The organism is Aquiflexum gelatinilyticum (genome assembly GCF_024741135.1).
GTDB classification, from domain to species: Bacteria; Bacteroidota; Bacteroidia; order Cytophagales; family Cyclobacteriaceae; genus Cognataquiflexum; species Cognataquiflexum gelatinilyticum.
In genome coordinates this window covers 403,700-634,385 of record NZ_JANSUY010000001.1, presented here as the reverse complement: position 1 = coordinate 634,385, position 230,686 = coordinate 403,700, and the positions used below count along the sequence as shown (strand labels likewise).

Here is a 230,686-nt window from a genome sequence, read left to right as displayed (position 1 = left end):
TGCCTGGACATCCCAATACATCAAGGTAGCTTCCCTTACTATCCACCCGCAAACTTTTGATTCCAATGCACGGATGGAGTTTGGAGATAACCTGTCTTTCAATCCATGGCATTCATTGCCCGAGCACCGGCCTTTGGGAAGTTTCAACAGGGTAAGAAAAAGGGTGTATGAGGTCATGTCCAAATTCCGTCACGACAAAAACAAATTGCCTGTTCTTGAACCTAAACATGCTCATGATTTTTATTCAGACCTTAATAAGTTAAACGATAAAGTAACCATTGACCAGAAAGTTCCAAGCAAAAAAATACTTCAGACATCCGCAGAAGTGACCGTCAACTGCAATAAAGAAAAAGCCTATAAGTATGTATCAAGTGTCAAGGAACTTCCCAATTGGCTCTTGAAAACAGGACCTATCTATGGTGTCATCAATGTGACCACACTAAGAGGAAATTGGGAATACGTAGGAGACAACAGGAGAATCGAAAGAGGGGATTCTGCCAAGCTGGTGGAGGAATTAATCACTGTGTGCAAATATTCCCACTATGCGTACCAGACCACAGACTTCAGTGATATTTTCAAACGGTTGACCAATAAAACCTACGGGCAGATGTGGTTTGACACTGTAGATGACCAGACAAGACTGAGGTGGGTCTATACTTTCACTTACAAAAACATTTTTGCCAAATTATTCCTCATGTTATTCATTCCACTATTTCTGAAAAAGTACCTCCAAAACGGCTTGAACAACGCAAAAGCTTATTTGGAAGATTGATTTAATGAAAGATTCTAGTGAAAATCCAAGTCGTCACTCTGAGTGTAGCTAAGAGTCTCTTTTACTCTGAGACCTTTCATCCATTTACCTCGGATTCAAGATGACCCAACACCTACTGTCATTAGCCTAACTAAAACATTTTCATAATTATTAATTCCAATAGTCTCACATCTTCTGTCTCCTGCCTTTCTTTTAAATCGTAGCCAAATACCTAAGTGTGCTAATAGATGGAAAAAAGAAATATCCACCGCCTTTGACAGTAATGAATCTTGGCAGGTCGGAGATGGTCCGGTTGACAGGACAATCTTGGATTGTAAAGTTCTGTTTTTCTCCTGGTTCGGGATTTTCTTTAACTCCAATTATCGGATCAGGATCATTATAGAGTTCTTTGACTTTGGGGAGCTTGCCCCAAGTATATTGGAGAAACTCAAACTGCCGACTGATGTCTGCATTAAAGCAGGCAAACAGCAATCCCACTTCTCCTTTCGGGTTTTTATTGGTAGGAGAGCCTTCAAAAACCTGTCCATAAAGCCTTGCCCTTCTAATAATCCTATGCTGTTTGCTTAGCTTGAGCGATTCCTTTACACCATGGTCATCCACGCTGTCTCGGGGGTTGGAACGCCGAAGATGGGAACCGAAGGGACATTTCAATCCGTCAGGATCAAATTTGGAATAGCCAAAATCATTGATATCACTGATGACTCCGGGGTCTTTATCAGGAAAAAGCGTTATTGGCGCCCCACTTTGCCATCTTCCTACAATTTTTGCACCCAACTTTAGACTTTCTTCCACATTGATAGTGCCATCAGGATGCTTTGTCTTTTCATTCATAAAGGTCCAAAAACCATTCACATCCTGTTCAAGCTGTCGCATAACTAGAAAAGATCCGTTTCTTCCAATATCCTTCAATCCACTTCCTCCTGCATCGGATGCAAGGAAGTTGAGGTTTCCCTGATCTTTGACGACTAGCGGGGTGTCGGGATACACACCAAATTCATTTTGATAGCCAAAGAGAAACTCACCTGCCTTTACCACATCATCTTTGGAACCTACCCTTCCCGAACCTTCTATGATCGGTTGCGAAATCCCATCCCTAAACCCAAAATGCTCCTTGTTTTCCGGCTGTGTAACCCCATCTATAAAAAACAGTTCCTTCAAACCATTTTCTTCAAATTGTGATTCTAACTCCTTGTAATAATCAAGGCAGACAATTTTATCTTTTTCAATGTCATCAACACTTCCTTTGTCATTACCAAAAATCATCAAACAAAGGTGAATGGTTTTATCTTCTTGGTCGGTTATTTCTGGGTTTTGGGTTTTTATATTTTCATTTCCCCAATTCCACATGATAGGATCACTGTTACCTGAATCACCCAAAAGCCTTGTCCTGTGGGGGGTGATCATTCCCTGACGGAATTCCCTTGAAAAGGCATTAAGGTTTTCCTCATACATCCCAAGAGCTCCAAGACCATTGTGTGTAAAAGCTATGTTCAAATGGGTGCTTGAAATCTTGGATTTGTCATGGACATGGACTGCAGTAGTCATGGATGCCCAAGATTTGGCAAGCCATTTTTTGGCAGCCTTGCGGTTTGTAATTTTGATGTACACAAATCGCGAATACATCATATGTGCATAACCGCGGATGATATAGCCTTGAATATCTTCTAGTTCTAATTTTGTCATAAGGATATCAAATGAGTTTGAGGAATTTGGCAGCCTTTCGTTCTGAAAGGGATTTCATGAGCTGTACCCTGATTTTAGTATTGTTATTGACATTTTTGATCGAAAGATCCGGATAGGCAGAATACCAGACATTGGTAATCAGTTCTGAATTCCTGCTCCAAGCCAGGAAATGTTCCTCATCATAAGCCCCTCCAGTCAATAAAAAATTGGTTTTCGGAAATACCTTGGTGTTGGAAAAAATCCCGGTCAGACCCCACCCGCTATTGTCGATAAAGTCCCCAAGATATTGCTGCCAGCTTCCGTCAAAATTGCTGAAAAACAAAACCCTTGAGTTGTCTTCAAACATCACCCATTTGGCAAAATGGATGGTAGGGATCCCCATCAGTTTTCCTTGGACAAAGACAAATTTGATCAACTCTTTTGACAGGGCAAACATAGCCTTGATGGTAATCAGCCTTACTTTTCCTTCCTTCATGTCCACGAGTTGGGTAAACTGATTTTGGTTTTTCCAGTCCTCATATTTTTCAAGTTCGTCCAAATAGGCACTGTCCAGTCCACTCCTCTTTTTGGTGAAGTTCACATCTTTCCTTTCATAGAAAAAATGGACAATAAGCAGCCAAACGATAATCAAAGGAAGTAATACAATCAGAACCAAACCGAGAAAAACAAGTCCAAGCCAATTGATCCCGGGCATTTTGGTTTTTTTTCGGAGAAATAAAAACTCCTCTTTTTTGAGCACTTCCTCTTTGATTTTTTTGTGGATGGTATGCGCTGAAACATCCTTCCAATCCCTGGAATCAAGGTAATTCCTGATAAAATTCCTTAGGTTATTTTCGTCCTTAATCTGTTGCACTGTCCTTCCGGGGGCTCCGATATAAACGGCTGCGTCTTTTACCACATTATTTTTAAGGAATGAAAACCTACTTTCCGGAGTCCTTTTTTCTCCCTCAGGAAATCCTTCACAAAATCCATAAACCTTGTCCAAGATATCCGAGGTATCTGAGCAAAAGCTCTTTAAAAAAACATCCACATCTCCATCAAAATCCACCACAAAAACTAGTTTGGGAATCCGTGGAGTGAGATCATCGATCCATGATTTGCCATAGTCGATGACTACCCATCGTGCATAATGGATAACATTCAGTTTTTCAAATTCGGGTGGATTTCCAAGATCAAGATCGGTTTTTATCCCGTCAAGCAATTTCAATAAGAGTTCTATCTTATCTTTTTTAACAGGGACAATGGTGGTGATGGAGTTTTGCCTCATAAAGTATGTTTTAATTTATGATTGTATTTTTTCTCAAAAAATCCCTCGTATGGTCTGCACCTGAGCGGATCAGCCTATCCATATCATGAAGGGAAAGATTGAAATCTGTGGAAGGAATCCCCAATCCGTCAATCCTGACAGACCGGTTTCCTTCGGCCGTTTCAAACCCGATATCGATGTTTTGGACATTCAGTAGTGTTTCAAACAACTGCTTTAGAAAATTCAAGGGGTGGGAAAAACGTAGGTCAACTTCTTTGTCGCTTGATTTGTCATGCAGGTACAGCCCGATAGCTTCCTCACATATGAAATCCGGGGAAGGAGCAAATCGTTCATTGTCAAAAAATCCCAAAGGATAATTGAAAGCAATGCCGCCGTCAACGAAAATATGGTCATTAGGATTGGAATCCCTAAACTTCCATGCCCTGAAAAACATAGGAATGGACATCGAAGCACGGATTGCTTCTGCGACAACCACCTCAGGGGTTTTAAGGAAAGAAAATTCCTGAATCGTATGGAGGTTGAGGTCGCAGGCAAAAACATAAAGTTCTTTGCAGCCTGCCTCCTTCATCTGACGGAAGGTAACATTGGGAGGAAGGTTTTTTGGAGATCCAACAAGATAAGAATGGATAAAATCCAAAATATATTTTCCTGAGTAAAGCCCATAAAATTTGAAAATCCGAAGCGGGTTCCAACCTATTTTAAATTTCTTAAGGTCAAAATGGTGCTTGAGCAAATTTTCAACCTGATCAACTGAATAGCCTGCACAAATCATCCCTGCCAACAAAGACCCAACCGATGTCCCTGCTACCCTCTCGATTCCCGAAAGCAGGCCGGCACGATCCATTTCCCTTAGGGCTCCTACATAAGCGATTCCTTTGACTCCACCACCTTTGAGGGCAAGATTTTTGATTTTCATAGGCTAAAACATCTTAAAATCTTTATCTTTTACTTATAAAAATGTACTTTGAATATAGAATAAAAATTTGAATAATCAGGTTTTCGGGTGAGATCTGATAAATTGTTTGGGGATTTTTCAAAAAATTCTTTTTAAAATTCCAAAAAGAAAAAATAATTCAAGTTGCTGAAAATGAAAAACAATAGAATTATCCCTCTGTTTAAGCGGTGAAGATTTCAATATTGTAAGCCTCCGATTGGAACTCCAAAAACCTGTCCTCTTGACACCCTCGGTCTCCGATCAAGAAAATTGCCATATATCCTGTTCTCCTGCAACTTATCTAAGATAATAAATTCAAGAGATTTTGAAGATAATATGCTGTTCATTTATTACCTTAAACTTATGGATAAAATCAGGTTATGGTTGATAGCTAGGTACAGGCTCATTGTTTCAAGCATCGCTTTTATACCGGGAATCATCAGTATATTATTTTTGGTTTTTGCAATCTTACTCTTAATAGTTGAATTTTCGGAAGCAGGTCGTCAGCTAAAAACCGATCTTCCTTGGTTGACATTAAAAGATCCTTCTACGGCGAGAAGCATATTGGGTACCATAGCCGGAGGGGTGATTTCGCTTACGGTTTTCAGTTTTTCTATGGTGATGATCGTACTCAATCAAGCGGCCTCACAAATGAGCAACCGGGTATTGGACAAGCTCATCGGCAACCGATTTCAGCAAACTGTTCTCGGGGTCTATATAGGTACGATAGTCTATTCCTTCTTCCTTTTCAGTACTATCAGGGACACAGGAGGGTCATTCCAGATTCCATCAATAAGCATTATTACTCTTACTGCAATCACCGTTTTTGACATTTTCCTGTTCATTTATTTCTTACATTTTATTACCCAATCGGTCAAATATGATGTAGTGATTTCGCGCATTGAATCTGCAACTTTTGACGGGCTAAAGGAATTCTGCATAGAAATGGTTGAGGAAGATAAAAAAATTGGATTTTCAGCTTTATCGGTAATCAAAACTTCCAAATCAGGAATATTTGAAGGTTTTGACACCAAAGAAATCATGGATTTTTGTAAAGAAAATGCGTGCAGTCTATCGGCTATCTATCCTATGGGTACTTTTGTCCTCCGGGGGCAGCCAATCCTCCTCTGTAGCCGCGTTTTGGCAGAATCCAAAACGGAAGATGCACAGGAAGGGGTCATTCTGAGCCAACAGGAATCCGTAAGCCGCAATTACGAATATGGATTGAGACAGCTTTCAGAAATCGCAATCAAAGCCCTCAGTCCAGGAATCAATGACCCGGGAACTGCCATCATCAGTCTTAGGGCTTTGTTTAATTTGCTGGGTTACCGTGCCAAACATTTCCCTCCTTCTGCCTTGAGTCGGAATGATATTCCCCATATGGTTTATCGCAAGGAACTGAGCTTTGATGAGCTCTTTGCAAGGGTGATCTTCCCGATTTGGGATTATGGCAAAGAAGACCGGATGCTCCAACAGGAATTCCAACTCCTTCTTGGGCAATTGTCAACCATTCTTTCAAGTGCTCCATTGTATAAACTTTTGAAATCGGTAGAGGAGGAAATAGATCAGGGAGATTTATCCTAATGCAGGGGATAAATTTACCAACTTAAAATCAACATCTTTTCACCAAAAAAACAATTCTAATCAGGTATACTTAATACTCAGGTATTGATGGTGCTTCTTTATTTTTTGATAAAAAACCCTTCCAAAACCACTGTTTAACCAAGGTTTTGAAAGGGGATCTATGTAAGCACGAATGATTAGGAAGGGCTCTAAAACCCTAAAAGAGGAATTGATAGATAATGTTTGTTTACTTAATTTTTCATGTCTTTCCACTCGGTTTTAGTCAGAGATTCTTAGGTCGTGCCTCCCTCAGAATAACGGATCAGTCTCTCTTCTCGTCTCTCGCTTCTCAAAGTTTACTTCACATCCTTCATCAATTCCTCCACGGCTTTTTCCAACTGTTGGTCTTTGCCTTTGTCGATTTGTCCCGGCATGTTTTTGACTTGGAACTGCGGCTTGGTTTCGTTGTTTTCCATCCAATTGCCTGATTTGTCTTTGGCAGAAATCGGAACCATTCCCCATCTGCCGCCATCCGGCAACATTTCCCAACCTGCAAATGAGCAGGTTCCCGGAGTAGGCATGCCGACGGTTTTGCCGATTTTCAGGTCAGTATAGCCACAGGCAAAACAATGTCCATCGGAATAGTTGCTTTCGTTGAACATCGCCAAAGTCGGCTTGGTCCAACGAAATGTCGGTTCATAACCTACTTCCCTGTCTTCAGTGGCATAGGTGATGAATTTTTCTCCGGTAAAGAACATGGCCAAATCCGCCACCAAATCTCCTCCACCATTGAATCTTGTATCCACGATGACTCCTTTTCGGTCATGGTATTTGCCCATCATTTCTTCGTAGGTGGTTCTGTATGGCCCATCTGACATTCCGGGAATATGGACATAGCCCAAAGTCCCGTTGCTCAACCTGTCCACTTCTTCCTGGTTTTTCTTTACCCATCGCTTGTATAGCAATTGGTTCTCCTCACCCAAACTGATCGGCTTCACAGTGACCTGTCGACGGGTATTTGTCTTTGGGTCCAATACTTCGATCAAAGTGAATTTGCCGGATTTTCTGTTGAGGTATTGGGCAATGTCTTTGTCCAAGGCAATACTTTCTCCGTCAATTTTCTCGATGACCATGCCGCTTTGGATGTTCATGCCAGATTTGTCCAAAGGTCCGCCCTTGAGCACTTCAACGATTTTGATTCCGGGATTTTTGAAAGAATAGTCCATAAAAATCCCCAAAGATGCTGTGGCATCAGCCTGTGGTATGCTTCGGCTAAACCGCGCTCCGGCATGCGAGACATTCAGTTCGCCGATCAACTCAGAAACCATCTCGGCAAACTCATAGCTGTTTCCGATATATGGAAGGTATTTTTCATATTGGGCGGTCAAGGCATCCCAATCCACTCCATGAAAATCAGGTGTGTAGAAAGCTCCTTTTGTGCGGATTTTAATATGCTCAAACATCTCTGCACGCTCCGCATCGGTATCCAAAGTCATTTCCCCGGCGATTTTGATCTGCTCTCTTTTGGTGCCTTTGTCGGTAATTTTGGAGATGCTACCATCCGCAAGGAGGTACAGGTTTTTCATCTCTTTGTCCCACTCTAACCTACCAAATCCCGCATCGAGTTTCAATTCCATCTTGGTATCCTTGGTGCGAAGATCGGTACTCCAAAGGTTCATCCCTTTTTCAAACCGGGCAAGGTAAAAAAGTTTCTCGCCATCTTTGTCAATGACTGCATCGCCCAAAGAAGACGAATGGATTGTCAATTTGGCTTTCCTTTCCCTCAGATCTTCCCAATCAATTTTGATGTCTTCCACTTTGGGAGTTTCCTTTTTTTCGTCCTTCTTTTCCTCTTTCCCTGCTTTCTCAATTTCTTTTAACAGGTCAAATTCTTCTTTGTTCAAACGGAATCTGTCGTAAGCTTCCTTAGTCAGGAAAAGGGTATAGACGTCGTTTTGAGCAGCACCACTCGTTGAAAAGCTCTTCAAACCGTCCCTGTTACTGAACCAGATCAACTGCTTTCCGCCATTGACCCACTTGGGTCTGCTGTCTCCATATCCACTTTGTGTAAGGTTTTCCATGGCTTTTTTGCCTGAAGCATCCAATAGCACCACTTCTCCATTGGCCATGGTAGGATTGAATTCTGCTAAAAGCCACTTGCTGTCAGGACTCCAGGTAAAATATTGGTCACCGTCTCCCATATGGTAAAGTTGCTCCGGAGTCATCAAGGTCACGGAGGTTTTCGTAGCCATGTCCATGACTTTCAACGTTCTTCTTCCTTCTACAAAAGCCAATTTTTTGCCGTCAGGTGAAAGGACAGGCTGGTAATTGTCAACTTCTGAACTCACCAAAACTTCCTCTTTCAATAAGGTACTTGCGAAAAAGAACATCTCCTCCATCTCTCTTATCTTTTTGGTTTGGTAAATCTGCCATCTTCCATCCCTTTCACTTGCATAGAGGATTGATTTGCCATCCGGTGCAAACTGTACAAAACGCTCCTGTTGTGGTGTATTAGTAATTCTTTTGGTCAGAGAACCATCTACAGAAGTCACAAAAACCTCTCCTCGAGCGATAAAGGCGATTTCTTTTCCGTCAGGTGAAATAGACATTTCCCTTACGCCGCCATTGATACTGATGTAGCTGTCAGCATTCGAAATACGTTGGGTGGTAATGGAAACAGCCACTTTTTTAGGTTGCTCTCCTTCTTTCAAAGTGTAGAGTTCTCCGTCATAAGAAAAACTCATCAGACCAGTTTTGGAAATACTCAGGAACCTGACAGGAAAATCCTTTAGGCTGGTCAAAACAGTTTTTTGGTTGGGATTGTCCAAACTCATTTTTTGGACATTGAAGCTTCCCTTCTCTTCTGTGAGGTAATAGACTGCTTTTTCTCCCGGTGCGAAAACAGGATTTCTGTCTTCACCCCCAAATTCCGAGATCATTTTATGGGTATTACTCGCAGCGTCATACACCCAAATATCCCTGGTGATGGCAGATTGGTGTCTTTTGCGCCATTCATTTTCACCGCCTTTTTTGTCATGGTAGATCATCTTTTTACCATCAGCACTTACCTGCACATATTCTGAAGGAATTGTCCAAACCTGGTCTACCCTGCCTCCTTTGACAGGAACCTCGTACAATTCCGGTTGCGATCCCGTGGGATATTGGCGGTGCTCGGCAAGATCCTGCCTTACGCCACCAAACATGACAGTCTGGTCATCCGCCGAAAATGAATAGGGCATCTCATCATTGGAATGGTAGGTCAGACGCTTCGCATCTCCTCCTGTAGAACTCATAACATAGACATCAAAATTACCATACCGATCCGACGCAAAAGCGATCTTGCTGCCGTCTTTGCTCCACACAGGCATAAAATCATGCGCTTCATGGAAAGTCAACTGGATTGCTTTACCTCCCGAGGAAGGAATGATGTATAAGTCGCCTTTGTAAGTAAAAACAATCTGTGAACCGTCCGGAGAAATGGAAGGATAACGCAGCCATTTTGGAGATTCTTGGGCTATTATTTGAAATGAAAGGGAGAGCAAGAAAATGCTCATCCAAGTGAATTTTCCTTGCATGATTTGGACAAATTATTAAACTAGCGCTAAAAATAGAAAAAAGGCTACTACCTAAAAGCAAAAATTACTTTGGATGCAGATTATTTGATTAAAGACCATTCCTGGTAATTTAAAAATGATAGGGTTGGATTTCAGTAATACTTGCCTATCCACATCATCTTGGAAGGATCTCTCATGTTGGTGATAGTTACTTTGGAAGGAAATGAAGCCCTGATGTTAGGGTCGGTTTCATGCACTTCAAGAATGGTATATTCAACCCAATTAAAGCCCTTTTTCAATTCGATATCAAAACTGTATTCAGTTTCAACTTCCTCATCATCGGCAGCATAAACACTGCTTTTACAAGTTACATTTAAACTTATATCCTCATCTACATACATCACTTCATAAAAAGACCCTTTAACAGCATTAATATATCCGGGGTCTTCAAGCCAGGATTTAATCCCTTCATCAGAAACTAAAAAAACTGTACCTGACCAATCTCCCTTTTCTGTCAACCTGACATAATCCTGTCTTGCTGCCAGTTTTTCAGCATTTCCACCAAAATCCTCAGGACTATTACAATTAAAATGAAAATTAAAATAGAGAGGCCCTATTGACATTGACCTGTTTTCTTCAGGAATTTGATCCAAGCTGATATTTTCAAGATTTGCTGTAAACTGACCTTTTTTATCAACAGACCCTATTGAAATCGGATAATCCATCCCAAAAAGCATCAAAACCATATCCATTTCGGATTTTTCATGATTTGCGATATTTCCTTTAATTTCCTGCCCATTGGCAAAGAAATATAGGAAAGTAAAGAATAAAGTGAGGGATGGTCTCATATCTGTAAAGGCTTTAGTTTACTCCAATAAAAATTTTTATAATCAAAAAGATAAATCGATTTCTTTAAATATATGAAAACTATGTGCCAAAATAAAATAATCTTACAGCATTCTGAATGTGAAATGAATTTCATGGTATCAGGTATGTGATATTTATACTACCATGAAAATTGAATAACCCAACAATTAGTTATTTTCATTAATCTAATAGACGAAATGATTTTTTTTGTAAAGACCATTGTAATACTCGGTTTTGTTAGAAAAAAATTCAAATCTAATCATACCAGAAAAGACTTACTTTTAAGGTGATAAATATTAACTGAACTAGAATAAATTCAATTCCTTTTAATTCAGATTTTAGTAATGAACCGGGAATCCAAAAGACTTGGATTGGGAAATTTGACTGAGTTCTGGGGAATGAGGGATGATAAACCCATAACTTACTTCCATTCACATCGAATGGACATTTTGGGCTTTGAAATAAAAGCCTAATGAAAAAAACAAAGCGATTAAGAGATTAAATTTCATGATTAAATATCCAAATTTGGGAAAAAACATCCCAGATTCTGAAATGAATAAAGAAGTAAACGCTATTGCCTATACACCTTCCCCGCCTTACTATGCAGTTATTTTCACCAGCCTCCGTACAGAAGTGGATGATGGTTATGGTGAAATGGCGGATCAAATGGTCGAACTTGCAAAAAAGCAATCAGGCTATCTCGGGCACGAATCCGCGAGAGTTGGACTTGGCATCACGGTCAGCTATTGGGAAAGCCTCGATGCCATCCGCAACTGGAAAATGGTCAGTGAACACCTCTTTGCACAGCGAATGGGTAGGGAAAAATGGTATTCCTCCTACAAAACAAGGATTTGTTTGGTCGAAAGGGATTATGGGTTTGAATTGGAAAATTGAAAAATTGGAAGATTCGAAGATTGGAAGGATTTAAGGATTTAAGGATTTAAGGACACAATTCTGATTTCAAAATAAATCAAGTTTTCTTATCCTCATTTCACCAATTCCCGCTCACCATTCAGTTCATAGGGTTGGATGAGGACTTCCAAAGGCAGTCCGAGTAATTCTTTGAGATTTCTGATCATATCTACAGTCATTGCCCTCTTGCGATTGAGTACAAGACTAACAGTAGTTTTACTGCCTATTGCAGGAATTAGGTCTTTTTCTTTTAAACCCTTCATTTCAATAGCTTCTCTGATTGCTATAATTGGGTCTGGTAAATTGATTGGGTAGTGTTCTTTTTCAAACTTTTCAATCAGTGTAACCAACAATTCCGCTTCCATTCCCTCAGGGCTATCTTGATGAGCTTCAAAAACCTTGGCCAACCTATTCAAGGCAGCCTCATATTCCTTTTCGGTAGTGATGATTTTATCCCATTTCATGAATTCAAAATAAATAATCAATACAATTATATCTACAGATGTTAAAAAAATTAGAAAAGGTTAATTTAAAAAACTCAAAAATTTTTACTTTTTTAATTTCACCCAATTTCTAAACTGATAAGAAGATATATGATCTGACTTCAATAGTTCTTGAGAAATTGCAATACCATTATCGTGTATCACTCCCTTTAGCGCTGTAAAAATTCTATCAAAACCACAAAAAAACACCTCCTCTGCAATTTTATGTTCTTTTGAATATTTGAGAAAAGGAACTAAAGTATTATGAACTTTCAACTTACTTTTTACTTCATTTTCGATCTCACCAATTTTTTCAGAATAAAACCAATAAAGTATCTTCCAATCATCTGTGTCAGCATATCCGCTTTTATTTAAACTGCTTTCACGACTAAAAATCTTATCAGTTACACCAATTTTCATCATCCGTTTCCTCACACTTCCTGCGATATAAACAAAACCTTCAGATGAATTCCTTAATTGAAAAGTAATCCTTGAAGTGTTGCAAATCAAACAATGATTTTTACGATCTCTATATGTATGACCCTGATAACATGGGATTGTATTGTAAGCAAATTGTTTACCCTGCTTTATCATTTGCCCATAAACAGAAGATATTTGGTTTTTGTTGGCATCAAAAAACAATGACTTATCTAATTTATGTCGCATGATAAATTCTCCAAGTGTAGGATTTTCTTTCGAGATTGACTCAGATATGGTTTTTACATTAGCATTCCTCTTTTTCGAATCCAAATGTTGTCTCAGTTGCTTTGGTGACAAATTTGAAAGAACTTTTTTTTTCATAAAATAAGAGAATTAGACTTCAATTCTGAGATGTGATTTAGAAGTTAATTTTTGTCAAAAGGCTCTATTTCCTCCAATTTGTTCAAATTTCCCCCTTGCTTGAACATATCTCCTTGAGAGATATTTACAATTTTTATGTCTTTAGGAAACCAACAATATCCCATAAAGTCAACATCAAATTGTACCATTTTTAATAATTCCTCCTTATTAAATTGAGAGCTTTCCAAATATTCCTTCAAAAGTTCTTTATCATCTTTAATTTCTGTGTGCTGATAGTAGATTTTTAGATCTTCATCAATTAATTCCATTTTTTTCCATCTTGAAATAAATTCTTGGGTTGGTCCATTAATCTCTTTCCAATCTTTATGTTTAATCATTGGTTTATTTTCTTTATTAAAAACATAAAGTTGACCAGTTCTTGATCGCCCACCGCTATAAGAAAAAATTGGAATATCTTTGTACCTATAATCTTCTAAACCTTCTTGGCATTCCGAAAGCTCTAACTTTAAAAATGAATTTAAATAATCCAAATTTAAGTTGACTGCAATTATTAAGTGGGATTCCTTATTGATTTGCAACAAATCAACCGCATTAAATAATTCTTTATATTCAACCATATAAGTTTTACTAGACAAAAGAGATATTTTTGACAAGAAGTGGTCATTATATTCATTTTTTATATATCTGCCTAGGGTCTTGTCATAATCGATATAATGAACAGTAGAATTTTCAAGAAAGGCTTCTCTATTAAGAGGAATTCTCGTACCTCTAATTACCTCCATAAAATCACTAATGCTATCCCTTTTTTCTTTTGTGACATCATTTCCTTTAATTCTGCTAAGGTTATCGTAAACCGATTTAATTTGGTTGACTGTGTATTCCTTTAATTCTTTGATTTTAGAATTATCTAATGGTCCTGTACCAAGTTGGATTTCAAATTGGTTTTCTAAATTCATTCTATATTCTTCCAAAAAATCGATCGGATATTTTATACCAGATAGAAAACAATTTCTTCTAGTTATCTTCTGTAAATTAGTTTTTGTTATTAAATTTTTGTTATCAAGAATTTTTTTTAACTGTCTGATCAGGAATGGTAACTTGTAAATCAGTGATTTTTTTAGATTCAGATTATCAGGTATTGATAACGTTGGATTATCGACTCTTAAATGAAGGCCATAATCATCAATCCATTTAAAAAGGAGAAGAATCAAACAAAATTCAGAAATATAATACTTCGAATCTTTTTGAAACCCTATTGAATCAAACTCAAGATCATCGAAATAATAAGAAACATTCCAGTTCCTTTCAAAACTATCTTTTCTAAAATCTAAATTCCATTTTAAAATTTGATCAAAACTAAATTTGCTTAAAAATAATTTTGGAGGCTGGCTATCTGTTTGGAACAAAAGTTTATCAATCAACTTATATTTTTTCTTATAATACAATAGAGCCAAAAAAGAAATGTTAAACTCGTTTAACCGATTCCGGAAATCAATAATTAAATTATTTTTCCTTTCACTTTCCTTGGTTATTTTGGAATTTTCATCATATTTCAAATATGATCTATTAAGATATAAGTTTAAATAACTAAAATTTATCTCCCACAATTTATTTAATACGTTAAATTTTTTTGTTTTAATCAATAGAATTATATATCTCCAGATTGCCCTCAATGTTTCGTTACTTAAGGGAGTTGGTCCAGTTTCATCAATACTATAATCAAAGTAATAAGTAGATGAAAAAAAATCAATTGGTTTGTACCTTGTTTCTAGTTTTATATCTATAACAAAGGTTTCTATTATCTTAAAATTATTATTGAAAATTATTGCTTCAAAATCAATTTGTTCATTGGTTTTTGACTTTATATATTTTCCTACAGATGATACTTTTAAAAAAAATTTATCCTTTATGTTTGACTGCAAAGTGAAATTTTCAATTCTTATACTGTAACAATACAATTCAGTAATTATCTCAAAATATTCTTCAATTATTTTATGATAATGTTTCTGCGATTCTATAAGATTACCTATAATAAAATTTCTATCTAATAAATCAATTTTTGATTCTTTATTAATATGGTCGAAAAGTTCTTTTGGATTATAAATAGTTAAAACTAAGTCAATTAACTTGATAAAATAAATAATTAAAATTACACAAGAAATAAAGGCTAAAACATCAATTATATAGTGGTTAAAAAAAGTTAATCCTGATAATATTAACGAGATGATAAGGACAATTCTAAAATTTTTATAAATATGATTTTTATTGAAATATTCAACGATTTGGCTTGAGTTATATGTTTCATTGACTTTAGAAATAGTTTGTGCAATTAGTGGATAAGAAATCGCAATAATTGTTGGCAAAAATCCAATTATTAAAGAGTATAAACCATCCTCACGTAATGCGAAAATTTGTTCTAGCATTATAATAACTTGTTCTTTTGAAATATGATGTCCCAGCATTTTACAAAATTTTAAATTTTGACTTCTTTCTTTTCCCGAAAAGCCATTTGGATAGGAAAAAAAATCGAACTTTTTTTTCATCAATTCGATCAATCCTATTTCAAAAAAAACTTTCCTCCTTTAAATTGACTTTACTTTCAAAAATGCTTTTTCAATTCCTCTTTTGACTTGTGGAGTTTTTTATTATCCTAAAATAGTTCAGTGAATAAAAACTTAATGACAATATCCTTCATTTAGCCAGAAAAAGCAACCTCTTTGGGTCAAGTACTCAATTTCTTAAGTCTTGGATTTTAGAGATTAGTCCATTTACCTCAAAACTCCCCAAATTCAATCCACAACTGCTTGCCTACATATAGACTTTCTTCCTCGACATTGAGATTGGAGATGCCGATGCCGAAGAGGCGGACTGGGGATTTGAGATCTTCTTGATTGAGGAGTTCCAAGGTGGTTTCCCAGATTTTTTCGGGTTCGGTAAATTGCTCAAAAGTCTTGCTTCTCGTCTGAACAGTAAAATCGTGGTATTTAATCTTGAGGGTGACAGTTCTTCCCTTGATCCCGCTTCGGCTGATGCGTCGTTTGAGTTCTTCGAAAATCTCCTCCAATTCAATCAGCCACTCTTCCATTTTAGCCAAATCAGTTTCAAAAGTATTTTCAGCACTCAGCGATTTCCGGATGCGGTTAGGTTGGACTTCGCTCAGGTGGATGCCACGGACAATGTTGTAAAAGTGAAGACCTGATTTCCCAAACCGTTTGGTTAAGTATTGCAGTGAAAATTGTTTGAGGTCAAAACCGTTGTGGATGCCGAGTTCTTTCATCTTGTCGGCAGTCACTTTTCCGATTCCAAAAAACCGCTCAATCGGCAACTTCTCCAAAAAAGCTTCTGCATCCTTGGGCAAGATGACAGCCTGGCCATTGGGTTTGTTGATATCAGAGGCAGTTTTTGCCAAAAACTTGTTGTAGGATATTCCCGCCGAGGCATTCAATCCAACTTCTTCTTTGATGCGTTTTCGGATTTCTAAGGCAATTCTTGTAGCAGAAGGATTGTTCACTTTGTTTTCTGTCACATCCAAAAAAGCCTCATCCAACGCAAGCGGTTCGACCAAATCAGTGTAAGCATAAAAAATCTCCCTGATCTGATTGGAAATCTCTTTATATCGATCAAATCTGGGTGGTACGAAAATCAAATGGGGACATTTCAAGGCGGCCATTTTGCCGGACATGGCCGAGCGGACACCGTATTTTCTGGCTTCATAGGAAGCTGCAGCTACCACTCCCCTTTCCCTGTTTCCGCCTACGGCAAGGGGCTTTCCCCTCAGGTCAGGATTGTCCATCTGCTCCACGGATGCATAGAAAGCGTCCATGTCGACATGTATGATTTTCCTGACGTTTTCCATAAGCTATTTTCCTTCCAAAACCTCCATAATGGCCGAAGCTTTAAGCAGACACTCTTCATATTCATATCCTGCATCCGCGTCATATGTAATCGCTGAGCCTACGGCAAAATATCCTTTGCCTGCATTTCGATCAAAAATAATACTTCGAATAACCACATTGAAATCAAAATCTCCATTTGGATGAATATGTCCCAAAGTTCCTGAAAACCATCCTCTCTGGAAATTTTCATACTGCTCGATCAATTCCATGCACTTGATTTTTGGTGCGCCTGTCATGCTCCCCATCGGAAATGTGGCATGGAAAATTTCCTTGAGACCCACCTCATTTTTAATAGTGGAACTCACCGTCGAGATCATCTGATGGACTTTGGCAAAGGGATAGACACCAAAAAGCTCCTCCACATCCACAGAACCTGTTTCGGAGATTTTGGAAAGGTCATTCCGCATTAGGTCGACAATCATGAGGTTTTCGGCCCGTTCCTTTTCGGAGTTTAGCAATTGGTTTTTAAGAATTTCATCTTCAGCAGCATCTTTGCCTCTTTTGATCGTGCCTTTGATCGGTTGGGCGATGAGTTTGTTTCCTGCTTTTTTGAGAAATCTCTCCGGAGAGGCTCCGATGAGGTATTTGTCCTTTGCTTTGAATAAGGAGGAAAAAGGCATCGGAGACTTTTCCATCAAATCCCTAAAACCGGTAATCGGATTCCAATTTTGACTTTCAAAGTTAAAAGCCATGCAAAAATTCAACTCATACATATCCCCTTCTTCGATATGGTTTTGAATGGCTTTGATGGCAGAGAAATAGTCCTGTTCGGTAGTCAAAGGGTTCACTTTTACTTTGGGATTGTTCAAAATCACTTGTATTGACTCCCTGATTTCTTCTCCTATTCTTTTTCCTTCAGGGTGAAAAACAGTGAAATTGTTCTTGCCGATTTCTATCTTGATTTCGGGAATAAAAAATAAGGATTCAGGACAATCGACCGGTACAGGATTATTGCTCCGGAGTTTTTCAACCTTGTTTTTGTAATCGTAACTGATGATACCCACCAGCTCTTTCTTGCCATAATATTGGTCAGTTTCTTCCAAAGTCATCGTCCGCTGTCCTGCCAAAATCTCATTTGAAAAACCACCATGTGGGTAGGATATCTGATTGTTTTGAAAAAATGAAAAGTAGCTATAATTCAGGTCAAACCACCTGAGCAAATGGTTTTTCCAATCAGGATGATCAGGAATTGGGAATTCAAATTTTTCTGACATGCAACAAAAGTAACGCATTGGCACAAAAAAAAGAGGAAACCTTTCGGCTTCCTCTTTTGGATATATATACTGAGTTGGTTTAGTTTGCTTTGATGTCAAAACCTACAGAAACTGTATTGTAGATAAATTGATCCTTGGCTTTGTCGACTGCAGTGGCTTCATCACCATAAGACAAACCCCAAGCAGTTCTGTCGATATTGAAACCTGCAGTTGCATTCACTGCACCGTCTACAATAGACACAGAAGCTGGAAATTTGATGTTTTTGGTAGTACCTCTGATCGTCAGGTTTCCAGAAATCAAGTGGGTTGGATTGGAAGGAGCTACTTCAGAATCTTTCTTCGGCGTGTTTTCAGAAGCAAATTCTTCTTTGTCAGCAATGGCACCTGCAGCAAAAGGCTCTACAGAAGTCAATTCAAATGTTGCCTGTGGATGGTTGGCAGCATCAAAGAAATCAGGAGACTGAAGGTGACCCCAAAGTTTTCCATAAAATTCATTTGATTCTTCCATATCCTGGATTTTCAATCCTGTGATGTCAAATACAAATTTGGCACCGGTAAGTTCTTCACCTTGAACAGTCACTTCACCTGAAGTCACAGGGATGAATCCATAATGCTGACCTGTTGGCTTGTAACCTCTCCAGTTGATAGTGCTTGTGGAAGGATCAATGGCAAGTGTTTTGCCTGTTGCCTCAGCTACTTCAGCAGCTTCAGTTGCATCAACTGTGTCACTTGGTTTGCCGCAAGACACGACAATCAGCGCAAGCGCAATAATTAAACCTGTTTGTTGTAATAATTTCATACTGTGGGAATGGTTTGATTTTTTAAATAGATTATGTGTATACACATTGATGTATATACACATAAAACTATTTTCAGATAAAAAAGTTCAGATAATCCAAAAAAAAATAAATTTGATCTTCAGGTATTTGTACACCATCAGATTTAAAAACAAAAAAAATGGCATTGATTAAAAGTGTAAGGGGATTTAGCCCAAGTTTTGGGGACAAATGCTGGCTGGCAGAAAATGCCACTGTCGTAGGAGATGTGATCATGGGTAAAAATTGCACCGTTTGGTTCAATGCCGTGGTCCGGGGTGATGTACATCACATCAGGATCGGGGATGACACCAATATCCAGGATGGCGCGGTAATCCACTGTACCTACCAAAAATCCGGGACAGTTATAGGAAACAAAGTTTCGATCGCCCATAATGCAGTGGTACATGGCTGTACCATACACGACAATGTGCTGATCGGTATGGGTGCAATCATTATGGACAATGCCGTGGTACATTCCGGTGCAGTGATCGCTGCGGGTGCGGTGGTTTTGGCGGGAACGATAGTGGAGCCTAATTCCATCTATGCAGGCATGCCAGCCAAAAAAGTAAAGGATACCGGTCCCGAAATGCTCGAAATTATTGAAAGAACAGCGCGAAATTACCCCATGTATGCTACATGGTTTCAAGAAAGCGATACAAAATGAGGAAGTTCTTGATCCGATTCGGCAGCTACAAAAACATCTTTTTTCTTTTTGTACTGTTCTTGGGATTTAATCTTTGGATCTTGCCCGGCATGATGACGGGAGAAAAACCCCTTGACCTGGAGATTAATTATACTGCAGAGGAAGCTTATTCACGACTGAGTCGGTTCTCGGAAGAAATCCGCGAAAGCTACAGGATGGGTCTGATGGTTTCGGACATGATATATCCGATAGTTTACAGTTTACTTTTCTCCTTTATCATTTTTAAACTTTGGCAAAATGAAATGATTGCACTTTTGCCTTTTACGATTCTTGTATTCGATTTTATCGAAAATTTTTCCATCATCACCATGCTGGGTTTGTTTCCCGAAAAATCCATTTTTTGGGGAACATTGGCAGGTATCTCTACAAGTTTAAAATGGTTCTTTACGGCCATTACTTTGATTTTTGTTGTAATTGGATTTGGAAAAAAGACTTTGGAAAAAAAATCCTGAAAGTAAATCCCTTCATTTCAAAATCAGTTCAGTGGAAGCATAAGATTTAAAATTTCCCGATTGATTATTTATTTGGTTGCTGTCAGAAAACTTTGACCATATTTTTTTGTGATTCACCAAAAGCGGACTATTTTTATTCAGATAAGAAAATTTTGTATATGAAAGAGGAATATTTTAAGTGGTACTCCCCACATCTGCACAGAGATGTGCAAATGCTTGCTTTTGGTCATGCGGGATATCCTGTTGTTTTGTACCCAACTTCCATGGGATCATTTCACGAAAACAGAGACATGGGATTGATAGGTGCTGCGAGTTGGTTTATAGAACAAGGCTTGGTTCAGATATTCTGTCCGGAAAGTAATGACAGGGACAGCTTTTATAATAAGCAAATCCACCCCCATCAGCGAATTCAAAATCACATTGCCTATGACCACATGATCCGTTATGAAATCGTGGAAAAAATCAGATTTAATACTTCAGTAGGAAAAGTGGTGATGGCAGGATGCAGTTTTGGAGGTTACCATGCTGCTAATTTCGGTTTCCGTTATCCTGGTTATGTCAGTCACATGTTTTCGATGTCCGGGGCATTTGAAATCAGAAATTTCATGAATGGATATAACCACGAGGATATCTTTTATAATTCTCCACTTGAATTTTTGCCGGGAAACCATGATGGTGATCTGTGGAAAATGGACATAGTCCTGGGCACTTCCAATTGGGATATTTGCTACGATGCCAATGTGAAGCTGAGCGATTCCTTAGAAGCAAAGGGAATCCGCCACTGGCTTGACGTCCGCAAAGACAAGCACCATGATTGGCCGATCTGGAAAGAAATGTTCCCCCATTATTTATCAAGAATCAAATTTAATTAACCAAATACCAACCGTATATGAAAAAGATAGGAATTCTGTTTGGCATGGAAGACACTTTTCCCCATGCATTTGTAGAAAGAGTCAATGAAAAAAATGAAAAAGGAATTGTTGCAGAACCTGTTTTGATCGATAAGGTAATCCAAAACCAGCTTTCTGAGTATGCTGTCATCATTGACAGAATTTCTCAGGATGTACCTTTTTACAGGGCTTATCTCAAAAATGCTGCCCTGACAGGCACCGCAGTCATCAACAACCCATTTTGGTGGAGTGCAGATGATAAGTTTTTTAACAACGCACTCGCAGACCAATTGGGTGTACCCTTACCAAATACCGTTATTTTGCCGTCTGCTGAGCATCCCACGGATACTACTGCCAAGTCTTTTAGAAATTTAAAAATGCCTTTGGACTGGCAGGGGATTTTTGATTATGTCGGATTTCCGGCTTACATGAAACCCTATGCAGGAGGTGGCTGGAAAAATGTCTACCGCTTGGAAAATAAAGAGGAATTTTTTCAAAAACATAGGGAAACAGGCCAATTGGTCATGCTGCTCCAAGAAGAAATCGTATTTCAGGAATATTTTAGGGTGTACTGCCTTGGTGGAAAAGCAGTGAGGATCATGCAATATGAACCCCGCAATCCCCACCATCTCCGCTATGTGATAGATGGGCCTCCCGCTTCCAAAAAGCTATTGGCAACAGTAAAGGATTATACCCTCAAACTTTGTCATGGTCTTGGGTATGATTTCAATACCGTAGAATTTGCCGTCAAAGACGGTGTTCCTTATGCAATTGATTTTGGAAACCCTGCACCGGACGCCGATATCAACTCAGTCGGTCAGGCCAACTTTGATTGGGTAGTAGAAGAAGCAGCCAAAATGGCGATCTCCTATGCCAAATCCCATAAACCCGGAAAGATCAACCTTACCTGGGGGACTTTTATGAAAGATGCAGTGAGTTCGGCAAAAAGATTCTGATCTATGAGAAAACTACCTGTTTTTACATTGGGCGTAGAGGAGGAATACCAAATCATTGACCCCAACACAAGGGACCTGAGGTCCCATATGTCAAAAATTGTAGATGGCGCCAAAATCATACTGAAAGAACAGGTCAAAGCAGAAATGCACCAGTCTGTAGTCGAAGTAGGAACAAATATCTGTCAAAACATCGCAGATGCACGAAATGAAGTTTCTTATTTGAGAAAGAAAATCGTAGACCTTGCCTCCGAACAAAACCTGATAGTCGGAGCTTCCGGAACCCATCCTTTTTCAAAATGGCAGGAACAGCCCATTACTGACGATCCGCGCTACCATATGATTGTCAAAGAACTTCAGGATACCGCAAGGTCTAACCTGATTTTCGGATTGCATGTACATGTGGGGATCGAAAACAGAGAGTTGGCCCTTCAAATCATGAATCAAGCCTGCTATTTTCTTCCGCATATTTACGCACTTTCGACCAACTCTCCTTTTTGGGAAGGTCGAAATACAGGTTTCAAGGCCTTTAGAGCGCACGTTTTTGCCAAATTCCCAAGAACCGGCTTGCCTGAGTATTTTGATTCGGTACAGTCTTATGATAATTTCCTGGAGACTTTGGTCAAGACAAACTGTATCGACAATCCAAAAAAAATATGGTGGGACCTGAGGATGCACCCCTTCTTCAGTACCATTGAATTCAGGATTTGTGATATGTGTCTCACTGTGGATGAAACGATCTGTATCACGGCATTGATCCAAGCTGTAGTCGCCAAACTCTACAAAATGAGTATGATGAACACGAGCTTCAATATCTACAGGATTGCTTTGATCCGTGAAAACAAATTCAGGGCGGCAAGATACGGTACCGACGGTCTGATGATTGATTTTGGTCAGAAAAAAGAAGTCGCTTACAAGGAACTCATGATAGAGCTCCTCGAATTCATCGACGATGTAGTCGATGAACTTGGCAGCAGGCAGGAAATCAATTATGTCTACGAGATCCTCAAAAACGGAACCGGAGCAGACAAACAATTGGCTGTATATGAAGAAAATGACCATGACTTGTCCAAAGTAGTGGACTTCATCGTGGGAGAATTCACCAAGGGAATCTGATGCAAGAGGAATATTGAATGTAAGTCAGGAAAAATATTTCTCCTGTCTGCATTCAATAATCCTTAACTTTCAGCCCCAAAAATCCAACAATCACCATGCAAGAAAAAATCAAAGTTGCCGTATTGGATATGTACAATGGAAAAGCCAATCAGGGCATGCGATGTATCCATGATATTGTAGGAAGATTTGCAGACGAACTCAGTATTGAAGTTTTTAATGTAAGGCAAAACGCTGAAGTTCCAAATATTGAAGACTTCAACGTTTATATTTCTTCTGGTGGACCGGGAAATCCTTTGGAAGGCGATGGGATTTGGGACACTAAATATTACCAACTGATTGATGATATTTGGGTTTGGAACCAAACCAATGAAAGGAAAAAGTATGTCCTTTTCATTTGTCATTCTTATCAGATGGCGGTACAGCATTTTGGCTTGGCAAACGTGACTCGAAGGAAATCCACTTCCTTTGGGGTGATGACGATACACAAAACCGATTCAGGTTTAACCGATCCACTTTTTGAGAGTTTGGACAATCCATTTTGGGCAATAGATTCCAGGGATTATCAGGTTGTCCAACCCCATCAAAAAAGATTCAAAGAATTGGGCGCTGAAATCATCGCTCTGGAAAAAATCCGAAACCATGTAGAATACGAAAGGGCCATCATGGCTATTAGATTTTCACCTGAAATGGTGGGAACGCAGTTTCATCCTGAAGCCGATCCTGTCGGTTTTTTAAGCCACCTCAAAAAACATGAGGTACGGGATGAAATCATTGACTTGAGGGGAAAAGCCAGATATCTCGCCATGTTGGAACATATTGTGGAGGAACACACCATCTACAAAACCAACGAAACCCTGATCCCGAATTTTCTGAGCCAATCCATTGGCTTTATAAAGGAACAACAAGCCATATTACATTAATCCCTAACTTATGATTCAGAAGCACCGGGAGTTTTTTAACCAAAACTTCAATGTGGAAAAATACCAGGCTTTTTTAAAAGACCTTGCCTCAGATTTTGACTATTTACCCACATTCAGAGTGGCTGAATCCCCTTTTTTCATCCCAAAGGAACTCAAGGATCAGCTATTGGAAGGGTGTCAGCATGTAATTGATTTTATAAAAAGGGAGGATTTCAATTCCCTTACTGAAAAATCACTGAGTGTCAATTTCAATGTCCCCAATCAGGATCACCATACCCAATTTCTCGCCATTGACTTTGGAATATGTGAGGAGGAAGGGAAAATTATCCCAAAACTGATCGAAGTACAGGGTTTCCCATCTGTATTTAATTTCCAATACAATCTCTTTGAAAAAATAAAAAAGGCCTATCCTTATCTCAGTAATTTTACCCCATATTTCAACAGCCTGAATCCTGATAGTTATCTGTCTATATTCAAGGAAACAGTCCTGAAAGGCCACCTTCCTGAAGAGGTCATCCTTTTAGAGATTGAACCCGAAAAACAAAATACAAAAATTGACTTCTATTACTGCCAAAGAGATCTTGGGGTGCCTTTTGTCTGTGTAACGGAAGTGACCAAAAAAGGAAAACAGCTTTTTTACACCAACAAAGAAGGCCGTGAAATCCGCATCAAAAGAATTTATAATCGGGTAATTTTTGATGAACTTGAGGCAAGAAAAGACCTTAAGATGGAATTTTCATTTTTGGAGGAATTGGATGTAGAATGGGCAGGCCATCCAAATTGGTTTTACCGAATCAGTAAATTTATCCTTCCTTACCTCAAAGGACCTTATTTTATAGAGACTACTTTACTGAGCGACCTGAAGGAAATTCCTGAAGATTTGGAAAATTATGTTTTGAAACCTTTGTTCTCCTTTTCGGGAAGCGGGGTGATTTTTAATGTAAAAAAATCAGACATTGAGGAAGTGGTGGACAAAGACCTTTATATACTTCAGAAAAAAGCCAAATATGTCCCTGTGCTTCAAGCTATTGAAGGAAAAGTGAAAGCTGAAGTGAGGATGTTGGCTGTTTGGCCTGAAAAGGATGAAAACCCAACCCTCATCGGTAACTTGGTAAGGCTAAGCCGAGGAGAAATGATCGGTGTCAAATTCAACAAGGACAAAGATTGGGTAGGCGGTACAATTGGCTTGTTTGAGAAATAATTCAGTTCATTTTATTTCAGCAATTGATCCAAATCCACGATTTCGTATCCTGACTTTTGCAATCCTTTGATCAAATCGGGAAGGAGTTCGTAGAATTTATCTGTGCGCTTTTCCCCCACCCCAATGTGAATTAAGATAATAAAACCATTCAATCCATTTGGATTTTTGTATTCGCATTGCCAGATAGTCTGCAAAATTTCTTCCGAGCCGATGTAATTTTCCATCTCCGGATCTGTGTAATCGGCATTTGTCCTTGGCCCCGGCGTAAAACTGATCAGGTCAAAGCCAAGTTTTCCGGCCCATTCGCTGATATTTTCATTATACCATTCATAAGGAGGTAAAAAATACTGGGCATCTTCCTGTTCGATCCCGAATCGCTTCATTTCAGAATAATTATCTAACAGGTCTTTTGAAAATGTATACCTGTCAATCAATGGCTGGGACCTGTCATCCCATGGACAGTAAAGAAGGTGCTTGTCAGAATGGGCTCCTAAATAATGACCTTGGGTTTTGAGTGACTTGATCAGGCTTTCAAAATCATGGTTCCTGTAAAAATCCCCTGTGAAAAAAAATGAGGCCTTTATTTTATTTTTCTCCAAAGTTTTAAGGATATACCATCCTCCCTCTGCATATTCATGGCCGGTAAAGACTAAGGAAATCTGTTTTTTGGATTGGTCGCCCCGGACGATACCATCGTGTATATATTGGTTTTGACCAAAGGATTTCTGAAAGAAAAAAAGAATGATTGCCATGAAAAGGCCTGAGATGACTGACTTTGTGCTCATGATTGCTAGGGCTTGGTGTGGTGCTATTTGGGATTATTCCAAAAGCCATACCCTGTCCAATTGGCATTGAACAGGAATTTAATTGTGGTTTAAATTGATGTGAAATAACCGTATCTTCCATAGAAGTCATACAGTCGGAACTAAAAACCAGTCATTGCTAAATGAATTGTTTGGGGTGATTTTAATTTACTTGCGAGATTTCGTACAATATTCCAATAAATTCGGTTAAATCAAAATAAACAACCACCGCCTGATCAAAATCACTTTATTTTTACAATCTTTTTGATAGTTTCAGGTCTTCAAATCTTTTGAGCATATATTTATCGCCATCACATTTCCATACAATGATAATAGGGATTTTAAAAGAACCCCAAGACGAGTCAAGGGTAGCACTTTTGCCGGAAGCGGTAAAAACACTCCTCAGCTGGAAAGTCTCGGTTTGGGTAGAAACAAATGCAGGCGCAAGAGCCTATGCATCGGATGAACTCTACAAAGAGGCCGGGGCAGAAATCCACAGCAGACAAGAAATCTTAATGCAATCAGATTTGTTGATCGGAATCCAGCCGATTACCCAATCGGAAATCAGTGGATTGAAATCAGGGGCTGTCCTGATGGGGCAAATGGGTGCCTTATTCAACCCTGAACTCACAGGATATCTAATCAAGGAGAAAAAGACTGCATTCAGTATGGAATTGGTACCTAGAACAACAAGGGCGCAATCCATGGACGTGCTTTCCTCCATGGCCACTGTTACCGGTTACAAGGCAGTCCTGATGGCGGCCAATCTCTTGCCGAGATTTTTCCCGATGTTTATGACTGCTGCGGGAAGCATCACCCCTGCAAGGGTATTGATCCTCGGAGCAGGGGTGGCGGGATTGCAAGCGATCGCCACTTCAAGAAGATTGGGAGCTTCGGTGTTTGCATTCGATGTCCGGCAGGCTGCCAAAGAGGAAGTGCTTTCATTAGGAGCAAAGTTTGTAGATGTGGAAGGTGCCAAAGAAGATAAAGGTGCAGGAGGATATGCTGTAGAACAATCTGCGGAATACCTTCAAAAACAAAAAGACACCATTCATGAACATGCTTTAAAGGCAGATATCATCATCACTACAGCCCAGATCCCGGGACGAAAAGCGCCTCAATTGGTAGAAGAAAGAACGGTAAGGGCCATGAAACCCGGTTCGGTCATCATCGACCTTGCTGCCTCTTCAGGAGGCAACTGTGCACTGTCCCAACCGGAACAAACTGTAGAGGTCAACGGTGTTCGTATCGTCGGGGTAGGAAACCTAGCTGCAAGCATGCCTCAGGACGCGAGTAAAATGTATGGCAAAAACTACCTCAATTTCCTCAAACTGATCATCAAAGACGGAAATCTCAACCTTAACTTTGAGGATGACATTGTCACCGGAACATGCGTGTGTCATGCCGGTAATCCGATAAGTCCAAGAATTATTCAAATGCAAAGCAACTGATCATGGAACAAGTGTTAAGTTATATAGGTGAAAACATGGAAATGGTATATTTTCTGTTATTAGCCATCCTTTTGGGAGTGGAAGTGATTTCCAACGTGCCCGCCATCCTACATACCCCGCTGATGTCCGGAGCCAACGCGATCCACGGCGTGGTGGTAGTTGGCGCGATCATCGTGATGCTACAAGCTTCCCCTGACAATTACCTTGCTTTGTCAGTAGGCTTTCTTGCTGTTTTGGTGGGGACATTGAATGTCATCGGAGGATTTGTGGTGACCGACAGAATGTTGGAGATGTTTAAGAAAAAACCTAAGAAATCATGAGCCTGAACATATTGGAAATCAGTTATCTCATCGCATCCCTGACATTTATTCTGGGATTGAAAATGCTCAGCAATCCTGATTCTGCCAGAAAGGGAAACCTGATAGCTGCAGCAGGCATGTTGATCGCCATCATTGCTACTATCACTTTGTATCAGGATTTTGATTCGGAAAAGCTGGTCAATTATGGTTTGATCTTTTTGGGATTGATCATCGGAACTGTCATTGGTACTATTATGGCCAAAAGGGTTCAGATGACTTCAATGCCTCAGATGGTGTCTTTCTTCAATGGAATGGGTGGTGCCTGTGCGGCTTTGATAGCCATCATAGAATTTCAACATCACCAACACAGTACTGTGACTGGTTTTGATGGTGAATTGTTGGTGATGCTTTTGGGCTTGTTGATCGGTTCTGTCTCTTTTTCAGGATCTATCATTGCCTATGGCAAGTTGGAAGGGAAAATCCAGGACAAAGTTTTGCCCATGAACCAAGTGATCAATATGGTCATGTTGGGAGCCATCGTGGTCCTGATTGTTTACCAGATGGTCAGCGGGTCAGATCCCCTCTTATTTTATGCCCTTTTAGCAATTGCTTTGGTATATGGGATATTGTTTGTAATGCCGATCGGTGGTGCTGACATGCCTGTGGTCATATCCTTGCTCAACTCCTTTACTGGTATGGCAGCGGCTTTTGGAGGTTTTCTTTATGGAAACAAAGCCATGTTGACAGGAGGTATTTTGGTAGGTTCAGCAGGCACAATCTTAACCATTCTCATGTGTAAAGCAATGAACAGGTCACTGACCAATGTGTTGCTTGGGGCATTTGGAGGAGCAGCAGCCGGTGGAGCAAAATCTGCAAGTGGAGACCAGACAGTAAGGGAAATCAATATTTCAGATACTGCTGTATTGCTTTCTTATTCCCAAAGTGTGGTAATCGTCCCTGGCTATGGCTTGGCGGTGGCGCAGGCGCAACATATCTGCCATGAGCTTGAAAAACTATTAGAGGAAAAAGGTGTGGAAGTCAATTATGCCATCCATCCTGTGGCAGGACGTATGCCGGGACATATGAACGTGCTCTTGGCAGAAGCTGATGTGCCTTATGAAAGGATGCAGGAAATGGAAGAGATCAATTCTAAGTTTGCCAATACCGATGTAGTAGTAGTTATTGGGGCCAATGACGTGGTCAATCCTGCTGCGAAAAATGACCCTTCCTCTCCTATTTATGGCATGCCGATTCTCGAAGTCGATCAGGCAAAAAACGTCATCATCCTCAAAAGAGGGATGGCGGCAGGTTATGCCGGTATAGAAAATGAACTCTTCTTCTATCCTAAAACCAGAATGCTTTTTGGTGATGCTAAAGCTACACTTCAGAAATTGACTGCTGAGGTTAAAGAAGTTTAGAAAACTTATCCAATTTGATTAGAAAAAAAGCCCATGCTTTCAAGCTTGGGCTTTTTGCTTTTCGAATAATCAGACAATAGCATCAATAGTGGTTGGAATTTCAAATGATACTCCTGATGGGCTATTGATTGCACAATACTCCAAAAAATAAAACTGCTTTCTCCCCGAAGATACATCAACGAAGAAAAAGCAGTTTTAATAAGGATTCAAAAGAGGAAGAAACGTTCAGGAATACTAAAAAAATTGAAAAACAGATTAATTTTTTAAGTCTTCTATCGATTCTAATTTATAAATCAATTTATCTATTTCCTCTTCGATAATTGTCCAAACTATTTCATAATCAATACCGAAATATTCATGCACAATTCTGTTTCTAAATCCCCTTAGTTTTTCCCATTCTATTTCAGGATGCAAATTTTTGAAATCCGGTTCCAACTTATTTGCAGCTTCTCCAATTATTTCAAAATTCCTAGTTACTGCATCTACCGTTTTGTCATCTTCTACAAAATCCTCGAACTTGTATCCATGGGTATATCTTTTGATTTTTAAAGCCGAATCAATCATATCCTGAAGCAGCAATAATGAATCTCTTTTAGACATATTTCAATTCATTTTTAATGATATTGAAATACTTATCCTTTATTCCTTTCCTCGAAACAAGGTCTACTTTTACTCCCAGGAAAGACTCTAATTCATCAGCCAAATCGATAAACTGACTACCAATTTTACTATTAAATTCCACCAAAAGATCAATGTCACTTAATTCAGTTTGCTCCTCTCTGGAAAAAGATCCAAAAACAGCAAGTGATTCAATTGGATACCTTTCAAACAAACTCTTTTTTTTGCCTTGTAAAGCATCCATGATTTCTTTGAAGGTTTTCATAAACTATAATTAGATATTATTTTTTCCGATTTCACAAATCTACCTTACCCCAAAAACATACTCAATCTTATGGCTGTAAGTTTCTCCCGGATTCAACCTTGCTGATGGAAAATCAGGTCGGTTTGGAGAATCGGGAAAAAATTGAGGCTCAACACAGAATCCGTAATTTTTTACATAAGTCACCCCGTTGGTAGTCTGCTTGCCATCAAGAAAATTACCTGTATAAAACTGTACTCCTGGCATATTGGAATACATGATAAATACCCTTCCTGTGCCCGCATGATAAGCCTCAGCCATTTTTGCCAACTGACCATCATGTTCTTTTTTCACCACAAAGTTATGGTCATAGCCGCTTCCTGTGTCTGCAATTCTTTCTCCGATTTTGTGAGAAGTAGTAAAATCAAATGGCGTTCCCGCAACAGGTGCAATCTCTCCCGTCGGTATCAAACCGGCATCCACAGGTGTATAGTAGTCCGCAAAAATCGTCATTTCATGACCTAGGATATCTTCTTTCATATCACTCAGATTAAAATATCCATGCTGCGTAATGTTGACAATGGTGGGCTTGTCTGTAGTTGCTTCAATATCAATAGTTAGCTTATTGTCTTTTGCAAGGACAAAAGTCATCGTGGTCGTCAATGTACCGGGATAACCTTCCTCCCCGTCGGGACTGACATAGGTCATTTTGACCCCTACGGCATTTTCCAATTCCATCATTTCTGCATCCCAGATTCTTTGATTGAAACCGACTTGTCCTCCATGCAGGTGGTTTTCGCCATTATTGGTGGCCAATGAATAGGCCTGCCCATCCAATTCAAATTTACCTTTTGCGATTCTATTGGCATATCTTCCTGCGGTAGCTCCAAAAAAGTAACTGTCAGTGAGGAAGTCCTCTACATTATTATAGGTAAGCATGATATTTCCTGAATTGCCATCCCGGTCAGGCACGAGAATCCTTGAAATTGTTGCACCATAATTGGTCAATTCCACTTCCATACCATTACCGTTTTTCAGGTTAAAAACCTTGGCATCTTTGCCGTCCATTTTGATATTTTTTACCATGACTTCAAATTTGATTTGTTCTTCTGTCTTTTGTTCCTTGGGTGCTTGGCAGGAAGCCATGCAAAAGAACAAGGTGAGTGTTAGGAAATAGGTTAGGTTTTTCATTTTTAGGGGTTTATTAGGTAATATAAAACTAAATACCAGAAAATGAGCCCTATTTTTAGTGAATATCAATATTGGCATTTTCAGTGGCTTCATTTTTGGAAGTAAGGTAGAAAAACTGTTCCAACTATGAAAAAAATCATCTTATTATCATTGGCTGTAGCCACTTTAAGTGTTTCATGTGTTTCTAAAAAGAAATACGTAGAACTTCAGAATGACAAATTCCAAACTGAAGCCGCTTTGGCAGAAACAAAGTTGCAAAAAGAAGCCTTGGAAGCTGAAAAGCAAGTTTTGGAAGACAAAATGGGAAGAATTGAAGCCCGTGTTGCTGAATACAACAATAGGATCAATTCTTTGAAGGACGAAAGCGATTCCAAATTCACTTTGGACGGAAAAACTCCAATGTCTACCAATACTAAAAGTAAGCTCAATGCGACTTTGGCAAATGTATCTGCAGAAGAACTTCAGGGTGCAAACAACCTTGAAGATTCCATCAATGTGGCGATTTCGCATAACCTGAAAAAATCCATCTCTGATGGCACATCCGAACAGGATGACGACATTCAGATTACAGTAGACAAAACGGTTGTGATGATCAATGTGTCAGACAGGCTATTGTTTAACACCGGAAGCTATCAAGTGTCAAAAAACGCAGATGGTCTGCTCAAGAAATTGGCTGAAGTCATCAATTCTGAACCTTCTCTTGAAGTAATGATTGAAGGTCATACTGATCCAAGAACCATTCAGACAGGCGTGCTTCAGGACAATTGGGATTTGAGTGTTAAAAGAGCAACTTCCATAGTCAGGATCCTTGAAACCAAATACAATGTTGCTCCTGAAAAATTGATCGCAGCAGGAAGAGCAAGCTATATTCCTTTGGTGGAAAATGACTCCAAAGAAAACATGGCCAAAAACAGAAGAACCAGAATCGTCCTTATTCCGGACATGGACAAGTTTTTTGCTATGATTGAGAATTAAGACGCTACATAAAACTAAACCATTTACCACAATTAAAATCAAAAAAGCCGGGGACATCCCCGGCTTTTTTTGCTTAAATGTTGTTGGTTTTGACTTCACATGGTTCCTTTCGGTTCTTTCGCCACATAGGGTTCATACAGGTAATTTCTTGGCAAAACCTCCACACCTGTTGTAACTTTGATCGGAGCCTCACCCGGATAGGTGATTTCCACAAAATATCCTTTGAATCCCTTTTCAGGTTCCTTGATTTCCACTTCATACCTACCACTTTCATTCACCAATATTTCAGTCGAGGTCCACTTTGGTCCCAAGGCATAAATCCTAAAATCCCTGGCTTCTTCATTGTGGGCAGACCAAAGTTTAATGGATACAGGTTTTTGGCTTGGGTCTGTGGTAATCAGTATTTTTTCTCCATCAATCTTCCACTCATATTTTGGACGTGTGGTTTTATTCAAAACCGATGCATAAAAAGAAATCATATTGGGCAAAGCATCTGACTCACTCAGGTCATGCCCAAAGTTGGGCACATATTGGATATGCTTTTCTCCCGGCAGGCTATCCCAATAAAACTTCCAGCTATCAGGCAAAAAGAATTCATCCCCGGCTGCATTGATCATCAATTTTGGGATATCATACCGCTCCCGATAGGAATAAGGTTCTGTGATTTCAAGAAGTCGATCATACTCTGCTGAGCCCTGCCACTCCATGATTCCCTCTCTTACATAATCTTCCACCGCAGGAGACCATTCTCCATAATTTCTCCAATGGTGCTGAAAGGACGGGACGACATTGAGCAGGTCAATCACTATCGGTACAATAGCCACTACCCTGTCATCAACTGCCGCTGTGGTCCAAGTGGTCCATCCTCTTTTAGAGGCGCCGGCCACCACAAATTTGTCAAGCTTTTTGTTGTGCTCTTTTTGAGAAACTTCTGTGACGACATCCATCGCCAACTTAACAGCTTTAGTCATCGGCAGGCGTGACAGCCAAAAAGCGTCCTCATCTTTTGCTCCACCTTCCATAAATTTTCTCCAGCCATAGGCAATGATGGCATCTTCATACCTTTCACCAAAGGTGTCATTGGCAAAAACCAAAGGCTGGAACGGAACATTGTGGATCTGGGCCACTATAGAGTTGGTTTGCATGGCCGCTGCCAAAATCAACTCATTTGGTTCTATAGGCATCTTGGAGTTTTTGCTTCCCCCACCGATATACATCATTCCGGTGTCAAACGGTGTATCTTTGGGAATCACCACTGACACGTAATGCCACCACTCTGTTTCGTCGACAATGTCTTTGGTCAGCCAATGCTGGGAAAACATCTTTATTACATGGTAATCATACCCTTCTCCCTCAGCAGTATGAATGATTTCGTAGCGGAAAACAGAATCGGGAGCATGGACATAATCTTGGAGAACAGTATCAGATTTTTCTGATTTAGCGACCACTTCCTCCTGCTTGGTCTGACAGCTGCTGACTGCCCCCAAAATCAAGAATACGGCAAAAGCCTTAAAAATCAATTTCGACAAATATTGGTTCATGGGTATTTTGGTTTGGATGTTACAACCAAAATATAAACAAAATTTTATTTACTCCCTACTTTGCCGATTGCCCAGTATCCCTGTGTATCCAATATTTTTAAATATCAGATTGTAAAAAAAATCAGAATGATTCAAATAATTCCCTTTCCTCCCAATCCTTCAATTATTAATTTCGGCTATTGCCGTTTCCAAGGTTTCATCTTTTCCTGCCAATACATCAGGGAGACTGTTTTTGACAAAAATATCGGGAGCGAGGCCAATACCCTCATAAGACTTGCCATCAAACAACTCCACTTTTTGGGGAACCAATGAATAAAACCATCCATTCGCCAGTTCCCTTCCGATCATAGTCCCATGGGCCCCATTGGTGGTGTCACCCATCGTCAAAGCATTGGGCAGTGTCATAAATGCCATCACCATCCTCTCCCCAGCGCTAATGGTAAACCGGTCTGTCAATACCACAATTGGGATATCGATAAAATTACCGGAAGGATGGATACTCCAATCAAACCATGGAGTAAAATCATTCTGCCCTTTCCCATTTTTGGTTTTACTCCTAAAAACCAACCTGGTCTGATCTACCAATCTTCCGATTTCTGAAAATGCATAGGTAAAGTCTCCCCCGTCATTGTGCCGCATGTCTATGATCAACCCATCAGCGTTTTCATTTTCAGCCAAAAATTCATCCATCACAAAAAGGTTGTCGGATACATAATCAAAAAATATATAACCGATATTTTGCCCTTTAATCTTGCCATAAATATAGCTTTCTTCATCCCCTACCCTAAAACCCGACTCCAGGTAATTTGCTCTGATCATTTCAGTATCAAATAAGCCATCGTCAATTTTTTCTCTTCTGATTTTATTGGACACAAAAAGGATTTTGTCAGGCGCTGTCAACGTCACATGCCCATCATCCAAGGTCTCTAGCATCCCGGAAATGACATTGAAAAGCTCATCCTCGGAAGTTGCCGAACTCACCATAGGCCGGAACCTCTGGTATTCTGCCTCCCAATCGACATTTCTTTCATCAAAGGGAGCATATTCTTCTTCGAAAGTCTGCCAGATATTTTCAAATATTGCTTCGGGTTCGGTGGCAGGTTGATCCACCATCATGGATTCGCAGGAAGTAAATGCTATCAACGCACAAATTTGTATCATCAGCTTTTTCATGGTTCAAAAAGAGTAAGTGGCCTGAAATTGTAAGGAATTTCTAAAAGATGTCAGAGGGCGGGGTTTGCTGAAATGGATAAATTCAAACCAGTACCTAACACCAAATTTCCATCTTGGGTTAAGCTCCAGATCATATGTCAGATCAAAATCAAAATACTGGATCCTATTCAAGGTGGCAAATTGCCCATCGCCGATAAAGGCCATAAATGTCTTCAGCCCCGAATGCGAACTGATGTTATCGATAAATTCATCATCATTGACAAGATAGGGTGACCGGGCTACCCAAGAGAAAACCGGCAGCTGAAGCCCTGCTGTCAAGGTACTTTTTTCCCCAAGCCGATACCTGTATTGCCCAAATCCTCCCAACCCAAAAGAAGCAAAATAACCGAAACTGCTGATCCTTCCATAGACATAATTCAGCACCTGAACTTTGGAACCAAACATGCCACCATAGGTAAAACTTGATTTTCCATCCAATTTTTTCTCCTTTCCCAACAGATAATCCAGATCTATAAAGGTAAAGTAATGGGGATAAGCGTTTTCTCCTTCCCCATCAAAAATAAAAGTAAATGGCTCCGCTACCATCGGATCAAATCCGGTATATTGAATTCCTATTTTTTGATAAAATTTACCCCACCTGGAATAATCAATTCCAAATGCCGGAAAGGTCATGTCCCGATGAACCATAGGGGAAAATATCAAGTCCTGCCTGATCAGATGGCTGGGCCCAAAATAAATGGTAATATCATTTTTCTTTTCATTTTCCTGACCGTAAGCAAAGAATGCCAAAAAACAGGAAAGCACGAAAGTCATACAAAAGCTTCTCATAATAATAGTTTGGTCAATGGTGAAAATGACAACTCACACCGCATTCAAGCAAGTATGAAAAAACTGCCCAATTCCTATTTGCTAAAGGATGCAAAATTCCGTCTTCAGGTTTCCATTTGCTTCCATATTTTTAAACAAAAATTGTCAATCATGGAAAATATGGGCTGAAGTCAGGTAAAAATCACTTCACTCCAAGAGCCAGTTTTTGAAATCCTTCGCTTTTTTCTGACTGATCTTCACTTGTTTTTGATGCGGGATTTTTAAAGTCAGGTTCACCTGTCCTGACCTTTCGGTATCATACCCCATACAATTGTCACGCTGCACGATGGTCTGTCTGTTTGACCTAAAAAAATTATTTGGGGCCAGTTTACTTTCAAGTTCCTCCAAGGTACCATAGTAGACATACCTATCCCCGCTTTCCAGGTAAAGAAAAGAAATGGATCCTTCTTTTTCTATATAAATAATCTTTGTTGGATCTATGGCCATCCTGGATTTTCCTGAAAAACCAATAATTTTTTGGGGCATAACTACGGCATTTTCCCGGCTTACAGCAGACTTTTCTTTGTCTACAAAATATTGGATCACAAAAATCAGGTTAATTACAAGTATAACCACGATACTGATCGGCAACTCATATTCAAAGTAAGAAGTCTCCACAATAGACAGACCCAATACAAACTCCATATACACAAAAACCAGAAAAAAAGACACTCCCGTGACCAAGAGTACGTTGAAGAGGAATTGCAAAAGCAATCTCTTTCTGAAGTCACTGTTCCACGGATATTTTCTTTCCAAGTAAGTATTGATCCCTGACATCAGGTACGTGACCAAGAATACTATTAGCACTACACAAAACCAATCAAAATAAAACTCCCACCTTCCAAACAGTACGAAAAGTGAAATATCCTGTCCGATAGTCACAAAAAAGAACCCAGTCAAAATACTGAATACAATCATTTTTAAAAGTGAATTCATAGGCTGTCCCTGTACCGGCTGTTCACCCAAAATTACAATTTTGATATAGAAACACTAAATAGAAAAAGCCGGATTTCACAAGAAACCCAGCTTTTCAATATCCAATCAACCTTTATCTATTTGTCTTCCGGTACCAGAACTTTATCAATTACGTGGATGATACCATTGGAGGCCGAAACAGTTCCGATAATTTTGCCCCCATTGATCAGGATGCTTCCATCTGCTGTCACTTCCACCATCAGTGACCTGCCATCCGCTGTTCCCAACTTTTTATCATTGAGAAAGGTTTCAGGTTTGTAAACGCCTAACAGCACATGGTATTCTAGGATATCCCGCAGAGTCCTTTGATTTTCGGGTTTGGTCAGGGTTTCCAATGTTCCTGCTGGCAATGCGGCAAAAGCGGCATTGGTAGGTGCGAAAACTGTAAAAGGACCAACGTTAGTCAAGGCATCCACATATTGGGCTGCTTTGAGAGCTGCTACCAAAGTGGAGTGGTCGGCTGATCCCACTGCCACCTGTACGATGTTGGGATTGGAGACATCATCTTTTACAGCTGATTGTCCTTCTGATAACGTGGCAGATGTATCAGGGGTACTTTGTTGCTGCTCACCGGAACCGCCGCAGCCCGCAATCATAAGCGTCAAGACCAATAACGGAAAATATTTAATTATCGATTTCATAATATTTTGGGTTTTGAATGTAGGACAAAAATAATAAAGGATAATTTTATCCTTTATGATAAAAGTCATGATTTTCTAAAAATGGTTTTAACCCAACAAACTTTTTAAATCCCCTTTAGTCAAAAATTTACAAAAATATCAGGCAAACCTCGCCAAAACAGTCGTGCCATCACCAACTTCCTCAGCTAGCTGTTTCAGACTTTTTACAGTCAGCATGTGGATAATCTTGGTACGGACATTTGAGATTTCAAAATGAAGGGGACATGGGTTTACTTCAGAACATTGTTTCAGCCCCAAACTGCAACCATGGAATAAACCGTCACCGTCAATGGCCATAACAACATCTTTCAAGGTTTTGGATTCATGGCTCTTGTCAACAAAAAAACCTCCTGTAGGGCCTTTGAAGGAACCTACCACCTGCTGCCTGACCAAAATCTGAAGAATCTTGGCAGTGAATGCATCAGGCGCATCTATCTCCTGACCGATCTCTTTTGCTCCTACTTTTTTACCCACCAAAGATTGTTTGTGGATATAAATTACTGCTTTAATGGCGTATTGACAGGTTTTTGAAAACATATGCTGAATAAATCTAACGCAGGTGACAAGAATAGGAATAGAAACCCAAATAAAAGATATTTTAATCTTATTATCGGTAATATTTATTACAGAACTGATTGGTTTTTTTTTAGAATTTCGAAATATGAATCAAACCGGAAAAAACCTATATGACCAAAATCAAATCATCTCGAGTTTAGATAAATTGAAACATTGGGAGAAAATTTACCAAACAAAGGATTTTACCGAAGTGGGTTGGTACCAAAAAACACCAACAGTTTCTCTTTCCTTTTTTGAAGAATTCAAAATCCATAAAGAGGCCAAGATTTTGGACGTTGGTGGCGGAGATAGCTATTTAGTCGACCACCTTTTGGATTTGGGTTACTTGCACGTGTATGTCTTAGACTTATCTGCCAAAGCCATAGAAAAAGCCAAAGTAAGATTGGGAAAAGATGCCTCAAAGGTCACATGGATCAATACAGACATTTTAGACTTTGAGCCCAAAGAAAAATTTGAAGTATGGCATGACAGGGCAGCGTTCCACTTTTTGCTTGACCCAAAAGAAATAGAAAACTATGTACGAATAGCCAATGAGTCCATTTCCGAAGACGGATTGATGCTTATCGGGACTTTCTCTGACCAGGGCCCTACACATTGCAGCGGACTTCCGGTCACCCAATATTCTATCGAGAAATTGACGGAAGTTTTCAGTCCATATTTCCAAAAAACCAATTGCTTCCAAACCGACCATATCACCCCCGGAGGCTTAAGGCAACATTATACTTTTTGTTCTTTTAGAAAAATTTGAAATAAAAAAACCGATTCTTACAAGAACCGGCTTTCCAAACCAAACAACAATCAACACTGTGTATCAAGGAAATTTGAAACTTACCATCAGGAAGAAATTTCTTCCCGGAGCAAAAAGCGGCGTTCCGGTTGCCGCAATCGGTCTGTTCAAATGCTCATAGTAAGTTTCATTCAATAAGTTTTGTGCGCCACCCTTGATTGCAATAAGAGAGGAAACCGCATAACTGACATCAATGTCCAAAAGTGTAAACCTTGGACTTGCTGTTTCACTAAAGCTCCCAGAAACACGGTTTTGGTCTGCGACATATCGAAGCCTGATCGCAGAATGCAGCTTATTGTCTAAGTGGCTGCCTAATATAGAATACCTGACATCCATCGGGGCGATCTCCGGTAAAGCCTCAGAAATCACCAGATTTTGCCCATAGGTATATGCCACCATCAATTGATGACTAATTCCATAAAATAATGCCTGACTTAATGCCGCCTCAAACCCGGTTTTGACTGCACGGTCAATATTGACATATTGCCTGACTCCCGGACTTGTGGGGATTCTTGGTTTCAGTTCGGTTTTTTCGGCAGTGATATAATTATTGAGGTAAGCCGCAAACAAGTTTACCTCGGCTGTAATTTTTGATTTGCTGAATCCAAAAACCAAATCGACTTGGTTGTTGGTTTCCGATGCCAAATCAGGATTTCCAAGCATTTCATAAGGATCAACTCCCACAGGGAAATAATTGATAAACCGCTCGGTGATGCTGCCACTACGCTTGACACTTGCCAACCACAGTCCGGCATTGAAATTCTTTCCCAAATCACGCTTGATTCCTGCTGAGATCCCGGGATTTAGTTGGGTGATGGATTGGGTAGGATTGACTTGGACAAATTCCTCCGCATTGTCCGAGGCCTGGGCATTGTTTACATCCAACCTTCCTGCCAAACTGACCACATAATTGCCTATCGGCGCATGAATAGAGGCAAAAGCCCCTGACTTTGTTATCCGGGAATCCTGCCACACTTTATCGTAGATAGTTTTTCCCGCATTCGGCCCCATCAAAAACTCTCTTTCTCTTGTTCCTTGGGCAGCTTCTGACCTGAAATCCGCTCCTGCGTATAATTTTTCCTTTCCCAATTGCCAAAGTCCTTCTGTTCTTGCTCCAAGGTTTTGGGTGTTGGCTGGGGTTTTTGCATTCATCATGCGGGGATTGAGATCTCTCAACCCGTTGTCCATCAAATGATCGACAAAAGTAAAATATCCCGATGTATTCCATTTTTGCAGTTTTCTACCTTGAAAGCTTCGGGTATGCCTCAGACTCCCCATCCATGTATCGTCTGACCTTAGGTCCATCGCCAAAGTCGGGAAATCCACATCTCTGGCAAAATTTCTATTGACTGTCACCTGCAAAAGATCAGAATTTGAAATCTTAAAATCCCCAAACATCCCGACAGTTCCTCTTTGGAAGTTTGCCGGAACAAAATTCCCATCTCCGTCAACGTAATCTGTTCCTTTCGACCAGGAACCAAGCAACCCGATATCATAATTATGACCGTTGAATCCGACCCTTCCTTCGTTTCTTAATACATTTCCATTGGATTCATACATGGTCGAAAACCTTCCGTTTACACCGCCTTGGGAAGAGAAAAAAGGATCTTCCTGAATGAAGTTGATCGTACCTCCCAATCCGATACCGTATCGAAGCGCATGTGGCCCTTTAAGGATTTCAATCTGTTTGATTCTGTTAAGTGCAATTTGAGAAGTCGGAGGATCCATTCTGTTGGGACAGGCAGCATTAGCAGACTGCAATCCATCAATGACTATGTTGAGTTGATCGTATTTGAATCCACGCATGACAGGGTCAAAAGCAAAAGCGCCGCTTTTTCTGATGGAAGAAACTACCGGATTGAGATTGAGGATGGCCCCTGCATCATGGTGAAGCCTTTCCTGATCTGAAATCAGAATTTTTTGGTCCTTTTCATCCATCATTTTTAAAGAAATGACAGAAACTGGCTGGAGATTGAGGATATTTTCTTGACGAAGGAGAACTCCTTTTTCCAATACTTTCAGAAGCGAGCCTTCATCCAAGGTCCATTTTCCATAATTGATATGGCTGAAATGGATGGATGTCCCTGCTTCATACTCCAATTGGATAAATCCTTTCTCGTCAGAAAGTCCCTTTTGGGAGGCATAATAGTAAATGAGACCAATAATTGGTTCTTGGGTTTGCTGATCAAGAACCTGAAATTTTTTAAGGTTTTGGGGAAATGAACTGCTGATGGACAAGGCAAGAAAAATCATTGCCAACAAAATGGATTTTTGGAATGGTAGGTAAGATTTCATGATTGATAATTCTTTTTGGTAGAGGTTTTTGGACAGGAAAATCCAAGCTAAATCTGCTATGGGGCAGTTTTAGCTAATGACCGCACCGTAAAATGCTTTCCTGCTAAAGCGTTGCTTCTTGGGAAAAGAATTTTTTGAATTGCGGTTTAAGAAAAATCAGGAAATCAACTTTGCGGTGGATGAAAAAAATCATAAGCGTTCGGAAGCATATTTTTATTTTCATCCAAATCTCCAAAAACCGGATCAATAGAGGTCCAAAAAGGTATAATATTAAAAGCAGTGACAGGCATGCCATAAATCAGCAACAATCCTTCAAAGGCAAAGTCCTGTTGGTTATCTTCCTGATCTTGAGCCTGATCGAGTCTCCTGCCCAATTCACACTTGCCGTTACACTTGAGTTCAGGCCGGTCCTGATTGATGCAAAAAAGTGCAGTGATTTCTTTCCTGTTCATGAAAAATTCTGCCTGAATCACCGAATACATCATGCCGTTGAGCACGATGATCAGGGATAGAAAGATATGTAGGCTACTTTTCAACATGACAGGGCAATTTGTACTTATAATCTAAATCAGTGCGTGATTTTGGTCACAGGTTTTTAGGTTTACTTAAACTTCCTCTTGCGTAATTTTTAACTTCTTGCTGTACCCAATGCTCTTTGGCTTAAAATCATTTTGATTAATGTGATCATCGCCATGAGAGCAAACATTCCCAAAATGGTCCATCCATTGATCATTCCAAAGAAAGTCCTCCACTCGGGTAAACCTATCAGACTGACTAGGATTCTTCCGAATAAACTCACTTGGAAAACTATCCATCCTACCCAAAGAATAGGATGATAGGGAGTATGCCTTATATTCAAGACCATCGGAAGTATGATTGGTGCATGAGCCCAGATCATCGAAAATGCAAATCCCAAAAAGAAAGTATGGATATACAAGTCGTAATACAGGACGTGTGGTTCAAAGAAACAAAGTATAATCCCGTGTAAGGTCAACCAAACATATCCTACCCGAAGACCAATGCCTATGTATTTGAATTGATCGGCTTTTTTGGCAGCGATCTTGGCCATGTCGAAATGAAGTAGCCAAAATGAAATCATAATGGAACAAGTACCCATAAGCCAATTGCCATACCGATGGAATGGAATCCATATCCCGATAAAAAACAAGGTCAACAACAGCAAAAGGCCACTTTTTGCAATCTTGGGTATGGGAAGGAATTTGCTCAACTCCAGCCTCTCTCCCACTATCGTAAACAAAATGAACCCAATCCACCAAGGAACAGCCGCAGGCACAAATCCTGAATAGAGTAGCATGAAATTTCCCGCCATCCAAAGTACAGCCCCCATCGTCATCACATACTGGTATATTACCGGGTGCCTGTGGGATTGAAGATACATGATTGCCATCAATCCGAGGCTAGCCAAAAATAGAAGCGCATTTGCAAAAGCGGGCCATCCCGGTACCAACAACAAAACCGGGATGGAAAGCCCACTAATGAGGGGAATAAGCAACCATATTCTACTTTTCATGACCATTGCCCGCTCCAAAGAAATCAGCGTACCCAAAAACCCTCCTACCATCAAAATCCCATGGCTTGCTGCAGTACCGGGGATGGGAAATCCTACATACCCCATTCTGATCCATCCACCTGCGACTCCCATCAACAGGGCTAGAACAACAAGAGGAAAAAGATAAATGGGTTTGGCCAGCTTCATTATTAAGTCGGATTTTTGGAGAAAATTAAGTCCGCTAGTGGTCAATGAATTTGACTTGGCATTTTGTAATCTACCCAAGTCAGGTCATTAAGAATGGCTTCCGCCATGTAGTCCAATACCAATTCGGGATTGATATGCTCTTTTCCACAGACCTCTAGCAATGTTTTTTCTTTACAATTATCATAATCAATTCCAAGCTTTTTGAAAACTCCAATCGCTCTCAAGTCTGTGTTGACTATCTCCCTCATTTTAAATTCTTTGAAATTTTTCATAATTAACCTGTTTATAAAAGGATATAACCATCCTTTATTATTAGAAAATGAAGGGAGCTTTTGCTCCCCATATTGCTATACAAATATAAAAGAAAAATATTATCGGACAAATATATCCTTTATTATTTTTTCTTATGCTTTAACCAATTCCATGGAGCTTATTTTTTCTTTCAATTCTGAAAGTTGATTCCTCATTTTCTCCACCACCTCTTCGGTATCGAGTGGAAAAGAAGCAATCAATTCCTGGTAATAGGCAATTCCCTGAGACAGATTTGATTTGAATTTTTCAACATAGACCTCAAATTTTTGTGTTCTTTCAGGTATCGATTTCCCGATTTCGTGCTGAAGGTGTTGCACATAGAGTTGAAGTTCCTTTACAAATACCTGCGGCCTTTCAGGATCAAGTATGATATTGGCTTTCCCATATATGTGATCTAACATCTCTTTAAGGCTAAAAACCCCTTTAAAATAAGCCAGATTGGGACCCGGACAAATGGTTACAGCCTTTAGGTTTCTTTTTGGTTCTTCTCCTTGATTCAGAATGACTGAAGCACTCAGCCCTTCACAAAGACAGTCTTTTTCCAATACCTCCTCCACCTCAGGCAGGCGGGCATTTCCTTCGGCATATTGTTTCAACTTGAGGTTTTGGTATTCGCGCGATGCAGTGCAGATAGGTTTGGAAGAAAACTCTGTACTAAATGACAGGAACTTTTTGTAGCAGGGACTTCCCGGTCTGTTTTTTTCAATCCTCGAAAGCCGCTGTTCTTCTCCGCTGCTTGTTCGGAGGTTATTGAAAGGCACACCCAACGGTGATGCATGGCTGAGGTAATAATCTGATTTTCGGGATTGGATCAACCTGTCCAAAGTATCCTTGTCCACACTCGTCGCCTCTGGCACGAGCAAAAAAGGGCTTCCCCAACCGGTACCGTCTAGTTGGTAATAATTCATCAGGAATTTGTCTTCTGCTGCAGAACCAATACCGCCTTGATAGGTGATCTTCGGCATGATATCATCTGAAAGAAGTTGACTACCCTTGTCAGTCAAAGCCTTTTGGCAAGTATCAAACAATACCTGTCTCAATTCCGCTCTGTTGTTTTTGAATTCCTCCAATATCGGGCCGATCAACAGACCGTCCGTGGCGAAGGCATGACCCCCACAGTTGAGTCCCGATTCTATCCTGAATTCCGATACCCACAATCCTTTCTTTGCCAAAAACCTTCCCTGAATCAAAGCGGAACGATAATCACTTACTTTGAGGATGATGCCTTTTTTGATTTTTCCATTTTGGTCAGGAAAAAAATCTGCGAACTGCTCTGCATATCCATAGAGCGAAGGATTCATCCCGGCAGAAAACACAACGGAAGATTCCAATTCACTTTCTGCAAATCCCCTAAGGGCAGAGAGGGCATCTGAATATTCCCTTGGCAGTTCATTTCCTTCTTTGTCAAAGTTGATTTTGTCCACTTTGGTCATGATGTTGACATCAATTTTGCCGGGGGAAATGGCGGCTTTCAACCTGCTTTGGATAGCTGCCTTGGCTTCCCCCACTTCCTGCTTCATTTTTTCATAAAGCACTTTTAGACCATGGTTTTCCGGCAACAAAGTGAAATATTCATTGATAGCAATGCCGTATTCAAAAGATTGGGATTTGAGTTCTTCTATTTGCTTACTCACAGCATCGTGTATCAAATTGAGGTAGGCTTTGATCCTGTTGGCACGGGAATCATCGGTTTTGTCGCTGATCGGCAGGTAAGGAATCTGTAATTTTCTGCTGTAAATGCGCCTCAGGTCTTCCAACATGTGGTCATCCATGATGGAGACCACAGAGGAAATCCCGTATTTGGCAACTTTGATTGGGGTGTCAGCGGTAAAACCCAATCCCATAACAGGGATATGGAAACTATGTGTGGCTGCTTGGGAACGGAACATAAGCAAAGACTTTATTTATAATTTATTCGTGAAAAGATCATTATCAAGCGGGCAAAGCTAAAGTCATTATGAAGCCGATTAAGGAACCTCAGTCATCTTGAGACATGATTTTGGTCAGGAAAATGATGACAGAGCTTTTATTTAGCTTTTTGAAGTTTGTTTGGATATGGGTCCCTATTTTAAGTGTGGAACACTTTCCCATGTGACAAAAGAAGTTTCGGTTTCAAATAGGACTATTTTTCTGAGGTAAATAGAAACTGGCAATGCTTTTTCCAATTCTGTTACCATCCAAAGAACCATCCTTTCTGCGGTGGGTTCGTAATCCATCCAAAAAACCCTTTGTTCAAGCAGTGAAAAATCGTTGATGTTTTTCGCATTTCTTTGGAGGATAAAACTGTGGTCAAATTGCCGTATAACGGATTCATTTACCAAATCCTTCAATACTTTAAAGTCAATAAGCATGTCATCTTCTCCAATCTCCTTGCCTGTGACAGTAATTTGTATTTTGTAACTGTGGCCATGAACCCTGCTGCAAGAGCCCTGATAATTTGAAATTCGATGGGCCGCTTCGAAACTGAAAATTTTTGTAATACTCAGCATTGTTTACATTTCAGATCCACCCTTCAATGTATTTTTCAGCACCTGTCCAATAATGGCTAAAAATGAAAATCGATTAAATCCAGGTGTACACTTCTGAATAAACCTTCCTTCAATGCTGATAAATCAGGGTATTTTGTCTTTTTTATTGGAGGACAAATTTATCCTTTATTTTCTTATTAACCAAAATAATTTAAGACAAAAAAGTATGATTTATCTCACAGCGTGCCATGACCAAACTCCTTAATGGATAAATACTGAATTTTTACATTGGAAAAGTTTTTGTAAAAACTTAAAAATAAAACCACCGATATGGAGCAATATGTTATCAAAAGAAATGGCGAATATGCGGCTTTTGAGCCGTACAAAATTGAAGATGCCCTCAAAAAGGGCTTTGAAAGTGTAAACGTCCTGTATAACCAGACCATCTTTGAAAATATTCTAAATAGTTTGGCAGAAAAAACGACTTGGTCAGTAGAAGAAATTCAGGATAAAATAGAAAAAGAACTTTTTTCAGCTGGATATTTTTCAGTCATGCGTTCCTTCATGCTTTACAGACACACCCGAAAACTCCAACGGGAACATGTAGCCGGATTGAATGAGGATACGACCTATGTGGACAGTACCCAGACTATAGAAGAATATGTCCACCAAACGGATTGGCGGATCAATGCAAACGCAAATACCTCCTACTCTAATGCCGGATTGGTCAACAATGTAGCCGGAAAAATCATTGCTAATTATTGGCTTGACAAAATTTACAGTAAAGAGGAAGGCTACTCTCACCGCAATGGTGATATCCACATCCATGATCTGGATTGCCTTACAGGATATTGCGCAGGATGGAGTTTGCGGGTGTTACTAAATGAAGGATTCAACGGTGTCAGAGGCCGGGTCGAGAGCAAAGCCCCGTCCCATTTCAGGGAAGCCCTTGGACAGATGGCCAATTTCCTAGGCATCCTTCAGAGTGAATGGGCCGGTGCCCAGGCTTTCAGTTCTTTTGACACGTATCTTGCCCCTTATATATTTAAAGACAACTTACCTTACAAAGAGGTAGAGAAAGCAATCAGGTCATTTGTCTATAACCTCAACGTTCCGGCCAGATGGGGACAATCTCCTTTTACAAACATCACCTTGGATTGGGTCGTGCCGGAAGATCTCAAAGACCAGATTCCTACTAAAAACGATCTGCACTTTTTCAGGGGTTTGCAAAATGAGGATTTGATCTCAAAAGCAAAAGAGAGAGGTGTCCATTCTTTGGAAGAATTGACTTACAAGCACTTTCAGGCTGAAATGAACCTGATCAACAAAGCATATTATACCATTATGACGGAAGGAGATGCCAATGGGCAACCATTTACCTTCCCTATCCCCACAGTCAACATCACTGAGGATTTTGATTGGTATGGACCAAACACCGACCTGCTTTTTGAAAATACAGCCAAAATCGGTTCCTCGTACTTTCAAAATTTCATTGGCAGTCAATACACCTTTGATGAGTCTGGAAAAAAAGTTGAAAATCCACTCGCCTATAAACCAAATGCTGTCAGAAGCATGTGTTGCAGACTTCAGTTGGACCTCAGAGAACTGCTAAAAAGAGGAAATGGACTCTTTGGAAGTGCCGAGATGACCGGTAGCATCGGTGTGGTCACCATCAACATGGCGAGACTGGGTTACATTTACAAAGGCAACAAGACCGGTTTATTCCAAAGACTTGACCACTTGATGGAAATAGCCAAATCCACTTTAGAAAAGAAACGGGTATTTATCCAAGACATGTTTGACAGGGGACTTTATCCCTACACAAAACGCTATCTGCCGCATTTTAGAAATCATTTTTCAACCATTGGAGTCAATGGTATGAATGAAATGATCCTAAACTACACTTTGGGAAGAGATGATATTACAAGTCATTTTGGTCAAAGCCTAACCAACGAAATACTCGACTATATCCGTAACAGAATGAAAATCTTTCAAGAAAGTACAGGTAACCTATACAACTTGGAGGCAACTCCGGCAGAAGGCACTACCTACCGATTTGCGAAAGAAGATAAAAAGAGGTTTCCGGATATCATTCAGGCAGGTTCAGGACCTAACATTTATTATACAAACAGCTCTCAGGTTCCTGTTGATTTCACAGATGACCCATTTGAAGCGCTGCTCCTCCAAGATGAGCTACAGTGCAAGTACACGGGAGGTACTGTTCTCCACCTGTATATGAGAGAGAAAATCAGTTCTCCTGAAGCCTGTAGAAACTTGGTAAAAAAGGTGCTTTCCAATTTTAAGCTCCCTTACATTACTGTTACACCTGTATTCAGCATTTGCCCGACACATGGGTATTTGTCAGGAGAACATGAGTACTGCCCAAAATGCGATGAAATATTATTAGAAACTATAAACCAAAATCCAAATGATTATGCAAACCATCCTTGAAACAAATTCTGTTCACAAAACAAAAACCCAACTGGAAATCCTTGAAGATAAGAGGACAAAATGCCTTGTTTATACAAGAGTAATGGGATATCACCGACCGGTTGAAAGTTTTAACATAGGCAAAAAAGGAGAACACAAACAACGCCAGCATTTTGAAGAAAAATAGCAAAAACACGGGTGTCATTTACGACCTCACTCCTTTTACATTATTGGATTTCCCTGATAAAACAGCCTGCATCCTTTGGTTTGCAGGCTGTAATATGAGATGCGGATATTGTTACAACCCGCTTATCGTAGAGGGAAAAGGAAAGATAACTTTTGACGACGTGCTCCACTTTTTAGAAAAAAGGAAGAATCTCCTGGACGGAGTAGTCTTCAGCGGGGGTGAATGTACCCTGCACGAGGGCAGTATTTGGCTAGCCAAAACAATCAAAGACTTAGGCATATCAGTCAAAATCGACACAAATGGAAGCAGACCTTTGACTTTAAAAAAATTTATAGACCAAGATCTAGTTGATTATTTAGCCCTTGATTTCAAATCAATGCCAAAAAACTTTTCTACGATCACAAGATCCCATTTATTCCATCTTTTTGAAGAAAGCCTCGACTTGCTGATAAATTCCGACATTCCGTTTGAGGTAAGGACTACCCTACATTCTGAGCTCATTTCTGAAGATGAACTGGAGGAAATGGTCAGGTTTTTAATATCAAAAGGCTTCACAGGAAATTATTTTTTACAGCATTTCATAGATGAAACCCCTACCCTTGAACTCCTACCCAAAAGCACTAAAAGGAAATATTCCAAAGAATACTCTTCCGCAGGTTTGACTGTAATATGGAGAAACTAAAAAAGGCGGATCCATAAGTTCCGCCCTTTCCCCTCGATTAAAACCACAACAATATTTAATTTTTTGACATTTCCTCAAATGAACTTCCCTTCAAAATTCGATTCCGTCTACAGTTGGGTACACAAATTATTTGCCCTTTGAAACTTGGTAATGACATCTTATGCCACTATTTCCTCTTTTTCTTCTTTCACTACAGACTCCTGAAAGGGACTGGATTTTTTCAAATCACGGGCACTTCGCAACACAAACCATGTGAGTGGAAACAATCCTCCCAAACAAAATACCGATCCGCCCACCAGCCTAAGCCAGGTAAATGATTGAAAAGGAACACTTTGAATAAATTCCTGTGACCTTGCATACCAATATCCGTTTTCCATTACTGCGACCAATTGGTGAATCCCCGCGGGAAACAGATCCAATGCCACCATCAAAAGCAATCCTATGTTGATTGACCAAAAAGCTGTTTTGATCAATGAATCGTTCCATTTTTCAGGTTTGATCAAAAACCTCAGGCAAAACAAAATTGCGGCAATAGATAGATTTCCATAAACTCCCATCAATGCGGCATGTCCGTGATTGACAGTAAGGTAAGTTCCGTGTTCGTAGTAGTTGGCAATCGGGAGATTGATGATCAGGCCAAAGACACCTGCTCCGAAAAAATTCCAAAAAGTCACACCAAGGATGAATAAGAATACGCCCGGCATGGCAAACAAGGAAGACTTTCCCCGGGACTTTTCCTTCTTCCCTAGGAGATAAGGCATTTTCTGCATCTTCCAGGCTTCAAGGGTCAGCAAAATCAAAGGAACTACCTGCAGGGTAGAGAACACACTTCCCAATGCAAGCGTAGCCACAGGTTTGGCATTCCAGTAGAAATTATGGGAAATCCCCATCAGCCCTGACCCCAAAAATAAAAGGGCGGACAAGTAGACCACCTTGACTACCGCCTGTCTATTGACCAATCCCATCATCACCATCATATATCCTACAATGATAGTCGTGAAAACCTCAAAGAATGCCTCTACCCACATATGGACAACCATCCACCTCCAAAAATCAGCGATGACAAAATTGGTTTCTGGACTTGCTACAAATCCTGATAGAAGCAATAATAAGATACAACATATCGAATAGACCAGCCAATTGGGCAATCCCCAAGGCATACCGGGTTTGAAAGTGCCTTTTACTCCTTGGTAAACAATGAGAGCCCAAAGAGTAAAAATGGATAAAAGCATGTATTGGTACAGTCTTCCAAGTTCTACAAACTCCCAACCCTGATGACCTAGCCATCTTGAATATTCGCCCATCATTCCTTTTGGTCCCATAAAAAGACCTATGACAGTACCGGCCACCATGACAAAGAATACCCAAAACAAAAGATTGATCAAGGTAAGTTGGCCTTTTGGCTCCTTATTGGCCAATAGCGGTAAAACAAAAAAGGAAATTCCTACCCAACAAGCCGAAATCCAAAAAAGGGATAATTGTACATGCCAGCTTCTCGAAATCGTAATAGGTAAGAGTTCTTGGGTTTCCCAACCAAAGTACTTGGTAAACCCTACAAAATCATGGACCGTCAATACACCTGCCAAAACCTGTACCAGAAACAATATCATCGCCACATAAAAAAATTTAAATGTTGCCCTTTGCGTTGGACTAGGCCTGAAGCTTTTCAGTTTGTCTTCAGTGACCATTTCAGATGCACCTTTGATTAAATAATCCTGATTCAGCTGCTCAAATTGTCCATAATAATACATCACCAAACCCAATCCCAAAACCAATCCCAACAAACCTACTATGCTCCAAATAAGCGTGGAAGGCGTAGGAAGATTACCCGCAAACTCATCATAAGGCCAATTATGCGTATAACTGTATTTATAACCCGGACGACTTACACTGCAAACCCATGAACCCCAATAAAAAAACATCCCCAAATCCCGAAGCTCCTGCTCATCTGTGATATATCCGGACGGCTGAAAACCTTCCTTAAATGTTGGGTCGGTAAACATTCTGATATAAAAATCCTGAACAGCCTGAATCCCATAAACCTGAGCATCTGTCACTTCTACAGAATTATCGGAGGGGTCGTATGTGTTGTTTTTGATTTCCTTTTGTACAATACTCAAAACACCTTCATCGCCGAATCCCCGATCATCAGAATTTTTGTCCATTGTCAGGGAATAGAATGATTTCATCGCCAAAGCATTTTCATGAAGTGCCTGCGCAGTGAAGTCAGGCCCCCTCAAAGCACCATCCCCAAACATACTCCCATATTCCATAAGGGCATATCTGTGAAATACTTCCTGCCCGCTCAAAATCTGTTCTTTGGAAACCACCCTATTACCATCCGAATCCACAAAATTAGGAATAGGCGGAGCCTCTGTATATGTCTGATATCCAATGAAAGTTAATCCTGCGATACTGATTACAAAAATCACCAAAAAAGGTACCCACCAATTTTTGGGATTCATGAGGTAATTGAGAAAGGTAGATTCTGGTTTCATAGTAGGATAAATTTGTATTATTTCTATTTCATATTTAAGACTATTTATTCTTATTTAATGTAAAAAAAAATCAATCATACAGTCTCACTTCATCTGCATTTATTTTTTCTGCCAACTGACTGAGACTTGTATTGGAAAAATGATCTTTTAAATCTGCTTTGGCTACTTTCCAGAATTCATGGACCGGACAGGGTTTGGCTATCCCACACCTCGGAAAACCGAGAAGGCAACTGTCGAAATAATCGTTTCCTTCCAAAGCCAATACCACATCCAAAAGCATGATCGATTCGGCAGATTTTGCTAAGGCAACTCCACCTGCCGGTCCGCGATAAGAATTAAGAATCCCATTTGAAGTCAATTCCCTGAAAATTTTTGTAAGAAAATGAAAAGAAAGATCCATCTCTTTAGCAATTTCTCCAATGCTCATATATTCTCCTTGAGAAGGGTTTGCTACCATGTAGAGCAACGCCCTAATGCCATATTTGCTGGTTTGGGAAAGTGCTTTCATTTCTTATTAAGACATTTTAGTCCTAATTAAAGAGAATATTCCTTGATTTCAAAATAAGAAAAATAATACTGGGAAAAATAATTTCAAATGCATTTTAAAATACCTCGGTTCACATTCTAAAGTGTAATATCCAGACTTCCATACAGAAAATATACAGAGTAAATCTTTATAAAAAAAAAGTAAAAGAATTGGAAATATCCTGAACACCGGACAACTTAAAAAAACCCAACAAGTAAGAACTTCGTAAAGTTTTTCTGTAATTATTAAATTTCAGTTGTTTCTTCCCTCGAATAGTTCTTTTCTTTGAATATCAATCCAACATCCATTTTACTCTATGAAACCCAACTACTATTTCTCACTCTCATTATTTCTGCTTTTCATAGCCTTTGGCACCCATTTTCAAACAAACGCACAGGGAATCTACACCGCCCGGGGATATTGGGAAGAATCCAACAAGGAAACTTACAGGATCATCAAACAAAAAAGCAATACAGGCATCGTCCTATCAGCTGATGAATCCTCTTACCTGAATGATTATGAAACCTACCTTTCCAATTATTTCTCTAGGCTTTCGGATGATGAAAAGTCGGTTTATGAAAAAATGAAACCCCAATGGGACAGGGAGATTTTTGGACCCCAACAAACGGCCATAGTCGAAGAGGAATTTGAATGGAGAGGAAGAGATTATGCTACAAATATCTTATATGGTGCTTATTATGGCGCCAGTTTGGTAGCCGTGACGGAAATCAGCAGTGCCGCTGCAGTCGGTATTCCCTTATTGACAGGAGGACTATGGGCTTTGGGACCGGTAATAGTCCCGAAAAAATATGAAAATATCAACCGCTCTGTCATCCGCGCAAGCAATACTGGAAAGTTTCTGGGACTTGTTTACGGTGGATCATTGGCATTGTTGGTTGCAGGCGAATCTGATAACATTGGCCAAACGGCCTTAATTCTTTCTTCTTTGGGAAGTATTGCCTTGGGAGAAGTGGGTTTTAAATTACAGAAGAAAAGAAACTTCTCTGAAGGACATATAGAATTGGTCAGTCATTATGGAACCATAGGTCCATGGATTGCCGGGGCTACTTTAGGAGCAACACAATCCGATAATCCCAATCTTTATGGTGCCGCCTTCTTGGCAGGTGGTGTAGGTGGTATCCTTGTAGCAAATAATGTTTCAAAGAAATATGATTATACCAAAGGAGATGTAAATAACATTTCTGCATTGTCCCTTGCGACAACGGGAGTCGGTTTTGCAATTTTTGCTGAAACTCTTCAAAATGACGTTTCAAGTGCAGTCCTTCTCATTCCCGCTGCAGGTACTGTCATCGGTACCATGCTTGGTCAAAAAGCCGTAAAAGGAGTATACCTCAACAAAAAGCAGGGAAGTACTATTGGACTTTCCACAGGTGGCGCAGCTTTGGTAGGCCTTGGACTTGCAGCGATCTTCGAAACTGACTCCCCTACTCTGTGGGTTGGTATCCCATCCGTATTGGCTTTGGCGACACAACAGATTCTATTCAACAAGTATAAGAAAGACAACCTAGCCGGCAACTTACTTGGCAAAATCAACAAAGACAAACCTTACAGATTTTCCATGAAAGTGACGCCTGAAAACTATTTTGTCAACCAACAAATGGTTGTTCCTTCCGGTATTCTAAATCCCAATGGCAATATCTCGAATCCTTTGGTCAACCTGAAACTGGCTTTTTAAAAAATTCTTATTCCCAACCTGAAATCCTTAAAAGAAATCTCTAAAACTCAAGAAAGCCGCAATCTTTAGAAATCTCCAACCAATCAACTGAGAATTTCTAATGGTTGCGGCTTAATTTTTTTTATTAAAAATCCACTAAACCCAAATTCCAAAAAATTTGTTTCGTGCCATTAGTCACACCAAATAGGTTAAATTGTCCGTAAACTTGTACTTTATTAAAAGATGGAGCTGTATCAAAAACCAGTTCCCTCTTCTTTTATTCAAAAAATTAAAAAAAATAAAAAGAAATATGTTCTTCGAATTAGTTTATGACAAAAGTCTGGCGCAAGCGAGTTACGTGATCGGATGTCAGGCGAGCGGGATCGCTGCCGTAATTGACCCAAAAAGAGACGTAGACACTTACCTCAACATTGCCAAAGCCAATAACTTCAAAATCACCCACATCCTCGAAACCCACATCCATGCAGATTTCCTAAGCGGTTCAAGAGAACTTGCCGCATTGACAGGGGCTGAAATGTACCTTTCTGATGAAGGGGATGAAAACTGGAAATATGAATTTCCACACAAAAAAATCAAGCACGGAGACATCATCAAATTGGGGAATATCACCTTTGAGGTACTCCATACTCCGGGTCATACACCTGAGAGTGTCAGCTTTTTGTTGACTGACAGACCGGCTACCACCGAACCTGCGATGCTCTTTACCGGGGATTTCGTGTTTGTGGGAGACGTAGGAAGACCAGACCTCCTAGAGCAGGCAGCAGGTATCAAAGGCACCCAGGATATCGGAGCCGCACAGATGTATGATTCCTTACAGTCTTTCTCCAAACTCCAGGAATATATTCAGGTTTGGCCAGGTCACGGCGCCGGTTCGGCCTGTGGCAAAGCATTGGGTGCAGTACCGATGACGACTGTCGGCTATGAGAAAATCAGAAACTGGGCCTTGAACCTTTTGGACGACAAAGCAGCATTTTCAAAGGAACTCCTCGCTGACCAGCCCGAACCACCAAAGTACTTCGCTATGATGAAGAAACTCAACAAGGTGGACAGAAAGCTATTGACTGAAGTACCAAAGATCAAAAACCTGACAAAGGATGAATTTGCGAAAGCCAAGAAAGAAGGCCTAAAAATAATCGATGCCAGACCTTGGGAGGATTACGCAAGAGGATTCCTAAAAGGTACCTTGAACATCAGCAACAACAACTCTTTCTCCACTTGGATGGGTTGGTACCTTAACTATGAAGAGCATTTTGTTCTTATCGCCAACGAATCCGAAATCGAAGACCTGACCCGAAAATTGATGCGGATCGGTTTGGACAATATCCACGGATTTATCACTCCTGATCAATTGGCTTCCTTCGAAGCAGGAAATCTGGAAAGCTACAATCCTATCGACAAAGAAACTGTCAAAGCCAAACTTGAAAAAGGAAACGTGCAGGTAGTCGATGTCAGAGGGGTAGCGGAATACAAAAAAGGAAAAATCGATTCTTCAGATAACCTGTTTGTAGGTAAACTCAACCTGAACCTGGACAAAGTATCCAAAGACAAACCGGTCATTATCCACTGCCAAGGCGGTGCTAGGGCAGCTATTGCCTACTCCATCCTGAGAGCCAACGGATTTGACAATATCCTGAATTACTCCGGCGGCTACAACGACTGGACGGCTTAATATAATTTAATTCCCAAAACCAAAACGGAGGACTGAAAAGTCCTCTTTTTTTTTTGTGTTTTTCCCGCAAAGTCAGAAGCCGCAAAGGAAAACGCTTAACCTTTCAATAAAGCACACATTGCGCCCCTTTGCGAAACCTTTGCATCCATTGCGGTAAAAGAAAAACACCTCACGCAGAGAAATAGAAAAGGTTGAAGAAAAAAAGAAATATTCAAACTCTGGGCCCTCAGTGGGCTCCGTGGTAAAATTATTAGATCCGGCTTCTGGAGAAGCAGGATAACAGGAAGCAGGTAGCCGAATGAACAACAAGAAGCAATCTTATTTTTTGAGAATAATCAGGACAATATTTTTATTTCTACAATTTATCTTTACCTTTGTTAGTGAATACTAACTTACATTATGAAAGAGATTTCAGAAAGACAAAAAGAGATTATTGAAGCTGCTGGAAAACTCCTTTCCAACTCAGGTATGAGCGGCTTGACTACCAAAAAGCTGGCCCAAGAAATGGGCTTCTCTGAGGCTGCCATATATAGACACTTTGAAAATAAAGAAGCGATTATCATTGGATTATTGCAATTTTTGAGGGCCGATATGGATCAAAGACTTGTTGCAGCCATTAAGGAAAATAATACTCCTGAAGCAAAATTCAAGGCTATTTTCAAAAGTCAGTTCGATTTCTTCAGCGAAAATCCACACTTTGTTGTTGCCGTATTTTCCGATGGACTTTTAGAAGCAAGTGAAAAAATCAACCAGGCCATCCTCCATCTCATGCAAACCAAAATCAGTTACCTCATGCCGGTCATCCTGGACGGTCAGCAAAAAGGAATATTTACCCAATCCATCACTTCTGAGGAATTGGTGCACATCATTATCGGGTCATTTCGATTACAGATGTTCAAATGGAAAATCGCCAATTTCCAATTTGATCTCAGAAGAAATGGTCAAAATATCATTGAGAGCCTTTTGACAATCATTAAACCTTAAAAAAATTTGACATATCATGTTAGTAAATACTCACACACTAAAACTAGGGTTAGTATTACCGCTCATGGTCTTGACCTTTTCGGTAAAAGCCCAAAACAGAGAATGGGAACTTGAGGCTTGCATCGACACGGCATTTGTCCACAACAAGAACATCCTGATGGCCAAAAACCAGACGGACATAGCAGGTCTCAAAAATCAGGAAGCAAAAGCGCAGTTGATTCCCAAGATGTTCCTTCAGGGAGACTACCGGTACTACACAGACCTTCCTTATCAACTCCTCCCACAGGCTGCCTTTGGTGGCCAAGAGGGCGTATTCAGACCTATTCAATTTGGCGTTCCCAATAATATTTCGGCAAACCTGTCTTTCAAAATGCCCATTTATGATCCCCAGATCATGGGTGGAATCAAAGTTTCTGAAAGTTACGAAGCCCTTTCATCCTTGCAGGAAAGCAAATCACGTGAACAGATTTACCTCGAAATATCAAACCTCTACTACAATGCCCAAATCCTGAAAAACAAATTGGCATTCATTGAACAAAACATCGAGAACAGTCAAAAACTGCAAAAAAACATCCGGTTACTCTATGAACAGACCATGATTCAAAAAACGGAATTGGACAAGGTGGTCCTTCAAAACCAACAACTTCAGACGCAGCGGTCGCAAATCATGAGGCAATATGAGTCTGTTTTGAACCTGCTGAAATTTTCCATGGGAATAGAAGCAGACAGAGATTTTGATGTCCCTTCCGCCATCCACAGCCCTGAGGAGGAATCTTTGGAGAGTAAAAATACCATCGACATCCTCATTCAGGAAAGCAGGTACAAGATCGTCCAACAGGAACTCAAAATATTGCACAACAGCCGCATTCCGCAATTGTCGCTTTATGGCAATTATGGGACTACGGGTTTTGGCTACAATGGCGAACCTGAAGCTTTCCTTGATTTCTACAGAGTGAGTTTTGTAGGGATTCAACTGAACTACCCCCTTTTCAGTGGCACGGTCACGCAGAAAAAAATCCGGGCCAAGAAATATGAATTGGCAAACAGCCAACTTCAAAAAGACTTTGTCAATGAACAGACCCTTGTCCTCAGCCAAAATGCCCAACTAAAACAGGAACAGGCAGAACAGCAACTCCAAACCAACCTTTCGCAGATCGCATTAGCGGAGTCGGTCTATCAGCGGACCCTACTCCAGCAGCGTGAGGGAATCGCAAGCCTGACAGAAGTACTATTGGCTGACAATGCCCTCAGAGACAGTCAGCAGCAATACCTCTCGGCCATGATCGAATACCTCACTGCCACTCTTGAAATCAAAAAACTTAACGGAACACTCCTCAACTGAAAGAGAAACCATGAAAAAGCTACTCTATATTCTCATCCCTTTGGTTATCGTTGCGGCGATAGCATTCAAGCTTTTTTCCAACAAGCAAACAGCTACGGAAAGGGTCTTTCACTACAATAAGGATCAAAACATCAATGTGATGGCCCAAAAGCTGACCAAAGAATCTGTGCAGCAGGAGTCTGCTTTCACGGGTGCATTTGTGGCTCAAAAAGAATCTAACCTCAGTGGGGAATTGCAGGGAAAAGTCAATGCCGTCATGGTGGAAAACGGCGACCCTGTCCGGAAAGGCCAAGTATTGGTACAGCTGGACAATACCATGCTGGTATGGCAACAAAAAGCAATTGAAGTCCAGATAGAAGGGCTTGAATCGGATTTGAAACGCTACAAAATATTGGTAGAAAATGATGCGATCCAGGGAATCCAACTTGAAAAAACCGAAATGGCCCTCAAATCCGCCTCAGTCCAACACCAATCCCTTCAGGAGCAAATCAAAAAAACAAGCATCAGAGCACCTTTCGATGGGATTGTCACCGCAAAAATGACCGAAGTGGGAGACTTTGCGGCACCCGGCAAGCCTTTGGTTCAGGTATCCAATCTAAAAGACCTGAATCTCTTGATACAGGTTTCGGAACAAGACCTAAGCCTATTCCAAAATGGTCAGACCGTCGACATTTTGGTGCCTGTAATCAATATGGAGACCACCGGAAAAGTATCCATGGTGGGCGTTAAGAGCAATCCGGGAAATAGTTTCCCTGTCGAACTCAAAGTCAGCAACAGCAACGACCTCAAGATCAAAGCAGGATTTTTGGGGGAAGTTTCTATATCAGATCCGAGCATGCAAAACAGAATCCTGATACCCTCATCGGCCATCGTAGGGTCAGACCTCGAACCAAAAGTATATCTGATCAAAAATGGAAAAGCACAGCTCACTACGATCTCCATCAGCAAAAGAATCCAGAACAAAGTCCTGGTAGATTCCGGACTTCAGGAAGGTGATACCCTCGTCATCGGTGGTGTGATCAATGTCTTTGAAGGTGCCAACCTCACTCCAATCTTTTAACCACTCCGCCATGAATATCACATCCATATCCATCAACAGGCCTTCTTTGATCATTGTCCTGTTCAGTGTTTTCATCCTTTTGGGATATATAGGCTTCACCAATCTTTCTTACGAATTGATGCCGGACTTCAACCAGCCCGTGGTCGTCATCAAGACGGTCTATCCCGGTGCTGAACCTGAGGAGGTCGAAAATTCGGTTTCGAAAAAAATCGAAGATGCCCTTTCAAATCTGGAAGGAGTAGACTATTTGGTTACCAAATCTCTCCCCAATGCCTCTGTCGTCATCGCCAACATGAAATACGGCGTCAACTTGGACCAAACCATGATGGACGCACAGCGGTACATTGATAATATTTCGCAGGACCTTCCTAAGGAAGTGCTTTCCCCCGAAATGAGTAAGGTCTCCCCAAATGACCTTCCCATCATGTCCATCACCGCGACAAGCCAAATCAACGGTCCTGAGTTTTACCAAAAGATGATCGATGATTTTATCCCGCAGATACAGCAACTCAAAGGGGTCGCCGAAATCACCATTCTCGGCGGTGAACAGCGAGAAGTCCAAGTCAACGTGGACCAAAATAAACTCAGACAGTACAAAATCTCACTGCTTCAAGTAGTAGAAGCCATCAACAGATCCGGACTAGATGTCCCTGCGGGAAAAGTTCAGACTGTCACCGAACAAAGTGCTGTCAGACTTTTGGGCAAATTCAATTCGCTGGAGGATATTGGATCGGTACAAGTCGCCATGCCTGTCAAGGGCAGTCCGGTCTATGTCAGGGATGTCGCTGTAGTGAAAAACGGAATTAGAGAAATCAGCTCCATCAGTCGCTACAATGGCAAGGAAGGTGTTGGTCTGATGCTCAAAAAGCAGGGTGATGCCAATGCCGTCGAAGTCTCCCGTGCAGTAAGAGGCCGTTTGGCCTTGATAGAGGAAACAAATTCCAGTTCCGGGATAAAATTCACCATCGCTGACGACAGTACTGACAACACGATCGCTGCTGTGAATTCAGTGGTTTTTGACCTTATCCTCGCCGTTATTCTCGTGTCTCTGGTCATGCTGATGTTCCTTAGAAGCTTTAGAAACTCGCTGATAGTTTTGGTTGCCATTCCTACTTCTCTTGTCACAGCATTTGCTGTCATGTGGATATTGGGATATACCCTGAATCTGATGACGTTGCTGGCCATGTCCCTCATCATTGGTATCCTCGTGGATGATGCGACTGTGGTTTTGGAAAACATACAGCGCCATTTGGATCAGGGAAAAGACAAAAGGACTGCAGCCATGGACGGACGTCTTGAAATCGGCTTTTCAGCGCTTTCCATCACCTTGGTGGACGTGGTGGTGTTTTTGCCGATCCTATTCCTGCAGGTTTTTGTGGCGGATATGTTAAAGCAGTTTTCTGTGGTCGTGATTACCTCCACGATGACGAGTTTGCTGGTTGGATTTACGCTTACGCCTTGGATGGCTTCACGGATTGGCAAGTCAGAAGACCTTCAACCCACCAATTTCTTCAACAAATTCCTGATCTGGTTTGAGCATCAGTTGGATACTTTCATCTCTTGGTATGGCAGACAGTTGGATTGGGTATTGGACCATAAGCTTGTATTTATGGGCATCATTTTGGCGCTTTTTGCCATGACCGGACTTATCCTGAAGCAGGGGATCATCGGCAAGGAACTGATTGCCACCGGAGATCAGGGAAAGTTCAGTCTTTACCTGGAATTTGACAAATCCACCGGAATCAAGCAGAACAACCTCAAAAGCCAAGAAATAGAGAATTTCCTATTGGAGCAACCTGAAGTGGCCACCATCTTCAGCAACATCGGCGGCCCAACTACCGGAATCGGAAGCCTTGGCGTGGGTTCACCCAATAAATCCGAACTCACCATCCAGCTAAAACCCGCAAAGGAAAGAGGCAATATCCCAACAGAAACTTATATGAAAGAAGTCAGGGAGGAGTTGCAAAAAGAATTTCCCGGAGTAAGTTATTCCATGACCGCATTGGGACTGATCCCAAGATCCGCACCGATAGAAATAACCCTCAGCGGCCCGACTACCGAAAGTGTCATGGCTGCGGCAAATGACCTGAAGACCATTGTCGAAAACATTCCCGGATCGGACTTTGTGAAATTGTCAGTAGAAGAAGGAAGCCCTGAGTTCCAGGTCATCCCCGACCAATACCGACTGCAGCTATTTGGTCTGAACAATGCCTTTGTGGGTCAAAATCTCCGATATGCCCTGACCGGAAATGACGATGCCTCCCTGACCGAAGGGGGTACCGAATATCCTGTCCGTATCCAATTGGATAATTTTAACCGCCAAAATTACGAAGACATCAGACGGATTTTGATCACCAATCCTATGGGGTTCCCGATCGAACTCGCTCAGGTAGCCAACATATCCCAGAACAAATCACCTTCCTTACTTGAAAGAAAAGACCGTCAACCTGCAGTCACTTTGACAGCCAATGCCCTAGGAAGACCTTCCGGCACTGTGGCCGACGAAGTTGTCGCCAAACTCAAAACAAACCCGCTTCCTGCTGAGATCAGCATGGTATGGGGTAGTGATATCAAAAGGCAAAATGACAGTTTTGGAGCTTTGGGATCGGTTTTGCTGATTTCCTTTTTGCTGATCTACCTCATCATGGTAGCCTTATATGATAGTTTTATCTATCCCTTCGTCGTCCTTTTCTCTATTCCTGTAGCAGTCATCGGGGCGTTTTTAGCCCTCAACCTTTCCATGAATAACCTCAGTCTCTTTGCATTGCTTGGTCTGATCATGTTGATGGGGTTGGTAACCAAAAATGCCATCCTGATTGTGGATTTTACCAACCAACTCCGGGCAGAAGGAATGGAAGTAAGAAAAGCGCTGATCACTGCCGGTAAAGGAAGAATGCGTCCGATCCTGATGACTACCATATCGATGGTCGTCGGGATGCTGCCCATAGCCCTGGCGAGTGGAACGGCGAGTGAGTGGAAAAACGGATTGGCTTGGGTGATTATCGGTGGCTTGATGTCATCCCTGATATTGACGGTCTACCTCGTCCCTGTGGTTTATTATTTCTTTGAATCCATCAAAGTCCGAATCCAAAGAAAAAAAGAAAAAGTCCCGGCATTGTCTTGAAACATGAAATTTACGGCTTTCCTAAAGTTTGGCACAAACAAGGAAAGCCGTTTTTCCAGTCTTCCCCTATTTCATCGGTACGCATCTGACAATTGAAAAAAAATGTGAAAATGGGAGATGGCATATAGCCCTTTTCATAGGTGTAGTTTTAGGAGACATTGTTTGGCTTTACCTGTATGTTCCCCTATCCCTCAGGTATAGTCCCGCCCACCTTGTCCTATACTCCCCCTACCCATACTCCGCATCTCAGTTAGGGATACTCCGTGTCCTCGCTATAGATACTCCGCCTCTGGGTTACCCTTGAGCTACTTCCCATCTACCCCATTCCTTAGATTCCCATACCCACACTCCTTATTATTCCTACACTAATCCTACCTCAAACCTACTCCCTATTACACGCTCCTCTACCTTTCCCCTACCCATTGACCAATGCTTGACCAATCCATGTCCAATGCAAGTCCAATGATTATTCAATCGCCGAGCAGGTACTGAAGCATACGAGCAGGATCAAATCATCATTTTCCCTGCGACCTTCGGGAGCTTAATGGTAAAACCATTTGATCTCCCTAGAGACCCTTTGCATTCCCTTCGTTTCAATTGCGGTAAAAAGTAAAATATGACCCCACTTAAAGGCACCATTTCACCATAATAAAACCCTCCGGATTCCCGAACCTTAAACCAAATAAGTCTTCCAAACTCACAGGGTATTTCTATGATGTTAAAAATAAAAATATTTTTTTTATTTATAATTTCTTTGTTATTTTTGACTCACAATAGACGGAGAATAGCACCAAAATTCTTCTTGGTTCTCCCCCTCTGTTTCCTGTTGCCACAAATACAAACTGACATCTTAAAAATGCTCTTGAACAAACCTCTCATTCTTTTCAAGTATGAATCGACAAGGAATTGACCCTATATCTCCTGATGCATATTTCCCAAATAGGATAAAAGAAAAAGTTCTATTTATCACCGGTGCTGCCAAAGGAAGTATCGGGGGAGCCACTGCCATACGGGCCGCCAGAGAAGGTGCCAAGGTTTTTAGTGTGGATCTCAAAGAAAAAGAACTGAAGGAAACCTGTGATCAAATAAAGGCAGAAGGAGGAGATGCATTTGCATATTCGGCAGACGTCCGAGAGCCAAATCAGGTGGATTTGGCAGTAAAAAAATGTATTGAACACTACGGCAAAATAAATCTAGTCTTAAATGCTGCAGGTGTAATGGATGGAAATGATCCGTCAAAACCTCAGGATTTTGAAAACAACCTAAATCTTATCCCCTCGCCTATTCACAAAGCCACGGATGAATACTGGAAAAATGTAATGGATGCAAATATCAACGGACTTTTTTATTGTTTGAGAGCGCAGTTAAATCAAATGGTAAATCAAGGCGAGGGAGGAAGTATTGTCAATATCAGCTCCATAGCAGGGATAATCGGATTACCTGGTAACTGTGCTTATTCAGCCAGCAAACATGCCGTCACAGGATTAACCAGAAATGCCGCCATCGATTATGCCCCATACGGAATCCGGGTCAACTCTGTTAATATGGCCCAAACTGACACTCCAATGGTTTTTCGTGCAATGGAATTTGTGAAATGGGCAGTAAGCCAAGGCAAGGGAAGCGGAATGGCCGGATTAAAGTCTGCAAGCCTTCTTTCAGCAAATGATCCACAGCACAGGGGATCGACTCCTTGGGAGCAAGCCGCCACCATTTTATTTCTTCTTTCAGACGACGCGAGCAATATCACAGGATCATGCATAGCGACAGATGGGGGATGGACAACTTATTGATTCAATCCCCGGGATTTATCAAAACGTCAAAAAAAACTGTAAAAAATGAAAATCATCTCACAATTGACCCTTTGGACAATTAGGATTTTGGTCTTTTTCCTAATCATAATTTTGATTGTGAGCTTATTGGAGTTAGGAGGCATCATAGTAAAAGCGATTCTGGCTAGTGACGAAATCCTTATTTTCCGCGATAGCCCCTTGGTTAAAGAAGGACTTTTTCTTGCAAAGGTTCAGGGATTGATTTCTGCAGTTCTGCTTATCACCATACTCATTGAACTCATAGGTTCCTTGGTAGAATACATCAAAGAAGGGAACGCCAACTACATAAAAATCATAGTAGAAATTGCGCTGATTGCACTGCTCCGACACCTTTTAGGACTTGATGTAGAACACGTAGCGACAGGCACATTGATAGGAATTTCTGCTCTCCTACTAGTTCTCGGAGGGTTTTACTACCTCTTGAAAAAAATACCTGCTGAGGCACCGGCAGGTGATCTTACAAAAGAATAACTAACTATTCACGAATATTCAGCTAACTCTACTCAAAACCAATTATTTATGGAAATCAATAAACTATTTAGCCTAAAAGGTAAAGTCGCAATTGTCACAGGTGGCGGCAATGGAATCGGCAAAGCCTGTGCGCTCATGCTCTCTCAGGCAGGAGCTTCAATAGCAGTCAGTGACCTCAAATTAGCCGATGCCCAATCCGCCGCAGACGAAATAGTAGCCATGGGCGGGAAGGCCATTGCCGTGGAATGCAACGTGACGGAGGATGCACACCTGGTCACTTTGGTAGAGAGAACCAAAAAGGAATTGGGCGGTGTCCATATTCTGGTCAACAACGCCGGCGGCGGTGGTGGAGGCAGGGAAAGCCCATACAAAATTTCTGTTGATGACTTTGCCTGGAGGTTCAAACTCAATGTGTATTCCGCATGGAGACTCTCCCAACTTTGTGCCCCGCTCATGAAAGAGGCCGGATATGGATCTATCATCAACATTACCTCGATGGCAAGTATCAACATCAGCCCCAACATGAGTGCATATGCTTCTTCCAAAGCGGCGATGAACCACATGACAGCCAACCTCGCCATGGATTATGGAGTCGATGGCATTAGGGTCAATGCAGTCGGTCCGGGCGCCACCAAAACAGCAGCATTGGCCTCCGTCCTGACACCGGAAATAGAAGCCAAAATGTTGGCACATACGCCTATCAAACGCCTTGGAGAAGTCGAAGATATTGCCGGAGCAGTACTTTACTTCGCGGCCCCTGTTTCTGAATGGATCAGCGGTCAGGTACTTTTTGCCAATGGAGGGGGAATTCAAACTTTGGATTAATACATAACCATTTAAAATAAACCAACATGAAAGCCATCGAAAAACTCTTTTCCTTCGAAGGAAAAGTAATCATCATCACAGGTGCTGCAGGAGCTATCGGAAGCGCCGCCGGCCACCTTTTTGCTTCCTTGGGCGCCAATGTCGTCATCTCAGATCTCAATGGAGAAGGCGCCATCAAAGTAGCTGCCGAAATCGAAAAAGAATCCGGTAAAAAGACCTTGGGAATCAAAACAGATGCTACTAACGAGGCAGACCTTGAAAATCTGGTCAAAACAACCATAGACAAATTCGGAAAGATTTCAGGATTGATCAACAACGTCGGTTGGGGAGCCAATACGCCTATTTGGGAATCGAATTCTGAAAAGATGGTGAAGTCCTATTTGCTCAATACCGTAGGCTCCTATAACCTCACCAAGATGTGCATGCCATACCTTGAAAAAGAACCCAACGCCTCTGTGGTATTTTCCGGTTCGATGGTAGGTGTTTCTCCTTCACCTGAATTCATTGAATACAGCACCGCAAAAGCAGGATTGATGAATATGGTCCGCAGTATGGCGGCAGTTTCAGGACCAAAAGTAAGGTTCAATACAGTTTTGATCGGTTCGGTGGACAATGGGGACAGTACTTTGGCAGCAGGCTATACACCCGAAATGCTCAAAGCGCTCGCGGATATGTTTGTAATGAAGCGCCGTGGTGCTCCTATGGAGATCGCTTATGGGATGATGTTTTTGATGAGTGACGCTGCACAATGGATTACTGGAATTGACCTTAGGATCGATGGTGGCGGATCTTATAAAAGTAAAATGCCTACAAAAAAAGATTAACCTATTTACAAATGGTACGGGCGATACCCATCATCCGTGCCATTTTTTCCATTTCCTCATGAAAAACCTTTACATCACCTTAATCTTCACTTGGCTTTTGGTTTTGGCATATACCCCCACATATGGCCAGATAGACCAAATATTTGGGGTGGAAGTTGTGCCTAACAATGTTGAGGGAATTCCCATCAGATCCGTGGTCATCCTGTTGGAAAAAGACGGGAAAGAATACCTCGCAGATTCTTTGGAGATGCAGGCATTTTACGATGCCTTTAACATCAAGCCCGGAAGCATCTTCCGGCAATTCTCAGTGGATTTGGCCATATCTGTTTTTTTGAAACAAGAAGAAATCAAATCGGCAAGCTACAAAGTATACACTCCCGAAATCTCCGGCCCTGTCGTATTGGTGATCAGATCATCTTTTTGGAGTGAGGGAGAGAAAAAGGAAAAAGAATCCAAAAAGGATCTTCCTTTTCCTACCCTTATTGAGACCGAAAGGAGTAAATTGACCTTGATTCTCAATGGAGCAGCAGGTATTTACCATGATCAAAATGCGTTTTTTTCGAAAGGTGCTGAATTTACTCAAGGCAATACCGTAGCAAACAATCCTGCAGGTCGGGGACCGAGGTTTTGGGGGGAGACATTTTTAGAGCCTGGAATAGCAGGTATGACCCAACTAGGCAAAAGCAAAATATATCCCTATGGGGCAGTGACATTCTTGGTTTCAGGAAGAAATTCCAGCGACATCTATTCAGAAGGAACCGCCGGGAAAGGAACAGTTGAAAGACTTTATGGCGGAGTCCTTTTGCCTCAATTGGGCAAAAACAAACAACTCCATATTGACTTATCCGCTGGGAGGCAATTCTTTCAACTCAATGACGGCTTCTTATTTTCGAGATTTTCGGGGTCGGCAAATGCCGGCGAAAGGGGAAGTGTTTATCTTAATTCAAGGACAGCTTTTCAAATGACCGCTTGGGCAAAAGTCCATTGGAAAAAATTCAATTTCTCGGCATACTATGTTGAGCCTCAAGAATTATTCAAAGATAGACAGAGCGATACCCGGTACCTTGGCGGGGGCGTATCCTACAATGACAACAAGCATCTGGACCTGGCACTCCATTACATCACCATCAATTCTTCAAAGGCCACCTACGCCACTCCGGAGGGGAGGATCCCTTTAGAGGGATTGCAAACCATCAATCCAAAAGTATGGGTCAATAACATTGCAGGAACGGGGATTTTTATCAAATCAGAATACGCCTTCCAAAGGAACCGCAATGCTGATATGGTGGCAAACGGCTGGTATTTGGGAGGAGGTATAGTGAAACAGGCCTGGAAAAAAAGCCCATCCCTGTACTATAGGTTTGCTTTTATGCAGGGTGACGATCCTGAGACAACAAGATTTGAACGCTTTGATATCCTCCAGGGAGGCGGTTTGGGCAACTGGATCCAAGGGATCAACTTTAAGAAAATACTGGGGGACGGGAATCTCTTGACCCATAGAATCGAAATGAAAGCTTTCTTGGCCAAAAACATGGACCTGAGCTTTGACTATTTTATCCTGATGGCCGATTCCAAAAGCAACTTGGGTTCCCTCGCCCCTATTGCTACTCTTCAGGATAAAAATTTCGGACAGGAATTTACCACTACTTACCGCTACTTCTTCAAAAGAAACTACCTGTTTCTTGGCTTATTTTCATGGGCAAAACCCGGAAAAGCAATTTCATCCAGCTTTGAATCCAATGTATATGATTGGTTTACATTCCAAGCTTCCACTTTCATGTTTTTCTAAAATCAAAAAAACAACCTTTATGACAACTACATCAACCTCACTAGCCGAATTGAAAAAGTCAGCAATCATAGCTGGAGGTTTCAACGCCGTGATCAATGGAATCATCAACTGGTTTTCAGTCAAAGACCTGGATAAAGTATTGGTAAGTGACAACCTCATCTCCTCCACTGAACATACCCTGCTCTCGGGTGCCGTTCCTTTGGCAGTTTCCTTAGCATTTATCCTTAGCGGAGTAGCCTATTTGACCACAAAAATCCCAAACAAACCCTCCTATTTTCCAAAAATATTCTGGCTATCCATGAAACATACTTTCATGGCTTTTGGGATAGCTGTCACCTTTGGGGTGATGTGGCAGAGATTAATGGGATCTATTGAAATTTCACCTGTAATGGCTACTGTCTGTACCGGATTGATTGCAGGTATTGTGGCTGCTATTGTGAATTATGAAACAACAAGATCACTGAATCTTAAAGACTAAGAGTAAACTCTCTTAACTGACTATGAAAAGTTCATCATTCTTTTCGATGCTTATAGTTGCTTTGGCTCTGCTGATGGGAGAAATCTCCATGGCCCAAGTGGTAAGCTTTCCCGATTCGGTCGGTCAGCGAAAAGGGAGCTTTTTCCCCTTGATGAGAGGGTTTAAGCAAAAGGCAGTGGAAGCCGGTGCAGAATTTCCCAAACCTTACGGCATAGCGGGTAGCATGTATTTCCAGCAACAGAATATGGAAATAACCAAAATCCGCTTAGGTGATCTAGAACTCAGCGAGGAGGGTGGCATCATTGATTTTGACGATTCCAAAATCAAAAATACGGTGACCTCCTCCCAGATTCGGGCTGATGTTTGGGTTTTGCCTTTTGTAAATATCTATGGCATGATGGGTAGGGTGACAACTTTCAATAACATCGACCTATCCATCAATCTCAGCAATAACAACATCCCCAACTTATCAGAATCGATCAATCTTCTTAAGGAAAGGACCATTGCCAACATCAACGGGACTGTTGGTGGTGCCGGGATGGTAGTGGCCGGCGGGTATGGGAAAGTTTTTGCCAATGTAAACATCACTTGGGCCCAAACATGGCTGAGTGAGGTCAATAGCGTTCAGAAATCCTTTGTGGCTTTCCCCATGCTAGGGATGACCACCTCCTTCGCCAATCTTTTTGTTGGTGGTATTTACCAAAACACAGGAACAGTAAATAAAGGATCCTTCCAAGGAAGCGATGGAAACTCCATCAATTATGAACTTGAATACTCAGCCAAAAGGTGGAATTACACTGTAGGTTTTAACAAATCCATTGGAAATTGGTCAATGGTGATTATTCAGGGATTCGGTGCGCGAACCAACAGTGTTGTTGAGGTTGGTTATCGATTTGGAAATTAATGTAGCATGGAAAAGAAGAATCTTGTTAAAGGGGTAATTTCTGAAAAAAAGGATTTCAATATCTAGGTAAAAAAAAATGAAAACTCAACTTATACTCATCACATCGATATTGGTTTTTTTTGGTTTTGTATCAAAAAGCCTATCCCAATCAACCACATCAAATAGTGGCGGTATACCCATCAAAAAAGGCATGTGGTTTAGCAGCTTAAGTTTGTCTGCTTCTAGTAAACAGGCGGAAAACGAACGGCAGCTTTTTGCCACTTACCTCAATGAGTCAAGAAGCTCGTTTTTAATCAGGCTTGACCCAGGGTATGTGATCAAAGACAACTTGGGAATAGGCCTTGGTTTGCTCTATGGAAGTACCGAAGATATCAGCACCCAACAGGCTAGCGATGGCGTCATTTCAGATGTTAAACTTGCCGAAAGAAGGATGGCATTCCGACCCTATATCAAAAACTTCATCCCATTAGGCACGAGCAACAGGTTTTATATCATAATCCCCACCGAACTCCAAATCGGTTATGGAAGCCAGTTGAAAGAAGTCACTACCAACCAAGTCCTTACCAGAACCCATTCCAACACCATTTATTATGGATTGGAAATGAGACCCGGTATGTTGGTATTTGTCCACAAGAACTTCGGTTTTGAAGTCAATGTAGGTGCATTCGGAATAAGTAATTCAGTCTCGCGGGGCACAGCTACCAACTTGCCTGACTCCAAGGTGGTAAACAATGACCTAAGTTTGAAAATAAATCTATTGGAACTAGCACTCGGATTTTCTATTTACTTATGAAACAGTTAGAATCTTTTTACGGACTATTCATCGCCATCTTCATAATATTGGTATGCCATGCCTGTTTAGATGAGCATCGCTTTGGCAAATCATCCCTCAACCAGATCTTACACTTCTCTGTAGCAGGCCAGGTAGGAAACACACAAATTGTTTCTGACAGCCTTTTGATCAGGGTGACTGTAGGTTCCCAAGTCAATACAGCCAATCTTTTTGCAGACTCTATCAGGGTAAGTTCTTATGCCAGGGTCAATCCAGGAAAAGGTGATTTGGTCGATTTTACCAAACCAACATTTTACGAAGTGACAGCTGAGAATGGCAGCGTGGCCAAGTATCGGGTGATCGTTACGAAAGAAACGGCTACCCCCCAACTTGAAAACTCCGGTTTTAAAGATTGGTATACTCCTGCGGGGAAAAATTATCAGGAACCAGGTAAAGATGAAAACACCATTTGGGCTTCAGGCAATGCAGGCGTAGTTACTTTGGGCCAGGCCAATGTGGAAAAAACAGAAATCGCACCGGGTGACTTTGGAGCCAAGCTGATCACAAGGGACCTGGGACCGCTTGCCCAATTGGTAAAACAGGGAATTGCGGCGGGGTCCATGTTTACAGGGAAATTCCAACTGAATATTTCCAATCCGCTCAGTTCAGCCAAGTTTGGAACACCGTTTTCGGCAAGGCCAAAAAGCTTCAGCATCACTTACACGTATGTTCCGGGTTTGGTTTATAAAAATGGCCAAGGTCAGGTTTTGGATAAAAAAGACCAGGCTGATATCTATCTTCTGTTGGAAAACAGAAGCGGTGAAACCATCAAAAGGATCGGAACGGCTTGGTTTAGATCAGGAGACAAGGTGGAGAGTCCCAAGGAGATTACAATTCCAATTATCTACGGCAACTTACCACAAGGTTCTCCCGAATTTTGGTTTCCTACCAACGGCACCATTGGCAATGCAACAGATGAAATCACACACATCAGTTTTGTATTGGCATCAAGTGCCGCGGGAGCCAACTTCGAAGGAGGCGTCAACAGTACACTGATTGTCAATAATCTCAAGTTGAACTATTAAATTCAATGATATAGCAGAAAAGGCCATGTTAAAAAACAAAACTCAAGAAATTATCAAAACCTTCTGGGTAGGTATATCCTTTATTCTGCCATTCTTTTTTGTTGGTTTTATAATATGGAAAATTGCTGAGCTGATATTCAGCCCTTTGCTTCCGGTAATTGATAAATTAGGAACTTGGCTTGGCGTAACAGATTTTGCAGAAGTATTCGGTGTGATCATTTTGATTGTTTTTATTTTCTTGGTTGGGTTGGCACTTCGTCTCCGAATCCTCAAAAAGTATTTGACCGAATTCGAAAATAAGCTGCTCTTCTACATTCCGGGGTATAAATTTTATCAGGCCCTCGTGACCACCCCATCGGATGCGGAAGAAAAAATTTTAAAACCTTGTTTGCTGAAGGAAGATGGTTTGCTGAAAGTATGCTTTTTGGTAGAAAAAAATGCGGAATGGGCTACCTTAATGGTACCTGAAGCCCCCACTTTCACTACCGGTGAACTCATGGTAGTTCCTCTTTCCAAGATAACCCCTCTGACTGTCTCTAACTTTAAAATGACAGGCATCATACGGAATTATGGGGAAGGAATTTTGGACGTACTCAAAAAAAATGAACTCAAACTCTGAAATTTTCTAGGTTAAGCTAACCGCCGACATTTGCGCCATGCCTTTTTCAGTCAAGTATTTTTCAAAAACACGGAAAATCCCTTCCAAATAAATAGGTTTCATGGATTCAAAACTTTTTCCTGAATCATACAAAGAATATGACACCATCCATGTGGTAAACAGATTGACGTACTGAAACCGAAAAACTGCAAACTCTTTGGGTTCAAGAATTTTTTTTTCCAACAAACCTATGCTTACTAATGTATTTGCCAAGTTCTCTAATCTGGTTTGACGGTGGAGCCATGTTTTCAGCAACTGACCCATCATGACTGATTGGGATTGGTGCATTACTGAAAAAAACAAAATTACTGAACGATGTTTGTATTGAATATCCATCACCTCAGAAAAAAAAGCGGTCAATTTACTGAAATCCAATTCAGGACCAAATTGAAATCTGGAAGTCATTTCATTCAGTTCATTCTCATACTGTTCGGAAAGGCCAACAAACAGGTGTTCTTTGGTAGGAAAGTGGTTGGTGATTCCGCCTGAGGTGATTCCTATTTTCTTTGATATCGCACTTAAGGTTAAAAAAATACCTTCTTCATTAAAGATTTTTCTTGCCTCATCCAGTATAGATTCTTTTGTTTTTTTTCCTTTGGTAACCTTTCGTCCCATCTTAAGATTTTTCAATGTGGAAGCAAAAATATAACAAATTGCCAACCTTATCCTCAAATCCTTTCATTACAACTTTTTAGTTTTTTTGAGCGGAGTAATTAAGCAAATTCAATTCAGATTCTCGGGGCGGATTGTTCTAATTTAGGAATTTTCGGCTTTTCAGGCAAGTAATTTTCAAACAAATAATATCTCTTGGCTTTCATTTAAAAACTCAAAAATGCGGATTTAAAAATTAGGGAAAATAGGCATTTTTTAAACCCTGATAGCCAAAACCACATCCGCCTCCTAAAGACTCATTTTCCTTCATAGAATATTCCTGTTGGGTGATAAAAGTCATAAAATGGCGGATATGGTTTTTGTAAATTTAATAGTTGGGTTAAAGCAAATTTATTGAAAATATACCATGGTAAAAATCAAGAAAAACATCGCCATCAGTGATTCGGGATTTGTTTTTGATCCTGGTTCGGGAGACTCCTATTCACTGAATCCCAGCGGTTTGGAAATTGTCCAAATGATCAAATTGGGAAAAGACTTTAGCGCAATTTTGGAGGCTGTCACCGAGAAGTATGAGGTGGACAGCGACAGTTTTGAAAGGTACTACTATGACTTTATAGCCACCTTGGCCCAGCTTCACCTCACCGAACCAGATGGAAAAGATTAAACTCACCATCGCCCTCTCCGGACTCAACAACATCGACAGCCCGGGTCCCGGGATTCCCGTGGTCAGGGGCTTGAGGGATTCGAAGGAAATTGATGCGAGAATCATCGGCTTGGTATACGACAACCTCGAGCCAGGTCCCTACATGCACGACTTGGTGGACAAATCCTACAAAGTCCCTTATCCTTCTGATGGAGTAGAGCCATTTTTGGAAAGGATTCGCTACATCCATCAAGTAGAAAAAATCGATGTCCTGATCCCCAATTTTGATTCGGAGCTATTCACTTTTATGAAATCTGAAAAAATCCTGAGGGAAATGGGCATACGCACTTTTCTCCCAACCCTGCAGCAATTCGAAGAAAGACACAAATCCAACCTTCCGGAATACGGCAAAAAGTATGGCGTCAATGTTCCCTTCAGCGCGCCGATCACGAGTGTTGAGGACTTCAGGAAAATGCAGGACAAGTTTGAGTTTCCGGTCGTAGTCAAAGGAAAGTTCTATGATGCCTACATCGCCTATGACATGGATCAGGTAGCGTTGTATTTCAATAAAATTGCTGCCAAATGGGGTCTTCCCATCGTCATCCAGGAATTTGTCCGGGGTACGGAAGTCAACGTGATTGCTTTGGGGGATGGCAAGGGCAATACGATAGGTGCAGTTCCCATGCGCAAAACTTATATCACGGACAAAGGAAAAGCTTGGGGTGGGATCACTTTGGAAGACCCGACCATGATGGACCTCACCTACAAAATCATCTCCCAGACCAAATGGCGTGGGGGCATGGAACTCGAGCTTATCCGGACCACCAAGAACGAACTCTACATGATAGAAATCAACCCGAGACTTCCAGCTTGGGTCTACCTCGCCGTGGCAGCGGGCCAAAATCTACCTGAGGCCTTGGTCAAATTGGCCATGGACATTCAGGTCGCACCTTTTACCAAATACGATATCGGCAAAATGTTTATCCGCTACTCATTTGACCTGATTGTTGAATTAAATGAATTTGAAAAGTTGTCCACCAAAGGGGAACTCTGAATCAATAAGACTTAAAAACCCATGACAAAGCTAGCTTTTGAAAGACCGATTATACAGCGGATCAATGCCGGTTTGCCAAGCAAATACGGCATGTCGCACCGCTTGGAACCGCTCAGCCACATCGATGGCACACCGATCAAGGACCTGATCGGGGAATTTGGTTCTCCGCTATTTGTCCTCTCTGAATCCACGATCCGCAAAACCTACAAGGAAGCCCACCGTGCCTTCAGCAGCCGATACCCCAATGTGCAGTTTGCCTGGTCATACAAAACCAATTACCTCAATGCCGTCTGCAATGTCTTCCATCAGGAGGGCGCATGGGCGGAGGTGGTCTCCGGATTTGAATATGACAAAGCGATCGCCAACGGGGTTCCGGGTGAACTTATCCTCTTCAATGGCCCTGACAAAAGCACTGAAGACCTGCAAAAAGCCATCAGGAACAATTCCCTGATCCATATCGATCACTTTGATGAGCTGTATGAAATCATCCACCTCAGCAAGGAAATGACCGAGCGGCCCAAAGTCGCCATCCGTGTCAACATGGATACTGGCATCTATCCCAAATGGGACCGGTTTGGATTCAATTATGAAAACGGGGAAGCATGGGATGCACTCAACAGGATCATGGCCAATAAAAACCTTGACCTGATGGGACTGCATACCCACATCGGTACCTACATGATGAGCGTCGACGCTTATAGGATTGCCGCAGGCAAATTGGCGGACCTCGCCATCAAACTGGAGCGGAAGCATGGCCATGTCCTCAAATACATCGACATGGGCGGGGGTTTTGCTTCCAAAAACACGCTCCGTGGCGCCTACTATCCGGGTACGGATACAGCACCTTCTTTTGATGATTTTGCAGAGGCCATTACCTCAGTACTCATGAGCTCCGACATCAAGCCCGACCATCTTCCAATGCTGATCCTCGAAACGGGCAGGGCCATGATCGATGATGCCGGCTACCTTGTCGGCACGGTCATCGCCAACAAGAGACTGGCCGACGGAAGAAGGGCCACCATCCTGGATGCAGGGGTAAACCTGCTCTTTACCGCTTTTTGGTATGAGCATGACGTCAGGCCTGTACAACCGGTATCCGACCAAACTGAAGACACGACCCTGTACGGTCCACTCTGCATGAACATCGATGTCATCCGTGGCAATGTGATGTTTCCCCTCCTCAAAAAAGGTGACCAATATGTGATCAAAAGAGTGGGCGCTTACAACAATACCCAATGGATGCAATTCATCACCCTCCGGCCAAATGTGGTCATGCTCGACAGCAAAGGCAATCCCCATCTGATCCGAAAAAGAGAGGTGCTCGAGACCATCAATTCTCAGGAAGTGATGCCCGAGCACCTGAAGCAATTCAAACTCTAAAAGTTTCCTTAAAAAGCCAAATCAGCTTCCATGAAAAAGTTTGAATGGTTAGGTCAGTCCCTGTTCAACAGTTATGCGCAGGTATTTTTCTCCAACAACAAATGGTTTGGGATCATCCTGCTATTCATCACTTTCGTGGATTTATATGTTGGGTTCTTTGGGCTGACAGCGGTCTTGGCGGCTTTGTTGACTGCCTTTTTTATCGGACTGTATGAGCCAAACATCCGTCAGGGATATTATGGATTCAATGCCCTCCTTGTCGGGGTGGGACTTGGAATTTACTTTGAGCCCGGAGTCTTACTCTTTGTTCTAATATTGATAGCAGGGATTTTGACTGTCTTTATTGCTGTGACGATGGAAGGGGTTTTGGGCAAATATGGCCTCCCCTACCTGAGTATCCCTTTTATCCTTGTTTTTTGGATGGTCAGGCTCGCCACGCGGGAGTTTGGGGAATTGGGACTGAGTGAAAGAGGGGTTTATGTCCTCAATGACCTCTACCTCTTAGGAGGCAGATCTCTCGTCAACATGTACGAATGGTGGAACCAACTCCCCATGCCGCTTTCCCTCAAAGCCTATTTCCTTTCCCTTGGAGCCATATTTTTCCAGAGCAATGTCTTTGCAGGAGTTCTCGCTGCCTTGGGAACATTGATTTATTCCCGTATCGCCTTTACACTCTCTCTGTGGGGATTTTACCTCGCCTATGTCTTTTACCTGCTATTAGGAATTCCATTTTCCGAAGTTTCCTTCAGCTATATCGGATTCAATTACATCCTGACAGCCATTGCTCTAGGCGGCTATTTCATCATCCCGAGCCGCAGTTCTTACCTTGGTCTCATCGCCATCATCCCCGTGGTCACGATTTTGGGCATTGCCCTGCAGCAGGTTTTCAACCTGATTTACCTACCCATCCATTCTTTTCCATTCAACCTCGCAACCCTAACTTTCCTCTATGCGCTGAAGTTCCGGGTGGACAACAGGATCGGTCTCAGCACGATCTTTTGGCAGCAAAACTCTCCCGAAAAAAATCTTTACAGTTTTAGTAATTTTCATAAAAGGTTTGGGGAAGACAGCCCAGTGCCCATTTACCTTCCTTTCTTTGGCGAATGGACTGTCACCCAAGGACACAACGGCGCCTATACCCACAAAGACGCCTGGCGATATGCATGGGATTTTGAAATCAAGGATGAACAAAACAAGACTTTCAAGGACGAAGGGGATTTCCCTACAGATTATTACTGCTTTGACAAAAACATCCTCGCTCCTGCCGACGGGACGGTGGAAGCCGTGGTCAACGACATTCCCGACAATTCCATTGGGGCAAACAACCTAGAGAAAAACTGGGGAAACACCATCATCATCAAGCATGCTGACTTCCTTTACAGCAAACTGAGCCACCTCAAACAGGGTTCCATCCTACCCAAACCCGGAGACAAGGTCAAAAAAGGAGAAGTAATCGGGAAGTGCGGCAACTCCGGAAATTCACCTTATCCCCACCTCCACTTTCAGATCCAGGCGACGCCGTATATCGGCTCCAAAACGATCGACTACCGGATTACCGATGTGTGGATGAGGGTCAAGGGCGAAGAAAAGCTGATGTCCACCACCAATCCCAAAATAGATGCTGTGGTCAGTTCGCTTATGCCTGAAAATGACCTGAAGAAAGCTTTCTCCTTTGTGGTCGGCAACAGACTCCACTTTGAAACCCAAGACGGAAATCGGCATGAATGGGAAGTCAAAAGGGACTATAGCCTCAACAAATACCTCGAATGCCAACAAACAGGTTCCAAAGCCTACTTCAAACTCGATGAGGCGATGCTTCACTTCACACACTTTGAGGGAGATAGGAAATCCCTTCTCTACGCCTTCTATCTCTCTGCCTTTAAGGTGAGCTTCGGCTTTACTGATGGACTCAAGCTTAAAGATAGATTTCCTGTTCACATGGTTTTCAATATCAACACCATCTTCCTTCAGGATTTTATCGCCCCTTTTTACCAATACCTCAAAGGGGAATTTACCCTGACCTATCCTGAAAAAAACAAAGGATTTTCCTCAAAACCCCTTTCTCTCAAAGGCCATATCCTCAAAAAATCATGGGGAAAAACCTTGGCTGTTTCGGAGTTTGAATTTGTATTGGACGGCGGCGGACTCAGGACATTCAGATTTAAAAACAACAAAAACCAAATTCTGGCAACATGTATTTACGACAGTTAATGCCCGGAATCATTTTGCTTTTGGTCTGTACTTCTTTGGCACATGCCCAACAGCAAAAAAGCCTCTCCCAAGTGGATGCTGAGACCTATTCCCTTTTCCAAAAAAAGGAATGGCAAGGCCTCATCAAGGAAGGCAATGAAGCGCTTCAGGACGGCATCGACTATTACTACCTGCGGGTCAGGATGGGGATTGCCTATTATGAAACCGGCAATTACCATTTGGCTTCGACACATTTCGAAAAGGCAATCAAAATGAACAGAAGTGAAGAGTACCTTCAGGAATACCTTTTCTATGCCTACCTCTTAGCGGGAAGGTCCGCGGAAGCAAAAATCGTTGCAGCAGATTTTTCTCCTGCTATGAAGCAAAAGATAAAAATCGGCACTGTCAAATTCATCGAAAAGCTCGATCTCGCCTACAACTATACAGGCCTTTCCGACCAAAATGTGACAGATGGATTTACCGCTTCCCTTAGCCCCGATTTGGAAGGAAGTCAGTTTATCCCAAACCAGCACCACTATTTCTACGCAGGTCTTCAGCATGGATTCAGTCCAAGGCTGACACTGTATCACGGTATTTCGGCCCTTCAGGTAAGCCACCTGCTTTACAGCCAATCCGAAGGAGAAATCCTGCTTAACAGGGATTATCAATCCAGTCTGTTTCAATATTACGCAGCTGCCAATGTGCTTTTGGCAAAAGGACTCAGCCTGATGGGCGGACTTCATTACATCAATATCAACTACTCCCTTCCGGTCCAAAGTCAGGTGGGTCAAGATCCCAATGTGATTACCCAAGAAATAAACCAAACCGACACCGACATGGTGTACTTTGGCTCGCTTTACAAGAGATGGTCCTTTGTTACCCTAGGAGCATCCTATAATTACGGCACCCTAGCCAATGCACGGCAGGACCAAAAGGACCTCAAACTCATCCTCTATCCCAAGGGAAACCTGAATCTCTACACAGTTTCGGTTTTGTCCCACCAAAGACAGCAAACCGCCACGCAGCCGACGACCAACCGCTTCGTCTTTGAACAGCAAATCGGAACCAAGTTCAACGACAACCTGTGGCTGGAAGCATATGGCAGTTTTGGTGAAATGGAAAACTTCCTGCTCAATGACGGCATAGTCGTTTTCAACAGGCTGGACAAAATCACCCAAAGAATCGGTGCTAGAGCCATTATCCTCCCCAATCCCCGATGGAGCATTACCCTGGATTATACCCTCTTCACCAACCAAAGTGAATTCAAAACAGGAGGGTCCGAATCTGAACCCCTCAACTTACAGGAATACAACATTCAATCCCTAACCGGCATCTTATCATGGAGATTTTAGCAAAACAACCAAGACCCAAAACCAATTGGATCCTAAAAACAGAAATTCTTGTTTTGGCATTTCTGATCGCACTCCTCACTGCATTCAATGCGCAGGCACAGGACAAGGTCACCGAGGCATTTCGAGAGAGCTACTCCCTCGAAAAATCCCAAAACTTCAATGCTGCCATTGACAAATTGATGGCAGTCTATCAGGCGGATTCCTACGAACTCAACCTCAGGTTGGGTTGGCTGCACTACCAGGCTTCCAAGCTTGATCAAGCCACAGGATATTACAATAAGGCGGTTGCCCTGAAACCTTACGCCATCGAACCCAAGCTTGGCCTGGTTCTCCCGCTCTCCGTACAGGGCAAATGGGACGAAATCCTCGATATCTACCGCCAAATCCTACAGACTGATCCACAAAACAGTCTTGTCAATTACCGCGTGGGATTAATCTACTACAACCGTGCGGATTTTGCCAAGGCTGATCCCTTCCTTGAGAAAGTCGTCAACCTCTATCCCTTCGACTATGACGGACTGCTGCTCCTAGCTTGGAACAAACTCAGCTTGCAGAAATCCAGGGAAGCCAAGGTCCTGTTCCAAAAAGTACTGCTGAACAATCCCGGTGACGAATCCGCCTTGGAAGGACTGAAGCTGATCAAATAATATTTCTTACTCCGACATCCATTTTCCATGTAAATGATTCTGTCTATGATTACCAAAAAACAAATCATACTTTCCCTACTGCCTGCTTTGCTGTGGGTCGTCATTCTCTTCTATTTCAATCAGGAAAAAAAGAAAGAAATCCATATTCCTCTTCAAAATACCAAACAGAACCTAGATGGCATGGTCTTGATGGACCGGTATTGCTTTACCTGTCATCATCCCGAAATGACAGGAGGACCTGCCTCAAGAACAGGACCGCCGATGTTCAAAGTACGGGAACATTATTTCAGGGAAGGGATTTCGAGGGAGGATTTTGTCGATCCTATTATTGCCTATGTACAGCATCCCGATCAGGACAAATCCAAAATGCCCGGAGCCATCCGGAACTTTAGGTTGATGCCTCCCCTGTCCATTGACCAAAAGGACTTGGCCATCATCGTCAATTACATCTATGACCACGACCTTTCCTCCCAAGAATGGATTTCGGAATGGAGAGAGTTTAAAAAAACAGACTGATCAATGTTAAAATAAATCCGGAGTATCGGAAAAAAAATAGCTTACAAAATCAACCTTAGACCAATTCTGATTGGTCTCAAAGGAGAGCTCGGATCTTTTTCAAACACATTTTTTTCGCCAAAAAAAACAGGAAATCCCTGCAATGGGACAGGAGAATTATAGGTATTGATCATTAAAAATGAGGAAATTGAAAATCCAATACCACCAAACATAATCAACCTTGGCATGAACTTTTAAAAATCAGACATCAATCCACAATGAATTTGATCATTTCAAAGCGCTCTCCCACTTGAACCTCAAGGATATTGATTCCTTTAGGCAAATTGCTCACAAGTCCTGAAAGCACCTCGTTCATTTCCCCTTCACTCGAGACAAAGTATTCTTCAGTACCTCCAAAAGTATTGATGATCCTAAACCGTATAGATATCTCCTTGCCGGGCAAGATTTCCCCTAATCTCACCATAAGCTTAATCCCATTGTTGGGATTGGGATAGAGGTACCAACTCGAGAAGCTTTTGTGAAGACTTAAAGGAGTGACAGTCATGAGTTTTCCATAAGAATGCCTTCCATTTGCATCCACCTGTCTAATCCTGTAATAGAGCTTGTCTCCTGTCATGGGATAATCCTTATCCTCAAAGCTATAATCGGCTTGTTCATTGGACCAACCTGCTCCTTTGACAATTCCGATCTGAACAAAATCTTCGATCCCCTTTACAGACCTTTCTATCTCAAAATGGCTGTTCTCCCACTCTGCTGTAGTAACCCAATTTAACCTGACAGTGTTGCTTTCTTCTAGATACAACAATTCTTCTTCCAACAGTTTGATCGGTAACTTCCGGAAACACCAATCCCCTGTAAATTCATCCCAATCCTCCTCGGCCGAAATCAAAGTATATCCCGCTGTACAGCCTCCGACGGCAGTAGTAGGCAGCGCTACTTCTGTTCCACATTTAAAAATCTTTGCAGATCCTGACGTCTTCGTAAAACTCTGATTGTCAAACTGAGATCCTGCAAACATCCGCATCCATGAATCGCCCAATACTGTCATTGATTTGATTTGGGTTGTCCCGTAAATGTCAAACAGAGCAGATCCAGCTAATTCCAAAGACACAAGGTTCAAAGCTCCTCCTGGCTCCACGAGGAGATAGGAATCTCCCTTGATATTGATTCCGGAGCATACATTGGAACTTCCGCTTCCTTTGACTACAAGGGCATTCTTTGAAGCGATTGCTGTCGGCGTAGTCCCAGAGTTTCCGGCATCGAGATTAAGCTGCATGACTTCAAAAGTTCCCTCGACGATCACCTTATTGCTGTTTCCGTTGGTAAACGAAAGTGTACCGCCTATCCTTAAGGTAGCTTGTGGATCTACCTGAAAAAGTATCCCTTCATATTGGTTAGTTGATGGATTGAGGACATTGGTTACTTCTAAGGTTGTCCCGTCTCCCAGATTCAGATTGGCCTGCTTTTCATAGTAAATATTTCCGTCAATGTTGATTTGGGCCGCACCTGTACCTGAAGCATGGAGAAAAGTCAATACACCACGCTCCAATAGGTAAACATGCCTTGGGATATTGAGGCTGACCCCCTCCGCAAGGGTAATGTTATAGGCCGGACCCAAAAAAGCAAAATCAAATCCGGGGTCAAGGGTAAGGTGCTCATTGATGATCACATTTACAGTACAATTGTTTTTGATGGAATTGTATCCGGGCAAAGAGGCAGAGGAAACCAAAGGAGGATAGGTGCTACCGGAATTGAACGAACAGCCAACGATGTTCACTTTGTCCCAACAATTGCCATCAGTCCAGGAATTGGAACATCCTGTCTTGGTAGGATTGTAGGTGTAAGTCTGTCCAAGCAAAGGACTAGAAACGAACAACAGTAATAGCGTAATATAGGAGATAGATAAGCCTTTCATTGGAATCGGGTGATTAACGCAATAAGAAGGTACTTACAAAATACTTTTTTCAGATTTACAAATACAAAATGATGTATCTATTGAACTTTACTTATATTTCATGATACAATATCAATAAAATATCAATAGACAGCAAGATATTTCTGATTTAAGAAATAATGGAAGTAGACAATTACTGAAGAAAAAACTCAATAAAAGGGGGCTTGAAATTAGAAGAAGGAATCCAAAAAGCTTAAAGAAATTGACCAATTCGGTTGACTAAAAGACCCTGTCCCACAAAGATTCAAACCTTAAACTCCCGCAAAGACACAAAGCCACAAAGAAAAACCTAAAACCCTGGAAGAAAAACCATCGCGTCCCTTGCGAAACCTTCGGGTCCATCGCGGTTAAAAAAAATTTACCTCACACCAAGCCGCAAAATAAAAATCTGAATCTTCCATATTTGTGTAACCCCCCTCGTAAATCGTAATTCGTAAATCAAAATTCAAACATCCCAACCAATAAACCATTAACCAAATAACCCCTAACCAATTAACCATTAACCAAATAATCAATCCGGCCTAAACTTCATCTGAATTACTCTCAAAAAATTCCTCAGAATCTGATCCTTGAGCAGGCGGTATTGGTCTTGCGTAGGTTTGCGGAAAAAAGCACTCAGTTCATGCTTACTGATATTGACATTTACCTTGGCTAATATCTCGAGGATCTCTTCATCTTTCATATTCAAGGCAATCTTGAGCTTTTGGAAGATCATGTTATTAGTCAGGGTCTTCTCTGCCACCGGCTCCACGCCTTCCCGCTTGCCACGGCGGTCGATGATCAGGCCATTTAGAAAATACGCCAAGTCCTTGTCAAATATGCCTTTGTAGTCGGGGTCTTCCTCTCGCTTCAGCCAATTACTCACCTCAGCCCTTGTGACGATCTTGCCGCCCAAGCCAAAAAGCGCAATCATCTTGTCATCTCCAAAATCAAAAGTATAACGCAGGCTACGGAGGATATCGTTGTTGGTCATTTTCTTTAATTATTAATTCAAAATTAAGAATTCAGAATTCATATACGGGTAAAGATGATGGATTGGAGGAAGTTTTCCAATCCATTTTAAAACATTAACCTGCCAAATTCACTTCTTACAATATGTGGCAACTTGTCTTTTTCTTGGTATTTTACTTTTATTCGAATCCCTTTATGAAAAAAGATACTTTATTATTTGATTTTGGGGTAGGAAAGGATTTCGGAAATTGGTCCATCGTCAACGATGGTGTCATGGGTGGACTTTCCCAATCCAAAGCGAGTCTGGAAACAGACGCACTACTTTTTACAGGAAATGTTTCCCTTGAAAACAATGGCGGATTCGTTTCCCTTCGCAGTCCATTGGGTAGCTACGACCTTTCGTCTTACGGGTATTGTGAAATCCGTTTCAAATCAGATACCCAAAGGAAGTTTGAGGTGTTGATTGAAAAAGACACTCCATTTTACCTTCCAAAATTCAGGGTAAAGTTTGGTGCCAAAGGTAAGGATTGGGAAACCGTCACCATCCCGCTTCGGGATTTTGAAATCAGCAGAATGGGTACCACCATCCAAAAGGGCATAGAACCCGAGGTCTTAAAAGAAATTCAGCGGATTGGGTTTATTTTGGCTGACAAGCAGGAAGGTACTTTCTATTTGTGGATCGATTACCTTAAGTTCTATTGATTTTCTGATCATTTCAGGAGGGGTTTACCCTTCTTCGCCTTAAGCTCCGGTGTGCGTAAATCTGCGATATCTGCGGGAGAAAATGAATCCTTTTTTCTCTGTGCCCTCTGTGTGGTCTGTGTTAAAATTAAAGACCCTTTGCGACCATTGCGAAACCTCCGCGTCCATTGCGGTAATTAAACATTCATTTGGAAAAACACCCCATTTGGGACATATTTACCCTTTCATACTACTTCCATTACTAACCATCACAACATTAAAATGACCAATTCCTATTTCAAAAAATACGCAGCCCTCCTAGGCTGTGTATTACTGACTGGATTTTTTGGCAATACTGCCCTTTTTGCCCAGCAGACCATCATGCTGAAAGACCTCTCCGCTTTCAAACCCAACAACGGTACATGGCAGATGGCAGGCGATGTCTCGGGCGACCCGAACCAAGATAACTTCCTTAAAGTCTCCAAAGGTGAGGCCATCATCGTCAACCTCCCCACCAAAAAGAACAACGGACAAGATCTCATCTCCATCGAGGAATTCGGAGACATCGACCTCGAGCTTGAGGTCATGGTGGCTACCCATTCCAACTCCGGCGTATACCTCATGGGCCAATACGAAATTCAGGTCCTTGACAGTTGGACCAAATTGACAGCCAAACCAGGAGACATGGGCGGCGTCTACGAGCGTTGGGATGACAGCAAGCCCGAGGGACAAAAAGGCTATGAAGGCTATGCCCCAAGGCAGAATGTAGCCCGAGCACCGGGAATCTGGCAGCAGCTTCGAGTTTCCTTCCAAGCCCCTAGATTCAATGCTCAGGGAGAGAAAACCCAAAATGCGAAGTTTCTCTACATCCAACTCAATGGCGTGACCATTCACGAAAACCTAGAACTCTTCGGTCCTACCCGCGGTTCACTGATGCCCAACGACATTGCCAAAGGTCCGCTGCGGATCCAAGGCGACCATGGTGCGGTGGCTTTCCGCAATATCGAAATCACGAGATTTGATACACCGGTGCCTACCCTTTCTGACCTGAAGTATGAGACTTACAAAGGATTCTTTAACCAAGAACCTGATTTTTCAAAAATTGATGTGGCATCAGTAGGTATCATCAAAGACATCAAAGACCCAATCCAAACCCCGACAGGGCAGAACCTGACCCGGTATATGGGAAATTTAAACGTTCCCGAAACAGGTGAATATACATTCCATTTTCTTGTTTCTTCAGGTACCGGTCAGCTTACCATCGACGGCAAAAAAGTCACAGGGATGGGCGAAGAATACCAAAGGGCAAATGTCTCCCTGACCAAAGGAACAGTTCCTGTTCAGATACTTGTCTCCAAGACCAAAGACTGGTCCGACACGGGACTTGACCTTTATGTATCAGGACCGGGTCTGCGCGAAATGCCTTTGTCCACAAGTGCCACAAGACAGCAATGGATGGTAGACCCGATCCTCGTCGACCAACAGGATGTGCCAATGCTGAGGAGCTTTATGGATCTGCCTGACGGCAAAAGAATCACGCATGCTTTGTCTGTTTCCAGTCCGCAGCAGGTACATTACTCTTATGACCTGAGCAAAGGCAATCTATTTCAGGTATGGAGAGGTGGTTTCCTAGATGCCACGCCTATGTGGAATGATCGTGGAAACGGCGCATCCGTTCCACTCGGAGTAGTCGTATTCATCGGCAATCCTGAAAAGAACCTTCAGGGAATAGAATTCCAGTCTAACAATCAAAACTTTGATACGCAAGGTTACCAAACTAAAAACGGGGGTGTGGAGTTTCTTTATGACATGCAGGGGATTGCCTTCAAGGACTTTATCATCAGCAGGGCTGACGGCAAGGGATTGGACAGGACACTTTCCGCCAGCGGAGGCACGGCCAACAAGCAATATGCGATCGCAGAAGGTGCAGACATCAAGCTGATCAAAGACGGATTGTATTGGGTAACGGACAAAGGCTTCTACATCCAGGTAGACCCCAAGTCAGCCAACAAACCAGTAATCCAAAGCAGCGGTGACAAGCAGCAGCTTTTGGTTTCTCTAAATTCCCAAATCCAATATGCCATCTTATTTTAACTTATTGACATTTAGAATATGAAGACCTTTCATTCAACATATATTACTGTCTTGGCACTCGGAATTTTGGGATTGTTTTCCCGTCCGGCCATGGCACAGGAGTCTCCATTAGAGGAGGATTATTACAAAATCATGAAGGTAAGTAGTCCGGAAGGAACGCTCCTTGAGGTAGGCGGATTGGCTTTGATGCCAAATGGTAACCTTGGCGTGGCGACTAGGCGGGGGGATATTTTCATCGTAGAAAATCCCACAAGCCCAAGACCTTTCTTCCGAAAATTTGCTTCAGGACTCCACGAAATCCTCGGATTGACCTATCAGGACGGTTCATGGATCTGTGCCCAAAGGGGTGAACTCACCAAAGTCACCGACACAGACAAGGACGGCTACGCAGACAAATACGAGACGATCTATGCTTGGGACATCTCCGGGCATTACCATGAATATAGTTTTGGACCCAAAGTCAGCACCGATGGAAATTACTTTGTTTCCGGCAATGTGGCCTTTGGCAATGAAGAATGGTGGAGAGGTGAAAGCCGCGTGCCGTACAGAGGTTGGGTGATGAAAATCTCCCCTGATGGCAAAATGGAGCCTTGGGCTACAGGCATGCGCTCTCCCGCAGGACTAGGCATCATAGACGGAGAATTATTTTACACTGACAACCAGGGTGATTACATGGCTTCAGGTGGTTTGTGGCATCTGGAAAAAGGAGATTTTACCGGACACCCTGCAGGCTTGGCCTGGACAGGATTGGCAGGACCTCCCTTTAAGCTGACTGCCGAGCAATTTGACGCAGTAGTAGATCCAAGGAAAATCAAAAACACTTACGGCCGCTATATCAAGCCCGAAAATGTGGTCGATGAGGAATTCATCACACTTTTTGAGGCCAAAGAAAAAATCCCATCCATCAAGCTTCCGGCAGTTTGGTTGCCACATGGCATCCACGGCATCTCCAACTCAGAGCCTCTGCAGATCCCAAAAGGACATTTGGGGCCATTCGAAGGTCAGGTCCTCGTAGGAGATCAGGGTCAGAGCAAGATCATGCGTGTCATGTTGGAGAAAGTCAACGGACAATACCAAGGTGCATCCATTGACTTCCGTGCAGGCTTCCAATCCGGTGTGATGCGGATTGCGTTCGGAGCGGACAAGTCGCTTTTTGTAGGCGAAACCAACAGAGGCTGGGGTTCCGCAGGCGAAGCCAATGAAGGCTTGCAGCGTATGGTATGGAACAATGAAATCCCTTTCGAAATGAGAACCGTCAAGGCCATGCCTGATGGTTTTGAGATAGAATTTACCAAGCCTGTCAATATCAATTCAGCAGAGGACTTGGCTTCCTATGCCGTTCAGAGCTTTACCTACAAATACCATCCGGTCTATGGAAGTCCTCCTGTCAATATTCAGGATAATGTCATCTCGGGAGTAAAGGTATCGGCTGATCGCATGAAAGTAAGGATTGTAGTCGATGGCTTAAGAAGGTATCACATCCACAAAATATCCTTGGATGGCGTCCGGGAGAGTATCGAATCCCATTCGCTGGTTCATGGTACGGCATATTACACACTGAACAATATTCCCGAAGGGGCAAAGTTGGCAGTGGATGAACTCAGTAAGTACAACTCCGTAGCCGAGAAAGCAAAACAGGAAGCTGAAGCAGCGAAGAAAGCCGCCGCTTCTCCAAAGAAAGCACCTGTTGCAATTGCCGCCAAACCGGTAGCAGCGGCCAATGAAGTTCCTTCACTTGAGGTTATCAATGCCTTGCTTGCTAAAAATACCTGTACCGCCTGCCACAATGCCACCAAGCGACAAGTTGGTCCAGCTTATGCAGAAATAGCCAAAAGGAAATATTCCAATGAGAAAATCGTGGAACTGATCTACAACCCAAAACCAGAGAATTGGCCGGATTATGCCACGCCGATGGCAGCGATGCCTCAGGTTCCAAGAGAGGAAGCTTTGAAGATTGCGGCTTGGATCAATTCGTTAGCAAAGTGATTTAATTGTTCTAGTGGTTGTATTTGTTGTCATGGTTCTCTGTTTCGCGTTGTCAGGTTGTCGGGTTTTCGAGTCCGTCACCCTGAAACACGAAGGGTGGTCCCTGAGCGAAGTCGAAGGGTCTCTAGGGGATTGGTTCTAATTGTTCTAGTGGTTGTAATAGTTGTATGCTTCGTCTTATCAGGTTTTCAGTTTTCTGATAATCTGCTTCGCATTGACGATTGAATCTCGACTGATCACTGCCTGCTGAGACTGGCGACTTCCTAGAAACTTGATACTTTTCATTCTCGCTTCTCGGTTCTCGCCTCTCGTCTCTCGTCTCTCACTTCTTGAAACTTGGTTCTTTATACTTGATATAATTCTCCTTTTTATTCTAATCAAATCTTGGCAAATTTGAATCTGACAGAAAAAGACTCCTCTTTTGGAAAAGCTAATTGACCAACATAACAGGATCCACAATTACCTCCGGATATCGCTGACCGATAGCTGTAACTTCCGTTGCGCCTATTGCATGCCCAATGAGGAAATCGAGTGCCTGCCCAATTCCAAACTCATGTCCACCTTAGAGATTGAACAGATCGCCAAGACTTTTGTGGACCTCGGAGTTAAGAAAATCAGGTTGACAGGTGGCGAACCTTTGGTCAGAAAAGAGTTTCCTGATATTGTACAGCGGCTTTCCAAGTTACCGGTAGAACTCACCATGACCACCAACGGTGTTTTGGTGCACAAGCATTTGCAGCTTTTTAAGGATGCCGGAATCCGTTCCCTCAATGTCAGTCTTGACACCCTGAATCCCGAAACATTCTTCAAACTAACCAAAAGAAACCAATTCCAACAGGTTTGGGATAACATCCTTCTGTTACTTGAGCATGGTTTCCGAGTCAAGGTCAACGCCGTAGCTCTCAATGGAATCATTGAAGATGAACTCTTGGACTTTGTAAGGATCACTGAAAAACTTCCACTTCACGTCCGTTTCATCGAGTTTATGCCTTTTTCGGGCAACCATTGGAAAAGTGAAAAAGTCATCACCGCCAAGCAGATGCTCGAGGTGGTGCAGGCCGAAATGGAGGTCGTCAAACTGCAGGATCAGGTCCATGATACAGCCAAAAAATATAAAGTGGTAGGTTATGAGGGGACTTTTGCCTTTATCACCACGATGAGTGAACACTTCTGCGGCGACTGTAACAGGATGCGGATTACGGCAGACGGCAAGATGAAGAATTGCCTTTTTGGCAAAGAGGAAATGGACCTATTGGGGACGCTTCGCAAAGGTGAGGACATCTTGCCCCTGATCAGGCTTTCCATTTTCCGCAAACATGCCATGCTCGGAGGACAGTTTTCACCTGATTACCTCAAAGCCGAAGCAGACAAAATCGAAAACCGCAGCATGATCAAAATCGGCGGTTAGCCTTTATCTATGATTTCAGTAAGCGAAGCAAAAAAAATCCTCAACGACCACCTGATTCTCGGCAAAAGAATTTTTGTTGACCTTGGCGCTGCCAACGGTTTGGTATTGGCGGAGGATATTTTCTCCCCTATAGATATTCCTTCTTTTGACAATTCAGCCATGGATGGCTATGCCATTTTTTGGCAGGAAGGCAATCCTTTAAGACAGCTCCGTCCGATCTCCAAAAGCAAAGCCGGAGATATGGAGGTGTTGACTTTGGATCAAAATGAGGCCATCCGCATTTTTACCGGCGCTCCTGTCCCTGCCGGCGCGGACACGGTTATTCCTCAAGAGTGGGTAAAGATAGAAAACGGACAATTGGTATTTGATCCTGAGAAATTCAGAAAAGGAGCCAACTTCCGGGCAAAAGGAGCCCAAAACAAATCCGGAGACCTCATTGCAAAAAAAGGCAGCCCAATTACACCTGGAATGGTAGGCTTATTGGCGTCGGTCGGAATGGAAAAAATCCACGTTTACAGCCCTCCTGCTGTTGGGATAATCCTTACAGGCGATGAATTGGAGGAAATCGGAAAACCTTTGGAGTTTGGGAAAATCTACAACGCCAATGGACCCATCCTCGAATCTTACCTCCATCAGCTTGGAATCCATGCTATCCAAATCGGCAAAGCCATCGATGACCCTGAAAAACTGCAGGAAAAAATCAATGACTATTTAGGAAAATATGACATCCTGATCCTTTCGGGAGGCATTTCTGTGGGTGAATATGATTATGTCAAAGAGGGATTGCGGAAGGCTGGAGTCAAAGAACTTTTCTATAAAGTGAGGCAAAAGCCTGGAAAACCGCTTTTTGTCGGGCAACGTGAAAACCAATGGGTTTTTGCCTTGCCGGGAAATCCAGCTTCTACCCTAACCTGTTTTCAGCAATATGTAAAACCTTGTCTCGAAGCGTGGATAGGAAAATCAGAGGTATGGAAACCAAGTGGCTATTTCCCTTTGGCAGAAGATTTTGATAAAAATGCCAACCTCACTTTTTTCCTCAAAGCAAAACTCGAGGATGGAAAAGTAATCGTCCTGCCCGGTCAGGAATCCTTTAACCTTATTTCTTATGGATCTGCTAACTGCATTGCCGAAGTCGGAGAAGAAGTGCAGTTTTTAGAGAAAGGTTCCAAAGTCAATATCTATGAATGGTAAAATATGGCAGATGGATTGAATGAATTTATACTCTACCTCATACTTCCCATCGTGGCTTTTTTGTATGCCTCCGTGGGTCATGGCGGTGCTAGCAGCTACTTGATGGTCTTGGCCTTGTTGAACTTTGCCCCTGAGCAAATCCGTCCCACAGCTTTGATCATGAATATGTTTGTCTCGCTGATGGCATTTCTTTCCTTTCGGAAGGCAAGCACTTTCCCGACTTCCCTGTTTATCTCATTGGTCATTTTCTCGATACCTGCTGCATATTTTGGTGGAAGTATATTGGTGGATACCGTTTTGTACAAAAGGATTTTGGGGGTATTGTTGTTTTTCCCCATCCTGAGATTTTTGAATGTATTCCCTATTTCAGACCGTCCTTCCATGGAAAGACAGTGGTGGATGGGACCAGTCTTGGGTTTGGTAATTGGCTTCTTTTCCGGTTTGATCGGCATAGGAGGCGGAATCATCCTTTCTCCGATTTTGCTGATGTTGGGTTGGACCAATATGAAAGAAACCGCCGCCGTTTCAGCGCTGTTTATCTTCTTCAATTCCGTTTCCGGGTTCCTTGGAGCAGATGGTTTTCAGGTGGAGATTGATCGGCAACTTTGGATTGTAATGCCGCTAACAATTGCCGGCGGTGCTTTGGGGGCTTATCTTGGCGCAAAGAAATTCCATCCCATCATGATCAAATACCTCCTTACCGTGGTTTTGTTTATTGCAGCAGTAAAGTTGATCTGGCCAGACTGAAAATCTAATTATTCCAAATCTAATATGTAAATTAGAACCTATGACAATTACAAAAATCCGTGTGGTTGCATTCGGAATGATTGCCGAAAAAATCAAAACCAACCTATTGGAATTGGAATACATGCAGGACACAGAGGTTTTATTAGGCTATCTCTACCAACAATACCCCGACCTTCAGCATACCAAGTTTAGCATTGCAATCAACAAAAAAATGGCAGTCGGAAAGACAGCCATTCCTGTAGGTGCTGAAGTGGCGTTGCTACCTCCTTTTTCAGGAGGTTAATAAAAAGATGATATGGACCGCTTTGAAAGACAATACATATTGCCCGGATTTGGAAAAGAAGCGCAGCACAAGCTGGAGCAGGCGAAGGTATTGGTCATCGGTGCAGGCGGTTTGGGTTGCCCGGTATTACTATACCTCGCTGCCGCAGGTGTCGGAACCATAGGCATTGTGGACGGAGATGTGGTATCATTATCCAACCTAAACAGACAAGTACTCTTTGGAGAGGGAGATTTGGGACTATACAAAGCTGAAACTGCCGCCCATTTTCTCAAAGCAAAATACCACGATATCAAGATCAACTGCATCCCGGAATTCATCACCACGCAAAACATCAAGGCGATATTTTCCAAATACGACCTGATCATTGACGGTTCGGACAATTTTCCCACAAGATACCTCGTCAATGATGCCTGCGTCCTTATGGGAAAACCCCTGGTGTTTGGGGCAGTTTACCAAAACGAGGGGCAGGTTGCAATCTTGAATGGAAACGGCCAAAACAGCATCAATTACCGTGATATTTTCCCCGATCCTCCTACTGCCTACGAAATTCCCAACTGCAATGAAACCGGAGTCTTGGGGGTTTTGCCTGGAATAATTGGGACCTTACAGGCAGCAGAAACTATAAAATATCTGACAGGATACGGGGAAACCTTGGTGGACAAGATGCTGTTTTACAATCTGCTCAGCCATCAAGCCTATACAATGGAACTGAGCAAAAATCAGGATTCAAAGAAAGGGATTCCTTCCTCGATGGAAGCTTTGGAGGCAACAGATTATGCCGTAGTTTGTGGAGATGGTGACTCTATTGATTGGGAAGAAGCTTTTGCCTTATTGAATAAATTCCCCGGAGGAACACTCGTTGATGTCAGGGAAGCGGATGAATTCCCAAAACTGAAAGGATTTAAATATCAATCTGTGCCCTTGGACCTGATAGATGAAAAGCACCAAGAATGGCTCAATTCGGAATTGATCTTGTTGTTTTGCCAAAGCGGAGTCCGAAGTTTGAAGGCAGTAAAAATGTTGGAAAAGCATTTTCCAGGAAAAAAGATACATTCAATATCAGGAGGCATTGAAGCCCCTGATTCACCGATTTATAAATAAGTACATGGAAACCAAAAGAAGCCCAAAAAACATCTTTGTTCAGGGACCTATTTCCCCAGAATCCATCGCCAAGTCCATCGCCAACCACAGTTCCAAAACAGATATCGGCGGACACAGCATCTTTCTCGGACAAGTAAGGGCAGATGAAAAAGAAGGCGGAAAAGTCACTGCGATTGAGTATACAGCATATGAAGAAATGGCGTTGGAAAAGGCCTTTGAGATCAGGGAAGCTATATTTGCCAAATACCCTTTGAGCTGCATGCATATCTACCACAGTCTCGGAGAGGTAAAAGCCGGTGAAATCTGCCTCTTTGTATTCACTTCATCCAAGCACCGCAAAGCTGCCATAGATGCCTGCGAAGAATTGGTGGAAAGGATCAAAAAAGAAGTTCCTGTCTGGGGAAAAGAACTGATAGACAACGACGGCTCGGTCTGGAAGGAGAATGTTTGAAGGGTTTTAGTTGTTGTAGTTGTTGTAGTTGTGATAATGGTTGTAATAGTTGTCGGGTTGTATGCTTCGCGTTGTCCGGTTGTCGAAATTGGTTATTTGGTTATTTTATTAACTGATTTCCAAACCATTACCTGAAACCAGTCGAATTGTAATTGTTGAAGGCTTGGGTCCTTCGCGTTGTAATTTTTGATGCTTAGGCTTCATACCTCACTCCAAAATCTCGGCTCTCGCTTCCCGCTTCTTAAAACCTAACCACTGCCAACTGCCACTGCCAACTATGACTCCAGAATCTCGCTTCTCGGCTCTCGTTTCTCGCTTCTGTTTACTTGATACTAAAATCTTGATACTCTAAAAAATGGTCGACATTACCCACAAATCTCCCTCTCTCCGCAAAGCCATTGCACAGGCAATTGTCTCAGTGAGTTCACAGGAAACCATCGATGCCATCGTTCAGCGGAAGGTACCAAAAGGTGATGTCTTTGAAATGGCGAAGACAGCGGGACTTTTTGCTGCCAAACGCACTTCGGATATGATCCCGGATTGTCATCCCCTGCCGATAGAATTCACTGCCATAAGCTATCAAATTGAAGGATTGGATGTCCACATCCATGCGGAGATCCATACCATCTACAAAACCGGGGTGGAAGTCGAAGCCATGCATGCTGCCTCTGTCGTGGCCCTGACGATGTACGACATGCTCAAACCTATTGACAAGGGCATCAGCATCAATCAAATCAAATTGCTGGAAAAGAAAGGCGGCAAGACGGATTTTGCCAAAAAAGAAAATCAAGGACTCAAAGCTGCCGTGGTGGTCTGTTCGGATACAATATCCAAGGGAACCAAAGAGGACATGGCAGGAAAGACCATTATCGAAAAGTTGGAAAAACAAGGTGTCATCATTGGAGACTATATGGTGATTCCTGACGAGACAGCTATCATTCAGGAAAAATTAAAGCAGTATTCTGCCGAGGGTATGAATTTGGTGATTTTTACCGGAGGCACAGGTTTGTCGCCAAGAGATGTGACACCTGAAGCCATCAAGCCGCTTTTGGAAAAAGAAGTACCGGGCATCGAGGAGGCAATCCGTGCCTATGGACAACAGCGGACTCCCTATTCCATGTTGTCTAGAAGTGTGGCGGGATTGATTGGAGACACTTTGGTGTTGGCATTACCCGGTTCGACAAAAGGAGCTGCCGAGTCCATGGATGCAATTTTCCCTGCTGTTCTTCATATTTTCAAGGTCATGGAAGGGGCAAGACATGACGGATAAAAAATCTAAATAAAAAAAGAGGGGAATTATTTTCCCCATTTTTTTATTCGAAAAGGTCTGATTGTATACTTTATTGGGTAATTACCACTTTTTCTAAAGGATTTGTTTTTTCTTGCTGAAATTCAATTTCAATTTTAGCGTCAATGTTTAAGCTATGTCCGTTTTCTTCTGCTTCCTCCATGATTTCAAGCATTTTTTGCATGCTTTCTTTAAGTTCAAGGATCCTAGCTTGGGAGCGAGCGTCTTTTTCACCGTATTTCAATTCAGAATTGAAGCTTTTGATCTGATGAAATCTGATCTTAAAATCGAGCAGGTTTCTCAAAATATCTTTTGCCTCTTCGGTTTCAAATTCCCCTTTGATCAAAGTAATGTTCTTATTCCTGCTCATTTTTGTAACGTTTAAGGTCTGATTCTTTTGACATTACAAAATTGCGAAGAACAATTCATTAGTAAATATTTATATTTATAATCTTATATATAAAATTTATTTATGAAAAAATCATTTAAACCCACAATTCAGTAAAGTATAAAAGGATAAATCACACCCCACATTTATCGCAACCTGGACCGGATTGGGATTTTTTTGGTTTTCGTATAAAAGTCCTGAAAACCCAAGTTCCCAAAACCAAGGCAAACAATCCGAAAACAACAAGTTCCTGCCACATAATTAAGAGAAAATCTGATAAGTGATAAATGCTGCCAAATACGCAATTCCGGTCATGACCACAGTCTGAAGGATAGGCCATTTCCAGCTTTTAGTTTCCCGGTAGACGACTGCCAAGGTACTCATGCATTGCATCGCAAAGGCATAGAAAACCATTAGTGAAAATCCAGTTGCCTTATCAAAAACCTTTTCTCCGGTATCTGAATGGACTTCTTTTACAAGTTTTTCACGAATGGTCAGCTCGTTTTCGACATCTCCTCCAATACTGTATATCGTTGCAATCGTTCCGACGAAAACTTCCCTTGCTGCAAAGGATGTCAACAAAGCAATCCCGATTTTCCAGTCATATCCCAAGGGTCTGATTGCAGGTTCTATGGCTTTGCCCATGATTCCGATAAAGGAAGTCTCGAGTTTTTTGGAGGCATAGATCTCCTCCACAGTGGGCCATCCCGCTTCGGGAGTATTTTCCAAGATTGCTGTTTTTTCATTTTCAAGCGCTTCCATTTTTCCAGAAGGGCCATAGCTCGCCAAAACCCAAAGCACAATAGATATGGATAAAATTACCTTACCTGCTTCCAACACAAAAATCTTGGATTTGTTGAACATGGTGAGCAGGACTGTCTTCCATCTCGGCAACCTGTAAATCGGCAATTCGGTAAGCAGATAGCTCTTTTCTTTTGTCTTTAAAATAAACTTCAAGGCCAAAGCTCCCAATAAAGTAAACAACACCCCCAACAGGTACATGGCCAATAATCCCACTGCCTGAAGGCTGACGCCCATCCAAAGGGTATCAGGAACAGTCAAGCCAATCAAAATAATGTAGACAGGAAGCCTTGCTGAACAACTCATCCAAGGAGTCACCAAAATGGTGATTAGTCTTTCTTTGGAATTGCTGATATTCCTTGCCGCCATGATACCGGGAATGGCACAGGCCATACCGGAGATCAATGGTACGACACTTTTGCCATGAAGGCCAAAAGGACGCATCAACCTGTCCATCAAAAAAACAACCCGAGACAGGTATCCCGTATCTTCCAAAATGGCCAAAAATCCAAAGAGCATGGCAATCTGCGGAATGAAAATCACAACACCACCTATGCCGGGGACAATCCCCTCTGCCAGCAAATCCGTCAAAACTCCCGCGGGAAGATTTTCATAAATCCATCCACTCAGTCCCGCAAATCCCACATCAATCAAATCCATCGGAAAAGACGCCCAAGCAAAAATCGCCTGAAATATCAAAAGCATGATTCCAAGAAAAATAACAAAGCCAAAAACAGGACTCAGGAAAACATTGTCTAAAGAAATCGTCACATTGCTGGATTTGACTTTGTCCCTTGAAACAGCCTTTTTTAATATTTCCGATATTTTCACATACCTCGCCTCTGTTTCCCGGACTTGCTGCTTTTTGCTATCAAAGTCAAAAACATTGGATTTTTCATTCAGCCAATCTTTGTCTGCGATGGAAAGGGTCTTGTCAAATTCGCCGAAAACCAACAATTGAAATGCCTGATAGGAATTTTCAAAACCAAACCTTTGCTTTACTTGATTGAGCAGTTCCGGATTGGCAAAATCCGCTGAAACCAATAGCGGTTTGGGTGATTCAAATTTTTCTTCAGACATCACCTGACGGATGGAATCCATCCCTTCATTGTTTCTTGCATCTGTCAAAACCAAGGGTACACCCAAGGATTTATATAATTCAAAAGTCTTGATGTGTATGCCTTTTTTGTGGGCCAGGTCTTTCATGTTCACCACAAAAGCCATCGGAATACCCAAATCCATCACCTGTGTACCAAGCAACAAGCTCCGCTCCAAATTACAGGCATCAAGGATAACCAATGCAAAATCAGGTTTTTCTTGACCCAAACCATTCAGAACCCTGTGCGCAATGACCTCATCTTCTGACTTTGGGTAAAGACTGTAAGTACCAGGTAGGTCAATCAGGTTAAACTCTTTCTCTCCAATGCGGATAAAACCAACCGTCTTGTCCACAGTTACTCCGGGATAGTTTCCTATTTTTTGGTTCAATCCTGTCAGCTGATTGAAAATACTGGATTTTCCCACATTGGGATTACCGATAATTGCGATGGTTTTTGTTTGGGTGGCAAGGGTAGTTTCCATTCAGCTTAGGATTTTAAATTGATCAAAATGGCTTCCTGCTGTCTAAGGGCAATGATGTTTTCTTCAATCAAAAATGCCATGGGTCCACCAAAAGGAGCTTTCTTCAACAATTTTATCTCTTTTCCGGGCAATATCCCCAACTCCAAGAAATTAATGGAAATATCAGTATCTCCGATACTATCTATGAAGGCTGATTGCTGTAAGGTGAGGTTTGCTGCGGTCATTTTATTACTCTTTTTTAAGAGGGCGAAAATTAATGGATTTTATCAAAGAAACCCATAATTTATTTATATTCAATCTAAATAATTGTGTATAAGTTCCAAAAATTTATCACCCCAAATAATAATTGATTCCAAATCCAGAATTTCGTGAAGAATCATAAGTAATGAAACCTCAAACAGGCCCTTTCCGAAATTAAATCCCTCAGCTCCCACCTGGACACTATTCCAATTTTTTAGAAAATTAATAAAGGATATTTTTGTCTTTAATATAAAAAAGATATATTTGTCCTGTATTAAAGAATGTATGTTTTCGAAAGCCTGTAAATACGCCATCAACGCCATGATCTATATGGCAACACTACCACAAGGACAAGAAAGGGCAGGATTGAAGGAAATATCCAAAGCAATCAACTCCCCGGAAGCATTTACAGGAAAAATTTTACAGGACTTAGTCAGGCATAACTTGCTCCATTCAGTCAAAGGACCAAATGGCGGATTCCATGTTCAAGGTGATCCAAGCAAGATCTTCCTTTCAGAAATTGTAGAAGCAATAGACGGGGAAATGTTGTTCACAGGCTGTGCATTGGGATTGGAAAAATGCTCAGAAGACCATCCTTGCCCTGTTCACCATAAGTTTAAGGCGATCCGCGAACACCTCACCGGCATGCTGATGACAACAAGCCTGAAAGCCGTAGCCGATAGGGTGAATATTGGGATCAGCTTTCTTAAATACTGAAAAAAAATTATTTACATAAAAGATTAAAGGGTCTTTAAATACGGTTAAAAATGGAAAATTTATCAAAAAGAAAAGTTGGAGGAATAGTAGCGGAAAACTTCCGTGCGGCAATAGTTTTCACAGAGTACGGCATTGATTTTTGCTGCAAAGGGGGAATAACACTTGAGAAAGCCTGTGAGGTCAACGATGTCTCAATGGAAAACATTCTAAAAGACCTCGAAAACGCAGTCTTTCAACCTGAAGAGATCCATTTTGCAGATCTGGGATTGACAGACCTCATCAACCACATCACCCTAACCCACCATAGCTATGTGGAAAACAGCATTCCTCCTTTAAAAGCATACCTCCAGAAACTTGTCCTTGTCCACGGAGGCAAACATCCAGAATTGGCAGAAATCAAAGATCACTTTTTCCTTGCGGCAGATGCGCTGACCATCCATATGAAAAAGGAAGAACTGATCCTATTTCCATATATCAAAGCGATGGAAGAGGCCATTTCAAGTCATTTCCACCTTTCAAAACCCCATTTTGGAGTGATTGAAAATCCCATCCACATGATGGAAGATGAGCATGAAACAGAAGGAGAAAGGTTCCGCCTGATATCCGAACTCACAGGTGGATATAGGACTCCTGCCGACGGCTGTCAGACTTACAAAGTCGCTTTTGCCATGCTACAGGAATTTGAAGAAGACCTCCATAAGCACATCCATCTTGAAAATAACATCCTCTTTCCGAAGGCTACTGAACTCTTTCACAAATTGAATCCCTGAAAAATGAAAACCGCACCGGAACTTATAAGCCAAAAACCTACTGCCTCTCCCATAGAGCGGCAATTGGCAAAGCCGTGGATGTTCTGGGCGGTTTTCTTCTTTTTGATGGCATCGCTTTTTGGGCTTTTGATGAGGTATTTCCATATCGGTGAAGTCAATTTCTTCGAGTACAAGCATGTCCTTCACACACATTCCCACTTGGCTTTGTTGGGTTGGGGATATTTATTGGTCACAGGAGCTTTGGTTTTCACTTTTGTAAAAGATGCCAAAAGGCTGCTGACTTATAAAGTCATTCTTGGTATTTCGGTCCTGAGCACGCTAGGCATGATGCTGAGTTTTCCTTTCCAAGGTTATGGCCTTTATAGTATCACATTTTCATCCCTGCACCTGATTACAAGCTATTTCTTTGCTTTCTTCTTCCTCCAGGACCTCTCCCGGCACAAAGAAACTACCGCTACCCGATTGGTAAGATTTTCCATCATTTGGATGCTTGTTTCAAGTCTTGGACTTTGGGCAATCGGTCCTGTGGGAGCTTTGTTGGGCAGGCTTCATCCCCTGTATTTCATGAGTGTGCAATGGTTTCTGCACTTCCAACTCAATGGCTGGTTTGTCTATGGATTCTTGGGATTGTTGGCTGCTTACCTGCTAAAAAACGGATGGAGAATTCCTGTTTCCAAAAAAAGCGAATGGATCCTTCATTTATCCCTATTCCTGACTTATGCTTTAGCAGTTTCTTGGAGCACCCCTATTAAAGCCCTGTTTTTCATCAATGCTGCAGGTGTAATCCTCCAAGTCATCGCCTATTCCCGGATACTGGATCCTGCCTTCATTCAACTCTTTCAGGGACTGAAATTTCCCAAAAACTGGATAGACAGGATGCTTTACATCGGAATGATGAGTTTGGTGGCTAAGGCTTTGATTCAGGCTGCGCTCATCATCCCTGATGTGGCTACTATCGCCTATACCATCCGCATGTATGTCATCGGATTTGTCCATTTGGTAATGCTTGGTTCTATCACTTTTGGCATTGGAGCATTTGCTTTGAAAAACAACTGGCTTGCCACAGACAGGTTTTCAGGTTTGGGTTGGCACTTTCTGGCTTTGGCATTCCTGGCTTCGGAGATTTTACTTCTTGGACAAGGCACCTTGCTTTGGGCGCAGCTTGGATTTATCCCCCACTTCCCCCTGATTCTATTCACAGCCTCTTCCTTATTTCCATTTGGTCTGTTGCTGATTTGGGTGGGATTGTGGCGCAAACCGGCTTTCAACGAGACCGAAATCACAATTGAGAATACTATCAAAACCCAATTACATAAAAACACAAAAACTATGAAAAGTACGATGATCATGACCATGGGAGCAGCTTTGCTCCTGATGGCAAGTTGCGGCGGTGGCGGTGAAAACCAGGGTACTTATACCCCACCCAGCGCAGAGGAAAAAGTGAAAGAAGCCGATCCAAAAGGTGTAGGCGAAATCAAAAGTGTAGAACTGGGTGCAACTGTGGATGAGGCTTTGGCCGAAAAAGGCAAAGCCATATTGGACCTCAAATGTACCGCCTGCCATCAGCTAAACGACAAGAGGCTTGTAGGACCGGGTTTCCAAGGTGTAACCAACAGAAGACGACCGGAATGGATCATGAACATGATCACCAATGTCGATGTGATGCTGGATGAAGATCCTACCGCACAGGCTTTGTTGGAGGAATGTCTCACCAGAATGCCAAACCAAAATATCTCTAAGGAGGAAGCCAGGCACATTTTGGAATTTATGAGAAAAAATGATTTAGAAAAAACCGGCAGCATGGATGCTGCTGCACAATAAACAATCCAAACCCCAAAGAAAATGAAAACAAGATTATGGTTGATGGCAGGAGTAGCTGTTGCAGTAGCTTTTGCCTATGGTTGCAAACCCAAAGGTGCCCAAACCGCCATTTCGGGAGACGCTGCCTCCAAAGTATACGTAGCACCGGGACAGCATGATGAATTTTACAACATCGTTTCGGGTGGTTTCAATGGACAGATGTCCGTAATGGGCCTTCCTTCGGGAAGGGTATTGAAGATCCTTCCTGTCTTTTCGGTTCATCCGGAAAATGGATGGGGCTTTTCGGAAGAAACAAAACCGATGCTGAACACTTCCCATGGGTTCGTTCCTTGGGATGATTTGCACCATATCGCCATCTCTACTACCAATGCAGAGCATGATGCCAGATGGGCTTTTGGCAATGCCAACAATACCCCAAGGATCGCAAGAGTAGACCTGACAAGTTTCAAAACCGTTGAGATCATCGAAATCCCCAATTCAGGCGGTAACCACTCTTCCCCTTTCATTACTGAAAACACCGAATATGTGGTAGCAGGTACCAGATTCTCTGTTCCGACAGGAAATGATAATGACAGGGATGTGGGGATAGACACTTATAAGGACAATTTCCGGGGTACGATTTCTTTCATCAGCGTTGACAAAGACCATGGGGACATGGACATTGCTTTCCAATTGGAAGCACCTCCATTCAACTTTGACCTGGCAAGGGCTGGAAAGAAAAAATCACATGGCTGGTTTTTCTTCTCCACCTACAATACCGAAATGGCCCACACGCTTTTGGAAGTGAATGCTTCGCAAAAAGACAAGGACTTCATCATGGCGGTCAACTGGAAAAAAGCCGAGGAATATATTGCAGCAGGCAAAGGGAAAAAAGTACCGGTGAAATATGCACACAATAAATGGGATGAAAGTACCCACACCGCTACTTCTACTATCAGGACCGAGGTGCTTTCCTTAGACCCAAGAGAATTGAAGGACATCGTTTACTTTATCCCATGTCCAAAATCTCCGCACGGCACTGACACTGACCCTACGGGTGAGTACATCATCGGAAGTGGAAAATTGGCTGCAATCATCCCCGTGTTCTCCTTTACCAAAATGCTGGCAGCGATAGAAAAGCAGGATTTTGAAGGAAATATCGATGGCATGCCGGTTTTAAAATATGAATCAGTATTGCACGGTGAAGTCGCAAAGCCAGGTCTTGGACCTTTGCATACCGAGTTTGACGGAAAAGGATTTGCTTACACTTCCATGTTTGTCTCTTCTGAAATCGTGAAGTGGAACATCGAAACATTGGAAGTGGTAGACAGGGTACCTACTTACTATTCGGTAGGACACTTGAGCATCCCCGGTGGACCGACAGGCAAGCCTCATGGCAAATACATGGTCGCTTACAACAAAATCACCAAAGACAGATACCTTCCTACAGGTCCTGAATTGGCCCACTCTGCACAGCTTTATGACATTTCAGGTGATAAAATGCAGTTGCTTCTTGACTTCCCTACCATCGGTGAACCCCATTACGCAGAAGCCTTCCCTGCTTCTCTGATCAAAGACAAGCAGGTGAAATTTTATAAATTGGAAGAAAACAACCACCCACACGTACTCAAAGGCATCAATGATGCAAGGGTCGAAAGAGATGGTAACAAAGTCCACATCTACCTGACAAGTATCCGATCCAATTTCAGACCTGACAATATCGAAGGAATCAAAGTTGGAGATGAGGTTTACTTCCACATGACCAACCTCGAACAGGATTGGGATGTACCGCACGGACTTGCCATCAAAGGTGCCAACACCGCTGAACTGCTCGTCATGCCCGGTGAAACAGCCACATTGAAATGGGTTCCAGACAGAACAGGCGTCTTCCCATTCTATTGCACTGACTTCTGCTCGGCATTGCACCAAGAAATGCAAGGCTACCTCAGGGTATCACCCGCAGGTAGCAATACGCCTCTCAAGTTTTCTACAGGAATTGCAGAATAATTGCTTCATTATCCTCACCGCCGGGATCAAAACCGGCGGTGATTAAAATCCAAAAAAATGAACAATATCAGCCCAACAAACCGGATTTTGGCACTCATCGCAGCTGCCCTGATGGTTTCCGCGTACTTTACTCCTTTGTGGCAGATCAGCCTTTGGGCTCCGCAATACCCCGAAGGATTGAATATGAAAATATGGATAGACCGCCTCAGCGGAGATGTCGAAATCATCAACGGTGTCAACCACTACATCGGCATGCAGCATATCGGAGAGGAGATGTTTCCTGAATTTACCTACCTGATCTATGTCTTTGGATTCATTATCGGATTTGGGATGCTGACGGCTGCCATAGCCAAAAGATGGGCTCTTTATTCCTTCTTTGGGATGATCATCCTGCTTGGAATCGGGGTCTTGATCGACATGTACCTTTGGGGATATGATTATGGCCACAACCTTGACCAAACTGCTGCGATCAAAGTTCCGGGAATGGCTTACCAACCTCCGCTGCTCGGATACAAAGAACTCCTCAACTTCCTAGCTTATTCAGGTCCTGATACGGGAGGATGGATTCTTGGAGTATCTGCCTTGCTTTTGACAATTGCAGTATTTACCGAATGGAGGAAGAAAAAGAAAACTCATACATTCTAAAAAAAATAAACCACACCGATCATGAAAAATGCACTCAAAATACTCTTGATCTCTATGTTGATCTGGTCTTGCAATGCAGAGCCGAGACCCATCAGTTATGGAAAGGACAATTGTCACCACTGCAAAATGAAGCTTATGGATCCTGTCCATGGGGCTGAAGTTGTGACTCAAAAAGGGAAAATCTTCATCTTCGACGATGTCAATTGCCTGATGTCATTTTTAGAATCCGATGAAGTCAATCAGGAAGACATCAAACATATCCTCGTCGCTGACTATACCAAACCCGAAAGCCTGACTGATGCTACAGTTGCTTTTTACCTGAAGTCTGACAAATTCAAAACCCCCATGGCAAGCAACATCATCGCCTTTTCCGATTATAAGACTTTAGAGTCATACAAATCCGAACATGGAGGAGTGTATTTGGCTTGGGGCGAATTGGTCACACAATTCAAGTGAAAAATTACTCGGACTTTAAATCCAAAAAAATGAAAACTGTAAAACTCCTTTTCCTGACCCTTTTTATCCTGATGACAGTTTCCTTGGAAGCTTCAACCATCAGGGTCAAAAACGGTCAATCCATTCAATCTGCTGTCACTCTCGCAGCTGAAGGTGATACCTTGATCATCGAAAAAGGAACTTTCGCTGAAAATGAAATTACCATCCGAAAGCCCCTGACACTGATTGGCGAGTCCTATCCAATTATTGATGGAAGAGCAAAAGGAAACGTTTTTTTGATAGCATCAGACAATGTGCATATCCGGGGTCTTAAAATCATCAATACCGGAATGTCAAATATGGACGATTCTGCAGGAATCAAGTTTTTTGATTCCAAAAACTGCACAGTAGAAGACAATATCCTGGAAGAAACATTCTTCGGCTTACACTTTTCCAATTCCTCCAACCTAACCATCAAAAACAACAGGCTTTCTTCCCATGCCGAGCGGGAATACCAAACCGGCAACGGCATCCATCTATGGAAATGCCGTGATTCATTCATTGAAGGAAACACTGTAAGTGGCCACAGGGATGGCATTTACCTTGAGTTTGTCACCAATACAGTCAGTACCGGCAACATGATCGAGGCAAACAACCGATATGGCTTACATTTTATGTTTTCCCATGACAACAGCTACATCCAAAATACCTTCCGAAAAAACGGCGCAGGCGTTGCGGTCATGTACACCCGAAATGTCCTGATGAAGGAAAATATCTTTGAAGAAAATAAAGGAGCAAGCTCCTACGGGATATTGCTCAAAGACATCACCGACAGCGAAGTGATCGGTAACATTTTCCGAAACAATACCATCGGGATCTACATGGAAGGCTGCAGCCGAAGCACTTTCCAAAAAAATTCCTTTACACAAAATGGATGGGCACTCAAGCTTATGGCGAGCTGTGACCAAAACACTTTCGAAGAGAACAATTTCATAGCCAACACATTTGACATCAGCACCAACGGCAGTGTAGTCTTGAATACTTTACAAAATAATTATTGGGACAAATATGAAGGCTACGACCTAGACAAAAACCGGACAGGTGACGTTCCCTATCGTCCCATCAGTTTATTCAGTGTCATTGTAGAAAAAATTCCTTCAGCCGTGATTCTTTGGAGAAGCTTTCTGGTGACGCTCCTCGACAGGATGGAAAAAGTGATCCCTTCTATCACGCCCGAAAATATGATCGACAACTCCCCAAAAATGAGACCTTATGATATCCGTACAGCAAATACATAAAAAATTTGGCAAGCTAGAAGTACTGAAGGATTTCAACCTCGAATTTGAATCGGGAAAAAGCTATGCCCTCATGGGTCCCAATGGCTCCGGAAAAACCACACTGATCAAAATCATCCTTGGCATGGTCATCCCAAATGCGGGAGACATCCTCGTCAAAGGCAATTCCATCAAAGGTAGCTTTGCCTACCGATCCGATATCGGGTATATGCCACAGATCGGAAGGTATCCCGACAATATCAAAATCGGCCAGCTGTTCTCGATGATGCAGGACATGCGGCCGGATATCAAAAAATATGATATGGAATTGGCCTCTGAGTTTGGCTTGATGGACATGTTGGACAAACCCATGCGAACCCTTAGCGGGGGAACACGCCAAAAAGTGAGTGCTTCCCTGGCTTTTATGTTTCGTCCGGATATTCTGATTCTCGATGAACCTACTGCCGGACTAGATCCTATCGCTGTAGAAATCCTGAAAAACAAAATCATCCAAGAACGGGAAAAGGGAAGACTCATCCTGATCACCTCCCATATCCTGAGTGAATTGGATGAACTGACCAACCATGCGATCTATATCCATGAAGGGAAGGTATTCTTCAATGACACTACTGAAAGCCTGAAGGATATCACAGGAGAATCCAAATTCACCACCGCGATAGCAAGATTGATGGAATGGAGTTTAAAAAAAAAGCAAATTAAAACTGAATTGAGCCATGTTTAAGTTATTGAAATATGCCCTATATGATATTGTAAAGTCTAGGTTTGCCTTACTTTATACACTGTTTATGGTATTGGTAGCGATCTCCATTTACCAGGTTTCGGAAGACATGAGCAAGGTTTCGCTCAGTCTGCTCAACATCATGCTAATGATAGTTCCTTTGATTTCAGCCATCTTTGCCACGACTCATTTTTTTAATAACCTGGAGTTTACCGAGCTTATGCTCGCCCAACCTGTCAAAAGAAGGGATGTTTTCCTAAGTCAGATCTTAGCGGTAATGTTTGTCTTGAGCCTGGCCATTGTAATAGGTTTTGGTGTGCCCATGATCCTGTGGGGCGCGGATTCTTCAGTCTTGATCTTATTGGGAATCGGCATCGGACTGAGTGTAGTTTTTGCCGGATTAGCATTTTTGGCTTCAGTTCTGACTAGGGATAAGGCCAAAGCAATCGGCATCAGCCTGTCATTTTGGATCTATTTCTCTTTGGTTTATGATGGATTTGTGTTGTACCTGATTTATAGTTTGGCGGATTATCCATTGGAAAAACCCACTTTGGCTTTGGTGTTTTTGAATCCAGTGGATTTGGGAAGAATCATCATGTTAATGCAATTGGACATCTCCGCTTTGATGGGATATACCGGAGCCTTCTTTCAGGATTTCTTCGGTTCGGCAAAGGGAATCCTCCTTTCCTCCGCAGTCATGTTTGTATGGATGATTTTGCCTGTTTCCGCTGCAATGAGGGTATTCAAGAGAAAGGATTTTTGAGTGGAATGAATGTCAGGGAAGTAATTTACACAGTACAATTGTTATCTCCCACGTAGGATTTAATTGGTAAGCATACAATTTTTCCAATCTCTTACTTTAGGATAATCCTCAACTAGATCAAGCGCGGGGAGGAGGATCCGCCGCGGCGGACCGGGCTAGCGTGGTCAAGGACCAGTGGTTACCCGTCATCTTGAATCCGAGGTACGAGGATTCAAGATCTCAAAAAAATAAGAGACCCTTCTCCAGATAACCATCAGAATCACTACCAATAACAGAATTGTTTCAATATAGGATGTTCAACCCCTTCAGGGTTGGCCTGAACTTAAATCGCCATAAATCCCCGGGTTGAAACCCGGGGCTATTAATGGTTCAACCCCTGTTGGGGGTTTTCCTATATGTCAGTTCCTCTCTGGACATTTCTCTTAATGTTGAAAAATTCAGGATGACAACTCGGACAATTACGCCATTTTGAGACTTAGAGATTCTCGGATTTAGCATACATAATTTGTTTGAGGTTATTGAACCAAACCTAAACCTGCACCAACTTCCACTTTCCTCTTTTAAACACCAAAGTGCTTACCACTGCATGCAGTGAATGGCTGACTGCAATGGCGATAAAAACCCCCGTTGCTCCCAATCCGAAGGTCTTAGCAAGCAGGTAAGCAAAAGGAATCTGAAAGCCCCAAAGTATGGCCAAATTGATGATCGTAGGCGTCTTGGTATCTCCGGCACCGTTGAGCGACTGACTCATCACCATCCCATAGCCAAAGAAAACATACCCCAAGCAAATGATGGTCAGACCCATTGTCCCAACGGCGATAACTCCTTCTTCCTGATTAAAAATCCCGATAAAAAACCCTGCTCCGGCGATGAAAATAATGGCACAAAACCCAAGAAATATGGCTGTAAGATGGGCCGCCAACCAAGCAGATTTTTCAGCCCGACCTGGTTGAAGGGCACCGAGGTTTTGTCCTACCAAGGTCGCAGCGGCATTTGAAAGTCCAAAGGCAGGCAAAAGTGCAAAGATAATCAATCTCACCGCAATCGTGTAGCCTGCCAAAGCAACAGAACCGGATTCAGAAATAATCCGCATCAGGAAAATCCAAGATGCTGATTCGATTAGAAATTGACCCATTCCACCGGAAGCTACTTTGATGATCGTTAGGACGGTTTTCCAATTCATCTTAAGGCTGTCCCAATAGAACTTGATGATGGATTTACCATTGAACAAGATATAAAACTGGTAAATCACACCAATTCCCCTGCCTGTCGTAGTCGCCCAAGCCGCCCCTTCTAATCCCATGGCCGGAATCGGCCCAAATCCAAAAATTAAGATCGGATCCAACACAATATTGAAGCCATTGGCAATCCACAAAGTCCGCATTGCTACCGCGGCATTACCGGCTCCTCTGAAGATTCCATTAATTAGAAAAAGCAACATCACACAAACATTTCCACCAAAGATAACTTGGGTGTAACGATAGCCCTGCTCGATCACGTCCGGTTCTCCCCCCATCAACGCCAACATAGGCTTGGCATAGATAACTCCCAATACCGCCACTGCTACCGCAAAAAGCGAACAAACCAAAATGGCCTGAAAAGCTGCTGCGGAGGCTTCCTTGGGTTTCTTCTCTCCTATCCTACGGGCTACGATCGCTGTTGCGGCCATACTGAGACCGATGGCAATGGAGTAAATTATCGTCAAAACCGATTCAGTCAGGCCAACAGTGGCGACTGCGTGCACGCCCAGTTTTCCTACAAAAAAGATATCCACTACTGCGAACAACGATTCCATGACCATCTCCAAAATCATCGGAATGGAAAGATAGAAAATCGCTTTTTTGATACTGATATTGGTAAAATCTTCCTCTAGGCCCTTTACAGCCTGACGGAAATGATGGATAAAGTTCTTGATGGTCATATATGAAATAGCTATCCCGTAGGGAGGTGAAAATTATAGGCTGCCGTCCCTAAAAGGGCTGCGCCAAAACAAACCGGAGAAAAATTAAGCCTTCATAATGACACAAAAATGATAAAAAAATCAAAGAACCCAAAAAGGAATTAAATAAGTAATAAAAAATTAACGGTCTGAATATCCAAATGAGAATCCTATAGAAAAATAAGCCCTAAGGTTTTTATCTGAATTGTTCTTTCCGATTCCCGCTACAATGGGTCCCAAAATGGATTTATATGTAATGTCTGCCCCATAACCGAAAATATTGTTTGATTGCATTTCAGAAATGATTGTACCTTCCCCTCCTTTTAAGGGAACATGCCCGCTATACCCGACAATATTGGCCCCTGTCCTGAGAAAGATATTAGTAACCGGGATGAATTGTAATTCAAGTCCCAACTTGGCAAAGTTGGGAGTTTCCAATTCCCGGTAGTTCAATCCCCAAATCCTGGTGTCATTGAACCTGATCCGCTGATGCCCTCCTGCAATAAAACCGTCAAATACCTTAAAAGCACCTTCATTGGAAAGCGTCAGACCTGTGGCCGCTGTCGGCATGAACTGAAAGTTTCTTGCCAAAGGGAAATATTTGAGGTACTTGAAATAAAATGCGAAATACCCTTTTGGAGTCAAGATATCAACAAAAAACGGAAGTTGATTGGCAGGAATCCCAAACTGACCTTCTCCCTCACCCAAAAACAAGGTGTCAACCCCGGCATTGAGGTTGATTTTGATATTGTTATTGAACATGAAAACAGGTTCCACAATCGCCTCTGCACCACGGGTAGCGTAGTTTCTGTCATTCAAGGAGTTTCTGTAGTACATAAACCTCAGTCCCAAAAAATTTCTAGTGGCGTTTTTGATATCTGATGGAGTCGCAACATTGAATCTGGATTTTGATTGGTTATTTTCCCAAAATCCTCCAAAAACAAAGGTTTCTTTCAGGGATTGGGTAGACATGATATGTGCACTTACCCTACTTTCCCTGTTGACATTGATATCGGTCACTTTACCTTCCTCATACACAGGAGCTTCTTGGTTGAGGTAATTCAATTTCATATTTAGGGCATACTGCTTCTGCTGACCGATATATTTATAATAGTCAAACCTGAACTTAGGATTTTGAGAAATATCTGCCAAAATGATAGAGCGGGATGATTTGCCCAAAACATCCCTCATGGTCAGGTTGAGGAGGATGCCTGCCGAAAATTGATTGTCATAATGGACAGAGGCAAACAGTAAACTTTTAGGTTTCTCATTTGCCCTGATTACAAGGCGGTATTCATCATCCTGAATTTTGATCAAAGAATAATCCACATTATAAAATCCGTTGATCCCAAAAACCCGCGACATACCTTCTCTCAATTCTCTTCGGGAGACGGTTTCACCTTCCTTGATATCCAGCTTGGATTTAATCAGGACATCAGAAAACAGGTAATTTCCACTCACGTCTATATCACTGATAGTGATGGGTTCTACTTCAAGTCCTATACCTGGAGTTTCTACAAAAACGCCCAAACTATCAGCAAGGTCTTTGAATCTTTGGGCATGCTTTTGTCCGGCCAAATCCCCCAATTCCAGGATTTCGCGAAACTTGCTAAAGCTACCTGTTGAATAGTTTTTCAGGTCCGGCTTGATGTAAATATCCGTATCCTGAATATTTTGCCTGAGTCTGCTGTATGATTTTGACATGGCGATCTGCATCAAGATCCCTGAAAATGAGCCGATATCTTTGGGATTAAGAAAGTCTTCATCTCCCACATTGACACCTATGACGATGTCAGCGCCCATTTCTTTGACCACATCCACAGGAAAATTATTGACCACGCCACCATCGACCACTAAAGTACTGTCCATGTCAAATGGGGTAAAAAAAGTCGGAATCGCAATACTCGAACGCAATGCATCATGGAGATAGCCATCCTTAAGTACAATACCTTCCCCTGTCTTCACATCGGTGGTAATACACCTGAACGGTATAGGGAAATCGTCAAAGCTTTTTATGTTATTCGCAGGCCAGGTATAATAATGCAAAGTTTCAGAAAGCATCTGACCATGAATCAGTCCGGAGGGGAGCGAAACTTTACCTTCGATCACCGGCAATTCGACCAAATATCTGTTGTAATATTCTTTTTCTTCAAAAGCAATATCGTTGAATCCAACCCGGTTGGTAATCAAAATATCCCAATCGATATTCAGGATAATCTGCTCCAATTCATCCGCACTGTACCCCAAAGCATACAAACCTCCGACAACCGATCCCATTGAAGTTCCGACTATAAAATCCGGTCGGATGCCGGCCTTTTCCATGTACCGCAAAATTCCCACATGGGCCATTCCTTTGGCACCTCCACCACTGAGAACAAGTCCGATTTTGGGTCTGTCGGTATTTGCTTTTTCTTGGGCCTGCAGTACAAAAACTACGGATATACCGATCAGGAACAGTAAAAATTTCTTCATAGAGGTGTTTGGGGGAATTTTTTCTATTTTAACAAAATTAAAATTTAATTCAAGATTTTAATAATCAGGAAGGTCCAATACCGAAAGATGAGTCAAGGGAAGAGGAGAAAAGTGGAATTTTCTAAAATTCATTTTTTCATCTCAGTCCTGAAAGGGCAAGATAACTCAGGAATGGGTGCAGCCCATCCCAAAAAAATCAATTGTGTCAGGTCAGCCCTGAAGGGGCGAAATAACTTCTAATTTTAAAAAACCCTCCACTTGATTTCATTTTGGATATACAATACCTTTAGGTTCTGCCAGATTGCAAATTTTTAGACTCAAACTACAGATAAAAATTATGAACACAGAAAAACAACTGTTGAAGTTCTCTGTTTACGGTGCACTACTTTCGGCACTATTGGCGGTCGTATGGGGAATTGTTGAAAACTCCAAAATCATCCTTTTTGATGGCATTTATTCTTTGATCAGTGTCGGACTTTCAATGATTTCATTGATCACAGCTTCCTTTATGGCACGGCAGGATTTTGACCGCTTCCCTTATGGCAAAGAGATGATCGAACCCATCATCATCCTTGGCAAGTTTCTTGTCATCACGATCCTCTGTCTTTTTGCGCTTTTCTCAGGGATATCTACACTGCTTTCTGGAGGACAAGAGGTCAATGCAGGTTCGGGTTTGATTTATGCTTTTATTGCAACATTGAGCTGCTATGCGGTCCACTTGGTTTTGAAAAAGAAACAAAAAACCATTCCTTCAGGTTTGATCGATGCTGAATCCCAACAATGGCTCATGGATACTTTCCTAAGTCTTGCGGTTTTGGTAGGTTTTTTATTGTCAATCGGATTGGGTTATACCAAGTACAGCCACCTGATGCCTTACATGGATCCGCTGATGGTCATTGTGGTATCTGGCTATTTTCTCAAAGTTCCGATTACCAACATGGGTTTGCAGATCAGAGAAGTACTCGATATGAAAGCGGATGATAAATACCTAGACCTTTGTCAGGAGATCGTCGCAGACATTGAAAAAGAATACCAATTCATAGAGTCTTTTTTGAGGGTATCTAAATCAGGACCCAAGCTTTTTATCGAAATTGATTTTGTGGTATCTCCGGAAGGTTGGCAACCTACTTTGGCCGAACAGGACAATATCCGGGAGGAAATTATGAGCAAAATGAAGCCCATCTCCCTCAAAAAATGGCTCAACGTCGCCTTTACCAATGACAGAAAGTGGGCGGTGTAGTCCGCTTGCGCCACCCTGAGGAACGAAGGGTCTATTGCAGCAAATTTTTATTTGTTGGAAATGTTGTAATGGTTGTAGTAGTTGTAGTTGTTGTCTGCTTCGCGTTGTCGGGTTGTCGGGTTGCTAGGTTATGAGGTATTGGTTAATTGGTGATTGGTTATTTGGTTAATTGGTTAACTGATACCTATTGGAAAGTTTTTCCTATCACCGAAACCCCAAGCCTTTGGTGAATCAATTCTTGTGTCTTATGTCTTGCGTCTTTTGTCTTCTGTCTTATGTCTCGTCTCTCGCCTCTTAATACTTGGTTCTTCGTACTTGATACTTGATACTTAAATTCCTTATTTTCACCCATGCTTAAAACCCAACATTACCACCTACTCGTCTTTTTTCTTTTTTTTTCCATAATCCCCTCACCTGCTCAGACCGATTCCAAATGGTACCCTGTCTCAAAAATTGTAGACGGTGACACATTTTGGATCATCAATGCCAATGGGCAGGAAGAAAAAATACGCTTGATCGGAGTAGATGCGCCAGAATCCCGAAAATCCGGCAAAAAAGAAATCGGTTACTATGGCAAGGAATCCAAAGCATACCTCACACAAATCCTAACAGGCAATAAAGTCCGCCTGGAATATGATGTCAGCAAATACGACAGGTACAAAAGAACTTTGGCTTATGTGTATCTTGAAAACGGGACTTTCCTCAATGCCTTCCTGATCAAAAACGGCTATGCGTCGGTAATGACAGTCCCACCCAACGTCAAGTATGCTGACCTGTTTGTCAAACTCCAAAAAGAAGCAAGGGAGAAAAAGAAGGGACTGTGGAAGTGATTTTACCTACCTGCCAAATTTATAATACTTTTCTAGGTTATGCTTTTTCCCTTTCAGCATAGACACTATGATCTCCATCGCCTGAATAGAAAACGTGATGCCATTTCCTCCAAATCCCAGTACAAACAATGCGTTTTTATATTCGGAAGAGGCTCCGATGTATGGCAATCCATCTTTGGTCGATCCGAAAGTTCCTCCCCAACTGAAATCCTCAATAAATCCATTTTCGGGGATGAGTTCATCAAGTTTGGACTGTAATTTTAAATGTTTCCTTTCCTTGATCTGCTGTTGAAAAAAAGGAAAATTGGTGGAAGAATCCTCTCCTCCTACCAACAACCTGCCGTCTTCTGTGGTCCTCATGTAGAGATATGGGTCTGCTGTGTCCCATACCAAGATATCTTTTAGCTGCTTGGCACAAGCAATTCCCTGTTCGCTTACCGAAGCATAAGTATAGAAGAGTTTAGCCACTTTTTCTTTCAATAGGTCTGTGGATTCAAACCCGGTACAATAGATGACTTTCTTGCATTGAACTGAAAAACCCTCCGCAGTCTGAAGTACTACCCCATCTTTGCAGTGCTCGGTTTTGGAAATTTCGGTTTGATCGTAAACTTCCATCCCCCTTTTGAAACTGTGGCGGATCAATCCATGCGCCAATTGGTAAGCATCCACACTTGCTGCTGTTTTAGAAAGTATCGCACCAAATGACCTGACCCCAAAGGTTTTCAAAACTTGTTCGTCTGAGAGCCAACTCACTCCCATCCGGTACTTATTGCGCATCTTAAATTCTTCTTTTAACCAATCAGCAGCTTTTACATCATGGGCTAAGTAAAGTGATTTTTTAAGTTCAAAACCACAATCCAAGTTCAGTTTACCCACCAAATCGCCGATCGTCCGGATTGCTTTGATTCCTGCTTTATAGCAGGTAACAGCTCCCTTTTCCCCAATCTTTTTTGAGAGTTCTATAAGCGGTTCATCGATTTCATATTGAAGCATACTGGTCGTCGCGGAGGTACTGCCTTGACCGATATCCCTTTTGTCTATCAATACTACCTTATGCCCGGCCTCCATCAAGGCATAGCTCACCAAAGCACCTGTTATACCCCCTCCCAACACCACTATTTCTGTTTCAATGTTTTTTTGCAGGGAGGGATAACTATTCAGAAGGCCGTTTTTAACTAACCAAAATGGTTCAAAAGTTCTGATTCTCATATTCTTCTTATTAACCGGCCTTTTCCAAAAAAATAAAATCCATACCTACCTGAGGTATAGATTTTAAATCAAGGATTTAAGCCAAGGTCTTGTTTAAATCTCTCATTTTCTTGACCTGATTGTGGTCTCCACTGAGGGATACCCTTTGGTCCATGAGCGCTTGTCTGACTCCCACGTTCATCTCTACATCTGAAGAAAGTGCCATATCATATGCTTTTAGCGCGGCATCTTCTCCTCCTTCACATGATTCTAGGATACTTGTCCTGTCGCTGCCCGAGAATAAAGATTTGATACTCATCCAAGAACGGAATATCTTACCGGAGGCTGTAGTCCCTTCTTCTATTTCTCCACCTGCTTTGAGGATTAAGTCTCCAAGAACACTGACATGGTCTCTGCTGTTTGAGATCATTTTCGCAAACAACATCTTTAAATCAGCATCTTGAACCTCCAATGAGTCGATGGCATTTTGATAACCTTCGATCCTGTCATTGTTGATCAAAACAAGGTCATTGAGGGTACTTGTCAATTCTTCTAAATGTGTCATGATAAGTTTTTTAATTATTTGAATAATTTACCAAATAACTTAGCCCAACATTCAGACCATATTTTGGATATTCTTTCAAATCAAAAACACTTACAACTATTCACTAAAACTGTATAAAAATTATGGAGTCGAATATCAATCTTTATAATTAACCAATTTAAAGCAGGCCCAAAAAACCGACCTTTCATAAAATCTTCTTCCTCATTTCTTTCATTCTTTTAAAATATGAAGGAGTCAGTCCTGTGACTTTCTTAAACTGATTGGAAAGATGGGCAACGCTGCTGTAGTCCAATTGATAGGAAATCTCTGTCAGGTTAAGTTCATTGTAGAGCAACAATTCTTTTACTTTTTCGATTTTGTTGAAGATGATGAATTGCTGAATGGTGATTCCCTGAACTTCCGAAAAAACATTAGACAGGTAGGTATAGTCATAGCCAAGCTGTTCGCTGATATGCTCAGAGTAATTGATTGTCGGAGGAGCCTCGGATTGGTGGATCATTTTGATCACTTCATTCTTAATTTTATCGATCAAAATGCTTTTTTTATCATCTAGAAGTTCGAGTCCGATTTTCTTCAGATTCAGCCTCAAAGCTTCCTTTTGGGAAGCAGTGATTTTTTGCGATACCTCAACTTCGCCCAAATTGACATTGGAATAGCGTATATCCAGATTCTTCAGTTCTTCCTTGACCACCATGATGCAGCGATAGCTGACCATATACTTAATATGAATCTTGTGTTTTTCCACTTTAATTGAGAGATAGGCAATTATTCGGCCACTAAAAGAAAGTTATCCTTATTGAAGGGCGGGTCTTGGTACACATTTGCGTAAATGATGGCTTTTTCCAATAATTTCTTTAATTTTTGAAAATCATTGGGCTTATGGATATAAACATTTGCCCCGTTGAGGAAAGTCTCTTGCATGTCATTTTCGGAAGAAGATGTTGAATATATCGCAACAGATACTTCTTTGAATTTTACATCTGCCCTGATTTCCTTAAGACATTCCAAGCCGTTTTTTCTGGGCATGTTGATGTCGAGAAAAAGGATCTGCGGAAGATTTTCGGCTTCGGTATTTTGCATAAGGTGCATGAGTTCGTCGCCGTCATTGACTGTTTCTACAGATGTGCCGACATTCAATTCATCAAACGCCTCCTTAAACAACAGTCTATCTGCTTCATCATCGTCTGCTAATAGGATTTTAATGGATTTCTCGTTCATTTTTTGGCTGGAAAATAGATGTCGATTGTTGTTCCTTTATTGAGTTCACTTGTTGCACTTATAAAACCATTGTGGTTTTCTACAATTTTTTTGACAATGGCCAACCCAATTCCTGTTCCAGGGTATTCATCTTTGCTGTGCAGTTTTTCAAACACCTCAAAGATCCTTTTACTGTACTCCTGATTAAATCCTATACCGTTATCTGAAAACTGAATATGACAATAAAGTTTTTGACTCAGATCTTCGATGGTTTTGATAGTATCCTTTTTTACGATTTCTGCTGAGATGGAGATTTTGACGGGGATTTCCGGTTTGGAAAACTTCAAAGAATTACTGATCAGGTTATTGATCAACTGCCTGAACTGAAAGGGAATGACACTGACATCACACATCTTATTGATGGTGATTTTGGCTTTTTTGGCCTCTATCGCTTCTTTCATTTCATTCTGTACGTCTTTGATAATGTCCGCAAGCGGCAATGCTTCAAATTTTCTTTCGGCAGAATTGAGACTGGTAAAAGTAAGCAGCTCCTCTATCAGCTTTTGCATCCTATTGGCAGACTTTTGCATGTGCTGGAAGTAGACCTTGCCTGAAGCTGATAAATTCACCATTTCTTTTTCTAGAATCCGGTCAGCAAAGGTCTGGATCTTTCGGAGCGGCTCCTGCAAATCATGGCTTGATATGTAGGCAAAGGCCTCAAGCTCTTTGTTCATTTTTCCTAGCTCGTTGTTCTTTTCAGACAGGGCTTTATTGGAAAGGTCAAGCTGTTTGGTTCTTTCCAACACCGCCTTTTCAAGCTCGATATTGTAGTTTTTGGTTTTTTCTATGTCTTTGGTGTATTCTTCCAATTCATTTTTTTGGGTCAGCATGGCATCGGTTATATCATTAAAAGAAAGTAAAATCAATTGCTCCCCGTGGCTTTTTTGGATAAGTCGGCTTGCATTAAGTAAAAAAACTTTTTCGCCAATCCTTGGAAAGTTATGTGTTATTTTAAAGTTGCTGAAGGAGGAATTTTTGGGAATAATATGTTCGAGCAGTTCCCTCAAACTCGGAATATTCCATCGCTTTTCTTCAAAATCAAACAACTTCTTCCCGTCTATTTGATCCTCTTTGAGTTGGAATATCCTGTAGAAAGATTTGTTAGCGGTTTTGATTCGAAGGTTTTTATCCAAAACAATCATGGGCTCATGAAGGGTAGAGATGATGGCATTGGAATAGTCATAGGATTCATTGAGCAGGTCATTTCGGGTTTGGAGTTCTTGGTTGGTGGTGACAAGCTCCTCATTCGATGATTCAAGTTCTTCTTTGGAAGTTTCAAGTTCTTCATTGACGGTCTGCAATTCTTCATTGCTCGAGACTACCTCCTCATTGGCACTTTGGAGTTCCTCTATGAATCCTTCCTGCTCTTGAGACAGTTCCATGGCATCTTTTTGGGACAATGCCAGTTCGTCCTCAAGCTGTTTTATTTTTTGTTCCTTAATACTGAGAATTGAATCTTGGATCTCATCCTTTCCTTTTACTTGCTGGGAACCAGTAACCTGATCGTGTTGTGAAAAAACAACAAGCATCAACTTTTCTTCAAATTCAACAAGCAGCGGCGACACCTCGATACTGATGACAAAGGCGGTATTGTCGACATTCATCTCAATTCCGGTTTTCCGTACACGCTGATCGGTTTTGATGCATTTGGAAATCAGGCTTCTCAGGTGAAAAGCGATTTCTTTGCGTACAAGCTTCAGGATATTCAAGGAAGCTTTCCCGGAAAAATGGCTCAGGTACAAATCTGTTTTGCCTCTAAACTGGAGGATTTCCATCTGCGGATTGATGACTGCACAGGGAGGTAAAAAATCAGAGACTATTACTGCATCAATAGCTTGATCCAGGTTTTTGCTGTTTTGAAGTGCGGTGGTTTTGGCTGCACTGATCTTGGTATCAGCATCCATTGCATGTTTTGTATGTTGTGTTTCTCCTTTATTCATTCTTGAAGTCGGTAATGATAATAGGCGTCCATCGACGCTACTTTTTCTTGAATAGATTCTGTACTTTTTGTTGACCTCTGAGAATAGATTTGCCGAAGAACTGATGGTCTCTGCTTTTCCCAGCATCAGATAGCCTGTTTCGTTCAAGGCATAATGGAAAGTTGACAATACTCTTTTTTGGGCTGCTGAATCTAGGTAAATGAACAAGTTCCTACAGCTGATAAAATCTATCCTTGAAAATGGAGGATCCTTCAGTACATTATGCGGTGCGTAGACACAGATGTCCCTGATCGATTTCGAAATCCTGTAGTTGTTTCCTGATTTTGTAAAAAACCGCTGCAGCCGTTTTGGTGAAACCGATTCCAGTTCATCTTTGGTGTAGACACCGGCACGCGCTTTTCTGATCGCCTTTTCACTCAAGTCTGTCGCAAACATCTGAATAGGAATATGGGTCCCTGAATTTTCTTGAATTTCAAGAATCATCATGGCAATGGACAATGCTTCCTCACCCGAAGAACAGGCAGGAACCCATATCCGAAAGGTCTCTTCAGCCTTTTTTGACTTCAGAAGTTTGGGAAGAAGAACCTCCTTCAGGTATTTGTAAGTATCCGAATCCCGAAAAAAACTGGTCACATTGATCAGCAAATCCTGGTAAAGAATATCCAATTCTTCTTTTTTTTCACCGATGAGGTTTACATATGCTTTGAGGTCTTTTACCTTATTGAGCAGCATCCGCCTAAGGATCCTTCTCTTGATTGTCTTCATTTTATAGACAGAAAAATCCACGCCTGTGAATTTCAAAAGGCTTTTGATGATGGCTACCAAGTCAGGGTTTGCATCGTCTATGAGGTCTTCTTCCCTGTGTTTTGTGCCTGGTATCCTAATCAAGGGATTTTGGCTGATCCTGTTCAGCTCCAAGGCGATATCCTTAGGCGACAATATAAAGTCAACCAAACCTGCTGTGATGGCGGATTTGGGCATGCTATCAAATTTTGCTGAGGAATCTTGGGCAAAAGTCAGTCCTCCCTCTTGCTTTATTGACCTCATGCCAATAGTACCATCGGTTGCACTTCCACTTAGGATGATTCCGATTACATTTTCCCTATGGGTCTTTGACAGGGAGGTAAATAGGATATCTATCGGAAAGTTGAATTTTGGACTTTCCGGTCTTGGTGATAAAATTAATTGGTCATTTTCTACAGAAATCTCCTTGTCCGGAGGGATGATGTAAAATGTATCGGGCTTGATCTGCACCTTGTTTTCAACCTCTCCTACATCCATGGAGGTTATTTTTGCCAAGAGAGGGGTAAGCATACTTTTGTGGTCAGGACTGAGATGCTGTACAAAAATGAATGCCATACCCGTGTCAGGAGCCAGGTATTTCAATAATTCGGACACCGCTTCCAATCCTCCCGCCGAAGCGCCTATGGCAACAATCGGGAAATCTACCTTTTGCTTAGGTTCGGGTAATGAATCCTTTTCTGTTTTGTCTTTTTTGGATTGTCCCATGCCGTTTTTTCGATTTAATTTCGGTAGCAATATTCAGCATCAGCAAGAACGTGTATGATGTAGGCAGACTCTACAGGATCAAGTTACCATTTGTTTGACCCGATTGATAACCATTTGCAATATATAATCTAAATACCTCTTAAATATTTCCAATAATCCGCTATTTTTTCCAAAAACATGAAGGAAACGGCTCATTACCTGATCAAAATGATCCCACCAAAAGCAGGTACATCCACCAAAACCGAATGGGCTTTGCCTTCAAAAGGTCCTTTTGCCGCAACGGAGGTAACCTCGGTTCCTGAGAAATCCTCGTCATAACCTTTCCAGCTACTGTTGAATTTCACCCTCCACTTGCCACCCATGGGCACACCGAATTTATAATTGTAGAACGTCTGATTCGAAAAATTAAGCACCATGATTACAGGCCGCTCACGGTGATCCGCATGGCTTCTGCTGTATGCCAAAACCAATGTGTCTTGGTTGAAGTGCAAGGTCTCGGTCAGGTGACCTGTCAGCCCCACCATCGCCTCATCCCTTCCGTTTCGCATGCCGATCAAGTCCCGGTACATGCCCGAAATCCCATTGAATATCGATTGTCTTTCCCAATCCAAGCCCACCGTATCCGAGAAATGCCCATAACTGATGAATTCCTGACCCTGAAACAACATCGGGATTCCCGGCGCTGTCAGGAGCGCAATGGCTCCCAAAGTGGATTTCTTTTTGGCATATTCACCGTTGGCATCTCCGGGCTGTATCTCTTCCGGCAAACGGGACGACCCGTTGGCCACCTCATCATGGGACTCTGTGAAAATCACCCTTTGGAACACATCATTGTTGAAGGCAAAAAAGAGTGACTCCACCACAAGCTGAAGGTTTCGGTGTTTGTCTTCTAACTCCAACAAAACCCTTTTAATCTGGTTTGCGAAGCCCAAACCCCATTGAGAATGGAAGCCGAGGCCGTTCAGCATGACCCCGGAAGTGACCACAGGATCTGCCTTAAGGTCTTCCGCAATCAGGATTTTGTGGGGAAAAATATCCCGGATCTCCCCGTTCAACTCCTGCAAGAATCGATATCCTTCCTCCAGTTCTGCCTTGTTGTTAGTATTTTCGCTATCTAGGTACCTGATGACCGCTGTGGCATCAAACCTCAAGCCATCACATTGGTAGTCGTCGAGCCACATCAGCGCATTGTCACGGAGGTAATTTCGGACTTCTTTCCTGCCATAATCGGGGCGGTTTTCACCCCAAGGTGTCTTGGCCCTGTAATCATTATAGAAATAAATGCCGCCGAGGTCGTTTTCCTGCCAACCGTCAAACTGCCAAATGTCAATATCTGAAGGACCAAAATGGTTGTAGACAACATCCATGATCACGGCGATTCCCCTAAGGTGGGCTTCCTGAATAAAATACTTCAGCCCTTCCGGACCGCCATATGCCGACTCCACAGCAAAAGGGTGAGCGGGATTATATCCCCAAGATTCATCTCCTGCAAACTCCATCACCGGCATGATTTCTATGGCATTGATACCGAGGTCTCTGATATAATCCAATCTCTGTACTGCGGAAAAAAAGTTTCCAACACCCCCATTTTCAACCCCGTCCCTGTTGAATGTACCGATGTGCATCTCATAGATGACCAGCTCGTTGAACGAAGATATTTGAAAATGATGCTCCTCCCTGTCTTTTCTCAGGTCTATGACAATGGAATTGCCCATGCTGTTGGTCAATTTCCGGGCATAGGGATCGTTTTTGGTGATTTTGTTATCTCCATTGTAAAGGACGAATTTATACTCATCACCATTGTTTGCCACATCTACATGTACCGCCCAATAGCCGTCATTTTCATGTTCCAATGGGTATTCATTATCTCTCCAGCCATTGAAGCTGCCCATGACAAAAATACTGTTGACATTGGGCGCCCAAACCCTGAAGGTCACGCCTACTAAGCCTACGATGGCCCCCATTCCTCTACTTCCTATCTCCTTCATTGCTATTGTATGGTAAAATATTTGGAAAAAAATGTTCCTTATAAAGAAGGAGTCGAAAAAACATCACTATTCTATCATAAGGTAATATATAGCCGTATAGTTCAAATTATCAACCTTCGGTCTTTATTTCCTCGTTTCCTTTCTCGAGGATGATTTCCTTTTCGACGACTTTCATCGCAAAATCAGAAGGATGAACCGCCGCCTCATACATCTCCGCATACACCCTGGTAAATGCCGCCCCAAAGAACAATATCAAACAAGAATAAGATACCCAAAGTAAAATCAGCACCACAGAACCTGCCGCACCATAGACTGAAGCCGGGTCTGCAGCCCCAAAATAGAGGCTGAGCAAAATCTTACCCAGATTGAACAACAGGGCCGTCATAAATCCTCCCAACCATACCGATCTCCACCTGATCTTCATGTCAGGCATAAACCTGAATATCAACACAAACAAAAGCCCGATGACAAAGGTGGACAGCGCAAAATCAAAGAACTGGGCTATAAACAGGTAAGCAGGCTCCCAAAGCCCGGCCAGAAAACTGCTCAACAGCGTCAATGCCGTAGAAACCACAAAACTTATGATCAACAAAAAAGCAATGACCATCACAAAGGCTAGGCTCAATGCCCTGTCTTTGATGACTTTCCACCAACCGGCTTCAGGGTCCACCTTGACACTCCAGATTTCATTCATCGAAATCTGAAGCTGGTAAAACACCCCGGTGGCGCCAAATACCAATACTGCGACACCCATGATGGTAGCAAAAACAGTCCTGTCATCTTTACTCGAATTTTCGATGATGGAGACAACAGACTCTGCAGCACTCGGACCAATGGCCTCCGAAATCTGCCCCGTGATCTCCCCCTGAACGATCTCCTGTCCCCAAAATGCCCCAACAGCACTGATGATCAACACAAGCAATCCCGGCATGGACAATACCGCATAGTAGGCCACAACAGCCCCCAATCTCCAAGGATTGTTCTTATTCCAAAGCTTCCCCGCCTCCCACAACAGCATCGGCAGGTGTCTGATCCTGAATTTATTATCTACTATCATTCCCTCTGTCTTTCTTGTTTTCTTAAGGCCAAAAAAATCCATTCCGGCCCTCAGTACGCAATGCCCGGATCAAACTAGTGCATTAACCGTGCCCCAATGGAAAAAGGAAGTGAATTTGTGGGAGATGGCAGGCTAAAAAGAAAAAGCGGCTACCCGAAACTATTCAGGATAACCGCTTTTTGAAAATGGATTTTACGTAAAAAAAGGAATGTTAACTTTCTAGGATCTTCTTTTTCTCAGCATCAAACTCCTCCTTGGTGATGACACCTTCGTCCAACAGTTTTTTCAGTTCTCTTAATTTATCTGCCTTGGCCTTATCCAAACCGCTCGGGATGGAATAGTAGTTGGTATCAAATCCTTCTGCAGCAGGCTGAAGCTCATAGGTCCTGAATGGCTTGTATTTCATGATCCAAAGGAATGGAACCAACAAAAAGACCCCACCGATCAAAGCGCCGACATCCAATTCCTCATCCCTTGAAAAAGAGGTATTAAAGGGGTTGTAACCTTCTTTTTCCAATTTGACCAAGGTGGAACTGCCTACTACTTTGGTATCGCGGTAAGTGTATGGCGTATTCCCCATATACTCGCCGTTCATATACAGCTTGGCATCTGATGGGATAGATTGGATCATGGTCGTACTGCCACAACTCGCAAAGAAAATAGCAACAGCCAAAAATAAGGCAATGGATTGGAGATAGATGGATTTCATTAAAATTTGAAATTTAGTTTTACAATATTAAGGCCTATTGTCAAAACTACAAGGAAGGGAGGGGGAAAAGTTTTGGATCTTTTTTGGTCGTAATTAATCCAAAAATAGAATTTTATTTCTTGAAATATTACTTTAGGGTGGATGCTTGTCTAAGCCGTATCCTATATTTTTAAGAAAAACGATACGGAGAAAAATGGTTCAATGAAGGTTTGAAGTGCGATTTTTAGAAAGGTTTTTGAGGTTAGTTATTTTTAATTTTTCTTGTCATACTTGATTTTAAAGCGCTATGGTTTAGTCCTGATTTTACAGACAATTCCAAAAAGTCATTCATTAAGTAATCCAATCTTTCCATTTTATTCTCGTCTTCAATCCAGACGTCAATAACAGAACCAGATCCACCCAGAAGATCAGCCGAAATTACTTTTTGTTTAAATCCTTCCTTGTCTTCATTTTGGATTGATGATAAAATCTGCATAATCCAATTTGCCTGTGCTGAATAGGCTGAATCACGAAGAATCTCGTGAATCTCAGTCAACAGTGCAGTAAATCGCTCTTTATTGTTCTCAGAGAAATCTATTTGATATGTTCTTTTTTTAAATAGTCCGAACATTGTTTTTTTGTTTATGTAACCTCCAACTATCCTCCTTAAGCTGGACTTTTCAAACATCTTTAAAAGTATCTAATCCCACTAGCCTTTGCAAATAGCTCGTTTAGCTTATGGATGATAGTGTTTGTTAGCCACTTTTATTTTTGCAATTCGATAAATTCTAAGTTCCAAAAATTCTTTATCAATCGCCATGAGCCACCAAATTCTCCTCTTACCAATGTTTGGTTATTCTCATCTTCATAGATCAATCTAAAAGTATGATCGAAAATGATAGTTTCTTCACCTACTTCTGCACTTATTCTGACAGATATTTCAGTAATAGCGGCAGCTTGATCATCGATTGCCAATATTTCGAATTTCTGAGGAGTTTTAGTGGCTAACAATCTTCTAATCTCACCAGCTCGTTTGCTAGGAGATTTTTCATCAAAAACAAAGGTACTAACTTGCTCAGCCATAGCTCCGTAGTTGCTAGATTTCCAATAGTTTATGAACTCAACGAGCGTTCTCTCAGGAGTTCCAAAGTTGTAATCTGTTATTTCGCCAGATCTTGGGGCATCTTTTCCAAGTTCCACAGCTCTAGGTTTCCAATCAATCAACCTTTTCTTAGATTCTTGAACTTTATTCCAAAGACTAAGAGTTTCTCTCCATGGTAGTTCAGGTTCTTTCTCTTTTCTTTTAGGTTCTGAGCGAATTGCTTGAATCCAATCTCTTACTGCGAATAAGGCTGACCAACATTTAGTTGCAACAACTTCATTTGCAAAACCAAGATCTCTTCCATGAAGGATGCCATTTCGGAAAGGGGTTTCAATCTGCTCACTTGTTGTTTTATTTCTTCCTTTGAAGAAGAGGTCTCGTAGAACCGACAAACCTGTACTATGAGCCGCAATTGAATCCCAGGATTTTAACTCTGATTGTTCCGAAAAGAAACCATATTTTTTATTCACATCCGAGACAGCACCATCAATAACCATTAATATTAATGGTATACACGACATGTAATCCCGTTCTATAAACTCATCATATGCGTGGTTAATTATTGAGACTCGGATCTTCATTTCAGGTGTACCAAATAGTGTTCCGATCTTCCATCTCAAATTCTCACTTTTGAAATATTCGATTAGGATTCTTTCGCCTGCTTCTATTGATTCATTTTCAGCTCTCTCAATTGCTTCTTTCAAGATATCGGCCTTCATGGATTCACAAGCAATCCAGCCTCTTTTCGCAAATAGCCTATTGAAAGTATCAGGAATTTTAGAGAGTTCTTCAAGTTCCTTTTTCATTCCTTCGAACTTGCCGAAGTCTTCTTTGAATTTGTTCTTGTCAATCAATCCAAGAAATGAAAAGAATTTCAGGAATCCTTTCAGGCTTTGAAAAGAATCAAATTTTTCTTTTAAGTCTTTGAATGATGGGTTTTCTTCAATTCTTTCTGTACTCATCCTTTTCTAATTTTGGCTAGAGGTTAGCCCCTATTTCTATCATTTTATATCTGTAGTAAGGGGGATAGATGGATTTCATTAAAATTTGAAATTTAGTTTTACAATATTAAGGTGGATTGACAATACTAAAAGGTAGTTAGGATGGCTTAACCAGATTTGGTTTATTTTCTAGCATTGTTCGTCAAATGTTTCGCCTCCTGTCCATTCGAGTCCTTGAGCAAGGGTAAATTGTTTCTCTGCACCATCTTTCTTGAAAAAACTTCCAAGGTAATTATGTACAAAATAATCATTCAAATAAGTTACTTCCGCTAAAGAGTAAGGTTTTATGGCGTTTTCGTCACTGCTCTTGCACATAATCCATAAAACGGTTTCGTCTTTTGAAATGGCAAAATTCTCAATAATTGATTTGGAATACTGATTTAGAGAAAACACTTTTTTTACTTTTAGTTTTTCACTGTATTCCAAAATTGGATTGGTACCAAATTGTTGAGGGCAACAAGGAAATTCGGTGGGTGTTTTCCAACTTTTCTGTTTTGCATTTAGAGTTAATGAATTTGTAAATTCGGGAACTTCCTCAATTCGAACATTTTGTGATCTTCGATTATGTATCCAATCTCCTAATTTTCCACCTCTTAATGGTTTGTTGCTTTCAGCCCAAGCCAAAAGTCTTGATTTACTTGCTTGTGCTTCTTGAACACTAACCGTACACATCCATGCATAATTTGGTTCTTGGAATTTGTCTCGGAATTTTGAAGGGTCGGCAAGAAATTCTTCAATGCTTCCGCAAACAAGTTCTATCCGTCTTGCTGTGATTGGGTTAAGCAGTATGTTTTCTAATCTTGTTACCCAACGTAGATTTTCTGGTCGGTTATTTTGTTTGTTTGTATCAATGTGGTCAACGACGTGTTCTTTTGTTGGTGGTTCTCCGTGAAATGCAGTTGCAATTATTCTGTGAATTGGAACCGTAGCAATTTCAAAATAGCCTGATTTGTTGTTTATTTTACCGGGAGTCCATTTATTATCTGTTGGTCTTGGTCGTGTTGGGTCAAGTGGTAAACGTAATACCGCTCCGTTGTCACGAACAGAATAATGTTCATTCTTGTAAAAGCATTCGCTCTGTTGTTTAAAGTCGTTCAAGTCAACCATTTTTTAACGTTTTGGGATCCCGGCGATTTCGAAGCACTTCACTGTCAAACAAACGCAGACTTTGATAGAAACTCAAAGCTTGATTTAACCAATGTACCGCCACTTTTGGGTTGGTGCTGTTAGCATAAGTTATAAACTAGTTTGATTATACCAATCTCTGATCAATGCGCCAACCCGTTCAATGTCTGTCATAGACAAATAGCCACTGTGCATAATGACATTTCTTGACCTTTCAACAGACTTAAATAGTTGGTTGGCCCATTCATATGAGTTTAAATGGGGTTGAAACAAGTCCCATTTTTTATTAATTATAGAAGATAAGTCTCCAAAATCAATAAATTGAATTAAAGACTCGCCTCTTTGCGTGTGCCATTTGATTTTATCCTCCTCATCCTTTCTAATCGCAGCTTTCTTCCTTATACTTTCAGGAACAGAGTCGTCCCACCAATTCTCCCCGATTTCTTCTAACAATTTCTTTTCTACGAAAGCACGAACAGTATTTTCAAAAGAATAAATTGCAATAAATACCAATGACATATTTTGAGCTTTAATCAATATGGAATCTTCAACCTGGTCAATGCAAAGTCGTTTTTCTAATTCCGCATTTTCTATCTTGCTTAAAAGAGCTGGATTTTTTCTACCAGCCTTATCCAAAGCCTCTTCAGTCAATAGTCCTTTAAATACAAATGAATAATATTTATCCATTAGAGTAAGTGTTGTTTTAGACTTTTAAAAATAGCGTCATAGACGGAAGAATCTCTGGTTTCGGGCAAGTGGATTTGAATATTGTAGTGAAGAGTGGGATTTATAACTGACTCATTTGAAGATGCAGGTAAATTAATTTGACTATGTTGATGGAAAACTTTGGTATCCTCGGTCTCTTCCAATTTTTTTGCAGGCTTTGAGTGGCTTACTGACCAATCAGCAATTTCTGTTAGTGCTTTAAAAGTCTTAGCCATTAACTTCAAAATACTTTCATCAATTGTGCCTTGGGTTAAAGTCTTTAGCTTATTTTTAACCTCCTCCTCCGTCATTTTATATGCTTGCTTATTAATCGCAAACAAATCAGAGTAACCTTCCTCTATACAAGTAGCTAAAATCTTTGCAGTTTGAGATTGGTCGATAAATTCATAATATTTACTAGTTGGGGTTCCATTGGCATCTATTAATCCTATTTCCTTAAATAGTTTTACATATAAGGTGTCATTACTGCTCGTGAACCCCAATGTCTTTAAGAACCCTCCAGTCAATTTGTCTGGTGCCTTAGCTGAAATCAAAGAATTAATTATTGGTTGTAAATTCTTTGTTGTAACAAGATACGCTGTTGGTAGAGCCATAAGTTTCTGTTTATATTTTTAATTTATGCTAACGATTTGCTTCATGCAATCATTGCGCTATGTATGCCAAATAGAATGCATAGCGCAACAGTTGCGGATATATTTCAATTATTTAAACTTAATTCTTTTTAGTTTTTTAAACAAACCGCTTACAGCTCATCAAAAAATAAATCAAAATATGGCAGTTCAAGGGTGACAGCATCCTAGCTTGTCTATTTAAGTTTTTGACAGCTACTCATTAAAGAACTAATCCAAAGCAACATAGCAATCAGACCTATCATAAAAGCTGAAAAGTTGTGATGATCAATCCCCATTTATCCTCTTCACCGTCAAGAGAAATCCACAAAAAAACTGCTTAGGAAAAGGCTTGGTCGTATTTCAACCGGTCAACTTCAATTCAGCCGACGTTCTTTCAGGGCTTCCTCCAAATCCTTATTCCCTTTTGGATTTTTAACCAATCTGTAAATGATCAACATGGGAATCAACATGGGTATAAAAAATCCTAAACGTTTTTCCTCTGATAAACCCCATCCTACCAATCCAAAAATGAGGATTCCGGCAAGAAAGCCAATCATGGTGGCGTGAAAAATTTTCGATTTTTTCAGTTTGTCTTTTTCGACCAATAATTCGTCATCAGTCATCTCTGTGAAGCTCTTTTTTTCCATATCAGTATGGTTTTGAAGTTAGGTTAGATATTACCGGTTTGCTTCCCAAAATCATGCCGCCACATACGCCTAGGACATACATGGCACGACAGTTCCGGATAAGTTTCAACTATTTAAACTTAATTCTTTTTGGTATTTCAAACAAGTCGCCAAAAGCCCATCAAAAAAAATCAGGGCAATAACCCTACCGGCAAGCTGAACCAGAAAATACCTTCCCAAGTATGGCTAAACATGTTCCCCAGTCTCCTGTTGGTGAGTTTTTCAAAATCGGGAACTAGGCTGCCTATTATCAAGACGGTCATGGAAGTCCATTTTTTGAAATCCCAATCGATATAAAAAACAAGGGCAGCGCGGAAAAAGGAATGAATGAAGGATTTAATGTAAAAATAGTCTTGCTTGATTTATTTACGAGCAAACGCATTTTGGCTGACTCAAAATCATTTTGCAATTCCTACCTGAATTCGATTTCTATTGCCGCTACAATCTATTTTTGAAATCCGGCTTTGAGTATTCATGTTGTTCTAAGGCACCCCAACATTTTATTCATACCATTCATATTGCGCTAATTAAACTATGATACCCAATCCATTGTGAAATGGGTAATTGTATGCATTCTTCCCCGTTATTTTGGCAATATCAAAAACAGCACGTCTCACCTCAGGAAAACTATCTGTATCATGAAAAATACAACATTTGCTGTGTTTTACTGCCCATAAGCCACATTCATATGTTTCTTTATAATTGTGGACAATATCGACATGGGCAAAATCATACTGATCATTTTCTTTCTTAATCCAATCTTTATAATCAGACCTAACCAATTTAATGTTTTCAAATTCAGATAAGGATTTCTTGGTATTATCGTAATGATCTCCCTTAAATACCGTATGCTCATCCCCAAGAAATATATCAACACCGGTTACATTTTTAAAATAATTGGAGAAGACCACGGCCGAAAATCCAAATTCTACACCAAATTCGATACAACTGTGCCTTTCAATATTAAATTGATCCAAGATATCTTCAATAATTAATTCCAAGCCTTTCCATGCAGATGCGACTTGGATGGTTTTATCCGGAATTGTTTTTTTAACCGGCTTGTATTCTTGAATAGGGAATTTATTCCTATAAATAACTTTTGTAAGTTTTGACTTAATTCCTCCCATGGTTTTCTTTTTATTGATTAATGAATTCAAAAAATAACCGCAACTGGTTTTATTTCTCTGTTTTTGGTGGAATAACCAAATTGCCTTGACTTTTCTTTTGCTGATAGGTTAATAATTCAACCATCTTTGTTCATTTTTTTATCAAAATATATTATAAAGGTCTAATTCTTAATCTAAAAATTATAATAAATTATTTATTTTCATAAACCTAATCAATAATTAACCCTTATAAAAAAATAAACAGGGTATTTTCAACAATTATAATTTAAAGAAATTGGTTGTTGCTTAAATAATTGTAAAGTAGTCCAATGGAATAAGCGCTGAGCAAGAATCAAGCTAACCACCTTCTGAAGGCATTGTGGTACCTTTTTGGGATTCAGCTATAGCTAAAAAAACAAAAGAACTACTACCAAAAAAACTTCAACAGATGAAAAAACTGCAGAAATGAAATCACCTCAAATGAATTTTATAACCCCTGTTTTACAAAATTCATCCAAAGGACCATTCCGGGTATTATTTGACCGAGTTTTTTAATTTTGTTTTTTCTAAAATACATCCTGTGGTAGAAATAATGCTTTGCCTTGACCTTTGTTTTAATGTCGGAAGAAATAGGGGGGATAGTTTGGTTTGAAATCGCTAAATCAGGCCATTCCATACAGGTTATTTTAAAGTTATTTCTTAAAAAAAATTGACTCATTTCTATTTCTCCATTGAGGACTATATCCAGTTTTTTGGTTTCGTTTGAAGCAGGAAAAGCCTTTCCAAGCATATCCATGAAATAAACTTTTGTTAAAAAAGAATAGGTCTGTACATGTGGTAAATCATTCCTTAAACTCCTTTTTGGGTGGTCAAGGAAATTTATGGTACTGCCGCAAAGGGATATTGAATCAAATTTCTCAAACTGTTTTACAAATTGCCTGTACCAGTTTTCATGAAATGGGCCATAGCCACTTCTATTTTGGAACAGGATATAATCCTCAGGATCGGCGCTGATTTTTACTTTTTCAAACAGTGATTGAAATGAACTGAAATCACGTCCGGTATTATCTTTAAAGTAGATTTCCCTCAGTTCTATGGAAGGATGTCCGAGAAAGATTTTCTTAACAGTTTTCACAAAAAACTCATCATAAGAACTGATTTCCTTCACCTTACTGATGGCAATAAACAAGACTATTTTATCCAATGCCGGATTACAGTTCTTGATGCGCATTAAGTTTTGAATGTCTTTTGAATAAAGACGGGACTCATTTGCTGTGGCATAGCAATGAAAATATTTTCGCACTATCTCTCCGCTCTTAATTTTCAACTTAATGTCTTTATTTGGTAATCCGGACGAAAATAAAGAAAAAACCTTAAAGTTTAGCTGAAAAGACTTTTGTCCTCTTACTGAATTCAAAAGAACCCAATCCTCGCCCGCCATTTGCTAAAAATTAAATCTTAAAAAAATATTTCAACCCCAAACGGACTTTATTGGATGACCTTTATTTCCCAAAGGATAACTTCCGCACATATAAACTTGGGGGATTAATCCCTCACGGGGTTTTTCGGCCTTGTATGCTTATCAGGGAATCTTTATTGATTTTTCCGCTCATTCCAATTCGAATTTTTTCATGATGGAAGGCGTCAAAGTGAAAATAACTATCAGCAACCCGGTGAAAATCATAACCGGCTGCAACCAAAAATACTGTGTCATAACCAGCTGAACAGTAATCCAGGTAATTACAATAATGCCCGAATACAGGGAATATGTCCATGCCCAATGCCTGTTTGGGTAGATATTGAGCGCATTTGCCCATCGCCATCTTGGCTGGAAAAGTAATCCAACTAGGGAAAACAAAGGAAGCAAGCCGCTACAAATAAAGAGGATAAAACCGGGAATGAGGTAAGAACTGAATGGCGATTGAGCAAGCCATCCGGGTTCCATACCAAGCAAGGAACCATCCGGTTGCAGGACCAACATTCCCCCTCCGGCTAATGCTCCCAAACCCAGAAAAAGGTGGAGCCCAAGAAGCATGTAAAGAAAAAGCCGAGTCATCATATTCTACCCATTAAAGTTTGTAAACGCCAACCCATTAAATTTAGGAATAATGTCAGAATATTGGGAAACAACCTTGTTTCTCACCTTAGGATCTCCTACCCTTTACCTAAGGTCCCGCTACAGCTCCACCCACCTTCCCCTAGGGATACTCCGTGTCCCTCCTACCCATACTCCGTGTCTCTCCTACCCATACTCCGTGTCTGCGTTACACCTTAGGTACCTTTGAGCCGTTCACTAAAGCAGCTTAAGGCAGGTGATAGCTATATTTCCAAAGAAATTCATTCATCATTATTTATTTAGAATTGAATCCTCATCTCGGCACTCTCTCTCGCATCTCGCATCTCGTTTCTCGTTTCTCGTACTTCCCCTACCATTCCTCCAATCCCAATAATCTCATCCCCAAATCTGTCAATTCAGCTACAGGATGTTGTTTTTCCCTTTGTAAAGGGTCACCGGGAAAGGCATATCCTTTCAGTGCTTCACGGCTTTTCCAACTGTGGATGCGCCACTGACGGAGAGCTTCATTTTCGGGTTCGGCGGGCATCATGGAGAGGTATTGGGCAATGCGGACTTTGTCTTTGCTTTTGTTGGCACGGATTCCATGCGGCAAAAGGGAATTGAAGATCAGCAAGTCCCCAGCCTCCAGTTTGACTTTGGTCAGTTCAAATCCGCTGATGTCGGGTTGGAAATAATTGCGGTCGGCAGCTTGGGTAAGTTTCCAGGTATCATAAGTCCGATAGAGCTCCGGAATACATTGGAAGCCGCCCATTTCTTCATCGGTTTGGTCTGCGAGGGCAAGGACACCCTGCACATTTTGGGGTTTGGTTTCGGGATCATAATCCCAATGGATAAAACCTTTGTATTCAAATCCGGACCGGATGGGGAAGTTGAGGTTGGCCCGGTCGATGGTCACCCATAGTTTTTCGGTGCCCCAGATATCCGAAAAAGCCTGATGGACTTTGGATGTCTGCCTGTTGTCCCAAAGGTATTGGTGATGGTAGATTTCGACCATTCCGGTATTGACCAATTCCTTCATCTCCATATCCGGATTGGTTTTTCGGTACCAGGTCTCGGGGTTTTGGGGATCTTTTCCCTCGTATTCCCATAAGAAATCCGCCAACTTTTTTGCCTGAGCTGTTGGTACAGCATTTTTGATGATCACATAGCCGTGGTGGATCCAAAAATCCCAGTCCGCCTCAGACATTACCTGTAATGGCATTCCATTGCTGCGGTCATTGAGCTTGGTTATGGCCGTCTTGGAAACCGAGTAATTGGATTTGGGATCATTTGTCATGCTGTTAATTTAACCGAAAAACTGCGATATTTAGAGAAAAATATTCTCTGAAATGATCTCATTTTTATCCACATTGGAAGATTTCCATACCAATCTTTGGAGATTTCACCTGCCCGTGCCGGATGACATTGCGGTGCAGTTTATTGAAGGAGACAACAGACGGGTGAGGGTTCACTTGGAAGGAATCCCTGTCTTCCCTGCTGCCCTGATGAAAACCAAGGAATATTGGTTTATTCTGCTCAATAAGCCCAACCGGGAAAAGCTCAAAATCGCCGAGGGAGACAAAATCACCATGACCTTAGAAAAGGACCTATCGGAATATGGACATGAAATGCCTGAGGAATTGCAGGTGCTCCTCGATCAAGATGAAGTGGGGAGCGGCTATTTCTATGCACTGACCAAAGGTAAACAGCGGGGACTGATCTACATTGTCACCAAAGTCAAAAACACCAATTCACGGCTCAACAAGTCCCTTGCCATCATCGAACACCTGAAAGATGTGAAAGGAAAACTCGACTACAAAATGCTGAATGAAAAAATCAAGTACTATAACAATCTGGATAAAGGCTGGTGATTGGATGGTTAATTGGTTATTGGTTATTTGTTGTTATGTCCCTGAGCTTGTCGAAGGATTGGTTAATTTGGTTAGGGGTTATTTAGTTGATTGGTTAATTGTTCTGCGCCCATCTGTAGGCAAATCTTACTTTTTTCATAAATCTTAACTTAATACTGAATCTTGTATTTTTGAGGTGGGTAGGACGACGGCGGACCGGGCCGGCTCCGGCCTTGTGGGTGGATAGGATTCCGCCGTCTTGACTTTTTTGGCTACTTTTTTGGTCAAGCAAAAAAGTAGCTTTAGAAACTTCAACTGTTTTTCTCACAGCCTTAAGAATCATTTTAATAAATTCGAAAATACATATTAGGTTTGCTCTTTAAGCAAAACTTCTTTTCCCAAAAACCCATCCACATGTTCTTTTACCTTTCCCAGTTTCTGAGTTTTCTGGCCATGCCAATGACCATTATCCTGATTTTATTGATATCAGGATTTTGGCTCCGCAAAAAGAAGTACGGCAAGAAATTAATGGGAAGTGGGATCATTCTGTTGCTTCTTTTCTCAAATCAGTTTTTGGCAAATGTAGCCATGAAAGCTTGGGAACCGGATTTCAAAGCCTTTGACAAACTACCTGAGTATGAAGTCGGCATTGTGCTGACAGGCGTAACGAACCTGAACAAAACCGCCTATGACCGCACTTTTTTCAACAAAGGTGCCGACCGTGCCACACATGCCGTACAACTATATAAATTGGGTAAAATCAAAAAAATCCTCATCACAGGAGGTAAGGGCCTTAATCCTGCTAATCCCAATACGGAAGCCGAATTGCTAAGGGATTTTATGGTAATGACAGGGATCCCTGAACAGGATATTCTGGTAGAACCTGCGGCAAAAAATACCCGGGAGAATGCGCTTTTCTCCAAAGAAATATTGATCCAAAAAGGATTCAACTTAGACCAAAACTTTTTATTGATAACCTCCGCTTTTCACATGCCACGTTCCAAAGGCTGCTTTGACAAAGCCGGAGTATTGACCGATACTTTCCCTGTGGATTATTATTCTGAAGACACCCGATTCAGTATCCCACAATTGCTCCAACCTGATCCTTATTCCATTTTCATGTGGCACAAACTCTTCAAAGAATGGATCGGAATTACGGTGTATTGGGTGGTGGGGTATATTTAGGGAGTCTTCAACCTGAGGGACAAAGGGTCTCTTATCCGTCATTCTGAGTGAAGCGAAGAATCTCTCTTTTGATTAGTTGTAATTGTTGTAGTGGTTGTAATTGTTGTCTGCTTCGCGTTGGCGGGTTATCAAGTTGTTGAATCCCAAAATTCTTCATTATTCCCACAGCATTCTAAATTTCCCAAAGTCTCACATCTCATGTCTCAAATCTTTTGTCTTTTTCTACAATTCCTCTGTCAAAATCGCCAATGCCGTCTTGATGCCTTCTTTGTAATTCCCCAAGCGGATATTTTCATTTGGACCATGTTGGTTGTTATCAGAATTGACAGTCACCACGGTCACAGCAGGAATCTGCAATGCATCCACAAATGGTGAAATAGGAAGCGAACCTCCACTAATCCGGATTTTGATAGGGTCTTTGCCAAATGCCCTGTTCATGGCTTTATTCAGCCAAATACCCGGTTCGGAATCAAAAGGTGTTCGGAAAGCCTGATATGAAATACTCCCTTTCCACATCAACAGTTTTGGGTATTTTGCCCTTTCCTCGTCTGTAGGAACCCTATCCAAAATATGGTAACCTTGGTTTTCGATGTGTTTTCTGACAAGTCCAAAGAGTCTCTCGGGATCACTTTCGGGAACCAATCTGATGTCGATTTCTGCTTTAGCGTCGGTAGGCACGATGGTTCTTGCTTCATTCCCGATCCATCCGGAGGACATTCCACGGATATTCAGGGATGGGTATTGCAAAGATTCCTGATAGGTCGTGCCAACTTTGTCTGTACTACCGATTCCAAGTTTTTTCTTGATATCGGATTCATTGTCTGGAACCTTAGTGAGGATCTCTCTCTCAGTTTCTGTCAACTTAATCCCATCATAAAATCCCGGGATGGTCACCCTTCCCTCGTCATCCTTCATGGAAGCAAGCAATTGGGCCAACCTAAATGCCGGATTTGGGGCATAATTTCCATAGTGCCCACTGTGCTGTGCTGCCCTTGGTCCAAAAACCGTAAGCGTAATTTCTGAGATTCCCCTTGCACCAAAACTCAAAGTAGGTTCATTGCTCAGGTGTCTCGGCCCGTCCATGATCAGCATCATATCTGCCGCTAACTTTTCTTTGTGTTTGACCACCGCAGCCGGAAGATTTGGCGAACCTATCTCCTCTTCGAAATCGAGAATAACTTTGATGTTGTAATTCGGAGATTTTCCTTCCGCTACCAGGGCATCCCAAGCCGTCAAAAACATCGCCAAAGGACCTTTGTCATCAGAAGCAGAACGTGCAAAAATTCTCCATTCAGGATCGTAAGAGGATTGAAGGGTTTCCATTGGAATGATTTCCCATTTGCTGTTTGCCATTTTTTTCAATACCGGCTTGAAAGGATCCTCCTGTTCCCAACGCTTTCTATCCACAGGCTGTCCATCCACATGAAAATAAAGCAAAACGGTCTTTTGGGCTTTTGGAACTGTTTTTACTGCCAATAACATCGGGAATCCTGTGGTCTCCAACCTCTCGATTTGCCATCCTCTCTTTTCAAAATTCCTTTCACACCAGGCAATATTTGGCACAAGCTCTGCCTGGATATTGGAGTTGTTGGGGATGGAAATCAGGTCATTAAGGATAGCAATTCCTGAAAGGAAATTTTTTTCGGTGACTGCATCCAAATCGATTGCTCTTTTTCCTTGGGCAAAAAGAAGGATTGGTAATACAAAAAGGAAACCGAAAAGAGAAAGTTGCTTTTTCATAGGAAGGTGGGTATTTGGGGATTGAAAGCAAAAGATAAGGCAAAGTCGGTATTTAAAAAAGTAGTATTATTTAATGACTTTCCCCTATCCTTGATAAGATTTCGTACAACAAGACATAAAAAAAAGGGTGACAGGTATGAAAATCAAACCGAAATCGACCCTTTTCGAAAGTCCGTCTTCCCAATAATGGCATTGATCAAAAAGGATTTTCCTAGTTGGTTGACTTCTAAAGCCTTTTTTACAGCAAACTTGAATACCTCGAAATTCTCAACTTTTTGACCTTCAACACCAAAGGCGTTCGGAATTTTTTCATAATCTGAATTTTCCAACATCACCGCGCAATCCGAACCCAAAAACTCGACCTGATCCCTCGCGATCTGATTCCAACAGCCATCGTTTCCGATCAAAGCGGTTATGGCCAATCCATGTCTTTGAAAAGTATCAAATTCCATTAGGCTGTATCCTGCACTCCCATCTCCATACAATATCCAAACAGGCCGATCCGGATAGACCAAAGCCGCCGCGATAGCAAATCCTGCCCCTACTCCTAAGGTTCCATATGCTCCGGGATCAAGCCAGGATAAGGGTTGTCTTACCCGCAAAGTATAGGAAGCAGTCGCCACAAAATCACCTCCATCTGCCACGAGAACCGCTTTTTCGGGCAATAAATGCTCCAGCTCACCAAGCAACTTCAAAGGATTTAAACCATTGATGTTTTCTTCAGACTGTTTGCCAATCTCCTCATCCCTCATCGAATCCCTCTTCCGCAAAGTATCTAGCCATTCCTGCAAGTTGATTTTCAAATGATCAGAAAGGGCTACCAAAAAACTACAGGGATCGGCTTGGATTGCAAGGGTTGGCTTTTTGTTGAGAAAAAGTTCTGTCTTACTCCTGTTGATGGAAATGAATTTTCGGCTGCCGATATGGCTACCATAATCCAATCGAAAGTCATTGGGCACTCCTGCTAAAATAATCAGGTCAGCTTCTTTGATGGCTTCCTTTCTTTTGTGCCGGATATGAAGTCTTCCTGATCTTCCAAGCAAACCTCTTCCCATACCACTGAGGAAAACAGGTATCCCTATTTGGTCTATCGCTATTGCCAATTGCCCGGCCAACTCGGGTTGGAGCATGGCACCGCTTCCCAAAATCATCAGCGGGCGTTTGGCTTTTTGGATCAGGGAAACAGCTTTCGCAAATTGTGAATCAGAATGCAGCGGAAATTTTGGCTTTGTGGGATGGGAATTGAAAATAGTCTTGTCCTTGTCCTTAAAAAGCTTTTTGGCATGTCTTTCTATGTACCATTGGATCGCCTTGTCTTTCAAAGTTTTTGAGCCTGATTTACTTTTGGCGCCATACCATTCTCGGACCATGGATTCAGGATACAATGTATCTATCGGACATTCTATAAACACCGGGCCGGGAACTCCCTCCTGTGCAATCCTAAAGGCTTTTTGCAATGTCGGTCCTATATCCTTTACTTTCTTGATGCTGACAGCCCACTTCACGATGGGCTTGATGATGGAGAGTTGGTCGATATCCTGAAGTGCTCCCCTACCTTTCAACATCGTAGCCGCAGCACCTCCAAGCAAGATTAGTGGAGATTGTGCCATTTGGGCGTTTTTGATGGCAGTAATGGTATTGGTCAGACCGGGCCCTGCAGTGACGGCGACGACTCCGGGAATCCCTGTCAACCTCCCTACCGCATCTGCCGCAAATACCGCGGTAGCTTCATGACGGGTATCTATGACCCTGATTCCTGATTTCTCAGCCCCAACAAAAATCGGTGAAATATGGCCTCCACAAAGGGTAAAAAGGAATTTGACTCCGTGGTTTAGGAGTACTTGGGCGATGATTTCTCCTCCGTTCATAGGAAGGAAGTTAATAAAAATCAGAGAAAAAGGGAAAGTGAATTTTCCTATTGTGAAGAAGAAATCGTCACAACACTTTCCTGAATTCCTGTCAAGGTAACCTGAACAAAAGTACTTTCACTTTCGAAAGGTAACTTGAGATTGGGAATGCTGAATTCCAAATTTATCCATCCGTCAAATTGATTTGCTTTGGCTCTTGATGCCTCCGATACGAAGAAAATCTGAGGCCCAACCTTCAAAGCAATGTTCCCCAAAAAATAACTTGTGCTTATGTTTTGGGCATTATAAATAAAGACTTTAAGCATCCCTTGCCCGGAATTATACAAAGCAAAGTATGGCATAGGAACAACCCTTGATGAATTTCCGAAGTCTCTGAAAGCAAATTGCCATCCATCTTCAGGCTTCATATCAGGATTGTTTATATTCATAGGATTTCCCTGTGTATACCAGGGAAAGGTGATTTTATTTGAACTGCCAATATTCTGAGGATAGCTAAAAACTTCTAGGTAAAATCCATCCATCCAAGTCCAAGTTGTATCCAGATTCGGATCAGTAGGTTCAGAAAAATCAGGCCAAACAAATGAATCCCGGTAAACTGTATCTTGAACCACCAAAGCATCTTCTTCCACTTTAGGAAACTGAAAATCGTCCTTTGGCAAACAGCCATGAAAACCAATAACTGAAAGAATTACAAGAAAAAATATTTTAGATGATTTCATAACGGATGGTTTTTAAAATTTCTTTTAAAAAGTTCTACGATCAAATATAAACTTTAGTTTTTATTTGACTATGAAATCAGTGATTAAATTTTTGTTATTTAAGGTAGTAAAGTACCTGATTATTTTGATCAAAAATCCCATGCTTTTAAAAAAAAACTTGTTTCTAATCAAAGAAAGACCTTCTTCTTGATACTTTCAAATCCTGAAGAATGGACGATTTGACGCGGATATCAAGGTTATAAGAGGTAAACCGGCCAAAAGGAATCCAACTGACATTCATCTGCCAACAGTGGAGATCCCTTGCCAAACCGATCATGGATTGAGTGAGTTGAGCCGTCATAAAATCATAACCGCCACTGTAGGTGATTTTCCACTTTTCGGAGATACTCAGGTCGCCGTTGATATTGATTGCAGAAGTGATGTTGGACTCGCGGCCAGGCTGTTGGTTATAGGCGATATTGAACCCAAATCCAAAAGACCATGGAATATTCCATTCGATGTATTGGGAGGGGTCATTGATGATTTGGTTGATTTCATTTTCCACAAACTCATTCAGCTGTCCGCCTTGCTGTAGAAAGTCATCGGTCATTTGGTCCCGCATTTCGCCTGCTTGGCCTCCCTGTTTGGCAGGATTGAGATTACCGTTGATATTCATGGTGACATTTCTGAATTTCCCGATCCCTTGTCCGCTTTTCCATGCAAATTGGTTGACCCGACGGCCGGTGACTACACCTGTTTCAGGGTTGGTTTTTACCAATTCCGCATAAGGATCCAAGGTGGCAGCAATGTTGAGTGACAGTTTATTGTCAAAAAATGAGGTTCGGGTATCCATCCTTATCGGGGCCAATTCGAAAGAATCTGCCGCAAAATTGTAATTCGTACTGATATTCAGGGTTTGCAGCAATGGTATTTTTTTAGTTTCCATCTCCCCTGACTCATCATATTTTTTCAACTTTGCTTCCAATGTATTCCTGATATTCATATTCAAGGATTTGGACTCTCCCAATGGCGCACCGCCAAAAACAAAACCCTGATGTCTTGAAAAGAACTGTGTCCTACCTGCAGAATCGATTTGGACATTTTGGTAGTAGCCAAAAGAAGGATCGGAAAAATCAGGACTGAAAGTAAATCCAAATGACGGCTGCATGTGGTGCCTGATAGTCTCTATTTTTTTATTCCTTTTGAAATTATAAAATCCATAAAGGTTGGTGTTCATCGCAAAGGAAGAATTATAGAAGGTCACTCTATTGAAGCCTGACTCCAGAATTTTATCCACCCTTTCCTCCACAGGATTGTAGAAAAAATTGGTTTTCTCCAAATACCAAAGTTCAGTCAGATTGGCTGAAGCAGTACCGGTGAAGTATTTGAACAATCGGAAATTGGAAGAAATCGGGATGGTATTTTTTGCTCCGTTGTTGGCATCTCTAAGGAGTTGAGGCAAATTGGCTAAGTTGAAAGGAATGTTATTCTGACTGTTACTGATTCCCTGACTCTGATCCACTACCTCGCTTGACACCCCAAAAGGAGGCGTTACCCGGTTGGTAATGGTATTCTGAAGGTTGAAATTCCAGGCTACGTTCAGCGTTTTGATCGGTTCAAACTTTGCATTTTGGAAAGGATTCTGCCTGTTCATGTTGACCGCGATGTCAGGCAAAATCAGATTCACTTCACCGGACTGAATGTTTTGGGAATGCCTGAGGTTGGCAGACATACTGAAAGGCGTACCTGAAAATGTTTTGCTGTAAGAAATATTCGAGGAAAATTCAGATTTGACATTTTGGACAAAACTGTTCGGGTTGACGACCACGTTATTGTAGTTGGAAGTACCGGCATTGACTGAAGCAGAAAATCGGGAATTGCCCCTTGACTCCGGCGAATGGCTCCAATTGACCCAAACTGTATTGTATTCCACCTTGTTCAATTCAGTTTCAGGACTTTTGAATTTTTGGTAGTCCACATTAAATCCACCACTGAAGCGGTATCTCTTTTTATACATGGTAGAGGCTTTTGCACCCCAACCACCATTGGAATAAATATCTCCGGTCACCCTCGTATGGATATAGTCATTGAAGGCAAAATAGTAACCAAAATTCTTTAGGAAAAACCCACGCACCTGTTCTTGCCCATAAGAGGGGAAGACAATTCCTGAGGCCTTTTCTTCAGGTGTGTCGGGGATAATCCCAAAAGGAAGTCCAAACGGGGTAGGAATATCATTGAAATAAAGGTTGAAAGGGCCGGTTACCACCTGCTTACCGCGTATGGATTTGATCCTGTTGGCATTGATATGCCAATGGGGTTCGGCGAGATTACAGGTCGTATAAAATCCATGGTCTAGGTAAATACTGCCATCCCGGTCTTTTTTGATAGTCTGACCGCGTAGTAATCCATCCTGCTGTTCGGTAACAACATCTTTGATGATCGCCTTTTGACTTTTGAAATTGTACCGCATTTCCTTGCGGATTTCATAGGACACAGCACCCTCTTTAAACAAGGGATTTCCTTCAATATTCCCAAGCGAATCTGTCACTCCTGAGGCAAAAATCTCGCTTTTCTCCCAGTCAATAATAATCAAATCGGCATCCAACCTGATCAGACCATATTCAAACCAGGCCCCTTTGTGCAGGTAGACTTTTTTGGTTTCAAAATCTGTAATGATACTATCTTCTGCGTAATACTTGATTTCCGTTTGGATATCCCCTTTGGGTGCTATCTTTGTACTGTCACTATCAGGAATGGTATCGGATTTTATTGCCGGCAAAGTATCCAAAACAGAAGGATTCACCGTTGGAGTATTGAGCACTGAATCCGGCGCGGTTATTCTGTTCTCTACATTTCTTTGGCTCTTTTTTTGTGAATAGCCTTCGTGAGGCATTGCCCACAAGAGTGAAAAGAGAAGCAAAAGAAAGCAGTTATTCCGCACTTAGTGATTTTAATTTATTTAAAAATTTGTAAAATTTGCCTGAGCAAAGTTAATAGTATTAACACGCATGAAACGCCCCAAAGTTAAAAATATTCTTATTATTTCGGTCCTGACGATTTCTTTCCTGCTTTCAGGATTTAGTTCCACAGGACCAAATGCTCCCGAATTCAAACTCAAAAGGATCGTCATCGATGCAGGCCATGGCGGAAAAGACCCCGGTACAGTTGGCGCCATTTCAAAAGAAAAGGACATTGCACTCAAAGTAGCCCTTCAGGTCGGGCAGTATATTCAGGAAAACCTACCAGGTGTAGAAGTCATCTATACCAGAAAAACCGACACCTTTATAGAGCTCAAAGAAAGGTCAAACATTGCCAACAGAAATAAAGCGGATCTCTTTATTTCCATCCATTGCAATGCTGCCCCAAGCAAAGCAGCTTATGGGACGGAGACATTTGTGATGGGAACCAAAAACTTTGAAGCAAACTTTGATATTGTCAAAAGGGAAAACTCCGTGATTCTCCTAGAGGAAAACTTTGAGGAACAGTACGAAGGTTTTGATCCTTCCTCTCCCGAATCCTACATGATGTTCAACCTCATGCAGAAAGCTTTTTTGTCAAACAGTCTTTCCCTTGCTTCGAAAGTGGAAGATGATTTCAGCAACCGTGTCAACAGGTACTCAAGAGGTGTAAAACAGGCACCGCTTTATGTACTTTGGACGACAAGTATGCCAAGTGTGCTGATCGAATTGGGCTTTCTCTCCAATACCAACGAGGAAAAGTACCTCAATACCAAAGACGGTCAGACTTACCTTTCTTCTGCGATATATCGTTCTGTGAAGGCGTATAAGGAAGAAATAGAGGCTTTGTAAATTGGTTATTGGGTTATTGGGTTATTGGGTTGTTGGTTATTGAAAAGTCCCTTAAGCAGTTTTTCTTCAAACTACTTGTATCTTGAGACTTTACCTCCTCAAGGTATTTCTTTTTACCGCAAATCTTTTCACTCCCTTTGATATCAAAAAACCTAGATTCATAATCGCAAAATGATTTTGTTTCTAAATCCATATTGATTTTTTATCCTGAACTTTTTCAGTGAACACTGCCACTGATCACTGTTACTGATGACTTTTCTAAAATTTTAGCTTTTATGAAATAAAAAATCCAACTTGATTCTTGTGGGTTAATTAAGTTATTTAGCATTCACAGAAAACTAAACCCAAGTGACTTTATGGACAGTGAATTCCAAAAAAACGAAGATCAGATCAAACAGCTGCTTTTTCATCTTCAAAGTAAAACAGACACAGTCAAACTCGGCGGTGGCAAATCCCGTATTGCCAAAGAACACGAAAAAGGCAAGCTTACCGCCAGAGAACGAATCGATTACCTGATTGACAAAGAATCCTATTTTCTAGAAATAGGGGCTTTGGCCGCCGATGGTATGTATGAGGAAGAAGGGGGTTGTCCGTCAGCGGGGGTTGTTACCGGGATTGGATATGTAAGCGGAAGGATGTGCGTGATCGTCGCCAATGACGCGACTGTAAAGGCAGGTGCTTGGTTTCCTATGACTGCCAAAAAGAACCTTAGGGCACAGGAAATCGCTATGGAAAACAGACTTCCTATCATCTACTTGGTAGACAGTGCGGGAGTTTTTCTTCCTATGCAAAATGAAATCTTTCCAGACAAAGAGCATTTTGGACGTCAGTTTCGCAACAATGCCCGCATGTCCTCCATGGGAATCATACAGGTGGCAGCCATCATGGGGAGTTGTGTGGCAGGAGGTGCCTACCTCCCGATCATGTCAGATGAGGCAATGATCGTAGACAAAACAGGCTCTATATTTTTGGCAGGATCCTATCTCGTCAAAGCCGCAATCGGAGAAACTGTTGACAATGAAACCTTGGGAGGGGCTAGTACACACTGTGAAATCTCAGGTGTAACAGACAACAAATACGCCAATGACCAAGAATGCCTTGACGCCATCAGGAAGATTTTCTCTAAAATAGGATCATTCGAAAAATCAGGTTTTGAACGTATAGAGCCACAAAAACCAGCAAAACCAGAAGCTGAAATCTATGGATTATTGCCTGCTGATAGGGTAAAACCTTATGACATGCTAGACCTCATTGTGAGGATGGTTGACAATTCTGAAATAGACGAATACAAAAAAGACTACGGTAAGACTTTGATCTGCGCCACTGCCCGGATCGATGGATGGGCTGTCGGCATCGTCGCAAACCAACGCAAAATCGTAAAAACCAAAAAAGGGGAAATGCAGATGGGGGGTGTAATCTATTCAGATTCGGCAGAAAAGGCTGCCCGCTTTATCATGAACTGTAACCAACGCAAAATCCCATTGGTATTCCTGCAGGATGTCAGTGGGTTTATGGTCGGAAGTAAAGCAGAACATGGAGGCATCATCAAGGACGGTGCAAAAATGGTCAATGCCATGGCCAACTCGGTTGTACCAAAATTCACCTTCATTATTGGGAATTCTTACGGAGCAGGCAACTATGCTATGTGTGGCAAAGCCTACGACCCGAGATTGATCTATTCTTGGCCAACAGCACAGATGGCCGTCATGAGTGGCGCCTCGGCTGCAAAAACCTTGCTTCAGATCAAAGTCAGTACCCTTCAAAAATCCGGAAAAGAAATCAAACCTGAGGACGAAGCAAAATTGCTACAGGAAATCACAAACAAATACAATGAGGAATTGAGTCCATACTATGCTGCTTCAAGACTTTGGGTGGATGGGGTCATTGATCCTTTGGAAACAAGAAAAGTCATCAGTATGGGAATCGAAGCTGCAAATCATGCGCCGATTACAGAGCGGTATAATGTAGGTGTGATACAGACGTAAGTCTTGAGACATGAGATTTGAGACTTGAGATTTGAGATTTGAAAGCATTTTAGGGTTTACATTCACGCTAAATCTTATTAAATTGGATATCAATTTTGCCCATGGAAAAACTCAGTGAAAAAGAACTTCATGCTTTGGTTTCCCTTTTGGATGATACCGACAGGGAAGTGAAAAGCCATGTGATTGACAGGCTGATATCCATAGGGCATCCTGTGATTCCGTTTTTGGAAAAAAAGTGGGAAGAAAGCTTCAACCCATCTATTCAGAAAGAAATTGAAGACCTTGTCCACAGGCTTCAATTCTTACAACTTAAGGAAAGACTTGTCGATTGGAAAAACTCTCCTGACCAAGACCTTTTGACAGGACTTTGGATCATCAATACCTATCAGTATCCCGATTTGGAATTTGAAAAACTGAATGCAGACATGCATCAGATTTATTTTGAGGTGTGGACAGCTTTCAAAAACGACCTTTTGCCTTATGAGCAGGTCAGGATCATCAATGGGGTTTTGTTCAACTCACTTAGGTTTTCCGCAAATACCAAAAATTTTCATTCACCGGGAAACAGCATGCTGAGCAATGTCCTCGAAACCAAAAAAGGAAATCCCATCAGCCTTTGTTCGATTTACCTCTTAGTAGCCAAAAAACTCGGCCTTCCTATTTACGGTGTCAATTTGCCAAATTTGTTTGTCCTGACTTACAAATCATCTGATGCTTCATTTTACATCAATGCTTTCAACAAAGGATTGATTTTTTCAAGAAAAGACATTGTAAACTATCTTGAACATCTCAACATCGAATCCCGAGAGGTGTTTTTTGAACCTTGTTCCAATATTGACATTGTTACCAGGGTACTTAGAAACCTGATAGTGGCCTTCGAAAAATTGGGGGAAATAGAGAAATCTGAAGAAATCAAGGAATTGCTTGAAATTATTGAAGGTTAATTCAGCTTCACATTACATCCCACTGCACGACTTGAAGCAGGGCTAGGATTACGCCTGTTTTGGATGGCAGTCAAAGCACTTTCCAGGTACCTGAGATTCGCATTTTGCGCCATTTGGGGATTGTTATCTATTGCTCCCCTATAAGCCACTGCAAAGCCTGTTGGACTAGGAGTAATTACCACAACTTCCGGTAATTTTGTGATTCCAAACTGCTGAGTTACCTTTTGATCACCATCCTCTAGAAATGGAAATGCTATCTTTTTTTCCAAAGCCCGCGCCTTCATTCCTGCGGAAGTTTCTTCTTCCTCTATGCCGATATGAGGATTGATCAAGGCAAAAACGAAACCTTCCGATCCAAATTGAGTGTTGAGGTTGACGATTCTTTCCTCATACAACTTGGAAAACGGGCAATTGAGACTTGTGAAAATCAAAACAACAGCTCTAGCCTCCTCATGGGATTCAAGAGAAAATTCGTTTCCTGATACTGCATCTTTTAGCTTAAAGTTCTCTACCCTTTGGGCAAAAGATGAGGAAACCAAAATAAAAGCGAGGAAAATCAGAAATGTATTTTTCATTTTCGGGTATGAATTGCGTGATTCAATAAATATACGGACAAACTAGCTACCAGACCGTATATGTGAGGACAATATCATTTTGCCATTCAATTTTCACCTTGTAGTGATGGTCCGAAAATTCTGTATTTTCAACCCTTCCTGAGATAACCTTATCCTCCAAAGTGAAAGGATTAAGCCTGATATTGTTTTTGAGACTGACACCTCTCCTGCCTTGGCATTTAAAGATGGATTCTTTAGCTGACCAAGCTATGGTATTGATAAGTGGATCATTGCCGAGGAAATCAATTTCATGTTGGTCAAGAAATTTGGGACCCAACCTGACAACCTTTTCTCTCACATAATCAAGGTCAATTCCGACAGGCATTTCTTTGTGAAAAATGGCTGCAGCCAAGCCCTTGGTATGTGTCATTGATACATGGCCGTAGCCATCCATGGGATGGGATTTGCCATTTTCATCTTTATAAAAACCCGGGTAAGGCAATAAAATACAATCAAGCGCATCTTTGATGGCAATTCTTGCCCCTTTCCATTCCATTTTTTTTTCAGGATGAGAAATATTTGCAAATGAAAGTTTTTCCCTAAAGCTTAAAAAATCAGTCCCATTTTGGGAAACTTCGTCAATATTCTTTATCGCCAAGGCAGATAAAGGACTTATTTTTTCTATTTTTGTTTGCATAGACCCATTATGGGAAGAAGCGCTAATCACAGCAAAATATGGTAAAAATCCAAGTAAATAAACTGCATACATTGACCGGCCACAACGATTGTATATATGCCTTGGCAGAAGCACCTGACCCAAGGTATTTTTTTACGGGTTCAGGAGATGGGATGGTTGTTTTATGGGATTTGGATGATCCAAAGGACGGAAAGCTTATTGCCAAGGTAAACCATTCTGTCTATGCTTTGGAGGTGGATTCACAAAGAAATCAATTGATTGTCGGTCATAATTTTGAGGGAATCCATGTGATTGACTTAGTTGACCAAAAGGAACTCTGGTCTTTGAATATTACAAATCAATCCATATTTGATATCAAGATTTCAGGCAACAATATTTTTGTAGGAACTGCTGATGGCATGATCATCGTCATTGATACCGAAACCAAAGCGGTCAAAAGACATCTGAAAATCTCCGAAAAAAGTGTCAGGGTACTTGCTCTAAGCCCAGATGGCTACCGCATCGCTGCTGGTCTAAGCGACCACAGCATCAAGGTTTTTGATCTGAATACACTCGAGCCTATCCATAACTTAATTTCCCACAGCAATTCAGTATTTGCCCTTGGATACCAACCTAACAACTCAGTCCTGATCAGTGGCGGAAGAGATGCAAGCCTCAAAATATGGGATGCTGTTGATTACAGCCTCAAACAAAGCATCGTCGCGCATTTGTATGCCATTAATTATTTGGCTTTCCGAGAAGATGGCAGATATTTTGTAACTTGTAGTATGGACAAATCCATCAAAGTTTGGGATGCCGAATCCTTTAAACTTCTCAAAGTCATTGACAAAGCGAGGTATGCCGGACATGGCACTTCCATCAACAAAGTGGTTTGGAGCCGGTACAACCAAAACATTATTTCCATCAGTGACGATAGAAAAATCTCCATCTGGAACCTAGAATTTTGAAAAACATGAACATAACCTCTAAAGAAATTAGCCAAAGGTCCTTCGAAAAAAACTTTCGGGGATACGACAAAGACGAAGTAACCGCTTTTTTGGGCGTATTGGCAGACCAATGGGATAAATTGCAGGGTGAGAAAAAAGACCTGGAAAGGGCCCTTGAAACCAGTCAACGGGAGGCAAAAAAACTCAAAGACGTGGAAGAGTCCCTTTTCAGAACCTTAAAAACAGCTGAAGATACCGGCGCCAGCATCATCGAAGAGGCTAGTGTCGCGGCTTCAGAAATCATGGCCGATGCGCACCACAATGCAGATTCAATGGTCAATGAGGCGAAAAGAAATTCCCAAAACCTGATCGAAACTGCCGAGGCCAAGGCAAAACAGATCATGGAAGAATTGAAGGAAAATGTAAAAAGCCTCGTAGAAAGCTATGAAAAACTCATCAAAGAAAGAGAGCTAATCATCAAAAACATGAAGCGGCTTTCCGAGGATCTGGATGACAAGATCACCACATCCAATGAGTCTTTCAAGAAAGTAAACGTGCAGGTTCATGCCAAGATAGTTGATGAACTCAGCAGGGCAAAAGCATTTACGATAGCAAATATCTCTACTGTACAGGTGGACGAAGCACCGATGACCAAGCAGGTCCTACCCGAAGAACCAAAAGAAATACCCCATATTCCATCCGAGGAAAATGTCGCCGAGACCATGGAGGTAGAAACCATAGAAACCATCCAATCAGCAACAGAACAAATTGAAACAAATGGTGTAGGACCAAAACAGGAATCCATAACAGACGTGGAAGAATCCAAAGCTGAAGAGTTGGAGGAAATGAAGGAGGATGAAAAATCCACTGAGCCCAAAGCAAAACCTGACAAAGGAAGCTCATTTTTTGACCAGTTTGATTGATGGGAAAAGTATCGCTTGAAGGTATCGAATTTCATGCTTACCATGGTGTCTTTTCAGAAGAGACCAAATTGGGCAACAGGTTTACGGTGGACATCCACGTAGAGACTGATTTCCGCAAAGCAATGTTGGATGATGACTTGAGGTCAACAGTGGATTATGCCAAATTGTACAAAATCGCCAAGGCACACATGCTCGAGCCGGTTAAATTATTGGAACACCTTGCCCATCTGATGATCGAGGACATCAATAAAGAATACCCTGACCTCAAATCAGTAATCGTCACCATCAAAAAACACAATCCTGCCCTCGGAGGCGTAGTCAATTTCTCCGTAGTGACAGTGACCTATCCAGAAGATTATGTTTAAAACACGAATCCTAGCCCTCCTATTCCTATTTGCATCCCAAGTGTCTTTTGCCCAAACAGAGCCTTATAAAATCTTTGATGGCAAGGGAAAGGAAGTCTCTTTTGAAAATATTGTCAAAGACTCCAAGAAGTCTGAGGTCATCTTCTTCGGTGAACTCCATAACAACAGCATCGCACATTGGCTACAATTGCAGCTTTTGAAAAGCCTTCATGAAAATGCTGGGAATGTGGTTCTATCCGGAGAATTCTTTGAAAGGGATGACCAATTGAACATCGAGGAATGGTTCGCTGGCAATATGACGGATAAAAATTTCGAGGCAGAAGCCAAGCTTTGGAACAACTATCAGGTAGATTACAAGCCGATGATGCTCTTTGCCAAGAAAAACAACATTCCTTTTGTGGGTACCAATGTTCCCCGAAAGTATGCTTCCATGGTAAGCAGAAAAGGGCTTTCGGTTTTGGACAGCCTTTCCGAGGAAGCCAAAAAATCCATTGCATCTTTGCCGATAGAAGTGGACAAAACCCTTCCTGGGTACGTGGGCATGAAAGACATGATGCACGGGTCCGGCATGAATGCAGACTATATGGTAGAGGCACAGGCCCTGAAAGATGCTACAATGGCCTACTCATTATTTGACTATCTCGAAAAAGGCAATTCCATTCTCCACATCAATGGCTCCTACCATTCCAACAATTATGAAGGAATCATTTGGTATCTTAAGAAAGCATACCCAAAAACCAAGATCCTGACCATCTCCACTGTAGAACAGGAAAGCATCAAAGAATTGGAAGAAAAATCAAAAGGCATCGCAGATTTCATCATGGTATTGCCAATGGATAGTCCCAAAAGCTACTGACCACCGATGTACTCTGCTGCCGAATCCTCAAAAATCAGACAGGATTTTTGGACTACTTTTGGCCAATACATGAAGCCCGTACCTTCCGCCCAAGGATATCGGATCAATTGGCAGAATTATAAAACCGGGGTGAAAGATGTCTATTTCCGCATGAAAACCGAGCGGGATTTCATTTCCATCGGTATAGAAATCTGCCACAGGGACGATGAACTGCAGCAGCTTTACTTTGAGCAATTTGTGGAATTCCGCAAACTGCTGGAAGCTGAACTTGAAGAACCTTGGGATTGGCAACTGCACCAATTTGATGATTTGGGAAAAGTGGTTTCCCGCATCCAAAAAGTCAAAATTGGGTTGAATGTATTTGACCAAAATGATTGGCCGGCGATCATCAGTTTTTTGAAGCCAAGAATCATCGCTTTGAATGCTTTTTGGGCGAACATCAAACCTGCTTTTGAGGATTTATGAAACAACCTTTGAGGTCTACTCTTTGGAAGAATTAGGACCTCGAAGGTTTTAAACCAAGAAATTACAATTACACTTTTTCAAGGAAAACCATTTATTCCAAAAGAAGGTCCATTGGTAGGTATTCTTCAACATTTATCTTGTGCACTTTTTTGAATTCTTCTAAATCCCCGAACCACCCTAAAACCTCCTCTCTTCTAATTTTTGAAGGTTTTGAGGACAAATAAGAATTGTAGGATGAATATTTCCAATCTGAAGGTTCTAATCTCAAGCCATGTTTAACAGGATTGTGATGGATATATATAATCAGTCTAGTAAAATATGTGTCCGATTCTACTTTTTTCCTCTTAAATTTTCTTTGGAATAAGCCCCCGTTCCTACTATATATTTTATTAAAACTTTTGGTGTAGGCGTTCAAAAAATCTCCAATTGATTTTACAATTTCTTCATCATTACAATTGTCTTTAACCCTAACCATAAAATGAAAATGATTAGGAATTAAGCAATATGCCATTGTCTCGAAATAAGGATTTAGGTATTTTTCATATTTGGTTAGAAAAAAAAAATAATTTTCTCCTTCTAAAAAAAGTTTTTCGCTTCCAATAGCTCTGCTATAAAAATGATATATATAGCCTGATTCAAAAGTGTCAGCATTCATTTCAAAATTTACAAAAAACTGTTGTATAATTTATTTCATACTAAAAAATATTGTATAAAGACCTTCGAGGTTCAAAAAAACCTCAAAGATCTGGTCCGAAAACCTTTGAGGTCTCGAATGCCGCGATTTAAGGACCTCGAAGGTTTAAGCTTTAAAATGGATCAAATAGAATTCTCGTAATTGAGAGACCTTCGAGGTTCAAAAAAAACCTCAAAGGTCTAATCAGAGAACCTCAAAGATCTTTAAGAAAATCACACAATTACCTTGGTTGTTCCGCCGCCTTTGAGGGTGATATCAACAGGTTTATTGGATTTCCAGCTTCCTCCGGTAAAATCCGGAACATCAACGGAATTGGAACGGTGGGCTACCGACCATTCACTCAAGGGCGAAACAGCTGACCAAAGCGCTGCATCGTACACATCCTGATCCAATGGAAGCCCATTTCTCAGGCAGTCAATCAATCTCCAATCCATCATAAAGTCCATGCCTCCATGGCCTCCGATTTGCTTGGCTAGTTCCCCTACTTTCCGGACGATTTCCGGAGTATATTTTTCCTCCAAAGCTTTCATTTCTTCTGTCTTCATCCAGCTGTGCCCCTGTGCGACTTTTGGCTCAGGATATTTTTGTGCGTAAGCTTTGGTTCCGCTGACTGTATGTAAACGGGAATAAGGTCTCGGTGAAGTCACGTCATGTTGGATCATGATGGAGCGTCCTTTTTGGGTTTTGATGATGGTGGTATTCATATTTCCCCCAAATTTCTTTTCTGCAAAAGGCGCAAAGAAATCATCTGTTTCTGCCAGTTCTTTGGCTTTGGCTCCCATATGAAAATCCGCACTTGACAATGAAGTCAGGTAATTCATTTGGTCTCCTCTATTGATGTCCATAATCTGACAGATCGGTCCCAATCCATGGGTGGCATAAAGGTTTCCATTTCTATAGTTTTCCTTTAGTCTCCACATGTCCTGATAGCCACCATCGCTTGTTTTCATAAAATTCAGCCAAAGCAAATCATGGATATACGCTCCTTCGGTATGGATAATTTCACCAAAGAATCCATCTCTTTTCATGTTGAGTGTCATCAATTCAAAAAAGTCATAGCAGCAGTTTTCTAACTGCATGCAATGTTTTTTTGTACGCTCGGAAGTTTCTACCAACTGCCAGCATTCCTCCAAAGTCCTTGCTGCAGGAACTTCCACGGCGGCATGCTTGCCTGCTTCCATGGCATAAACTGCCATCGGGGTATGCCATTCCCATGGCGTAGCAATATAAATCAGGTCCAAATCCTGTCTGTCCACCATTTTTTTCCAGGCATAGGCAGAACCTGAATATCCTTCAGGCTTGTGTTTTGTCCCTTCAAGTTCCTTTTTCATCTTTTCTACCCTTTCAGGAATAAGATCACAAAGTGCCTTGATTTCCACACCTTCGATTTTGCTCAGACGGTCTACAGCACCGGGTCCTCTTTGACCTAAACCAACAATCCCTATCCGGACTGTTGGAAGTTTTGGGGCTGCATATCCTGACATATTGAAATGCTGGGAATGGGTCCTTAGGCTTTGAAAAAGGACTTGCTCGGGGGTTTCAGCTTTAGCAAAATCAGGCAAAGCAGACCCTACCAAACCGAGACCTGCAATCTTGAGAAAATCTCTACGGTTATTGCTCATTGATAATTTTTAATTAGCGGTTACAAGTTTAGAATTTGAATTTAGGGTTTATTCCTTTTTGAAAAAGAACCAAAGCTAAAAATTGGTAAAAAATAAAAAAGCAACCCAAAAAAGGATTGCTTTCAATAAATACGTAGTACAAAATTTTATTTCTTAACGGAGCACGTATTGAGTCCCACAATAGAATACAGCGGGCAAAAACTTACAAGGCTGGTCAATAAGAAAACAGCCGCAACAACGACAAGTACAATGCCCAATGTGCCGGTTACAATTCCGCCAAAATAGAGGTATGCCGCAATAAGGGCAATGATGGTACGGATGATTCTGTCCGCAGATCCCATGTTCTTTTTCATGATTTTTGTGTGTTTAGGAGTGAAATAAAAAAACCAATCCAAAAATTATTGACAGGCAAATGGCGCAGACAGCAATCAATTTTAAAGCGGTTTTCATTGGATTAAATTTAAATCAAACCACACCTACATTCTTATGACTTTTGTCACACAAAAAACTAACCTTCCTTATTCTTTTCGAAAATTACTGAAATCAGAAAATAAAAAACCATACCGACAAAAAGAAAACTGAACGGCAGCGCAAAAATGATAAGCAACTGACTGACAGATTGAAGTAGGCTGTCTTTGCCCAACAAAATCACCACAACCGTGAACAAGGCAATGCTAATACCCCAAAATATCCTGTACCTTCTCATTGGCTCGGCCTTACCTTCGTCGGTAAACATGCTCAACACATATATGGCCGAGTCCACAGAGGTAATCAGGAATGTGAAAACCAGAATCGTAGAAACGGTATTACTGAATAATGGATAGGGAAAAAGAGAAAAGAAATTGAACAGGGCACTGTAAATGGAACCGAAGCTTTCAGCTGTGGTTTTGCCGCTTTCGATCAATCCAAAAGCATTTGATCCAAACACTGTAAACCAAATAAAAGTACCCAAAGCCGGCACAATCAATGTTCCGGTAATGAATTGACGGATAGTCCTACCCTTAGAAATCCGCGCTATAAAAACCCCGGTAAACGGCGCCCACGCCAACCAAAATGCCCAATAGAAAAATGTCCAATCTGTCAAAAAGGAATGGGCTACTTTTTGATCTCCGATATTGAGACTCACGGGTACGAATTCCAACAAATAGATTCCGAGTGACTTGAAAAACATCCCGACCACCATCAACTCGCTTCCGACTATCCATGTGAAAAGCAATAGAAGGGAAGCGAGACCAATATTGACATTGGATATAATTTTGATTCCACGGCTTAGGCCCAAGAAAGCAGAGTACATAGCAACAGCACAAACCAAAAGGACCAGCCAAATGGTAAGGTTGGAAGGTATTTCTTCTAAGGCCATCCAATACGCTACCGCATCCAGCAATTGCCTGCTGCCCAATCCTACCGCAGCCACTACGCCCAAAAGCGTACAGATGATGGTCAGGATATCCATCATTGTGGCCCAAATGGTTTTTTGAAAGCGCTTTTCTAAAACTGAGGAACTGAGGATGGTCCCATTTTTTTCATACAGGTTGTAGGCAATCACCAATCCGAACAATCCATAAAATGCCCAAGGGGTAAGCCCCCAATGGAAAAAAGTGTATTGCAGTGCAAACTCCCCCTGTGAAAGCACTGATTCTCGAGGAGGATGGGTATAATAGAAAACAGGTTCCTGAACTGCCCTCAAGAGCAAACCTGCCCCCATTCCCGTGCTATAGAGCATAGCAATCCAGGAAAACCAAGAGTATTCAGGCTTTTCCTTTCCCAATTTTCTCTTTCCAAAAGGAGAAAAAGCAATGGCCAACAATATCAAAACCGAACCCAAACCCAACAGCAGATTGAAGGTTCCAAAAATCTCAAGAATATGAAAAGTCCATAAACCAAGTTTTTCTCTAAAAGCTTCAGGAAACCAAAAAGCAAAAACCAAAAACAGGACCACAAACAACCCCGACCCATAAAGGGTATGTTTTTGGGTATTTGTAGGCTTGGTGAAAATCTTCAAAACTGTTTCATTTTATTTCGGAACTTATTTTATTTTCAGATCCTTTCCGACTTGATTTTATTGCCCTAAAAACCTGAAATAAAAAAATGTAGAGGAAAACTGCCACCGGAACAGCAATTATAAGCCAACTTCCAACCGCCAAGATCAACCTCCCGGAATATTTGGAAATGACTGCAAAAAAACCCTCAGCATAGGCATTTTGCAAGCTTTCGATGTCCATTCCCAAAGTCTCAAACCCAAACAAAAATTCTCCAACCCTAGCAAAAGGGATAATAAGTAAGATTTGGACCGGTGTCAAGATATAACTGATGGCAAGCATGATGGGCATATTCAGCCTCATCTTTAAAGCCAAAAAAGCCAAGATAAATGTCGTTGTCCCATAAATAGGAAAAACCCCGATCAATACCGCCACAGAGATACTCAATGCAAGTTCTTTTGGAGAAAGTCCCTGTTTTAGGAGATTGGTAAATTTTTGACCAAGATTTCTTAACCGCATTGCTTATAGATTTTGATTGCTCAAGTCAAAAAACCGGTTTCTAATCTGAAAAATAACTTCTCATCACCAATTGGGCTTTCTTGTTCTGTGGTGTAAAATCAGGGTCTCTTTCTCTTACCTGTGGATACCATTTCCAAAAATAAACACCAGCCAACCAATCTTTTTTCCAGGCAGTCTGAAAAAAGGCTTCATAACACAGTGCCTGAACTTCCTCAGAAAGTGGGATTTCTTTTCTTTCATTTGGCCAAACCCAAGGTTGGATGGCCGCATCCTCTGTATTGCAATAGCCGATTTCAGTAAAAATCACCGGTTTCTGAAATTTCCGGACAGTCTTTTCAATTTCCCTGCTTTTCTTTTCCCATGAAGAAACCAGTTCGTTGAGTTCAGGATTGTGATTTTCACTTAAAGGAAAATAAGCCTGAATGCCAATGTAATCCAAGGCATCCCAAAATTCAATCTGTTGATATTCTGTAAAATTCGCGGCATATACCAATTCACCTTTGTAGACAGATTTGATTTCAGCTATTACCTTTCTCCAATCCCCTTCACGGCTACTCGTCATCTCCAATTCTGTGCCGATGCACAAAATGGGAATCTGGTTTTCCTCAGCGAAACGGGCAAAATAAAGAATGAAGGCGGTGTATTGCTCAAACCATTTTTCCCAGTCTGCTTCTGTTTTCATGCTGATGGTTCCCGGCCAACTCCCTCTCACCCAAAGATGTGGCTTCAGGATACTTTCAATGCCCTTTTCCCTGCCAATGGAGGTGGTTGTATTCATCCCCTTGAGAGATTCTCCCCACCACATTTTATCAGAATGCTCCTCCCATTTGATTTCAGGAAGGTTTGGATCCCCTTGCCATCCAAATGGTGTCTGGGAAATATGGCTCACACCAAAACTCACCAATGTATCCAATTCCCATCCTTCCAACGGATTTCTGCTTCCGACCCAACATACTCCCTTGTGTTTATCGGCGATAACAATGCCGATATTTTCTTCGGCAGCCTGATTTTGATAAGTCCAGATCGCAAGACTCAGCAAAATCAACACAAGCAAGATCAGAGGTCTTTTCATTTTGCTATTGTTTGGTAACGGGTAGTTCCACCACCACATTCTCTAAAATGATTTCAGAAAGTAATTCCAATTTACCTTCTTTAAACAGGTTTTCCATTTCTTCCACCGGGGTATTTTTGTCTTCGGGCTTATAATTTTCATAATCCTGAAGTATCAACCCGGCGATCTCATGTTTTCGGATAGCTTTACGAAACCTCACTCCGCCACCGTCTGTATGGTAAGAATAGGCCATATAGTCTACAAGATAGGTATCGGCATTGATCCAATAGATGAATATGTCGTCAAAATCCTCTCCTCCACCCTCTTCCGAAAAAGTCACTTTGACCTTGTGGTACTTTTTTCCTTCCAGCTCAGCCTCACCCAAATAAGATTTAAAAACCGCCGCATCATTCAGTCCATAAGGCAAAAAAGTAAAATAAGCTACAGAATTGACTGAGTTGGAAAATGCCTTAACCCTATCTTCTGGTAGGCTTACTTCCTCCCCGTTGATTGTTCTGACAAATCCGTCATTATTCAATACGTCTTTGACCTGACCTGTGGAGTCTGTGAATTCTCGGGTATATTGAAATTTGGAAGAGTTTTTGGATATCTCATAGTGCCTGTCCCTAAAATCAAAACTGATATTACTTGTTTCAAATAATTTCCCCCCATGTGCTTCAATGGATCGGTCCACTATTTTTTGGGACTCTGAAACAGGCTTACAGGATTGAAAAATAGACCAGGAAAAGACAAGAATAAGGGTGATTAACAAATTAAATTTCATGATTCTATGGAGTTTAAGGAGTCGAATTACGCTGTTTGGACTTGTCATTTGTGTCAATCTCCCGACAGTTGGAATTTAATTCTTTTTAGAATTTAAGAGTAAATCAGTTGAAATTATTTACTGCTAAGCTTTTGTTCTTCAAAGACAATCAATTAAACACATTTTACTATTTTCAATTGATCGTATCATTCCAGTCTCAATTTAAGGATATTGTTGGTATACCTATTGATCTTATCTGTTTAACTTCAAAAGCAGGCAGTTTTGGTCAATTTTCTTGATTTAAGGAATTTTTATTTTGAATTATATGAATCAATAAAAAGCAATCTAAATAGAGAAGGGAAACAAGCCTGAAACCTGTTCCCCTTCCCTCTTTTTTCATTTTTTTTTTAGAAATACTATTTAACGTAAAGCTGGTTAAACAACAACTTGAAAGTATTGTGTGCCTGTGCCCTGAAAGTAATCTCAGGTCCGAAAGCCACCAATTTACCTTTACCGATCGGAGCTTCAAAAGCTACCACACCGTTTCTTAAGTAAGATTGTCCCCAAGCCCATCCAGACACCAATGGTGATTCTGTTCCGAACCAAGCCAAAGGTTTGATGCCTTTTATCAGTGCATCAGGGGCTAGATTGAATACCGGACTGTTGTTGAATACCATGTTGGCAGATTCTCCCATTCCCCAGTTTGCTGGAGAAGATGGATCAAGGTTTGCTTTCAGGATACTCCCTGGAATGTAATATTTTTCACCTGTCAATTGTCTTTCTCTGCCATCTGGAAGTTTTTCCAATAATGCATTCGTCACCGGAAGGCCAAGGTCGTAAGCAAGTGAAGTACTTGCTCCAACTGCCACCACATTTCCACCGGCTTCCATGAATTTTTTCAATTCAGGTACTGACTTGTCTTTGGTCAGGTTGCCAAGGAGTTTGTGATATTGTGCATCGATGTCTTCTGCTTTTGGCATGCCACCCCAGCTTCTGATGGTACCCGGTGCTCCTGCACCTATAAATAAGATAACGTCATATTTGGCTTTAAGATCACCTTTGTCAATATCCTGAGGATAGATAACTTGGAAAGGAAAATGGTATTGCTCCATCATCCATCTCACCCAACCTGATGGCATAGAACCTCCATAATGGTCAAACAAGGCAATTCTTGCAGGCTTGATTTTGACTGCACCGGAAGGCTTAGAACTTGCTACCAATTTGACTCCAAATTCTTTTGCCGCTTTTTCCAAAACTGCTTTGCTACCGGTAACATAGAAGCTTCCTGCAGGCAAACCTGAAGCAACAGCAGTTGTCCTTGAAACATCTACCCCAGATTTCAATAAATCATTGACGGCAATAAATGAATTGTTAGCTCTCGAATCTATCAAGAACCCTGAACCGGCAGGAACTTTCATCGCAGGAAAACTTTGGATCTCACCGTAAGCTATTCTTTCAAATGGTCCATCAAAACCATCTAAAATTCTATCAAACTCCACACCCATCTGAAATGCCAATGTCCAACCTGCCGCATCATAAGGACGCTTTGGAGGACCTCCGGGATATTCGAAATCGTTAGGGTGATCCTGGGCCTCAAACATATCCAAAACGTGCGGGCGGAAAGCCTGCGCAGCCTTTACGACATAGGAACCGGAAGGATATTTTTTGCCATTTACAGTAAAATCTGCCGTTGCTTTGTGTACCAAAATTCCAGATTTAATCAGGGCATTGACAAACCTAACAGCAGTAGGAAAGTCGGCCTGGTCAGAGGGGAGAATAAATCCCCGAGGATCGCGAAGGTCCATATCCTGAAAAACCGAATCGAAATATTGCTTTGGCAATCCGCTTCTCATACCATAAAATGCCATTTCAGGATCTTCGGCTGACTTCTTTTCTTTGGCTTTGTCATAGGCGGCCTGCACAGCTGCAGATCGTTTTGGATACTTTGTCCAATAATCCATATTGCCTCGGTCGATGCTGTTTTTCCCCATCTTATAGATGTTGTAAAGGATGGCATCGTCATTTCTGCTTGCAAAATCCAAAATCGCAAAGTTGAGCGAAACAGAATAGTCAATGGATCTTTTGAAATTCCAAGGCTGAGGCTCGATGGGAAATGGAGTCGCATGGGTCGGAATCAACCTCTCTGGTACCAAAGGAATGTCTGAAGGTGTTGGGCCACCGGTGATTTCGGTTAGGATTCCGATCATGTTGTGGAAATACGGGGTGGTACGCAAGCCACCGTTCCACCAAGATGAAAACACCGAACCGCCAAGACGTGTATAACCGGGTCTTCCTTCCAAATTGAGTCTGTTGATCATCGCGGCACCGACTCCATCCAAACTCGTCATGATCAATGGATCAAAGACGTGGTTGAAAGGATCTCTATATGGCGGTCCGGCTACGACAGTACCTGCAGGTGAAGTCTGATGATGGTTGTAGATGATTTGGGGAAGCCACTCCACATATTGCTGAAGCGAAGTGTTGGTGGTTTCCTTCATGTTCATCATGAAAAAATCCCTGTTGTTGTCATGACCCACGTACTTTTGGTACATGTAGGGTGAAGACATATTTCTCTTTTTGACATCAGAAGGACCCATGTACCAATTGGTAACAATCTCTTGTCCGTCAGGATTGACCTGTACCATCAGGATGATCAGGTCGTCAAGGAAGCGGAGGATTTCAGGATCATTGCTGCTGACCAATTCGTAGTAAGTCGGAATCAACTGGTGCGAGCCTACAGTCTCTGTAGAGTGCAATCCACCATCGATCCAAACCACAGGTTTCCCCTCAACAGATAGCTTTTTGGCTTCTTCTTCTGTGATTTCGGCCCTTGCGAGCAATTGGGAAATCTCTTTATACCGGTCTAATTTCTTATGGTTTTCGGGGGAGGTGATAATCATCATCGGCATTTGTCTTCCTTCTTCCGTTGGTCCGATTTCGACGAACTTTACTCGGTCTGAAAGGGCAGCCAGTTTTCTGAAATAAGCATCCGTAGCCGTATAAGTGGCCAATTTGTAATCTTCCCCTATCTCAAAACCAAAATGTTCCTTTGGGGTTGGGATGCTTTGGGAAAAGGCAGTAGTAAAGGTCAACAAACCTACTATTGCCCACAAGAAGTAAAATTTTCTCATAAGTATCTGCTATTAGGTATTTTTTTCAATTTAGCACAGACCTTTTTCCAAACCAAAAGCGGGATTGTAATCGGAAAGAAAAAGGTTTGATTGGTCATATTCCAAATTCAAATTGGTTAAATTTGATCTTACTATTTCCTTTCATTGCAGTAGGCATCTTTTCTCCTTACCGTCACGCCAACAATATCTATTTTAAACAGTTCTAACCAAAAACTTACTCTATGTACAAAATCATCATCTACCTCAATCTGATCCTTATCGGCCTCATTGGCTGGAAAGTATCCGAAAAAGAAACCGTAATCGTTTCTGACGAAATCACCATGTGCCACACAGGTCCTTCCGAAATGATCGCGTTCCTTGACGATCCCAAGTTCGTGGCATTCCATCCGTCACCTGTTCCTTTTGACTTTGATCCATTGGGTGAAATGACAACTTTCCCAACATCCGATGGTAAAAAAGCAAATGGATATCTGATCAAAGCAAAGAAACCATCAAACAACTGGCTTTTTGTCTACCAGGAATGGTGGGGTCTCAATGACAATATCAAAGCCGAATCAGACAAATTTTACACTGACCTTGGAGGAAATGTCAACGTGATTGCAATCGATATGTATGACGGCAAGGTAACTTCCAATCCACAGGAAGCCGGCGGATTTATGCGAGGCACTGACGAAAAAAGACTGGAAACCATCGTCCTTGGTGCGAGGGATTTTGCAGGTAAGGATGCCAAAATCGCCAATGTTGGCTGGTGCTTCGGAGGTGGATGGTCATTGAAATCCGCACTTTTATTAGGCAAACAAAACGTGGGTTCCATCATCTATTATGGCATGCCGGTCCGTGATGTGGAGCAATTGAAAACACTGAATTCTGATGTTTTGGGTCTATTTGCCACTGAAGAATACATCTCCAAAGCAGTCATTGAAGAATTTGCCGGTGCGATGGACAAAGCCGGAAAAGAACTGGAATACAAGATCTTCCCCGGCGTACATGGATTTTCAAATCCTTCCAACCCAAAACATGATCCTGAATTGACCAAAGAGGCATATGGCATGGCTTTGGGGTATTTGAAAGGAAAGTTTGAGTGAGGTAATTAGAAGATTGAAAAATTAAGTTTAAGAAATAAAAGAGTTTAAAGGTTGGTAGAAAGAAATGGGCTTTTGCTTTATTTCTTCTATCAACCTTTTCCATTTTTAGTGGTTTTTAGTCCTAGATTTTTTAGGATCAAACTGACAATTACTCATATTCTTTCTGTCGATTTTTTGTAATCAGATAAAAAAACCTGAAGAGAAATTGAATCAAAAAAATTCTAAAATACATTTTAAATACATAAAAAAGCATTTAAATACATTTATTTTGTTTTATAAATAATAAAAATCAAGTTTTGACCCATATTTTACTCGCAGGTAAATTTTTAAACATCAAATGGGTTCAGATATTTCAAAATACAGCGTCCGACTGGCAAGACAATTTTTCTTGGTAGCCGGTAAGTCCAAAACCTTAATTGGAATAATCGTTAGTCTGCTTATTCTATGCAATGAAAATGTATTTGGTCAAGCGGTATGGCAAAATTCAACTACAAATACAGGATTTTCAACAAGTGCATCTGCAAATAGACCTGATAACACCAATTCCGGTGATTTACTTGTCGCTTCCCTTACTTTTCGATTGGATGTCAGCGGATTGTCTATTACCAATCCCGAGGGATGGGAGCTTATATCAAGGACCGATCAGGGCTCAAACTTAGGACTGGCAACATATTACAAAATAGCAAATAGTACGGAGCCATCTTCCTATAGCTGGGGCGTATACACAAGCAACAATAGGTGGAGTCTTGGGATATCAAGGATTACGGGGGCATCGGCAGGTACACCAATTACAATCTTTAATGAGAGTTCTTCAGGCTCTTCATCTACTTCTGTAGAAGCACCTTCAATTAACACCATAGAAAACAATCAGTTAGTATTATCATTTTTTGCAAATGGAAACGCAGGGTCTTTTACTAGCCCCTCAGGAAGTACTGAACGGTATGATAACCCCTATACTGGCGGTAGCAGTGGAATCAGACCTTCAAATATGCTGGCCACTTATATTCAAATCAACAAGGGGGCAACAGGAAATAAAATTGCTACTTCCTCCTCATCGGCAGTTTGGGTAGCACAACAGATTGCAATTAATTCAACATTACAAAATACCCCGTATCCGGTAATTGAAAGGACACAAACTCACGTAAACAACTCCGAAACTTCCTCTCATTCTATTTCATTGCCAACTGGTATCCAAACGGGCGAATTGATTTTGGTAGCATTCAGGATCCGAGATGGAAGAACCGTCACATCAGAACCCTCAGGTTGGAATAAATTGGTAGATGCAAATAACAGTGGACGAACTTATGTCTACTACAAAACAGCCCAAGGATCATCTGAAAATTTTTCGATTGGACTATCAGGATCATCAAGAATCGCTGCGGTTTCCTACCGAATTTCAAATTGGGAGGACACACCACAAGTAGCTGTCACAAGCAGTGGAACAAATCCACCAAATCTAAATCCCGGATGGGCAGCATCACCTGCTCTCTATTTAGCGGGCTTAACTTTCCGGGAATCCGATCAATCCATTTCTGGTACACCAACGGGATTTTCAAATCTGATAGTTGCCGCAAATACTTCTAATGGAAGCAATAGATACTTTGAGGTGGGCATAGTGCAAAAGTTTTCTTCAGCAGGTTCAGAGGATCCTTCCTCTTTTTCTTCAGGGGGTGCCAACCCTACTTCGTTTACTATTGGAATCAAAGGCAAAAAGAAAAAGCTGACAGTTTCGGCAAACTCAGTATCTAAGGTATATGGAGAGCCAGACCCAATGTTAGCCTATTCGGTAACCGGTTTTGAAAATGGTGACGATGCAAGTATTTTGACAGGTTCTCTAATCCGCGAAACGGGAGAAAATACCGGTACATATGTGATTTCCCTAGGAAGTTTAGATGCCCAAGACTACAGCCTTGAGTTCACTTCGGCTGATTTCTCAATAACTCCCAAAACATTGACCATTACACCAAGTACCGGTCAATTTAAATTGATGGGAGAACCCGATCCTGAAACCATAAGCTACGAAGCCACGGGATTTGAATTCTCAGACAACAGTTCATTACTGACAGGGAAACTCTCACGAAATGAGGGAGAAACTGCAGGTTTCTACCCGATTACATTGGGTACTGTAAGCTCGACCAGCGGGAATTACGCCCTAGAGTTTTTTGCCGGCATTCAATTTGAAATCAGGTCTAATCCTTCACAATACATTGTAACCTCAAGCGCCACAAATCCCAGAGCAGGAACTGTAATTTCTATCTCGGCCCAATTGGCAGATGAGAATAGGAGTGCCATCCCTGAAGCGGGAAGAACGGTGACCTGGTCCGAGTTGGGAAATGCAACAGGAAGCTTTTCAGCGCCTACTTCGGTGACAGATGCGAATGGAATTGCAACAGTGGATTTTACAACATCTCCCACAGTCGGTGTAAGTACAAAAATCACCGCTTCGGGATCCGGAGGATTATTTGGAACCTCACTTGAAATTCTCACTGTGGATGCCGTGCCAACACAATTGGCCTTTATTCAATCCCCAACTGGAAGTACAATTGCAGGACAACCTTTCCAAGGCCAACCAATAATTGAAGTCAGGGACATTGATGGAAATCGGGTTCAAAGTGCCACAACTTTGGTCAGTTTAAGTATTGCCGAGGGAACAGGAGACCTTAGAGGAACCATTTCATTGAATGCTATTGATGGCGTAGTTTCTTTTTCAGGATTGAATGTTGATCTGATTGGAGAAAACAAATCTATCATTGCAGAAGCGGATGGCTTGAGCCCTGCAACAAGCGGGACGTTTTCCATAATTGCAGCAGAAGCTTCCAGGTTGGTGGTTTATACAGGCGACCAACAACTGGCCCAAGTCGGAGAAGCAGTAGATATTGCTCCCGCAGTTAGCATCATGGATATTTTTGGAAACCCAGTTTCGGGGGTTTCTGTCACCTTTTCAGTTAACTCTGGGGGAGGAAGCATCATTCCGACCAATGATGTTTTATCAGACACTGAAGGTATCGCTGCCTTGAATTCTTGGATATTGGGAAGCAGTCCCGGTGAAAATACGCTCACTGCAAGTTCTCCAGGATTAGATTCCAAAATTTTCACAGCTATAGGCTCTGAGGACGAAAAAACGGTTTTCACGGACAATTCCACATTTACTGTTCCCGATGGGGTAACCAGCATTGTTGTTGAAGCTTGGGGCGCAGGAGGCGCAGGCGGAGGTGTCAATGGCAGATCCGGTAGAACCAGGTATGGTGCAGGCGGAGGCGGAGGTGCCTATGCCAAAAAAACTTTAGCGGTCAGCCCAGGAGAAATTCTGAACCTGGTAATCGGAAACGGCGGCTCATCTGATATAGATGAAGACGGATTGAATGGAGAATCAACATATATCAGCCAATACCAAAACTTGATTTATGCAGAAGGAGGATTTGGAGGTATAAGCTATTCAGGAAACAGTTCGACATTCGGTGGTATAGGAGGAAGGATATTTGAATCTAAAGGCGATGTGGTGATGGCAGGATTTTCAGGTACAAATGGCAGCGAAAATAATAGTAGTAATAATGGAAAAGGCGGGAATAGTGGGTTATTAGGAATTGGTGCCTCAGCCAGAACTTCAGCAGGAAACGGAAATACAGGAGGTCTACCGGGCGGTGGCGGCAGCGGAGGATTATCCACAAGCGGAAGTGATTTTGCAGGTGGATCAGGAGGTCAGGGCAAAATAATAATTACTTATCCTATACCTGTAAACCAATTTCAAGCAATATCATCCGGAAATTGGGAAGATGCTTCTATTTGGGAGCAGAGAATGACAAATGGCCAATGGGTAAGAATCAATTCAAAGCCGGGTACTAACTCTCAGGTAATTCTTTCGGGAACCAATCTCAGGGTTCTGGTCAATGAAGACCAATCATTTTCAGGTGATGTTCAGATAGTATCCGGCGCAGAATTGGTTTTGGGTCAGAATGTAGATTTTATTCTTTCCTTAGGATCAACCCTGACTACCGGCAATGAAGGGATTTTAAGCATGACAGAATCAAGTGCGGTCAAAGGTCAGGGAAATTTTATACTGAATGGCGGAGGAACTATGAAAATCGCCTCACCTGATGGCATTAAAGCTACGGCTGCTGCAGGATCTATCCAAAATACCGGAACAAGGACCTTTAGTACCAATGCCACAATAATCTATAATGGAACATCAGAACAGATTTTAGGAGATGGATTTCCCTCTGTCGTAGGCAACTTAGTCAAAGAAGGATTAAGCAATCTGATTATAGACAAAGTCTTAAGGGTTAATATGAACCTAACCTTGAATTCAGGCACAATTGAATTGAGAGAAAACCTATTTGTTGACATGGCACTGACCCTCAATGGATCTGCAAACCTCATTGTAAACACAGGAAAAACCCTCCAAGCTGATCTTCTTTCCAATATCAGTACCAATGAAATTTCAAAAATCATCCTACAGCCCAGAGCCAAATATTTTAATCTCGGTATCAGCACACCTAGATTAGAAGTACGCCAAGATCTTACAGGAGCACGTGGATGGAGAATGATCGGTGCACCTGTTAGGGAAACGACTTATCAGGATTTTCTCGGAGAAATAGAAAGTCAGGGATTTCCCGGATCAGCCCGACCAAACCTTCAGCCCAATGTCCTTTGGTGGGATGAAACCGATGGAGGCACAACTGCACAAGGGTGGAGAACCCCAAGCATTATCAGCCAACAGGTGGATCCTGGCAGAGGGCATTATGTTTTTGTCTTTGGGGGAGCAAAACTTCCCGGAGGCAATCCCGAATCATATTCGGATGTACTGCCATTGACTGTAGCGACCACAGGCCAAGAATTCAACCTGAATTCAGGAGGATTCACATTTGATATTTCTTACACCCAAAGGAATGAGCAGGTGACCTCAGGGAATAACAACTTCACGGAGGCTTCCATGGCAGATGCAGGTTTCAACCTTATTTCCAATCCTACTGCCAGCTACATTGATTTTCAGAAGGCCACCGGGTGGGAAAAAACCAACATCGACCAGACCATTTACATATGGAATCAAAATAAGAACAACGGCAACGGAGGCTTTGAGCTCTTTCAGGGGGACAACCCTGCCAATAGTATTGCTCCTTTCCAGGCATTTTGGATAAAAGCCAATGCACCAAATCCTGTCCTGACCATGAACAGTGAAGCCAAATCATTTGAGACAAGTTCATTTTATGGAAGAATAATAGAAGATATTCCGACAGAGGAACCTCTGAAAATCAAGTTTACTATTTCCGGTTCCAATATGGATGCTGAATCCATTCTAAGGTTCAGTCCCGAAGGTAAAGATGAAAAAGACGAGTGGGATGCTTATCAATTGGAATCTTTGAGCAATAACTGGCTTTTACTTTATTCCTATGGATCTCCAAAAGAAAAAACTCCTTTGGCGATCAATCACCTGAACCTGCCGGGAGAAAAAGAAGAAAAAACAATCCCGCTCAACATTGCCGCAGCATGGGAAGGGAAAACTTTTAAGGATGATTATTTGCTGACATGGGAACTGCCTGTAGAATGGCCATCCAACCAGAAAGTCGTCCTGATGGATCACATTTCCGAAAAAGCCATCGACATGACAAAGGTGTCAGAATACAGCTTCAATTTTGAGGCGCCTTCCACTTCAAATCCAAACCTTCGCATTGATGGCCTGGGAATGAAAAACCCTCAGGCAGTGGTATTCTCCAGTCCATATGAATCCGGCAATCCAAATGCCCGGGTCAATCCTGAAAGCCCCAAGCGACCTTTTTCTGTAGTGATCGGGTACCAAGGCAATAATACAGAACCTGAATACAGGCCTGAATTGCCAAAAATATACCCACCCTATCCAAACCCATTTATAGACCAGACCCGCATCAGGTTCTACCTTCCGGTTACTGCAAAAGCAGAAATCAAAATCTTCGATGCCAATGGAATTACAGTGGGACAATTTGATGCTGCTGAGTATCCCTCAGGCATCCATGAGTTGGATTGGGCACCCGCCACCAACACCTTACCTGCAGGAATTTACATTCTCCAGCTTATAACAGAAGAAAATGTGCTCACCCAAAAACTTTTAAAGAAATAAACATGAGAAAATTAACCCTTTTCATTGTATTCATCATTGGGCCACTTGCTTTCCTACAAAGCAAAGCTCAAACTGCAAAAGTTGAAATCAAAGCAACGGCGACTGTCTTGGATAACCTTCAGATGGTTTCAATAAGAGATTTAGACCTGATAAGCCCTCCGATCATAGATCAAAAAATTTCTGTGTCTCCTATTTTCTCAAGCTATGCGGGATTATTCAAAATCGTCGGGAGCCCGGGAACAAGAATAAAAATAAACTACCTGAGAACTGAATGGTTGGAGGAACAAAACGAAGGCCTGGGCAAAATCTTAGCAGAATATTCCTTGAGCGCCGGATATGAAGATAATCAAACCCAGAGTTTCTTACTCACCCCCGGGGAAGCTATTGTCACCCTAAATACAAGTGGGATCCTTTTCGTTTGGTTGGGGTCAGAACTGGATGTCAGTGAAGCAACCCCTGGCCTGTATTTATCTGAATTTGTTTTGGAGTTCGAATACATCTAAAAAACCAAAAGAAATTAAAAATGCTTGCAAATAGATCAAAAGAGGCTGGTTTTTAAACAGCGCTTTAATCAACAAATGAAAAATAGACGACTGAGGTCAATAAATATATTGAAAAAAATAAGAAAAATTTTAATAAAAGCATTTCATATACAAATAAATGCATTTTCAAAAATATAATTTGTACTTCAAATAAATCAAAAATACTTTTACATAACAAATTTTGTATTTCAAAAGATTTCAAAACATTTCTCAAAGTATCAGAATTTTAAAAAGCTTTTCAAAGATCTACTGCAAGTAAGCGACATCCGCAATTCAAATGCAGCAGAAATAAAAAGAACCGATCTCAAGAAGAATATAAATGATAGAAGCACCCATGACCACAAAAAAACAAAATATAGCCTCGATGATGAAAATAATGAGCCTGTGCATTATGATGATCTTTAATGCTATAGATTGTGCTTGTGCACAGAGAATCAGCTTCAGCACCTGGACAGGTAGCGAGGATATAATCATAACCTCTTTAAGCGGTGTCAATCCCAGGATATCCTTCAATGCCAAAAAAAGAGTAATCGTAGCCAGAACTGAAAAAATCGATATAGCGCTTTCCGATGACCAAGCTCTGGTTTTCAAGATTGAGGCTCCCTTAAATTATGATTTGACAGTTGAAATCAACACACCTACCCATTTGTACAAGGACGGAGATCCCAATAAAGGAGCAATTCCGGTTTCCTTCAGGATGGCATACAACAATCAAGGAGCTCAAAATGAATTCCAAGGCAAACAAAATGTGGTAGAAATCCCAAACGGGTTCAACAATGCAACATTCCCCGTCAATAGGAGGCTAGCTGGTACACCACCTATTCCCATCACGCCAGAATATGAAAATTTTGCAAAACCAAAAGGAACAGCTTACCTGTACATCTATGGTTCATTTGGACCGGTCGGTGATGTCCCGGCGGGGGATTATGTAGCTGAAGCCCAACTGAATGTTTATTTCTCAAATTATGAAAACTGATATGAAAATTGGCATTCTCATGATTCTCCTGACTTGTGCATTATGCTTTCAGGTACAGGCCCAATTCCTGAATATCAGGATCAATATACCTGCCGGAATGGTGTTTTCTGAAAATCCCGGACAAAAAGTGTTTGGTGGTATGACCGGAAATGCCAATCAAGACCAAATCCCGATTACCTGGATAGCGATGGAATCTATGGAAAACCTCAGTTTTTTGGTTTCGATAGAAAATCAGGATACCAATCAGGGCCAAGTACCAAAAGGATTCTATATCAATCAGAGGGGTTGGGATTTGTCGGAAGCAAGGGAATTATTCCCAGGACCAAATCAGCTAACGATCGATAACCGGCACCTCTTGATTAGAAATATCAGTCCAAAGGTTTCCTTTCTCCAAGCGTGGTTGGGAATCCCAAGTAACAAGTCCTTAATAATTAAAATCGAATACCCTTAAAATAAATCATAATTAAAAATTATCTAAAACAAAAACAATTTAAAACAATTAAAAACAAACAAAACAATTAAAATCATGAAAAATCTAGTAAAATTCTCATTCGTAGTTGCATTTTTCGCAGCAATTGGTTTCTCAGCAAATGCCCAAACTGATAACGCTACTATATCAGTTGGAGCTAAGGTTTATGACCAAATTTCAGTAGATGGATTTAGGAACCTTGAAATCGGACAAGTTATGATCAACACCGTCAAGACGGTAGATATAGACGGAACTATCACAGGTTCTGCAGGTATATCCGGTTCAGGTGTCCAAGTCGGTGTATTCAAAGTTTTTGCCGGTGCAGGTTCAGATGTTACCTTGGATTTTACCGACATCAGTACTTTGAGTGATGGAGGTTCAAACACTATGGCAATCACTTTCAATGATGGCTCCAATGATTTGGTGGGTTATGGCCTTGACCCGGATGACGCTTCCGCAGCTGTAAGGTTTTCTAGTCTTTCAGCTATTGTGGCAGATGGAGTAACTGCAAACAAGTTCCCAACAAACACTATAGATTCCAAGAATGGAATTGTTGTATACGTGGGTGCCAAAGTGACTGCAGCTTCTGATCAAGCTTCCGGAACATATACAGGTACTGTAACCCTTACTGCTACTTACAACTAATTTATCAACTCCCCGGTGGCAATCCAGCATTGCCACCGGTTCTTTTTCAATACTCTCATGAAAAAATTATTCTACTCGCTCATCCTGTCTTTTCTCGCTTTCGGAGCTACAGCACAGGTATCTCTTGCCCCAACAACGGTGTTTACCGATGCTTATGGAGTCGGAACTCTATTTGTGTCCAATAGTTCTGATACCCCCCAAGAAGTTAACATCAGTTTCTTGTTTGGATATCCCGCCAGTGATTCATTGGGAAATGTATCCATGGTCTATACTGACAGCATCAAAGAAGGACAATACGGACTTACTGAAAGAGTAAGAACATTTCCAAAATCATTTATCTTGGCCCCAGGCCAACAACGAACGGTCAGATTGCAGGTAAAGCCTGACAGAACCAAAGCAGCAGGCACTTATTTCACCCGAGTAAAAGTCCTTTCCAATGCGCAATCAGCAGACATTGGTCAAACAAGCACAGCTGAAATCGCCACACAGGTTACCTTTCAGTTTGAGCAGGTAATAGCCATGTTTTACAAATCAGGAACAGTATCAACCGGACTTGATATCAAACACATAGAACCTAAGGTAACATCAGGATCAATTTTGATTAATTCGGAGTTTGAAGTTGCAGGTAATTCCCCATATCTAGGTAGCTTCAATGCTGTACTAAAAGATCCCTCTGGCAAAATCGTTACCGAACAACAACAAACACTTGCATTGTATTTTGAAGGCAAAAGATCATTTGGAATAAACCTTCCCGAGGAAATCAAGCCGGGTAATTATATCTTAGAAGTTTTATTCAAAACTGAAAGGTCAGATATCCCCACTGCAGACCTGGTACAGTCAGCACCCCTGGTCAGAACGTTTTCTGTACAAATCCTTTGATTTTAGGAATTATTTAAATCAATTCTTACTCTTAGTCACCCAGCCCCGAATATAAATCCTTTTGATTTTGAAAACCTTCACAACATGGTTGTGGAAGATTTCAAAGCCTGTCACTCTTGTATCCTTGCTTCTTCTGATATTGGGTTTCTCTAGCCCGATATTAGCTCAGCGAGAACCAGATGGAGAAGCTTTGCTTATTCTTTCCCATCCTTCTACCGGACAAGTCTATTTGAATGCCCTCTTTTTTGGAGATGAGGCCTATTTGCCGGTTGGTGAAGTTTTAAGCTTATTATATATTCCAAGCGAACGGCTACCCTCTGGCAAAGGTCTTCAAGGATTTTTTCCAGATAAAAAAAATCCATGGACCATAGATCCTTTGGAAAATAAAATCATCATCAAAGGTCTGGAAGAAACCTTACCTGCTGACAAATTTTACTTTGCGGAGATGGATCTATATATCCACCCCGATTATTTTCTAAGGATCTTTGGACTCCGCTTTATGGTCAATATCATAAACCTTTCTGCCAGCTTTAAATCTGAATATCCACTTCCAATTGAAGAAAGACAGAAAAGAGAAATGATCAGAAAAAAACTGGAATCAGGAAGGCGAGTGGACGAGTCAGTCCCCATGCTTTTTGATAGAAACAGAAAATTCCTGAGTCTTGGTCTATTAGATTATGTCATAAATTATGACAAATCCAATGAAGGATCCAATACCTCTTTTCAATTAAGGACAGGAATGGAGTTTTTGGGAGGCGACTTAGAAGGATCAATTTCCGGAATCAAAAATGGAAGAAACATAAACTTAGATTATTCAGGTCTGAGATGGAGGTATGTATTGCCTGGTGCTTTGAAACCTGAAAAAAATGTATTGCTGACTACGGTCACTGCAGGACAGATCAACACAAGCAGTCAAACCAATAGCATGGCTCTTACTGGAATATCGATTAGTAACAATCCTGTTCTCCCCCGTCAGGAACTTGACATTTTTATTATTGATGGGTATACAGAAGCGGATTCAGAAGTTGAATTGCTGATCGGCGGTCAATTAGTCGATTTCACCAGAGCAGATGAGGTTGGATATTACCGTTTCAATGCCCCAATTTCCTTTGGAACTACCTTTCTATCCATCAGGATCTATACTCCAAGTGGCGATGTCATCATACAAGACAGGCAGTATCAGATTCCATTTACATTTCTTCCAAAAGGATTTGTAACCTATAATCTCCAGACTGGATACCTAGGAAATGGTTTGGATAGCCTTTCAACCTCTTTGGCAACACATGGAGATATTGCAATAGGCCTGTCCAATGCCATAACAGTTAAGGCAGGGATAGATTATGGCAATGCATTTGGCGAAAAAAAGAAATCCAATTACTATGGAATTTCAACACGTATTTTCCAACAATATTTATTCAATGTGGATGTAATTCCCGACAGATATTACAGGGCCTCAGGAAGTGTTTTTTATGCCAACAATGTAAATATCAGCACCCAGTTTACAGAATATAAAGGTCAAAGCGAATTTACACGGGAAGGCCAGTTCCGGGATGCCAATCTAAATGTCTTTTTACCTTTCAAACTTTTTGGAAAGTTTACCGGAATCAGAGTTTCCGGAGAAAAAATTTGGCTTGAAGGTGGCTTTAGAAGCAATTTTCAGGGTGATTTCAATACACAGCTTGGCAGAGTAAGTGCAAGATTAAATTATCGGGGTGACCTCAGCGGAGCCTACAAAATCAGCGAAGATGAATCTTGGAATGCCAAAAGCTTGCTTACATCTTCCCTCACATATATGCTCCCAAGAAGCCCAAGTCTACCGGTTTTTGTAAGAGGGATGTTTTTAAGAGGTCAGATGAGGTATGATTTCAACAGAAATGCACCTTTGGCTTTGAACATGCTTTTATCCCAAACCCTGTTTAAGTTCGGCAGGTTAACCCTCGGATATGACCGGGATTTAGTAAAAGGACTAGGTCAAATGCAGATTGGTTTCCTGTATGATTTTACAGCTGTCCGGACATCCTCACAATTTAACAAAAGGGGTAATACTTATTCTGCAAGGCAAAGCTTTAGTGGTTCATTGGGATTCGATCCTGCGGGAAAAATCCTTTTGCCTTCAAACAGGGATCAGGTGGGAAGATCGGGTATTTCCGTCCGGATGTTTATTGACCAAAACAACAATGAAAAATATGACAAAGGCGAAGAAATCATACCCGCAAAAGCGGTACAATTAGATAGATCTGCCAATATGCTTTTAGGATCAGATGGTATCCTGAGAATGTCTCAACTCCAAAACTATTGGACTTATAAGATGACTATAGATATCAATGCTTTGCCTGACCCAACACTTGCCCCAAAAGTAACCAGCTTTAATCTGGTGGCTGAACCCAACAGATATAAACAAATAGATATCCCTTTGTATAGAACAGGAATGATTGAAGGCATGGCAATCATTCACAAGAACGGAGGGCAAGAGGGTCTTGGGGGTTTGAGAATACACCTCAAAAAATCAGGGGAAGAGAATGTTTTGGAAACAATCCGGACCTTCTCTGATGGTGGATTCTACACTTACTCCCTCCTTCCCGGCAAATACACACTAGAAATTGACGAAGCACAGTTGGATTTCATGCAGGCAAGAATAGTCCAAAAAGTCCTCGAGTTTGAAATCAAGGCCCTTGCTGAAGGGGATTATGTTGAAGGTTTGAATTTCGAACTTTCAACATTGGAATCCAATTAAGGCAATCGGGAAATATTTTCCCGAGAGGGCCATTGACAGTGGATGAGAGTACGCTATCCTTGGCCCTTAATTTTTTTTTATCGAAGGTTTATTTCAATTCCAATTGTTCAATATTTCCGGTTCCGATACCTCTCAATTCTTCAAATCTTTTCTTCAGTTTCTCAAGCATTTCGGGTTCTGTTGAAGCAATGTTGTTTTTTTGGCCGGGATCTGACTTGAGGTTATAGAGTTGGTATTCAATATCATTTCCCAGTTCTATATTGACGGATTGATTTACTGCAGGACCTTGATAAGGAGGTATCATGATATAATCTCCGCTACGAAGGGCAGTTTTGGTGGTGGCCTCCAAAATCAATTCTTCTCTTCCCTGATTTGTTTCTCCCATCAGCACTGACAGCATGTCCTTGCTGTCTTCGGCGGCAATATCACTTCCGACAAGCTTGGACAAGGAAGCGAACAAATCCAATTGTGATACCAAGGCATCAGAAACCCCGGGTTTGATTTTCCCTTTCCAATAGGTCATAAATGGAACCTTGGTTCCTGCTTCAAAAAGGCTGTACTTCCCCCCTCTCAGGATTCCTGCAGGCTTATGGTTTCCTATTTTCTCTACAGCTTCATCGTAGTAACCATCATTCAGAACAGGCCCATTGTCAGATGAAAAGATCACCATGGTATTTTCCAAAATTCCTGCTTCTTCCAAAGTCTTCAGCAATTCCCCAATGGCCCAGTCAGCTTCCAAAATCACGTCTCCCCTTGGACCCATTCCTGATTTTCCTACAAATCTCGGGTGAGGAGTTCTGGGCACATGTGGCTGCTGCATCGCGAAATAAAGGAAAAATGGATTTTCTTCATTTTTCCTTTCACGGATATACTCCTGGGCTTTGATCAGAAAATGGTCTGCCATATCCTCATCTACCCATTTGGCTTTTTCTCCTCCTTTCATAAAACCGATCCGTGGGATACCGTTGACAATGCTGTTGTTATGGCCGTGATGCCATTTCATTTTGATCAGTTCAGGATTGTCCAAACCCGTTGGTTCACCTTCAAAGTTTTTGTCATATTCCACCAAAATGGGATCATCGGCTTCCAAACCGACTACTAGTCCATTTTCTATATAAACGGTCGGTACCCGATCCTGCGTCGCAGCCATGATATAGGCATAATCAAACCCAACCTCATTGGGTCCGGGTGAAACGCGCTGATTCCAATCCACATTTCCTTCACCCAGGCCCAAGTGCCATTTGCCTACAATTCCGGTATGGTAACCTTTGGTTTTCAACATTTTGGGAACGGTCATCTGATCAACTCCGATCAAAAGTGGAGCGGTTCCTGGTAGGATCTTTGCATTTTCATTTCTCCATGGATAAATCCCTGTCAGCAATGCATACCTGCTTGGCGTACAAGTAGCGGAGGTGGCATAGGTATTGGTGAACTTCATGCCTTCATTGGCCAACCCGTCCATATTGGGAGTCTGCAATTCGGTGGCACCGTAAGCGCTTAGATCACCATATCCCAAATCATCCAAATAAATGATGACAATGTTGGGTAGCATACGCTTCTCAGTTTGGCCGGTATTTTCATTTTTGCAGCCAAATAATAAGGTAAAAAATATTGCTGCAAAAAGGTCACGGATTAGACATGGTTTTACTTCTATGCTTGGGGTTTTCATTGGATTGTTGTTGGCAGAAGGTTTATTATACTTCGTAAGATGGGGAAATTTACATCATTTCAAAAAAACTCAATTGTTCCGCCAACATTAAAACTTTCCTAACCTTTAAACTTTTTGATCCCTAAAGCCTCCTCTTATTTGGATTGAGGTTGGTGTAGCTGATCAGTTCGTCATACCTCGAGCCCATGTCTCTGAAATAGATAAATACCTCATACTCGTTTTCTGTTTCGAAGTAATTTCCTTCAAACGGCGTCATGTTCCAGCCATCCGCGGTTTTATAGGCATATTGGTAATCGTACCATCCTTGCTTCAAAAGTAAAGTTGCCTCAAAATTTTTGGTGGACTTATTATAAACCATTTTTGAGGTAGGGTCATTTCCCCATTTTGTCATCGACCCGACGATAAATGGAGCTTCATTCCCCGGTTCCAATTGAAGGTTAAAAGTCACCAACATATATTCGCTTTCAAGCTCGTAATTTCTCCTCTCAAGGTTCATTACACCATATTGGCCATTGAGGTCAAGGTATTCTGAATAAACCCCCTGAGGCCTAGGTTTGTCAATTCCTGCTTCGGCATAGACGACATCCTCCTCCATTTTGATGGCTTTGACATTCATTCCTTTGGACCTGACAAACCTCAGGTCTATGAACCTAAACTCATTCCCTGCCCAAAAAACATTGCTGCCGTCAAAAAGCTGGTATTCAATCATTTTGATATCCTCCCGGATCATTGTTGGCGTTTTAAGCAATTTGGTATTGTCCCAACGTTGGTTTTGCCGGATCATGACTTTCAGGTTGTTTTTTGGATCAAACAATTCCCTAGCTTTATAATTGATATTGACATTGATCTGCTGTACTTCCCGCCTGTTTTCGGTTTGGCTTGGGGGAACGACCTTGGCTGCCACGGTCAAAATCCTTTGGAATACCATAAACCTTTTGGTTAACACAACCTGCTTTTGGTCTCTCCCTCTGTAAACCAGGATGGCATAATTACCTGACTTGGTAACCTTGGGTAAAACAAAATTGTATTGGAGATAGGGAATTCTTGTGTCAATTGAATAGCTGAAATCAAGAATATTGAATTCATTGAAGGCAACCAAATATTCAGGTTCTTTGAGGTCCGAAGGTGTCCAATCAAAGTTGCAATGGATGATTTTGGCAGAATACTGATCCGGGTCATAGGCCAAATCATCAAAGACCAACTGCATTGCCATTCCTGAATTCAATTCAATCACCGGTGAAGTCATCTGCGCTCCAAATTCCGAAGAAGCTGGAAAAAGCCTCACCGATTGGATATTTTCTTCAAATACTTTGTCCTCAAATACTTTTTGGGCAAAAAGGAAAGAAGGAAAAGTAAAACAGAAAATCAGAAGGGCGATAGGCTTACGCATGGTCTTTTTTTTTTTGACTCAATATAAAAAATTATGCCAAAGAAGCCGCCTCCTGCAAGGAACCAATCTCTTCTACCAATGTCTCCCAGTTTTGATTGAGTTCGGATTCTTGGTTTTTGAGTTTTTGATAAGATTGATTTACCTCCTCCATTTTTTTAATGTCTGAAAAAACAACCGGATCAGCCATTTTCTTTTCCAATTCGGCTTTTTTGGTTTCGATCTGAAGTATTTTTTCCTCAATCAAGGCAAGTTCATGTTCTTTTTTCTTCAGGTTTTTCTTGGCTTCGTTCACCTCAGTAATACTCAATTCCTTTTTTCGGGTATCCTGTTTTGGTTTGGAATCCTGTTTGGTGTCGGTGAGTGACGCAACCTGTTGAGATTTCCAATACACAAACTCGTCGTAATTTCCGGGATATTCTTTGATTTTGTTTTCTTCGATGTACCAGATTTTATTGGCCACACCACGGATAAAATGCCTGTCGTGAGAAACGGTGATGAAAGTTCCTTCATATTGCTCCATCGCCTGAATCAGGATGTTGACAGACTGAATATCAAGGTGGTTTGTCGGTTCATCCAAAAGCAGGAAGTTGGCCTCTGAGATCATTGTTTTGGCCAAAGCAACCCTTGATTTTTCTCCTCCCGAAAGGACTTTGATTTTTTTGAATACATCTTCATTGGTAAATAAAAAGCAACCCAACACATTTCTGAGTTCGGTTTCGGTTTTCTTGGAACCGGCCTGCACCATTTCCTGAAGGATTTCATTGTCGACATTCAAAGCTTCGAGCTGATGCTGTGCATAAAACGACTTGATGACATTGTGTCCCTGTTCGCGCTTACCTTTGATCGGTTCGGTACCGTCCACAATTCTCAAAAGCGTGGATTTACCTTTTCCATTGGCTCCGATCAGAGCGATCTTATCCCCTCTTTCGATCCTTGCAGTGGTGTCTTTCAAGATCACCAAGTCCCCATAAGCTTTGGAAACATGGTCCAAGACCACAACATCCCTACCTGATTTTTGGGAAAATTTAAATTTGAAATTCACAGAGATATTGTCATCCACCACTTCATTGACCCGGTCGAGCCTGTCCAAGGCTTTGATCCTAGATTGCACCTGATTGGATTTGGTGGCTTTGGCACGGAAGCGTTCGATAAATCGCTCCGTCTGCTTGATCATCTGCTGCTGGTTTTCGTAGGCGTTTTGCTGGATTTCCATCCTTTCTTTCTTTTCCTCTTGGTAGAAAGAATAATTACCGGAATAGGAAGTCAACGATCCATTTGACACCTCCACAGTGATATCAACGCAATTGTCCAAAAAGTCCTGATCGTGGGAAACCACCACAACAGCACCTTCATAATTTTTGAGGTAATTTTCCACCCATTGGATGGAAGGCAAATCCAAGTGGTTGGTAGGTTCATCGAGCATCAGCAAAGAAGGCTTTTCCAAAAGCAACTTGGCAAGCATAACCCTCATTCTCCATCCCCCGGAAAAAGTCTTCAGCGGTCTTCCGAGGTCTTTTGTGTTGAAACCGATCCCTTCCAAAACCTCTTCCGCTTTGGCCTTGATGGTATAGCCTTCATTGGCTTCAAACTGGTCCTGCAACCTTGCCAATTTATTGATAATCTCATCAGAATGGTCCGTTTCCATCTGATGGAGTATATTTTCTATTTCTTGCTCAAGTTGGAGTGTCTCCTTGAAAGCCTCCAAAGCCACATCCAAAATACTGTCTTCTGATTGGTAAGAAAGCAAATCCTGGTTCAAAAAACCGATAGTACAATCCTTCGCTTTTTGGACTTCCCCTGAACTCGGCTGGATATCTCCATTGATGATTTTGAGCAAAGTCGACTTGCCGGTTCCGTTGAGACCGACCAATCCGATTTTGTCTTTAGGTTTGATATGGAGAGCGGCATTTTCGTAAAGCGCCCGGCCTCCGATAAAGTAAGAAAGATTATTAATTGATAACATGCTGCAAAAATAACCAAACTCCCGTTTATAAATGATTTCGTTGCAAATATTACTGAGAAAGTGTCTGGACTTTTAATTTTCGATAACTTGGAGGTTGTAAATGAAAACGTCCAAAGGGTTCAAAATCCTTGGAGGGTTAACCAAAAAACCAAAACCACCATGCGCAAAATAATCATCATACTCTGCCTCTCAGTCATCAGCCTGTCCTGCAATGCCCAAAGCAGCAAAAAAAGTGATATCCAACTGGAAAAAATCAAGCTTCCGGCAGGATTTCAGATCAGTGTTTGGGCTGAAGATGTTCCTGACGCGCGCTCACTAGCAATGAATGGCGACGGCAGCATCATTTTTGTCGGCAACAGACAGGGCAAAAATGTCTATGCTTTGGTCGATACCAACAAGGACGGAAAGGCTGATAAAAAATATACCCTTGCTGAAGGATTGCGGATGCCAAACGGTGTCGCTTTCAAGGATGGCGACCTCTATGTAGCGGAAGTCAGTAGGATTTTGAGATTTAGAAATATTGAAAAAACGCTGGATAAACCGGTTTTTGAAGTGGTCTATGACAAATTTCCAGACAAAGCGCATCACGGATGGAAATTCATCGCTTTTGGCCCTGATGGCTTACTTTATGTGCCGATAGGCGCTCCATGCAACATCTGCGAACCTGAAGAGATCTTCGCCTCTATCACGCGCATTGATGTCAAATCAACCAATATCCAACCTGAGATTTTTGCCAAAGGCATCAGAAATACTGTCGGTTTCGCTTGGCATCCTACATCCAAGGAAATCTGGTTTACAGACAATGGCCGAGACATGATGGGTGACGATGTGCCGGATTGCGAACTGAACAGCGCTCCTCAAAAAGGCATGCACTTCGGATACCCGTATTGGCATGCCGGTGATGTCAAAGATCCTGAGTTTGGAAGTAAAGGAAAAGACAAATCTGCCTATACGGCTCCCAAAGCCAAATTAGGAGCGCATACTGCACCATTGGGAATGAGGTTCTATACCGGAAATCAGTTTCCGGCTGCCTACAAAAACAACATCATCCTAGCCAAACACGGATCTTGGAACAGAAGCAAAAAGTCAGGTTACAACCTTACCCGAGTTGTCTTGGATGCCAACCAAAACGTGGTGAAACAGGAAGTATTTGCTGAAGGTTGGCTCGATGATGCCTCTCAGGATGTCTGGGGCAGACCTGTGGATGTCCTGCAGATGCCGGATGGCAGCATGTTGGTTTCAGATGATATGGCAAATTGTATTTATAAAATCACCTATTCAGGAAAGTAAAATAGATGGATGCTAAAATATAAATAGATCTCCCTGAGAGGTCCAATATGTTTTAGCATTCATCTTAATTTGAATCTGCACTTACCCGAAACCCTATTCAAAACCAATTGGATTGATCAAGAGTATGGAATACCGGTTAAAGCAATTCAAACGGTGTGTTGACCTATTTATTTTTGGGATTCGACAAAGATGGCATCCAAAAGACTGCCTGACTCCTTGGTGTCATTTCCAAGTTCCCAAAACATAATGCCTCCAAGTTTATTTTTTATGGCAAAACGGGTTTTGAGAGCCACAGATACGGTATCGTCGTAGGAAACCAACAGGCTATCCAAGCTTTGATACATGTAAGGCGCTTTTGCTTTGTCATCCCAAAATCTTTGAAAACTACTATCAGATTCATACCTGTTGCGGATTTGATGATAAGCCAGCCAACCTATATGGATACCCTTGCTCTTTTGGTATAAACCTTGATTTATTGGTGGCACACCTTTCCACACCCTTCCATAAAAAGCTGCCCCGATGATGATCTGTTCAGGTCTTACCCCTTTCTGAATCAAGAAATTAACAATCTTCTCCACCGAACGGGGTCCTTTGTCAGGACTTTTACCTGCCTCAAACAAGCTGTCCAAATGTGCCTGAAAAGGAGTTCCATTGATGTCATCATTGGATACGTGGCCTAGGGGTGTGTGGTGTCCTGTATAAATGGACTCACCCGAAACTTGGTCATAAGTCATCACATTCATAAAATCAGCATATTTCATGACTTCACTTACATCTACAAAATCATAATATCGCTCCCAACCTGCTGAAGCAAATGTCAAGACCTTAGGTTCATCAAAAGTATCAAGCATTTCCCTGAGCCCTTTCATCAGTTGGGTAAAGTTACGGGTATCTTCAGGCCTTGCTTTGGTTCCTGCTCCAGAAATACCCGGATATTCCCAATCCATATCGATCCCGTCCACTTGGAATTTCTCTATCAAATCTCTGGTGCTTTGGATAAATTTTGTCCGGCTTTCGGCAGTCAAGGCCATATCCGAAAATCCATCGGCACCCCAACCTCCACAAGCCACCATCACCTTCAGGCCCGGATTCCTTTCCTTTTGTCTGACCAATGCTTCCAATTTAGGCCCTGAAATCTCCGGTTTACTGAATTTCATTTCCCCATCAATTACTTTGGTAAATGAAAAAATGATGTGGGTCAATTTTTCAACAGGAATCAGTTCGGGTTTATAATCCTTCTCAGGCACATAGTATGCCATCACTGCCGTTTTTTGGTTTTCGGAAGCTTCTTCCTCGATGGTTTTGGATTCACATCCCAAAAGCAGTATAAAAACCAAACTGAAAGCCAAAATCGAATTTGTTTTGAAAATCATAAGTGATAATAGGTTGATCGAATTTTTTAATAAACTTTAAATAACTTTATGAAAAAAATCATAAAATTAAGAAAAAGCAAATATTTTTACTTTTAACATTTCTATTGAATATAAAATGGATGTAAAATCTAAGTTTGTTCTCTATCAAATCTTGGAATAACTTGAAATAAGTTTTGGGTAATTCTCCACAAGGGATTGATTCATGAGGATTTTACAAATAAAATTCACCGCTTTCATGTTTGGCATTTATGGGATATCTGAATAAAATAATTGTTTCAAGTGTTCTTCTGATTGGTTTTACTTTTGGATGTCAAAATCCAGAAAGATCACCTTTTGATGTTTCTCCCGCTGAATCCATGGATCCAAAGCGCTTATCTGAACCCTACCCTATTATCAGCATTCCTGAAGGGGCAGATCTTGAATCAAAAATTTGGAAAGGTATAGACCTCAGCCCAAAACCACCAATCGTCCCGGTCTCCGCCAATGAACAAAAAAAATCTTTTGTCCTAAAACCGAGATACAGAATAGATCCTGTCTTATCTGAACCACAGATACGCGAACCTGCTGCTATCCAATTTGATGGAAATGGAAGGATGTATGTCCTAGAACTCAGGTCCTATATGCAGGATTTGGATGCCACAGGAGAACTGTTACCCACCTCCCGTATCTCACGTTGGGAGGATTTGGATGAAGATGGGGTTTATGAAACGGGTATTGTCTTTTTGGACAGCCTTGTATTTCCAAGGTTTGTGGTTCCTTTTGGCCCAAACAGCATTTTGTCCATGGAATCCAATGAAGACCATGTGTACCGATATACCGATACTGATGCAGACGGTAAGGCTGATAAAAAAGAACTTTTTGCATCCGGATTGGGAAGGTCAGGCAATGTCGAGCATCAGATCAGCTTTATGACTTGGGCTTTGGACAATTGGATGTACAGCACTTACAACAATAAGCGGATTCGGTGGACGCCAACCGGAGTGATACAGGAACCAAGCGGAAATCCATGGGGACAATGGGGAGTCACACAAGATGACTACGGTACAGTTTTTTTCCAAGATGGAGCAGGTGGGGTTCCACAGGGATTTCAGTTTCCAATAGTTTATGGAAACTTCCAGGTAAAAGGAGCACTTAAAGAAGGGTTTCGGGTTCCTTATAGCCTTGTTCGTTTGGCGGATTTTCAGCCGGGAATGCAGGAAGCAAAACCGGATGGTTCATTGTCAAATGTGACAGGAGCAGCCGGAAATGATGTATTCAGAGGAGACCGACTGCCCAAAGACCTGGTGGGAGATTATATATATGGTGAGCCTGTAGGAAGGTTGGTGAGAAGAATTGGAACAGAAAAAGTGGATGGGCTTTCTTATCTACAAAATAGGTATGTTGAGGAAAGTTCAGAATTTATACAGTCCACAGATCCATTGTTTAGACCTGTGGATATGGCAACCGCACCTGATGGTACACTTTACATCGTGGATATGTATCGGGGAATAATCCAAGAAGGAGAATGGACACAGGAAGGCAGCTACCTGCGGACAAAAATCCAACAATATCAAATGGATGATATCGTCGGCAATGGCCGGATTTGGAGGATTTCCTATGAAGGCATGCCAAGAAACACCCAAAAACCAAGGATGTATGAGGAATCATCCAAGGAATTGATCCGTCATTTGGAGCATCCGAATGGATGGTGGCGGGACATGGCCCAACAAACTCTTATCCTCAATCAGGACAAATCCATTGTTCCAGATTTGATCAAAATGGCAAGCACTTCATCAAATGAATTGGCTAGAATTCATGCGCTGTGGACCTTGGAAGGGTTGGGGGAATTAAAATCTGACTTGGTCAGGAAATTTTGCCTTGATCCAAATCCCAAAATAAGGATGCAGGGTTTGCGTGCTTCAGAGACACTTTATAAATATGGAGACAAAAGTATTTCTGAACTTTATGTAAATGCCTCTATGGATAATAATCCGGAGGTGGCCATTCAGTCCCTACTGAGTGCCAATGTCCTCAATATTGATCAATTGGAGAAATTGATCAAAGAAACAATGAAAAAAAATACTTCTAATGGGATCCAGATTATCGGAAGTCAACTCTTGGAGAAAATGGAGGAGGCCAAAAAAGCATCGGAAACAAGATTTGAGAAAAATGAGTTGGCTCTTTTTGTAAAAGGAAAATCTATCTATGACAATTACTGTTCGACCTGCCATGGGCCAAAAGGTTTGGGATCGCCAGCCGGAGAAGGCCGATTGATCGCACCTCCTTTTTCAGGTTCGCAAAGAATCCTGGGTCATCCCGAATATGCCGTCAAAGTAATGCTGCATGGGCTAAAGGGCGCAATTGATTCCAAAGAATACGAAGGGGTGATGATTGCTATGGATTCCAACGACGATGCGTATATCGCATCGGTTGTTTCCTATATTAGAAATGATTTTGGAAACACAGGGACATTTGTGACTCCCAAATTTATCTCCAAAATCAGAACGAAAACTGCAAGCAGAAAAATGCCATATACCTTTGATGAGTTGATCGAGGAAATTCCTAAGTCCTTGGACTATAAGGACAACTGGAAAATAAAGGCAAGTAGCACAGCTTTGTCAGGGGTGGGTTCGACAAAAGATCCATCCTATGCATTTTCATTTAAAGGCTGGAAAACAGAAACTTCACAAGAACCGGAGATGTGGTTTACGGTACAGCTACCCACTCCACAGACACTGAGTGAAATTCAATTTGACTCAGGAAAAGATGAGTTCCCTATAAGCTATTCAGTATTTATTTCTTCTGATGGGAATTCTTGGACCAAAGTCGCAGAGGAAAAAGGAAGACCTGGGTTAAATACATTGACTTGGGAACCTCAGGGAAAATCAAGCTTCCTAAAAATAGAAACAAACAGTAAAGGAGACCATCCTTGGTCCATGAAAAAGCTGACGATATTTTCGAGATAATCCCCTTTACTGAAATTCAAAGAAAACTAATGTACATTATTTCAGCCATTCCGGCTTGGTCGTGACGATATTGGCTTCCAATTGATTCAACAGATTATAAATTCCAAAATAAGTCCTGTTGATATACAAACCGTGACGTGAACCGCGGGCCTGACGGGATTTTCGGAACATTTTGTCGTTGGAAATCCTATCTCCCAATTGGAAGATCTGTTCGAAATAGCTGTTGTCCGCAAAATCGAAAGTTTCCACATGGAAAGGTTTTCCCAACAAAGAGATCATGTCCTTGAATATATTTTTGAAGTAAACTTTCTCCTCTGCGGTATCCTTGTCGCTGATAAATTCCAACCCGTAGAAAATCTCGTTCAATTCATCTTCATTAATCAGCAATTCCCTTTTGATCAATGAAAAATAGCCTTTGTAAAAATCCTCAGGTATGACTTTGACACAGCCAAAATCGATGATACCAAGTTTGTCATTGTTTTGGATGATGAAATTTCCCGGATGTGGATCAGCGTGAACTTGCATCAGATTGTGAACCTGATGGTGATAAAAATCCCAAAGTGCCTGACCGATCCTGTTTTTTTGCTCTTGGGTAGGATTGGTTTCAAGCCACTCTTTAATATGCTTTCCTTCTATCCAATCCATCGTGATGATGCGGTCAGAGCTCAGGTTTTCATAATATGTCGGGAAAACGAGGTCTTCGATATGGCTGCAGGCACTTGAAATTTCCTTCGATCGCTGCACTTCGAGTACATAATCTGTCTCCTCCAACAGTTTCTCTTCCACTTCTGCCATGTAGTGGTCAAGTTCCTTTTCATTCATATTGAGCAGGCGCAAGGCGAAAGGCCTTACCAATTTCAAATCAGAACTTACCGAATCCGCCACACCGGGATATTGGATTTTGACAGCGAGTTTTTTCCCGTTTTGGATCGCTTGATGCACCTGACCGATGGAGGCGGCATTGACCGCTGACCGGGTAAATGTATCGTAAATCTGCTCCGGGCTTTTACCAAAATACTTCTGAAAGGTCTTTACTACCAAGGGATACGACAAAGGCGGTGCACTGTATTGCGCCATCGTAAACTTATCCTGATAGGCCCTTGGAAGGATATTTTTGTCCATGGACATCATCTGCGCCACTTTAAGCGCAGAACCTTTCAATTCACTCAGAGAATTATAGATGTCAGTCGCATTGTTGGTATGAAGTTCCTCTTTGGTCATCGATGGGTTGACGACCTTTTTGGCGTAATGCTTCATGTAGTTGCTGCCTACTTTGGCACCTGTACTGATAAACTTCGCCGCACGCTGTACTTTGGATGTTGGGATACTCTGTTGCTCCTTCACTTTGCTTTCCATGGTGTTAATGATTACTTATTTTGGTACAAAAACTTGGCAAAATCGATGAAGGAATCAATGGCGCTTTTTCCCATAAGGTCAAAAGCTAGGTTGACGGATTTCTCAATGGCCGCGTCTGTTTTTTCGAATGAAGGGGAACTATCTTTGATCCAAAACTGGAACACAAACCAAACCTGAAGCCAAAGTGCTTCATCGTATCTGTCTGAAATGATCGGTCTACTGGCGATTTCCTCTGTTTCTTTTCCTTCCAAAATGATCTCGTTGGCAAAGTCCTTGAACTTGTGTCTGAAAGTTTTGGCTTCAGTGGGAAGGATATTTTTTATGCCTTTGTTGCCTCCGTACAGAGACAGCAGATATGACCTGTTTTTCTTGAGTTCTTCCACCAAGGTGAAAAGGAATCCAAGAAATTTTTCACGGGCGCTGTATTCTTTATAAACTTCCTGAGATTCTAAGTTTTCGATGGTGTCGTCAAAAAGCTTTGCCCAAACGGCTGATTTGATGGATTCGAAAGAAGTGAAGTAGGTGTAAAATTCCTCTTCTTTCATCTTCAGTTCCTTGGCAAACTTGAATACCGAAGCCGGTTGCTTACCGTGTTCCAATACGTATTCGACGTATCCGGTTATGATTTTTGTCTTTTGATCTACTTTGGCAGTTTTCTTGGCGGGTGCTTTTTCCATGGTTGGTATTGTTTACTGGAGACATAACCTAGAAAAGGGATATGAAGTTTAGAAAAGCCGAATAAATCAGGAAGGATTATCAAAAATTATTTTAGTTTTATGGGGTTGGGTTCAAAAGGAATGGGGAAAGTATATTTGAATAGGGTGATTTTGACCGATGAAAAAAGGTAATGTTAAGAGTAATATTAAAATGACAACAATAAATTCAAACATTGAGGTTCTAAAACAAAACCTCTTAACAATAAAAGCAAAAGGAAAGTCTTATGGTATAACAATTACTACAATAGGTAATTTGCTCTATATTTTAAATGAAGGTACTGGATTTTATGTTTTATTAGTCCCAAATAAAAAACTAACACCACATCTTTCTATGAAAATCCTACAAATTAATGGGTGGAAAGAGAAGTTCCCTTTAACAAACTATCACAAAAATTTTTACGACCAATCTATTGAAATGATTGCAATTGAAATTGAAAATATACTAAATAATTTATTGCTGGTTCCAACTTCAAGAATATGGAGATTTGAATTAAGTTCAGGTATGATGGCCCTGAAAGTTAACGAAGTTTTGTTAGACGCTTATTCACGAAGAGAAATAAATAAGGCAAAAGCTAAGTCACCTATAAGGAGATTGTCAAAATTATTGTTTTATCCTTTCTCAACAAATTTAAGGATGTCGATTGTAGTGACGATAGTTTTTGGTGCTGGAATATTGTATAAAGAATCATCAATCAATGCTTCAATCGACTACCAATCAATCATTTTAATATCAGGAATTGGACTCTTAAGCTATTTTATTTTTCAACTAAACTATCCTGAAAAAAATTAATATAGCCAGTCCAATAGAAATCCGTGAGCTAAAAGCCATTAACTATCCAGATAAAAACAGTAGGGGGAGAAGGGAAAGGGCGACGCCCTTTCCCTTCTCCCCCCTCATTAAATCATCATTGGACCCTGGGCGAAGTCGAAGGGTAAAAATCTAAAGGAAATTATTTCACCACTTTTTCCACCACCAGGTTATGGTTGGTGTAGATACAGACATCGGCAGCGATGCCGAGGCTTTCCCTAACCATTTCTTCTGCAGTAAGTTGGGGAGCGAATTTCTTCAAAGCTCTGGCCGCAGATTGGGCATACATGCTTCCTGAACCGATGGAAGCGATCTCCATATCCGGTTCGATCACATCCCCGTTTCCTGAAATAACAAGAATATCCACCGCATCAGCCACGATCATCATGGCTTCGAGCTTGCTGAGCATTCGGTCCGTCCGCCATTCTTTGGCGAGTTCGACGGCGGCTCTTTTCATGTTGTTACCATAGGCACCCATCTTTTCCTCGAATTTCTCCAAGAGCGTAAAAGCATCAGCGGTAGAACCGGCAAATCCCGTGACGATCTTTCCTCCCTGTAATTTCCTGATTTTATTGACAGTGCTTTTTGCAATTGTATTTCCTAAGGTAGCCTGACCGTCTGCACCGATGACTACTTCCCCGTTGTGTTTGATAGCGACTACGGTTGTTGATTTTATTTTTTCCATTATTTATTAGACAAGAGATATGAGACGTGAGACATGAGATTGAAGAGCGAAGGTGGCATCCCGACAACTTTTCAACCTATTAACTTTTAAAACCTTCTAACCTCAACAACCATACAAAAGCAAAAAGTCCCGTGAAAACAGGACTTTTTGACAGTATTTGTTTTTTCTGTTAGATCAACATCCTGACGGGATCTTCGAGCAGACCTTTCAAAGTAAGCAAGAAGGCAGAACCGACAGCTCCGTCCACTACTCTGTGGTCACAGGAAAGCGTCACTTTCATGATATTTCCGATCTGCATCTGACCGTTTTTCACGATCACGGTTTCTTTGATCCCTCCGACAGCTAGGATACATGCATCAGGTGGATTGATGATGGCTGTGAACTCATCGATTCCGAACATCCCCAAGTTGGAAATGGTAAATGTATTCCCTTCCCAATCTTTCGGTTGCAATTCTTTGTTTTTGGCTTTCCCTCCCAATGTCTTGGCTTCGGTAGAAATCTGCGATAATGACTTGCTATCCGCAAATCGGATCACAGGAACCAATAATCCTTCCTCCACGGCTACCGCCATGCCGATATGGATATGGTCATTGTATCTGATTTTATCCCCCAACCAAGAAGAATTCACTTTTGGATGTTGTTTCAAAGCCATTGCTGAAGCTTTGATCACAAAATCATTGAAGGAAATTTTCACCGGAGAAACTTCGTTCATACTCTGTCTTGAGGCGATGGCCTTATCCATGTTGATTTCCATGGTAAGGTAAAAATGCGGTGCGCCAAACTTGCTTTCAGCCAATCTCTTGGCAATGACCTTTCTCATCTGGGAAACTTTCTCTTCTCTGAAAGATTCCTGACCCAATGCAGGTGCTGAAGCTGCGGCACTAGTAGCAGCTGTTGCTTGAGAAGCGACAGGTTTTACGGAGGCTGGATCGAAGGATTCCACATCTCTTTTGATAATTCTTCCACCTTCACCGCTTCCTTTTACCAAAGCAATATCTATTCCCTTGTCAGAAGCCATTTTCTTGGCCAAGGGAGAAGCTATAACCCGTCCGTTTTCAGATGATGAGGTTGGAGCAGAAGCTTCAGCAGGCTTGGTTTCTGATGGCTTGGTTTCAGGAGCTTTTGCTTCAGTAGCAGCAGGCTTTTCTTCCTTCTTCTCCTCAGGAGCAGGAGCTTCTGCACCTCCGGATTTTGCTTTGTGAGCCTTTAGCAATTTCTCATAATCAGCACCTTTTTCACCAACAATAGCTATAACACCATCAACTTCGACAGCATTACCTTCTTCCACACCGATATAAAGCAATACTCCATCATCGTATGATTCAAGTTCCATGGTGGCCTTATCAGTCTCTACTTCTGCTATGATATCACCGGATTTGATGGTATCTCCTACTTTTTTCAACCAAGAGGCTATCGTGCCCTCGGTCATGGTATCAGACATCTTAGGCATGGTCAATACGGTCCCATTGATCCCGGAGACATCGATAGATTCCTTTGGAGCTTCTGCTTTTTGAGGAGCAGGGGCAGCTTTTTCTTCCTTGGGAGCTTCGGTTTTTTCTTCTTTTTTCTCTTCAGCTTTAGGAGTGGGTGCATCACCACCTTCTATATCCTTTAGTAAGGAATCTATATCTTCACCTTTTTCTCCAATAATGGCAATTACCCCATTGACTGCCACAGCGTTTTTTTCCTCCACACCGATGTATAGCAAAACACCTTCTTCATAAGATTCAAGTTCCATGGTGGCCTTATCGGTTTCCACTTCAGCAAGTATATCTCCTGGCTTTACTGCATCTCCTACTTTTTTCAACCACGCTGCGATAACCCCTTCTTCCATGGTATCGCTCATTTTGGGCATTCGTATTATCTCGGCCATAAGTTGATTATATCCTAGTCAAATTTTAAGGAGTCCAAAAATAGTTCTTAAAATGTCTAGATTCAAATATAATAGTAGTATTTTCAGGTTTGATAAGTTCAGAATTGATGATTTTGTTTTAAAATGCCTGTTGTAAAAAAAACAGATTACGAATATCCAAAATGGCTTTTCAATGGTCATTTGCAGACCATAATCCCAAGTTTATTCAGAGATCCACACTCCTTACCTTTTGAAAGAGAAAGGGTTACTACCCCTGACGGGGACTTTTTGGACCTGGATTGGCTGAGGAACTCATCCCAAAAATTGGTTATCATCAGCCATGGATTGGAGGGCAACAGCCAGCGTCCATACATGACAGGAATGGCAAGACATTTTTTTGCAAATGGATTTGATGTGCTTAACTGGAACTTCCGCGGATGCAGTGAAGAATTGAACAACAAACCTATTTTTTACCATTCAGGAGCCACTTATGACCTGGATTTTGTGGTGGGACATGCTTCCCAAAAATATGAATCCGTCTATTTGATCGGTTTCAGTTTGGGTGGAAATCTTACCTTAAAATACCTTGGAGAAAAAAGAGCCAGAACTCCAAAAATCAAAAAAGCCGTGGCTATTTCTGTTCCTCTGCACTTAGAATCCGCATGCATTAAAATCTCTACAGGAGAAAATATCATGTACGCCAAGAGATTTTTGAAAACCTTAAAAGAAAAAGTTATCAGAAAAGCAATGAAATTTCCTGATGAAATCCCTACCGGCATGTTGAGAAAGATCAAAACACTTCAGGATTTTGATGATCATTATACCGGCCCATTGCATGGATTTGATGATGCCCACGATTATTATGAGCAGAATTCTTCCTTGTATTTCCTTGATCAAATTGAAGTCCCTTCTTTGATTCTGAATGCCCAGAATGATCCATTTCTAAGTGACCGATGCTTCCCAATATCTTTGGGAAGAAAGTTAGAACAGGTATGGATGGATTTTCCAAAATATGGCGGACATGTTGGCTTTAGTCCGAGAAAGAAGGCCGATATTTATTGGTCCGAAAAAAGGGCGTTTGAATTTATCACATCAGATCAGTAATTTTCAGAAAAACCATTAACATGTGCGGCAGATATTCCCTCAGCAAAAGTAAAATTGAATTGGAAGAAAGATTTCAGGCAGAGATTCTGGTCGATTTCAAACCACGATATAATATAGCTCCTACCCAACTAGTGCCTGTCATCACTTCTGAAAGCCCAAAAGGATTTTCATTTTTTTATTGGGGCATCACACCGGATTTTGCCAAAAACAAACCTGTTTCTCAAAAATTTATCAATGCCAAGGCAGAAACGGTACATGAGAAAATTTCTTTTAAATCTTCTTTTGAAAAAAGAAGATGCCTGGTGCCTGCAGACGGTTTTTATGAATGGAAAAAATTGGGGAAGAAAACCAAAGTCCCGTATCGCTTCACCATGGCCAACAATGAAGCCTTCGCTTTTGCGGGTATTTGGGAAGAATATGAAAACGAAAAAGGGGAAATTAACCATACCTTTTTGATTTTGACAACCGAACCCAACAGGCTTGTTTCCGAGGTTCATGACAGGATGCCTGTCATTCTGAAAAAAGAAGATGAGAAAAAGTGGCTTGACAAATACAGTTCTGAATCAAACCTGCTTCAAATGCTGACAACCTACTCGGCAGATGACATGTTGAGCTACACAGTATCTCCGCTTGTAAATCAGGTCTCCAACGACAGTCCCGGAATAATCCGCAAAACATCCCCAATGGATCAATTTGGGAATTACACTTTATTCGGATGATGGAAAAAATTAAAATCATTGACCTGCATTTTCAAAAAACAAAGGATGCCATAGCTTGCTTTTTGGTGGAAACATCTGATGGTCCAATTCTTATCGAAACAGGCCCGGCTAGTACTTTTGACCAACTCAGCCGCGGGATATCCAAATCGGGCTATTCATTGGAGGACATCCATCATGTCCTTTTGACACATATCCATTTTGACCATGCCGGAGCGGCATGGAAACTTGCTGAAGGAGGGGCCAAAATATATGTCCATCCTTTTGGAGCGCCACATTTGGCTTCTCCCGAAAAGCTTTGGAATTCTGCCTCTCAAATTTATGGCGATGATATGGACAGACTTTGGGGGAAGATGAAACCTATCCCAACCAACCAATTGGTCAGCGTAGAAGACAAGCAAGAACTTGAATTCGGTACCACAAAAATTAAATCCCTCCACACTCCTGGACATGCTGTCCACCACATAGCCTGGAAAATGGGTGATATCATATTTACAGGCGATGTGGCAGGCGTCAAGATCGCCGGAGGCCCGGTGATGCCTCCCTGCCCTCCACCTGATATCAATCTGGAAGAATGGAAAAAGTCCCTTGCCATCATCAAAAGCGAAAAGCCAAAGGAATTGTACCTTACTCATTTTGGAATCATCGATGCAGTAGACTACCATTTGGATAGCCTTTCCTACAAGCTTGACGACTGGGCGGAATGGATAAAACCATATTATGAGAAAAATGTGGACCAGGCGGAAGTTGTACCACTTTTTATGGAATATTCCAATTCACAATTTTTGAAAGAGGGATGTTCCCCTGAATTGATACATACCTATGAATATGCTAACCCAAGCTGGATGTCAGTGGCTGGGTTGTACAGGTACTGGAAATTAAAGGCACAGGGAAGGCTGTAATAATCCCACATTTCTTCCATTCATGTATGATTTACTTTCTCTAAGGCGGTTTAAATTTTGTTTTTTGGTATTCAAAAAAGGAAGTAGGATATTTGCCTGTACCAATTAAGTACTTTCCTCAAAACCCAAGATACTTTTACTGCTATGTATAAATCCAAAATAACAGGAGTAGGACATTATGTTCCGGATAGAATCATCACCAATGAGTACCTATCCACCATCATGGATACTAATGATGCATGGATAGTAGAGAGGACCGGAATACAGGAGAGAAGGTGGTTTACTCCCGGAAAAGACACTTTGGCCAGTATGTCAGTAAATGCCTCGAAGATTGCATTAGAAAGAGCCGGACTCACAAATAAAGACATTGACTTTATTGTTTTTGCCACTATCACGCCAGATTACTTTCTTCCCGGAGAGGGTGTATTGTTACAAAGAGAACTTGGCATGCAGGGAATCGGAGCTTTGGATATAAGGAATGCCTGTTCAGGATTTATTTATGCTCTCTCGATAGCAGATCAATTTATCAAAACAGGAATGTATAAAAACATCCTCGTGGTAGGCGGTGAGATCCAGTCTTCGGCTTTGGACAAAAGTGACGAAGGCAGGTCAAGTGCGGTAATTTTTGCAGATGGCGCAGGTGCAGTGGTTTTGAGCAGAACTAATTCTGAAAAATCCGGAATTCTCTCTACCCACCTTCATGCAGACGGGGACCATGCTGAAGAGTTATATTGCTCCTCTCCAAGTAGTTGTCAAGAAGTCAGAATCTCAACTGAAATGATTGACCGGGGTGACTTTTTTCTCAAAATGAATGGAAATGCTGTTTTCAAACACGCTGTGGTGAGGTTTTCGGAAGTAATTAATGAAGCATTGGAAGCAAATGGGAAGTCCAAAGAAGATATTGATCTCCTTGTTCCCCATCAGGCCAACCTAAGAATCAGCAATTATATTCAACACAAACTTGGATTGCCTGACGAAAAGGTGTTCAACAATATCATGTATTACGGCAATACCACTGCAGGAACCATTCCAATTGCCCTAAGTGAAGCATTTGAACAAGGAAAACTCAAAGAAGGCGATTTGGTATGCCTCGCTGCTTTCGGAAGTGGATTTACTTGGGCTTCAGCACTGTTGAATTGGTAATAAAATGTCCGGATTGAGCATTGATTTACAACTCCTGAAGGACAAAAACCTGTTCCAAAAATTAAAAGCGCAAACAGATGTCATCGAACATCTGTTTGCGCTTTTAGCAAATGATTTTCCTCAAAATGAGCTTTTGAAATTTCATTCCAATTCCAAGGGAACAAAAATCTCCCGCGGATATAATCTTGAAAATTCACCTTATCAGGTGCTGGATTTAGTGAGGGATTTTGACAAAAACAGTGGTTTCAATATCCGGATCCTAAACTGGTGGGGCCAAGGTCTTTTTATTTTTATCTATTTCGGAAACCTAACTTTTGTTAAAAATTCCCGATCAATCAAAACGCTTCTAAAAACTTTTACGGATTGTAACCACCCTTCACCTTGGGCATATGGACAAATCATTGGAAATCACGGAATACTTTCATCCTCAAATATTCAAGCTGATTCTGAAAAAAAAGATTTTTATCAAATCTTTAAACAGATTGACTTAGATCAGGAATTTTCCAAAAGCCATTTAATGTTAAAAAGGGAAATTAGGTTTATCTTAGATAATCATAATTAAAACTTTCCTTATTTCACAATTAGCGCTAATTTAGAACCTCATTTGTGAGGATACCGTTAGTCAACAAAAACAAGAAGCCAACCTATATGAAATATATTTTTGGAATTATTTTCCTCATTATTTCTCTAAGTACCACTGCCCAAGACAATCAGAATCTGGTATCGCTTTTCAACTCAGATTCTTCATTGATCGGAACGGGTGTTTTGAGAGATGGGAAAATGGAAGGTCTTTGGAGATTTCAAAACACCAAGACAAAAAACCTTGTTCAAACCATAACTTTTAGCCAAGGTCTTAGGGAAGGTGTCACGGTCAGTTTTCATCCCAATTCCAACAAACATATCGAAGCTGAATATCGTGCTAACAGGCTGAATGGATTTTATAAAGAATACGATAGGACAGGCAACCTAAAAACAGAAATGGTATTTAATGACAGTGTCAGAGTCGGTCCCTACCGGGAGTTTTATGGAAGAGAGGGCCAACCTGATTTTGTTAATCCCAAACAAGTGAAAATTGAAGGGCAATATGTCAATGGAAACCGACACGGAAAATGGGTTACATTTTACAACACCGGAGACCTTGCAGTCATACAGACTTATGAAAACGGGAAAGTAGAAGGGCCACATATAGAATATTCTCCTGATGGAGATATCATGCTTCAGGTCAATTATAAAAACGATGTACCGCATGGTCAATTTACGAGGTATTCTTTTGGTGGAATAGTTGAAGAAACAGGAGAATTTGCCAATGGAAGGAGAATTGGGAAATGGTTGACATATTTCCCGGGAACAAGAACCATTGAATCTGAAAAGTTCTATGATGATCTTGGGAACAAGTCTGGTGAATGGAAATTTTATTACGAAAACAAAAGAACGGCAAGAATAGAAAAATATGAAAATGACCTTCCAGTAGGGACTTGGGAGGAATATTTTCCAAATAGGGCCCTTTCCAAAAGAAAAACATATGAATTGGGCCTTCCTGTAGGTACTTACATCGAAAATCACCCCAATGGTAATGTTTCTGTACAGGGACAATATCAAAACGGAGGCAAAGACGGTCTTTGGAAAAGCTATTTCCCTGAAGGAGCTATTTACTCAATAGGTGAATACAAAAATGATTTAAAAACAGGTCTTTGGAAGTATTTCAATAAAATCGGGATTTTGATTGCTGAAGGTGAATATACTTTAGGCTCTGAAAACGGACAATGGTTTTATTACTATGACGGCGGTCAATTAAAATCTGTGGGAAGTTATTTCTTAGGTTTTGAAGATGGAACTTGGGGCTTGTTTTATGATAATAAACAGCTGACCCAAGAAGAATATTGGACAAACGGCAGGTTAAACAATGTCGGGGATTACTTTTCCTATGAAGGGGACAAAACATTGGAAAAAGGTACTCTCAAAGACGGAAACGGCACAAGAATAACCTATTATATCAATGGCACAAAAGAATCCGAAGGAACATACCTTAGCGGAAAGCCTGAAGGGCTTTGGATATATTATCATGATACAGGAAAAAAAGCCTCGGAAGGACAGATGAAAGATGGTAAAAAAGATGGACCTTGGAAATACTACAACATCAGCGGACGACTAGAGCAAGTCATCAACTATAAAGAAGACGAGATTGTGGTTGAAAATCAGGAATCTCTTGTATCAGGATTCAATTTTTGATTTTATCAAACACTTTTGAGTTCTGACAGTTTTAAAAGAAAAAGCATGTTTGGACTATTCAAGAAAAAAACTGAGTTAGAAAAACTTCAGGACAGTTATAAGGAAATGCTAGAGAAAGCCCATAAAATATCTCATAGCAATAGGACCTTGGCAGATAAGATGGCTGCAGAAGCCGAAGAAATTGCTAAAAAAATTGACTTACTTAAGAAAAAAGCATAGTCAATAAAGCCTGATAGGATTCTATCAGGCTTTATTTTTTGACTGCTTTCAATTACTTTTTTACTTTTTCTGGTGATTTTTATTTGGTGACAATAAAATAAAAAATTGCTAAAACGATTTTTCAAAATATTTTATTTTAACATACACTGAATTGTAAAACTTAATTCTTTTAACTGCCGTAAAACCCAGCAAGTAACTAAACCAAATAATTATGAAAAGGTCAACTATTTACCGGCTATTTTTCCTATCCCTAATTGGGCTGGGAATGGTTTTAAACCAGGAATCCAAAGCTACTCCTTTCCATGGTGTTTCCTTTCAGGTGTTTTACAATGAATTGAGCCCATACGGTGATTGGGTCATGGATCCAACTTATGGATATGTATGGGTACCTTTTGTAGAACAAGGATTTCACCCATATGGAACAAATGGGTATTGGGAAATGACAAATTTCGGAAATACATGGGTATCAAACTACCAATGGGGATGGGCACCCTTTCATTATGGCCGGTGGTTTTGGGATGATTATTTAGGATGGGCTTGGGTTCCGGGTTATGAATGGGGACCAGCTTGGGTCAATTGGAGAACAGGTGGAGGTTATTATGGTTGGGCACCTTTAGGTCCGGGACTTCAGGTAAATGTCTCCTTTTATATTCCTTCAAACTATTGGGTGTTTGTCCCACAGAGAAGGTTTAGATCACGTAATTTCTTCAGGTATTGTGCACCTTCCTATTATGTATCTCATATCTACCAAAGAACGACTGTTATCAGCAATACTTATGTGTATAACAATAACACATATTATTCAGGACCTTCCAGAAGAGATATTGAGAGATCCACAAGGACAGTAGTACCTGTATACCAAGTAAGTGACTCTGCCAAACCGGGAAGAACAGTTGTACAAAACAACAGGATAAGCGTCTACAGACCGGAAGTAAGGGAAGTCAAAGAACAAAGGGACAGCCCAAGGCCTTCCAGGGTATTTACCGCAGAGGAATACAAGGAAAAATCCATCATGGGCAATAGGTCTGCTTCAACCTCACCTAGGGGTATTCAAGAACAATCTTCACGGGGATCAAATGGAGGGCAGGTGTCCCAAGATCGAGGAATCCAAAGAAATACCCAAGAAAACTCGAATGTTGGCCAATATGAAACCACAGGTCCATCTAGAACCAGTCAGAACTCAGGCAGAAGTAATTCATATGAACAACCTCAGCCAAGAACTCAAAGTAGACCTCAACAAGCTCCTAATGCTGTTACAAGATCAAGAAATGCGGCACCAACTATAGCAAATGGAAATTCCAGATCGTCTCAAGCTTCGCAATCTCAAAAACCTGATGTTTCCAGATCTATAGAAAATTCAAAAAGGCAAGCAGAGTCAACAAGACAACAGGTTAACCAAAGAAGCCAAGAAGTCATAAAAAGACAACCTACTCCAAGTCGACAAAGTGCTCCTACTGTAAATTCAAGACAGGAAACCAAGCCGGCGGGAAGTTCAGATGAAAAGTCGAATTCGGGCAGTAGACCTGCTTCATCATCTAGAGGTGGTGGCCGAGGTGGAAACTAAACCAAAATAAAAAGAGGCCTTAAAGGCCTCTTTTTATTTTCTTGCATAATCATCTTGCAATCGGACGATATCTTCTTCATCAGAGGGATTTTGTGGGTCTGTATGCATCCAGATTTCAGCAACTACACCCCAATTATCTTTTCCTAAAAGCCGATGCCTTTCTCCTTTATCCAAAATCACCAATTCCCCAATTTTCATTTCCAAAGGATCTGTTTGTTCATCAGTATTGCTTCTAACAAGACCCGAAGTACCTGCAACCAGTTTCCAGACTTCCTCTCTTCTGAAATGATATTGCCATGAAAGCCTTTTTTCAGGAGCCACTATCAGAAATTTTGGACTAAGCTTTTGATTTATTTGGCTTTGTGTCAAGACAAGTTCAGGAAAAAACCTTTTTTTAAATTCGGTTATTTGCTTCTCAGAAATAACAAAAAATCCGCCCCAAGGTCTGTTTAAATCCTTTTGTTCAATTTCAAATCCCATTTCTTCTACTTCCTTTTCAAGCATTTCAAAAATTTTCTTTGGGCTTGACTTTGCATTTAAATCCAGTTGCTGCATTTTTTCTTAGTTCAAATGAGTAAAGTTTTAAAATTTGAATGTATTATAAAATTTTCATTTTGAAAAAGGGGATTCCATAAATAAGGGAATAAAACAAAAAGTTCTATAACCCACCATCTAAATCATACAATTTTGAATAGAAATTACAACAATTTACCATTGATAATTGATTTTTTATAGTAAGCCCTTTTGATATGCTTTAAAAAATCATTTAATTGGGTTTCTTAACGCCAAACAATGAACCTAATAAACCCTAAAAAAAACCTGGAAAAAATCCAGGGTGTGGTAGAGACTAAAAGTTATACCAACAAATTAAAATTGATAAAAAACCTTTATACAAAAGGAAGTAATACTGCGGGCGAAATATGTGTAGAAGTTGGGATTTCTTTACCCACCGTCAATTCCCTTCTTGGAGATCTGATGTCTTCGGGAGAAGTGATCAAAAATGGCAGGGCAGAGTCACAGGGCGGCAGGAAACCAGACCTATACCAATTGGCTGGAGATGCTTTTTACGTTTTGTCTGTGGATATCAACAAATTCAGGGTTAGAGCGGCCGTTTATAACAGTGCCAATGAAGCAGTCACTGAAGCTGAAACCATAAAAATCACACTCAATAACGAAAAGGAAACTTTTGATCAGATTTGTGACTTCATTTTGGCCCATAAAAATAAATCCGGGATTCCTGATGAAAAAATCATTGCCATTGGCATTTCAATGCCCGGTCTGATCGATTCTATCCATGGAATCAACCATACTTACCTGAAGTTTGGAAAGAAAAGCCTTGTAGAAAATTTTGAAGCAAAGCTTGAAAGAAGGGTTTTTTTGGAAAATGATGCAAGGTCCATGACCTTGGCCGAATTTAAATTTGGCCAGAAAGACAATTACAAAAATGTCCTAGGAATATTTATCGGTTGGGGAATTGGTCTTGGAATAATCATAGACGGAAAAATCTACCAGGGCGCTTCGGGTTTTGCAGGAGAATTTAGCCACTCCCCTATTTTTGATTCAAGCGACATCACTTGTACTTGTGGAAAAAAAGGCTGCTTAGAATCCGTTGCCTCAGGTACAGCCATCGTAAGAATGGCCAAAGAAGCAATTGCAACTGACAGCGATTCCATATTGTCTCGGATGGTGAGGGAAAACAACAATGAGATAGAACCTTTCTTAGTGGTAGATGCCGCCTTGGCAGGAGATCAAAGAGCAATCACGATTTTGTCAGAAGTCGGTTTGGATCTTGGGAGAGGAATTTCCATTCTCATTCAGCTCCTTAATCCTGAAATGATTATCATTGGAGGATCTGTTGCAGAGGCAAAACAATACCTTATTACCCCGATTCAGCAGGCTTTGAACATATACAGCATGGCCAAGGCAAGGGAAAATACCGAATTGGCACTGTATAAGCTCGGTAAGGAAGTGGGGCTGCTGGGAGGCGTGGCTGTGGTCAATGAGAAAATCTTTGACGATGTACTCCTCTAAGACCGTGTCAATTCCATTTGCTTATTAAGTTACAGGAAGTATGAATTACTTGAGAAGAAATATGATGCAGGAAATGTCAAAATCCGTCATGTTTTTGTTGCTTATGATTTTTGGCGTAGGTCTTTTTTTCTTTTCAGGAACAGAAAAAAACAAAACAGGTGCTTTTGAACTATTGCCGCAAAAGAGAACCGGAGTGACTTTTTCAAATACCCTCAAGGAAGACCAAAAAAACAATATTTTAACCTATGAATATTTTTACAATGGTGGCGGGGTCGCTGTAGGAGACATCAACAATGACGGTCTTGAAGATATATTTTTCACCGGAAATATGACCGACAATGTCCTTTATCTCAATCAGGGTGACTTCAAGTTCAAAGACATTTCCAAATTATCAGGTATCAAAGGAAAAAAATCCTGGACAACAGGTGTTACTATGGCAGACATCAATGCCGATGGTTGGCTGGATATTTATGTCTGCTATTCGGGTAACGGTAATCTTGACAGTAGAAGAAATGAACTATTTATCAATCAAGGCGATCTGACTTTTAAGGAGGAAGCTGCCGCCTACGGCTTAGACGATCCCTCCAATAGTACCCAATCCTTGTTTTTTGATTTTGACAAAGATGGTGATTTGGACATGTTTCTTCTGAATCATCACATCGAAGTAATTAATGAAATTGAATTTGACCAAGCCAGAGCGGTAAGGCATCCCTTTGCCGGGGATAAGCTGTATAGAAATGACGGAGGGAAGTACAAGGATATCAGTGAAGAGGCAGGAATCAAGGGTACAGCCTTAGGTTTTGGACTTGGGGTCGCTGCTTCAGATATCAACGGAGACGGATGGATGGACTTATATGTCAGCAACGATTATATAGAGCCTGATTATCTCTATATCAATAATGGGGATGGCACATTTTCTGACCGGATGACTGATATGCTTCAGCATATCTCGCATTTTTCTATGGGCTCCGATATTTCAGATGTCAATAATGATGGGTTGATGGATATTTTTACTTTGGACATGCTTCCTGAAGATAATAAAAGGCAAAAACTGCTTTACGGCCCTGAAAACTACGAGCAATACGCATTGATGGTAAACCGAGGTTTTTATCACCAACACATGCGGAATATGCTTCACCTCAACCATGGAAATGGCTTATTCAGTGAAATCGGTCAACTTTCCGGTATTTCCAATACAGATTGGAGTTGGTCTGCTTTGTTTTTTGATGCCACTAACTCCGGCTCCAAGGACCTTTTTATTAGCAATGGCTATTATAGAGACTATACCAACCGCGATTTTTTGAAGTACAAGGGAGATTATTATTTCAAATCTGCAGTTGCCAAAGAAAAAGCGGATACCCTTCACCTTGTTACTAGCATGACCTCTACTCCTGTTTCCAATTACATCTTTGAAAATGGGGGAAATCTGATTTTTAAAGACCAATCAAAAGAATGGGGAATATATGCTCCAAATTTCTCAAGTGGATCAGCTTATGCCGATCTGAATAATGATGGTCAGCTTGATCTTGTGGTAAATAATCAGAATCATGCTGCCTTTGTCTATCAAAATAAATACCGTGAATACAGTGGAAAAAATCAAAACTGGATTCAGATCAACTTGAAAGGCCTTGCACCAAACACTTTGGGAATAGGAGCAAAAGTTGCGGTCTATAGTGCCGGAGAGGCTCAATACCTCGAACAAATGCCAACCCGTGGTTTCCAATCTTCTGTTTCTCCAAAGTTGCATTTTGGTTTGGGTGAAAAATCAAAAGTAGATTCAGTAGTGGTTACCTGGCCAAAAGGGAATGTCCAGAAAGTACAGGAAATAGCAATAAATCGCATTTCGGAAATTGAAGAAACCAACTTGTCAGAAACAAGAATTCCTACAACAAAACAGGATCCAATTTTCACCCCAATAACTCGTCAGGTTCCATTTATTCATCAAGAATATGGTTTCAATGATTTCAAGCGTCAACCTTTACTTCTAGAAATGCCATCATATGTAGGCCCTACAATGGCAGCGGCTGACCTCAATGCAGATGGAATGGAGGAGATTTTTGTGGGGGGAACAAAAGGCTCTCCCGGAAAAGTATTCCAATTTTCAAACAGAACTTGGCAACCCTTGGATTCATTTAAATCTGAAAGTGAATTTACAGATGCAGATGCTGTTTTTTTTGATGCCAACAAGGATGGATTTAAGGATCTTTACATTTGCAGCGGAGGCTATCATGATTATTTGTCCAATGAGGAATCTCTTCAGGACAGGTTATACATCAATGACGGTATGGGAAACCTTCACCTAAGTACCAATTCCCTTCCAAAAATGCTGACAAGTTCTTCTGCAGTTTCAACAGCTGATTTTAACAATGATGGTAATTTGGATCTTTTTGTTGGGGGCCGCGTCATTCCCGGAAAATATCCACAAACCCCTCAAAGCTATATATTGATCAATGATGGGAATGGTAAATTTTCAGATTTATCCAGTCAATACCTTCCTGCTGAAGGAAAAATCGGAATGGTTACCGATGCTGTATCATTGGATTTAAACAAGGATGGGTTTCAGGATTTGGTACTTGTCGGAGAATATATGCCGCTTACTGTTTATCTCAACGAAGGCGGTATTTATTTTTCAGATGTGACCGAAAAATGGGTTGGCAATGATACCAAAGGTTGGTGGTCAAGTCTTGAAATCGGGGATTTTGACAATGACGGCGACATGGATGTAGTGGCTGGAAATTTTGGATTGAATTCACAATTCAAAACCAATAGTTCTGAACCATTGAGATTATACTTTGGGGATTTCGACGAAAATTCCTCCACCGATCCCATTTTGGTCAGTTACTTGCAAGGTAAGCCTTATCCATTTCCAAGCAGAGATGAATTGTTGGATCAGGTTTACGGTTTTAGAAGCAAATTCACTGATTATGCAAGTTATTCCAATGCAACCATAGCAGAAGTTTTGACTAAAGACCAGTTGGCAAATGCATCAAAATTAGAGGCTACTGAATTGAGGAGCATGTATTTTGAAAACCAAACTGAAAGGTTAATTCCCCATCAATTACCGATTGAAGCTCAATTTGCACCGATACATGCCATTCATGCGTTTGACTATGACCGGGATGGCAATATGGATTTACTTTTGGCGGGAAATCAGACATATACAAGGCTGAGACTCGGAATGATGGATGCTAATTTTGGGCAATTGTTTAGAGGAGATGGAAAAGGTAATTTTCGCTATATCAGCCAGAAAGTATCCGGATTATCGATTTTGGGCGATGTTAAGTCTATCCTTCAACTACCCTCCCAACCTACCCTTCTTTATTTCGGTATAAACAACCGGGGCATTGTCACTTATCAAATGATAGATTGAAATGAATATTGTGAAAAACAGCAGATTATTAAGTCAGATTGGGATATTCATCTTGATATTTTGTGGATTTACTTTTCAAGTTTATTCCCAGAAAATTATCAACCCTCCAACCGAACTATTTGCTAAAAATTTGTTTCACGTCACTGAAATAATGGTTACTGATGTAGCATCGCCTCCTGCAGCAGCCAGATTTTATGCCTATACTACATTAGCAGCACACCTTGCTTGGGACCAAGCGCTTGGGCTTTCAATGGAGGAAAACTTGTTGACCAAAACCAATATTGAGAATTTTGAATTCATCGGGGAAACAGAAAAAAACCTTTCTCCGGAGTTTGTTGCGATGTATGCTATGTTGGAAACAGGGAGAAATATCATGCCTTCCGGAAAGCTACTTGAGGAAAATCAAAAAACCCTGACCAGTAAATTTCTCAAGTCAAAATGGATTTCCAAAAAAGACTTGGAAGTCAATATTGCATTTGCCAAAAAGGTTTCTTCCCAGGTTTTGGAATTGGCCAATAAGGATGGTTACAAACAATTGAGCTCCTTGACGAGATATAGCCCTAAAAAAAATCAAGGAAGTTGGTATCCTACTCCTCCTGCTTACATGGCAGCAGTTGAACCTGAATGGAGAACAATCAGGACATTCTTTTTAAAGGAGTTAAAATCCTACAAACCTTTACCTCCGGCTAAATTTGATCTAACCGAAGGAAGCCCATTCAAAACCCAACTTGATGAAGTTTTTCAGGTTACCTCCTCACTTTCCGAAGAACAGCAGTTGATCGCTAATTTTTGGGATTGTAATCCTTTTAAGGTGAGTTTTTCAGGCCATATGGCCATAGGATTGAAAAAGATTTCTCCTGGAGGCCATTGGATTGGAATCACAGGAATAGCAGCTGAAAAAGCTAAATTACCTTGGAGAGAAACAATTTATATTCACGCTCTTGTGGCATTGGGATTACACGATGCATTCATAAGCTGTTGGGAAGAAAAGTATGATTCAGACCGAATCAGGCCAGAGTCTGCAATTCAAAGACACTTAAATCCATCTTGGAAGCCTTTGTTGCAAACACCCCCTTTTCCTGAATATACAAGCGGTCACAGTGTTATTTCAAAAACAAGTGCCGTTATCCTAACTGACTACTTTGGTGAAAATTTTGATTTTATCGATAACTCAGAAGTTTACTTTGGATTACCCGAACGACCTTTCCAATCTTTTTCACAAGCTGCGGATGAAGCTGCCATTTCAAGACTTTACGGTGGAATCCACTTCCGTGATGCCATAGAGGAAGGTGTCAAACAAGGGGATAAAATCGGCCGATATATACTGAACAGGGCTGATTTAAGCCTAGAGTCTAAACGCTGAAAATATTATGGTTTTGACGGCAATCCATTAAAGTCTACAGGAATAGAAAAAGGGTCCAAAATGCTGTCCAATAAAACCGCAACTGATAACCTATCAAGAAAAGTCGTTGCCGCAGGTGTCCCGCTAAGATTTTGATTCTTCCAAATTAACTTAATGTCATTTTCAATTAATTCCGGACGGACGACTTTCAAAATGTCCAAAAACCTCCCAAGTGTCAACCGTTCACCAGAAGCGTCCCAATATTGAGCATATTGGGAATAAAGAGGTCTAAGACCTTCAACCAACTCAAATTCTGAAATTTCCCGTTCAGGATAAAACCAAGTTTGATTTGCCCATTTATATGGAACACCAAATCCCTTTAATATTCCCGTCGCTCCTATTTTTTGGATTGACAAGAAGTGTGGGTGGTTTGCATCAATGTCCCTGAAAGGCATTAAATAGGCATTTTTTACCAAAAGGTTTTCCTGAACATTCCTGATTTTTACCTCTTGCAAATTTTGCTCATTGAGAATGGCAGTTCCTGCCAAAGCTCCTGCTGCTTGACCTATCCCCAAAACAACAGGCTGCAATCGGCTAGCCCCATTGACAATATTTGAAACTCCGATACTTTTCTCGGCCACGATAAAATGTGTAGATCCTTTCGGAATAAGGCTTCCCAACGGGATGTTGTAAGAAGGTACTCTGATTTTGATGAAGTCAATTTCGGGTGCATTTGGATTCATCTTATGGTGATGGTCAATGGTATAATCCCCAACCGCAATTCCTGTCCTGTAATATGGTTTTTCTTGATTATAAGGAGAAAGAACATAAGGTAAGGTAAACATCGATTCAGAAGCAACACGCCTTGATTCCCGATGGTAAGGAATAAAAGGCAGTTGGTCTTTAGTTGGGAACTCATCATCCGCCAAGCCTAGATGTTTGTAGCCAAGCTCGTTTTGGATATAATAGATAAATCTCAAAGAATGCAATTTGGCTTCCTCCAGTGCCATGTCCCTGTCCTTTTGAGACATTTCGACAATGTTCATATACAAGTCATTGCCACAATTGGGCCAATTTATCATGTACTTTCCATTAGGAAGTTTTCCATAATTGAGCATTTTCTGACAGTCATTTTGTGGACTGTCAAAGGAAATCGGGTCTGCATGGTTGCAGGCACAGGCAAATATCTCAGGATCATATCCCTTTGGTTTTGGTATGGTTTTGTCAGTCCCAATTCCATAATCTTTCAAAACCACCACATAGGTCAAGTCCTGAACGATATCATTTGCTTGACTTGGGGCAAATGTTTCTCCAAAACGATCCTGACTATCCATCCCAACATAATACTTGTAGCCAAGTGAGGCCATAACATCACCAAGTTCCGTGGCGTCGATGAGCATTTTTGCCTTTATTATTTTCTTTTTTCCTTTTTCGAGATAGGAAACCGTCCAACTATCGGATTCAAAAACAGCGTTTTGCCATAGAACCTCAAAATGTACCTTGAGATTCTGTTCTTGTTTTATCCAATCCTGAAAAATTCTATTTCCTACTGAAGGCTCAAAAAGGGTATTACTGACCCAACCAGTATTTACCGCAGAAGGCCCGCCGTAGTACTCGTATAACTTCTCTCTAAATTCTCCCCAAATCCCGGACGGTATATGATGGTTGCCATCAATGGCGGAAACACCGGCTGCAGTAATCATTCCTCCGAGCCATGGAGTTTCTTCCAAAATAACCGTTTTGACACCCATTCTAGATGCCTGGATCCCTGCAGATGTTCCGCTCGCACCTCCTCCGATGATCAATAACTGGGTCTCTTCTTGTCCAAAGACCCTATTGTTAACACAAATACACAAGAAGATGAGAAAAAAAGATAAAATGGATTTCATATAATACTGCTTTAAAGAGATAATTGCTCAAGTTACAATTCTTGATCAAAACCCAATAAAACTTTTTGATCAAAAAACTTGGAAGCGGCCCCAAAAAGAGCGCTTTTGTCTCCGAATTCACTGATGAAAACAGGTGTTTGGTTATTTTTTAATTTTAAAGTCGAAATAGTATTATTCAGAAAAAAACCATGTGCTTTGGCGATGTTGCCTCCAATGACAACAGCATCCAAGGGAACTTCTTCGGACCTCTTTAGTATAAAGTCTGCAAGATTGGAGGAAAATTCCTCAAAAGCAGGAATGGCCATTTGGAGCAAATCCTCGCTTTCAATAATCTCTTTTACCCCATTGACTTGGATAGAAAAATTTTGTCTGAACCAATTGACAAACCATCCTGTGCCCAAATAATCCTCTGCAATACCTTCTTTGAATTTTGAAGACCAAAGAGCAGCATCAACGATCTCTCCATTAAATTTCAAGGAAGAACCTAGGCCAGTTCCCAAAGTCATACCCAAAATATTTTTAAATTTTGATACCTTCCCAAATTTCGCTTCGCCCATCAAGAAAGCCTTTGCATCATTTACAAAATGGATTTGTGTCGGCATTATACCCATCCTGCCAGCGAGTTCATCTTTTAAATTAACACCAAAAAGGTGAATGAACTTACCTTGATCCTTGATCTGACAAATCCCATTTAAATAATCAAAAGGTGCAGGCATAGCCAAGGAAATACAGCATCTGGTAAGATCTAAAGACAATTCCTTGAAAAGGGAAACCCATTCTTCAAGGATAAAATCCTTTGATTGTCCAGAATCCAATTTTTTTTCATGAATTGGCCCCAAGGCAAATCCATCCTCCCTCTCAACAAAGGAGGCGACAGAAATATGCGAACCACCTATATCCGCAGAAATTATCCATCTATTTGCCATTCTTAGGTTAAAACCAATTTTTCAAATCCGGAATACTCAATCCTATGTTCCAAATTAATTTATAAAATTACGCTGCTAAAAGGATTTATCAAAAATATCGAAATTCTCCCATATTACTACATCGAAAAATTCAGTTTACTTTTTGGCGTCAGAAGAAGCTCTTACATGAAGGGTATTCGGCAAAGTAATTTTAAAATCCTTGAGGTAGGTTCCTTCTCCATCAAGCATTCTCAACATTCCCTCCATCAATTTTTCGGCTATGGATTCTAAAGGTTGTTCAATTGCGGAGATATTTGGCTGAAAGAGTGTGAAAAAATAATGGTCATCAAAAGAAACAACCAATAAGTCAATAGGAATACGTTTTTTCAAAGTGTTTAATGCTTGCAAACCCTCAAAAGCAAGGTAATTTGTGGCAAAAAACAGGCCGTCAAGGTCAGCGTTCTGTTGAATAAAGAGCTGTATTTTTTGGCTTAATCCCTGATCTGAAGGATTCTGAAACGGTAACATTAAAACATTACTTTTCAATCCATGATTTTCAATGGCTTCATTGTACCCCCTTAACCTGTCTTTCATTTGGATTTGATCAGATTCCACTGTAATGAATCCAATATTCTTACACCCATTATTTATTAAATGCAAGGTAGCTTCGAAAGCACTTTTTTCATTTTCCACAACCACATAATTGCAATCAATAGAAGGAATCCACCTATCAAATAAAAGAACAGCAAATTCATCCTCGATAAGATCAATAATGGTGTTTTCAAGATTTGGAGTCGGTGTGATGATAAAGCCATCCACACTGCGGACTTTGAATGTATCAATCAGCGTTTTGGCTTTTTCAGGGTCGTTGTTTGTACTGCAATAGATGATTTTATATCCATTTTTATAAGCCTTTTCTTCGATTTCTCTGGCTATTGAAGCAAAAAACTGATTAGAGATATCCTCAACCATAAAGACAATTACTTTCGATTTCCCAAGTCTTAGGCTTTGAGCTAAATGGCTGGGTTTATATCCTACTGCCTTAATATAATCTTCCACTTTGAGCGTCAGCTCATCACTGATTCTTTTTTCTTTGGCTTTGCCATTGAGAATAAATGAAACAGTAGTGATGGATATTCCCAGAGATTTCGCAATATCTTTAATTGATATCTTTTTCTTTGCCATTTTTACTCTACCCTAACATTCGATCAAGACGACAATATCTCGATTTTTGTTTATTTATCCTTCCTATTGAAAATAAAATGGCTATTTCAGGTTTTCATAAATGGCATTGAGCAAGGTATGATCTTCCGTATCTTCACTATATTCCCAAAACATGGCACCACCCATTTTGTGTTTTTTGATAAATTTGGCCTTTTCAGATATTGATTCTGCATCTTCAAAAGTCACAAAAATCCTCTCTTTTTCATTCCAAAGAAATGGCGCTTTGGAATTTTCATCCCAATGTCTTACAAATAATGAATCTTTCATCAATTCTGAAATTGCGCTATACGGATAACCTTTTGACCCTTTCCCAAATTGATAAAGTCCATTATTTTCTGGATTTACATTTGACCAACTTCTTCCATAAAATGCCATACCCATAACCAATTTCTCAATAGGAACTCCTGCAGCAACATGGTCATTGACTGCTTTTTCGGATGACCTCACATTCTGGTCAATGGTTTGTAAGTTGGCATGGTGTCCTGTTGTATCACTGCTAAATTGGACGATATAATCATAAGTCATAATATTGATAAAGTCTAGGTACTTCTGGGCCTGACCGAGATCATTGACATCTAAGTATTCCTTAAATCCTGCCGAAGCAATCGTACTCAAATAATGGGTGTCATTGATAGAGCCAAGGCTATCCAAAGCCTCTCTTACTGATTTTAGCATCAGCACAAAGTTTTCTTTGTCCTCCTGTCTATATGGATTATTATCCCCTGGTAAACCCGGATATTCCCAATCAAAATCCAATCCATCGAGATCATGACGTACAAGATAATCAATTGCCGAAGCGGTAAATATTTTTCGGGACTCCTCGGTCAGGGCTGCGTCTGAAAACCCTTTGGACCAAGTCCAACCTCCTATTGAAATCAATATTTTTAAATCAGGATTAAGGCTTTTTAGGGAATTCAGTTTGGTAAGATTTTCTTTGTCTGACTTTTCTCTGCCTTCCCCTTCCATTACTTTTCCGTCAATGACATTTGCAAAGGCATAATTGATATGGGTCATTTTTGCGGCATCTATCTTCGCTGTATCGACACCTTTCCATCCTGCGATGTATCCAATGATTTTATATTTATGTTCTTCACCTGCTACAAGGGAGACTGTTGTATTCTTTGATTCACAGGAAAAAAGTCCGATTAAAAGAAGGAAGAGAAATGATCTTTTTATGTTATTCATGACTTGATTGTTATAATGAAAAAAGGTGCCCAGAGGCACCTTTTTAATATTTATTTTGAGAGGAAAATCAATTCCCACCATCCCACCACATTTTGGTCATCAGGTTATCACCACCCATTCTTACACGGGCAGCTTCATAGTTTGCAGGATTTCCACCGATTTCAGCTTCCCAATAACGTAACCTTCTTGGGATTTCGTTGGCTTCAAATCTGTTTGGATCTTGGGTTGGAGTCAACACAGGATATCCTGTCCGTCTCCAGTTTGACCAAGACTCGATATCGTTCAACCAAGTCGCTGCCCAATACTCTTCACCGATAATCCTTAATTTATCTGCATCAGAGGCTGCCACAAAACCTCTTCCATCAATGTAAGCATTGATTTCAGCAGTTGATCTTGCAAATGTAGGATCGAAATCAACCCAAGAGGTGATAGCTGCTGATACACCGTTTCTGAAATGCGTATTGGCGTCAGTTGTAATCCAACCTTTAATTGATGCCTCTGCTTTCATAAGTTCGGTTTCAGCATAGGTAATCAATACATACGGATCTTCCCAATCTAAATACTTCAAGTTAAGCATAGCAAACATCCTGTTTCCTCTAGGCTGAAGGGCCTCAAATTCAGCAAGTTCAGAAGGGGAAAGGATTGTCCTTAGCGTTTGGGTATTGTAACCATTTGGCATACCACGCTGAGCAGCAGGATCGGTATTCCAAGTATCTGCTGAAGCAGTAGGGTCACCAAGTCCACCTGACACAATCATCAATCTAGGATCATTGTTGGCTTTCATCCAATCAATGAAGGTTTTGCTGATTTTGCAATCCTGAGAATACTTGTAAGTATTCCAATAGCCATCATTTAGACCGTTTCTGTTATTTCCGATTGGACCTGTAGTGTATTGGATATAACCATTGTCCGCAACAGAACTGAAAGTTCCGCTATTGTTTGCCTCGATAAAGACTTCTCTTGCTTTCGCTGCATCTTTATTGGACATCCTCATCGCGATTCTCATTAATAGCGCATTAGTGAATTTTTTCCATTGATCAAGGTTACCACCGTAAACAAAATCTTGAACGCCTAAACCTTTTGCACTTGGACTGAATTTATCCCTTGCGGCTTTAAGCTGATCCACCATGTCAAAGTAAATATCCTTTTGGTTATCATAAGTAGGGAACCAATTTGCTTCATCTTCCAAACCTCTACCTGCTTGAAAATAAGGGATATCTCCATAAAGGTCAGTCATTCTGTGAAGGTCATAAATCCTCAATACAGTTGCTGCTGCATTCAGGTTAGCATCCTCCGGACTATCTTTGGTTTTGTCGATTACATGTGAATAAAGCTTGATCACATCCGTGTAGTGCCTTTCCATATAAGCACCACTATATTGGGCATTATAGAAATACTTGTCACCGCTAAAATAGCCCGCCAACGAAGATGAATGTTGGATCATTGTGGCAGCATACAGCATGTTGGCTCTGGTGTTCTCATACTCTCCACCAATTCTTAAGGTAGCAAGAGAAAACAAGAATGCCATATCCATATCCGTAACTGCATTTGGGTCTGTATTCAGATCCAACAAATTCTGCTCATCACAAGAACTGAATGTCAAAGTGAAAGCGAGAAGGAGTCCAGTTATTTTATATATACTTTTCATTTTTCCGTGAATTAGTTTGTTAAACATCCCTATTAGAAGTTAAGGTTGATATTAAATCCAAAGCTTCTGGTTGTAGGCATAGCGAAGAACTCCAAACCTTGGGAATTACCTCCGACAGTGTAGGCAGATTCAGGATCAATGTTAGGAACCTTTGACCAAATCAAAGCAAGGTTTCTACCCACCAATGAAACCGATGCAGCAGTAAAAGGTGTTTTGCTCAAAAGTGTTCCAGGAAGTGAATATCCAAAAGAGAATTCTCTCAACTTGATAAAAGAGGCATCATACACTATGTTCTCAGTAATCTGAGCATATCTGTTGAAATAATCGTCAATCAAGAATTGAGTAGGGTCAGAAGAATTTGCTGGAATATTCCAAGTCCTTGCCTCACCGTTTGCATCTACACCTGAAACAGTCAAACCATTCTCACGGCTTGCCAAAGTTTCCTCATGTAATCCGTTGTTGTAGGCAAAATAATTTGTTCCAGAAACCAAATGTCCACCAAATCTACCATCAAGCAATACCATCAACCTGAAATTTTTGTAGCTGAAATTATTAACAAACCCAGCTGAAATAGGGTGACGACCTTCTGCGATAGTTTCTAATCCATTGGTAGGTACAGGAAGACCTCTGTCGTCATAAACTTTTTGACCATCGATTGTCAGTTGTTTGAAACCAGCAATCATACCTAAAGGCTGACCTACAATGTGACGGATTCTTTCTCTTCTCAATCTGGATTCATCAAGGTTGATGAAATCGATTGGTTCTCCTTTGGCGTTTGTTCCAAGGCTTACTACGTTACTTTGGTTGTTGGCATAATTCAAAGAGAAGTCCCACTGGAAATCTTTCCTTTGGTAAGCAACTACGTTTAATAACAATTCAACCCCTTTGTTTGTCAACTCACCGATGTTGATGATAGTAGATCCAAAACCTGAAGTTGCAGAGATACCGGTTGCAAGGATATCATTTGTAGTGTTTCTGCTATAATAAGCCACGTCCAAGCCGATCTTGTTTTCGAAGAATCGTAAATCAGCACCGAATTCATATTCGGTAGATAGGTAAGGCTTAAGGTTTGCATTGGGGATTGAACCGTTGTTGATTTGTCCCAAACTACCACCTAAGTGACCTGATCCAACAAGACCATAAGTCAAGTTAAGCGCATAAGGATTTGGAGCACCGCCCCCTGTTTGACCCCAAGATGCTCTGAATTTTGTAAAAGTGAATGCTTTTGGCAATTCAACTACATCTGATAGCACAAAGCTTGTACCTATTGATGGGTAAAACAATTTGCTGTTGGCGGGCGACAAGGTTGAGAATTGGTCCTGACGGGCAGTAAGGTTTAAGAATAGGAAGTTTTTGTATCCAACGTTAGCATAACCGAATACTGAATTGATTCCTTGCTCATTAAAGCCATAACCTACTTGAGGTGCAGCTACGTTTCTCACACTTCTGAAGAATGGAACAACAAGGTCATTTCCTCCACCTGAAAGGCTTTCAAATGATCTTCTCATTCTGTTTCCACCGACCAATGCATCTAAAGAGATGTCACCGAATTGTTTTTGAGCTCCGATGAACAAATCCATGTTATCTTCCCTGATTGTTCTTTTGCTTACATTGTAGTCACCTCTTGGCTTATAGGCTGTACCATATGCTTCAGATGAGTCATCTGTTCTTGCTTGATAATCAGTACCTGCTCTACCCATGATATATAACCAATCTGTAATGTCATATCTCAAAGACACCTTACCCAAAATCCTGTCAGTCACATCTTCTCTATAGAACTGATAAGCTGCCCAATAAGGGTTGGTTTGGAAAACGTTTGGCTGATATCTTAATTCAAACCCATCTTCTTGAGCTCCCAATTTGTCTGTTGGACCTCTCATTGCTGAAAGAGGAAGGTTTCCAGGTCTTGTCATCATCGAAAAGTTGGCATTACCAGGGGAATCCGAAAGTCTTGGACGGTTTTGCGCATTTTGCTTTGAATACTGACCACTCATATCAAGCGTAAGTTTTTTCAATTTACTGTTGACATTCAAATTGATAACGTCTCTTTTGAATCCTGCATTAGGCATGATGTCACTGTTATTCAAGTTTGAATAAGCAAATCTGTAAGTGCCGGTTTCGTTTCCTCCACTTAGAGCCACTGAGTTATTCAGGGTATAACCTGTTTCATAAAAAGCATTCAATCCTTCACCTGTATGAGAATATGGTCTTGATACACCATCAAACTGAGGAGTACTGGTTCCATTATATCTTCCACCCCAATGAATATTTCCTGCATCCAATGCCTGACCTGAAGAAGCCGGAATAACCCCGTCTATACCTGGACCATATGATCTTTGGTACTCAGTAAAGTCAAGAACGTTATCAAATGTGATATTAGAATTCAATGCTACACCAATACCTTTTCTCGCTTTACCGGTTTTGGTAGTGATCAAAACGACACCATTAGCAGCCCTAGCTCCATATAGTGCAGCCGCAGCATTACCTTTCAAAACAGAAATACTTTCAATATCATCAGGGTTAATAGAAGCAAGACCGTCACCGGCATCATTTCCACCCCACATACCTGCACTTCCGAGGTTACCTGTTTCAATAGGCATACCATTTACTACATACAAAGGCTGGTCATTGCCGGTCAAAGAAGAACCACCTCTGATCACTACCCTGGTAGAACCTGCGGCACCTGAAGCAGGAGGAGAAACGTTCACACCTGCGATTTTACCTGTCAAAGCGTTACCCAAGTTAACCGCTCTTGATTCAGTAAATTTGTCTCCACTTACTTGGGTTACGGAAAAGCCAAGTGCTTTTTTGTCTTTTTCCATACCAAAAGAAGTGACAACAACTTCGGCAAGATCAGACATATCCTCTTGCAAGCTAACATCTAAGGAAGTCCTGTTACCAACCACAAACTCTTGGGCGGAAAACCCTATAAAAGAAAATACCAACACGGATGTATTGGTCACCGAGATAGAATACTTACCATCCAAATCGGTGGTAGTACCTGTGTTTACTTGCTTGTCCAGGATGTTTACCCCTGGAATCGGTTCTCCGGTAGAATCCACTACCCTACCGGTAAGAACTCGGCTTTGGCCATATGCCTCAAAACCTGAGGCAAAAATCATGACCATCGCTAACATTAATAGTACAACTCTGTTCATAGGAATTATTTAAAGGTTACATTTTATTGGTTTAGGGTATTTGGATAATTGTTTAATTTCTTTTATAAAATTTTTATTTTGAATGGATTTAGGTATTAATTAGAATGATCTGATATTTTTCAATCAAACAGTAAAATATTATATGCCAAAATCGAATTAATGAAAGATTTGCTATCTGTAAATGTATCTAAAAAAAATTATTGTTAAAAATATTTAAATATTTTTTTTAATTAAGTTCAAAGACTTTTACGATTTATTATATTTAATAAATCGGTTTAGCAAATAAATTTATATATGCTTTACCAAGCAAGGCTGTTTGTACATGGAATACTTCTGTTTATTTTTCTCCATTTAAAAAGTCAAATACCCGCTCAAAACCAATTGATTACGCCCAACTATCGTTTTCAATTCCAATATCCAATTTAAAGGTAATCTAGGTTTTTATATACTTTATAAAAAAAATTCAAAAAGAACTTTGACTTCTTTTTGAATTGTAGTTTTTTTTGACTCGATTAAGACAAAAAAAAACCGCCTTTCGGCGGTTTTTAAAATTATTTGATGAATAACATCTCTCTATATTTGACCAAAGGCCACAATTCATCATCGACAACCAATTCAAGTTTGTCAACAGCATACCTGATTTTATCGAAATAAGCTTCTTTGACATCATTACAATATCCTTTGGCTCTTTTGACAATATCCTCTTCTTTATTAAGCTGCTTTCTTGCTTCAGTCATGTCGTGAACGTTTTTATTGATCGATTCAAGGTGCTTACTGATTTCCTTAATGGTTTCAATGGCAGCAGTATTGTCCAAGCCAAGTCCTGCCAACCCATTTGCGTTTTCGATCAGTTTATTTTGATACAAGATAGAAGTTGGAATTACATGGTTCAAAGCAAGATCACCCATAACTCTGGATTCGATCTGAACTTTCTTAATGTAATTTTCCAACATGATTTCATGTCTTGCATGAAGCTCCTTGGAATTCAAAACATTGTGTCGGGAAAACAACTCAGCTACTTTCTTATCATGGTAAATATCCAAAGCGGCCGGTGTACTTTTCAAGTTTGACAAACCTCTTTTTTCAGCTTCTTTGGCCCACTCTTCTGAGTAGCCATCACCTTCAAATCTTATTTTTTTGCTGTCCTTGATATACTTTCTCAATACATTGACAATGGCAATTTTCTTTTCCTTGCCAGCATTGACTTCTTTATCTATGTCTTTCAGAAGGTTCCTTAATGTCTCGGCTACGATCACGTTCAAAGCCGTCATCGGTCCTGCAGAATTGGCGCCTGAACCAACCGCTCTAAACTCAAATTTGTTTCCTGTGAAGGCAAAAGGCGAAGTTCTGTTACGGTCAGTATTGTCCAATATGATTTCAGGAATCTTAGAGATACCTAATTTCATATACATGTTATCACCTTTCTCGATTTTAACATTTCCATTTTTCTCCAATTCATCCAAAACAGATGACAATGTCGAGCCAAGGAACACAGACATGATAGCAGGAGGTGCTTCATTTGCTCCCAATCTGAAATCATTGCTGGCAGAAGCGATGCTTGATCTCAACAAATCCGCATGGTCATAAACTGCCTTTACAGTAGCGACCACAAAAGTCAGGAACTGAAGGTTTTCTCTTGCCGAACTGCTTGGCTGGAATAGATTGACACCTGTGTCAGTGATCAAAGACCAGTTATTGTGCTTTCCGCTTCCATTAACACCTGCAAACGGTTTTTCGTGGAACAAAACTTTCAAATTATGCTTTTCTGCAACTTTGTCCATCAGATCCATCAACAATTGGTTGTGGTCGATGGCTTTGTTGATTTCTTCGAAAAGAGGAGCAACTTCAAACTGACCCGGAGCTACTTCATTGTGACGGGTAGAGACAGGAATTCCCAATTTGTGGGCTTCGATCTCAAAATCCATCATGAAATCCTTCACTCTGGTAGGGATAGATCCGAAATAGTGATCTTCCAACTGTTGGCCTCTTGCAGGGTTATGTCCAAAAACTGTACGTCCGGACATCACCAAATCAGGTCTTGTTGCAAATAGGGCTTTATCAATCACAAAATACTCCTGCTCCACACCTAAGGAAGGGCTCACTTTTCTGACATTTCTGTCAAATAGCTGACAAACTTCCACCGCAGCAGAATTAATGGCTTCCATGGATTTCAACAATGGTGTCTTGTAATCCAACGCTTCCCCTGTAAAGGAGACAAATATGGTAGGAATACACAATGTCTTATCAAAAATGAAAATCGGTGAAGATGGATCCCAAGCTGTATAACCCCTTGCTTCGAAAGTCGAACGGATACCGCCATGTGGGAATGAGGATGCGTCAGGTTCTTGTTGAACCAAAGCAGAACCTTTAAATTTTTCTAATCCTGCATGGGCATCAAAGAAAGAATCATGTTTCTCCGCAGTAGAGCCGGTAAGAGGCTGAAACCAGTGGGTGTAGTGGGTAACTCCTTTGGATAGCGCCCATACTTTCACTGCAGATGCTATTTCTTCTGCAGTTGAGGGATCAATCTTGCTGCCTTTGTCGATCGCCTCCATTACTTTTTTGAATACGGATGGGGCCAAAGACTCTTTCATTTGCTTGGTGCCGAAAACATTACTTCCATAATAATCGGAAATCTTGCTCGAAGGTGGTGTTACAGTAACTTTTGACCTGCCTTGGGCCATTAGTAGCGCTTTTTGTCTTAAAGTTGCCATTTTCTACAATAAGTGGTTTGATTATATACCCACAAAAATATGAAATTATATCAATTTCAAAGCAAAAGGGTTTCAAATGAAGTAGTTTTTTGAAAAATTTACATTTTTTTTAATTAAATGGCTCAAAATATCCTTAATGTGGCTGAAAAAATCGCATTTTCATCTCAAAAAATAGAAAATTGAAAACTGAATGATAATAATTAAATTTGCGATCGGTAAAAAGAAAGGTTAGCGTGAAAAAAGTTGCATTTTATACTTTAGGTTGTAAGTTAAATTATTCAGAAACTTCCACCATCAGCAGGATGTTTGAAGCGAAAGGCTATCAAAAGGTCGACTTCGACAATACGCCTGATATTTTTATCATCAATACCTGTTCTGTGACCGAAAACGCAGACAAGAAGTGTAAAAAAATCGTCAAAGAAGCCAAAAAGATTTCCCCCAACTCTTATGTAACCATAATTGGCTGCTATGCACAATTGAAGCCGCAGGAAATCTCTGAGATAGATGGCGTTGACGCAGTATTGGGCGCTGCAGAAAAATTCAGGTTGATCGAGCTTTTGGATGGATTTGCCAAAGAACAGGAAACCAAAGTCTTGGCATCCGAAATCCAAGAGGCAAATATTTTTAACAATGCCTACTCCATGCATGACCGGACAAGGACCTTTTTGAAAGTGCAGGATGGCTGTAATTATGGATGTGCTTTTTGCACCATCCCTTTGGCAAGAGGAAAAAGCCGGAGCGATACCATCGATAACATCCTGACTTCAGTAAGAGAAATTGCCGCCACAGAAGTAAAAGAGGTGGTTTTGACAGGAGTCAATATCGGAGATTTTGGTATTCAGGAAGGGAAAAGAAAAGAAAGGTTTGCAGACCTTGTGATGGCGATTGACGAGATTGAAGGAATAGAAAGGTTCCGGATTTCTTCCATTGAACCCAATTTGCTTACCAATGAGGTCATTGAATTTGTGTCGACTTCCAAAAGATTTGTCCCTCATTTTCATATTCCCCTTCAATCCGGCAGCAATACCATTCTCCGAAGCATGGGAAGAAGGTACCTTAGGGAATTATACGAAGACAGGATTTCCAAAATCAAATCCCTGATGCCGCATTGCTGTGTCGGCGTGGATGTGATTGTGGGATTTCCGGGTGAAACAGACGAACTGTTTTTGGAAACATACAATTTCCTGAATGAACTCGATATTTCTTATCTCCATGTTTTCACCTATTCCGAAAGGGCAAATACCCGTGCAGTGGAATTGGATGGGGTCGTACCAATCAAAAAGAGAAATGAGCGCTCAAAAATGCTCAGGATTCTTTCAGAAAAGAAAAGGAGAAAATTTTATCAGGAGAATCTGGGAAGAACCTTTACCGTCCTATTCGAAGAGGATGTAGAGGATGGGAAAATACACGGCTTTACCGAAAATTATATCAGGGTAGCAGCCAAGTACGATCCGATTTTAATCAATGAACTGAAGACCGTCACCCTCAGCGAAATCAATGAAAAAGGGAATGTGGAAGCCGTTGAACCAGAGATGATGTACGAAAGGCATTGAATTTTTTCGCCTATTGAACCCCCAGCCCCTTGCCCAAGGCTAATTCCGAGCTAACGGAACCAATGGGATCATTTCCACACGCCTTGTCCTTCCCCTTTTATCTTTTCCAATTTGTAATGGGACTATTCAACAAAACGTTCAAATGAAAGATAGTTCAAGATCAATTGAATTACAAATTCAAAAAAAGAAAAATGCGTAATTTCAAATTACGCCTAGCGCCATCGCCTTTCTACGCCCTGACGGGGAAAAGGGGATTTTTGGTAGCCTTTTCACCTACTCTAATGTATGTTTTAGCTACTAGACCAAATGGATAATAGTCTGTTGGCTGGACAATGAAACTCTCCGGTACCTGAATGCTGAAATCGTCAAAAGTTGTCCCGATTTTTCGGAAGAACGCATATGAACCGACATTACTGTCAATGGATAAGTAAATATAAAAATATCCAGTCCTGCTCAAGCACATCCCATAAATGAATTCCTCCCCAGAAAGTATAGGTCAGCATATCAATGGAAACCTGAACTAATTCCTCGTACCCAATAAACTTGAATTTACCCTATTTGGTTTTACTAGGGACAATTCGGACATAAATCAAAACCATAGATAAGGTATGGAATGATAAAAATAAAGTTCCAACATAACACTATAAAGAAAATTAACTGATAAGATATTCATCGTTTGTTTTTTAATTTAATTTCTCGAATGGCTTTCATCATGAAGAAAAACACACCAACGAGCAAAAAAACAAGGATAAACTTGGAAATTAATATTGGAATAAATCCAGTACCAGCCATTCCTATGATGAATGGGAAAAATAACGATTCCAAAAGAATTAAGGTGGTGTATAAATTTTCCTTTTCCATTACTTGAAGAATTTTCGGTATTTCAAAAAAAAATTAGAGATCGTGTCGTGGATGTTGTAAATGACATTATCCCCACTTGGGTGTAGTCAAACGCCTGATGCTAGGACTGGGTGGGTGCCGATAGCTATTGGCATGTAATTCCACTCTTTAACATATTCAATTTGTAATTGAATACAAATCAAAAACCTCTAATCGAAAGGTAATTGTAGTTTATTGAATTACAAATCCTAAATTATAAGTAAGCGTAGTTACAAACTCCGCCTAGCGCCAATGCCTTTCTACGCCAGGCAGGCCATTGAATTTTTTAGCCTACTGAACCTTCTTTAACACCACCTTGGTCTTGTCTGCTTTTTCGATGTTGGTCACAAAATCCACAAAAGCAGGAAATTGGCCGGCCTGATAGACACCATCATTCATTTCCAGTTTTCGCTTGTAGACGAGACTTCTTTCTTCAAGATGGTATTCGGCAGAATAAATCCCAAAATCGGATTCCAATAAGACCTTGGAAGGAACAGACTCAGGATTGTAACCTTCAGGCAATTGGTAGGTAATCAAGTCCTCGTCAATAAAACCCATACGCCTTTCAAAAGAGGCTTTCCTTTCAGGTTTGGAGGAAATCTTCATGGAATATACATTCAATTGGTTGGGCTGCAAAAAGATACGGGTGCCGGATTTGCTGGCAATGCTTTTCACCATAATCTTCGCATCGACTTTGACAGTGGGCAGAGAACTCATTTCAGGTGAGAAATTAAAATCGACAACGTCAAAAGATGAAAGTGTCAAATTGGTCAGCAGCCAATCCTTTTTCTCAGTAGCTGACAATCCTGCCACAGTCAGCAAACTTCCATTTTCAGTCTGAAGACCGCTATTTTCAAAGTGTAAATTCCCTGTTGCTTTTCCTGTTTCATCCACTTCAAAATCAGCTTTTTGGAACAGTGTATTTTGTTCTTTGCCATATTTTGGTGTTCGGACCAATTTTCCTCTGTTTTCGGTAATCAATAAGGCATGCCTGTCTGAGGTAAAATTCCCAAGGTATCCAAAAGGATTGGTCTGAGAAGTACACTCTAACCAAATGGTATCTTTCCCGTCCGGAACTGCTAGAATGGCGTGATTGAAGTAACTTCTCGGAAATTCTTCATAAACCTTGCGCTTGCTTTCGCCACCATATATCAAGGCATAATTACTCTGAATACCGGCTTCTTTCAACATCGCCCCCATAAAGTTGGAGAGGGCCTTACAGTCTCCGTAGCCATATTTTTCTACAGTCAAAGCCTCAAAAGGCATAAATCCACCTATGCCTAGCTGAATACTCACATACCGTGTATTTTTCTGCAGGTATTCATAGATCGCTTTTGTTTTCTCTTCGGTTGTTTCAAGACCTGCTACCAGTTCATTTACCTTAGACTTTAATTGTGGGGTCAAAACATCCTTGCCAGAATTCAGGGAACCGATCCATTTTCCCATGGATTCCCATGAACTCAGGTCACCTTTGAACCCTTCATACTCAAATTCCGAAGCTCCTACAAATAATACCTTTGTTGGATTTTCATCAAGAGGTAGCATTATTTCAGGTTCAAAAGCTTCAATGTTTTCAATTTTCCAAGACTTCTCAACCATTCCACCTTCAAGTTCCTTTGTACTGAGGTATTTTTCATCGATGGTTTGTGTGAAAAATCTAAGCTTACTGGCTTTTGGATAAATGTATTTGACTTGGGCTATTTCTACAGGGATTTTGGGGTAAGACTGGGGATACCAATTAGGGAGGAAAAACAAATTCGGATATTCCACTTCATATTCAAACTCCACTGTGTATGGAAAATTCAATTGACGGAGATCCATCACTTTGATCCGGTTATCCTCATATATTGAAAATGAATTGAAATTACTGTAATCACTGATATCGCTCTTACTTCCTTTTTTGATAGTGTTTCCTATCAAATCATACACATTGCCATTGATGCTTTTTATTTTGATTTTTGGTTCGTAATCCACTTGAAGGACAGCCAAGTCATTGGCCTCTTTCTTAAATATGGTGACTACTAGTTTATTTTTCAATATGAATTCACCTGATGCACCCACTACCACCTCCTGAATGTCTTCCCTGATGACAGCCGGGGCGTTGATAATCTGTTCGGGATTTATCGTGGCGGTTGCATATTTCTGACCAAAAGAATCCTGATTTCCTGCAAACAGACAAATACAAGAAACAATAACACCACCTAAAAACGAATTTCTTTTCATGGCCTAGATCTTTTTAAGGACGATTGCTTCCTTCTGCTTATTGGCTATCAGGTCAAAAAACTCCTTAAGATTTTGATATTCTTCTGCTTTGAATAATGTTTCATTTACCTGATAACTCAGCATAATTGTGATTCTTCCATTTGAAGGTGGGGCTATCCTAAAGGAATAAACAATTGCCTTTTCATTGAATTGGGTCATGATGGATTGTGGCATTTCTTCCACAGCATATCCTTCAGGAATATCTAAGTTCAAAATCACCTGTCTCTTTTGCGGGTAAATAAAATCAATGGGAAAAACCCTGCTGTCTAATTTGAATGGGTTTTCGGAGAGGTAACTGTTTTCAAAAAGATTGAGGTATATATTTTCCCCTGAAAGGACAACTCCTTCGTTGGTTTTGATTTCATACTTTTCGACAATACCTTTTTCTTTGGAATCAAGGTTTTCAAACTGGATCGAGATCAATTCACCGCCTGTAAATTCATCGGTCATTTCTTGCTTGTATTTATCCTCGCCTGTTGAATTGATTTTGTTTTTTATAAGGGAAGATTGATAACCTTTGGTAGTTTTTTGAATGGATGATAGCATGTGGTCATCCTCCATTTTGGCAGTAATCATCGCTGTCTCGGTAGTTGGAATGGTATTAAAAATGTCTACCCAACGGGAAGCATTATTGGGGATTACTGCCCATCCTCTAAAATTCATCCCATTAATGGGCAAAAATCCAAATGGCAAAGAAGGGTCTGAAATATCCATTAAAAATTCTTTGTCAGCGGTTTTTACCAAAGCACTCAAATAATTTAACTTGTACATGACTGGGTTTCCGGGGTTCACGAAACCGCTTCCCCTTGTAGAACCTACGACCGGATGACAGTCAAAGCCCGCTTCTCTCAAAAACGCGATCAACAAAAAATTCATATCTGCCAAATTCCCCTTCCCTCCATTATATACCTTCTCTAAGGATTGAGTCGGATAAATGCTATAACTTCCGTTCCACTTTACCATTTTGGTCAAATGGTCGGAAATTGCAATCAGCTTTTCTTGCTCACTTTGCTCTGCGGAGATCAACTGTGGGACGATTTCCTGGACGAACTTATTGCGTTCAAGGTATTTTCCGAATTCAGGATCTTTGAGCAGTTCTTCAGACATGGTATTCCAACTACCCGAAAAAGTCTGTCTCTGACTGTTTGGAAACTGTAAGTATTGGAGTTGGAACTCAATTTTGGTCGAATAGCTTTGGGGGTTGTCGATATAGGGTTCAGGACGGAGTGCAGGCGCATTTTGGATCGCCCAATGGTACTTCTTTGTCGAAAAATTGACTGAATTATTGGTGGTTGTACTTTGTGCAACCCTTCCTCCGGATCTTTCAGTTTCAGACCAGTTTGCACTTCCTGTTCCTTCAGATTGCTCGTTGATGGCATATTGCTCAAATCCTTGAGCACTTTGACTAAAAGAAAAATACTCTGGATATTCCAAAGAATATTCACTCCATCTTGTCGGGATTTCGTTTTGAAATTCCCATTCTCTCAAATAGCTGAACAAATCCGATGTGATTTCATAAGAAAGCTCAACTACAGAACCTTCTTTGATGTTAGGTGCTGATATTTTTTTGATCCTGTAGGTTTTGGAAACCTCCTCTTCAAACACATGTTCTTTCCCTATTTTTTCCTTGACAATGCTACCATTGGATTCATTGTAAACAAACCCTTTAATACCACCAACCAAGTCCGTCCTACCGGGAATGGAGTAGTATGGAATCTGGAAATCCCCATAGGAAACTCCTCCTTTGGTCAGTATTTTAATTACTTTATGAAGCCTGTAAGTAATCTGAAAACCTGCCCCTGCCGAAAAAGCGATTTTTGTATCACCAATATCGGAAAGCACCACCGCCTCTGCATCAGGATCGGCTTCATACACTTTCATGGTTACTAATTCATCAGGGATTTTACCAAACTTCAATCCTTCATTTATAGTAGCAAAAGAATTGAAAACTGTCATGGACAGAAAAATTACCAAAAAGGTAAATCTTAGTTTTTTCATAGCATTGGGTGATTTATATGCTATGAAAACTAGAAACAAACTAGTTCACAAAAAATACCCAGAACTGGGTATTTTTTGATCCTCAATTATAACTGATTGATTTATAATCTGATAATTTTTTAATCAGATGTGAAATCAAAACATTCTATGAAAATTTTCAGATTTCCGGGATTATAAGGCGCTTTTGAATGAATCTTTTAAGAAAAATTCATCTACAGTTCAAAATCATACCAACACTTCTTTGGCTGCTTGGGCAGTTTTTTTCTTCTTTTTCATCTTATTGATCCAGATCAATGTACCTGTAAACGGAAGGCTGGTAGCTACCAAGCAAGCTAAAAAGTAAAGGATTTTGGAAAATGACCCATAGACGTCCCCAATATGGATTGATTTAATCGAGGAAGAAATTCTTTCATTAAAGGGCTTTTCCTTAAATATCTGAACTTCATCAATTTCCAAATCAGACTTCATTTGAATTTTGTCAGCTGCTGCGGGAGCAAAAAAACCAACTTTATACTTACTTATACTGATCATGTCTTCAGGTTTTTGTGGAAAGGATATTCTATAACTTCCTTCATAGTCAAGGAATTTGTCTGATACCTGAACAATTTTTTCAAGATCTAAAGGTACTAAAGCCTCTGATTGTTCTCCGTTTGAATCTATTTTTGTATTTGCATTACCAGAACGGTTTTCAGTTGGCTGTTCTTTGTAAGTCCCAAGTGATCTCTGTAAAGCCTCCCTATACCATGGGAATGACCAAAATGGACCTGTCGCTCCCATCATAAACAAGAAAATGATCGAGTAGAAAGCAAGTGAATTATGCAGGTCATGGTTTGTTCTTTTCCAATTCCCGGTTTTAATTTTCAATCCCTGTTTCCAGTTTTTGATCTTTCTTGGAAACCAGATAATCATCCCTGTAATCACTCCAATGGTAAAAAGAATGGTTGCTGTCCCTGTGATATAACTGCCTAGGGTTCGGTTGGGAAGTTCGCCTATCAAAGGCTTCTCGATCCTGTCCAACATCAGCCACCTGTGAAGGCTGAACAAATCCTTCATCAAATTATCCGCCCAAGAAGGTTCCGAATTATTCCCCAAAATTGCTCCTGTGTATGGATTTACAAAATAAGTTGTACCTGACCGGCTTTGGTCTCCCTCCTTTTTGACATTGATCTGCACTGACCTATTGGCTTCAAAAGGAACGGAAACAGAAATGACTTTGCCTTCAACCTGCTTTGCGGTGCTTTCCAAAATGAAATTTAATCCTAGTCTTGCTGCTCCCTTTTCTGGTGAAACCTGATAAAGATGTTTGGCAGCAGATTCCCTGATTTCAGTATTATATACATAAACAGTACCTGTGAAACATACCACTACCAAAACAAGCCCACTGATAAGTCCAGCCCAAAGGTGGATGTCATTGAAAAACTTTCTCGTTTTTTCCCATGTGGATTTAGGTTTATTGGAATTTGTCATTGTCAACAACATTTATCGGTGTTAAAATCAAATGGGTATTGAATCCTGATATCAAGGGTTTATTCAAAATCAACACCGACACAAAGATATCTATTTAGATTAAATCTAAAAAAGAATACCCTGAAAAAAAATTATCTTCAACAATTTTCAGGATTTTCGAAAAGGGTGATGACTTGTAATCAGACTGCGTAATAAAAATGCGATGTCTACGGTCCCGATTACTATTGGAATTGGAAGTAAAAAGGTAAAGTGGAGAAAAGGGTTTTCACCCAAAAAAGGGAAGATTGTTTCTTTAATTTAGATTTCAAACAATAGGGTATCAGCCAATGCAAAATAATGCCTGAAACACAAAATCCTTATCCTTCTTCAACTGATTAAAGCAAACCATCCTTTAGACTTTTTACAGCATAATCTACCGCACGGGCCGTCAAAGCCATGTAGGTTATGGAAGGATTTTGGGTCCCGGTGGATGTCATACAGGCACCGTCGGTTACAAATACGTTTTTGCAGAGGTGCATCTGATTCCAGCCATTTAGCAGGGATGTTTCGGGATCTTTTCCCATTCTTACTCCTCCCATTTCATGGATGTCAAGACCGGGTGCCTGCATGGAATCTGAAGTCCGGATATTTTTACAACCTGCTTTTTCTAGCATTGCTGTTCCCTGTTCAAAAAAGTCCCGCAGGATCTTTTCATCATTCTCATCGTATTCAACTTTGATTTTCAGAAGCGGAATACCCCATTCATCCTTCTCTTTATCGCTCAGGCTCACAAAATTGGTTTCCTTGGGTATAGTTTCCCCCTGCATCATCATAAAAACACCCCATGGACCCGGAACTGAATTCTTCTCTTTGAATTCTTCACCAAATGGTACATCTCCTGCCCCGCCCCAACCGCCTCTTCCGGCGGTATAAAAAGTCATATACCCACGAAGAAAATCCATTTCCTGTGCCTTCACATTCCTAAAATTAGGCATCATGACAGCCGTAGGTCTTCTTCCAAAATAAAAAGAATCCTCATGGCCTTCGTAGGAAGCGGATATGTTGCCCCTATAATTATGAAAAGCAACGTATTTTCCAAGTAAACCATTGTCATTACCCAACCCATTTGGAAATCTTGCCGATTTGCTATTGAGTAGGATCAGGTTGGAATTCAGTGCTGCAGCGTTCAAAAAGATGACTTTGGCAAAATATTCAACAACCTCTTTGGTGTTTCTGTCCACAACCCTGACTCCAGTTACTTTTTCCAATTGATCATCATAAATAATGGAATGGACAACGGAATCTGGTCTCAAAGTAAGGTTTCCTGTTGCAGCGGCTGCCGGTAAAGTGGCTGAATTGGAACTGAAATAGGCACCAAACGGACAACCCCGGTAACATTGGTTGCGCGCCATGCATTGTCCCCTTCCTTGCTTGAGATGTTGCTCTTGGGGTTTGGTCAAATGGGCACATCGTCCGATCATTACATGACGGTCTTTGAATTCAGCCACTATTTTGTCTCTGATTTCCTTTTCCACACAGTTCATTTCCCAAGGGGGCAAAAATTCCCCATCAGGTAAAGTGTCGACTCCGTCTTTGTTACCGCTGATCCCCACAAAACGCTCCACATAACTATACCATGGATCTATGTCATCGTACCGGATCGGCCAATCCACCGCAAAACCATCTCGGCCAGGACCCTCAAAATCATATTTGCTCCACCTTTGGGTCTGACGCGCCCAAATCAGGGATTTTCCCCCAACTTGATAACCCCTAACCCAGTCAAAAGGCTTCTCTTGGATGTAAGGATGCTCTGTATCTTTTACAAAAAAATGGGCTGTATCTTCTTTATAAGCGTAACATTTATTTACAACGGGATTTTCCAGTTTATCCGCCAAAGGAATCTGATTGCGGTGAGGCATTTCCCACGGCGCCGAAGTCATGGTAGGATAATCTTTTTTGTGCTCTACATTTCTTCCTCTTTCGAGCACAAGGGTTTTAAGGCCTTTTTCACAGAGTTCCTTTGCAGCCCAACCACCACTTATTCCAGAACCTATGACAATTGCATCAAATGTGTTTTCCATACCCATTCAAAAATTATTCGTAACGGAGTGATTCTATGGGATCAAGTTTACTTGCTTTTCTAGCCGGGAAATAACCTGATGCCAATCCAACGAAAATACAAATACCAAATGAAACAAAGATCCAAAGCCATGGGATCAAAAACCCTCCCGGTCCGATAAAATTAGCTACGACATTTCCAATGCCGATTCCAATAATTACACCCAATATTCCACCCAAAATACAGATAACAATAGCCTCAATCAGGAATTGCTGTCTGATCCTCAGTGGTGTAGCACCAAGAGCTTTTCGGATTCCGATCTCCCTCGTCCTTTCGGTAACGGAGACCAACATGATATTCATCAAACCAATTGACGCACCAAGCAAGGTGATAAAACCAATTCCAAATCCTCCAATTCTAAGATATCCCGCGACTTCCTCCAAACTTTCACCAACAGATTGGCTTTTTACCAATTCGAAGGAATCTTCCTGTCCAACCCTGTCCTGACGGATTTTTCTCATCATTCCTGTAGCTTGTCCCATTTCGTATTCAAGTTTCAAAGGATCAGAACCACTTGCCGTAATAGAAAAACGAAAAGTTCCATTTGCGTCCAGTTTACTTGTGTTTTCAACAGGTATAAAAATCGCCCTGTCTGCACCGGAACCACCTCCTACACTTCCTTGCTTTTCCAAAATGCCAACAACTGTATATCTCCTTCCAAAAACTGTAATGTAATCATTTAAAGGATTTTCATTTTTTTCAAATAGGGTTTCAACAATATCCAATCCGATGATGCAGACATTATTACCATATCTAACTTCAGTGTTGCTGAAGTTTCTTCCTTTTTCAATTTTTAAAGCCTTCATATTAAAATAAAGGTCATCCACTCCTGTAACCCTGACATTGGGATTGGTCTTTTTTGATCCTCTTTTAACTTCGGCAGCGCCTGAAACGGTTGAAAAAACAGTGGAAGGTCCTGTTGAGTTGAACGCTTCCTGAAAACTCAAAGCCTCTTTGTATCTTACTATTGGATAATTTTTTTCAGAAACGCCTTGTTGCACACCTCTCCCTCCGGAAAAGCCTTTAGACCTGATATCAAAATTATTGGCTCCCAAACCGGAAAAACTATCTTCTATCTGCGCCTTGATACCATCTATTGCTGTCAACATTCCCACCAAAGACATAATACCGATAGCGATGATAGTTCCTGTCAGGACTGTTCTCAAAAGATTTACTTTGACAGACCTTAGAGCTTCTTTAATATTTTCGACCAGATTCATGATTTGTACGAATTAGAACAATTTCAATAATTTTTTTTGAATTGCAGTTTTAATAATAATCATTATGATGAAAAAAACAGACCCAAACTGAAAATAATTTCTGTTAAAAATCCTTTCTTCCAAGTTTCGGGATTCTAATGCATCCTATCTCCCCTGATTTCGAGGTTTTTGATCACTTCTGCTTCATATTCCAACCATTCTTTCCACCTTGAATTGACTTTATCGGCGTCTTGGTACTTTCTAGCCAATTCAATAAAATTGACATAGTGACCCGCTTCCGATACCATCAGTTCATAATAGAACTTTTTGAGTTCCTCATCTTTGATTTCTTTGGAAAGCAGCTTAAACCTTTCACAGCTTCTTGCCTCAATCAGTGCATTCATCAATAAATATTCAGTCAGTTGCATCACTTTGCTTCCACCTTTTCTCACAAACTGACTGAGTTTGATTACGTATTCGTCTTTGCGAGGTTTGTCAAATGGAATCCCTCTCTTTCTGAGTTGTTCCATAACCCTTTCAAAATGGCTCCATTCTTCTGCTACTACAGGTGTCAAGGTATCCACCAAGTCGGTGAAACCGTGAAAATTCACAATGAGAGAAATGCAAGACGAAGCAGCTTTTTGCTCGCAATAGGCATGGTCAACCAAAATATCACCAATATTCATTTCGGCTATATTCACCCACCTAGGGTCTGTGGGCAGCTGTAAATGCAGCATTTTTTGTTTGGTGCTTTCTTCCCAATTCATCATCAATCAAATAAAGGCCAACTGATACCGATATCCAAAGTCCTTCTCAAACCTGTGAAATATGGCGTCACAAAATACCCCGGCTGATCCATCATATTCATATTGATATGGTTCATTCTCAGCAATACTCTTGTTCTGTTGATTCTTGCATTCAAGAAAAAATCAACCACAGGGTAGGCAAAGACATTGAATACATTTTGTATATGAAATTGCTGAATAGCAGGATTGTAGAAGTCAGCAAGGTTATCGCTCCTATATCTGCCCTCCAACCCAATCTGAACGAATATATTTTCATCAAACATGGGACTTTCATAAAAGAGCCGGGAATTGACCAATACTTCGGGTATTCTGAAATTATCTTTTCCATCTCCCGTGATGAGGGTGTAAAAAGCTTCGGCTTCCAAAAACAGTTTTTTGTTAAGGTTTGCAGAAAACTTCAGTCCGGGAATTACCATAAAAGCTTCTCCTGATGCTTGGGTTGGCACTTGTTTGTTATTAAAAAAAACATAATTATTAATTCTGTTCAAGGTGATATTTGGCCGGAGAGAAAGACTCTTAAAGTCAGCCTTTAATACACCTTGGATTTGGTCAACTCCAATATTGTCAAAATTATTCTCCCATTGGTGATGGTTTCCTACATAAAATTGCTGCATGGCGGTAGGCTTGTAAAGAGCTTTGGTATATGTTGCCTCCAAATAGGGAGATACAAAAGTGCCTTTGACCCTGAACGCGTCCGGCAATGCATATTCTCCTTCAGCCTCAAACCGCCATTTTTCACTAATATCTCCACGAAGTGCTCCTCCGATAAAAAATTCACTGAATGATCCCTGTTCGACAAAATTTGGAGAAATCATCCTGCCGCTTCTGAATTTTACAAAGGCATTATAATAAACCGGTCCTAAATCGCCCTTAAACCCAAATTCATTTCTCCAATCCGTAAATTTGTTTCTATTGTAAGTAGTGTCCTTATCCAAAATCCTAATTGGAGAAATTAAATTAAAAAAAGCAGAATCAGAGGAGGTAGCCAAAGGCGAAAAGAATGAAACCTCTTGTTTCCTCCTATCAAAAACATGGTAAATCTGCCAACCTTTGATTAGTTCGTACTCATGGTACAGGTGATAATCCTGCCGCAAATCAATGGCTCGGGAATCTCTCAACCATACCTTAGCATCTTCATAGGCAAAAAGTAAAGAAGTTGAATCGATTTCAGGAGAAATTATGCCTCCCTGTTCATTGACCAGGTGCCTCATTCTTGAAAAACTCCCCATAAGGAAATATTTCCCATCCTCAGATCTGTAATTGGTATGAAGGGCATAGGCATTTTGCTCAGTCAAATTATCATCTCTTGCATTGGGGTTAAGGGTTTTTCTAGCCCTTATGGTCTTAAAATTAAAGCCGATGTTCCACCGTGGATTGACATTTCTCGCAAAAACCAGGTCCAGCATATTTCTGTTTCCACCACCAAAAAAAGCATTCATCTGCGTGTAAGGCGACTTGGTATCGTAATACCGCATGCTGTCAGGACCAAAATAATAGGGGTCATATACCTCAAACCCCGAAGTCGTCCCTATCATTTCCGGTACTTGGTAAAAAATCGGCTTTGCTGCGCTTCCTACATTTCCAAGATCCTGATACATCCACTTTGACTTTGGTATTGGTTCAAAATAGTGGAAGTTATACAAAGAGGTATCCCCTTCAATTTTTCTGATTCGGTTTCTCTTGACATCCTTTTCTAAAAAATAAAGACTGGTCTTTGGTCCAAAAACCATTTTGGTACTGTCATCGATCAGCTTTTTCCTGCCTTGGGATTCCTCTTTTTGCTCTTGTTCTCCTTCCTGATTTTGTTGAGGCGGAAAACCCGTTGGGTTACCCGACTGAGGAATCCTCGGCCTGACCTGCGCCTGAAGGCTTAAATTCCAAATACCGGAAAACAAAAAAAGAAACAGAATAAATTTAAATCTCACGGATATAGGCTTTGTCCTTGACAGTTTTGGTGATACGCTCAATCAGGTATTGGCTATCGGATTCTTCCAGA

Annotated in this window: 192 protein-coding genes (2 of these 192 cut by a window edge); 94 read left to right on the top strand and 98 right to left on the bottom strand. The window is 41.1% G+C overall.

The window, feature by feature from the left end; translation table 11 throughout:
• A protein-coding gene (locus NU887_RS02660) for an SRPBCC family protein (RefSeq protein WP_258421808.1) crosses the window boundary here: on the top strand, positions 1–772 show its final stretch. Its footprint begins 788 nt before the window's first position; 772 of the gene's 1,560 nt are visible here — the last part of the coding sequence; its start codon lies off the left edge, out of view; it ends in the stop codon at positions 770–772.
• Positions 773–964: 192 nt separating this feature from the next.
• Here the strand turns inward: NU887_RS02660 and NU887_RS02655 are convergent, their stop codons facing one another.
• Genes NU887_RS02655 through NU887_RS02645 form a run of 3 tightly spaced genes read right to left on the bottom strand, consistent with a single transcriptional unit; the run spans position 965 to position 4,638 of the window.
• Complete coding sequence (locus NU887_RS02655; RefSeq protein ID WP_258421807.1) at positions 965–2,455, bottom strand: Dyp-type peroxidase; 1,491 nt, start codon at positions 2,453–2,455, stop codon at positions 965–967.
• Between the two features lie 7 nt (positions 2,456–2,462).
• Positions 2,463–3,722 carry a hypothetical protein gene (locus tag NU887_RS02650; RefSeq protein ID WP_258421806.1) on the bottom strand — a complete coding sequence of 420 codons (1,260 nt, stop codon included), beginning with the start codon at positions 3,720–3,722 and terminating at the stop codon, positions 2,463–2,465.
• A 10-nt stretch (positions 3,723–3,732) separates the two neighbouring features.
• Positions 3,733–4,638 (bottom strand): patatin-like phospholipase family protein, encoded by a 906-nt coding sequence (locus NU887_RS02645; protein ID WP_258421805.1) that lies wholly within the window; start codon positions 4,636–4,638, stop codon positions 3,733–3,735.
• 381 nt (positions 4,639–5,019) lie between these two features.
• On the opposite strand from NU887_RS02645, the gene NU887_RS02640 reads away from it, so the two are divergent.
• Positions 5,020–6,240, top strand: coding sequence for a DUF2254 domain-containing protein (locus tag NU887_RS02640; RefSeq protein ID WP_258421804.1), 1,221 nt, complete (start codon positions 5,020–5,022; stop codon positions 6,238–6,240).
• 335 nt (positions 6,241–6,575) lie between these two features.
• On the opposite strand, the gene NU887_RS02635 is transcribed toward NU887_RS02640, so the two are convergent.
• Both NU887_RS02635 and NU887_RS02630 read right to left on the bottom strand, forming a co-directional pair.
• Complete coding sequence (locus tag NU887_RS02635; protein ID WP_258421803.1) at positions 6,576–9,794, bottom strand: S41 family peptidase; 3,219 nt, start codon at positions 9,792–9,794, stop codon at positions 6,576–6,578.
• A gap of 131 nt (positions 9,795–9,925) precedes the next feature.
• Complete coding sequence (locus NU887_RS02630) at positions 9,926–10,621, bottom strand: hypothetical protein (RefSeq protein ID WP_258421802.1); 696 nt, start codon at positions 10,619–10,621, stop codon at positions 9,926–9,928.
• A gap of 571 nt (positions 10,622–11,192) precedes the next feature.
• Between NU887_RS02630 and NU887_RS02625 the strand changes: the two genes are divergently transcribed.
• The gene (locus tag NU887_RS02625; RefSeq protein ID WP_258421801.1) at positions 11,193–11,534 is read left to right on the top strand and encodes an antibiotic biosynthesis monooxygenase family protein; all 342 of its coding nucleotides are present in this window, start codon (positions 11,193–11,195) and stop codon (positions 11,532–11,534) included.
• A gap of 92 nt (positions 11,535–11,626) precedes the next feature.
• Here NU887_RS02625 and NU887_RS02620 read toward each other — a convergent pair whose 3' ends face one another.
• The 6 genes from NU887_RS02620 to NU887_RS02595 all read right to left on the bottom strand — a co-directional run bounded on the left by NU887_RS02620 (position 11,627) and on the right by NU887_RS02595 (position 18,744).
• Positions 11,627–12,016, bottom strand: coding sequence for a helix-turn-helix domain-containing protein (locus NU887_RS02620; protein WP_258421800.1), 390 nt, complete (start codon positions 12,014–12,016; stop codon positions 11,627–11,629).
• Positions 12,017–12,100: 84 nt separating this feature from the next.
• Positions 12,101–12,835, bottom strand: a complete 735-nt coding sequence (locus NU887_RS02615; RefSeq protein ID WP_258421799.1) for a GIY-YIG nuclease family protein — start codon at positions 12,833–12,835, stop codon at positions 12,101–12,103.
• 44 nt (positions 12,836–12,879) lie between these two features.
• The gene (locus NU887_RS02610) at positions 12,880–15,378 is read right to left on the bottom strand and encodes a hypothetical protein (protein ID WP_258421798.1); all 2,499 of its coding nucleotides are present in this window, start codon (positions 15,376–15,378) and stop codon (positions 12,880–12,882) included.
• A 230-nt stretch (positions 15,379–15,608) separates the two neighbouring features.
• Positions 15,609–16,691, bottom strand: a complete 1,083-nt coding sequence (gene dinB, locus NU887_RS02605) for a DNA polymerase IV (protein WP_258421797.1) — start codon at positions 16,689–16,691, stop codon at positions 15,609–15,611.
• A gap of 3 nt (positions 16,692–16,694) precedes the next feature.
• Positions 16,695–17,945: an anthranilate synthase component I family protein gene (locus tag NU887_RS02600; protein WP_258421796.1), complete on the bottom strand. Its 1,251-nt coding sequence runs from the start codon at positions 17,943–17,945 to the stop codon at positions 16,695–16,697.
• 79 nt (positions 17,946–18,024) lie between these two features.
• Positions 18,025–18,744, bottom strand: a complete 720-nt coding sequence (locus NU887_RS02595; protein WP_258421795.1) for a YceI family protein — start codon at positions 18,742–18,744, stop codon at positions 18,025–18,027.
• A gap of 158 nt (positions 18,745–18,902) precedes the next feature.
• Here NU887_RS02595 and NU887_RS02590 point away from each other — a divergent pair, with 158 nt between their 5' ends.
• The 7 genes from NU887_RS02590 to NU887_RS02560 all read left to right on the top strand — a co-directional run bounded on the left by NU887_RS02590 (position 18,903) and on the right by NU887_RS02560 (position 24,998).
• Positions 18,903–19,427, top strand: coding sequence for a gamma carbonic anhydrase family protein (locus NU887_RS02590; RefSeq protein WP_258421794.1), 525 nt, complete (start codon positions 18,903–18,905; stop codon positions 19,425–19,427).
• Positions 19,424–19,918, top strand: a complete 495-nt coding sequence (locus NU887_RS02585; protein WP_258421793.1) for a hypothetical protein — start codon at positions 19,424–19,426, stop codon at positions 19,916–19,918. Before NU887_RS02590 ends, NU887_RS02585 begins: the two co-directional genes overlap by 4 nt.
• A 158-nt stretch (positions 19,919–20,076) precedes the next feature.
• On the top strand, positions 20,077–20,790 hold the full coding sequence (locus tag NU887_RS02580) for an esterase (RefSeq protein ID WP_258421792.1): 714 nt from the start codon (positions 20,077–20,079) through the stop codon (positions 20,788–20,790).
• A gap of 17 nt (positions 20,791–20,807) precedes the next feature.
• A complete protein-coding gene (locus NU887_RS02575; protein WP_258421791.1) occupies positions 20,808–21,764 on the top strand; it encodes an ATP-grasp domain-containing protein in 957 nt (318 codons plus the stop codon).
• 3 nt (positions 21,765–21,767) lie between these two features.
• On the top strand, positions 21,768–22,877 hold the full coding sequence (locus tag NU887_RS02570; RefSeq protein WP_258421790.1) for a carboxylate-amine ligase: 1,110 nt from the start codon (positions 21,768–21,770) through the stop codon (positions 22,875–22,877).
• A gap of 95 nt (positions 22,878–22,972) precedes the next feature.
• A complete protein-coding gene (locus NU887_RS02565) occupies positions 22,973–23,797 on the top strand; it encodes a type 1 glutamine amidotransferase (protein WP_258421789.1) in 825 nt (274 codons plus the stop codon).
• Between the two features lie 10 nt (positions 23,798–23,807).
• Positions 23,808–24,998 carry a hypothetical protein gene (locus NU887_RS02560; RefSeq protein ID WP_258421788.1) on the top strand — a complete coding sequence of 397 codons (1,191 nt, stop codon included), beginning with the start codon at positions 23,808–23,810 and terminating at the stop codon, positions 24,996–24,998.
• A gap of 11 nt (positions 24,999–25,009) precedes the next feature.
• Here NU887_RS02560 and NU887_RS02555 read toward each other — a convergent pair whose 3' ends face one another.
• The gene (locus tag NU887_RS02555; RefSeq protein ID WP_258421787.1) at positions 25,010–25,783 is read right to left on the bottom strand and encodes a polysaccharide deacetylase family protein; all 774 of its coding nucleotides are present in this window, start codon (positions 25,781–25,783) and stop codon (positions 25,010–25,012) included.
• Positions 25,784–26,127: 344 nt separating this feature from the next.
• Here NU887_RS02555 and NU887_RS02550 point away from each other — a divergent pair, with 344 nt between their 5' ends.
• Genes NU887_RS02550 through NU887_RS02540 form a run of 3 tightly spaced genes read left to right on the top strand, consistent with a single transcriptional unit; the run spans position 26,128 to position 28,969 of the window.
• Complete coding sequence (locus NU887_RS02550; protein WP_258421786.1) at positions 26,128–27,252, top strand: Re/Si-specific NAD(P)(+) transhydrogenase subunit alpha; 1,125 nt, start codon at positions 26,128–26,130, stop codon at positions 27,250–27,252.
• A 2-nt stretch (positions 27,253–27,254) separates the two neighbouring features.
• A complete protein-coding gene (locus NU887_RS02545) occupies positions 27,255–27,572 on the top strand; it encodes an NAD(P) transhydrogenase subunit alpha part 2 (protein WP_113924364.1) in 318 nt (105 codons plus the stop codon).
• On the top strand, positions 27,569–28,969 hold the full coding sequence (locus tag NU887_RS02540) for an NAD(P)(+) transhydrogenase (Re/Si-specific) subunit beta (protein WP_258421785.1): 1,401 nt from the start codon (positions 27,569–27,571) through the stop codon (positions 28,967–28,969). Before NU887_RS02545 ends, NU887_RS02540 begins: the two co-directional genes overlap by 4 nt.
• A 255-nt stretch (positions 28,970–29,224) precedes the next feature.
• Here NU887_RS02540 and NU887_RS02535 read toward each other — a convergent pair whose 3' ends face one another.
• From NU887_RS02535 to NU887_RS02525, 3 genes are read right to left on the bottom strand one after another with little or no spacing between them, the layout of a single operon-like run.
• On the bottom strand, positions 29,225–29,569 hold the full coding sequence (locus tag NU887_RS02535; protein ID WP_258421784.1) for a HepT-like ribonuclease domain-containing protein: 345 nt from the start codon (positions 29,567–29,569) through the stop codon (positions 29,225–29,227).
• Positions 29,562–29,852 (bottom strand): nucleotidyltransferase family protein, encoded by a 291-nt coding sequence (locus NU887_RS02530; protein WP_258421783.1) that lies wholly within the window; start codon positions 29,850–29,852, stop codon positions 29,562–29,564. The genes NU887_RS02535 and NU887_RS02530 overlap by 8 nt, the downstream gene beginning before the upstream one ends.
• Positions 29,853–29,891: 39 nt before the next feature.
• Positions 29,892–31,019 (bottom strand): aldose epimerase family protein, encoded by a 1,128-nt coding sequence (locus NU887_RS02525; RefSeq protein ID WP_258421782.1) that lies wholly within the window; start codon positions 31,017–31,019, stop codon positions 29,892–29,894.
• Between the two features lie 126 nt (positions 31,020–31,145).
• Between NU887_RS02525 and NU887_RS02520 the strand changes: the two genes are divergently transcribed.
• Entirely contained in the window at positions 31,146–31,994 is an 849-nt protein-coding gene (locus tag NU887_RS02520; protein ID WP_258421781.1) for an OmpA/MotB family protein, read from the top strand.
• 95 nt (positions 31,995–32,089) lie between these two features.
• On the opposite strand, the gene NU887_RS02515 is transcribed toward NU887_RS02520, so the two are convergent.
• The 6 genes from NU887_RS02515 to NU887_RS02490 form a co-directional block, all read right to left on the bottom strand.
• Positions 32,090–33,535: a PhoPQ-activated pathogenicity-related family protein gene (locus NU887_RS02515; RefSeq protein WP_258421780.1), complete on the bottom strand. Its 1,446-nt coding sequence runs from the start codon at positions 33,533–33,535 to the stop codon at positions 32,090–32,092.
• 159 nt (positions 33,536–33,694) lie between these two features.
• Positions 33,695–34,708: a S41 family peptidase gene (locus NU887_RS02510; RefSeq protein ID WP_258421779.1), complete on the bottom strand. Its 1,014-nt coding sequence runs from the start codon at positions 34,706–34,708 to the stop codon at positions 33,695–33,697.
• Positions 34,709–34,711: 3 nt separating this feature from the next.
• The gene (locus NU887_RS02505; RefSeq protein ID WP_258421778.1) at positions 34,712–35,536 is read right to left on the bottom strand and encodes a hypothetical protein; all 825 of its coding nucleotides are present in this window, start codon (positions 35,534–35,536) and stop codon (positions 34,712–34,714) included.
• A 186-nt stretch (positions 35,537–35,722) separates the two neighbouring features.
• Positions 35,723–36,511, bottom strand: a complete 789-nt coding sequence (locus tag NU887_RS02500) for a LytTR family DNA-binding domain-containing protein (protein ID WP_258421777.1) — start codon at positions 36,509–36,511, stop codon at positions 35,723–35,725.
• A gap of 116 nt (positions 36,512–36,627) precedes the next feature.
• Positions 36,628–37,191 (bottom strand): fasciclin domain-containing protein, encoded by a 564-nt coding sequence (locus NU887_RS02495; protein ID WP_258421776.1) that lies wholly within the window; start codon positions 37,189–37,191, stop codon positions 36,628–36,630.
• A gap of 138 nt (positions 37,192–37,329) precedes the next feature.
• On the bottom strand, positions 37,330–37,767 hold the full coding sequence (locus tag NU887_RS02490; protein WP_258421775.1) for an RrF2 family transcriptional regulator: 438 nt from the start codon (positions 37,765–37,767) through the stop codon (positions 37,330–37,332).
• A gap of 124 nt (positions 37,768–37,891) precedes the next feature.
• Between NU887_RS02490 and NU887_RS02485 the strand changes: the two genes are divergently transcribed.
• Positions 37,892–38,554 carry a class I SAM-dependent methyltransferase gene (locus NU887_RS02485; protein WP_258421774.1) on the top strand — a complete coding sequence of 221 codons (663 nt, stop codon included), beginning with the start codon at positions 37,892–37,894 and terminating at the stop codon, positions 38,552–38,554.
• A gap of 63 nt (positions 38,555–38,617) precedes the next feature.
• Here the strand turns inward: NU887_RS02485 and NU887_RS02480 are convergent, their stop codons facing one another.
• From NU887_RS02480 to queD, 6 genes are all read right to left on the bottom strand, one after another.
• Entirely contained in the window at positions 38,618–40,888 is a 2,271-nt protein-coding gene (locus NU887_RS02480) for a TonB-dependent receptor domain-containing protein (protein ID WP_258421773.1), read from the bottom strand.
• A 164-nt stretch (positions 40,889–41,052) separates the two neighbouring features.
• The gene (locus NU887_RS02475) at positions 41,053–41,427 is read right to left on the bottom strand and encodes a hypothetical protein (RefSeq protein WP_258421772.1); all 375 of its coding nucleotides are present in this window, start codon (positions 41,425–41,427) and stop codon (positions 41,053–41,055) included.
• A gap of 89 nt (positions 41,428–41,516) precedes the next feature.
• The gene (locus NU887_RS02470) at positions 41,517–42,605 is read right to left on the bottom strand and encodes a hypothetical protein (protein ID WP_258421771.1); all 1,089 of its coding nucleotides are present in this window, start codon (positions 42,603–42,605) and stop codon (positions 41,517–41,519) included.
• A 41-nt stretch (positions 42,606–42,646) separates the two neighbouring features.
• Entirely contained in the window at positions 42,647–42,877 is a 231-nt protein-coding gene (locus tag NU887_RS02465; RefSeq protein WP_258421770.1) for a hypothetical protein, read from the bottom strand.
• A 132-nt stretch (positions 42,878–43,009) separates the two neighbouring features.
• Positions 43,010–44,806 (bottom strand): hypothetical protein, encoded by a 1,797-nt coding sequence (locus tag NU887_RS02460; protein WP_258421769.1) that lies wholly within the window; start codon positions 44,804–44,806, stop codon positions 43,010–43,012.
• Between the two features lie 174 nt (positions 44,807–44,980).
• Entirely contained in the window at positions 44,981–45,406 is a 426-nt protein-coding gene (queD, locus tag NU887_RS02455; protein WP_258421768.1) for a 6-carboxytetrahydropterin synthase QueD, read from the bottom strand.
• Between the two features lie 309 nt (positions 45,407–45,715).
• Between queD and NU887_RS02450 the strand changes: the two genes are divergently transcribed.
• The 3 genes from NU887_RS02450 to NU887_RS02440 are packed head-to-tail and all read left to right on the top strand — an operon-like array spanning position 45,716 to position 48,684.
• Positions 45,716–47,836 carry a ribonucleoside triphosphate reductase gene (locus NU887_RS02450; protein ID WP_258421767.1) on the top strand — a complete coding sequence of 707 codons (2,121 nt, stop codon included), beginning with the start codon at positions 45,716–45,718 and terminating at the stop codon, positions 47,834–47,836.
• Positions 47,820–48,002 carry an anaerobic ribonucleoside-triphosphate reductase gene (nrdD, locus tag NU887_RS02445; protein WP_258421766.1) on the top strand — a complete coding sequence of 61 codons (183 nt, stop codon included), beginning with the start codon at positions 47,820–47,822 and terminating at the stop codon, positions 48,000–48,002. The genes NU887_RS02450 and nrdD overlap by 17 nt, the downstream gene beginning before the upstream one ends.
• Positions 47,989–48,684: an anaerobic ribonucleoside-triphosphate reductase activating protein gene (locus NU887_RS02440; RefSeq protein ID WP_258421765.1), complete on the top strand. Its 696-nt coding sequence runs from the start codon at positions 47,989–47,991 to the stop codon at positions 48,682–48,684. The genes nrdD and NU887_RS02440 overlap by 14 nt, the downstream gene beginning before the upstream one ends.
• A gap of 158 nt (positions 48,685–48,842) precedes the next feature.
• Here the strand turns inward: NU887_RS02440 and NU887_RS02435 are convergent, their stop codons facing one another.
• Together NU887_RS02435 and NU887_RS02430 are read right to left on the bottom strand one after the other, a co-directional pair.
• Complete coding sequence (locus NU887_RS02435) at positions 48,843–51,182, bottom strand: nitric-oxide reductase large subunit (protein WP_258421764.1); 2,340 nt, start codon at positions 51,180–51,182, stop codon at positions 48,843–48,845.
• A gap of 70 nt (positions 51,183–51,252) precedes the next feature.
• Entirely contained in the window at positions 51,253–51,690 is a 438-nt protein-coding gene (locus tag NU887_RS02430) for an RrF2 family transcriptional regulator (protein WP_258421763.1), read from the bottom strand.
• A 334-nt stretch (positions 51,691–52,024) separates the two neighbouring features.
• On the opposite strand from NU887_RS02430, the gene NU887_RS02425 reads away from it, so the two are divergent.
• The 16 genes from NU887_RS02425 to NU887_RS02350 all read left to right on the top strand — a co-directional run bounded on the left by NU887_RS02425 (position 52,025) and on the right by NU887_RS02350 (position 71,179).
• Positions 52,025–53,404: a hypothetical protein gene (locus NU887_RS02425; RefSeq protein ID WP_258421762.1), complete on the top strand. Its 1,380-nt coding sequence runs from the start codon at positions 52,025–52,027 to the stop codon at positions 53,402–53,404.
• Between the two features lie 289 nt (positions 53,405–53,693).
• Positions 53,694–55,073 carry an MBL fold metallo-hydrolase gene (locus NU887_RS02420; RefSeq protein ID WP_258421761.1) on the top strand — a complete coding sequence of 460 codons (1,380 nt, stop codon included), beginning with the start codon at positions 53,694–53,696 and terminating at the stop codon, positions 55,071–55,073.
• A gap of 399 nt (positions 55,074–55,472) precedes the next feature.
• On the top strand, positions 55,473–56,057 hold the full coding sequence (locus tag NU887_RS02415) for a TetR/AcrR family transcriptional regulator (protein WP_258421760.1): 585 nt from the start codon (positions 55,473–55,475) through the stop codon (positions 56,055–56,057).
• Between the two features lie 16 nt (positions 56,058–56,073).
• On the top strand, positions 56,074–57,399 hold the full coding sequence (locus NU887_RS02410) for a TolC family protein (protein WP_258421759.1): 1,326 nt from the start codon (positions 56,074–56,076) through the stop codon (positions 57,397–57,399).
• A gap of 10 nt (positions 57,400–57,409) precedes the next feature.
• Positions 57,410–58,459, top strand: coding sequence for an efflux RND transporter periplasmic adaptor subunit (locus NU887_RS02405; RefSeq protein WP_258421758.1), 1,050 nt, complete (start codon positions 57,410–57,412; stop codon positions 58,457–58,459).
• 10 nt (positions 58,460–58,469) lie between these two features.
• Positions 58,470–61,583 carry an efflux RND transporter permease subunit gene (locus NU887_RS02400; RefSeq protein ID WP_258421757.1) on the top strand — a complete coding sequence of 1,038 codons (3,114 nt, stop codon included), beginning with the start codon at positions 58,470–58,472 and terminating at the stop codon, positions 61,581–61,583.
• 890 nt (positions 61,584–62,473) lie between these two features.
• Positions 62,474–63,373 (top strand): SDR family NAD(P)-dependent oxidoreductase, encoded by a 900-nt coding sequence (locus NU887_RS02395; protein WP_258421756.1) that lies wholly within the window; start codon positions 62,474–62,476, stop codon positions 63,371–63,373.
• A 45-nt stretch (positions 63,374–63,418) separates the two neighbouring features.
• The gene (locus tag NU887_RS02390) at positions 63,419–63,883 is read left to right on the top strand and encodes a phosphate-starvation-inducible PsiE family protein (RefSeq protein WP_258421755.1); all 465 of its coding nucleotides are present in this window, start codon (positions 63,419–63,421) and stop codon (positions 63,881–63,883) included.
• A 48-nt stretch (positions 63,884–63,931) separates the two neighbouring features.
• Complete coding sequence (locus NU887_RS02385) at positions 63,932–64,708, top strand: glucose 1-dehydrogenase (RefSeq protein WP_258421754.1); 777 nt, start codon at positions 63,932–63,934, stop codon at positions 64,706–64,708.
• A gap of 26 nt (positions 64,709–64,734) precedes the next feature.
• A complete protein-coding gene (locus NU887_RS02380) occupies positions 64,735–65,532 on the top strand; it encodes an SDR family oxidoreductase (protein ID WP_258421753.1) in 798 nt (265 codons plus the stop codon).
• A gap of 58 nt (positions 65,533–65,590) precedes the next feature.
• On the top strand, positions 65,591–67,321 hold the full coding sequence (locus tag NU887_RS02375) for a hypothetical protein (protein WP_258421752.1): 1,731 nt from the start codon (positions 65,591–65,593) through the stop codon (positions 67,319–67,321).
• 19 nt (positions 67,322–67,340) lie between these two features.
• Positions 67,341–67,799, top strand: coding sequence for a hypothetical protein (locus NU887_RS02370; protein ID WP_258421751.1), 459 nt, complete (start codon positions 67,341–67,343; stop codon positions 67,797–67,799).
• A gap of 22 nt (positions 67,800–67,821) precedes the next feature.
• Positions 67,822–68,703, top strand: coding sequence for a hypothetical protein (locus tag NU887_RS02365; protein ID WP_258421750.1), 882 nt, complete (start codon positions 67,822–67,824; stop codon positions 68,701–68,703).
• 76 nt (positions 68,704–68,779) lie between these two features.
• Complete coding sequence (locus NU887_RS02360) at positions 68,780–69,496, top strand: hypothetical protein (protein ID WP_258421749.1); 717 nt, start codon at positions 68,780–68,782, stop codon at positions 69,494–69,496.
• On the top strand, positions 69,493–70,560 hold the full coding sequence (locus tag NU887_RS02355; RefSeq protein ID WP_258421748.1) for a PCMD domain-containing protein: 1,068 nt from the start codon (positions 69,493–69,495) through the stop codon (positions 70,558–70,560). Before NU887_RS02360 ends, NU887_RS02355 begins: the two co-directional genes overlap by 4 nt.
• A 25-nt stretch (positions 70,561–70,585) precedes the next feature.
• Positions 70,586–71,179 carry a DUF502 domain-containing protein gene (locus NU887_RS02350; protein WP_258421747.1) on the top strand — a complete coding sequence of 198 codons (594 nt, stop codon included), beginning with the start codon at positions 70,586–70,588 and terminating at the stop codon, positions 71,177–71,179.
• A 6-nt stretch (positions 71,180–71,185) separates the two neighbouring features.
• On the opposite strand, the gene NU887_RS02345 is transcribed toward NU887_RS02350, so the two are convergent.
• Entirely contained in the window at positions 71,186–71,833 is a 648-nt protein-coding gene (locus tag NU887_RS02345) for a TetR/AcrR family transcriptional regulator (RefSeq protein WP_258421746.1), read from the bottom strand.
• 403 nt (positions 71,834–72,236) lie between these two features.
• Between NU887_RS02345 and NU887_RS02340 the strand changes: the two genes are divergently transcribed.
• The 7 genes from NU887_RS02340 to NU887_RS02310 are packed head-to-tail and all read left to right on the top strand — an operon-like array spanning position 72,237 to position 79,612.
• Positions 72,237–72,494 carry an HPr-rel-A system PqqD family peptide chaperone gene (locus NU887_RS02340; protein WP_258421745.1) on the top strand — a complete coding sequence of 86 codons (258 nt, stop codon included), beginning with the start codon at positions 72,237–72,239 and terminating at the stop codon, positions 72,492–72,494.
• Positions 72,481–73,527, top strand: coding sequence for an ATP-grasp domain-containing protein (locus NU887_RS02335; protein WP_258421744.1), 1,047 nt, complete (start codon positions 72,481–72,483; stop codon positions 73,525–73,527). The genes NU887_RS02340 and NU887_RS02335 overlap by 14 nt, the downstream gene beginning before the upstream one ends.
• A 21-nt stretch (positions 73,528–73,548) precedes the next feature.
• Complete coding sequence (locus NU887_RS02330; RefSeq protein WP_258421743.1) at positions 73,549–74,907, top strand: alanine racemase; 1,359 nt, start codon at positions 73,549–73,551, stop codon at positions 74,905–74,907.
• Positions 74,908–74,937: 30 nt separating this feature from the next.
• On the top strand, positions 74,938–77,118 hold the full coding sequence (locus NU887_RS02325; protein WP_258421742.1) for an urea transporter: 2,181 nt from the start codon (positions 74,938–74,940) through the stop codon (positions 77,116–77,118).
• Entirely contained in the window at positions 77,100–78,449 is a 1,350-nt protein-coding gene (locus NU887_RS02320) for a tetratricopeptide repeat protein (RefSeq protein WP_258421741.1), read from the top strand. The genes NU887_RS02325 and NU887_RS02320 overlap by 19 nt, the downstream gene beginning before the upstream one ends.
• Entirely contained in the window at positions 78,437–79,096 is a 660-nt protein-coding gene (locus NU887_RS02315) for a tetratricopeptide repeat protein (RefSeq protein ID WP_258421740.1), read from the top strand. The genes NU887_RS02320 and NU887_RS02315 overlap by 13 nt, the downstream gene beginning before the upstream one ends.
• Before the next feature lie 45 nt (positions 79,097–79,141).
• Positions 79,142–79,612, top strand: a complete 471-nt coding sequence (locus NU887_RS02310; protein WP_258421739.1) for a hypothetical protein — start codon at positions 79,142–79,144, stop codon at positions 79,610–79,612.
• A gap of 247 nt (positions 79,613–79,859) precedes the next feature.
• Here NU887_RS02310 and NU887_RS02305 read toward each other — a convergent pair whose 3' ends face one another.
• The gene (locus NU887_RS02305; protein WP_258421738.1) at positions 79,860–81,527 is read right to left on the bottom strand and encodes a T9SS type A sorting domain-containing protein; all 1,668 of its coding nucleotides are present in this window, start codon (positions 81,525–81,527) and stop codon (positions 79,860–79,862) included.
• A 550-nt stretch (positions 81,528–82,077) separates the two neighbouring features.
• Positions 82,078–82,539, bottom strand: a complete 462-nt coding sequence (locus tag NU887_RS02300) for a YehS family protein (protein WP_258421737.1) — start codon at positions 82,537–82,539, stop codon at positions 82,078–82,080.
• A 173-nt stretch (positions 82,540–82,712) separates the two neighbouring features.
• Here NU887_RS02300 and NU887_RS02295 point away from each other — a divergent pair, with 173 nt between their 5' ends.
• From NU887_RS02295 to moaCB, 10 genes are all read left to right on the top strand, one after another.
• Positions 82,713–83,219 carry a CIA30 family protein gene (locus tag NU887_RS02295; RefSeq protein WP_258421736.1) on the top strand — a complete coding sequence of 169 codons (507 nt, stop codon included), beginning with the start codon at positions 82,713–82,715 and terminating at the stop codon, positions 83,217–83,219.
• A gap of 261 nt (positions 83,220–83,480) precedes the next feature.
• A complete protein-coding gene (locus tag NU887_RS02290; RefSeq protein WP_258421735.1) occupies positions 83,481–85,292 on the top strand; it encodes a 3-keto-alpha-glucoside-1,2-lyase-like domain-containing protein in 1,812 nt (603 codons plus the stop codon).
• An 18-nt stretch (positions 85,293–85,310) separates the two neighbouring features.
• The gene (locus NU887_RS02285) at positions 85,311–87,278 is read left to right on the top strand and encodes a c-type cytochrome (protein ID WP_258421734.1); all 1,968 of its coding nucleotides are present in this window, start codon (positions 85,311–85,313) and stop codon (positions 87,276–87,278) included.
• 421 nt (positions 87,279–87,699) lie between these two features.
• On the top strand, positions 87,700–88,686 hold the full coding sequence (moaA, locus tag NU887_RS02280) for a GTP 3',8-cyclase MoaA (protein ID WP_258421733.1): 987 nt from the start codon (positions 87,700–87,702) through the stop codon (positions 88,684–88,686).
• Positions 88,687–88,695: 9 nt separating this feature from the next.
• On the top strand, positions 88,696–89,877 hold the full coding sequence (locus NU887_RS02275; RefSeq protein ID WP_258421732.1) for a molybdopterin molybdotransferase MoeA: 1,182 nt from the start codon (positions 88,696–88,698) through the stop codon (positions 89,875–89,877).
• Between the two features lie 3 nt (positions 89,878–89,880).
• Entirely contained in the window at positions 89,881–90,624 is a 744-nt protein-coding gene (locus NU887_RS02270; RefSeq protein ID WP_258421731.1) for a sulfite exporter TauE/SafE family protein, read from the top strand.
• Between the two features lie 40 nt (positions 90,625–90,664).
• On the top strand, positions 90,665–90,907 hold the full coding sequence (locus NU887_RS02265) for a MoaD/ThiS family protein (RefSeq protein WP_258421730.1): 243 nt from the start codon (positions 90,665–90,667) through the stop codon (positions 90,905–90,907).
• Between the two features lie 12 nt (positions 90,908–90,919).
• A complete protein-coding gene (locus NU887_RS02260; RefSeq protein ID WP_258421729.1) occupies positions 90,920–92,008 on the top strand; it encodes a HesA/MoeB/ThiF family protein in 1,089 nt (362 codons plus the stop codon).
• 4 nt (positions 92,009–92,012) lie between these two features.
• Positions 92,013–92,459 carry a molybdenum cofactor biosynthesis protein MoaE gene (locus NU887_RS02255; protein ID WP_258421728.1) on the top strand — a complete coding sequence of 149 codons (447 nt, stop codon included), beginning with the start codon at positions 92,013–92,015 and terminating at the stop codon, positions 92,457–92,459.
• 355 nt (positions 92,460–92,814) lie between these two features.
• Complete coding sequence (moaCB, locus tag NU887_RS02250) at positions 92,815–93,729, top strand: bifunctional molybdenum cofactor biosynthesis protein MoaC/MoaB (protein WP_258421727.1); 915 nt, start codon at positions 92,815–92,817, stop codon at positions 93,727–93,729.
• Positions 93,730–93,799: 70 nt separating this feature from the next.
• Here moaCB and NU887_RS02245 read toward each other — a convergent pair whose 3' ends face one another.
• The 3 genes from NU887_RS02245 to NU887_RS02235 form a co-directional block, all read right to left on the bottom strand.
• Complete coding sequence (locus NU887_RS02245; RefSeq protein ID WP_258421726.1) at positions 93,800–94,117, bottom strand: hypothetical protein; 318 nt, start codon at positions 94,115–94,117, stop codon at positions 93,800–93,802.
• Between the two features lie 279 nt (positions 94,118–94,396).
• Positions 94,397–96,517, bottom strand: coding sequence for a ferrous iron transport protein B (gene feoB, locus NU887_RS02240; RefSeq protein WP_258421725.1), 2,121 nt, complete (start codon positions 96,515–96,517; stop codon positions 94,397–94,399).
• Between the two features lie 5 nt (positions 96,518–96,522).
• A complete protein-coding gene (locus NU887_RS02235; protein ID WP_258421724.1) occupies positions 96,523–96,741 on the bottom strand; it encodes a FeoA family protein in 219 nt (72 codons plus the stop codon).
• Between the two features lie 301 nt (positions 96,742–97,042).
• On the opposite strand from NU887_RS02235, the gene NU887_RS02230 reads away from it, so the two are divergent.
• Genes NU887_RS02230 through NU887_RS02190 form a run of 9 tightly spaced genes read left to right on the top strand, consistent with a single transcriptional unit; the run spans position 97,043 to position 105,907 of the window.
• On the top strand, positions 97,043–97,474 hold the full coding sequence (locus NU887_RS02230) for an RrF2 family transcriptional regulator (RefSeq protein WP_258421723.1): 432 nt from the start codon (positions 97,043–97,045) through the stop codon (positions 97,472–97,474).
• A 50-nt stretch (positions 97,475–97,524) separates the two neighbouring features.
• On the top strand, positions 97,525–98,244 hold the full coding sequence (gene ric, locus NU887_RS02225) for an iron-sulfur cluster repair di-iron protein (protein WP_258421722.1): 720 nt from the start codon (positions 97,525–97,527) through the stop codon (positions 98,242–98,244).
• Between the two features lie 3 nt (positions 98,245–98,247).
• A complete protein-coding gene (locus tag NU887_RS02220; RefSeq protein ID WP_258421721.1) occupies positions 98,248–100,065 on the top strand; it encodes a c-type cytochrome in 1,818 nt (605 codons plus the stop codon).
• 21 nt (positions 100,066–100,086) lie between these two features.
• The gene (gene nosZ, locus NU887_RS02215) at positions 100,087–102,051 is read left to right on the top strand and encodes a Sec-dependent nitrous-oxide reductase (RefSeq protein WP_258421720.1); all 1,965 of its coding nucleotides are present in this window, start codon (positions 100,087–100,089) and stop codon (positions 102,049–102,051) included.
• Between the two features lie 57 nt (positions 102,052–102,108).
• Complete coding sequence (locus NU887_RS02210) at positions 102,109–102,696, top strand: hypothetical protein (RefSeq protein ID WP_258421719.1); 588 nt, start codon at positions 102,109–102,111, stop codon at positions 102,694–102,696.
• Between the two features lie 21 nt (positions 102,697–102,717).
• The gene (locus tag NU887_RS02205) at positions 102,718–103,152 is read left to right on the top strand and encodes a nitrous oxide reductase accessory protein NosL (protein ID WP_258421718.1); all 435 of its coding nucleotides are present in this window, start codon (positions 102,718–102,720) and stop codon (positions 103,150–103,152) included.
• 29 nt (positions 103,153–103,181) lie between these two features.
• Entirely contained in the window at positions 103,182–104,429 is a 1,248-nt protein-coding gene (locus NU887_RS02200) for a nitrous oxide reductase family maturation protein NosD (RefSeq protein WP_258421717.1), read from the top strand.
• The gene (locus tag NU887_RS02195; RefSeq protein WP_258421716.1) at positions 104,404–105,147 is read left to right on the top strand and encodes an ABC transporter ATP-binding protein; all 744 of its coding nucleotides are present in this window, start codon (positions 104,404–104,406) and stop codon (positions 105,145–105,147) included. The genes NU887_RS02200 and NU887_RS02195 overlap by 26 nt, the downstream gene beginning before the upstream one ends.
• The gene (locus NU887_RS02190) at positions 105,140–105,907 is read left to right on the top strand and encodes an ABC transporter permease subunit (RefSeq protein ID WP_258421715.1); all 768 of its coding nucleotides are present in this window, start codon (positions 105,140–105,142) and stop codon (positions 105,905–105,907) included. The genes NU887_RS02195 and NU887_RS02190 overlap by 8 nt, the downstream gene beginning before the upstream one ends.
• 529 nt (positions 105,908–106,436) lie before the next feature.
• Here NU887_RS02190 and NU887_RS02185 read toward each other — a convergent pair.
• Positions 106,437–107,828: an MATE family efflux transporter gene (locus NU887_RS02185; RefSeq protein WP_258421714.1), complete on the bottom strand. Its 1,392-nt coding sequence runs from the start codon at positions 107,826–107,828 to the stop codon at positions 106,437–106,439.
• A gap of 159 nt (positions 107,829–107,987) precedes the next feature.
• Positions 107,988–110,318 carry a patatin-like phospholipase family protein gene (locus NU887_RS02180; RefSeq protein WP_258421713.1) on the bottom strand — a complete coding sequence of 777 codons (2,331 nt, stop codon included), beginning with the start codon at positions 110,316–110,318 and terminating at the stop codon, positions 107,988–107,990.
• 337 nt (positions 110,319–110,655) lie between these two features.
• On the opposite strand from NU887_RS02180, the gene NU887_RS02175 reads away from it, so the two are divergent.
• Together NU887_RS02175 and NU887_RS02170 are read left to right on the top strand one after the other, a co-directional pair.
• Positions 110,656–111,558 (top strand): cation diffusion facilitator family transporter, encoded by a 903-nt coding sequence (locus NU887_RS02175; RefSeq protein ID WP_258421712.1) that lies wholly within the window; start codon positions 110,656–110,658, stop codon positions 111,556–111,558.
• Between the two features lie 350 nt (positions 111,559–111,908).
• Positions 111,909–112,388, top strand: coding sequence for a thermonuclease family protein (locus NU887_RS02170; RefSeq protein ID WP_258421711.1), 480 nt, complete (start codon positions 111,909–111,911; stop codon positions 112,386–112,388).
• 6 nt (positions 112,389–112,394) lie between these two features.
• Here NU887_RS02170 and NU887_RS02165 read toward each other — a convergent pair whose 3' ends face one another.
• The 19 genes from NU887_RS02165 to NU887_RS02075 all read right to left on the bottom strand — a co-directional run bounded on the left by NU887_RS02165 (position 112,395) and on the right by NU887_RS02075 (position 132,290).
• Complete coding sequence (locus NU887_RS02165) at positions 112,395–113,597, bottom strand: NAD(P)/FAD-dependent oxidoreductase (protein ID WP_258421710.1); 1,203 nt, start codon at positions 113,595–113,597, stop codon at positions 112,395–112,397.
• Positions 113,598–113,673: 76 nt separating this feature from the next.
• Positions 113,674–114,141, bottom strand: a complete 468-nt coding sequence (locus NU887_RS02160) for a ferritin-like domain-containing protein (RefSeq protein ID WP_258421709.1) — start codon at positions 114,139–114,141, stop codon at positions 113,674–113,676.
• A 184-nt stretch (positions 114,142–114,325) separates the two neighbouring features.
• A complete protein-coding gene (locus NU887_RS02155) occupies positions 114,326–114,886 on the bottom strand; it encodes a helix-turn-helix domain-containing protein (protein WP_420839702.1) in 561 nt (186 codons plus the stop codon).
• Positions 114,887–114,906: 20 nt separating this feature from the next.
• Complete coding sequence (locus tag NU887_RS02150) at positions 114,907–115,359, bottom strand: response regulator (protein ID WP_258421708.1); 453 nt, start codon at positions 115,357–115,359, stop codon at positions 114,907–114,909.
• On the bottom strand, positions 115,356–118,847 hold the full coding sequence (locus NU887_RS02145; protein ID WP_258421707.1) for a CheR family methyltransferase: 3,492 nt from the start codon (positions 118,845–118,847) through the stop codon (positions 115,356–115,358). Before NU887_RS02145 ends, NU887_RS02150 begins: the two co-directional genes overlap by 4 nt.
• 194 nt (positions 118,848–119,041) lie before the next feature.
• Positions 119,042–120,835: an alpha-amylase family glycosyl hydrolase gene (locus tag NU887_RS02140; protein ID WP_258421706.1), complete on the bottom strand. Its 1,794-nt coding sequence runs from the start codon at positions 120,833–120,835 to the stop codon at positions 119,042–119,044.
• A gap of 109 nt (positions 120,836–120,944) precedes the next feature.
• Positions 120,945–121,892 (bottom strand): YihY/virulence factor BrkB family protein, encoded by a 948-nt coding sequence (locus NU887_RS02135; protein WP_258421705.1) that lies wholly within the window; start codon positions 121,890–121,892, stop codon positions 120,945–120,947.
• A 211-nt stretch (positions 121,893–122,103) separates the two neighbouring features.
• Positions 122,104–122,601, bottom strand: a complete 498-nt coding sequence (locus NU887_RS02130) for an SHOCT domain-containing protein (RefSeq protein WP_258421704.1) — start codon at positions 122,599–122,601, stop codon at positions 122,104–122,106.
• Positions 122,602–122,842: 241 nt separating this feature from the next.
• The gene (locus NU887_RS02125; protein WP_258421703.1) at positions 122,843–123,268 is read right to left on the bottom strand and encodes a hypothetical protein; all 426 of its coding nucleotides are present in this window, start codon (positions 123,266–123,268) and stop codon (positions 122,843–122,845) included.
• Positions 123,269–123,345: 77 nt separating this feature from the next.
• Positions 123,346–124,644 carry a hypothetical protein gene (locus NU887_RS02120; protein WP_258421702.1) on the bottom strand — a complete coding sequence of 433 codons (1,299 nt, stop codon included), beginning with the start codon at positions 124,642–124,644 and terminating at the stop codon, positions 123,346–123,348.
• A gap of 168 nt (positions 124,645–124,812) precedes the next feature.
• Positions 124,813–125,790 (bottom strand): HNH endonuclease signature motif containing protein, encoded by a 978-nt coding sequence (locus tag NU887_RS02115; RefSeq protein ID WP_258421701.1) that lies wholly within the window; start codon positions 125,788–125,790, stop codon positions 124,813–124,815.
• 129 nt (positions 125,791–125,919) lie between these two features.
• Positions 125,920–126,495, bottom strand: a complete 576-nt coding sequence (locus NU887_RS02110) for a Swt1 family HEPN domain-containing protein (protein ID WP_258421700.1) — start codon at positions 126,493–126,495, stop codon at positions 125,920–125,922.
• Complete coding sequence (locus tag NU887_RS02105; RefSeq protein WP_258421699.1) at positions 126,495–127,127, bottom strand: DUF5343 domain-containing protein; 633 nt, start codon at positions 127,125–127,127, stop codon at positions 126,495–126,497. The genes NU887_RS02110 and NU887_RS02105 overlap by 1 nt, the downstream gene beginning before the upstream one ends.
• Positions 127,128–127,519: 392 nt before the next feature.
• The gene (locus tag NU887_RS02100) at positions 127,520–127,792 is read right to left on the bottom strand and encodes a hypothetical protein (protein ID WP_258421698.1); all 273 of its coding nucleotides are present in this window, start codon (positions 127,790–127,792) and stop codon (positions 127,520–127,522) included.
• Positions 127,793–127,962: 170 nt separating this feature from the next.
• Complete coding sequence (locus NU887_RS02095; protein ID WP_258422041.1) at positions 127,963–128,160, bottom strand: DUF4184 family protein; 198 nt, start codon at positions 128,158–128,160, stop codon at positions 127,963–127,965.
• Positions 128,161–128,358: 198 nt separating this feature from the next.
• Complete coding sequence (locus NU887_RS02090) at positions 128,359–128,958, bottom strand: class I SAM-dependent methyltransferase (RefSeq protein ID WP_258421697.1); 600 nt, start codon at positions 128,956–128,958, stop codon at positions 128,359–128,361.
• A gap of 466 nt (positions 128,959–129,424) precedes the next feature.
• Positions 129,425–130,168 (bottom strand): hypothetical protein, encoded by a 744-nt coding sequence (locus tag NU887_RS02085; protein ID WP_258421696.1) that lies wholly within the window; start codon positions 130,166–130,168, stop codon positions 129,425–129,427.
• 378 nt (positions 130,169–130,546) lie between these two features.
• The gene (locus NU887_RS02080; RefSeq protein WP_258421695.1) at positions 130,547–130,996 is read right to left on the bottom strand and encodes a hypothetical protein; all 450 of its coding nucleotides are present in this window, start codon (positions 130,994–130,996) and stop codon (positions 130,547–130,549) included.
• Between the two features lie 367 nt (positions 130,997–131,363).
• Entirely contained in the window at positions 131,364–132,290 is a 927-nt protein-coding gene (locus NU887_RS02075; RefSeq protein ID WP_258421694.1) for a phytanoyl-CoA dioxygenase family protein, read from the bottom strand.
• Between the two features lie 52 nt (positions 132,291–132,342).
• Between NU887_RS02075 and NU887_RS02070 the strand changes: the two genes are divergently transcribed.
• Entirely contained in the window at positions 132,343–132,864 is a 522-nt protein-coding gene (locus NU887_RS02070) for a YdeI/OmpD-associated family protein (RefSeq protein ID WP_258421693.1), read from the top strand.
• Positions 132,865–132,958: 94 nt separating this feature from the next.
• Here NU887_RS02070 and NU887_RS02065 read toward each other — a convergent pair whose 3' ends face one another.
• Positions 132,959–133,171, bottom strand: coding sequence for a hypothetical protein (locus NU887_RS02065; RefSeq protein ID WP_258421692.1), 213 nt, complete (start codon positions 133,169–133,171; stop codon positions 132,959–132,961).
• An 86-nt stretch (positions 133,172–133,257) separates the two neighbouring features.
• Here NU887_RS02065 and NU887_RS02060 point away from each other — a divergent pair, with 86 nt between their 5' ends.
• Positions 133,258–134,028 carry a YdcF family protein gene (locus NU887_RS02060; protein WP_258421691.1) on the top strand — a complete coding sequence of 257 codons (771 nt, stop codon included), beginning with the start codon at positions 133,258–133,260 and terminating at the stop codon, positions 134,026–134,028.
• Positions 134,029–134,250: 222 nt separating this feature from the next.
• On the opposite strand, the gene NU887_RS02055 is transcribed toward NU887_RS02060, so the two are convergent.
• From NU887_RS02055 to NU887_RS02040, 4 genes are all read right to left on the bottom strand, one after another.
• Positions 134,251–135,768 carry a M20/M25/M40 family metallo-hydrolase gene (locus NU887_RS02055; protein ID WP_258421690.1) on the bottom strand — a complete coding sequence of 506 codons (1,518 nt, stop codon included), beginning with the start codon at positions 135,766–135,768 and terminating at the stop codon, positions 134,251–134,253.
• A 143-nt stretch (positions 135,769–135,911) separates the two neighbouring features.
• Complete coding sequence (locus NU887_RS02050; protein WP_258421689.1) at positions 135,912–137,636, bottom strand: thiamine pyrophosphate-binding protein; 1,725 nt, start codon at positions 137,634–137,636, stop codon at positions 135,912–135,914.
• Positions 137,637–137,683: 47 nt separating this feature from the next.
• A complete protein-coding gene (locus NU887_RS02045) occupies positions 137,684–138,355 on the bottom strand; it encodes a hypothetical protein (RefSeq protein ID WP_258421688.1) in 672 nt (223 codons plus the stop codon).
• A gap of 163 nt (positions 138,356–138,518) precedes the next feature.
• Positions 138,519–141,227 carry a putative LPS assembly protein LptD gene (locus NU887_RS02040; RefSeq protein WP_258422040.1) on the bottom strand — a complete coding sequence of 903 codons (2,709 nt, stop codon included), beginning with the start codon at positions 141,225–141,227 and terminating at the stop codon, positions 138,519–138,521.
• A gap of 115 nt (positions 141,228–141,342) precedes the next feature.
• Between NU887_RS02040 and NU887_RS02035 the strand changes: the two genes are divergently transcribed.
• A complete protein-coding gene (locus NU887_RS02035) occupies positions 141,343–142,143 on the top strand; it encodes an N-acetylmuramoyl-L-alanine amidase family protein (protein ID WP_258421687.1) in 801 nt (266 codons plus the stop codon).
• Between the two features lie 13 nt (positions 142,144–142,156).
• On the opposite strand, the gene NU887_RS02030 is transcribed toward NU887_RS02035, so the two are convergent.
• Positions 142,157–142,336 (bottom strand): hypothetical protein, encoded by a 180-nt coding sequence (locus tag NU887_RS02030; protein ID WP_258421686.1) that lies wholly within the window; start codon positions 142,334–142,336, stop codon positions 142,157–142,159.
• Between the two features lie 163 nt (positions 142,337–142,499).
• Here NU887_RS02030 and NU887_RS02025 point away from each other — a divergent pair, with 163 nt between their 5' ends.
• Positions 142,500–144,128: an acyl-CoA carboxylase subunit beta gene (locus NU887_RS02025; protein WP_258421685.1), complete on the top strand. Its 1,629-nt coding sequence runs from the start codon at positions 142,500–142,502 to the stop codon at positions 144,126–144,128.
• A 101-nt stretch (positions 144,129–144,229) separates the two neighbouring features.
• The gene (locus NU887_RS02020; protein WP_258421684.1) at positions 144,230–145,072 is read left to right on the top strand and encodes a transglutaminase-like domain-containing protein; all 843 of its coding nucleotides are present in this window, start codon (positions 144,230–144,232) and stop codon (positions 145,070–145,072) included.
• Here NU887_RS02020 and NU887_RS02015 read toward each other — a convergent pair.
• Positions 145,069–145,647, bottom strand: coding sequence for a redoxin domain-containing protein (locus tag NU887_RS02015; protein ID WP_258421683.1), 579 nt, complete (start codon positions 145,645–145,647; stop codon positions 145,069–145,071). The genes NU887_RS02020 and NU887_RS02015 overlap by 4 nt on opposite strands.
• Before the next feature lie 46 nt (positions 145,648–145,693).
• On the bottom strand, positions 145,694–146,323 hold the full coding sequence (locus NU887_RS02010) for a 4'-phosphopantetheinyl transferase family protein (RefSeq protein ID WP_258421682.1): 630 nt from the start codon (positions 146,321–146,323) through the stop codon (positions 145,694–145,696).
• Positions 146,324–146,361: 38 nt separating this feature from the next.
• On the opposite strand from NU887_RS02010, the gene NU887_RS02005 reads away from it, so the two are divergent.
• From NU887_RS02005 to NU887_RS01985, 5 genes are read left to right on the top strand one after another with little or no spacing between them, the layout of a single operon-like run.
• Positions 146,362–147,270 (top strand): WD40 repeat domain-containing protein, encoded by a 909-nt coding sequence (locus NU887_RS02005; protein WP_258421681.1) that lies wholly within the window; start codon positions 146,362–146,364, stop codon positions 147,268–147,270.
• Between the two features lie 5 nt (positions 147,271–147,275).
• A complete protein-coding gene (locus tag NU887_RS02000; protein WP_258421680.1) occupies positions 147,276–148,172 on the top strand; it encodes a DivIVA domain-containing protein in 897 nt (298 codons plus the stop codon).
• Positions 148,172–148,537, top strand: coding sequence for a dihydroneopterin aldolase (gene folB / locus NU887_RS01995; RefSeq protein WP_258421679.1), 366 nt, complete (start codon positions 148,172–148,174; stop codon positions 148,535–148,537). The genes NU887_RS02000 and folB overlap by 1 nt, the downstream gene beginning before the upstream one ends.
• Entirely contained in the window at positions 148,530–149,393 is an 864-nt protein-coding gene (locus NU887_RS01990; RefSeq protein ID WP_258421678.1) for a ChaN family lipoprotein, read from the top strand. The genes folB and NU887_RS01990 overlap by 8 nt, the downstream gene beginning before the upstream one ends.
• A gap of 6 nt (positions 149,394–149,399) precedes the next feature.
• On the top strand, positions 149,400–149,858 hold the full coding sequence (locus NU887_RS01985; protein ID WP_258421677.1) for a DUF4268 domain-containing protein: 459 nt from the start codon (positions 149,400–149,402) through the stop codon (positions 149,856–149,858).
• Positions 149,859–149,949: 91 nt separating this feature from the next.
• On the opposite strand, the gene NU887_RS01980 is transcribed toward NU887_RS01985, so the two are convergent.
• From NU887_RS01980 to NU887_RS01945, 8 genes are all read right to left on the bottom strand, one after another.
• Positions 149,950–150,513 carry a transposase gene (locus NU887_RS01980; RefSeq protein WP_258421676.1) on the bottom strand — a complete coding sequence of 188 codons (564 nt, stop codon included), beginning with the start codon at positions 150,511–150,513 and terminating at the stop codon, positions 149,950–149,952.
• Positions 150,514–150,764: 251 nt separating this feature from the next.
• Complete coding sequence (locus NU887_RS01975) at positions 150,765–152,174, bottom strand: Gfo/Idh/MocA family protein (protein ID WP_258421675.1); 1,410 nt, start codon at positions 152,172–152,174, stop codon at positions 150,765–150,767.
• A gap of 146 nt (positions 152,175–152,320) precedes the next feature.
• Complete coding sequence (locus NU887_RS01970; protein WP_258421674.1) at positions 152,321–152,527, bottom strand: YgaP family membrane protein; 207 nt, start codon at positions 152,525–152,527, stop codon at positions 152,321–152,323.
• A gap of 155 nt (positions 152,528–152,682) precedes the next feature.
• Complete coding sequence (locus NU887_RS01965) at positions 152,683–154,176, bottom strand: BCCT family transporter (RefSeq protein WP_258421673.1); 1,494 nt, start codon at positions 154,174–154,176, stop codon at positions 152,683–152,685.
• A gap of 7 nt (positions 154,177–154,183) precedes the next feature.
• The gene (locus tag NU887_RS01960) at positions 154,184–154,672 is read right to left on the bottom strand and encodes a DUF2062 domain-containing protein (protein ID WP_258421672.1); all 489 of its coding nucleotides are present in this window, start codon (positions 154,670–154,672) and stop codon (positions 154,184–154,186) included.
• 40 nt (positions 154,673–154,712) lie between these two features.
• Complete coding sequence (locus NU887_RS01955; protein ID WP_258421671.1) at positions 154,713–155,744, bottom strand: glycoside hydrolase family 113; 1,032 nt, start codon at positions 155,742–155,744, stop codon at positions 154,713–154,715.
• A gap of 4 nt (positions 155,745–155,748) precedes the next feature.
• Positions 155,749–156,507, bottom strand: coding sequence for a DUF6503 family protein (locus tag NU887_RS01950; protein ID WP_258421670.1), 759 nt, complete (start codon positions 156,505–156,507; stop codon positions 155,749–155,751).
• A 395-nt stretch (positions 156,508–156,902) separates the two neighbouring features.
• Positions 156,903–159,617 carry a M14 family metallopeptidase gene (locus NU887_RS01945; RefSeq protein ID WP_258421669.1) on the bottom strand — a complete coding sequence of 905 codons (2,715 nt, stop codon included), beginning with the start codon at positions 159,615–159,617 and terminating at the stop codon, positions 156,903–156,905.
• Positions 159,618–159,838: 221 nt separating this feature from the next.
• Between NU887_RS01945 and NU887_RS01940 the strand changes: the two genes are divergently transcribed.
• From NU887_RS01940 to NU887_RS01905, 8 genes are all read left to right on the top strand, one after another.
• Positions 159,839–160,702 carry a dienelactone hydrolase family protein gene (locus NU887_RS01940; RefSeq protein WP_258421668.1) on the top strand — a complete coding sequence of 288 codons (864 nt, stop codon included), beginning with the start codon at positions 159,839–159,841 and terminating at the stop codon, positions 160,700–160,702.
• A 337-nt stretch (positions 160,703–161,039) separates the two neighbouring features.
• Positions 161,040–166,793 carry an MBG domain-containing protein gene (locus tag NU887_RS01935; RefSeq protein ID WP_258421667.1) on the top strand — a complete coding sequence of 1,918 codons (5,754 nt, stop codon included), beginning with the start codon at positions 161,040–161,042 and terminating at the stop codon, positions 166,791–166,793.
• 2 nt (positions 166,794–166,795) lie between these two features.
• Entirely contained in the window at positions 166,796–167,296 is a 501-nt protein-coding gene (locus NU887_RS01930) for a hypothetical protein (protein ID WP_258421666.1), read from the top strand.
• Positions 167,297–167,699: 403 nt separating this feature from the next.
• Positions 167,700–168,311 (top strand): hypothetical protein, encoded by a 612-nt coding sequence (locus tag NU887_RS01925; protein ID WP_258421665.1) that lies wholly within the window; start codon positions 167,700–167,702, stop codon positions 168,309–168,311.
• Positions 168,301–168,762: a hypothetical protein gene (locus NU887_RS01920; protein ID WP_258421664.1), complete on the top strand. Its 462-nt coding sequence runs from the start codon at positions 168,301–168,303 to the stop codon at positions 168,760–168,762. Before NU887_RS01925 ends, NU887_RS01920 begins: the two co-directional genes overlap by 11 nt.
• 75 nt (positions 168,763–168,837) lie before the next feature.
• Positions 168,838–169,425 carry a DUF4402 domain-containing protein gene (locus tag NU887_RS01915; RefSeq protein ID WP_258421663.1) on the top strand — a complete coding sequence of 196 codons (588 nt, stop codon included), beginning with the start codon at positions 168,838–168,840 and terminating at the stop codon, positions 169,423–169,425.
• A 57-nt stretch (positions 169,426–169,482) separates the two neighbouring features.
• A complete protein-coding gene (locus NU887_RS01910; protein WP_258421662.1) occupies positions 169,483–170,304 on the top strand; it encodes a fimbrial biogenesis chaperone in 822 nt (273 codons plus the stop codon).
• 67 nt (positions 170,305–170,371) lie between these two features.
• Positions 170,372–173,038: a hypothetical protein gene (locus tag NU887_RS01905; protein WP_258421661.1), complete on the top strand. Its 2,667-nt coding sequence runs from the start codon at positions 170,372–170,374 to the stop codon at positions 173,036–173,038.
• An 88-nt stretch (positions 173,039–173,126) separates the two neighbouring features.
• On the opposite strand, the gene NU887_RS01900 is transcribed toward NU887_RS01905, so the two are convergent.
• The 3 genes from NU887_RS01900 to NU887_RS01890 all read right to left on the bottom strand — a co-directional run bounded on the left by NU887_RS01900 (position 173,127) and on the right by NU887_RS01890 (position 178,060).
• On the bottom strand, positions 173,127–174,707 hold the full coding sequence (locus tag NU887_RS01900; RefSeq protein WP_258421660.1) for a sulfatase family protein: 1,581 nt from the start codon (positions 174,705–174,707) through the stop codon (positions 173,127–173,129).
• A gap of 121 nt (positions 174,708–174,828) precedes the next feature.
• Positions 174,829–176,097 carry a type IX secretion system plug protein gene (locus NU887_RS01895; protein WP_258421659.1) on the bottom strand — a complete coding sequence of 423 codons (1,269 nt, stop codon included), beginning with the start codon at positions 176,095–176,097 and terminating at the stop codon, positions 174,829–174,831.
• 31 nt (positions 176,098–176,128) lie between these two features.
• Complete coding sequence (locus NU887_RS01890; RefSeq protein WP_258421658.1) at positions 176,129–178,060, bottom strand: ABC-F family ATP-binding cassette domain-containing protein; 1,932 nt, start codon at positions 178,058–178,060, stop codon at positions 176,129–176,131.
• A 159-nt stretch (positions 178,061–178,219) separates the two neighbouring features.
• Here NU887_RS01890 and NU887_RS01885 point away from each other — a divergent pair, with 159 nt between their 5' ends.
• Positions 178,220–179,350: a PQQ-dependent sugar dehydrogenase gene (locus NU887_RS01885; protein WP_258421657.1), complete on the top strand. Its 1,131-nt coding sequence runs from the start codon at positions 178,220–178,222 to the stop codon at positions 179,348–179,350.
• Between the two features lie 167 nt (positions 179,351–179,517).
• Here the strand turns inward: NU887_RS01885 and NU887_RS01880 are convergent, their stop codons facing one another.
• A complete protein-coding gene (locus tag NU887_RS01880) occupies positions 179,518–180,723 on the bottom strand; it encodes a glycoside hydrolase family 18 protein (protein WP_258421656.1) in 1,206 nt (401 codons plus the stop codon).
• Positions 180,724–180,971: 248 nt separating this feature from the next.
• Here NU887_RS01880 and NU887_RS01875 point away from each other — a divergent pair, with 248 nt between their 5' ends.
• Entirely contained in the window at positions 180,972–183,668 is a 2,697-nt protein-coding gene (locus NU887_RS01875; RefSeq protein ID WP_258421655.1) for a DUF7133 domain-containing protein, read from the top strand.
• Positions 183,669–183,704: 36 nt separating this feature from the next.
• Here NU887_RS01875 and NU887_RS01870 read toward each other — a convergent pair whose 3' ends face one another.
• The gene (locus NU887_RS01870; RefSeq protein ID WP_258421654.1) at positions 183,705–185,024 is read right to left on the bottom strand and encodes an ABC1 kinase family protein; all 1,320 of its coding nucleotides are present in this window, start codon (positions 185,022–185,024) and stop codon (positions 183,705–183,707) included.
• A gap of 11 nt (positions 185,025–185,035) precedes the next feature.
• On the bottom strand, positions 185,036–185,701 hold the full coding sequence (locus NU887_RS01865; protein ID WP_258421653.1) for a TetR family transcriptional regulator C-terminal domain-containing protein: 666 nt from the start codon (positions 185,699–185,701) through the stop codon (positions 185,036–185,038).
• Between the two features lie 157 nt (positions 185,702–185,858).
• Here NU887_RS01865 and NU887_RS01860 point away from each other — a divergent pair, with 157 nt between their 5' ends.
• Positions 185,859–186,530 (top strand): hypothetical protein, encoded by a 672-nt coding sequence (locus tag NU887_RS01860; RefSeq protein WP_258421652.1) that lies wholly within the window; start codon positions 185,859–185,861, stop codon positions 186,528–186,530.
• A 160-nt stretch (positions 186,531–186,690) separates the two neighbouring features.
• Here the strand turns inward: NU887_RS01860 and hslV are convergent, their stop codons facing one another.
• Positions 186,691–187,233, bottom strand: coding sequence for an ATP-dependent protease subunit HslV (gene hslV, locus NU887_RS01855; RefSeq protein ID WP_258421651.1), 543 nt, complete (start codon positions 187,231–187,233; stop codon positions 186,691–186,693).
• Between the two features lie 169 nt (positions 187,234–187,402).
• Positions 187,403–189,106, bottom strand: coding sequence for a pyruvate dehydrogenase complex dihydrolipoamide acetyltransferase (locus tag NU887_RS01850; protein WP_258421650.1), 1,704 nt, complete (start codon positions 189,104–189,106; stop codon positions 187,403–187,405).
• Positions 189,107–189,229: 123 nt separating this feature from the next.
• Between NU887_RS01850 and NU887_RS01845 the strand changes: the two genes are divergently transcribed.
• The 7 genes from NU887_RS01845 to NU887_RS01815 all read left to right on the top strand — a co-directional run bounded on the left by NU887_RS01845 (position 189,230) and on the right by NU887_RS01815 (position 196,962).
• Positions 189,230–190,189 (top strand): YheT family hydrolase, encoded by a 960-nt coding sequence (locus NU887_RS01845; RefSeq protein WP_258421649.1) that lies wholly within the window; start codon positions 189,230–189,232, stop codon positions 190,187–190,189.
• A 20-nt stretch (positions 190,190–190,209) separates the two neighbouring features.
• Entirely contained in the window at positions 190,210–190,908 is a 699-nt protein-coding gene (locus tag NU887_RS01840) for an SOS response-associated peptidase (RefSeq protein WP_258421648.1), read from the top strand.
• The gene (locus NU887_RS01835) at positions 190,905–191,807 is read left to right on the top strand and encodes an MBL fold metallo-hydrolase (RefSeq protein WP_338080954.1); all 903 of its coding nucleotides are present in this window, start codon (positions 190,905–190,907) and stop codon (positions 191,805–191,807) included. Before NU887_RS01840 ends, NU887_RS01835 begins: the two co-directional genes overlap by 4 nt.
• A gap of 144 nt (positions 191,808–191,951) precedes the next feature.
• Complete coding sequence (locus NU887_RS01830; protein WP_258421647.1) at positions 191,952–192,950, top strand: 3-oxoacyl-ACP synthase III family protein; 999 nt, start codon at positions 191,952–191,954, stop codon at positions 192,948–192,950.
• Between the two features lie 648 nt (positions 192,951–193,598).
• Positions 193,599–195,179, top strand: a complete 1,581-nt coding sequence (locus NU887_RS01825) for a toxin-antitoxin system YwqK family antitoxin (protein WP_258421646.1) — start codon at positions 193,599–193,601, stop codon at positions 195,177–195,179.
• Between the two features lie 45 nt (positions 195,180–195,224).
• Entirely contained in the window at positions 195,225–195,398 is a 174-nt protein-coding gene (locus NU887_RS01820) for a Lacal_2735 family protein (RefSeq protein ID WP_258421645.1), read from the top strand.
• Positions 195,399–195,609: 211 nt separating this feature from the next.
• Positions 195,610–196,962, top strand: coding sequence for a DUF6600 domain-containing protein (locus NU887_RS01815; RefSeq protein ID WP_258421644.1), 1,353 nt, complete (start codon positions 195,610–195,612; stop codon positions 196,960–196,962).
• Between the two features lie 33 nt (positions 196,963–196,995).
• Here NU887_RS01815 and NU887_RS01810 read toward each other — a convergent pair whose 3' ends face one another.
• Complete coding sequence (locus NU887_RS01810; protein WP_258421643.1) at positions 196,996–197,517, bottom strand: cupin domain-containing protein; 522 nt, start codon at positions 197,515–197,517, stop codon at positions 196,996–196,998.
• A gap of 237 nt (positions 197,518–197,754) precedes the next feature.
• Between NU887_RS01810 and NU887_RS01805 the strand changes: the two genes are divergently transcribed.
• The 3 genes from NU887_RS01805 (at position 197,755) to NU887_RS01795 (ending at position 203,726) form a co-directional block, all read left to right on the top strand.
• Positions 197,755–198,993, top strand: coding sequence for an ROK family protein (locus NU887_RS01805; RefSeq protein ID WP_258421642.1), 1,239 nt, complete (start codon positions 197,755–197,757; stop codon positions 198,991–198,993).
• Positions 198,994–199,033: 40 nt separating this feature from the next.
• Complete coding sequence (locus NU887_RS01800) at positions 199,034–202,363, top strand: VCBS repeat-containing protein (protein WP_258421641.1); 3,330 nt, start codon at positions 199,034–199,036, stop codon at positions 202,361–202,363.
• 151 nt (positions 202,364–202,514) lie between these two features.
• The gene (locus tag NU887_RS01795) at positions 202,515–203,726 is read left to right on the top strand and encodes a vanadium-dependent haloperoxidase (RefSeq protein WP_258421640.1); all 1,212 of its coding nucleotides are present in this window, start codon (positions 202,515–202,517) and stop codon (positions 203,724–203,726) included.
• Positions 203,727–203,731: 5 nt separating this feature from the next.
• On the opposite strand, the gene NU887_RS01790 is transcribed toward NU887_RS01795, so the two are convergent.
• The 7 genes from NU887_RS01790 to NU887_RS01760 all read right to left on the bottom strand — a co-directional run bounded on the left by NU887_RS01790 (position 203,732) and on the right by NU887_RS01760 (position 216,428).
• The gene (locus NU887_RS01790; RefSeq protein ID WP_258421639.1) at positions 203,732–205,594 is read right to left on the bottom strand and encodes an FAD-dependent oxidoreductase; all 1,863 of its coding nucleotides are present in this window, start codon (positions 205,592–205,594) and stop codon (positions 203,732–203,734) included.
• 32 nt (positions 205,595–205,626) lie between these two features.
• Positions 205,627–206,520 (bottom strand): ROK family protein, encoded by an 894-nt coding sequence (locus NU887_RS01785; protein ID WP_258421638.1) that lies wholly within the window; start codon positions 206,518–206,520, stop codon positions 205,627–205,629.
• Positions 206,521–206,655: 135 nt separating this feature from the next.
• The gene (locus NU887_RS01780) at positions 206,656–207,684 is read right to left on the bottom strand and encodes a LacI family DNA-binding transcriptional regulator (protein WP_258421637.1); all 1,029 of its coding nucleotides are present in this window, start codon (positions 207,682–207,684) and stop codon (positions 206,656–206,658) included.
• Positions 207,685–207,765: 81 nt separating this feature from the next.
• Positions 207,766–208,908: a glycoside hydrolase family 18 protein gene (locus tag NU887_RS01775; RefSeq protein ID WP_258421636.1), complete on the bottom strand. Its 1,143-nt coding sequence runs from the start codon at positions 208,906–208,908 to the stop codon at positions 207,766–207,768.
• A gap of 67 nt (positions 208,909–208,975) precedes the next feature.
• A complete protein-coding gene (locus NU887_RS01770) occupies positions 208,976–210,556 on the bottom strand; it encodes a SusD/RagB family nutrient-binding outer membrane lipoprotein (RefSeq protein WP_258421635.1) in 1,581 nt (526 codons plus the stop codon).
• A 32-nt stretch (positions 210,557–210,588) separates the two neighbouring features.
• Positions 210,589–213,714, bottom strand: a complete 3,126-nt coding sequence (locus NU887_RS01765) for a SusC/RagA family TonB-linked outer membrane protein (RefSeq protein ID WP_258421634.1) — start codon at positions 213,712–213,714, stop codon at positions 210,589–210,591.
• Positions 213,715–214,265: 551 nt separating this feature from the next.
• The gene (locus NU887_RS01760) at positions 214,266–216,428 is read right to left on the bottom strand and encodes a glutamine synthetase III family protein (RefSeq protein WP_258421633.1); all 2,163 of its coding nucleotides are present in this window, start codon (positions 216,426–216,428) and stop codon (positions 214,266–214,268) included.
• Positions 216,429–216,661: 233 nt separating this feature from the next.
• Between NU887_RS01760 and mtaB the strand changes: the two genes are divergently transcribed.
• Positions 216,662–217,981 carry a tRNA (N(6)-L-threonylcarbamoyladenosine(37)-C(2))-methylthiotransferase MtaB gene (mtaB, locus tag NU887_RS01755; RefSeq protein ID WP_258421632.1) on the top strand — a complete coding sequence of 440 codons (1,320 nt, stop codon included), beginning with the start codon at positions 216,662–216,664 and terminating at the stop codon, positions 217,979–217,981.
• Positions 217,982–218,210: 229 nt separating this feature from the next.
• Here the strand turns inward: mtaB and NU887_RS01750 are convergent, their stop codons facing one another.
• From NU887_RS01750 to lpxK, 10 genes are all read right to left on the bottom strand, one after another.
• Positions 218,211–218,444 (bottom strand): hypothetical protein, encoded by a 234-nt coding sequence (locus NU887_RS01750; RefSeq protein WP_258421631.1) that lies wholly within the window; start codon positions 218,442–218,444, stop codon positions 218,211–218,213.
• Positions 218,445–218,650: 206 nt separating this feature from the next.
• The gene (locus NU887_RS01745; protein WP_258421630.1) at positions 218,651–218,842 is read right to left on the bottom strand and encodes a hypothetical protein; all 192 of its coding nucleotides are present in this window, start codon (positions 218,840–218,842) and stop codon (positions 218,651–218,653) included.
• A gap of 309 nt (positions 218,843–219,151) precedes the next feature.
• Positions 219,152–221,083, bottom strand: a complete 1,932-nt coding sequence (locus NU887_RS01740; RefSeq protein ID WP_258421629.1) for a DUF3857 domain-containing transglutaminase family protein — start codon at positions 221,081–221,083, stop codon at positions 219,152–219,154.
• A 3-nt stretch (positions 221,084–221,086) separates the two neighbouring features.
• Positions 221,087–223,120 (bottom strand): transglutaminase family protein, encoded by a 2,034-nt coding sequence (locus tag NU887_RS01735; protein WP_258421628.1) that lies wholly within the window; start codon positions 223,118–223,120, stop codon positions 221,087–221,089.
• A gap of 225 nt (positions 223,121–223,345) precedes the next feature.
• The gene (locus NU887_RS01730) at positions 223,346–224,587 is read right to left on the bottom strand and encodes a PepSY-associated TM helix domain-containing protein (protein ID WP_258421627.1); all 1,242 of its coding nucleotides are present in this window, start codon (positions 224,585–224,587) and stop codon (positions 223,346–223,348) included.
• A gap of 374 nt (positions 224,588–224,961) precedes the next feature.
• Positions 224,962–226,653 carry a GMC oxidoreductase gene (locus NU887_RS01725; RefSeq protein WP_258421626.1) on the bottom strand — a complete coding sequence of 564 codons (1,692 nt, stop codon included), beginning with the start codon at positions 226,651–226,653 and terminating at the stop codon, positions 224,962–224,964.
• A gap of 7 nt (positions 226,654–226,660) precedes the next feature.
• Entirely contained in the window at positions 226,661–227,905 is a 1,245-nt protein-coding gene (locus NU887_RS01720; RefSeq protein WP_258421625.1) for an ABC transporter permease, read from the bottom strand.
• A 134-nt stretch (positions 227,906–228,039) separates the two neighbouring features.
• Positions 228,040–228,621, bottom strand: coding sequence for a MiaE family protein (locus NU887_RS01715; RefSeq protein WP_258421624.1), 582 nt, complete (start codon positions 228,619–228,621; stop codon positions 228,040–228,042).
• A 32-nt stretch (positions 228,622–228,653) separates the two neighbouring features.
• Entirely contained in the window at positions 228,654–230,615 is a 1,962-nt protein-coding gene (locus NU887_RS01710; RefSeq protein WP_258421623.1) for a putative porin, read from the bottom strand.
• A protein-coding gene (lpxK, locus tag NU887_RS01705) for a tetraacyldisaccharide 4'-kinase (protein WP_258421622.1) crosses the window boundary here: on the bottom strand, positions 230,605–230,686 show its 3' end. 974 nt of this gene lie beyond the right edge of the window; only the last 82 of its 1,056 coding nucleotides appear in the window; its start codon lies off the right edge, out of view; it ends in the stop codon at positions 230,605–230,607. The genes NU887_RS01710 and lpxK overlap by 11 nt, the downstream gene beginning before the upstream one ends.

What these genes read in the sequence shown, in the direction of transcription:
- NU887_RS02655 (WP_258421807.1), bottom strand. Translation starts at nt 2,455, where the DNA reads ATGACAAAATTAGAACTAGAAGATATTCAAGGCTATATCATCCGCGGT.
- NU887_RS02650 (WP_258421806.1), bottom strand. Translation starts at nt 3,722, where the DNA reads ATGAGGCAAAACTCCATCACCACCATTGTCCCTGTTAAAAAAGATAAG.
- NU887_RS02645 (WP_258421805.1), bottom strand. Translation starts at nt 4,638, where the DNA reads ATGAAAATCAAAAATCTTGCCCTCAAAGGTGGTGGAGTCAAAGGAATC.
- NU887_RS02640 (WP_258421804.1), top strand. Translation starts at nt 5,020, where the DNA reads ATGGATAAAATCAGGTTATGGTTGATAGCTAGGTACAGGCTCATTGTT.
- NU887_RS02635 (WP_258421803.1), bottom strand. Translation starts at nt 9,794, where the DNA reads ATGCAAGGAAAATTCACTTGGATGAGCATTTTCTTGCTCTCCCTTTCA.
- NU887_RS02630 (WP_258421802.1), bottom strand. Translation starts at nt 10,621, where the DNA reads ATGAGACCATCCCTCACTTTATTCTTTACTTTCCTATATTTCTTTGCC.
- NU887_RS02625 (WP_258421801.1), top strand. Translation starts at nt 11,193, where the DNA reads ATGAATAAAGAAGTAAACGCTATTGCCTATACACCTTCCCCGCCTTAC.
- NU887_RS02620 (WP_258421800.1), bottom strand. Translation starts at nt 12,016, where the DNA reads ATGAAATGGGATAAAATCATCACTACCGAAAAGGAATATGAGGCTGCC.
- NU887_RS02615 (WP_258421799.1), bottom strand. Translation starts at nt 12,835, where the DNA reads ATGAAAAAAAAAGTTCTTTCAAATTTGTCACCAAAGCAACTGAGACAA.
- NU887_RS02610 (WP_258421798.1), bottom strand. Translation starts at nt 15,378, where the DNA reads ATGAAAAAAAAGTTCGATTTTTTTTCCTATCCAAATGGCTTTTCGGGA.
- dinB (WP_258421797.1), bottom strand. Translation starts at nt 16,691, where the DNA reads ATGGAAAACGTCAGGAAAATCATACATGTCGACATGGACGCTTTCTAT.
- NU887_RS02600 (WP_258421796.1), bottom strand. Translation starts at nt 17,945, where the DNA reads ATGTCAGAAAAATTTGAATTCCCAATTCCTGATCATCCTGATTGGAAA.
- NU887_RS02595 (WP_258421795.1), bottom strand. Translation starts at nt 18,744, where the DNA reads ATGAAATTATTACAACAAACAGGTTTAATTATTGCGCTTGCGCTGATT.
- NU887_RS02590 (WP_258421794.1), top strand. Translation starts at nt 18,903, where the DNA reads ATGGCATTGATTAAAAGTGTAAGGGGATTTAGCCCAAGTTTTGGGGAC.
- NU887_RS02585 (WP_258421793.1), top strand. Translation starts at nt 19,424, where the DNA reads ATGAGGAAGTTCTTGATCCGATTCGGCAGCTACAAAAACATCTTTTTT.
- NU887_RS02580 (WP_258421792.1), top strand. Translation starts at nt 20,077, where the DNA reads ATGAAAGAGGAATATTTTAAGTGGTACTCCCCACATCTGCACAGAGAT.
- NU887_RS02575 (WP_258421791.1), top strand. Translation starts at nt 20,808, where the DNA reads ATGAAAAAGATAGGAATTCTGTTTGGCATGGAAGACACTTTTCCCCAT.
- NU887_RS02570 (WP_258421790.1), top strand. Translation starts at nt 21,768, where the DNA reads ATGAGAAAACTACCTGTTTTTACATTGGGCGTAGAGGAGGAATACCAA.
- NU887_RS02565 (WP_258421789.1), top strand. Translation starts at nt 22,973, where the DNA reads ATGCAAGAAAAAATCAAAGTTGCCGTATTGGATATGTACAATGGAAAA.
- NU887_RS02560 (WP_258421788.1), top strand. Translation starts at nt 23,808, where the DNA reads ATGATTCAGAAGCACCGGGAGTTTTTTAACCAAAACTTCAATGTGGAA.
- NU887_RS02555 (WP_258421787.1), bottom strand. Translation starts at nt 25,783, where the DNA reads ATGAGCACAAAGTCAGTCATCTCAGGCCTTTTCATGGCAATCATTCTT.
- NU887_RS02550 (WP_258421786.1), top strand. Translation starts at nt 26,128, where the DNA reads ATGATAATAGGGATTTTAAAAGAACCCCAAGACGAGTCAAGGGTAGCA.
- NU887_RS02545 (WP_113924364.1), top strand. Translation starts at nt 27,255, where the DNA reads ATGGAACAAGTGTTAAGTTATATAGGTGAAAACATGGAAATGGTATAT.
- NU887_RS02540 (WP_258421785.1), top strand. Translation starts at nt 27,569, where the DNA reads ATGAGCCTGAACATATTGGAAATCAGTTATCTCATCGCATCCCTGACA.
- NU887_RS02535 (WP_258421784.1), bottom strand. Translation starts at nt 29,569, where the DNA reads ATGTCTAAAAGAGATTCATTATTGCTGCTTCAGGATATGATTGATTCG.
- NU887_RS02530 (WP_258421783.1), bottom strand. Translation starts at nt 29,852, where the DNA reads ATGAAAACCTTCAAAGAAATCATGGATGCTTTACAAGGCAAAAAAAAG.
- NU887_RS02525 (WP_258421782.1), bottom strand. Translation starts at nt 31,019, where the DNA reads ATGAAAAACCTAACCTATTTCCTAACACTCACCTTGTTCTTTTGCATG.
- NU887_RS02520 (WP_258421781.1), top strand. Translation starts at nt 31,146, where the DNA reads ATGAAAAAAATCATCTTATTATCATTGGCTGTAGCCACTTTAAGTGTT.
- NU887_RS02515 (WP_258421780.1), bottom strand. Translation starts at nt 33,535, where the DNA reads ATGAACCAATATTTGTCGAAATTGATTTTTAAGGCTTTTGCCGTATTC.
- NU887_RS02510 (WP_258421779.1), bottom strand. Translation starts at nt 34,708, where the DNA reads ATGAAAAAGCTGATGATACAAATTTGTGCGTTGATAGCATTTACTTCC.
- NU887_RS02505 (WP_258421778.1), bottom strand. Translation starts at nt 35,536, where the DNA reads ATGAGAAGCTTTTGTATGACTTTCGTGCTTTCCTGTTTTTTGGCATTC.
- NU887_RS02500 (WP_258421777.1), bottom strand. Translation starts at nt 36,511, where the DNA reads ATGAATTCACTTTTAAAAATGATTGTATTCAGTATTTTGACTGGGTTC.
- NU887_RS02495 (WP_258421776.1), bottom strand. Translation starts at nt 37,191, where the DNA reads ATGAAATCGATAATTAAATATTTTCCGTTATTGGTCTTGACGCTTATG.
- NU887_RS02490 (WP_258421775.1), bottom strand. Translation starts at nt 37,767, where the DNA reads ATGTTTTCAAAAACCTGTCAATACGCCATTAAAGCAGTAATTTATATC.
- NU887_RS02485 (WP_258421774.1), top strand. Translation starts at nt 37,892, where the DNA reads ATGAATCAAACCGGAAAAAACCTATATGACCAAAATCAAATCATCTCG.
- NU887_RS02480 (WP_258421773.1), bottom strand. Translation starts at nt 40,888, where the DNA reads ATGAAATCTTACCTACCATTCCAAAAATCCATTTTGTTGGCAATGATT.
- NU887_RS02475 (WP_258421772.1), bottom strand. Translation starts at nt 41,427, where the DNA reads ATGTTGAAAAGTAGCCTACATATCTTTCTATCCCTGATCATCGTGCTC.
- NU887_RS02470 (WP_258421771.1), bottom strand. Translation starts at nt 42,605, where the DNA reads ATGAAGCTGGCCAAACCCATTTATCTTTTTCCTCTTGTTGTTCTAGCC.
- NU887_RS02465 (WP_258421770.1), bottom strand. Translation starts at nt 42,877, where the DNA reads ATGAAAAATTTCAAAGAATTTAAAATGAGGGAGATAGTCAACACAGAC.
- NU887_RS02460 (WP_258421769.1), bottom strand. Translation starts at nt 44,806, where the DNA reads ATGTTCCGTTCCCAAGCAGCCACACATAGTTTCCATATCCCTGTTATG.
- queD (WP_258421768.1), bottom strand. Translation starts at nt 45,406, where the DNA reads ATGCTGAGTATTACAAAAATTTTCAGTTTCGAAGCGGCCCATCGAATT.
- NU887_RS02450 (WP_258421767.1), top strand. Translation starts at nt 45,716, where the DNA reads ATGGAGCAATATGTTATCAAAAGAAATGGCGAATATGCGGCTTTTGAG.
- nrdD (WP_258421766.1), top strand. Translation starts at nt 47,820, where the DNA reads ATGCAAACCATCCTTGAAACAAATTCTGTTCACAAAACAAAAACCCAA.
- NU887_RS02435 (WP_258421764.1), bottom strand. Translation starts at nt 51,182, where the DNA reads ATGAAACCAGAATCTACCTTTCTCAATTACCTCATGAATCCCAAAAAT.
- NU887_RS02430 (WP_258421763.1), bottom strand. Translation starts at nt 51,690, where the DNA reads ATGAAAGCACTTTCCCAAACCAGCAAATATGGCATTAGGGCGTTGCTC.
- NU887_RS02425 (WP_258421762.1), top strand. Translation starts at nt 52,025, where the DNA reads ATGAAACCCAACTACTATTTCTCACTCTCATTATTTCTGCTTTTCATA.
- NU887_RS02420 (WP_258421761.1), top strand. Translation starts at nt 53,694, where the DNA reads ATGTTCTTCGAATTAGTTTATGACAAAAGTCTGGCGCAAGCGAGTTAC.
- NU887_RS02415 (WP_258421760.1), top strand. Translation starts at nt 55,473, where the DNA reads ATGAAAGAGATTTCAGAAAGACAAAAAGAGATTATTGAAGCTGCTGGA.
- NU887_RS02410 (WP_258421759.1), top strand. Translation starts at nt 56,074, where the DNA reads ATGTTAGTAAATACTCACACACTAAAACTAGGGTTAGTATTACCGCTC.
- NU887_RS02405 (WP_258421758.1), top strand. Translation starts at nt 57,410, where the DNA reads ATGAAAAAGCTACTCTATATTCTCATCCCTTTGGTTATCGTTGCGGCG.
- NU887_RS02400 (WP_258421757.1), top strand. Translation starts at nt 58,470, where the DNA reads ATGAATATCACATCCATATCCATCAACAGGCCTTCTTTGATCATTGTC.
- NU887_RS02395 (WP_258421756.1), top strand. Translation starts at nt 62,474, where the DNA reads ATGAATCGACAAGGAATTGACCCTATATCTCCTGATGCATATTTCCCA.
- NU887_RS02390 (WP_258421755.1), top strand. Translation starts at nt 63,419, where the DNA reads ATGAAAATCATCTCACAATTGACCCTTTGGACAATTAGGATTTTGGTC.
- NU887_RS02385 (WP_258421754.1), top strand. Translation starts at nt 63,932, where the DNA reads ATGGAAATCAATAAACTATTTAGCCTAAAAGGTAAAGTCGCAATTGTC.
- NU887_RS02380 (WP_258421753.1), top strand. Translation starts at nt 64,735, where the DNA reads ATGAAAGCCATCGAAAAACTCTTTTCCTTCGAAGGAAAAGTAATCATC.
- NU887_RS02375 (WP_258421752.1), top strand. Translation starts at nt 65,591, where the DNA reads ATGAAAAACCTTTACATCACCTTAATCTTCACTTGGCTTTTGGTTTTG.
- NU887_RS02370 (WP_258421751.1), top strand. Translation starts at nt 67,341, where the DNA reads ATGACAACTACATCAACCTCACTAGCCGAATTGAAAAAGTCAGCAATC.
- NU887_RS02365 (WP_258421750.1), top strand. Translation starts at nt 67,822, where the DNA reads ATGAAAAGTTCATCATTCTTTTCGATGCTTATAGTTGCTTTGGCTCTG.
- NU887_RS02360 (WP_258421749.1), top strand. Translation starts at nt 68,780, where the DNA reads ATGAAAACTCAACTTATACTCATCACATCGATATTGGTTTTTTTTGGT.
- NU887_RS02355 (WP_258421748.1), top strand. Translation starts at nt 69,493, where the DNA reads ATGAAACAGTTAGAATCTTTTTACGGACTATTCATCGCCATCTTCATA.
- NU887_RS02350 (WP_258421747.1), top strand. Translation starts at nt 70,586, where the DNA reads ATGTTAAAAAACAAAACTCAAGAAATTATCAAAACCTTCTGGGTAGGT.
- NU887_RS02345 (WP_258421746.1), bottom strand. Translation starts at nt 71,833, where the DNA reads ATGGGACGAAAGGTTACCAAAGGAAAAAAAACAAAAGAATCTATACTG.
- NU887_RS02340 (WP_258421745.1), top strand. Translation starts at nt 72,237, where the DNA reads ATGGTAAAAATCAAGAAAAACATCGCCATCAGTGATTCGGGATTTGTT.
- NU887_RS02335 (WP_258421744.1), top strand. Translation starts at nt 72,481, where the DNA reads ATGGAAAAGATTAAACTCACCATCGCCCTCTCCGGACTCAACAACATC.
- NU887_RS02330 (WP_258421743.1), top strand. Translation starts at nt 73,549, where the DNA reads ATGACAAAGCTAGCTTTTGAAAGACCGATTATACAGCGGATCAATGCC.
- NU887_RS02325 (WP_258421742.1), top strand. Translation starts at nt 74,938, where the DNA reads ATGAAAAAGTTTGAATGGTTAGGTCAGTCCCTGTTCAACAGTTATGCG.
- NU887_RS02320 (WP_258421741.1), top strand. Translation starts at nt 77,100, where the DNA reads ATGTATTTACGACAGTTAATGCCCGGAATCATTTTGCTTTTGGTCTGT.
- NU887_RS02315 (WP_258421740.1), top strand. Translation starts at nt 78,437, where the DNA reads ATGGAGATTTTAGCAAAACAACCAAGACCCAAAACCAATTGGATCCTA.
- NU887_RS02310 (WP_258421739.1), top strand. Translation starts at nt 79,142, where the DNA reads ATGATTACCAAAAAACAAATCATACTTTCCCTACTGCCTGCTTTGCTG.
- NU887_RS02305 (WP_258421738.1), bottom strand. Translation starts at nt 81,527, where the DNA reads ATGAAAGGCTTATCTATCTCCTATATTACGCTATTACTGTTGTTCGTT.
- NU887_RS02300 (WP_258421737.1), bottom strand. Translation starts at nt 82,539, where the DNA reads ATGACCAACAACGATATCCTCCGTAGCCTGCGTTATACTTTTGATTTT.
- NU887_RS02295 (WP_258421736.1), top strand. Translation starts at nt 82,713, where the DNA reads ATGAAAAAAGATACTTTATTATTTGATTTTGGGGTAGGAAAGGATTTC.
- NU887_RS02290 (WP_258421735.1), top strand. Translation starts at nt 83,481, where the DNA reads ATGACCAATTCCTATTTCAAAAAATACGCAGCCCTCCTAGGCTGTGTA.
- NU887_RS02285 (WP_258421734.1), top strand. Translation starts at nt 85,311, where the DNA reads ATGAAGACCTTTCATTCAACATATATTACTGTCTTGGCACTCGGAATT.
- NU887_RS02275 (WP_258421732.1), top strand. Translation starts at nt 88,696, where the DNA reads ATGATTTCAGTAAGCGAAGCAAAAAAAATCCTCAACGACCACCTGATT.
- NU887_RS02270 (WP_258421731.1), top strand. Translation starts at nt 89,881, where the DNA reads ATGGCAGATGGATTGAATGAATTTATACTCTACCTCATACTTCCCATC.
- NU887_RS02265 (WP_258421730.1), top strand. Translation starts at nt 90,665, where the DNA reads ATGACAATTACAAAAATCCGTGTGGTTGCATTCGGAATGATTGCCGAA.
- NU887_RS02260 (WP_258421729.1), top strand. Translation starts at nt 90,920, where the DNA reads ATGGACCGCTTTGAAAGACAATACATATTGCCCGGATTTGGAAAAGAA.
- NU887_RS02255 (WP_258421728.1), top strand. Translation starts at nt 92,013, where the DNA reads ATGGAAACCAAAAGAAGCCCAAAAAACATCTTTGTTCAGGGACCTATT.
- moaCB (WP_258421727.1), top strand. Translation starts at nt 92,815, where the DNA reads ATGGTCGACATTACCCACAAATCTCCCTCTCTCCGCAAAGCCATTGCA.
- NU887_RS02245 (WP_258421726.1), bottom strand. Translation starts at nt 94,117, where the DNA reads ATGAGCAGGAATAAGAACATTACTTTGATCAAAGGGGAATTTGAAACC.
- feoB (WP_258421725.1), bottom strand. Translation starts at nt 96,517, where the DNA reads ATGGAAACTACCCTTGCCACCCAAACAAAAACCATCGCAATTATCGGT.
- NU887_RS02235 (WP_258421724.1), bottom strand. Translation starts at nt 96,741, where the DNA reads ATGACCGCAGCAAACCTCACCTTACAGCAATCAGCCTTCATAGATAGT.
- NU887_RS02230 (WP_258421723.1), top strand. Translation starts at nt 97,043, where the DNA reads ATGTTTTCGAAAGCCTGTAAATACGCCATCAACGCCATGATCTATATG.
- ric (WP_258421722.1), top strand. Translation starts at nt 97,525, where the DNA reads ATGGAAAATTTATCAAAAAGAAAAGTTGGAGGAATAGTAGCGGAAAAC.
- NU887_RS02220 (WP_258421721.1), top strand. Translation starts at nt 98,248, where the DNA reads ATGAAAACCGCACCGGAACTTATAAGCCAAAAACCTACTGCCTCTCCC.
- nosZ (WP_258421720.1), top strand. Translation starts at nt 100,087, where the DNA reads ATGAAAACAAGATTATGGTTGATGGCAGGAGTAGCTGTTGCAGTAGCT.
- NU887_RS02210 (WP_258421719.1), top strand. Translation starts at nt 102,109, where the DNA reads ATGAACAATATCAGCCCAACAAACCGGATTTTGGCACTCATCGCAGCT.
- NU887_RS02205 (WP_258421718.1), top strand. Translation starts at nt 102,718, where the DNA reads ATGAAAAATGCACTCAAAATACTCTTGATCTCTATGTTGATCTGGTCT.
- NU887_RS02200 (WP_258421717.1), top strand. Translation starts at nt 103,182, where the DNA reads ATGAAAACTGTAAAACTCCTTTTCCTGACCCTTTTTATCCTGATGACA.
- NU887_RS02195 (WP_258421716.1), top strand. Translation starts at nt 104,404, where the DNA reads ATGATATCCGTACAGCAAATACATAAAAAATTTGGCAAGCTAGAAGTA.
- NU887_RS02190 (WP_258421715.1), top strand. Translation starts at nt 105,140, where the DNA reads ATGTTTAAGTTATTGAAATATGCCCTATATGATATTGTAAAGTCTAGG.
- NU887_RS02185 (WP_258421714.1), bottom strand. Translation starts at nt 107,828, where the DNA reads ATGACCATCAAGAACTTTATCCATCATTTCCGTCAGGCTGTAAAGGGC.
- NU887_RS02180 (WP_258421713.1), bottom strand. Translation starts at nt 110,318, where the DNA reads ATGAAGAAATTTTTACTGTTCCTGATCGGTATATCCGTAGTTTTTGTA.
- NU887_RS02175 (WP_258421712.1), top strand. Translation starts at nt 110,656, where the DNA reads ATGAACACAGAAAAACAACTGTTGAAGTTCTCTGTTTACGGTGCACTA.
- NU887_RS02170 (WP_258421711.1), top strand. Translation starts at nt 111,909, where the DNA reads ATGCTTAAAACCCAACATTACCACCTACTCGTCTTTTTTCTTTTTTTT.
- NU887_RS02165 (WP_258421710.1), bottom strand. Translation starts at nt 113,597, where the DNA reads ATGAGAATCAGAACTTTTGAACCATTTTGGTTAGTTAAAAACGGCCTT.
- NU887_RS02160 (WP_258421709.1), bottom strand. Translation starts at nt 114,141, where the DNA reads ATGACACATTTAGAAGAATTGACAAGTACCCTCAATGACCTTGTTTTG.
- NU887_RS02150 (WP_258421708.1), bottom strand. Translation starts at nt 115,359, where the DNA reads ATGAACGAGAAATCCATTAAAATCCTATTAGCAGACGATGATGAAGCA.
- NU887_RS02145 (WP_258421707.1), bottom strand. Translation starts at nt 118,847, where the DNA reads ATGGGACAATCCAAAAAAGACAAAACAGAAAAGGATTCATTACCCGAA.
- NU887_RS02140 (WP_258421706.1), bottom strand. Translation starts at nt 120,835, where the DNA reads ATGAAGGAGATAGGAAGTAGAGGAATGGGGGCCATCGTAGGCTTAGTA.
- NU887_RS02135 (WP_258421705.1), bottom strand. Translation starts at nt 121,892, where the DNA reads ATGATAGTAGATAATAAATTCAGGATCAGACACCTGCCGATGCTGTTG.
- NU887_RS02130 (WP_258421704.1), bottom strand. Translation starts at nt 122,601, where the DNA reads ATGAAATCCATCTATCTCCAATCCATTGCCTTATTTTTGGCTGTTGCT.
- NU887_RS02125 (WP_258421703.1), bottom strand. Translation starts at nt 123,268, where the DNA reads ATGTTTGAAAAGTCCAGCTTAAGGAGGATAGTTGGAGGTTACATAAAC.
- NU887_RS02120 (WP_258421702.1), bottom strand. Translation starts at nt 124,644, where the DNA reads ATGAGTACAGAAAGAATTGAAGAAAACCCATCATTCAAAGACTTAAAA.
- NU887_RS02115 (WP_258421701.1), bottom strand. Translation starts at nt 125,790, where the DNA reads ATGGTTGACTTGAACGACTTTAAACAACAGAGCGAATGCTTTTACAAG.
- NU887_RS02110 (WP_258421700.1), bottom strand. Translation starts at nt 126,495, where the DNA reads ATGGATAAATATTATTCATTTGTATTTAAAGGACTATTGACTGAAGAG.
- NU887_RS02105 (WP_258421699.1), bottom strand. Translation starts at nt 127,127, where the DNA reads ATGGCTCTACCAACAGCGTATCTTGTTACAACAAAGAATTTACAACCA.
- NU887_RS02100 (WP_258421698.1), bottom strand. Translation starts at nt 127,792, where the DNA reads ATGGAAAAAAAGAGCTTCACAGAGATGACTGATGACGAATTATTGGTC.
- NU887_RS02090 (WP_258421697.1), bottom strand. Translation starts at nt 128,958, where the DNA reads ATGGGAGGAATTAAGTCAAAACTTACAAAAGTTATTTATAGGAATAAA.
- NU887_RS02085 (WP_258421696.1), bottom strand. Translation starts at nt 130,168, where the DNA reads ATGCGCATCAAGAACTGTAATCCGGCATTGGATAAAATAGTCTTGTTT.
- NU887_RS02080 (WP_258421695.1), bottom strand. Translation starts at nt 130,996, where the DNA reads ATGATGACTCGGCTTTTTCTTTACATGCTTCTTGGGCTCCACCTTTTT.
- NU887_RS02075 (WP_258421694.1), bottom strand. Translation starts at nt 132,290, where the DNA reads ATGACAAATGATCCCAAATCCAATTACTCGGTTTCCAAGACGGCCATA.
- NU887_RS02070 (WP_258421693.1), top strand. Translation starts at nt 132,343, where the DNA reads ATGATCTCATTTTTATCCACATTGGAAGATTTCCATACCAATCTTTGG.
- NU887_RS02060 (WP_258421691.1), top strand. Translation starts at nt 133,258, where the DNA reads ATGTTCTTTTACCTTTCCCAGTTTCTGAGTTTTCTGGCCATGCCAATG.
- NU887_RS02055 (WP_258421690.1), bottom strand. Translation starts at nt 135,768, where the DNA reads ATGAAAAAGCAACTTTCTCTTTTCGGTTTCCTTTTTGTATTACCAATC.
- NU887_RS02050 (WP_258421689.1), bottom strand. Translation starts at nt 137,636, where the DNA reads ATGAACGGAGGAGAAATCATCGCCCAAGTACTCCTAAACCACGGAGTC.
- NU887_RS02045 (WP_258421688.1), bottom strand. Translation starts at nt 138,355, where the DNA reads ATGAAATCATCTAAAATATTTTTTCTTGTAATTCTTTCAGTTATTGGT.
- NU887_RS02040 (WP_258422040.1), bottom strand. Translation starts at nt 141,227, where the DNA reads ATGCCTCACGAAGGCTATTCACAAAAAAAGAGCCAAAGAAATGTAGAG.
- NU887_RS02035 (WP_258421687.1), top strand. Translation starts at nt 141,343, where the DNA reads ATGAAACGCCCCAAAGTTAAAAATATTCTTATTATTTCGGTCCTGACG.
- NU887_RS02030 (WP_258421686.1), bottom strand. Translation starts at nt 142,336, where the DNA reads ATGGATTTAGAAACAAAATCATTTTGCGATTATGAATCTAGGTTTTTT.
- NU887_RS02025 (WP_258421685.1), top strand. Translation starts at nt 142,500, where the DNA reads ATGGACAGTGAATTCCAAAAAAACGAAGATCAGATCAAACAGCTGCTT.
- NU887_RS02020 (WP_258421684.1), top strand. Translation starts at nt 144,230, where the DNA reads ATGGAAAAACTCAGTGAAAAAGAACTTCATGCTTTGGTTTCCCTTTTG.
- NU887_RS02015 (WP_258421683.1), bottom strand. Translation starts at nt 145,647, where the DNA reads ATGAAAAATACATTTCTGATTTTCCTCGCTTTTATTTTGGTTTCCTCA.
- NU887_RS02010 (WP_258421682.1), bottom strand. Translation starts at nt 146,323, where the DNA reads ATGCAAACAAAAATAGAAAAAATAAGTCCTTTATCTGCCTTGGCGATA.
- NU887_RS02005 (WP_258421681.1), top strand. Translation starts at nt 146,362, where the DNA reads ATGGTAAAAATCCAAGTAAATAAACTGCATACATTGACCGGCCACAAC.
- NU887_RS02000 (WP_258421680.1), top strand. Translation starts at nt 147,276, where the DNA reads ATGAACATAACCTCTAAAGAAATTAGCCAAAGGTCCTTCGAAAAAAAC.
- folB (WP_258421679.1), top strand. Translation starts at nt 148,172, where the DNA reads ATGGGAAAAGTATCGCTTGAAGGTATCGAATTTCATGCTTACCATGGT.
- NU887_RS01990 (WP_258421678.1), top strand. Translation starts at nt 148,530, where the DNA reads ATGTTTAAAACACGAATCCTAGCCCTCCTATTCCTATTTGCATCCCAA.
- NU887_RS01985 (WP_258421677.1), top strand. Translation starts at nt 149,400, where the DNA reads ATGTACTCTGCTGCCGAATCCTCAAAAATCAGACAGGATTTTTGGACT.
- NU887_RS01980 (WP_258421676.1), bottom strand. Translation starts at nt 150,513, where the DNA reads ATGAATGCTGACACTTTTGAATCAGGCTATATATATCATTTTTATAGC.
- NU887_RS01975 (WP_258421675.1), bottom strand. Translation starts at nt 152,174, where the DNA reads ATGAGCAATAACCGTAGAGATTTTCTCAAGATTGCAGGTCTCGGTTTG.
- NU887_RS01970 (WP_258421674.1), bottom strand. Translation starts at nt 152,527, where the DNA reads ATGAAAAAGAACATGGGATCTGCGGACAGAATCATCCGTACCATCATT.
- NU887_RS01960 (WP_258421672.1), bottom strand. Translation starts at nt 154,672, where the DNA reads ATGCGGTTAAGAAATCTTGGTCAAAAATTTACCAATCTCCTAAAACAG.
- NU887_RS01955 (WP_258421671.1), bottom strand. Translation starts at nt 155,744, where the DNA reads ATGAAAAGACCTCTGATCTTGCTTGTGTTGATTTTGCTGAGTCTTGCG.
- NU887_RS01950 (WP_258421670.1), bottom strand. Translation starts at nt 156,507, where the DNA reads ATGAAATTTAATTTGTTAATCACCCTTATTCTTGTCTTTTCCTGGTCT.
- NU887_RS01945 (WP_258421669.1), bottom strand. Translation starts at nt 159,617, where the DNA reads ATGAGAAAATTTTACTTCTTGTGGGCAATAGTAGGTTTGTTGACCTTT.
- NU887_RS01940 (WP_258421668.1), top strand. Translation starts at nt 159,839, where the DNA reads ATGTACAAAATCATCATCTACCTCAATCTGATCCTTATCGGCCTCATT.
- NU887_RS01935 (WP_258421667.1), top strand. Translation starts at nt 161,040, where the DNA reads ATGGGTTCAGATATTTCAAAATACAGCGTCCGACTGGCAAGACAATTT.
- NU887_RS01930 (WP_258421666.1), top strand. Translation starts at nt 166,796, where the DNA reads ATGAGAAAATTAACCCTTTTCATTGTATTCATCATTGGGCCACTTGCT.
- NU887_RS01925 (WP_258421665.1), top strand. Translation starts at nt 167,700, where the DNA reads ATGATGAAAATAATGAGCCTGTGCATTATGATGATCTTTAATGCTATA.
- NU887_RS01920 (WP_258421664.1), top strand. Translation starts at nt 168,301, where the DNA reads ATGAAAACTGATATGAAAATTGGCATTCTCATGATTCTCCTGACTTGT.
- NU887_RS01915 (WP_258421663.1), top strand. Translation starts at nt 168,838, where the DNA reads ATGAAAAATCTAGTAAAATTCTCATTCGTAGTTGCATTTTTCGCAGCA.
- NU887_RS01910 (WP_258421662.1), top strand. Translation starts at nt 169,483, where the DNA reads ATGAAAAAATTATTCTACTCGCTCATCCTGTCTTTTCTCGCTTTCGGA.
- NU887_RS01900 (WP_258421660.1), bottom strand. Translation starts at nt 174,707, where the DNA reads ATGAAAACCCCAAGCATAGAAGTAAAACCATGTCTAATCCGTGACCTT.
- NU887_RS01895 (WP_258421659.1), bottom strand. Translation starts at nt 176,097, where the DNA reads ATGCGTAAGCCTATCGCCCTTCTGATTTTCTGTTTTACTTTTCCTTCT.
- NU887_RS01890 (WP_258421658.1), bottom strand. Translation starts at nt 178,060, where the DNA reads ATGTTATCAATTAATAATCTTTCTTACTTTATCGGAGGCCGGGCGCTT.
- NU887_RS01885 (WP_258421657.1), top strand. Translation starts at nt 178,220, where the DNA reads ATGCGCAAAATAATCATCATACTCTGCCTCTCAGTCATCAGCCTGTCC.
- NU887_RS01880 (WP_258421656.1), bottom strand. Translation starts at nt 180,723, where the DNA reads ATGATTTTCAAAACAAATTCGATTTTGGCTTTCAGTTTGGTTTTTATA.
- NU887_RS01875 (WP_258421655.1), top strand. Translation starts at nt 180,972, where the DNA reads ATGGGATATCTGAATAAAATAATTGTTTCAAGTGTTCTTCTGATTGGT.
- NU887_RS01870 (WP_258421654.1), bottom strand. Translation starts at nt 185,024, where the DNA reads ATGGAAAGCAAAGTGAAGGAGCAACAGAGTATCCCAACATCCAAAGTA.
- NU887_RS01865 (WP_258421653.1), bottom strand. Translation starts at nt 185,701, where the DNA reads ATGGAAAAAGCACCCGCCAAGAAAACTGCCAAAGTAGATCAAAAGACA.
- NU887_RS01860 (WP_258421652.1), top strand. Translation starts at nt 185,859, where the DNA reads ATGAAAAAAGGTAATGTTAAGAGTAATATTAAAATGACAACAATAAAT.
- hslV (WP_258421651.1), bottom strand. Translation starts at nt 187,233, where the DNA reads ATGGAAAAAATAAAATCAACAACCGTAGTCGCTATCAAACACAACGGG.
- NU887_RS01850 (WP_258421650.1), bottom strand. Translation starts at nt 189,106, where the DNA reads ATGGCCGAGATAATACGAATGCCCAAAATGAGCGATACCATGGAAGAA.
- NU887_RS01845 (WP_258421649.1), top strand. Translation starts at nt 189,230, where the DNA reads ATGCCTGTTGTAAAAAAAACAGATTACGAATATCCAAAATGGCTTTTC.
- NU887_RS01840 (WP_258421648.1), top strand. Translation starts at nt 190,210, where the DNA reads ATGTGCGGCAGATATTCCCTCAGCAAAAGTAAAATTGAATTGGAAGAA.
- NU887_RS01835 (WP_338080954.1), top strand. Translation starts at nt 190,905, where the DNA reads ATGATGGAAAAAATTAAAATCATTGACCTGCATTTTCAAAAAACAAAG.
- NU887_RS01830 (WP_258421647.1), top strand. Translation starts at nt 191,952, where the DNA reads ATGTATAAATCCAAAATAACAGGAGTAGGACATTATGTTCCGGATAGA.
- NU887_RS01825 (WP_258421646.1), top strand. Translation starts at nt 193,599, where the DNA reads ATGAAATATATTTTTGGAATTATTTTCCTCATTATTTCTCTAAGTACC.
- NU887_RS01820 (WP_258421645.1), top strand. Translation starts at nt 195,225, where the DNA reads ATGTTTGGACTATTCAAGAAAAAAACTGAGTTAGAAAAACTTCAGGAC.
- NU887_RS01815 (WP_258421644.1), top strand. Translation starts at nt 195,610, where the DNA reads ATGAAAAGGTCAACTATTTACCGGCTATTTTTCCTATCCCTAATTGGG.
- NU887_RS01810 (WP_258421643.1), bottom strand. Translation starts at nt 197,517, where the DNA reads ATGCAGCAACTGGATTTAAATGCAAAGTCAAGCCCAAAGAAAATTTTT.
- NU887_RS01805 (WP_258421642.1), top strand. Translation starts at nt 197,755, where the DNA reads ATGAACCTAATAAACCCTAAAAAAAACCTGGAAAAAATCCAGGGTGTG.
- NU887_RS01800 (WP_258421641.1), top strand. Translation starts at nt 199,034, where the DNA reads ATGAATTACTTGAGAAGAAATATGATGCAGGAAATGTCAAAATCCGTC.
- NU887_RS01795 (WP_258421640.1), top strand. Translation starts at nt 202,515, where the DNA reads ATGGTTACTGATGTAGCATCGCCTCCTGCAGCAGCCAGATTTTATGCC.
- NU887_RS01790 (WP_258421639.1), bottom strand. Translation starts at nt 205,594, where the DNA reads ATGAAATCCATTTTATCTTTTTTTCTCATCTTCTTGTGTATTTGTGTT.
- NU887_RS01785 (WP_258421638.1), bottom strand. Translation starts at nt 206,520, where the DNA reads ATGGCAAATAGATGGATAATTTCTGCGGATATAGGTGGTTCGCATATT.
- NU887_RS01780 (WP_258421637.1), bottom strand. Translation starts at nt 207,684, where the DNA reads ATGGCAAAGAAAAAGATATCAATTAAAGATATTGCGAAATCTCTGGGA.
- NU887_RS01775 (WP_258421636.1), bottom strand. Translation starts at nt 208,908, where the DNA reads ATGAATAACATAAAAAGATCATTTCTCTTCCTTCTTTTAATCGGACTT.
- NU887_RS01770 (WP_258421635.1), bottom strand. Translation starts at nt 210,556, where the DNA reads ATGAAAAGTATATATAAAATAACTGGACTCCTTCTCGCTTTCACTTTG.
- NU887_RS01765 (WP_258421634.1), bottom strand. Translation starts at nt 213,714, where the DNA reads ATGAACAGAGTTGTACTATTAATGTTAGCGATGGTCATGATTTTTGCC.
- NU887_RS01760 (WP_258421633.1), bottom strand. Translation starts at nt 216,428, where the DNA reads ATGGCAACTTTAAGACAAAAAGCGCTACTAATGGCCCAAGGCAGGTCA.
- NU887_RS01750 (WP_258421631.1), bottom strand. Translation starts at nt 218,444, where the DNA reads ATGTGCTTGAGCAGGACTGGATATTTTTATATTTACTTATCCATTGAC.
- NU887_RS01745 (WP_258421630.1), bottom strand. Translation starts at nt 218,842, where the DNA reads ATGGAAAAGGAAAATTTATACACCACCTTAATTCTTTTGGAATCGTTA.
- NU887_RS01740 (WP_258421629.1), bottom strand. Translation starts at nt 221,083, where the DNA reads ATGAAAAGAAATTCGTTTTTAGGTGGTGTTATTGTTTCTTGTATTTGT.
- NU887_RS01735 (WP_258421628.1), bottom strand. Translation starts at nt 223,120, where the DNA reads ATGAAAAAACTAAGATTTACCTTTTTGGTAATTTTTCTGTCCATGACA.
- NU887_RS01730 (WP_258421627.1), bottom strand. Translation starts at nt 224,587, where the DNA reads ATGACAAATTCCAATAAACCTAAATCCACATGGGAAAAAACGAGAAAG.
- NU887_RS01725 (WP_258421626.1), bottom strand. Translation starts at nt 226,653, where the DNA reads ATGGGTATGGAAAACACATTTGATGCAATTGTCATAGGTTCTGGAATA.
- NU887_RS01720 (WP_258421625.1), bottom strand. Translation starts at nt 227,905, where the DNA reads ATGAATCTGGTCGAAAATATTAAAGAAGCTCTAAGGTCTGTCAAAGTA.
- NU887_RS01715 (WP_258421624.1), bottom strand. Translation starts at nt 228,621, where the DNA reads ATGCTGCATTTACAGCTGCCCACAGACCCTAGGTGGGTGAATATAGCC.